Annotated in this window: 219 protein-coding genes, 4 tRNA genes and 1 other RNA gene (2 of these 224 only partly in view); 111 read left to right on the top strand and 113 right to left on the bottom strand. The window is 28.6% G+C overall.

Annotated features, from left to right (window positions below; all coding sequences use genetic code 11):
- On the bottom strand, window positions 1-98 hold the beginning of the coding sequence (locus tag ACTTBE_RS07485) for a glycosyltransferase family 39 protein (RefSeq protein WP_440677799.1). Its footprint begins 1,222 nt before the window's first position; only the first 98 of its 1,320 coding nucleotides appear in the window; the start codon lies at window positions 96-98; its stop codon lies off the left edge, out of view.
- Between the two features lie 79 nt (window positions 99-177).
- Here ACTTBE_RS07485 and ACTTBE_RS07480 point away from each other — a divergent pair, with 79 nt between their 5' ends.
- The gene (locus ACTTBE_RS07480) at window positions 178-693 is read left to right on the top strand and encodes a TraR/DksA family transcriptional regulator (protein WP_440677798.1); all 516 of its coding nucleotides are present in this window, start codon (window positions 178-180) and stop codon (window positions 691-693) included.
- Here ACTTBE_RS07480 and ACTTBE_RS07475 read toward each other — a convergent pair whose 3' ends face one another.
- The 5 genes from ACTTBE_RS07475 to ACTTBE_RS07455 all read right to left on the bottom strand — a co-directional run bounded on the left by ACTTBE_RS07475 (window position 694) and on the right by ACTTBE_RS07455 (window position 4,586).
- On the bottom strand, window positions 694-1,320 hold the full coding sequence (locus tag ACTTBE_RS07475; RefSeq protein WP_440677797.1) for a glutathione S-transferase family protein: 627 nt from the start codon (window positions 1,318-1,320) through the stop codon (window positions 694-696).
- The gene (locus ACTTBE_RS07470; protein WP_440677796.1) at window positions 1,317-2,333 is read right to left on the bottom strand and encodes an NAD(P)/FAD-dependent oxidoreductase; all 1,017 of its coding nucleotides are present in this window, start codon (window positions 2,331-2,333) and stop codon (window positions 1,317-1,319) included. The genes ACTTBE_RS07475 and ACTTBE_RS07470 overlap by 4 nt, the downstream gene beginning before the upstream one ends.
- On the bottom strand, window positions 2,334-2,654 hold the full coding sequence (locus ACTTBE_RS07465) for a 2Fe-2S iron-sulfur cluster-binding protein (protein WP_440656306.1): 321 nt from the start codon (window positions 2,652-2,654) through the stop codon (window positions 2,334-2,336). It abuts the gene before it with no gap.
- A gap of 60 nt (window positions 2,655-2,714) precedes the next feature.
- Window positions 2,715-3,716, bottom strand: a complete 1,002-nt coding sequence (locus ACTTBE_RS07460; RefSeq protein WP_440677795.1) for a fatty acid desaturase — start codon at window positions 3,714-3,716, stop codon at window positions 2,715-2,717.
- Between the two features lie 102 nt (window positions 3,717-3,818).
- Window positions 3,819-4,586, bottom strand: coding sequence for a bacteriorhodopsin-like (locus ACTTBE_RS07455; protein WP_440651056.1), 768 nt, complete (start codon window positions 4,584-4,586; stop codon window positions 3,819-3,821).
- A gap of 213 nt (window positions 4,587-4,799) precedes the next feature.
- Here ACTTBE_RS07455 and ACTTBE_RS07450 point away from each other — a divergent pair, with 213 nt between their 5' ends.
- Together ACTTBE_RS07450 and ACTTBE_RS07445 are read left to right on the top strand one after the other, a co-directional pair.
- Entirely contained in the window at window positions 4,800-6,701 is a 1,902-nt protein-coding gene (locus ACTTBE_RS07450) for a propionyl-CoA synthetase (RefSeq protein ID WP_440677794.1), read from the top strand.
- Complete coding sequence (locus ACTTBE_RS07445) at window positions 6,694-7,026, top strand: DMT family transporter (protein WP_440677793.1); 333 nt, start codon at window positions 6,694-6,696, stop codon at window positions 7,024-7,026. Before ACTTBE_RS07450 ends, ACTTBE_RS07445 begins: the two co-directional genes overlap by 8 nt.
- On the opposite strand, the gene ACTTBE_RS07440 is transcribed toward ACTTBE_RS07445, so the two are convergent.
- Complete coding sequence (locus ACTTBE_RS07440; protein WP_440677792.1) at window positions 7,019-8,326, bottom strand: dihydroorotase; 1,308 nt, start codon at window positions 8,324-8,326, stop codon at window positions 7,019-7,021. The two genes, ACTTBE_RS07445 and ACTTBE_RS07440, sit on opposite strands and share 8 nt — an antisense overlap.
- A gap of 43 nt (window positions 8,327-8,369) precedes the next feature.
- On the opposite strand from ACTTBE_RS07440, the gene ygfZ reads away from it, so the two are divergent.
- Window positions 8,370-9,257 (top strand): CAF17-like 4Fe-4S cluster assembly/insertion protein YgfZ, encoded by an 888-nt coding sequence (gene ygfZ / locus ACTTBE_RS07435; RefSeq protein ID WP_440677791.1) that lies wholly within the window; start codon window positions 8,370-8,372, stop codon window positions 9,255-9,257.
- A 10-nt stretch (window positions 9,258-9,267) separates the two neighbouring features.
- On the opposite strand, the gene ACTTBE_RS07430 is transcribed toward ygfZ, so the two are convergent.
- Window positions 9,268-9,353 (bottom strand) — tRNA-Leu (locus tag ACTTBE_RS07430).
- Between the two features lie 55 nt (window positions 9,354-9,408).
- Between ACTTBE_RS07430 and nadA the strand changes: the two genes are divergently transcribed.
- Together nadA and nadC are read left to right on the top strand one after the other, a co-directional pair.
- Window positions 9,409-10,398: a quinolinate synthase NadA gene (nadA, locus tag ACTTBE_RS07425; RefSeq protein ID WP_440677790.1), complete on the top strand. Its 990-nt coding sequence runs from the start codon at window positions 9,409-9,411 to the stop codon at window positions 10,396-10,398.
- A 4-nt stretch (window positions 10,399-10,402) separates the two neighbouring features.
- Window positions 10,403-11,236, top strand: coding sequence for a carboxylating nicotinate-nucleotide diphosphorylase (gene nadC / locus ACTTBE_RS07420; RefSeq protein WP_440677789.1), 834 nt, complete (start codon window positions 10,403-10,405; stop codon window positions 11,234-11,236).
- Here the strand turns inward: nadC and ACTTBE_RS07415 are convergent.
- Entirely contained in the window at window positions 11,233-11,604 is a 372-nt protein-coding gene (locus tag ACTTBE_RS07415) for a phosphoribosyl-ATP diphosphatase (RefSeq protein WP_440652875.1), read from the bottom strand. The genes nadC and ACTTBE_RS07415 overlap by 4 nt on opposite strands.
- A 66-nt stretch (window positions 11,605-11,670) precedes the next feature.
- Here ACTTBE_RS07415 and fumC point away from each other — a divergent pair, with 66 nt between their 5' ends.
- Window positions 11,671-13,059: a class II fumarate hydratase gene (gene fumC / locus ACTTBE_RS07410; protein WP_440677788.1), complete on the top strand. Its 1,389-nt coding sequence runs from the start codon at window positions 11,671-11,673 to the stop codon at window positions 13,057-13,059.
- On the opposite strand, the gene ACTTBE_RS07405 is transcribed toward fumC, so the two are convergent.
- Entirely contained in the window at window positions 13,047-14,537 is a 1,491-nt protein-coding gene (locus tag ACTTBE_RS07405; RefSeq protein WP_440677787.1) for an AsmA family protein, read from the bottom strand. The genes fumC and ACTTBE_RS07405 overlap by 13 nt on opposite strands.
- A gap of 33 nt (window positions 14,538-14,570) precedes the next feature.
- Here ACTTBE_RS07405 and ACTTBE_RS07400 point away from each other — a divergent pair, with 33 nt between their 5' ends.
- The gene (locus ACTTBE_RS07400; RefSeq protein ID WP_440677786.1) at window positions 14,571-16,607 is read left to right on the top strand and encodes an ATP-dependent helicase; all 2,037 of its coding nucleotides are present in this window, start codon (window positions 14,571-14,573) and stop codon (window positions 16,605-16,607) included.
- Window positions 16,604-18,298 carry a M24 family metallopeptidase gene (locus ACTTBE_RS07395; protein WP_440677785.1) on the top strand — a complete coding sequence of 565 codons (1,695 nt, stop codon included), beginning with the start codon at window positions 16,604-16,606 and terminating at the stop codon, window positions 18,296-18,298. Before ACTTBE_RS07400 ends, ACTTBE_RS07395 begins: the two co-directional genes overlap by 4 nt.
- Here ACTTBE_RS07395 and ligA read toward each other — a convergent pair.
- The 20 genes from ligA to ACTTBE_RS07295 form a co-directional block, all read right to left on the bottom strand.
- Complete coding sequence (ligA, locus tag ACTTBE_RS07390; RefSeq protein ID WP_440677784.1) at window positions 18,281-20,311, bottom strand: NAD-dependent DNA ligase LigA; 2,031 nt, start codon at window positions 20,309-20,311, stop codon at window positions 18,281-18,283. The two genes, ACTTBE_RS07395 and ligA, sit on opposite strands and share 18 nt — an antisense overlap.
- On the bottom strand, window positions 20,304-21,143 hold the full coding sequence (locus ACTTBE_RS07385) for an outer membrane protein assembly factor BamD (RefSeq protein ID WP_440677783.1): 840 nt from the start codon (window positions 21,141-21,143) through the stop codon (window positions 20,304-20,306). The genes ligA and ACTTBE_RS07385 overlap by 8 nt, the downstream gene beginning before the upstream one ends.
- 49 nt (window positions 21,144-21,192) lie before the next feature.
- A complete protein-coding gene (gene lpxC, locus ACTTBE_RS07380) occupies window positions 21,193-22,113 on the bottom strand; it encodes a UDP-3-O-acyl-N-acetylglucosamine deacetylase (RefSeq protein ID WP_440677782.1) in 921 nt (306 codons plus the stop codon).
- A gap of 64 nt (window positions 22,114-22,177) precedes the next feature.
- Window positions 22,178-22,882, bottom strand: coding sequence for a hypothetical protein (locus tag ACTTBE_RS07375; protein WP_440677781.1), 705 nt, complete (start codon window positions 22,880-22,882; stop codon window positions 22,178-22,180).
- Complete coding sequence (locus tag ACTTBE_RS07370; protein ID WP_440677780.1) at window positions 22,875-23,549, bottom strand: cell division protein FtsQ/DivIB; 675 nt, start codon at window positions 23,547-23,549, stop codon at window positions 22,875-22,877. Before ACTTBE_RS07370 ends, ACTTBE_RS07375 begins: the two co-directional genes overlap by 8 nt.
- Window positions 23,530-24,444 (bottom strand): D-alanine--D-alanine ligase, encoded by a 915-nt coding sequence (locus tag ACTTBE_RS07365; RefSeq protein ID WP_440677779.1) that lies wholly within the window; start codon window positions 24,442-24,444, stop codon window positions 23,530-23,532. Before ACTTBE_RS07365 ends, ACTTBE_RS07370 begins: the two co-directional genes overlap by 20 nt.
- A gap of 1 nt (window position 24,445) precedes the next feature.
- Window positions 24,446-25,351: a UDP-N-acetylmuramate dehydrogenase gene (gene murB, locus ACTTBE_RS07360; RefSeq protein ID WP_440677778.1), complete on the bottom strand. Its 906-nt coding sequence runs from the start codon at window positions 25,349-25,351 to the stop codon at window positions 24,446-24,448.
- A complete protein-coding gene (gene murC, locus ACTTBE_RS07355; RefSeq protein WP_440677777.1) occupies window positions 25,351-26,745 on the bottom strand; it encodes a UDP-N-acetylmuramate--L-alanine ligase in 1,395 nt (464 codons plus the stop codon). The genes murB and murC overlap by 1 nt, the downstream gene beginning before the upstream one ends.
- Window positions 26,735-27,802 carry a UDP-N-acetylglucosamine--N-acetylmuramyl-(pentapeptide) pyrophosphoryl-undecaprenol N-acetylglucosamine transferase gene (locus ACTTBE_RS07350; RefSeq protein WP_440677776.1) on the bottom strand — a complete coding sequence of 356 codons (1,068 nt, stop codon included), beginning with the start codon at window positions 27,800-27,802 and terminating at the stop codon, window positions 26,735-26,737. Before ACTTBE_RS07350 ends, murC begins: the two co-directional genes overlap by 11 nt.
- Window positions 27,803-27,805: 3 nt before the next feature.
- Window positions 27,806-28,924, bottom strand: coding sequence for an FtsW/RodA/SpoVE family cell cycle protein (locus tag ACTTBE_RS07345; RefSeq protein WP_440677775.1), 1,119 nt, complete (start codon window positions 28,922-28,924; stop codon window positions 27,806-27,808).
- Entirely contained in the window at window positions 28,914-30,197 is a 1,284-nt protein-coding gene (gene murD / locus ACTTBE_RS07340; RefSeq protein ID WP_440677774.1) for a UDP-N-acetylmuramoyl-L-alanine--D-glutamate ligase, read from the bottom strand. Before murD ends, ACTTBE_RS07345 begins: the two co-directional genes overlap by 11 nt.
- Window positions 30,197-31,282: a phospho-N-acetylmuramoyl-pentapeptide-transferase gene (gene mraY, locus ACTTBE_RS07335; RefSeq protein WP_440677773.1), complete on the bottom strand. Its 1,086-nt coding sequence runs from the start codon at window positions 31,280-31,282 to the stop codon at window positions 30,197-30,199. Before mraY ends, murD begins: the two co-directional genes overlap by 1 nt.
- Entirely contained in the window at window positions 31,283-34,126 is a 2,844-nt protein-coding gene (locus tag ACTTBE_RS07330; protein WP_440677772.1) for a UDP-N-acetylmuramoyl-L-alanyl-D-glutamate--2,6-diaminopimelate ligase, read from the bottom strand. It lies immediately after the preceding gene.
- A 2-nt stretch (window positions 34,127-34,128) separates the two neighbouring features.
- The gene (locus tag ACTTBE_RS07325; protein WP_440677771.1) at window positions 34,129-35,820 is read right to left on the bottom strand and encodes a peptidoglycan D,D-transpeptidase FtsI family protein; all 1,692 of its coding nucleotides are present in this window, start codon (window positions 35,818-35,820) and stop codon (window positions 34,129-34,131) included.
- A complete protein-coding gene (locus ACTTBE_RS07320) occupies window positions 35,817-36,125 on the bottom strand; it encodes a cell division protein FtsL (protein WP_440675993.1) in 309 nt (102 codons plus the stop codon). The genes ACTTBE_RS07325 and ACTTBE_RS07320 overlap by 4 nt, the downstream gene beginning before the upstream one ends.
- Window positions 36,122-37,132 carry a 16S rRNA (cytosine(1402)-N(4))-methyltransferase RsmH gene (gene rsmH, locus ACTTBE_RS07315; RefSeq protein WP_440677770.1) on the bottom strand — a complete coding sequence of 337 codons (1,011 nt, stop codon included), beginning with the start codon at window positions 37,130-37,132 and terminating at the stop codon, window positions 36,122-36,124. Before rsmH ends, ACTTBE_RS07320 begins: the two co-directional genes overlap by 4 nt.
- Window positions 37,133-37,150: 18 nt before the next feature.
- Entirely contained in the window at window positions 37,151-38,626 is a 1,476-nt protein-coding gene (ftsZ, locus tag ACTTBE_RS07310) for a cell division protein FtsZ (protein ID WP_440677769.1), read from the bottom strand.
- Between the two features lies 1 nt (window position 38,627).
- Window positions 38,628-39,095: a division/cell wall cluster transcriptional repressor MraZ gene (gene mraZ / locus ACTTBE_RS07305; protein WP_440677768.1), complete on the bottom strand. Its 468-nt coding sequence runs from the start codon at window positions 39,093-39,095 to the stop codon at window positions 38,628-38,630.
- A 264-nt stretch (window positions 39,096-39,359) separates the two neighbouring features.
- Window positions 39,360-39,716, bottom strand: an RNA gene (gene rnpB, locus ACTTBE_RS07300) — RNase P RNA component class A.
- Between the two features lie 41 nt (window positions 39,717-39,757).
- Window positions 39,758-40,489: an N-acetylmuramoyl-L-alanine amidase gene (locus ACTTBE_RS07295; RefSeq protein ID WP_440677767.1), complete on the bottom strand. Its 732-nt coding sequence runs from the start codon at window positions 40,487-40,489 to the stop codon at window positions 39,758-39,760.
- A gap of 101 nt (window positions 40,490-40,590) precedes the next feature.
- On the opposite strand from ACTTBE_RS07295, the gene ACTTBE_RS07290 reads away from it, so the two are divergent.
- From ACTTBE_RS07290 to ACTTBE_RS07280, 3 genes are read left to right on the top strand one after another with little or no spacing between them, the layout of a single operon-like run.
- On the top strand, window positions 40,591-41,397 hold the full coding sequence (locus ACTTBE_RS07290) for an MlaA family lipoprotein (RefSeq protein WP_440677766.1): 807 nt from the start codon (window positions 40,591-40,593) through the stop codon (window positions 41,395-41,397).
- A 13-nt stretch (window positions 41,398-41,410) separates the two neighbouring features.
- The gene (locus ACTTBE_RS07285) at window positions 41,411-41,995 is read left to right on the top strand and encodes an MlaC/ttg2D family ABC transporter substrate-binding protein (protein WP_440677765.1); all 585 of its coding nucleotides are present in this window, start codon (window positions 41,411-41,413) and stop codon (window positions 41,993-41,995) included.
- Window positions 41,996-42,000: 5 nt separating this feature from the next.
- Window positions 42,001-42,471 carry a hypothetical protein gene (locus ACTTBE_RS07280; RefSeq protein WP_440677764.1) on the top strand — a complete coding sequence of 157 codons (471 nt, stop codon included), beginning with the start codon at window positions 42,001-42,003 and terminating at the stop codon, window positions 42,469-42,471.
- A gap of 3 nt (window positions 42,472-42,474) precedes the next feature.
- On the opposite strand, the gene ACTTBE_RS07275 is transcribed toward ACTTBE_RS07280, so the two are convergent.
- The 5 genes from ACTTBE_RS07275 to ACTTBE_RS07255 form a co-directional block, all read right to left on the bottom strand.
- Window positions 42,475-42,551 (bottom strand) — tRNA-Ile (locus ACTTBE_RS07275).
- Window positions 42,552-42,609: 58 nt separating this feature from the next.
- Window positions 42,610-42,684: transfer RNA gene (locus ACTTBE_RS07270), tRNA-Val, on the bottom strand.
- Window positions 42,685-42,687: 3 nt separating this feature from the next.
- Complete coding sequence (rpoD, locus tag ACTTBE_RS07265; RefSeq protein ID WP_440677763.1) at window positions 42,688-44,511, bottom strand: RNA polymerase sigma factor RpoD; 1,824 nt, start codon at window positions 44,509-44,511, stop codon at window positions 42,688-42,690.
- A gap of 65 nt (window positions 44,512-44,576) precedes the next feature.
- Complete coding sequence (gene dnaG, locus ACTTBE_RS07260; protein ID WP_440677762.1) at window positions 44,577-46,352, bottom strand: DNA primase; 1,776 nt, start codon at window positions 46,350-46,352, stop codon at window positions 44,577-44,579.
- Entirely contained in the window at window positions 46,352-46,813 is a 462-nt protein-coding gene (locus ACTTBE_RS07255; protein ID WP_440677761.1) for a GatB/YqeY domain-containing protein, read from the bottom strand. The genes dnaG and ACTTBE_RS07255 overlap by 1 nt, the downstream gene beginning before the upstream one ends.
- A 127-nt stretch (window positions 46,814-46,940) precedes the next feature.
- Between ACTTBE_RS07255 and carA the strand changes: the two genes are divergently transcribed.
- The 9 genes from carA (at window position 46,941) to ACTTBE_RS07210 (ending at window position 57,498) form a co-directional block, all read left to right on the top strand.
- Entirely contained in the window at window positions 46,941-48,137 is a 1,197-nt protein-coding gene (gene carA / locus ACTTBE_RS07250) for a glutamine-hydrolyzing carbamoyl-phosphate synthase small subunit (protein WP_440677760.1), read from the top strand.
- Entirely contained in the window at window positions 48,115-51,333 is a 3,219-nt protein-coding gene (gene carB / locus ACTTBE_RS07245; protein WP_440677759.1) for a carbamoyl-phosphate synthase large subunit, read from the top strand. Before carA ends, carB begins: the two co-directional genes overlap by 23 nt.
- Before the next feature lie 87 nt (window positions 51,334-51,420).
- Window positions 51,421-51,807, top strand: a complete 387-nt coding sequence (locus ACTTBE_RS07240) for a hypothetical protein (RefSeq protein WP_440677758.1) — start codon at window positions 51,421-51,423, stop codon at window positions 51,805-51,807.
- A gap of 3 nt (window positions 51,808-51,810) precedes the next feature.
- Window positions 51,811-52,023 (top strand): hypothetical protein, encoded by a 213-nt coding sequence (locus tag ACTTBE_RS07235; protein WP_440677757.1) that lies wholly within the window; start codon window positions 51,811-51,813, stop codon window positions 52,021-52,023.
- A 99-nt stretch (window positions 52,024-52,122) separates the two neighbouring features.
- Window positions 52,123-52,425: an STAS domain-containing protein gene (locus ACTTBE_RS07230; protein WP_440677756.1), complete on the top strand. Its 303-nt coding sequence runs from the start codon at window positions 52,123-52,125 to the stop codon at window positions 52,423-52,425.
- 71 nt (window positions 52,426-52,496) lie between these two features.
- Window positions 52,497-53,804 (top strand): O-antigen ligase family protein, encoded by a 1,308-nt coding sequence (locus ACTTBE_RS07225; protein WP_440677755.1) that lies wholly within the window; start codon window positions 52,497-52,499, stop codon window positions 53,802-53,804.
- Window positions 53,804-54,688 carry an AAA family ATPase gene (locus ACTTBE_RS07220; protein WP_440677754.1) on the top strand — a complete coding sequence of 295 codons (885 nt, stop codon included), beginning with the start codon at window positions 53,804-53,806 and terminating at the stop codon, window positions 54,686-54,688. Before ACTTBE_RS07225 ends, ACTTBE_RS07220 begins: the two co-directional genes overlap by 1 nt.
- Window positions 54,678-55,583 (top strand): hypothetical protein, encoded by a 906-nt coding sequence (locus tag ACTTBE_RS07215; RefSeq protein ID WP_440677753.1) that lies wholly within the window; start codon window positions 54,678-54,680, stop codon window positions 55,581-55,583. Before ACTTBE_RS07220 ends, ACTTBE_RS07215 begins: the two co-directional genes overlap by 11 nt.
- Entirely contained in the window at window positions 55,576-57,498 is a 1,923-nt protein-coding gene (locus ACTTBE_RS07210; protein ID WP_440677752.1) for a transglutaminase family protein, read from the top strand. The genes ACTTBE_RS07215 and ACTTBE_RS07210 overlap by 8 nt, the downstream gene beginning before the upstream one ends.
- 50 nt (window positions 57,499-57,548) lie before the next feature.
- On the opposite strand, the gene ACTTBE_RS07205 is transcribed toward ACTTBE_RS07210, so the two are convergent.
- Window positions 57,549-58,139, bottom strand: coding sequence for a pilin (locus ACTTBE_RS07205; protein WP_440677751.1), 591 nt, complete (start codon window positions 58,137-58,139; stop codon window positions 57,549-57,551).
- 222 nt (window positions 58,140-58,361) lie between these two features.
- On the opposite strand from ACTTBE_RS07205, the gene ACTTBE_RS07200 reads away from it, so the two are divergent.
- Both ACTTBE_RS07200 and ACTTBE_RS07195 read left to right on the top strand, forming a co-directional pair.
- Complete coding sequence (locus ACTTBE_RS07200; protein ID WP_440677750.1) at window positions 58,362-60,233, top strand: hypothetical protein; 1,872 nt, start codon at window positions 58,362-58,364, stop codon at window positions 60,231-60,233.
- 10 nt (window positions 60,234-60,243) lie between these two features.
- The gene (locus ACTTBE_RS07195; RefSeq protein WP_440677749.1) at window positions 60,244-60,954 is read left to right on the top strand and encodes a glycosyltransferase; all 711 of its coding nucleotides are present in this window, start codon (window positions 60,244-60,246) and stop codon (window positions 60,952-60,954) included.
- Here ACTTBE_RS07195 and ACTTBE_RS07190 read toward each other — a convergent pair.
- Window positions 60,940-62,568 carry a hypothetical protein gene (locus tag ACTTBE_RS07190; protein WP_440677748.1) on the bottom strand — a complete coding sequence of 543 codons (1,629 nt, stop codon included), beginning with the start codon at window positions 62,566-62,568 and terminating at the stop codon, window positions 60,940-60,942. The two genes, ACTTBE_RS07195 and ACTTBE_RS07190, sit on opposite strands and share 15 nt — an antisense overlap.
- 67 nt (window positions 62,569-62,635) lie before the next feature.
- Here ACTTBE_RS07190 and ACTTBE_RS07185 point away from each other — a divergent pair, with 67 nt between their 5' ends.
- Window positions 62,636-63,307 (top strand): hypothetical protein, encoded by a 672-nt coding sequence (locus tag ACTTBE_RS07185; protein WP_440677747.1) that lies wholly within the window; start codon window positions 62,636-62,638, stop codon window positions 63,305-63,307.
- A 14-nt stretch (window positions 63,308-63,321) separates the two neighbouring features.
- Here ACTTBE_RS07185 and ACTTBE_RS07180 read toward each other — a convergent pair whose 3' ends face one another.
- Window positions 63,322-64,065: a hypothetical protein gene (locus tag ACTTBE_RS07180; RefSeq protein ID WP_440677746.1), complete on the bottom strand. Its 744-nt coding sequence runs from the start codon at window positions 64,063-64,065 to the stop codon at window positions 63,322-63,324.
- Between the two features lie 38 nt (window positions 64,066-64,103).
- Here ACTTBE_RS07180 and ACTTBE_RS07175 point away from each other — a divergent pair, with 38 nt between their 5' ends.
- Genes ACTTBE_RS07175 through ACTTBE_RS07165 form a run of 3 tightly spaced genes read left to right on the top strand, consistent with a single transcriptional unit; the run spans window position 64,104 to window position 67,103 of the window.
- A complete protein-coding gene (locus ACTTBE_RS07175) occupies window positions 64,104-64,616 on the top strand; it encodes an STAS domain-containing protein (RefSeq protein WP_440677745.1) in 513 nt (170 codons plus the stop codon).
- The gene (locus ACTTBE_RS07170) at window positions 64,617-65,372 is read left to right on the top strand and encodes a prepilin peptidase (protein ID WP_440677744.1); all 756 of its coding nucleotides are present in this window, start codon (window positions 64,617-64,619) and stop codon (window positions 65,370-65,372) included.
- A 33-nt stretch (window positions 65,373-65,405) separates the two neighbouring features.
- Window positions 65,406-67,103 carry a tetratricopeptide repeat protein gene (locus ACTTBE_RS07165; RefSeq protein WP_440677743.1) on the top strand — a complete coding sequence of 566 codons (1,698 nt, stop codon included), beginning with the start codon at window positions 65,406-65,408 and terminating at the stop codon, window positions 67,101-67,103.
- Here ACTTBE_RS07165 and ACTTBE_RS07160 read toward each other — a convergent pair.
- Both ACTTBE_RS07160 and ACTTBE_RS07155 read right to left on the bottom strand, forming a co-directional pair.
- Window positions 67,100-68,164 carry a putative zinc-binding metallopeptidase gene (locus ACTTBE_RS07160; RefSeq protein WP_440677742.1) on the bottom strand — a complete coding sequence of 355 codons (1,065 nt, stop codon included), beginning with the start codon at window positions 68,162-68,164 and terminating at the stop codon, window positions 67,100-67,102. The two genes, ACTTBE_RS07165 and ACTTBE_RS07160, sit on opposite strands and share 4 nt — an antisense overlap.
- Window positions 68,164-68,796, bottom strand: coding sequence for a hypothetical protein (locus ACTTBE_RS07155; protein ID WP_440677741.1), 633 nt, complete (start codon window positions 68,794-68,796; stop codon window positions 68,164-68,166). The genes ACTTBE_RS07160 and ACTTBE_RS07155 overlap by 1 nt, the downstream gene beginning before the upstream one ends.
- 51 nt (window positions 68,797-68,847) lie before the next feature.
- On the opposite strand from ACTTBE_RS07155, the gene ACTTBE_RS07150 reads away from it, so the two are divergent.
- Window positions 68,848-69,684, top strand: a complete 837-nt coding sequence (locus ACTTBE_RS07150) for an AAA family ATPase (RefSeq protein ID WP_440677740.1) — start codon at window positions 68,848-68,850, stop codon at window positions 69,682-69,684.
- Window positions 69,685-69,686: 2 nt separating this feature from the next.
- On the opposite strand, the gene ACTTBE_RS07145 is transcribed toward ACTTBE_RS07150, so the two are convergent.
- Entirely contained in the window at window positions 69,687-77,762 is an 8,076-nt protein-coding gene (locus ACTTBE_RS07145) for an autotransporter-associated beta strand repeat-containing protein (RefSeq protein ID WP_440677739.1), read from the bottom strand.
- A gap of 113 nt (window positions 77,763-77,875) precedes the next feature.
- Here ACTTBE_RS07145 and ACTTBE_RS07140 point away from each other — a divergent pair, with 113 nt between their 5' ends.
- Genes ACTTBE_RS07140 through ACTTBE_RS07120 form a run of 5 tightly spaced genes read left to right on the top strand, consistent with a single transcriptional unit; the run spans window position 77,876 to window position 84,497 of the window.
- Entirely contained in the window at window positions 77,876-78,823 is a 948-nt protein-coding gene (locus ACTTBE_RS07140; RefSeq protein ID WP_440677738.1) for a LysR family transcriptional regulator, read from the top strand.
- An 18-nt stretch (window positions 78,824-78,841) separates the two neighbouring features.
- Entirely contained in the window at window positions 78,842-79,393 is a 552-nt protein-coding gene (locus ACTTBE_RS07135; protein WP_440677737.1) for an invasion associated locus B family protein, read from the top strand.
- A 54-nt stretch (window positions 79,394-79,447) separates the two neighbouring features.
- Window positions 79,448-81,394: a CHASE2 domain-containing protein gene (locus ACTTBE_RS07130; protein ID WP_440677736.1), complete on the top strand. Its 1,947-nt coding sequence runs from the start codon at window positions 79,448-79,450 to the stop codon at window positions 81,392-81,394.
- 8 nt (window positions 81,395-81,402) lie between these two features.
- Window positions 81,403-83,019, top strand: coding sequence for a hypothetical protein (locus ACTTBE_RS07125; protein WP_440677735.1), 1,617 nt, complete (start codon window positions 81,403-81,405; stop codon window positions 83,017-83,019).
- A complete protein-coding gene (locus ACTTBE_RS07120) occupies window positions 83,016-84,497 on the top strand; it encodes a FecR domain-containing protein (protein ID WP_440677734.1) in 1,482 nt (493 codons plus the stop codon). The genes ACTTBE_RS07125 and ACTTBE_RS07120 overlap by 4 nt, the downstream gene beginning before the upstream one ends.
- A gap of 2 nt (window positions 84,498-84,499) precedes the next feature.
- Here ACTTBE_RS07120 and ACTTBE_RS07115 read toward each other — a convergent pair whose 3' ends face one another.
- The 9 genes from ACTTBE_RS07115 to ACTTBE_RS07075 are packed head-to-tail and all read right to left on the bottom strand — an operon-like array spanning window position 84,500 to window position 102,992.
- Complete coding sequence (locus tag ACTTBE_RS07115; protein WP_440677733.1) at window positions 84,500-90,226, bottom strand: LamG-like jellyroll fold domain-containing protein; 5,727 nt, start codon at window positions 90,224-90,226, stop codon at window positions 84,500-84,502.
- Between the two features lie 6 nt (window positions 90,227-90,232).
- A complete protein-coding gene (locus tag ACTTBE_RS07110) occupies window positions 90,233-93,925 on the bottom strand; it encodes a PilW family protein (RefSeq protein ID WP_440677732.1) in 3,693 nt (1,230 codons plus the stop codon).
- 1 nt (window position 93,926) lies between these two features.
- Entirely contained in the window at window positions 93,927-94,742 is an 816-nt protein-coding gene (locus ACTTBE_RS07105) for a type IV pilus modification PilV family protein (RefSeq protein WP_440677731.1), read from the bottom strand.
- Entirely contained in the window at window positions 94,742-95,317 is a 576-nt protein-coding gene (locus ACTTBE_RS07100) for a prepilin-type N-terminal cleavage/methylation domain-containing protein (protein WP_440677730.1), read from the bottom strand. The genes ACTTBE_RS07105 and ACTTBE_RS07100 overlap by 1 nt, the downstream gene beginning before the upstream one ends.
- 6 nt (window positions 95,318-95,323) lie before the next feature.
- Window positions 95,324-96,613: a type II secretion system F family protein gene (locus tag ACTTBE_RS07095; protein WP_440677729.1), complete on the bottom strand. Its 1,290-nt coding sequence runs from the start codon at window positions 96,611-96,613 to the stop codon at window positions 95,324-95,326.
- Between the two features lie 3 nt (window positions 96,614-96,616).
- Entirely contained in the window at window positions 96,617-98,368 is a 1,752-nt protein-coding gene (locus ACTTBE_RS07090) for a GspE/PulE family protein (protein ID WP_440677728.1), read from the bottom strand.
- 27 nt (window positions 98,369-98,395) lie between these two features.
- The gene (locus ACTTBE_RS07085) at window positions 98,396-100,012 is read right to left on the bottom strand and encodes a secretin N-terminal domain-containing protein (protein ID WP_440677727.1); all 1,617 of its coding nucleotides are present in this window, start codon (window positions 100,010-100,012) and stop codon (window positions 98,396-98,398) included.
- Window positions 100,012-101,226, bottom strand: coding sequence for a LysM peptidoglycan-binding domain-containing protein (locus tag ACTTBE_RS07080; RefSeq protein WP_440677726.1), 1,215 nt, complete (start codon window positions 101,224-101,226; stop codon window positions 100,012-100,014). Before ACTTBE_RS07080 ends, ACTTBE_RS07085 begins: the two co-directional genes overlap by 1 nt.
- On the bottom strand, window positions 101,226-102,992 hold the full coding sequence (locus tag ACTTBE_RS07075; RefSeq protein ID WP_440677725.1) for a PilN domain-containing protein: 1,767 nt from the start codon (window positions 102,990-102,992) through the stop codon (window positions 101,226-101,228). The genes ACTTBE_RS07080 and ACTTBE_RS07075 overlap by 1 nt, the downstream gene beginning before the upstream one ends.
- A 135-nt stretch (window positions 102,993-103,127) precedes the next feature.
- On the opposite strand from ACTTBE_RS07075, the gene ACTTBE_RS07070 reads away from it, so the two are divergent.
- A complete protein-coding gene (locus tag ACTTBE_RS07070; protein WP_440677724.1) occupies window positions 103,128-104,120 on the top strand; it encodes a type IV pilus twitching motility protein PilT in 993 nt (330 codons plus the stop codon).
- A 1-nt stretch (window position 104,121) separates the two neighbouring features.
- Here ACTTBE_RS07070 and ACTTBE_RS07065 read toward each other — a convergent pair whose 3' ends face one another.
- Window positions 104,122-104,433, bottom strand: a complete 312-nt coding sequence (locus tag ACTTBE_RS07065) for a hypothetical protein (protein ID WP_440677723.1) — start codon at window positions 104,431-104,433, stop codon at window positions 104,122-104,124.
- Here ACTTBE_RS07065 and ACTTBE_RS07060 point away from each other — a divergent pair.
- The gene (locus tag ACTTBE_RS07060) at window positions 104,399-104,764 is read left to right on the top strand and encodes a hypothetical protein (RefSeq protein WP_440677722.1); all 366 of its coding nucleotides are present in this window, start codon (window positions 104,399-104,401) and stop codon (window positions 104,762-104,764) included. The genes ACTTBE_RS07065 and ACTTBE_RS07060 overlap by 35 nt on opposite strands.
- Here the strand turns inward: ACTTBE_RS07060 and ACTTBE_RS07055 are convergent, their stop codons facing one another.
- Entirely contained in the window at window positions 104,765-105,154 is a 390-nt protein-coding gene (locus ACTTBE_RS07055; protein WP_440677721.1) for an ATP-binding protein, read from the bottom strand.
- Between the two features lie 68 nt (window positions 105,155-105,222).
- On the opposite strand from ACTTBE_RS07055, the gene ACTTBE_RS07050 reads away from it, so the two are divergent.
- The gene (locus ACTTBE_RS07050) at window positions 105,223-105,561 is read left to right on the top strand and encodes a heavy-metal-associated domain-containing protein (protein WP_440634674.1); all 339 of its coding nucleotides are present in this window, start codon (window positions 105,223-105,225) and stop codon (window positions 105,559-105,561) included.
- Here ACTTBE_RS07050 and ACTTBE_RS07045 read toward each other — a convergent pair.
- A complete protein-coding gene (locus tag ACTTBE_RS07045) occupies window positions 105,558-106,223 on the bottom strand; it encodes a hypothetical protein (RefSeq protein ID WP_440677720.1) in 666 nt (221 codons plus the stop codon). The genes ACTTBE_RS07050 and ACTTBE_RS07045 overlap by 4 nt on opposite strands.
- Window positions 106,224-106,228: 5 nt before the next feature.
- The gene (locus ACTTBE_RS07040) at window positions 106,229-107,167 is read right to left on the bottom strand and encodes a mitochondrial fission ELM1 family protein (protein ID WP_440677719.1); all 939 of its coding nucleotides are present in this window, start codon (window positions 107,165-107,167) and stop codon (window positions 106,229-106,231) included.
- Between the two features lie 21 nt (window positions 107,168-107,188).
- Here ACTTBE_RS07040 and trxB point away from each other — a divergent pair, with 21 nt between their 5' ends.
- Together trxB and ACTTBE_RS07030 are read left to right on the top strand one after the other, a co-directional pair.
- Entirely contained in the window at window positions 107,189-108,133 is a 945-nt protein-coding gene (gene trxB / locus ACTTBE_RS07035) for a thioredoxin-disulfide reductase (protein ID WP_440677718.1), read from the top strand.
- Between the two features lie 114 nt (window positions 108,134-108,247).
- Window positions 108,248-108,880, top strand: coding sequence for a hypothetical protein (locus ACTTBE_RS07030; protein WP_440677717.1), 633 nt, complete (start codon window positions 108,248-108,250; stop codon window positions 108,878-108,880).
- Between the two features lie 2 nt (window positions 108,881-108,882).
- On the opposite strand, the gene ACTTBE_RS07025 is transcribed toward ACTTBE_RS07030, so the two are convergent.
- Both ACTTBE_RS07025 and ACTTBE_RS07020 read right to left on the bottom strand, forming a co-directional pair.
- Window positions 108,883-109,536 (bottom strand): NAD(P)H-binding protein, encoded by a 654-nt coding sequence (locus ACTTBE_RS07025; protein ID WP_440677716.1) that lies wholly within the window; start codon window positions 109,534-109,536, stop codon window positions 108,883-108,885.
- A 3-nt stretch (window positions 109,537-109,539) separates the two neighbouring features.
- Window positions 109,540-110,727 (bottom strand): pyridoxal phosphate-dependent aminotransferase, encoded by a 1,188-nt coding sequence (locus ACTTBE_RS07020; RefSeq protein ID WP_440677715.1) that lies wholly within the window; start codon window positions 110,725-110,727, stop codon window positions 109,540-109,542.
- Window positions 110,728-110,763: 36 nt separating this feature from the next.
- Here ACTTBE_RS07020 and uvrB point away from each other — a divergent pair, with 36 nt between their 5' ends.
- The 5 genes from uvrB to pgsA are packed head-to-tail and all read left to right on the top strand — an operon-like array spanning window position 110,764 to window position 116,503.
- Complete coding sequence (gene uvrB, locus ACTTBE_RS07015; RefSeq protein WP_075506374.1) at window positions 110,764-112,938, top strand: excinuclease ABC subunit UvrB; 2,175 nt, start codon at window positions 110,764-110,766, stop codon at window positions 112,936-112,938.
- Entirely contained in the window at window positions 112,920-113,672 is a 753-nt protein-coding gene (locus ACTTBE_RS07010) for an SDR family oxidoreductase (RefSeq protein WP_440677714.1), read from the top strand. The genes uvrB and ACTTBE_RS07010 overlap by 19 nt, the downstream gene beginning before the upstream one ends.
- Window positions 113,669-114,094, top strand: coding sequence for a dihydroneopterin aldolase (locus tag ACTTBE_RS07005; RefSeq protein ID WP_440677713.1), 426 nt, complete (start codon window positions 113,669-113,671; stop codon window positions 114,092-114,094). Before ACTTBE_RS07010 ends, ACTTBE_RS07005 begins: the two co-directional genes overlap by 4 nt.
- Window positions 114,081-115,916 carry an excinuclease ABC subunit UvrC gene (gene uvrC / locus ACTTBE_RS07000; protein ID WP_440618914.1) on the top strand — a complete coding sequence of 612 codons (1,836 nt, stop codon included), beginning with the start codon at window positions 114,081-114,083 and terminating at the stop codon, window positions 115,914-115,916. The genes ACTTBE_RS07005 and uvrC overlap by 14 nt, the downstream gene beginning before the upstream one ends.
- Window positions 115,917-115,918: 2 nt before the next feature.
- Complete coding sequence (pgsA, locus tag ACTTBE_RS06995; RefSeq protein WP_440613807.1) at window positions 115,919-116,503, top strand: CDP-diacylglycerol--glycerol-3-phosphate 3-phosphatidyltransferase; 585 nt, start codon at window positions 115,919-115,921, stop codon at window positions 116,501-116,503.
- Here pgsA and ACTTBE_RS06990 read toward each other — a convergent pair.
- Window positions 116,500-117,381, bottom strand: a complete 882-nt coding sequence (locus ACTTBE_RS06990; protein ID WP_075506379.1) for a branched-chain amino acid aminotransferase — start codon at window positions 117,379-117,381, stop codon at window positions 116,500-116,502. The two genes, pgsA and ACTTBE_RS06990, sit on opposite strands and share 4 nt — an antisense overlap.
- 72 nt (window positions 117,382-117,453) lie before the next feature.
- On the opposite strand from ACTTBE_RS06990, the gene ACTTBE_RS06985 reads away from it, so the two are divergent.
- The 3 genes from ACTTBE_RS06985 to ACTTBE_RS06975 are packed head-to-tail and all read left to right on the top strand — an operon-like array spanning window position 117,454 to window position 119,861.
- A complete protein-coding gene (locus ACTTBE_RS06985; protein ID WP_428080895.1) occupies window positions 117,454-117,891 on the top strand; it encodes a MarR family winged helix-turn-helix transcriptional regulator in 438 nt (145 codons plus the stop codon).
- Entirely contained in the window at window positions 117,884-118,561 is a 678-nt protein-coding gene (locus tag ACTTBE_RS06980) for a response regulator (protein WP_440633760.1), read from the top strand. Before ACTTBE_RS06985 ends, ACTTBE_RS06980 begins: the two co-directional genes overlap by 8 nt.
- Window positions 118,542-119,861, top strand: a complete 1,320-nt coding sequence (locus tag ACTTBE_RS06975; RefSeq protein ID WP_440677712.1) for an ATP-binding protein — start codon at window positions 118,542-118,544, stop codon at window positions 119,859-119,861. The genes ACTTBE_RS06980 and ACTTBE_RS06975 overlap by 20 nt, the downstream gene beginning before the upstream one ends.
- Here the strand turns inward: ACTTBE_RS06975 and ACTTBE_RS06970 are convergent.
- The gene (locus tag ACTTBE_RS06970; RefSeq protein WP_075506383.1) at window positions 119,839-120,090 is read right to left on the bottom strand and encodes a hypothetical protein; all 252 of its coding nucleotides are present in this window, start codon (window positions 120,088-120,090) and stop codon (window positions 119,839-119,841) included. The genes ACTTBE_RS06975 and ACTTBE_RS06970 overlap by 23 nt on opposite strands.
- Before the next feature lie 32 nt (window positions 120,091-120,122).
- Here ACTTBE_RS06970 and lgt point away from each other — a divergent pair, with 32 nt between their 5' ends.
- Genes lgt through ychF form a run of 7 tightly spaced genes read left to right on the top strand, consistent with a single transcriptional unit; the run spans window position 120,123 to window position 126,037 of the window.
- Window positions 120,123-120,902 (top strand): prolipoprotein diacylglyceryl transferase, encoded by a 780-nt coding sequence (lgt, locus tag ACTTBE_RS06965; RefSeq protein WP_440677711.1) that lies wholly within the window; start codon window positions 120,123-120,125, stop codon window positions 120,900-120,902.
- Complete coding sequence (locus ACTTBE_RS06960) at window positions 120,886-121,935, top strand: SAM-dependent methyltransferase (RefSeq protein ID WP_440677710.1); 1,050 nt, start codon at window positions 120,886-120,888, stop codon at window positions 121,933-121,935. Before lgt ends, ACTTBE_RS06960 begins: the two co-directional genes overlap by 17 nt.
- Window positions 121,928-122,686 carry a peptidoglycan editing factor PgeF gene (gene pgeF, locus ACTTBE_RS06955; RefSeq protein ID WP_440677709.1) on the top strand — a complete coding sequence of 253 codons (759 nt, stop codon included), beginning with the start codon at window positions 121,928-121,930 and terminating at the stop codon, window positions 122,684-122,686. The genes ACTTBE_RS06960 and pgeF overlap by 8 nt, the downstream gene beginning before the upstream one ends.
- Window positions 122,687-122,695: 9 nt before the next feature.
- The gene (locus ACTTBE_RS06950) at window positions 122,696-123,628 is read left to right on the top strand and encodes a ribose-phosphate pyrophosphokinase (RefSeq protein WP_440618924.1); all 933 of its coding nucleotides are present in this window, start codon (window positions 122,696-122,698) and stop codon (window positions 123,626-123,628) included.
- A 45-nt stretch (window positions 123,629-123,673) separates the two neighbouring features.
- Entirely contained in the window at window positions 123,674-124,363 is a 690-nt protein-coding gene (locus tag ACTTBE_RS06945; RefSeq protein ID WP_440650963.1) for a 50S ribosomal protein L25/general stress protein Ctc, read from the top strand.
- A gap of 40 nt (window positions 124,364-124,403) precedes the next feature.
- Window positions 124,404-124,964, top strand: coding sequence for an aminoacyl-tRNA hydrolase (gene pth, locus ACTTBE_RS06940; RefSeq protein WP_440618927.1), 561 nt, complete (start codon window positions 124,404-124,406; stop codon window positions 124,962-124,964).
- Entirely contained in the window at window positions 124,964-126,037 is a 1,074-nt protein-coding gene (gene ychF, locus ACTTBE_RS06935) for a redox-regulated ATPase YchF (protein ID WP_440677708.1), read from the top strand. The genes pth and ychF overlap by 1 nt, the downstream gene beginning before the upstream one ends.
- Here the strand turns inward: ychF and ACTTBE_RS06930 are convergent.
- From ACTTBE_RS06930 to petA, 3 genes are read right to left on the bottom strand one after another with little or no spacing between them, the layout of a single operon-like run.
- Entirely contained in the window at window positions 126,014-126,772 is a 759-nt protein-coding gene (locus tag ACTTBE_RS06930) for a cytochrome c1 (RefSeq protein ID WP_440647128.1), read from the bottom strand. The genes ychF and ACTTBE_RS06930 overlap by 24 nt on opposite strands.
- A 22-nt stretch (window positions 126,773-126,794) precedes the next feature.
- Window positions 126,795-128,057, bottom strand: a complete 1,263-nt coding sequence (locus tag ACTTBE_RS06925; RefSeq protein WP_440613798.1) for a cytochrome b — start codon at window positions 128,055-128,057, stop codon at window positions 126,795-126,797.
- A 10-nt stretch (window positions 128,058-128,067) separates the two neighbouring features.
- Window positions 128,068-128,580, bottom strand: coding sequence for a ubiquinol-cytochrome c reductase iron-sulfur subunit (gene petA / locus ACTTBE_RS06920; protein ID WP_075506393.1), 513 nt, complete (start codon window positions 128,578-128,580; stop codon window positions 128,068-128,070).
- Between the two features lie 91 nt (window positions 128,581-128,671).
- Between petA and ACTTBE_RS06915 the strand changes: the two genes are divergently transcribed.
- The 3 genes from ACTTBE_RS06915 to greA are packed head-to-tail and all read left to right on the top strand — an operon-like array spanning window position 128,672 to window position 130,440.
- Window positions 128,672-129,130, top strand: a complete 459-nt coding sequence (locus tag ACTTBE_RS06915) for a tRNA (cytidine(34)-2'-O)-methyltransferase (protein ID WP_075506394.1) — start codon at window positions 128,672-128,674, stop codon at window positions 129,128-129,130.
- A gap of 1 nt (window position 129,131) precedes the next feature.
- On the top strand, window positions 129,132-129,959 hold the full coding sequence (gene hemF, locus ACTTBE_RS06910) for an oxygen-dependent coproporphyrinogen oxidase (RefSeq protein WP_440613797.1): 828 nt from the start codon (window positions 129,132-129,134) through the stop codon (window positions 129,957-129,959).
- A 4-nt stretch (window positions 129,960-129,963) separates the two neighbouring features.
- Window positions 129,964-130,440, top strand: coding sequence for a transcription elongation factor GreA (gene greA / locus ACTTBE_RS06905; protein ID WP_075506396.1), 477 nt, complete (start codon window positions 129,964-129,966; stop codon window positions 130,438-130,440).
- On the opposite strand, the gene ACTTBE_RS06900 is transcribed toward greA, so the two are convergent.
- The 4 genes from ACTTBE_RS06900 to ACTTBE_RS06885 all read right to left on the bottom strand — a co-directional run bounded on the left by ACTTBE_RS06900 (window position 130,437) and on the right by ACTTBE_RS06885 (window position 134,352).
- On the bottom strand, window positions 130,437-131,711 hold the full coding sequence (locus ACTTBE_RS06900) for a CCA tRNA nucleotidyltransferase (protein WP_440677707.1): 1,275 nt from the start codon (window positions 131,709-131,711) through the stop codon (window positions 130,437-130,439). The genes greA and ACTTBE_RS06900 overlap by 4 nt on opposite strands.
- Before the next feature lie 5 nt (window positions 131,712-131,716).
- Window positions 131,717-131,790: transfer RNA gene (locus ACTTBE_RS06895), tRNA-Gln, on the bottom strand.
- Window positions 131,791-131,824: 34 nt separating this feature from the next.
- The gene (locus ACTTBE_RS06890; protein ID WP_075506398.1) at window positions 131,825-132,667 is read right to left on the bottom strand and encodes a 4-(cytidine 5'-diphospho)-2-C-methyl-D-erythritol kinase; all 843 of its coding nucleotides are present in this window, start codon (window positions 132,665-132,667) and stop codon (window positions 131,825-131,827) included.
- A complete protein-coding gene (locus ACTTBE_RS06885) occupies window positions 132,664-134,352 on the bottom strand; it encodes a tetratricopeptide repeat protein (RefSeq protein WP_440677706.1) in 1,689 nt (562 codons plus the stop codon). Before ACTTBE_RS06885 ends, ACTTBE_RS06890 begins: the two co-directional genes overlap by 4 nt.
- Window positions 134,353-134,366: 14 nt before the next feature.
- Here ACTTBE_RS06885 and ACTTBE_RS06880 point away from each other — a divergent pair, with 14 nt between their 5' ends.
- From ACTTBE_RS06880 to ACTTBE_RS06870, 3 genes are all read left to right on the top strand, one after another.
- Window positions 134,367-135,083, top strand: a complete 717-nt coding sequence (locus ACTTBE_RS06880; RefSeq protein ID WP_440677705.1) for a uracil-DNA glycosylase — start codon at window positions 134,367-134,369, stop codon at window positions 135,081-135,083.
- Window positions 135,083-135,643 (top strand): ribonuclease HII, encoded by a 561-nt coding sequence (locus ACTTBE_RS06875; RefSeq protein WP_440613792.1) that lies wholly within the window; start codon window positions 135,083-135,085, stop codon window positions 135,641-135,643. The genes ACTTBE_RS06880 and ACTTBE_RS06875 overlap by 1 nt, the downstream gene beginning before the upstream one ends.
- A gap of 104 nt (window positions 135,644-135,747) precedes the next feature.
- Complete coding sequence (locus tag ACTTBE_RS06870) at window positions 135,748-136,818, top strand: site-specific DNA-methyltransferase (protein WP_440677704.1); 1,071 nt, start codon at window positions 135,748-135,750, stop codon at window positions 136,816-136,818.
- Here ACTTBE_RS06870 and ACTTBE_RS06865 read toward each other — a convergent pair.
- Both ACTTBE_RS06865 and ACTTBE_RS06860 read right to left on the bottom strand, forming a co-directional pair.
- On the bottom strand, window positions 136,815-137,960 hold the full coding sequence (locus ACTTBE_RS06865) for a salicylate 1-monooxygenase (protein ID WP_440677703.1): 1,146 nt from the start codon (window positions 137,958-137,960) through the stop codon (window positions 136,815-136,817). The two genes, ACTTBE_RS06870 and ACTTBE_RS06865, sit on opposite strands and share 4 nt — an antisense overlap.
- Window positions 137,957-138,943 (bottom strand): A/G-specific adenine glycosylase, encoded by a 987-nt coding sequence (locus tag ACTTBE_RS06860; RefSeq protein ID WP_262589775.1) that lies wholly within the window; start codon window positions 138,941-138,943, stop codon window positions 137,957-137,959. Before ACTTBE_RS06860 ends, ACTTBE_RS06865 begins: the two co-directional genes overlap by 4 nt.
- On the opposite strand from ACTTBE_RS06860, the gene ACTTBE_RS06855 reads away from it, so the two are divergent.
- The 15 genes from ACTTBE_RS06855 to rnhA are packed head-to-tail and all read left to right on the top strand — an operon-like array spanning window position 138,944 to window position 151,613.
- On the top strand, window positions 138,944-139,432 hold the full coding sequence (locus tag ACTTBE_RS06855; protein WP_075506404.1) for a DUF721 domain-containing protein: 489 nt from the start codon (window positions 138,944-138,946) through the stop codon (window positions 139,430-139,432).
- Window positions 139,429-140,007 carry a DsbA family protein gene (locus ACTTBE_RS06850; protein ID WP_262589778.1) on the top strand — a complete coding sequence of 193 codons (579 nt, stop codon included), beginning with the start codon at window positions 139,429-139,431 and terminating at the stop codon, window positions 140,005-140,007. Before ACTTBE_RS06855 ends, ACTTBE_RS06850 begins: the two co-directional genes overlap by 4 nt.
- 8 nt (window positions 140,008-140,015) lie before the next feature.
- Entirely contained in the window at window positions 140,016-142,589 is a 2,574-nt protein-coding gene (locus tag ACTTBE_RS06845; protein ID WP_440677702.1) for a chromosome segregation SMC family protein, read from the top strand.
- A gap of 9 nt (window positions 142,590-142,598) precedes the next feature.
- Entirely contained in the window at window positions 142,599-142,874 is a 276-nt protein-coding gene (locus tag ACTTBE_RS06840) for an AtpZ/AtpI family protein (protein ID WP_075506407.1), read from the top strand.
- Window positions 142,875-142,883: 9 nt separating this feature from the next.
- Window positions 142,884-143,618 (top strand): F0F1 ATP synthase subunit A, encoded by a 735-nt coding sequence (locus ACTTBE_RS06835; RefSeq protein ID WP_075506408.1) that lies wholly within the window; start codon window positions 142,884-142,886, stop codon window positions 143,616-143,618.
- Window positions 143,619-143,635: 17 nt separating this feature from the next.
- Window positions 143,636-143,863 (top strand): F0F1 ATP synthase subunit C, encoded by a 228-nt coding sequence (locus tag ACTTBE_RS06830; RefSeq protein ID WP_006997791.1) that lies wholly within the window; start codon window positions 143,636-143,638, stop codon window positions 143,861-143,863.
- A gap of 4 nt (window positions 143,864-143,867) precedes the next feature.
- Window positions 143,868-144,458, top strand: coding sequence for a F0F1 ATP synthase subunit B family protein (locus ACTTBE_RS06825; protein ID WP_075506409.1), 591 nt, complete (start codon window positions 143,868-143,870; stop codon window positions 144,456-144,458).
- Complete coding sequence (locus ACTTBE_RS06820) at window positions 144,433-144,945, top strand: F0F1 ATP synthase subunit B family protein (RefSeq protein WP_428080956.1); 513 nt, start codon at window positions 144,433-144,435, stop codon at window positions 144,943-144,945. Before ACTTBE_RS06825 ends, ACTTBE_RS06820 begins: the two co-directional genes overlap by 26 nt.
- 39 nt (window positions 144,946-144,984) lie before the next feature.
- Complete coding sequence (crtI, locus tag ACTTBE_RS06815; protein WP_440677701.1) at window positions 144,985-146,445, top strand: phytoene desaturase family protein; 1,461 nt, start codon at window positions 144,985-144,987, stop codon at window positions 146,443-146,445.
- Between the two features lies 1 nt (window position 146,446).
- On the top strand, window positions 146,447-147,298 hold the full coding sequence (locus ACTTBE_RS06810) for a phytoene/squalene synthase family protein (RefSeq protein ID WP_440677700.1): 852 nt from the start codon (window positions 146,447-146,449) through the stop codon (window positions 147,296-147,298).
- Window positions 147,285-148,349 (top strand): lycopene cyclase family protein, encoded by a 1,065-nt coding sequence (locus ACTTBE_RS06805; protein ID WP_440677699.1) that lies wholly within the window; start codon window positions 147,285-147,287, stop codon window positions 148,347-148,349. Before ACTTBE_RS06810 ends, ACTTBE_RS06805 begins: the two co-directional genes overlap by 14 nt.
- A complete protein-coding gene (locus tag ACTTBE_RS06800) occupies window positions 148,350-149,297 on the top strand; it encodes a Brp/Blh family beta-carotene 15,15'-dioxygenase (protein ID WP_440677698.1) in 948 nt (315 codons plus the stop codon).
- Window positions 149,278-150,222, top strand: a complete 945-nt coding sequence (gene ispH / locus ACTTBE_RS06795) for a 4-hydroxy-3-methylbut-2-enyl diphosphate reductase (RefSeq protein WP_440677697.1) — start codon at window positions 149,278-149,280, stop codon at window positions 150,220-150,222. Before ACTTBE_RS06800 ends, ispH begins: the two co-directional genes overlap by 20 nt.
- Entirely contained in the window at window positions 150,223-151,188 is a 966-nt protein-coding gene (locus ACTTBE_RS06790; protein ID WP_440677696.1) for a homoserine kinase, read from the top strand. It begins immediately after the preceding gene.
- Window positions 151,188-151,613, top strand: a complete 426-nt coding sequence (gene rnhA / locus ACTTBE_RS06785) for a ribonuclease HI (protein WP_440677695.1) — start codon at window positions 151,188-151,190, stop codon at window positions 151,611-151,613. The genes ACTTBE_RS06790 and rnhA overlap by 1 nt, the downstream gene beginning before the upstream one ends.
- On the opposite strand, the gene ACTTBE_RS06780 is transcribed toward rnhA, so the two are convergent.
- The 9 genes from ACTTBE_RS06780 to ACTTBE_RS06740 form a co-directional block, all read right to left on the bottom strand.
- Window positions 151,605-152,090, bottom strand: a complete 486-nt coding sequence (locus ACTTBE_RS06780; protein ID WP_440677694.1) for a peroxiredoxin — start codon at window positions 152,088-152,090, stop codon at window positions 151,605-151,607. The genes rnhA and ACTTBE_RS06780 overlap by 9 nt on opposite strands.
- Window positions 152,087-153,469 carry a threonine synthase gene (gene thrC / locus ACTTBE_RS06775; protein WP_440677693.1) on the bottom strand — a complete coding sequence of 461 codons (1,383 nt, stop codon included), beginning with the start codon at window positions 153,467-153,469 and terminating at the stop codon, window positions 152,087-152,089. Before thrC ends, ACTTBE_RS06780 begins: the two co-directional genes overlap by 4 nt.
- Window positions 153,470-154,123, bottom strand: a complete 654-nt coding sequence (locus tag ACTTBE_RS06770) for an SURF1 family protein (protein ID WP_440677692.1) — start codon at window positions 154,121-154,123, stop codon at window positions 153,470-153,472. It abuts the gene before it with no gap.
- Window positions 154,124-154,133: 10 nt separating this feature from the next.
- The gene (locus tag ACTTBE_RS06765; protein ID WP_440677691.1) at window positions 154,134-154,922 is read right to left on the bottom strand and encodes a cytochrome c oxidase subunit 3; all 789 of its coding nucleotides are present in this window, start codon (window positions 154,920-154,922) and stop codon (window positions 154,134-154,136) included.
- Window positions 154,923-154,931: 9 nt separating this feature from the next.
- A complete protein-coding gene (locus tag ACTTBE_RS06760; protein WP_256998103.1) occupies window positions 154,932-155,465 on the bottom strand; it encodes a cytochrome c oxidase assembly protein in 534 nt (177 codons plus the stop codon).
- A gap of 118 nt (window positions 155,466-155,583) precedes the next feature.
- A complete protein-coding gene (gene cyoE, locus ACTTBE_RS06755) occupies window positions 155,584-156,495 on the bottom strand; it encodes a heme o synthase (protein WP_440677690.1) in 912 nt (303 codons plus the stop codon).
- Window positions 156,496-156,525: 30 nt separating this feature from the next.
- Window positions 156,526-158,160: a cytochrome c oxidase subunit I gene (gene ctaD, locus ACTTBE_RS06750; RefSeq protein WP_075506423.1), complete on the bottom strand. Its 1,635-nt coding sequence runs from the start codon at window positions 158,158-158,160 to the stop codon at window positions 156,526-156,528.
- 1 nt (window position 158,161) lies between these two features.
- On the bottom strand, window positions 158,162-158,977 hold the full coding sequence (coxB, locus tag ACTTBE_RS06745) for a cytochrome c oxidase subunit II (RefSeq protein WP_428080982.1): 816 nt from the start codon (window positions 158,975-158,977) through the stop codon (window positions 158,162-158,164).
- Window positions 158,978-159,037: 60 nt separating this feature from the next.
- On the bottom strand, window positions 159,038-159,739 hold the full coding sequence (locus ACTTBE_RS06740) for an RsmE family RNA methyltransferase (RefSeq protein WP_440677689.1): 702 nt from the start codon (window positions 159,737-159,739) through the stop codon (window positions 159,038-159,040).
- A gap of 16 nt (window positions 159,740-159,755) precedes the next feature.
- Here ACTTBE_RS06740 and ACTTBE_RS06735 point away from each other — a divergent pair, with 16 nt between their 5' ends.
- From ACTTBE_RS06735 to ACTTBE_RS06725, 3 genes are read left to right on the top strand one after another with little or no spacing between them, the layout of a single operon-like run.
- Window positions 159,756-160,421, top strand: coding sequence for a haloacid dehalogenase type II (locus ACTTBE_RS06735; RefSeq protein WP_440677688.1), 666 nt, complete (start codon window positions 159,756-159,758; stop codon window positions 160,419-160,421).
- An 18-nt stretch (window positions 160,422-160,439) separates the two neighbouring features.
- On the top strand, window positions 160,440-161,276 hold the full coding sequence (locus tag ACTTBE_RS06730; protein ID WP_440677687.1) for a pirin family protein: 837 nt from the start codon (window positions 160,440-160,442) through the stop codon (window positions 161,274-161,276).
- 3 nt (window positions 161,277-161,279) lie between these two features.
- Window positions 161,280-162,251 (top strand): quinone oxidoreductase family protein, encoded by a 972-nt coding sequence (locus ACTTBE_RS06725; protein ID WP_440677686.1) that lies wholly within the window; start codon window positions 161,280-161,282, stop codon window positions 162,249-162,251.
- Here the strand turns inward: ACTTBE_RS06725 and ACTTBE_RS06720 are convergent.
- A complete protein-coding gene (locus ACTTBE_RS06720) occupies window positions 162,248-162,652 on the bottom strand; it encodes a DUF2721 domain-containing protein (protein ID WP_075506429.1) in 405 nt (134 codons plus the stop codon). The genes ACTTBE_RS06725 and ACTTBE_RS06720 overlap by 4 nt on opposite strands.
- A 52-nt stretch (window positions 162,653-162,704) precedes the next feature.
- On the opposite strand from ACTTBE_RS06720, the gene ubiA reads away from it, so the two are divergent.
- From ubiA to ACTTBE_RS06695, 5 genes are read left to right on the top strand one after another with little or no spacing between them, the layout of a single operon-like run.
- Window positions 162,705-163,571, top strand: a complete 867-nt coding sequence (gene ubiA, locus ACTTBE_RS06715) for a 4-hydroxybenzoate octaprenyltransferase (protein WP_440677685.1) — start codon at window positions 162,705-162,707, stop codon at window positions 163,569-163,571.
- Entirely contained in the window at window positions 163,571-165,307 is a 1,737-nt protein-coding gene (locus ACTTBE_RS06710; protein WP_440677684.1) for an ABC transporter ATP-binding protein, read from the top strand. Before ubiA ends, ACTTBE_RS06710 begins: the two co-directional genes overlap by 1 nt.
- Before the next feature lie 2 nt (window positions 165,308-165,309).
- A complete protein-coding gene (locus ACTTBE_RS06705) occupies window positions 165,310-166,557 on the top strand; it encodes a 3-deoxy-D-manno-octulosonic acid transferase (protein ID WP_440677683.1) in 1,248 nt (415 codons plus the stop codon).
- Window positions 166,538-167,464 carry a tetraacyldisaccharide 4'-kinase gene (gene lpxK / locus ACTTBE_RS06700; RefSeq protein WP_440677682.1) on the top strand — a complete coding sequence of 309 codons (927 nt, stop codon included), beginning with the start codon at window positions 166,538-166,540 and terminating at the stop codon, window positions 167,462-167,464. Before ACTTBE_RS06705 ends, lpxK begins: the two co-directional genes overlap by 20 nt.
- Window positions 167,461-168,315 carry a lysophospholipid acyltransferase family protein gene (locus ACTTBE_RS06695; RefSeq protein WP_440677681.1) on the top strand — a complete coding sequence of 285 codons (855 nt, stop codon included), beginning with the start codon at window positions 167,461-167,463 and terminating at the stop codon, window positions 168,313-168,315. The genes lpxK and ACTTBE_RS06695 overlap by 4 nt, the downstream gene beginning before the upstream one ends.
- Before the next feature lie 3 nt (window positions 168,316-168,318).
- Here the strand turns inward: ACTTBE_RS06695 and ACTTBE_RS06690 are convergent, their stop codons facing one another.
- Window positions 168,319-168,513 carry a DUF2093 domain-containing protein gene (locus ACTTBE_RS06690; RefSeq protein WP_440677680.1) on the bottom strand — a complete coding sequence of 65 codons (195 nt, stop codon included), beginning with the start codon at window positions 168,511-168,513 and terminating at the stop codon, window positions 168,319-168,321.
- 23 nt (window positions 168,514-168,536) lie between these two features.
- Between ACTTBE_RS06690 and purD the strand changes: the two genes are divergently transcribed.
- Window positions 168,537-169,802, top strand: coding sequence for a phosphoribosylamine--glycine ligase (purD, locus tag ACTTBE_RS06685; protein ID WP_440677679.1), 1,266 nt, complete (start codon window positions 168,537-168,539; stop codon window positions 169,800-169,802).
- Window positions 169,799-170,359, top strand: a complete 561-nt coding sequence (gene rsmD / locus ACTTBE_RS06680; protein ID WP_440677678.1) for a 16S rRNA (guanine(966)-N(2))-methyltransferase RsmD — start codon at window positions 169,799-169,801, stop codon at window positions 170,357-170,359. Before purD ends, rsmD begins: the two co-directional genes overlap by 4 nt.
- Here the strand turns inward: rsmD and ACTTBE_RS06675 are convergent.
- From ACTTBE_RS06675 to ACTTBE_RS06650, 6 genes are read right to left on the bottom strand one after another with little or no spacing between them, the layout of a single operon-like run.
- A complete protein-coding gene (locus ACTTBE_RS06675) occupies window positions 170,356-171,507 on the bottom strand; it encodes a glucose-6-phosphate isomerase (RefSeq protein WP_440677677.1) in 1,152 nt (383 codons plus the stop codon). The two genes, rsmD and ACTTBE_RS06675, sit on opposite strands and share 4 nt — an antisense overlap.
- Complete coding sequence (locus ACTTBE_RS06670) at window positions 171,507-171,824, bottom strand: DUF3035 domain-containing protein (RefSeq protein WP_440677676.1); 318 nt, start codon at window positions 171,822-171,824, stop codon at window positions 171,507-171,509. Before ACTTBE_RS06670 ends, ACTTBE_RS06675 begins: the two co-directional genes overlap by 1 nt.
- Complete coding sequence (gene lspA / locus ACTTBE_RS06665) at window positions 171,811-172,311, bottom strand: signal peptidase II (protein WP_440677675.1); 501 nt, start codon at window positions 172,309-172,311, stop codon at window positions 171,811-171,813. Before lspA ends, ACTTBE_RS06670 begins: the two co-directional genes overlap by 14 nt.
- Window positions 172,311-175,040 (bottom strand): isoleucine--tRNA ligase, encoded by a 2,730-nt coding sequence (gene ileS, locus ACTTBE_RS06660; RefSeq protein ID WP_440677674.1) that lies wholly within the window; start codon window positions 175,038-175,040, stop codon window positions 172,311-172,313. The genes lspA and ileS overlap by 1 nt, the downstream gene beginning before the upstream one ends.
- The gene (locus ACTTBE_RS06655) at window positions 175,027-175,959 is read right to left on the bottom strand and encodes a bifunctional riboflavin kinase/FAD synthetase (protein WP_440677673.1); all 933 of its coding nucleotides are present in this window, start codon (window positions 175,957-175,959) and stop codon (window positions 175,027-175,029) included. The genes ileS and ACTTBE_RS06655 overlap by 14 nt, the downstream gene beginning before the upstream one ends.
- Window positions 175,953-176,771, bottom strand: a complete 819-nt coding sequence (locus ACTTBE_RS06650) for a TIGR01459 family HAD-type hydrolase (protein WP_440677672.1) — start codon at window positions 176,769-176,771, stop codon at window positions 175,953-175,955. Before ACTTBE_RS06650 ends, ACTTBE_RS06655 begins: the two co-directional genes overlap by 7 nt.
- 130 nt (window positions 176,772-176,901) lie before the next feature.
- Between ACTTBE_RS06650 and groES the strand changes: the two genes are divergently transcribed.
- The 3 genes from groES to typA all read left to right on the top strand — a co-directional run bounded on the left by groES (window position 176,902) and on the right by typA (window position 180,979).
- A complete protein-coding gene (gene groES, locus ACTTBE_RS06645; protein WP_075506443.1) occupies window positions 176,902-177,192 on the top strand; it encodes a co-chaperone GroES in 291 nt (96 codons plus the stop codon).
- 23 nt (window positions 177,193-177,215) lie between these two features.
- Complete coding sequence (gene groL / locus ACTTBE_RS06640) at window positions 177,216-178,880, top strand: chaperonin GroEL (RefSeq protein WP_075506444.1); 1,665 nt, start codon at window positions 177,216-177,218, stop codon at window positions 178,878-178,880.
- Between the two features lie 272 nt (window positions 178,881-179,152).
- Window positions 179,153-180,979: a translational GTPase TypA gene (gene typA / locus ACTTBE_RS06635; protein ID WP_440677671.1), complete on the top strand. Its 1,827-nt coding sequence runs from the start codon at window positions 179,153-179,155 to the stop codon at window positions 180,977-180,979.
- Here the strand turns inward: typA and yczE are convergent.
- Entirely contained in the window at window positions 180,976-181,623 is a 648-nt protein-coding gene (gene yczE, locus ACTTBE_RS06630) for a membrane protein YczE (protein ID WP_440677670.1), read from the bottom strand. The two genes, typA and yczE, sit on opposite strands and share 4 nt — an antisense overlap.
- Before the next feature lie 44 nt (window positions 181,624-181,667).
- Between yczE and ACTTBE_RS06625 the strand changes: the two genes are divergently transcribed.
- Window positions 181,668-182,348, top strand: a complete 681-nt coding sequence (locus ACTTBE_RS06625; protein WP_440677669.1) for a DUF6134 family protein — start codon at window positions 181,668-181,670, stop codon at window positions 182,346-182,348.
- Window positions 182,349-182,350: 2 nt separating this feature from the next.
- Here ACTTBE_RS06625 and ACTTBE_RS06620 read toward each other — a convergent pair whose 3' ends face one another.
- From ACTTBE_RS06620 to tldD, 3 genes are read right to left on the bottom strand one after another with little or no spacing between them, the layout of a single operon-like run.
- Window positions 182,351-183,322, bottom strand: coding sequence for an NAD(P)-binding protein (locus ACTTBE_RS06620; RefSeq protein ID WP_440677668.1), 972 nt, complete (start codon window positions 183,320-183,322; stop codon window positions 182,351-182,353).
- Entirely contained in the window at window positions 183,319-184,635 is a 1,317-nt protein-coding gene (locus ACTTBE_RS06615) for a TldD/PmbA family protein (RefSeq protein ID WP_440613751.1), read from the bottom strand. Before ACTTBE_RS06615 ends, ACTTBE_RS06620 begins: the two co-directional genes overlap by 4 nt.
- Window positions 184,636-184,638: 3 nt before the next feature.
- The gene (tldD, locus tag ACTTBE_RS06610) at window positions 184,639-186,051 is read right to left on the bottom strand and encodes a metalloprotease TldD (protein WP_440613750.1); all 1,413 of its coding nucleotides are present in this window, start codon (window positions 186,049-186,051) and stop codon (window positions 184,639-184,641) included.
- Between the two features lie 85 nt (window positions 186,052-186,136).
- On the opposite strand from tldD, the gene ACTTBE_RS06605 reads away from it, so the two are divergent.
- Complete coding sequence (locus tag ACTTBE_RS06605; RefSeq protein ID WP_440677667.1) at window positions 186,137-186,484, top strand: DCC1-like thiol-disulfide oxidoreductase family protein; 348 nt, start codon at window positions 186,137-186,139, stop codon at window positions 186,482-186,484.
- Here ACTTBE_RS06605 and ACTTBE_RS06600 read toward each other — a convergent pair.
- The 5 genes from ACTTBE_RS06600 to ACTTBE_RS06580 are packed head-to-tail and all read right to left on the bottom strand — an operon-like array spanning window position 186,481 to window position 190,658.
- The gene (locus ACTTBE_RS06600) at window positions 186,481-186,774 is read right to left on the bottom strand and encodes a hypothetical protein (protein WP_440677666.1); all 294 of its coding nucleotides are present in this window, start codon (window positions 186,772-186,774) and stop codon (window positions 186,481-186,483) included. The genes ACTTBE_RS06605 and ACTTBE_RS06600 overlap by 4 nt on opposite strands.
- A 30-nt stretch (window positions 186,775-186,804) precedes the next feature.
- Entirely contained in the window at window positions 186,805-188,007 is a 1,203-nt protein-coding gene (locus ACTTBE_RS06595) for a hypothetical protein (protein ID WP_440677665.1), read from the bottom strand.
- A gap of 28 nt (window positions 188,008-188,035) precedes the next feature.
- Complete coding sequence (locus ACTTBE_RS06590; protein ID WP_440677664.1) at window positions 188,036-189,226, bottom strand: class I SAM-dependent methyltransferase; 1,191 nt, start codon at window positions 189,224-189,226, stop codon at window positions 188,036-188,038.
- A gap of 1 nt (window position 189,227) precedes the next feature.
- Window positions 189,228-190,112: a dihydrodipicolinate synthase family protein gene (locus tag ACTTBE_RS06585; protein WP_440677663.1), complete on the bottom strand. Its 885-nt coding sequence runs from the start codon at window positions 190,110-190,112 to the stop codon at window positions 189,228-189,230.
- A 45-nt stretch (window positions 190,113-190,157) separates the two neighbouring features.
- Window positions 190,158-190,658, bottom strand: coding sequence for a J domain-containing protein (locus ACTTBE_RS06580; protein WP_440677662.1), 501 nt, complete (start codon window positions 190,656-190,658; stop codon window positions 190,158-190,160).
- 16 nt (window positions 190,659-190,674) lie between these two features.
- Between ACTTBE_RS06580 and ACTTBE_RS06575 the strand changes: the two genes are divergently transcribed.
- Window positions 190,675-192,750, top strand: a complete 2,076-nt coding sequence (locus ACTTBE_RS06575) for a S9 family peptidase (RefSeq protein ID WP_440677661.1) — start codon at window positions 190,675-190,677, stop codon at window positions 192,748-192,750.
- A gap of 101 nt (window positions 192,751-192,851) precedes the next feature.
- The gene (locus ACTTBE_RS06570) at window positions 192,852-193,298 is read left to right on the top strand and encodes an Hsp20 family protein (RefSeq protein WP_440677660.1); all 447 of its coding nucleotides are present in this window, start codon (window positions 192,852-192,854) and stop codon (window positions 193,296-193,298) included.
- Window positions 193,299-193,339: 41 nt separating this feature from the next.
- Here the strand turns inward: ACTTBE_RS06570 and ACTTBE_RS06565 are convergent, their stop codons facing one another.
- Window positions 193,340-193,645 carry a hypothetical protein gene (locus tag ACTTBE_RS06565; protein ID WP_440633046.1) on the bottom strand — a complete coding sequence of 102 codons (306 nt, stop codon included), beginning with the start codon at window positions 193,643-193,645 and terminating at the stop codon, window positions 193,340-193,342.
- A 127-nt stretch (window positions 193,646-193,772) separates the two neighbouring features.
- On the opposite strand from ACTTBE_RS06565, the gene ACTTBE_RS06560 reads away from it, so the two are divergent.
- Window positions 193,773-195,083 carry an NCS2 family permease gene (locus ACTTBE_RS06560; RefSeq protein WP_440653086.1) on the top strand — a complete coding sequence of 437 codons (1,311 nt, stop codon included), beginning with the start codon at window positions 193,773-193,775 and terminating at the stop codon, window positions 195,081-195,083.
- Between the two features lie 38 nt (window positions 195,084-195,121).
- Here ACTTBE_RS06560 and ACTTBE_RS06555 read toward each other — a convergent pair whose 3' ends face one another.
- Window positions 195,122-195,655, bottom strand: a complete 534-nt coding sequence (locus ACTTBE_RS06555; RefSeq protein ID WP_440634774.1) for a phosphoribosyltransferase — start codon at window positions 195,653-195,655, stop codon at window positions 195,122-195,124.
- Between the two features lie 28 nt (window positions 195,656-195,683).
- Between ACTTBE_RS06555 and ACTTBE_RS06550 the strand changes: the two genes are divergently transcribed.
- A complete protein-coding gene (locus ACTTBE_RS06550; RefSeq protein ID WP_440633386.1) occupies window positions 195,684-195,980 on the top strand; it encodes a DUF1330 domain-containing protein in 297 nt (98 codons plus the stop codon).
- Here ACTTBE_RS06550 and ACTTBE_RS06545 read toward each other — a convergent pair.
- Both ACTTBE_RS06545 and ACTTBE_RS06540 read right to left on the bottom strand, forming a co-directional pair.
- Window positions 195,967-196,602 (bottom strand): DNA-3-methyladenine glycosylase family protein, encoded by a 636-nt coding sequence (locus tag ACTTBE_RS06545; protein WP_440677659.1) that lies wholly within the window; start codon window positions 196,600-196,602, stop codon window positions 195,967-195,969. The two genes, ACTTBE_RS06550 and ACTTBE_RS06545, sit on opposite strands and share 14 nt — an antisense overlap.
- Window positions 196,595-197,476 (bottom strand): DMT family transporter, encoded by an 882-nt coding sequence (locus tag ACTTBE_RS06540; RefSeq protein ID WP_440677658.1) that lies wholly within the window; start codon window positions 197,474-197,476, stop codon window positions 196,595-196,597. Before ACTTBE_RS06540 ends, ACTTBE_RS06545 begins: the two co-directional genes overlap by 8 nt.
- A gap of 33 nt (window positions 197,477-197,509) precedes the next feature.
- On the opposite strand from ACTTBE_RS06540, the gene msrA reads away from it, so the two are divergent.
- The 4 genes from msrA to ACTTBE_RS06520 are packed head-to-tail and all read left to right on the top strand — an operon-like array spanning window position 197,510 to window position 202,893.
- A complete protein-coding gene (msrA, locus tag ACTTBE_RS06535; protein WP_440677657.1) occupies window positions 197,510-197,953 on the top strand; it encodes a peptide-methionine (S)-S-oxide reductase MsrA in 444 nt (147 codons plus the stop codon).
- Between the two features lies 1 nt (window position 197,954).
- The gene (locus tag ACTTBE_RS06530; RefSeq protein ID WP_440677656.1) at window positions 197,955-198,767 is read left to right on the top strand and encodes a rhodanese-like domain-containing protein; all 813 of its coding nucleotides are present in this window, start codon (window positions 197,955-197,957) and stop codon (window positions 198,765-198,767) included.
- A 3-nt stretch (window positions 198,768-198,770) separates the two neighbouring features.
- Window positions 198,771-199,766: an efflux RND transporter periplasmic adaptor subunit gene (locus ACTTBE_RS06525; protein ID WP_440677655.1), complete on the top strand. Its 996-nt coding sequence runs from the start codon at window positions 198,771-198,773 to the stop codon at window positions 199,764-199,766.
- A gap of 4 nt (window positions 199,767-199,770) precedes the next feature.
- Window positions 199,771-202,893 (top strand): efflux RND transporter permease subunit, encoded by a 3,123-nt coding sequence (locus ACTTBE_RS06520; protein WP_440677654.1) that lies wholly within the window; start codon window positions 199,771-199,773, stop codon window positions 202,891-202,893.
- On the opposite strand, the gene ACTTBE_RS06515 is transcribed toward ACTTBE_RS06520, so the two are convergent.
- Together ACTTBE_RS06515 and ACTTBE_RS06510 are read right to left on the bottom strand one after the other, a co-directional pair.
- A complete protein-coding gene (locus tag ACTTBE_RS06515) occupies window positions 202,890-203,489 on the bottom strand; it encodes a transglycosylase SLT domain-containing protein (protein WP_440677653.1) in 600 nt (199 codons plus the stop codon). The genes ACTTBE_RS06520 and ACTTBE_RS06515 overlap by 4 nt on opposite strands.
- The gene (locus ACTTBE_RS06510; RefSeq protein WP_440677652.1) at window positions 203,476-203,754 is read right to left on the bottom strand and encodes a VanZ family protein; all 279 of its coding nucleotides are present in this window, start codon (window positions 203,752-203,754) and stop codon (window positions 203,476-203,478) included. Before ACTTBE_RS06510 ends, ACTTBE_RS06515 begins: the two co-directional genes overlap by 14 nt.
- A 156-nt stretch (window positions 203,755-203,910) precedes the next feature.
- Between ACTTBE_RS06510 and ACTTBE_RS06505 the strand changes: the two genes are divergently transcribed.
- Window positions 203,911-204,621 carry a 2,3-bisphosphoglycerate-dependent phosphoglycerate mutase gene (locus tag ACTTBE_RS06505; protein ID WP_440677651.1) on the top strand — a complete coding sequence of 237 codons (711 nt, stop codon included), beginning with the start codon at window positions 203,911-203,913 and terminating at the stop codon, window positions 204,619-204,621.
- Here ACTTBE_RS06505 and ACTTBE_RS06500 read toward each other — a convergent pair.
- From ACTTBE_RS06500 to polA, 7 genes are read right to left on the bottom strand one after another with little or no spacing between them, the layout of a single operon-like run.
- Window positions 204,599-205,288 carry a sugar phosphate nucleotidyltransferase gene (locus ACTTBE_RS06500; protein WP_440677650.1) on the bottom strand — a complete coding sequence of 230 codons (690 nt, stop codon included), beginning with the start codon at window positions 205,286-205,288 and terminating at the stop codon, window positions 204,599-204,601. The two genes, ACTTBE_RS06505 and ACTTBE_RS06500, sit on opposite strands and share 23 nt — an antisense overlap.
- Before the next feature lie 3 nt (window positions 205,289-205,291).
- The gene (locus tag ACTTBE_RS06495; RefSeq protein ID WP_440677649.1) at window positions 205,292-206,233 is read right to left on the bottom strand and encodes a phosphotransferase; all 942 of its coding nucleotides are present in this window, start codon (window positions 206,231-206,233) and stop codon (window positions 205,292-205,294) included.
- A gap of 12 nt (window positions 206,234-206,245) precedes the next feature.
- Window positions 206,246-206,698, bottom strand: coding sequence for a tRNA (adenosine(37)-N6)-threonylcarbamoyltransferase complex ATPase subunit type 1 TsaE (tsaE, locus tag ACTTBE_RS06490; RefSeq protein WP_440677648.1), 453 nt, complete (start codon window positions 206,696-206,698; stop codon window positions 206,246-206,248).
- Complete coding sequence (gene ahcY / locus ACTTBE_RS06485) at window positions 206,682-207,968, bottom strand: adenosylhomocysteinase (protein WP_440677647.1); 1,287 nt, start codon at window positions 207,966-207,968, stop codon at window positions 206,682-206,684. The genes tsaE and ahcY overlap by 17 nt, the downstream gene beginning before the upstream one ends.
- Before the next feature lie 42 nt (window positions 207,969-208,010).
- A complete protein-coding gene (locus ACTTBE_RS06480; RefSeq protein WP_440677646.1) occupies window positions 208,011-209,552 on the bottom strand; it encodes a sensor histidine kinase in 1,542 nt (513 codons plus the stop codon).
- Complete coding sequence (locus tag ACTTBE_RS06475; protein WP_440677645.1) at window positions 209,552-210,259, bottom strand: response regulator transcription factor; 708 nt, start codon at window positions 210,257-210,259, stop codon at window positions 209,552-209,554. The genes ACTTBE_RS06480 and ACTTBE_RS06475 overlap by 1 nt, the downstream gene beginning before the upstream one ends.
- Window positions 210,260-210,315: 56 nt before the next feature.
- Complete coding sequence (polA, locus tag ACTTBE_RS06470; protein WP_440677644.1) at window positions 210,316-213,090, bottom strand: DNA polymerase I; 2,775 nt, start codon at window positions 213,088-213,090, stop codon at window positions 210,316-210,318.
- 111 nt (window positions 213,091-213,201) lie between these two features.
- On the opposite strand from polA, the gene ACTTBE_RS06465 reads away from it, so the two are divergent.
- Window positions 213,202-213,753, top strand: a complete 552-nt coding sequence (locus ACTTBE_RS06465; protein WP_440677643.1) for a biotin transporter BioY — start codon at window positions 213,202-213,204, stop codon at window positions 213,751-213,753.
- On the opposite strand, the gene ACTTBE_RS06460 is transcribed toward ACTTBE_RS06465, so the two are convergent.
- Window positions 213,746-214,309, bottom strand: coding sequence for an ActR/PrrA/RegA family redox response regulator transcription factor (locus ACTTBE_RS06460; protein ID WP_440677642.1), 564 nt, complete (start codon window positions 214,307-214,309; stop codon window positions 213,746-213,748). The two genes, ACTTBE_RS06465 and ACTTBE_RS06460, sit on opposite strands and share 8 nt — an antisense overlap.
- A 164-nt stretch (window positions 214,310-214,473) precedes the next feature.
- Here ACTTBE_RS06460 and ACTTBE_RS06455 point away from each other — a divergent pair, with 164 nt between their 5' ends.
- The 3 genes from ACTTBE_RS06455 to speB are packed head-to-tail and all read left to right on the top strand — an operon-like array spanning window position 214,474 to window position 217,579.
- The gene (locus ACTTBE_RS06455; protein ID WP_440677641.1) at window positions 214,474-215,658 is read left to right on the top strand and encodes a type III PLP-dependent enzyme; all 1,185 of its coding nucleotides are present in this window, start codon (window positions 214,474-214,476) and stop codon (window positions 215,656-215,658) included.
- A complete protein-coding gene (locus tag ACTTBE_RS06450) occupies window positions 215,658-216,701 on the top strand; it encodes a 1,9-bis(guanidino)-5-aza-nonane synthase (RefSeq protein WP_440677640.1) in 1,044 nt (347 codons plus the stop codon). The genes ACTTBE_RS06455 and ACTTBE_RS06450 overlap by 1 nt, the downstream gene beginning before the upstream one ends.
- A 2-nt stretch (window positions 216,702-216,703) precedes the next feature.
- A complete protein-coding gene (gene speB / locus ACTTBE_RS06445; protein ID WP_440677639.1) occupies window positions 216,704-217,579 on the top strand; it encodes an agmatinase in 876 nt (291 codons plus the stop codon).
- Here speB and ACTTBE_RS06440 read toward each other — a convergent pair.
- Genes ACTTBE_RS06440 through ACTTBE_RS06425 form a run of 4 tightly spaced genes read right to left on the bottom strand, consistent with a single transcriptional unit; the run spans window position 217,576 to window position 221,108 of the window.
- Window positions 217,576-218,130 carry a queuosine precursor transporter gene (locus ACTTBE_RS06440; RefSeq protein ID WP_440677638.1) on the bottom strand — a complete coding sequence of 185 codons (555 nt, stop codon included), beginning with the start codon at window positions 218,128-218,130 and terminating at the stop codon, window positions 217,576-217,578. The genes speB and ACTTBE_RS06440 overlap by 4 nt on opposite strands.
- On the bottom strand, window positions 218,130-218,441 hold the full coding sequence (gene rpmB / locus ACTTBE_RS06435) for a 50S ribosomal protein L28 (protein ID WP_075506505.1): 312 nt from the start codon (window positions 218,439-218,441) through the stop codon (window positions 218,130-218,132). The genes ACTTBE_RS06440 and rpmB overlap by 1 nt, the downstream gene beginning before the upstream one ends.
- A gap of 52 nt (window positions 218,442-218,493) precedes the next feature.
- Window positions 218,494-219,546 (bottom strand): quinone-dependent dihydroorotate dehydrogenase, encoded by a 1,053-nt coding sequence (locus tag ACTTBE_RS06430; RefSeq protein WP_440677637.1) that lies wholly within the window; start codon window positions 219,544-219,546, stop codon window positions 218,494-218,496.
- Complete coding sequence (locus ACTTBE_RS06425) at window positions 219,546-221,108, bottom strand: lysine--tRNA ligase (protein ID WP_440677636.1); 1,563 nt, start codon at window positions 221,106-221,108, stop codon at window positions 219,546-219,548. The genes ACTTBE_RS06430 and ACTTBE_RS06425 overlap by 1 nt, the downstream gene beginning before the upstream one ends.
- A gap of 87 nt (window positions 221,109-221,195) precedes the next feature.
- Here ACTTBE_RS06425 and ACTTBE_RS06420 point away from each other — a divergent pair, with 87 nt between their 5' ends.
- The 3 genes from ACTTBE_RS06420 to ACTTBE_RS06410 are packed head-to-tail and all read left to right on the top strand — an operon-like array spanning window position 221,196 to window position 224,747.
- A complete protein-coding gene (locus ACTTBE_RS06420; protein WP_440677635.1) occupies window positions 221,196-222,635 on the top strand; it encodes a TrkH family potassium uptake protein in 1,440 nt (479 codons plus the stop codon).
- A 2-nt stretch (window positions 222,636-222,637) separates the two neighbouring features.
- On the top strand, window positions 222,638-224,014 hold the full coding sequence (locus ACTTBE_RS06415; protein WP_440677634.1) for an AmpG family muropeptide MFS transporter: 1,377 nt from the start codon (window positions 222,638-222,640) through the stop codon (window positions 224,012-224,014).
- The gene (locus ACTTBE_RS06410) at window positions 224,004-224,747 is read left to right on the top strand and encodes a C40 family peptidase (RefSeq protein ID WP_440677633.1); all 744 of its coding nucleotides are present in this window, start codon (window positions 224,004-224,006) and stop codon (window positions 224,745-224,747) included. The genes ACTTBE_RS06415 and ACTTBE_RS06410 overlap by 11 nt, the downstream gene beginning before the upstream one ends.
- Here the strand turns inward: ACTTBE_RS06410 and ACTTBE_RS06405 are convergent.
- Together ACTTBE_RS06405 and hisC are read right to left on the bottom strand one after the other, a co-directional pair.
- Complete coding sequence (locus ACTTBE_RS06405; protein WP_440677632.1) at window positions 224,744-225,640, bottom strand: prephenate dehydrogenase; 897 nt, start codon at window positions 225,638-225,640, stop codon at window positions 224,744-224,746. The genes ACTTBE_RS06410 and ACTTBE_RS06405 overlap by 4 nt on opposite strands.
- Entirely contained in the window at window positions 225,641-226,723 is a 1,083-nt protein-coding gene (hisC, locus tag ACTTBE_RS06400) for a histidinol-phosphate transaminase (RefSeq protein ID WP_440677631.1), read from the bottom strand.
- A 192-nt stretch (window positions 226,724-226,915) separates the two neighbouring features.
- Here hisC and metX point away from each other — a divergent pair, with 192 nt between their 5' ends.
- From metX to cgtA, 6 genes are all read left to right on the top strand, one after another.
- Window positions 226,916-228,046: a homoserine O-acetyltransferase MetX gene (gene metX, locus ACTTBE_RS06395; RefSeq protein WP_440633071.1), complete on the top strand. Its 1,131-nt coding sequence runs from the start codon at window positions 226,916-226,918 to the stop codon at window positions 228,044-228,046.
- Complete coding sequence (gene metW, locus ACTTBE_RS06390) at window positions 228,036-228,632, top strand: methionine biosynthesis protein MetW (protein WP_262589873.1); 597 nt, start codon at window positions 228,036-228,038, stop codon at window positions 228,630-228,632. The genes metX and metW overlap by 11 nt, the downstream gene beginning before the upstream one ends.
- Window positions 228,633-229,352: a hydroxyacylglutathione hydrolase gene (gene gloB / locus ACTTBE_RS06385; protein WP_440677630.1), complete on the top strand. Its 720-nt coding sequence runs from the start codon at window positions 228,633-228,635 to the stop codon at window positions 229,350-229,352. It abuts the gene before it with no gap.
- Between the two features lie 66 nt (window positions 229,353-229,418).
- Window positions 229,419-229,817, top strand: a complete 399-nt coding sequence (gene rplU, locus ACTTBE_RS06380; RefSeq protein ID WP_440633072.1) for a 50S ribosomal protein L21 — start codon at window positions 229,419-229,421, stop codon at window positions 229,815-229,817.
- Window positions 229,818-229,831: 14 nt separating this feature from the next.
- On the top strand, window positions 229,832-230,086 hold the full coding sequence (gene rpmA / locus ACTTBE_RS06375; protein ID WP_075506491.1) for a 50S ribosomal protein L27: 255 nt from the start codon (window positions 229,832-229,834) through the stop codon (window positions 230,084-230,086).
- A 26-nt stretch (window positions 230,087-230,112) separates the two neighbouring features.
- A protein-coding gene (cgtA, locus tag ACTTBE_RS06370; RefSeq protein ID WP_262589877.1) for an Obg family GTPase CgtA crosses the window boundary here: on the top strand, window positions 230,113-230,686 show its 5' portion. 410 nt of this gene lie beyond the right edge of the window; only the first 574 of its 984 coding nucleotides appear in the window; its start codon is at window positions 230,113-230,115; its stop codon lies off the right edge, out of view.

The raw sequence follows: 230,686 nt of genomic DNA, 5'->3' as shown, positions 1-230,686 counted from the left end.
TTGTGATTTGTAAGGGTTGGAATCAAGGTCCAGAAAATTAGATGGGATGTCACAAAAATATAAAAAAGATTATCTATATTTTTATTATTAATGGTCATTAAGTAAATATTTATAACAATTCAGCTTGCTTGACACCCCTATTTTGCTGAATATACTTCGGCAATTCAAAATTAAGCGATGCCTAAAACTACTAAAGTAAAGAAAAAAGTTTCTAAACCAAAAGCTAAAGTTGTAAGTAAGCCAAAGAAAACTGTGGCTTCTCCAGCTAAAAAAGTACCAATAAAAATTTCGAAAACTTACGTTCCTAAAGAAACTGAAAAATATATGTGCGAAAAACATAAAGTATTTTTTAGAATGAGATTAAATGAATGGAAGAAAGAATTAATTAAATCAAACAATGAAGCGCTATACAATGGAAGTATGGATGACAACAATATTTCAGCAGACCTTGTTGATCAGGCAAGTTCATATATTGATAAAAATGTAGAGATGAAAGCAATTAACAGACAAATTAAATTAATTTCAGAAATCGATAAAGCTTTAAGAAGAATTATGGACGATACATATGGGTATTGTTTAGATACAGCTGAACCAATTGGGTTAAAAAGATTAATGGCAAGACCTGTTGCAAAATACACTATCGCTGCACAAGAAAAGCATGAAAAAGAAGAAAAAGTTCATGTGGATGATTAATTAAATCTTTGGAATTTTTGCCTCTTTATCCATAAAGGCATATCCTTTTATAACTGCCTCACGTTCAGAAATTCCTTTATACCATCTAGATAAGTTTTGATAATTTTTTAATCCAATATCATGCCACTCATGTCTTGCTAACCAGGGCCAGGTTGCAATATCAGCTATAGTGTAATTATCTCCAGCTAAAAATTTAGATACTTTTAATCTTGTATCTAATTCCCCATAAATTCTTTTAGCAATTTTAAAATATCTTTTTTCACCAAATTCACTTTTTCCAGGATTATAATGATGAAACTGGTGATGCTGACCAATCATTGGACCTACAGTTCCCATCTGAGCCATCAACCATTGATTAATTACTAATCGATCTTTTTCATCATATAACTTTCCACTTTTTTCACCTAAGTACATCAGTATTGCACCGGATTCGAAAATACTTTTATTATTTTCGTGATCTGTGATTACAGGAATTTTACCAAATGGACTTATCTTTAAAAAATCTGGATTAAATTGTTCATCATTTCCTATGTCAATCTTGGTTACTTTGTATTCATAACCAATTTCTTCCAGCATAATACCTATCTTCCAACCATTTGGAGTATTAGCAGAAAATAATTCTATCATTTTTTTACACCAAGTCTCTCTTGAGCAGCCTTTGATGTAGTAGTGAATTCAAATCTTAATTTTTCATCTGGTCTTGCGTACTTAAAACAACCTCTTGCAGCAAGAGCTCCTTCATGAAAACCCGAAAGAATTAATTTTAATTTACCTGGATAAGAACAAATATCGCCTATTGCAAATATACCATCGACATTTGTCTCAAAGTTTTCAGTGTTTACTTCGACTGTTTTTTTGTCAATGTTAAGACCCCAATTTAAAATTGGACCAAGCTGCATAATTAATCCAAAAAAACCAAGAACATAATCGGATTGTAATTCTTTAATTTCTCCTTCATCATGTTTTATTTTCACAGAACTAATTTGATTATCTCCACTAACAGATTCCATTTGATATTTAGTGTACAAATTTAATTTTCCCTGATCGTTTAATTCTTTTACTTTTTGAACACTAGATTCAGCTCCACTAAATCCATCACGTCTATGAATTAAATTTACTTTAGATGTATTTGATAATTCAATTGCCCAGTCTAGAGCTGAGTCTCCTCCACCAAATATTGAGATGGTTTTGTCTTTAAAAATTGTTTTATCTTTAATTGAATAAAATAAAGAAGATCCTTCAAATTTTTCACATTCTTTTACTGGAAATTTTCTAGGCTCAAAAGATCCAACTCCGCCAGCAATAATAATTGCAGCTACATCAAATTCTTGGTTTCCGCTTGTTTTGACATGCCAACGATTTTCATTTTTTTTGAGTTCTTCTACTCTTTCATTTAAATGAAATTTTACATTAAAAGGTTTTATCTGTTGTAAAAGATTATTTGTTAATTCTTCTCCAGTACATTCTGGTACAGCTGGAATATCATAAATAGGTTTATCAGGATAAAGTTCGATACACTGCCCTCCAGCTTTGTCTAGATTATCTACGATTTCACATTGAAGTCCTATAATTCCAAGTTGATGAGCGCAGAACAAACCAGTTGGTCCTGCTCCAATAATTAACACATCTGTTTTATTCATCTAAGCTTGCTTTTCTGGAATAGTAACTTCTAATCCATCTAATTCATCTGAAACTATTAATTGGCAACTTAATCTACTATTTTGTTTTGGTTCATATGCCATATCCAACATATCTTCTTCACCATCTTCTTTTGCTGGAAGTTTATCTAACCAATCTTCTTTAACATAAACATGACAAGTAGCACAGGCCATGCCACCTCCACAGTCAGCATCTATCCCTGGAATATCATTCTGAACAGCACCTTCCATCACTGTTAATCCATTTTGAACATCAATGGTGTGAGTTTTGCTATCGTGTGTGTGGTAAGTAATTTTTGCCATGCTTTATATATAGGTTTTTATCTAAATTGAGCAAGTAAGTAAAAACATACTTGGTAATATTTATGCGTTCTGAGGTTCTGGTACTTCTTTCTTAAAAAAATAGCTAGTGTCTTCAGTTTGTTTCATTATAGCTGGTAAAATTTCTTTATAAGCATCAATCAAACCATCATTTGTTCTTGGTAATTGATCTTTGATATGATGATGAAGTTTATCTAAGTTATAAGATGGAACTGTTGGAAACATGTGATGAGTTACGTGATATTCCATTTTCCAATATAAAAAACTTAAAATAGGATTTAAGTACATTTCTCTTGTTGTATATCTATGATCTTTAATATTTCTCGCTAAACCAGCATGTTGAGTAAAAGAAACAAGTTTGTGTAATGTTCTTCCATAAAATTTTGGTAATAAAAAAAACAAAACTGGCAACCAAGATGATGCAATTAAAGACCATAATATAATTGCAATCCAAATTGTAACAAAAACTCTAGAATTAAAAATAACTTTTGATTGTGCATTTTCAGGAATGCAATCTTGCATTACTTTTGTTTTTACACCAAATGCATGTTGAATAATTTCATAGGCTATACTTTTTTTAAAATAAACAAGTTCCATAAAAGGAATTAAATTCATTATTAAATTTTTTGGAGTTTCTTTTAAATTATTTCCATATTCAATTTCATGATCAAATGGATTTTCTGTTGAATATGTATTTCCATGATGAACAAAGTGTGTGTATCTCCATCTTAGTGGTTCAAAATTAGAAAGATAAGAAGAGATGTAGTAAAAGAATTCATTTAAAGATTTTGATTTAAATGCAGTTTTGTGACCTGTCTCATGCCATAATGGATTTGAAAAACCATAAATGTTTCCATAAACCAAAAACCAAAAAACAGACCACCATGTGCCCCAAGTTATGTATGCTAAAGTCCCTGTTACTAATAATAATCCAAAAAAAACAGAAACGTGTTGAAGACCCTTAATGTCAGTTTTTTTTGAAAGCTCTTTAAGAACCTCTATATCAACTTGGCATTTGTGCCATTTTTCTAATTTCACATCCATAATTATAAATATGTATAATAACTATACATAATTTTACATAAGGCAAAAAAAAAGGGCAAGTACAAAATTGTACCTGCCCTTTTTAAATTTTAAGTAAAACTACTACTTAGCTCTACCAGGTTGTTGCATAGCTGCTGCCCAAATGATCAGACCGAAAGCGATCTTGTTCAAGAAGTCAGCTGCGTTGTAAATCACGTTTAGTGAGTTAGCATCTACACCACCTGTTAGGTAACCAAAAATGTAACCTAATGGGTAGATCGCCCAACCTACAGTAACGATCATTCTCATTGCACCAAAAGCAGTTACAAGTGATTTGTTACCACTTTTCGCTGCTCTCTTACCTGCTTCACCAGAGAATACTTCATATAAGATGTATACCCAACCAGCCATACCGATTATGAAACCAAGTGTAGCGTTGATGTATCCAGCTTCTCCTAAGTATCCACCTACTAGCATTACTAATGTACCAATCATTAGTCTCCAGAAAATTCCAGAGTCTGATTTGTTTACTGCTGATAGAACAAAATAGAATTCTAACATCAATAATGGCACTGTAATTAACCAGTCAATGTATCTGTATACAGTTGGTGAGTCACCAGTAGCGATCCATACATCTCTCATGTACATGTAGTGTACGAATGCAATACCAGTTACTAGACCAGCAACTGTCATTGAAACTCTCCATCCAGCTGGAACTGAACTTCTTTCTAAGAAAAAGAATACAGTAGCAGCTAAACAAGCCATAGATACTAACCAAAACGAAATACCTACGAAATCGTCTTGAGCCAGCATAGCTGTTTCAGCGTTTGCAACACCAGTCACGCCCATAAGAGCAACAACTGTAAGAGCAAACAATTTAAGTTTTTTCATAAAAAACTCCCTCTTCGTTAGTTTTTATTTATTTAGTTTATATAAACTAGACTTAAGTAACCCTAAGCCAAAGTTGGAGTTAAATAGCAAATTAAATTAGTTTTATGAAGACTTAATTGTCATTAATTTGCATTGATTTTACTGAATTTTTAAAATTAAATACAATTTATAAGTTAAAAACCAAAAAAATAACAAAAATCGAATCAAATTAGCATGTCAAAAAAATTTCAAAGTATTTACGAAAATTCCATTCAAAACCCTGAAAAATTTTGGCAAGAAGCAAGTGAAGATATCTTTTGGTTTAAAAAACCAACAAAAATTTTGAATAAATCTAATCCTCCTTTCTATAAATGGTTTGAAGATGGCGTCACTAACACTTGTTATAATGCTCTAGATATTCACATTGACCAAGGAAGAGGACAAAAAACAGCTTTAATCTACGATAGTCCTATTACAGGCAACAAATCGAAGTTTACTTACGAAGAACTTAGAGCAAAAGTATCAAGATTTGCAGGTGCTTTAAAACAACAAGGTGTAAGTAAAGGAGATAGAGTAATTATTTACATGCCAATGATCCCTGAGGCAGTGATTGCTATGCTTGCTTGTGCAAGAATTGGAGCAATACACTCAGTTGTCTTTGGTGGATTTGCCTCAAATGAACTAGCAAGCAGAATAGATGACAGTAAAGCAAAATTATTAGTAACAGCTTCATGTGGTTTTGAACCTGGAAGAACAGTTGAATACAAACCTTTAGTGGATGAGGCTATTAAAATAGCAAATCATAAAATTGAAAAGATGATTTTGTTTCAAAGACCAGGAAACGAAGTCAAATTAAATGCTCCAACTGAGATTAGCTGGGAAGAAGCCATCTCAAATGCAAAAGATGCTGATTGTGTTGAAATGAATTCAAATGAGTTTGCTTACATTCTCTATACATCTGGAACAACTGGAACGCCTAAAGGAATTGTAAGAGATACGGGTGGTCATATTGTTGCTCTTAAATGGACCATGAAGAATATCTATAATATTGATACAGATGATATTTGGTGGTCAGCAAGTGATATTGGTTGGATTGTCGGGCACTCTTATATTGTTTATGCTCCTTTGTTCAAAGGATGCACTACAGTTTTATTTGAAGGAAAGCCTGTTGGAACTCCAGATGCTGGTGCTTTCTGGAAAATCATTTCTGATTATAAAGTAAAATCACTATTCACTGCACCAACTGCATTTAGAGCTATTAAGAAAGAAGATCCCGAGGGTAAATTTTTCTCAAAATATGATTTATCTAGTTTTGATAGCTTGTTCCTTGCTGGAGAAAGAGCAGATCCAGATACTATTAAGTGGGCTGAAAATTTATTAAAAGTCCCAGTAATTGACCACTGGTGGCAAACTGAGACTAGTTGGGCAATCAGCTCAAATTGTACCGGTATTGAAATGATGGAAACAAAATATGGCTCAGCTTATAAGGCTGTTCCTGGATATGATGTTAAAATCATTAAACCAGATCAATCTTTAGCTAAACCAAATGAAATGGGAGATATAGTTGTAAAACTACCTTTGCCTCCTGGAACATTCCCTACTCTTTGGAATGCAGATCAAAGATATAAAGAAAACTATATGACTAATTATGAAGGTTATTATCAAACATACGATGCAGGTCACATTGATGATGATGGTTATATTTGGATCATGTCTAGAACAGATGATATTATTAATGTTGCTGGTCATAGATTATCAACTGGTGCAATAGAAGAAGTATTATCTGAAAATCAGTCAGTTGCAGAATGTGCTGTTCTTGGAATTGCTGATAAACTTAAAGGTCAATTACCAATCGGTTTAGTAGTTTTAAAATCTGGCGTTGAAAAAGATAATGAAACTATATCGAAAGAATGTGTGCAAATGGTTAGAGATAAAATCGGCCCTGTAGCTGCATTTAAGACTGTTATTGTTATTAAAAGATTACCAAAAACACGATCAGGAAAAATTTTAAGAGGAACAATTAGAAAAATTGCAGATGGTGTTGATTATAAAATTCCACCAACGATAGATGATCCGGCAATACTAAATGAAATAAAAGAAGATTTGGTAAATCATAAAATTTTAAATAATGATTAAAACTTATATATTTTTAATTGCTGCAATTTTTTGTGAAGTTGCTGGAACAATGTTACTACCAGTTTCTCAAAACTTTACCAAAGTTGTACCTACAGTTGCTTTATCAATTTTTTATCTTTGTGCATTTTATTTATTAACTTTTGTTGTAAATAAACTTCCAATTGCAATTGTATACGCTACATGGAGTGGATTAGGAATTTTTACAATTGCTATACTAGGATATATATTTTTTAAACAAACCTTATCTTGGCAAGCAATCTTAGGATTATTTTTAATCGTATTAGGTGTAATTCTGGTAAATAGTTTTACAGTTAAGCTTAACTAAATTGTAAAGGATTTCCTTCTGGGTCTCCTAAAATTTTCCCATCTTGCATTTTAATTTTTCCTGCAATGATAGTATGAGTGGGTGTTCCTTTGAATTTAAATCCATTAAATGGAGACCATTTACATTTACTTTCAATATTTTCATTCTTAATTTCAATTGTTTTGTTCATATCTACAATTGTAAAGTCAGCATCATAACCTTCTTTAATAAATCCTTTATTTTTAATTCCAAAAATTTTAACTGGATTTTCACAAACAAAGTTTATCAACTGATTTAAACTTAGCTTTCCATCGTTAATATGATTTAACATTACTGGCATTAAAGTTTGAACACCCGGCATACCTGAAGGAGTATTTGGATAAACCTTATCTTTGTTTACTTTTAAATGAGGCGCATGATCTGATCCAATAGTATCATTGAAGTTGTTTCTGACCCCATACCATAATCTATCATAATGAGTTTTATCCCTTAATGGTGGATTCATTTGAGCATACGTTCCAAGTTTGTCATAACAATCTGGAGCATAAAGAGTTAAATGCTGAGGAGTTATCTCAAATGTAATGTTGCCCTTATGCTGAGAAAGAAAATCAATTTCTTCTTTCGTTGTAATATGAAGAACATGAGCTTTTTTCTTATGTTTTTCTGCAATTCTAACAATTCTTCTTGTGGATGCTATGGCACACTCTGCGCTTCTCCATACGGGATGTGTGTGGACATCTCCTTCTTTAATTAATTTTTTATTAATTTTTAATATTGCTTCATCTTCGGAATGCACTGCAACGACTTTGGAAGCGTTTTGAAAAACTTTATCTATATCATCTTCTTCAGCCACTAATAAATTACCAGTCGAAGAGCCAGCAAAAAGCTTAATTCCACAACAACCTTCTAAATCTTTTAAACTAGCTAAGTCATCTGCATTGTCAGCAGTAGCACCAAAGTAAAAAGCATAATTGCAAAACATTCTATCTTTAGCAAGATCTAGTTTTCTTTTAAACTCTTTCATGTTTGAAGTTGGGGGGTTAGTGTTTGGCATCTCAAATACACTGGTTATCCCACCTGCTATTGCTGCCCTACTCCCTGAATGAAGATCCTCAGTATCTGTTGATCCTGGTTCTCTAAAATGTGTTTGGGTATCTATGCAACCAGGCAATACTGTATGACCTTCTGCATTGATTGTCTCTTTTGCTTCTTCTGAAATTTGACCAATCTTTTGAATTTTTCCATCTTTTATAGCAACATCAAGGTCTTTTAATTCACCATCGATGTAACATTGTCCGTTTTTAATTATAAGATCTAACATTTTGAGAAATTGTTATTATATTACAATCTATAATTAATCAATTATGAATATAAAAAACGTTTACATTTTAGAAGATAGAGCAATTATTTATATTAACGGAGAAGATGCAAAAGAGTTTCTTCAAAATCTTATTAGTAACGATATAAATAAAGTAAGTGATGTAAATAGTTGTTTTAGTTCTTTACTTACACCCCAAGGGAAATTTTTATATGAATTTATAATCATAAAACATAAATCAGGTTATCTTTTAGATTGTGAAAAATATCAAGCAGATGGACTATTTAAACAGTTATCTCTATATAAGCTAAGATCTAAAGTTGAAATTCTTAATTTAAGTAATGAATTTGTTGTAGCAGCATTTTCTCATGAAAAATTCTTAACTTTTGATGGAGCAAAAGATCAACCTGGATGCACAATTAAATATAGAGAAGATCCAATATTTTTAGATCCAAGAAATAAACAATTAGGAGCAAGATTAATTATTAATTTAGAAAAACTTTACTTGTCCTTAAAAAAATTAGATCTTCACGATACAGATGTAAACGAATACTATTCTTTAAGTCATAAACTAGGAATAGTTCCAAAAGATTTAAACAAATTACAAGAGAAATTATTTGGTATTGAATGTAATTTTGAAGAACTGAATGGAATAGATTTTAAAAAAGGCTGTTATGTTGGCCAAGAAAATACAGCTAGAATTAAATTAAAAAATAAGCTTTCAAAAAGATTGATGCCTATAAATATAATTAATGGAAAACTTAATGAAGGAGAAAGTATTTTTAATAATGAAAATGAAATAGGTAAAGTGTTAATAGATAATGATTACCCTTTCGCTTTAATCAAATTTTTAGATGAAAACTTTGATGAAAAACTTGAATTTAAAACTAAAGAAGCTTCAATAATTATAAAAAAACCTGAATGGATTAGTTAAAATTGAAATTTGGTGCGGTCGGAGAGACTCGAACTCTCATGGACTAAGTCCACACGGCCCTCAACCGTGCCTGTCTACCAATTTCAGCACGACCGCGATATGTCCCACAATAAATGAATGACAAGTATGTTTCAAATTGGTAAAAAACTTTATGGAATTTACACAAGAAGTACGTAAAGCAACAGATCCTATATATCAAAAGATTTCTAAGGTTATGCCTGAAATTGAATGGTCTGTGCATGCTCCATACATTCATAAAATTAATAAATTAAAAAAAGAAAAGAATGCTGTAATTTTAGCTCACAATTATCAAACTCCAGAAATATATCATGGTGTTGCAGATTTTTCTGCAGACTCACTTGCATTAGCAATTGAAGCCTCAAAAACTTCAGCTGATATTATTTTAATGGCTGGTGTACATTTCATGGCAGAAACTGCAAAATTAATGAGCCCAAATAAAAAAGTTATTCTTCCTGATATGGATGCTGGCTGTTCTTTATCTTCATCTATTACAGGTAAAGATGTAAGATTATTAAAAGAAAAATACCCAGGCGTCCCTGTTGTATCTTATGTTAATACGTCAGCAGAAGTTAAGGCTGAAACAGATGTTTGTTGTACATCTGCGAACGCAGTTAAAATAGTTAAATCACTTGGAGTAAAAAGAGTAATATTTTTACCTGATGATTATTTAGCTAAATATGTTGCTTCTCAAACTGATGTTGAAATTATTTCTTGGAAAGGAATTTGTATTGTTCATGATCAATTTAATAAAAAAGAAATAGAAGATATAAGAAATAATAATCCAGGAATTAAAATTATCGCTCATCCAGAATGTCCACCTGATGTAATTGAAGCAAGCGATTTTGCAGGATCCACTTCTGGAATGATTAAATATGTAAAAGATAATCAGCCAAAAAAAGTAATGATGGTTACGGAGTGCTCAATGAGTGACAATATTCAAATAGAAAATCCAAATGTAGATTTTGTTAAGCCATGTAATATGTGTCCGCATATGAAAAAGATCACTTTACCTAAAATTTTAGACTGTTTAGAAAACGAAACAGGTGAAATTATAATGGATAAAGAAACAATAGAAAAAGCAAGAATATCTGTAGAGAGAATGGCAGCTATCGGCAGATAATTAAGTGTCAAAAATTAAATTAAGCAAAGAATTTATTAAAAGTACTGTTAAGTTGGCTCTAAACGAAGATCTTTATCCTTCAGGTGATATCACTTCAGCACTAATTGATAACGATAAAATTGTAACCGTTAAATTAATTTCAAATCAAAATGCAGTTGTTGCTGGATTATTATTTGTTAAACAAACTTTTTCCTTAATTGATAATAAAATAAAATTTATTGTTAAAAAAAAAGATGGTTCGAGAATTAAAAAAGGTTCTTTGGTTGCTTTGATAAAAGGTAAGGCAAAAAATATTTTGATTGCTGAAAGAGTTGCTCTAAATTTTTTGTCACATATTTCTGGTATAGCAACAAAGACAAATGAATTTGTAAGATTAGCTGGAAAAAAAACTAAAATTTGTTGCACTAGAAAAACAATTCCAAATCTTAGAGTAATTCAAAAGTATGCTGTGAATTTAGGAGGGGGTACGAACCATAGGTTTAATTTAAGTGATGAATATCTAATAAAAGACAATCACATCGCGAGTTCAGATTTAAAAAATTTAGTTATAAGAGCAATTAAAAATAAAAAAGGAAAAAAAATTACAGTTGAAGTTGATACAATTGACCAACTTAGATCAATTTTAGGTTTAAAATTTAATACTGTTCTACTAGATAATATGAATTTAAAAAATTTAAAAACTGCAGTTAAAATTGCTAAAAAGTATTACGAAACAGAAGCTTCTGGAAATGTTAATTTAAAAACTGTCAAAGCAATTGCCTCAACAGGAGTAAATAGAATTTCTATAGGAAGCATTACTCATAGTGCTAATGCAGTTGACTTTAAGTTAGAAATTTAACTCACAAACTTAGTTAGATCTGGTTTATAATAATTAGGACCTTTCATAACTTTTCCAGCTTCATTATAAATAGGTTTTCCATTTTCATCTAATTTGCTCATATTTGAGTTTTGAACTTCTTCAAAACATTTATCTAAATCTATTCCAAAAGCGTGTCCTGCCCCATATGTTACATACAAAATATCTGTAAGTGCATCAGCAACTTCTAATAAATCTTTATTATTCATAGCTTCAGTAAGCTCATCTAACTCTTCTTTAATTAGATCTATTCTTAATTTATTTATCTTATCGGTGCTAAAAGATGGCTTAGTTTTAACATCTTGACCAAAGGTTTTCATAAAAGTTCCAACTTTAATAAAATTCGACATATTGCTCCTGTTAGTTTTTTAAAATTTATTGTATTAATATAGTTATTTTTACTTAAAAATTAATCAATGAAATTAAGAAATGAGTTTGACAGTATTGGAAGTATAAAAGTTCCTAATGACAAATATTGGGGTGCTTCAACACAAAGATCAAATAAATTTTTTAATATTGGAAAAATTTTAGTTAATATTTCTATAATAAAATCTATTGCTATTATTAAAAGATCAGCAGCTATAGTTCATGCTAAAGATAAATTAATTAGTGTTAAAATTTCAAAAGCAATTATCAAAGCTTCAGACGAAGTAATTAAAGGAAGATTAGATGAAAATTTTCCTTTAAAAGTTTGGCAAACAGGTTCTGGCACTCAAACAAACATGAATGTAAACGAAGTAATTGCCAATAGAGCTATTGAAATTTTAGGAGGAAAAAAAGGAACTAAAAAACCTGTACATCCAAATGATCATGTAAATAAATCTCAATCTACTAATGACGTTTTTCCAACTGCAATGCATATTTCTGTAGCGACACAAACAATAAGTAAAATGTTGCCAAGTTTAAAAGTCTTAGAAAAAGAATTAAAGAAAAAATCTATAGAATTTAAAAAAATAGTTAAAATTGGAAGAACTCATCTTCAAGATGCAACTCCGCTATCTCTTGGTCAAGAGTTTTCTGGATATCATGCTCAATTAAAAAAATGTATCGAAAGAATCGAATATGCATTGAAAGAAATTCTATTTTTAGCTCAAGGTGGAACAGCTGTTGGAACTGGTATAAATTCAAAAAAAAATTTTGATAAAAAAATTGTTAAAGAAATTTCAAAATTTACTAAAATAAAATTTAAACCTGCACCAAATAAATTTGCTGAACTTGCAGCACATGATGCAATAGTAAATTTCTCTGGAACGTTGAATACATGCGCTGTTGCATTAATGAAAATTTCAAATGATATCAGATTTTTAGGATCTGGACCTCGAGCTGGATATGGAGAGTTAATACTACCTGAAAATGAACCTGGCTCATCAATAATGCCTGGAAAAGTAAATCCAACACAGTGTGAAGCAGTTACAATGGTATGTGCAAACGTAATTGGAAATCATAATGGAATTACTATGGCAGGATCACATGGTCATTTTGAATTAAATGTGTTTAAGCCATTAATTGCACATAACATTTTACAATCTGTTGACTTGTTAGCAGATAGTACAAAAAATTTTGCGCTTTATTGTGTTAAAGGAATTAAAGCTAATAAAAAGCAAATAAAGGAGCATTTAGATAATTCTTTAATGTTAGTAACTGCTTTAGCTCCGCATATTGGTTATGATAATGCTGCAAAAATAGCAAAAACAGCTTTAAAAAATAATACAAAACTAAAAGATGAAACCTTAAAAACAGGATTAATTAGCGAAAAAGACTATGAGAAAATAGTTGATCCTAGAAAAATGATTTATCCTACATAATTTTTTATTACTTCATTCAATAAATTTTTGAGATAAATTTTATTTTGCAAGTTGTTATCTTTTAGTAAAATATCATCAAAATTATAATCAGATTTTTCAAGTGTTTTTCCATCTACCTTGATATTCTTTACTTTGATATTTTTTTCATCAAATAAATAGGTAAAGTTAACATTAACTTTACTAATCTTTTTTCTCAAATTTTTTGGAGTAAGTAAGAATTTGTAAAGTTCATCAGTATTATTTATATTAATTTCAACATTAGAATCTAAAATTAAATTTCCTTCTTTCACAAATATTAAGCTATCTAAAAATTCAAAATTAATATTATTTTTCCATGTCATTTTGGATTGATCAATATCTACTAAACCTTCTTGAATTTTTGATTTTATTAAAACATTTTTAAAATCATCAAATTGTTTAATGCTGTTCCCAGAAATAATTAAATAAAAATCAATATTTTTATTGTTTAAAATTTCGGTTTTTAGAAGCTCTTTAATAATCGCATTTGACGAAAATAAAGACGAAAGATTTAGTTTATTGGTATTACCTGTTATATTTGCATAAAATGGTTTTAAATTAAATTTACCTTTATAAGAAAACTCAGGATTTTGTTTTTTATCAAAAAACTTAAACTCAAACAAATTATCTTTTAATTGGTACTCAAATAATCTTTTTGTGTTTATTAAATTTATTTCTGAAAAACCTAAATAATTTGTGTGATCATAGGAAGTTTGATTGTCTATTTCTAGTCTTAAACTTTCTATATTTATTTTAGAATGTATTGTTTTTTCAGTTTTATCATCAAAAACTTTAATTGAATAAGGTAAATTAAATATCTCATTATTTGCATCAAGCATATTTTTAATTTCTTTAGGATCGAAATAATATTTTGCATTTTTGATATTGTTGATTAACAAAACTTCATTTTCTAAACTTCTATAAAAAACATTACTTTTTAATATTTCAAATTTAAAATCATTAAAATTACCATCTAATAAATTATAAAAAAAATTATAATTTTCTTTGTATAAATTAAAATTAGCTTCTTCTAAGATGACATGATTTAATTTGATATTTTTTAAAGAAAATAGATTTTCCAACGAGACATAAACTTTAAGTTTTTTTATTTCTGTAATTTTATCTTCTTCAGAATTAATTGAGGAATTATTTGTAGTAAAATGAGGTCTTGGTAAAAATTTATAATCTAAATCTTCTTGAAAATTAAACTCTAGGTTTAATTTGTTTTTTAAATTTTTTTTAATTTCTAGAGCCACTTCCTCTTTATTGTAAATATTTGGGAAAGAAAGATAAGATAAAAATAAAATAATTAGTGCGACAATAGATAAAAATATTTTATTGTTAATTAATAAATTTTTAAAGTTATCAACATTTAACTTGTTTAAATTTTTCTCTAATAGATTATTAATAAATTTACTGAATTTTTTATTAAAATTAGCAATAAATTTAAGATTATTCATTTTGAGTAATAATCTTATAAAACATTATTTTGAATGATAAATAGAGAATATTTAAATAGTTTAAATGAAGCTCAAAAGGATGCTGTAATGCATCTAGATGGTCCTCTATTAATAGTGGCTGGCGCTGGTTCAGGAAAAACTAAAGTTCTAACATCAAGAATAGCAAATATAATTAATGAAAAAAAAGCTTTTCCTAATCAAATTCTTGCAGTCACTTTTACAAATAAAGCTGCTAAAGAAATGCAAAATAGAGTTAGTAAAATTTTAGGATCTGCTGCTGTTGGTCTTTCTTGGTTAGGAACTTTTCATTCAATTTGTGCGAAATTATTAAGAAAACATGCTTCAGCTGCACAATTAAACTCAAATTTCACTATTATAGATACTGACGATCAGATTAGATTAATAAAAAATATATGCAAAGCAGAAAATATCGATATCAAACAACTATCTCCTAGATTTATACTGGCAATAATTGATAGATGGAAAAATAAAGGTTTTTATCCTGGCGAAGTAATTATAAATAAAAAAGACATTTATGAGAAAACTATTCTTCCATTATACAAAATATATCAACAAAAATTAACTGATTTAAATTCCTGCGATTTTGGAGATTTGATTTTACATACAGTAAAAATTTTAGAATTTAATCCTGATATTAGAGAAATATATTCTAAAAATTTTAAATACATTTTAGTTGACGAATATCAAGATACAAATTTTATTCAAAGTAAATGGCTTAATCTTCTATCTGAAAAAAATAAAAATATTTGCTGTGTTGGTGATGACGATCAATCAATATATAGCTGGAGAGGTGCTGAGATTAAAAACTTTTTAGAATTTGACCAAGTTTATGAGAATACAAAAGTAATAAGATTAGAACAAAATTATAGATCCTCTCAGAATATTTTATCAGTTGCTTCAAACCTTATTTCTAATAATCAAAATAGAGTTGGAAAAACATTGATTACTACAATGGAAGAAGGTGATTTAGTTCAATTAAACTGTTTTAAAAATGGTAAAGATGAAGCGGTTGGAGTTTCAGATGAAATTGAAAAAAAGATTAAAAAAAAATTCTCTTATAATAACATTGCAATTTTAGTTAGAGCCATTTTTCAAACACGTGAATTTGAAGAGCGATTTCTGAAAATTGGTATGCCCTACAGAATATTAGGTGGTACAAAATTTTATGAAAGAGCTGAGATTAAAGATTGTGTTGCATACTTAAGATTGATTCATCAAGAGAAAGATGACTTAGCTTTTGAAAGAATTGTTAACAATCCAAAAAGATCAATAGGTGATAGTACCTTAAAAAGCATTCATGAGTTTGCTAAGGAAAATAATTTAAATTTAGAAAGAGCATCAATCAAAATGCTTGAACAAAATTTAATTAAGCCAAAAGCTAAAATTGGACTTAGTTTATTTATTAATTCTCTAATCAAATGGAGAAATGATTTAATTATAAAGAAATCAAATCATATAAAGTTATTACAAATTGTTTTAGATGAGTCTGGCTATTCAGCAATGCTTAAAAATAAAAAAGATTTAGATAATGAAAATAGACTGGAAAATATTAAAGAATTGTTAAGTGCTATGAAAGAATTTGATAATCTAGAAAGTTTTTTAGAACACGTATCTTTAGCAACCTCGGTAGATCAAGAATGGGATGGTGAAAAAATTAATATGATGACCATGCATGCAGCAAAAGGTTTGGAATTTGATGTTGTATTTTTACCTGGATGGGAAGAAGGATTGTTTCCACATCAAAAATCTATTGAAGAAAAAGGTCAAAATGGCCTAGAAGAAGAAAGACGGTTAGCGTATGTAGGAATTACAAGAGCAAAGAAGAAAGCTGTGATCTCTTTCTCGATGAATAGATTTTACCAAGGAGATTGGTTAGACAGTATGGCTTCGCGATTTATTGATGAATTACCAGAAAAACATTTAGAAAAAAATTCTTTCTTTGAAGAGGAAACTAACAATGATGATGATTTTGAGTTTAATCAGGATTTTGAAATCGAAGAAGGAACAAGAAGTCCTGGGTGGATAAGATATCAAAAGAGAATTAAATGAGGAATCATATAAAATTATTAAGAAGTAAGTTTGAAAAATATGGAATTGATGGCTACGTAATTCCAAAAAATGACGATTTTTTTACTGAATATTCAAAATTAAATCGATTAGAAGTTATTTCAAATTTTAGTGGATCTGCTGGTCTAGCTATAATTCTTAAAAATATAAATTATTTATTTACTGACGGAAGATACACAATTCAAAGTAAAATTGAGAGTGGGAAAAATTTTAAAATTTATGGATTTGAAAAATTAATAAATTGCAGTTTATTTAAAAATCTTACACTTGGTATAGATCCAAAATTATTTACCAATACTCAAATTAAAAATTATTTTTTAAAACACAACAAAATCAAATCTGTTGAAAAAAATCTAATTGATGAAATTAAAAAACAGAAAAAACATACCCCTAAACCATTTTTTTCTTTAGATAAAAATATTGTTGGTGAAAGTATTAATTCAAAATTAAATAAAATAACTGAACATTTAAAAAAAAATAAATCTGATTATATTTTTATTAGTGCGCCAGAAAATGTTGCGTGGACTTTAAATATAAGAGGTGGAGATGGCCCTAACAGTCCGATTCCCAATTCGAGATTAATAGTAAGTAAATCAAAAAAAATACTACTTATAAGTAATCTTAAAAAGTGTAAGCAATTATTAAAAAATAGAATTATTAATAGAGATGAATTTTTAGATACAAATGCTCTACCAAGTAGAATACAAAATCTTAAGGGAAAAAACTTTATTATTGATGACAAATCTTGTTCAATATTTTATGAAAATTTAATTAAGTCTAAATTTAAGATCATAAAAAGAGAAGATCCAATTTATCTTTTAAAGGCAATCAAAAATAAAACTGAAATTAAAAATATGATAAATGCTCATATCTTCGATGGAGTAGCATTAACTAAATTTTTATTTTGGATAAAAAAAATTAATAAAAAAAAAATTACAGAAGTAGAAGCAGCTAAGAAACTAGAAAATTTTAGAAAATTAAATAAAAATTTTCTTTATCCTAGTTTTGATACAATAGCTGGATCAGGCAAAAATGGTGCCATTGTCCATTATCGTGCAAAGAAAGAAAATTGCCGTGTTATAAATAAGAGGGATATTTTTCTTTGTGACTCTGGTGGTCAATATAAATATGGAACAACTGATGTAACAAGGACAATTTGTTTTTCAAAACCAAAACAAAACATCAAAGATGTTTTTACGAAAGTTTTAAAGGGTCATATTGCTGTAGCTACAACTGATATAAATAGACAAGATACTGGTAAAAAAATTGATAAAAGAGCAAGAACATTTTTAAATAAAAGTAACTTAGATTATGCTCATGGTACAGGACATGGTGTTGGCTTTTTTCTTAATGTTCATGAGGGGCCTCAATCTATTACAAAAATAAATACAGTTAAATTAAGAGAAGGTATGATTTTAAGTAATGAACCCGGGTATTATAAAACGAATGAATATGGAATTAGGATTGAAAATTTAGTTTATGTTAAAAAAACAAATAATAATTTGTTATTTCATAATTTAACATTAGCACCTATAGAGAGAGATTTAATAAATTTTGATTTATTAACAAATAATGAAAAAAACTATCTGTTTAAATATCATTTAGAAGTTTATTCAAAGATATCAAAATATTTAAATCAAAATGAAAGAAAGTGGTTAGCTAGTTTTATTTAGCATTTTCAAAAATTCAGCTTCATCTATAACATTTATATTAAGCTGTTTGGCATTGTCTATTTTCTTCTTTGTCGGTTTGTCTCCAGTTATTAAATAATTTAATTTCTTAGATACGCTACTAACTGTTTTACCTGAATTTTCTTCAATCAAAGATTTAACTTCAGCTCTACTAATTCCATTTAATTTACCAGTAACTAAAAAGGTCATATTTTTCAACAAACCATCATCAGAACTTTGAATAGCATTTTTTACAGTTAAAACTTTTTCTAATTCATTCAAAACTTTTAGGTTTGCTTTATTTGAAAAAAAACTTTTAATTGAATTTACTTGTGTTTCACCAATCCCATCAATATTTAACATGTCTTCATAATCACTTTCTTTAGATAAATTTTTGAATTTTGAAAATGAAACAAAATGTTTAGACAATAATTTTGCATTTTCTAATCCAATATGTCTTATCCCTAATGAATAGATTAATTTTTCTAAAGAAATATTTTTTTTTTGATCGATTGAATATTTTAAATTTTGAATAGAGAGTTTGCCCCAACCTTCTAATTTTTCAATTTTTGAAAAATCTAGATTAAAAATATCTTGGGGATATTTAATTAATTTTAAATTCCAAAAATTTTCAATTATTTTTTTTCCTAGGCCATCTATATTAAATGCTTCTTTTGATACAAAATGTTTTAGTTTTTCAACTGAAATCTTATCACAATAATAACCTTCACTAGAACATCTTCTTACAGCATCAACTTTTTTTGTTATCTTATTGAATTCTTTAATCGTTCTTGATCCACATGAAGGACAATTTTCTGGAAAAATAAATTTTTTTGAATTTTTTAATCTTTTTTTTATATCTACAGAAAGTATGTGAGGTATAACATCTCCCGCTCTCTCTATAACAGCTGTATCACCTACTCTAATATCTTTTCGATTGATTTCATCTTCATTATGTAAAGTTGCATTTGAAACTACAACTCCTCCAATATTTATTGGCTTGATCTTTGCAACTGGTGTTAAGGCTCCAGTTCTGCCAATTTGAATTTCTATGTCTAAAATCTGAGAAACAGCTTTATTGGATGAGAATTTGTGAGCAATTGCCCACCTAGGTGCATTAGCTACATTTCCTAATCTTTTTTGCATGTGAAAATCGTTAACCTTGTATACTATCCCATCTATATCAAAATCTAAGTCGGCTCTTTTTTTTTCGATTTCTTGATAATTCTTAATTAAGTTTTTAATACCTGAGGTTAAGATATTTAATGGGTTTGTTTTGAAGCCCCATTCATTTAATTTTTTTAGATAATCAAATTGATTGCTAATTTTTAAACCCTTTTCATATCCAAATGTGTAAGCAATAAATTTTAGAGGTATTTTTTTTGTTTCTTCTGAATTTTTTTGTCTCAATGAACCAGATGCTGCATTTCTAGGATTTGCAAATTTTTCATTTAAATGTTTAAAATCACTATTTTGAATAAATACTTCTCCTCTAATATCTATTTCCTCTGGAAAATCTTTGTTAGAGATCTTTTGAGGAATATCATTTATTGTCTTTAGATTTTCTGTTATTTCCTCACCCTCTTTTCCATCGCCTCTTGAAAGACCTTTATAAAACTCACCATTTTTGTAAGCTAAAGAGGCAGATATTCCATCAATTTTTGGCTCTGCGCTATAATTAATTTCAAAATCATTTTTTATTGATAAAAAATTTTTTATTTTTTTTTCAAAATTAATCAAATCATCTTCAGAAAATGCATTACCAAGTGATAACATTGGAACTTTATGCAAAGATTTTTTAAAATTTTTTGATGGTTTATGGCCAACTATTTTAAGTGGAGAGTCATCAGATTTTAAGAATTTATATTTTTTTTCTAAATTTAAAATTTCATGTTTTAAATTATCATATTCTTCGTCTGTAACTTTTGGATCACTCTGTTCATAGTATGCTTTGTTATATTTTTTTAATAAATTAATATTTTTTATATAGTCTGAATAAATTTTTTTTTTATTCATCTATGCTAAACAATGTTTTGATTTTTTTTCTCAAATTATTTTTTGAATTTTTTTCATTTCTCTTTATTTTTTCATAACTTTCATCAAAGAGTGCAAATGAATTTTCATACCATTGAGAAGATTGGTAATTATAACCTAACAATGCTGCATATTTTTTTGACTCCTCTTTTAGTCCTAATAAATAATATATTTCAACTAATCTATATAAAGCTTCCTCTACATAGATGGTTGTATCATAATCATTAACTACATTTTTAAATCTATTTATTGCAGGGATCCATTTTTTTCTATCTACATAATATCTTCCAACATAAAGCTCTTTTGCTGCCAAAATATCTTCAATTAATTCTATTTTGAATGCTGCATCAAATGCATACTCAGTATTAGGATAATTTTTTATCAAATACTCAAAATAATCTTTAGCTTTTAGGATTGAAAATGTATCTTTTTTTTCGTCTACTATCTGCTCATAATAAGCAACTCCCAACATATAATATGCATAATCTAAATTTTTATTTTTAGGATATATTTTTAAAAATCTATCTAATTCCATTATACAATCTTCATAATAATCTTGAATATAATAAGAGTAAGCGGCCATGAGAGAAGACTTTGGAGCAAAGTCTGATTGAGGATATAAAATTTCTACTTCATTAAATTTTCTCGCTGCAAATAAAACATCACCTTGTTCAAGTGCATCTAAGCCTTCTGAGTATGCTTCTCTTATTTGGAGATCTAAACTTTTCTGTTCAATTACTGACTTTTTTTCAACATCTTTTGAGCATGATACAAATAATATTAATACAAAAAATAGTAAAAAGGATTTAGTCATACTATTTGTTATACTTTTTTAAAGTGAATTTTAAAAGTGATCTTTTTAATTAAGCTATTGATCTCAAAAATCTCTTATTGATTAATGAATGAGGAAGATTTTTTTCTTTAATTTCTAAAATTGAGAAATTTTCTTTATTAGAGAATACTTTTCTTAAAAGTTGATTTGTCAAATAGTGTCCTCCCTGAGAACAATTTATACTTGCTACAATTCTATATCCTGAAGTATAAAGATCACCAATACAATCTAAAATTTTGTGATTTACAAATTCTTTATCATTTCTAAGTCCTTCTGGATTTAAAACTTTTGTATTTTTTACAACTACAGCATTTTCTAAACTTCCACCTTTAGCTAAGCCATTTTTTTTAATCATTTCAATATCTTCATAAAGGCAGAATGTCCTTGAATTATAAACATCAGTCAAATCATCTTCATATATTTTAAATTTATTTCTTTGATTACCAATGACAGAATTTTTGTATTTTATTTCAAAATCAATATCTAAACTCAATGTTGAAGGTTTGATATTTATATAACGATCACCTTCAGAATAACTTATTTCTTTATTAATCTTTATTATTTTAATTGGACATTCACTAGTTTGTATTCCGGCAGAAATAATTTTATCAATAAAAATTTTAGCAGAACCATCTAATATTGGGACCTCTTCATTATCAATTTCAATTAATGCGTTGTCTATACCCATCCCAAATAATGCACACATTAAGTGTTCAATAGTTGAAACCTTTACTCCAAATTCATTTTCAATAGTTGTGTTTAAAGATGTATTGGTGACATTCATAAAATTTGGATAAATCAAATTGTGGCTTTTTAAATCTACTCTCCTAAAAACTATACCATTGTTGGGAGATGCTGGTTTAATGCAAACATTGACTTCAAGACCACTATGAAGAGAAATTCCACTAAATGAAATATTATTTTTAATTGTTTTTTGAGTTAAATAAGACACTCATAGCTTTTAATTTGAATATTGGATTAATTAAAAACAACTATTGTTACGAGAAAAAACAAAATTAATCAAACAATTGAAAAAATTTTTCAAAAAAACCAAGTTTTTTTGAGGGTTTTGAGGTTATTTGAATTTCATTCTTATTCATACCATTTTTCAAATTATGTACCATTTGAGAAATATCTAATTGTTTATCAAAGAAAAAGTCTTTTACATATCCTTTATCTAAAATATTATTAATTTGAATTTGGTACTTTTTTAAAATGTTTTCAATTTCAAGTATTAATAAATTTGGTATTGAAAAAAATTTAATTTCTAGACAAATTTCATCATTACTAATTTGATCTTGAAAAAAAGAATAACTGACTCCATCAATTATATATTTATCAATAATCATGTGTATGAGTTTATATTGATTGTAATTTTCTTTAAATAAATCTTTAACATCTGTAAGCATACTTTCTAAAATTATGTCCGTAATTTCTCCAGTATAATTTTTTTTCTTTATACCTATATTAGAGGTAAGAATTGATTTATTTTCAATTACTATATTTATATTGTTAACAAAATTTCCTGATAATTTTTCAATTTTAAAAATATTGTTTTCTAAAAAATTATTTAAAAGATTAAAATCTAATTTTTCTGAAACATCTCTAAATTTAAATTCTTCCTGATATATATCTTTATGATTTTTAATATCTAATAAAAATATTTCAAACTTTCCATAAGAAATAATTAAATAAGTTTCAAAATCAATTTCTTTATTCATCTAAAATTATAATTTGATTTTTTATTCTAGCATCCACAATTTCTTTATTTTCTAATTTAATATTTTTTAAAAAAATTGATATTTTATCTAAAATTTTTTTATCAATTTTCTCAGGTAATTTAATTACTATACTGTTAGTAAATTTTAAATCCCATCTTTTTGATTTAAAATAATATAGAGATTTTATTTGTGAATAATCAATATTTGACTGATCAATAATTTTTTTTAATTCCAATACCTCTTTTATCTCTGGATTTCCAAATATATATGGCAGTTTTATTCCTGAATTATTATTATCTGATAATTTGCCATTAGCTCCAATTAAATAGAATTTTCCATTTTGGTTAATCCTGGCAATAAAACTTGTCTTCTTAATATTAATATTGATTGAATGAGGGTATCTTTTAATTACATTGTACTCTTCAACTAATGAGTTAGAATCAATTATATTTTGAATTTTTTTTTTATTAATAAAAAATATATTTTTTAAATCTAGATTATTTAAATTATAAAGTATTATTTTTTGATCTTTTTTTTCTAAACCAAAAATATTTATGTTTTTTACTTTTTCTAATTTTAAATTATTTATTGAATTATTATTTATTGAACCTACTAAAATTAATAAAAAAAAGTAAATTAATATTTTTTTACTTTTTCTTTGTTGCATCTTTTAAAATCCATTCAATTAATTTCAAAAAACTAATTCCTTCATAAGAAGCTATTTCGGGTACGAGAGATAATTTTGTCATACCAGGTTGTGTGTTAATTTCTAATAGATAAAATCTTCCATTAAAATATTTAAAATCTGATCGTGTTACTCCAGAACAACCAATAATATTGTGTACTTTAAACGCAATATTCAATACTTGATTTAATTTTTTATTTGGTAATTCAACAGGGATTATATGTTTAGTTTTTGCGTTTGTGTTGTACTTTGCTTGATAATCATAGAAAGCTCTTTTGGGTTTTAATTCAATTGCTCCAAGTTTTTTATTACCCATAATTGCTACTTGAATTTCTCTTCCTCCAATAAATTCCTCAATCAAAATTTTTTTGTAATCTTTTAATGATTTAACTTTTTGTGTTAGATTAGATTTGTTGCATATAAAAACATTAACACTTGAACCCTCATTTAAAGGTTTTATGACAACAGGAAATTTTAATTTTGACTGAATTTTTTTTATTAAGGTAGATGATTTATAACCATAATTATAAACAAAAAATTTTGGTGTATTAATTTTATTTTTTATAAAAATTTTTTTTGAAATTTCTTTATCCATAGCTATAGATGAAGCAATAACATCTGAATGGGTATAAGGAATTTTAAATTTCTCTAAAATACTTTGGATATATCCATCTTCTCCGAATTGACCATGCAATGCATTAAAAATTATATCAGGTTTAAATTTTTTGATATTTAAAGATAAAGATCTATCTGGTTCAGAAATCTGAATTTTATATCCTTTTTTTTTCAGCTCTTGAGCAACCTGTTTACCTGTATCAAGACTTATTAATCTCTCCTTTGATATTCCACCCGAAAGTATTAGTATTTTTTTTTTCAATTTATTCTAAAATTTTAATTTCAGTTTCTAACCTTACGCCTGTTTTCTCAAAGACATTTTTTGAGACATATTTGATCAAATTCTTCATGTCTTTAAATTTAGCATTACCTTTATTTACAAAAAAATTACAGTGTTTTTCTGAAATATATGCATCACCAAAAGAAACATCTAATGGAACAGACTCTTTTATTAGTTCCCAAACCTTTTTTTCAGATTGATCTAAAGGGTTTTTAAAAGTACTTCCACTGGTTTTAATTCTTGTTGGTTGTACTTTTTCTTTTTTTTCTTTTAAAAAATTCATTTCATTTTGGATTAATTCTTTTTCTTTCTTAAACCCTTTAAAGGAAGCGCTTAAAAAAATAAGGTCATCAGATAAACCGCTATCTCTGTATTTAAAATTTATATCTTTTGCAGGTATAGTTATTACCTGGCCAGATTTAGTTACTGCTTGAATCGAAACAAGAACATCTTTAAATTCTCTATTGAAACATCCTGCATTCATTTTAATTCCACCCCCAACTGTACCCGGTATACAAGACAAAAATTCAAAACCACCTAAACTATTTTCTAATGCAAATTCTGATAATGCTTTGTCACTAACAATACTTCCTGCAATAATTATATCTTCTGAAAGAACTGATAAATTATTAAAATTATTTGCAAGCTTGATTACTACACCATCATATTTATCATCGGTTATTAATGTGTTTGATCCTCCACCTAAGACAAAAATATTTTCTTTATTTTCTATAATTTTTAAAAATTTGATTAAATCTTTTAAATTATCTGCTTTAAAATAAATTTTAGCTTTACCACCAATATTAAACCAATTTTTTTTTTTTAAATCACAGTCTAGCTTTAGATTTTGACCAAACTCTTCTGACAGTTCTTTCAAATTAGTTTTCATTATAAATATTTAGGCAATTCTCTCATCAAGCTTGAAATTGAACCAGCGCCCATGCCAATGACAATTTTTTTTCCATAAATATTACTTTTTACATATTTTGCTAATTGCAATTGATCCTCGATCATCAATAATTCAACCTTCGAATTTTTAATAATTTGTTTTGCAAAACTAAGATAACTAAATCCGAGTTTCATTTTTTCACCAGCATTATAAATTGGAAACAAAATTACTTTATCAGCATCTCTAAAAGCGTAACTAAACTCTTTTTTTAAATCTTTTACTCTTGATATTCTATGGGGTTGAAAAATACATATCTTCTCATAACCTTTATATACTTTCATTACCCCATTAAGTACTTCTCTTATCTCAGTTGGATGATGTGCATAGTCATCAAAAAAATCAACATTATTAAAAGAAAAAATCTTATTAAATCTTCTTTGAACACCTTTAAAATTTTTAAGTCCTTTTTTTATATCAAATATTGATATTCCAACAGTCAACGATACTGCAAGAGCCGCAACTGCATTTTTAATATTATGATTTCCAAGTAGAGGAATTATTATATTTTTTAAATATCGGTTTTTTTTATTTGGTAATTTTATTAATAAATCAAATTTTGAAAATTCTTTAAATTGATTTATATTTTTTATAGAAAAGTTCGATTTAGGATCTTCACCGTATGTATAGAAATTTTTCTTTTTTATATTTTTTATTAGATTTTTGTTATTCTTGTCATCTAAACAAATAAATGATTTTCCAAAAGATGGAACCTTCTCAACAAAATCAATAAAATATTTATTTAATTTTTTCATCGAATTATAAAAATCCATGTGCTCTCTATCAATGTTAGTTATGATAGAGTAAGTTGGCGGAATGAATATAAAACTACCATCAGACTCATCAGCTTCTAATATAGACCAATCACTTTTACCTAATTTTGCTGTATTATTAATTGAATTTATAACTCCTCCATTAATAATCGTCGGGTCTATTTTTGTATTTTGAAAAATTGATGCAATTAAAGAAGTAGTTGTTGTTTTACCGTGAGATCCGACAACTACAATATTTTTAGAAAGAGACACAATGTTTGCTAGCATTTCGCCTCTTTTGTATATTGGTAGACCTTTTGATTTTGCCTCAATTAACTCTGGATTATTTTTTTTAATTGCTGAAGAAACAACCAAAATTGTAGCCTTACTTATATTCTTTTTTTTATGTCCAACGTAAACTTTGATTTTTTCTTTTCTAATCCTATTAGTATTTTTATTATTTGAAATATCACTTCCTTGAACTTTAAAACCTTTTCTTTTCATAATCATTGAAAGGCCACTCATCCCTATCCCACCTATACCAACAAAATGAATAACCTCTGATTTAGCTAATTCAATTTTCATTTAAAATTCCCAATAAATTTTGATTAACATTATTCCAAGTATTTTGATAATTTAATTTTTTTAGATTTTCTTTTTTTGTGAGATAATCTTTGTCTTTCTTTAATGTTTTTAACAATAATTCTTCAAATTTCTTTTTATCAAATTTTTTTTGATCAATTATCCAGCAACAATCTTTATCATAATAATATTTAGCATTTTCATATTGATGATTATCCTTAGAACTGGGAAGTGGTATGGCGATAAAAGGAACATTCATTAATGACATTTCAGCTAAGCTTGAAGCACCTGACCTTGAAATACATAAATCAGATTGTTTCATAAGTTCATTTAAATTTTGATCAAAACTAAAAACATTGCTTTGTATATTATTAATTTTATAAAAATTTTTTAAATAGTTTATGTTTTTTTCACTAGTTTGATGAATTACATTTATTAAGCAAGATTTTGAGACATTCAAAATTGATTCATTAATAAGTGTATCAAAAATTTTAGCTCCTTGACTGCCTCCAATAATCATGATGGTAAATAAATTTACATCTTTTTTATATAAATCTGCTTCATAATATTTTTTTCTTATAAAAGGTTTTGAAATTTTTTTCTGATTTTCAAATTTTTTTGGATAATTTTTTAAGTTTTTTGAATAACAAATTAATTTTTTAGAAAAATTTAAAAAAAATTTATTCGCTCTTCCTAAAACCATATTTGGTTCAATTAAAAAAATTTTAATATTTAGAATTTTTGCTGCTAAACATAAAGGTAAGGACATGTACCCACCAGTTGAAATTAAGTAAGAAATTTTTTCTTTTTTTAGTATTTTTAGAGAATTAATTGTTAATATTAAGACTTTAAATAATGTTAAAGGAAAAAGTATTAAGCTATTAAACTTTGGTGTATCTATTAAAATAGATCTATAATAATTTTTTTCTAAATATTTTAATCCTCTAGAATCTGTTGAGATTATTGTGTCATATTTTTCTTTTAAATGGTCATGAATTGTAATTGCAGGAATTACATGTCCTCCAGAACCTCCAGTGGAAATTAATACTTTTTCTCTCACCTATTATATTTTTCTTTTTGTTAAGTTTAAAATTATACCTGTCAATATTGAGGTACTTACAATTGAAGAGCCACCATAACTCAAAAAAGGTAATGTCATTCCAGTTGTTGGAAATAATCTTATATTAACTCCAATATGAATTGTGGCCTGCATAAGAATTAAACTTACTGCTCCAATTAGAATGAGTTTATTTTGCTCCTCAGTTTCAAAATTTATTTTTTTAAAAACCATATAAATTAGTACTAAAAACAAAATTAAAATTAAAATTATGGCAATCACACCAAACTCTTCAGAAATTACTGAAATAATATAATCAGTATGCGCTTCTGGTACTCTATTTTTAAGTGTTCCTTCTCCAATTCCTTTTCCAAAAAAACCTCCACTTGTTATTGACTCTATTGCTTTATCTGATTGAAAATTATGAGTACCTGTTTCTTTATCAAAAAATGAAAAAATTCTTGCTTTAATATAATTAAATTTTGGTATGTAAATAATCAAATAAGACAACAAAATTAATCCAATAGATGAGATTGTGAGCAAAAAATATAAATTAATACCTGAGCAAAATATCAAAACAGCCCATGAAAAAATTACTAATAATGTTTGACCAATGTCTGGCTGAATTATTAGTAGTAAAGAAACTAAAATCATTAAAATTGTTGATGCTAAATATTTGAATAAAATATTGGTTTCATTTTTACATAAAATAATTGCAAGAATTACAATCAAGAAAGGTTTCACTATTTCTATGGGTTGGAATCTCGGTAAAAAAAATAATTCAATCCATCTCCGTGATCCCTTAACTTCTATGCCAATTATAGGCACTAAAAACAAAGAGAGTAATGAAATAAAAAAGAGAATTATTGAAAATTTATACAATTTTTCTTTATTTAAAGATGAAAAAATAAAAATAAGAATTACTCCAATAATTACATAAATTAAATGTTTAAAAAAAAAGAAATAATTGTTGGTATCTAATTTGTCTGAAGCTATGAGTGATGTTGATACTAAAGAGAAAAAAAGTCCAATAGTGAATAGAATGCTAACTAAAAACAATATAGGTTTGTCAATATTTTTCCACCACTGGTAATAAAATTTATAAATTATGCTATTACTTTGCATACACTAATTTTTTTACTATTTTGTTGAAGTAATCTCCTCTATCTTCAAAATTTTTAAAACTATCAAATGATGCACCGGCAGGACTAAAAAAAATTATATTTTTTTTAATTTCTTGATCTTTTATCTCTAAGAAAATTGCGCGTAGAGTTTCATTTAAAGTTTTATATTTTTTAACCTTTAATTTACCTCTCAAAACTTTATGAAACTTATTTCGATATGAACCAAAAATATACGCTTTGATATTTTTACATTTTATTTTAGATAATTTGAACTTGTCGTTTTTTTTTGGTATTCCTCCCAAAATCCAATAAACATCATTCAAATTATTTAATATATTTTCGGAAGAAGCAAAGCTTGTTGATTTGGAGTCATTTATTATTGTTAAATTTTTTTTATCAAAAATAATTTGTTGTCTATAATTAAGACCTTTGAAATTATTAATTGTTTGGATTAATCTTTTCTTAGAAAGTTTCAACTTACGTGCAATTTCAAAAATAAATGAGAGGTTTTCTCTATTACCGTCGGAAGCAAAGTATTTATTGCTAATCTTATTAATTATGTTTTTCAAATTTGAGGTATCAACTTTATAAATTTTTGACTTAAATTTATTTTTTTTAATTTTTTTTGAAATTAATGGATCATTTTTTTTAACGTAGGCAAAATTTCCCTTAACTTGAGACTCAATTAATTTAAATTTTGCATTAACGTAATTTTTTAGGTTCTTATGTCTTTCAATGTGATCTGCTGAAATATTTAGAATTAAGCTAAATTTTGATCTAAAAATCTTTGAATAATCTAACTGATACGACGAGGCTTCAATCACAAAAATCGTTTTTTTTGTTATTTTTTTCTCTGCAAGCGCTGGATTTCCTATGTTCCCAATCAATCGAGCATCTTTTTTTTGATCAACCAAAGCATCATGTAGTATTTTTGCTGTGGTTGATTTTCCGTTAGTACCTGTGATTGTTATGCTCAAATTATCATAAAAAGAGTACAAAACATCAAGATCTGTATAAATTTTTTGTAAATTTTTTTTCAAGAACGTAGATAATTTACATTTTGAAATATCTATTCCTGGACTAATAATAATTACATCAAAACTTATTTCTGAAATTTTACTTAAACTAACTAATTTTTTATTTATTTTTGAATTGTCATCGAAAAGATAAACATCTGCTTTTTTTTTTAAATATTTATATGAAGATATTCCACTTTTGCCTAATCCATATATTAATATTTTTTTTTTTAAAAAAATATTTTTTTTATTTTTCATTATCTTAATTTCAACGTAGCAAGTCCTATCATTGCTAAAATTATTGAGATAATCCAAAATCTAATAACTACAGTGGACTCGGGCCAACCTTTTTTCTCAAAATGATGGTGTATGGGTGCCATTTTGAAAATTCTTTTTCCTGTAAGTTTAAATGAAATTACCTGAACCATTACAGAGACTGCTTCTAAAACAAAAAGACCTCCAGTTATTGCTAAAACAATCTCATGTTTTGTTATAATACCAACTGCTCCTAAAGAACCACCCAAAGATAATGAGCCTGTGTCTCCCATAAAAATTTTAGCTGGTGGAGCATTAAACCATAAAAACCCTAAGCAAGCTCCAATAATTGCTCCACAGAAAATTGCAACTTCTCCTGTTCCTTCAATATAAGGAATTTGTAAATAATTTGAAAAAACAACATTTCCAGTTACATAGCTTATGAATGCAAAACAAGCCGCAACCAATATTACTGGTACTGTTGCTAAACCATCTAGACCATCTGTAAGATTTACAGCATTAGAGGAACCTATTATTACAAATACAGCAAAAGGTATAAAAAACCATCCAAGGTTAATTATTAAATTTTTAAAAAAAGGAAAATATAAATTATTTAAATCCTGATAATCGTTCAAATAGACAAACAAACTTACTCCTAATAACGCTAATATAATCTGTGCGATTATTTTAAACTTTGATGAAATACCAAAGGAATTACTTTGCTTAATTTTTTTATAATCATCATATGCACCTAGTAATCCAAATGAAATAGCAATGTATAAACAAAATAAAATATTATTATTTGATAAATCTGCCCATAAAATAACTGAAATTATTAGGCCAAATAAAATAATAATTCCACCCATTGTTGGAGTTCCAATTTTTTTAACTATGTGATCTTCAGGTCCATCATCTCTAATTGGATTAAAAATTTTTTGATTTGAAAAAAATTTTATAAAAGGACCTCCAATAAACAAAACTATTACTAATGACGTAAAAAAGGATAAACCAGTTCTGAAAGTTAAATATTTGAAGACGTTTAAAAAGCCGAAATTATCAACAAAATTTAGTAAAAATTGGTATAGCATTTAATTTAAACCTTTTATTTCATTAACTATCTTATTGAAACCTGTCGCAAGTGAGGCTTTAATCATTAAATAATCATTGTTTTTAATATCATTTCTAATCAAATCATCTATTTGAGAATTCTTAATTAATATTTTACCTTTTTTACTATTTGATACTTTTTTATATATCAAAGAAGCTAGTTTTCCTTTAACAAAAACTTTATCAATTTTAGTTTGATTTATTAATGGAGCAATAGACTCATGAAGTTTTTTAGAATAACTACCAAGCTCCAACATATCTCCAAGCAATAAATATTTTTTAGACTTGTTTGATTTTATTTTATCAAAATTTTTAATAGCAGAACTTAATGATAGTGGATTTGAGTTATAACTTTGATCAATTAGATTTATTTTTTTATTATTTATTTTTATTATTGAATGGTCCCCTCTTCCATTAGGAATTTTAAAATTCAAAAAAATATTTTTATTTAAATTAAATATATTTAAACTCTCACTAATAACGGCTAATGCAGATAAAATATTATAAATATTATTTTGATAGTCGTTAGAGATAATAAAATATTTAATCTTATTCATAAATCTAATTTTAATTTTAAAATTTTTTCCAAACGGTTTAATATCCATTAACTTAATATCTGCTCTATTACTTTTAATGCCAAATGAAATTAATTTTAGATTTCTCTTTTGAGAAATTTTTTTATGAAGTTTAAAAAATTTATCATCTGCATTTAAGATGACAGAACCATTTGATTTGATATTATTTATAATCTCTGATTTTGCTAATGCAATCTGTTTTATATTTTTAAAATTTTTTGCATGGGCATAATTTATATTTGTAATAACTCCAACATTTGGTTCAATAATTTTTGTTAGATAATCAATCTCACCCTTTTTATCCATTCCTACTTCTAAAACTCCATATTGATCATTTTCTTTAATACTAAGAAGACTTAAAGGAACTCCATATTTATTGTTATAAGACTTTGGTGATATACTTGTATTTGAAATCTTTCCTAACACACTTCCCAATAATTCTTTTAATGTAGTCTTCCCACAACTACCTGTGATAGCTATAATGTTGGTAATTATATTTTTTCTGTATACTTTTGAAACATTTGTTAAAAATTTTAAGGTATTTTTAACTTTTATCTGCCGTTTATCATCTAGATTATTTTGAATTTTATTTACAATTGCTAATGATGCTTTTTTCTTAAATGACTGTGAAACAAAATTATTTCCATCATTTACTTTTCCTTTAATAGCAAAAAAAACATCGTTTTTTCGTACTTCATTAGAATTAATACTCACATTATTTATAGAAATAGACTTTGATAATTTTTGAGTGTTAGAAAGTTCTTTAATTATATTTATTTTTAATTGATCGGATAAATTTTTGTTTTTTTTATTAATTTCTTTTAGAATTTTTATTCTATCAGAAAATTTGATTTTTTTTTTACCAATTTCCTGTGTGTTTTCGTGCCCTTTTCCTGCAACTAATAAAATATCTCCGCTTTTTAAATTTTTAATAGCCTTAGATATTGCTATTGCTCTATTAGAAATTTCTATAATTTTCTTAGCATTGATGCCCTTTTTAATATCTTTTCTTATATTTGCTGGATTTTCGGAGCGAGGGTTATCATCAGTTAGATAGATATTATCTGCATAAATACTTGCTATTTTACCCATTTTCATTCTTTTGTTTTGGTCTCTATTCCCCCCACAACCAAATAAAAGGTTTAACTTTTTACCAGGAAATTGCTCCTTAATATTTAAAAGACAAACTTTTAAAGCATCAGGCGTATGTGCATAATCAAGAATAACAATTGAATTATTTTTAATTTTTCCAATTTTTTCAAATCTACCTTCAACTGGTTTTAATTTTGGTAAGACATTTAAAATATTTTCAAAATTTAAATTACTTTTTTGTGCTGCCATTGCAGCCATCAAAATATTCTTTATTTGAATTTTACCTATTAAATTTAATTTAATTTGCTTAATTAAATTTTTATGTTTAAATTTGATTAGTTGATTTTCATTATCATATCTATGAGATAATATTTCAAAATTATTTTTCTTTTCATTTATTGCTGATAATTTTAATTTTTTCCTTAAAGAGATTTTCTTGATTGTTTTATATTGAGGTATATTTTTATCTGTAATTATATTCCCTTTTTTTTCTATTAAATTCTCAAATAAATAAAGTTTTGCTTTTAAATAATTTTTTAAATTTTTATGATAATCAAGATGATCTTGAGACAAATTTGTAAAAATTCCAGATTTAAAATTTAATCCATCTAATCTATTTTGTTTTAATCCATGACTAGAAGCTTCCATGATAACATGTTCAACTTTTTCTTTTTTTAATTTTTGTAAGATTTGGCCTAATTTAATTGGATCAGTTGTTGTATTAAATAAATTTAAATTAATATTCTTTGATTTAACTCCTAGTGTGCCAATTGAAGCAACTTTTTTTTTATTTAATTTCATTATTTGAAGATAAAATTCAGAAACCGAAGATTTTCCATTAGTTCCTGTAACGGCTACTAAATTTTTTGGGATTTCGTTGTAAATTTTAAATGCGACTTCTGCTAATAATTTTCTTATATTTTTTGTTCTTATAAACAAAATTCCATTACAAAAATTTTTTATTTTTTGTTCTGTTACAATTATTTTAGAACCTTTTTCTATAGCTTTAGAAATAAATTTATTTCCATCTATACTGTTCCCCTGAATTGCAAAGAAAATATTATTTTTTTTTAACGATCTAGTATTAAAAGAGATACCTGAAAAAAATAATTTTTTATAATTTTTGTGGATACCATCAAAATAATTTCCAAGTAACATTATTAGTCAACCTGTATATATTTTGTGGCTAAAATAGGCCCAATTTTGTCAATTACTTTTCCTGCTACCTCTACTGATGTCCACCCAGCTGTATTATAAAGTGTTCCCTTCCATCCACCTTTTCTATGCCTATACTTATAATAGTAATCTTTTGATTTTTTTGGTGTATCTAACATCACAACAAATACAAATTGTGGATTTGATGTTGGAAATACTGAACTAAAAGTATTTATTTTTGCCTCTGAATATTTTCCTCCTTCTGGTTGGTCGGCTGTGCCTGTTTTACCTCCAATTTCATAATTTTGAACATCTGCAAATCTAGCGGTACCCTCCTTTGTATTAACAATTTTTCTTAAAGCATTAACAACTTGTTCTGAAATTCCTTTATTAATTATTCTTCTGTTGTTATTTTTTTTATTATTTTCCTTAAAAACCAATGTTGGTTTTACTTCATAGCCACCATTAGCCAAAATAGCATATCCTTTCGCTAGTTGAAGAATGGTTGTTGCTACTCCATGACCGAAAGAGGCTGTTGCCAATCTACATTTTCCAAAATCATAGTCAATTTGAGGTGCCACTTCTTCAATGTCAAAATTAATCTGTTTCAATACTCCAATATCCTCTAAAAAAGATTTAAATTTTTCTGGACCAACTTTTTGTGCAATTCGTACAGATCCTATGTTTCCAGATCTAACTAAAATTTGCTCAGCAGTTAAATCTGAAGGTATTTCATTATCATATTCTCCAATTCTATATCTGTCACACTTAATTGATTTTGGTAAATCTAAAAATTCTGTATCTGGTTCAATTAATTTTTCATTTAAAGCACTTGCAAAAGTAAAAACCTTAAAAACTGAACCAAGTTCATATGTTCCTTTTGTTACTCTATTAATATAATTTACATCTGATATATTTTTTCTCTCATTTGGATTAAAATCAGGTAACGAAACTAAAGAGAGTATATTGCCATTATTAACATCCATTAAAATTGCTGCACTTCCTTTGCTTTTAAAAATTTCCTGATATTTTAATAATTCTTTTCTAATTAAGAATTGAATGTCTTTATCAACAGTTAATTTAATTGGGTCTCTAGATAATCTGAGATTTTCATTTAACGATTTTTCCAATCCAGAAATACCATTATTGTCATTATCTATTTGTCCTAAAATATGACTAAAAAGATTTTTCTGTGGATACATTCTAAGCACCTTTTCTTCTGGAATAAGAGATTTATCTCCTAACTTCATAATTTGCTCATATTTTTCCTCTGAAATTTTTTTCTCTAAATAAAAAAACTTTTTGTTTTCTATTTTTTTTTCAATTTCATTAAAATCTTTATCTGGGAAAATAATTTTTAGACTTAACAGTAATTTTTCTTTACTAATTATGTCTGAAGTTTTAAGACCAACATCAACAGACTTAACCGTTTTTGCTAAATAATTTCCATTAATATCTAAAATATCTGCTCTATGAAGATCACTACTAAAAGGAAGTGTGTTGCTTGTATTTTCAATTTTTGCCTCACGAGATCCTAAATGAATTAAATGTATTGTGTATATTGAAAAAATAACAAAAAAGACAAAAAAAATAAAAGCAACTCGATTAAATTGGATATTTAATCCAGTATTACTTTTTTTATAAACAAAATCATTTTTGTGATCTTCAATTGTTAATCTTTCTTTAAAATTGCTCATTTTTCCTTAGTTATTTTATAATCCTCTAATTTATTTAGATTTTCTGAAATATTATAAATTTTAATATCTTCTATTTTTTTTTGAACTAATTGATCCTCAAAATATAAGGATTGATATTCTAATAATTTTTCAGCAGAACTTAGATAATCATATTCCAACTGAATATTTTCTAAATCTGATTTTAAAAGTCTTACACTTTCTTTATAAGCAAATATTTTATCTTCAATTTTTTTTGTGGTATTTTTGATGATTGCTGTTGTTAAAACTAAAATTATAATTGTTAATGCTAGTAATAATTTTTTCAAAGTTTATCTCCAAACTTTTCAATCTCTAAAAAATTTTTAAATTTTTCCTCTATATCTGTATCAAAGTTAAAAAAATCACTTTTCTTAATTGCATATCTTAGTTTTGCAGATCTCGAAGGAGGATTTTCTTTTATCTCAAGATCAGATGGAACAATTGGTTTTTTTTGACTTAAATTAAAAAGAGTTTCTTTTTGTTCTGTTTGGGGTGCGTATCTTGAAATACTTTTATTTTGAGAAAGACTTTTTAAAAAATATTTTACAATTTTATCTTCTAAAGAGTGAAACGTAACGACGGCTAAAACACCTCCCTTTTTTAGTACTTTTGTAGCATTTATCAGTCCATAAATTAATTCGCTTATTTCTTTGTTTACAAAAATTCTAAGAGCTTGAAAAACTTTAGTTGAATTATGAACTTTAAAATTCTTTCTTATTTTTGATTTATCAACAATTTTAATTAAACCCTGTGTATCAATTTTCTTATTTAATCTTTCTTTTACAATAATTTTAGAAATATATTTCGCATCTTTTTCATCTCCAAAGTATTTAAAAATTTTCTCCAACTCTTTTGCATTAAGTTTATTTATAGCATCAGCAGCTGAATAGTTATTTAAACCCAATTGCATATTTAAATCTGTCATTGAGTTGAAGGATAATCCTTTTTTTGGATCTTTCATTTGTGTTAATGAATATCCAAGATCAAAAATAACACCTTTGATATTTTCTTTCTTAATTTTTAAATTAGTTAATTGACTGAATTTTAAATTTTTGAAAACAAATCTATCTTCAAAATCAATTAAAATTGAATTTGCAATTTTTTGACTTTCAATATCCCTATCAAGTCCTATTACCTTTGTATTTTCAAACTCTAGTATTTTTTTTGAATATCCACCTTGACCAAATGTACAGTCTATAAATGTGCCACCATGTTGAGGGGTAATAACGCTAATAATTTCTTTTAGCAGTACAGGATAATGTTTTTGAACATCCGGTACTATGGTGGCTTCCATTTATTTCTTTGAAGACCATTAATTTTTTTGTCTTCTTAGGAAAGCAGGAATTTCAAGATCGTCTTCATCTTCATGATCTTCAGAATTCAACAAATCTGAAGGTGAAGAGTTTTCACTTTCTGAACTAAATAAATCTGGTGAGTCTGAATCTACGCCAAACTCCTTTAGATCGTTTAATGGTTCTTCTTGAACCTTTTCATCATTATTTTTTTCTTCAAATGTTTCTACTACTTCTTGAGTAAATGATTTTTCCATTTCATTTACAGTGCTGTCTTCGACAATGTTTTCTGTTATTACAGTGTTTTCTGAAGCGAAATTTTCGTTCATCATATTGTTTTCAACGCTTACTTGTTCTTGTTCTTGGGCCATCTCATTCTCAACCTTGAGTGCGTTAGCACCATGAGTAATTGGGCTTGATGTGTTTGAAAAATTAAATGCTGGAGACCCCATATTTGAAAAATCAGAGTAACCTGGATTACGATTTTGTATTCTATGCACCATATTTACCACTGATTTAGATTCAGGTTGTTGTCCATCTAATGAAGTTGCAACAATTGAAACTCTCATTTTTCCGTCTAAGTCAGCATCAGTTATTGCTCCTATGATTAACTCAGCCTCTGGATCAACTTCTGCTCTTACTTTATTAACTGCTTCGTCAACTTCAAAAAGTTTTAAGTCTTTACCACCAGTAATATTTACTAGTAACCCTTTAGCACCCTTTAAAGTATAATCGTCAATTAATGGGTTACTAATCGCCATCTCTGCAGCTTTAAGTGCTCTACCTTCACCTTCAGCTTCTCCAGTTCCCATCATTGCTTTGCCCATTGAAGCCATTACTGTTTCAACATCTGCAAAATCTAAATTAATTAATCCAGGTCTTACCATTAAATCTGTAATACTCTGAACTCCATGCATCAAAACATTATTTGAAAGATTAAAAGACTCTTCAAAAGTTGTTTGTTCATTTGCAATTTTAAATAGGTTTTGGTTTGGAATTACAATAATAGTATCCACATGTTTTCTTAATTCTTCCAATCCTTGTTGTGCTCTCCGCATTCTAGAGGGGCCTTCATATAAAAATGGAAGGGTCACAACACCTACAGTTAATATATTTAATTCTTTAGCAGCTCTAGCGATGACATGAGCAGCACCAGTGCCCGTTCCACCACCCATACCAGCTGCAATGAAAACCATATTTGCACCTTGAAGTGTATTTACAATTTCATTTAAAGATTCATCGGCGGCCGCTTGTCCTATATCTAATTTTGCACCTGCACCTAAACCTTTAGTTAAATTTAAACCAATTTGAATTCTAGTTTTTGCTTTGCTTAACTTTAAATCTTGAGCATCTGTATTTACAGCAATAAACTCTACTCCTTGAAGTTTGTTATCAATCATTTCATTTATTGCGTTTCCTCCAGCCCCACCTACTCCTAAAACTAAAAGTCGTGGCTGAAGTTCTTTTATCTCTGGTGCTTTAAAGTTAATTGTCATCTTATTTCCCCTCGTTATTGTTAAAGTGTTTTTCCCATTTAAGACTTGCTCGATTTAAATTTGCTTTTTTTCTTGCTGATGTCTTAAATTTTTCAAATGCTGTTGGTTCCCAAATTTGAAAGGTTTGCCCTTGACCAACAAACAACATGCTATTTTTTATTTTTGCATGTTTTAATAATTTTGATGAAAGAGAAATTCTTCCTTCACTATCAAACTGTAAATTAGTACTTTCGGCTAATATTGATGTTGCAAAATAATCTCTTTTTTCCTCAAAAGGATTTAAAGAGTCTATCGCAGAAGAAATTTTTTCTATTCTGTCTTGAGAGCATGCCTCTATCGAGGAATTATTGAAAGATGGATAACAAATTACTCCATTATAACCTAAATTCGACAAATGAGATCTGAAGCTAGCAGGCACAGATACTCTCCCTTTTTTGTCCAACCTGTTCTCGTAAGTAGATAAAAACATATATTTTTAATTTTATAAATTCCATAAATGGGAATATTTGGGAATATATGGGTATTTAAAATGATAGTCAAATATTGTTTCGGTGCTCAATTAAAGTCATTTTTTCAGGAAAAATTTAAAATAATGGTTTGAAATTGGCGAGCCCTATCATTTATTTGTTTGCTGAGATAATAAAGATGCTTATTAAAGCCCAATTTACATTTATGCTTCTAGCTATAAAGATAATTCTATTGATATTTTGTTTTTTCGTTTTTTAAACTGTGAAGTACCAGATAAACTATAAGCCGGGTTCTGTCATTTAAACCTATCATTTGTCTAGGCTTAAGATCACTCTTAAGCTCAAGCAACTAACCCTGATGACTAGCCAAGGACGGCTTTTAGTCTTGCAACAATGTCATCTCTACTTAGTCTTGCTCCCAGTGGGGTTTTCCAGCGTTCATTGTTACCAATAGAACCGGTGTGCTCTTACCACACCTTTTCACCCTTGCCATGTTATGGCGGTATATTTTCTGTGGCACTATCCCTAGGGTCTCCCCCGCCAGGCATTACCTGGCACTGTGTCCTTGTAGAGCCCGGACTTTCCTCTTTAAAATAAATCAAAGCGATAAGTCGTTTATCTGGCAGGGTGAACTTATTATTAAACTTAAAAATTACAAGACAAATTAATTAAGCTTTTTTATTAGGTTTTCGCTTATTAATAAACATTCTTTATCAATTTTACCATTTACTAGTTCTTGCCTGAATCTTCTCTGAAATGCAAATGTGATAATTTTATTATATTTATTTTTGTTTATTTTTAACCTTCTGGGATAACCAATTTTAAAAAGATTATTTGTAAATTTTAATTTCAATTTAGTTGAAATTTTTAATCCTCTTTCTTTTTTTATTTTATTTGGATTTAAATCATGCCAAGTTCCAATTTTATTTTTTGATAAAAATGCCCATGGAAATTTCTCACCAGGGTCAAGCTTTCTACTTGGTGCTATATCTGAATGACCTAATATTGATTTTGAATTAATTTTAAACTTTTTAACTAAATACTTTGTGAGCTTTATTAATGAGGAAATTTGTTTTTTTGAAAATTCTTTATATTTAAATTCATGACCAGGATTAGTTATTTCAATACCTATAGAGTTTTTGTTTAAAGATTTAAATTTTTTCCAACTAGAAATTCCGGCGTGCCAAGCTTGAAAAGTTTCAGGTACCATTTTTATAATATCTCCATTATTTTTAATTAAATAATGACAGCTAACTTTAGAGTTTTGATCTAATAATTTGTCTATTGCTTTTTTTTCGGATTTCATTCCAGTGTAGTGAAAAACTATGAATTTTATTTCACTTATTTTTCTTCTTTTAGGATCAAAATTTGGAGAATAATTTAGTAATATTTTCATACTCAATTTGGGTACAAATTTAGGCTATTTATTAACAATTTATCGTCACTTTTGAAATTTAATTCTACTTTAATATTAAATTTTATATAATATAAATTCGAATGTTAAAAAAACTGACCATCATACTATTTTCTCTATTCTTAATTACATTTAATGCTAATGCTGGTTCTGATGGCGAGATAGCTTTAAATAACAATAAATCTGAAACTCAAGATACTAAAGATTGTTTTGAAAAACTAAACAGAGCAACATTTTCTTTTAATCAAGGTCTTGATAAAGCAGTAATTAAACCAATAGCAAAAGGATATAGAAAATTGCCAGATAAAGTTCAAAAAGGAACTTCTAATGCAGTAAGAAATTTATCTACTCTAGTTACTATCCCTAATAATGTATTGCAAGGAGACGTTAAGACTGCAATTATAAATACAGCTCGATTAGCAGTTAATACAACTGTTGGATTATTGGGAACCATAGATGTAGCAAACAAAATGGGTTTTCCTAAATATGAAAAAGAGGATTATGGTCAAACTCTTGGTAAATGGGGCTTCGGCCCAGGTTGTTATTTAGTGCTTCCAGTTCTAGGTCCCTCTACTATTAGAGACACGACAGGATCTTTTGCAAATATAATGGGTGGAGATCCTTGGTACAATGCCTCAGTACATGGAAACAATGAGTTTTTAAGTGAGGGTGCTTATATTGCATCAAAAGCGATCACTGGTATTGAGTTTAGAGCAAATAATATTGAATCTTTTGAAAACCTTGAGGAAAATTCTATAGATTTTTATGCATCAGTAAGAAGTTTATATTTACAAGATAGAGAAAATAAAATTAAAAATGTACAACAAGGAAACGTAGAAGTCATATACGAAGATGATGATGACTGGGAAGAAATTGAAACAAAAAAATAACTAATCTAAAAATATGAAGAAAATAATTATCTTATTATTGTTATTAAACTTTAATTTTACAAACTCTTTCTCTATGGAGGCAGATGTCTTTGTGCAGTCGACAGTAAATAGAGCTGCTGAAACTCTTGGTGGTGGTCTTACAAAAGAAGAAAGAATGGATGAATTAAAAAAAATTGCATTAGATACTGTTGATATAAGAGGTATAGGTTTTTATTCATTAGGGTCACACAGAAAAAACGCATCTGATGATCAAAAAATTGAGTATGAAAAAGCATTTAGAGAATATTTTTTACAAAGTTTTTCAAGTAGATTGGCTGAATATTCTAATCCAATAATAAATGTTGATTCAAAAAATAAAATTAATGAAAACTATACAATAGTTTCAAGTACACTCGCTGCTACAGATAAAAGACCTGCTGTTAAAATAGATTGGAGAGTATACACTAAAAACAAAGATCAACCTTTAATTAGAGATCTAATTATTGAAGGTTTGAGTTTAGCTAGAACTCAAAAAGAAGAATTTAACTCTATTATCCTGAGTGCTGATGGTGATATCAATGCATTAATTTTAAAATTAAAAGAGTTTTCAAATAATTAATTAGTTTGAAAATTACAACTAAAACAACACTACTAATTTCAGCGTTAACTACTTTGGCTTTTTTAATTTATGCTTTGTACAAAAGTATAATTTTATATTTTGTTAATGAAGCATTAGAAGATACTTTTGTGGGTGGTAGCACCTCTAATATTTCAATTGTTTTGTGGTTTATAATTTCAGGAATTTTAATGCTTATAACTTCCATGTTTCTTTTTTTTTTAAAAATAAAAGATTTAAAAAGTCAAAAAATTATTGTTACAGGTTTAATATTCTTTTGGTTTATAGTCTCTTTTTTTTCAATATTCGTCACTTTTTCAAATTTGTTGATTACATTACTTACATCTTCAATTGGAATTATTTCATTTTTAGCTTCAAAAAATCTTAAAAAAGAAATTATTGCTGAATTAAATAAAAAAGGCTTAACTGAAAAAGAAATATATCTTTTGCAAAAACTTGCTGGAATATCAAAAAAATAAATTTGGTGGGCCCGCCAGGACTCGAACCTGGGACCAATACATTATGAGTGTACTGCTCTAACCAACTGAGCTACAGGCCCAAAACATTAGTTAGTTATATCATTTTTATCAAGTTATCAATTAAAGATAAATCAATAATGGTGGGCCGTGTTGGTTACGCTCCAACTACCCCTGCAATGTCAATGCAGTACTCTACTATTGAGCTAACGGCCCAATCTAACTTTCTAAGAAACTTTTTAGTTGTTTAGATCTACTTGGGTGCTTTAATTTTCTAAGAGCCTTGGCCTCGATCTGCCTAATTCTTTCTCTTGTTACAGAAAACTGCAAACCTACTTCTTCTAAAGTATGATCAGTATTCATACCAACACCAAATCTCATTCTAAGAACTCTTTCCTCTCTTGGAGTTAAAGTAGATAAAATTTTTGTAGTTGCTTCTCCGAGATTAGATTTTATAGCTTGCTCTAATGGAGCTAAAGCTTTTGTATCTTCGATAAAGTCTCCTAAACTACTATCTTCTTCGTCGCCAACAGGTTTTTCAAGAGAAACTGGTTCTTTAGAAATTTTTAATACTTTTCTAACTTTATCTAATGGCATTCTTAATTTTTGTGCTAACTCTTCTGGAGTTGCTTCTCTACCAAACTCACTAAGTATCAATCTTTGAGTTCTGACAATTTTGTTTATAGTTTCAATCATATGAACAGGTATACGGATTGTTCGTGCTTGGTCTGCAATTGATCTGGTAATTGCTTGTCTTATCCACCATGTAGCATAAGTAGAAAATTTATATCCTCTTCTATACTCAAACTTATCAACCGCTTTCATTAATCCAATATTACCCTCTTGAATTAAATCTAAAAATTGCAATCCTCTATTTGTGTATTTTTTAGCTATTGAAATTACCAATCTAAGATTAGCTTCAACCATCTCTTTTTTTGCTATTCTGGATTCTTTTTCTCCTTTTTGAATTCTACTCACTAATTTTTTAAAATCAGTAACTGAAATTCCTAGTTTGTGACTTATTTCAATAAGTCTTTGTCTGATATTTTTAAATTCTTCTTTATTTTTTACAAAAAATTGCTTCCAAACTAAATTAGTATCTAAAAATTTTTTAAGATTTGGGTTTATTTCATTACCGACATAAAATTTAATAAATTCATTTCTTGGTATTTTTTGATCCATTGCAAGTCTTAAAAGATTTCCCTCTAAAGAAATAATTTTTTTATTCTCAACATAATGTTTTTGAACAAGTTCTTCTAAAACAGATGGGGAAAGCTGAAGTGATTTAATATTTTCTAATATATCATTTACAATCTTTTCATAACCTTTTTCCTTTGCGGGTGTAAAGTTTTGAGAATTTAAAACATAATTTAACTTTTCTTTCTGATACTTAATTAATTTTGTATATTCTTTAGTTAATGTATTTACTGTTTTTAATACCTTAGGTTTAATTTCTGTCTCCATTGCAGCAAGAGTAGGATTAAAATCGTCATCTTCATCTGAAGACCCATCTTCTTTATCTGTTTCACCAGCATTTTTTTGTTTAGCGCTTGGTCCAGTAGACTCATCTTCCATATAATTTGTATCGATATCTATAATTTCTCGAACTAATATTTCATCTTTTTGAAGTTTTTCATTCCACTCAAAAAATTGTTGTGCTGTTATTGGACTTTGTGATAATGCAATTAACATTACATCTTTTCCAGCCTCTATTCTTTTTGCAATTGCAATTTCACCTTCTCTTGAAAGTAACTCAACACCTCCCATTTCACGCAAATACATTCTGATAGGGTCGTCACTTTTCTCAATTGTTTTGCCTTCTTCCTTATTTGAATTTTCTTTTTTTCTCAGTACTTTAAAATCTGATTTTTTTTCAACTAATGAAATATTTTCATCTAAGATATGAATAAAAGCTTGAGCAAGATTTTCGTCTGATAAATTTCTTTTACCTAATGATTTGCTAAGTTCTTCATATGTTATAAATCCTCTATGGGTTCCTCGACCCATTAATCTAGCAAATGATTTTGTAATAATTCTTTCCACAGCGATAAAGTTGAAAGTCTTATATAATGTCAAATCTGTAAAAATCCATTACAAATTTGTCCAGATTAATTGAGATTCTGCTTTTTTTTGAGCTCTTTTAGCTCATTAAATGTGCTCTCGCTCATATCGACTGAAAACTTCGATTCTAACTCTTGGATTCTAAACTCTAGATCATAATTCATTAAATCTCGAGTTATATCCTCAAGCAATTCAATGATTTTCTGCTCATCTTCAGTATTATTTTTTAAAATATATTTAATTGGGGCAAATTTATTTATTTTTTCAATTATCTGACTATCCAAATTTAAGTCCTGAACAGTTATTTGATTTTCAGATTTTAAAATTTCAATTATTTGATGAAAGATTTTTTTATTAAATTCAGTAAATAATTTAATATTTTCAATTAAATGAATATTTGATTGCATTAAATTTAAATTATTAATTATCAAATAAATTAAGGAAAATTCTTTAAGCTCAACTCCAGATAAAGATTGGCTTTCGTTATAATACTTCTTTGTGGCATCTAAAGATTTGGTTGGTTTTTTATAAGATTTTTTATTTTTTTGATTTGAATGAGGCGTTAATTCTACAATTTTCTCTAAAAAATATTCTAATACATATTTTTTGATATAATTGTCCTTAATAGTGTTTGCTACCTCTCTTAATCTTTTTTCAAAAATAGCCATGGAAGAAGGGTTATTTTCAGTTTGTTTTTTATAGTGACTAAAAATAAATTGATGAATTGATAACTTAGATTGTTTTGTAAATTCTATGAAGTTAGCTTTACCATTTTTATTCACATAACTGTCTGGGTCTTCTTTATTTGGTAAAAATAAGAAAGAAATTTGTTTTTCTGGTTTTAATTCTTTAATTGAATTTTCTGCAGCTCTTAATGCTGCTTTATAACCACTTTCATCACCATCAAAGCAAATAATGATATCATCAAAAAATTGATTAAGTATCAAAATCTGTTTATCAGTAAGTGAAGTACCAAGATTTGCAACAGCATTATCAATTCCGTTTTTACTTAAACCAACAACATCCATATAACCTTCTACTAAATAAATATGATCTACTTTGTTTGATAATTTTCTTGCTAAATCTAGATTATATAAGTTTGATCCTTTTTTAAAAAATAAAGTTTCTGGCGAATTAATATATTTTGCAAGATAATCTAGGTTTTCTATAATTCTTCCACCTAGAGCAATTGGCTGGCCAGTTATGTTATTAATTGGAAAAATTAATCTTCCTCTAAATCTTTCAACATAAATTTTCTTTTTTTCATCTAAATAAAACAATCCAGTTTCAACTAAGGTTTGTCCGCTATATTTATTCTTTAATTGTTCAAAAATATTTGGATTTTTTTCAACATATCCCATTTTAAATTTTTTTACGTCTTCTTTACTTAAAGATCGATTTTTTAAATATTCTCTAGCATTTGAATATTGTTCGTTTTTAATCAACTCATTATGATAGAAATTAACATATTCACTATAAATTGACTTATATTCATTCCATTTTTTTTCTCGTTCTTCATCTTTTTTTGAAAACAAATATGGCTGCATACCTGCTAATTGAGCCAAATGTTTCACAGCTTCTCCGAACTTTAAATTTTGAGTTTTCATTACAAAATCAAAAATATTTCCATGTTCTGAGGTAGCAAAACAATGATAAAATCCTTTTTCATCATTAACTGTAAATGAAGGTGTTTTTTCGTTTTTAAATGGAGATAAACCTACAAATTCTTTTCCTCTTTTTTTTAATGAGACTGTTTTTGAAACAACTGTTGATACTTTCAACCTTGTCTTAATTTCATCTAAATACTCTTTGGGGTATTTCATTAAGTATTCAATAATTCCTTAATTATTGATCCAGCTTTAGAAAAATCAATTTCATCAGAATGGGATTTCTTTAACTCACCCATTATTTTACCCATATCTTTAATGGAACTAGCACCTAATTTAGAGATTAATTCTGCACATAATTTTTTGGTGTCTTCCTCGCTCATTTGTTTAGGCAGAAAACTGGTTAAAATATCATATTCATTTTGTTCAACTTCCAAAAGATCAGTTCTGTTATTTTTTTTATAGATTTCAATAGATTCGGCTCTTTGTTTAACCATTTTTTTAAGAAGCTTTTTAATATCCTCATCATCTGTATCTTTTTTGTTGGGTCCAGAACGATTTGCAATGTCTAAATCTTTTATAGAAGATAAAATTAACCTGTAGGTTGATATTTTATTTTTATCTTTTGATTTTAGAGCATTTTTATATTCGTTTTCGATAGTGTTCTTTAATGACATAATTTTTTTAATGTACTTCAAAGAAAAAATTCTTCAAAAGAAAAATTGTTTTTTTACAATTTTATAATACATCTCTGTTGCGATAATAAAGCAATTATTGTATTAACCTTTAACTCATGAGTTGTAATTGATCAAAAATTCAAAAAAAATTAACTCAAAAAATAATCATCAAATTAATACAGGCGTTTTAGTTCTTGAAAACAAGAAAGTTTTTAGAGGAATTGGTATTGGCTACGAGGGAGAGGCAACTGGAGAAGTATGTTTCAACACTTCTTTAACTGGTTACCAAGAAATAATCTCAGATCCATCTTATGCAGGTCAAATTATTAATTTTACCTTTCCACATATTGGAAACGTTGGAACTAATAAAGAAGATATAGAGTCTGACAAGATATGGGCTAAGGGAGTGATTTTTAATTCAGAAATAACTGATCCATCAAACTATAGAGCTTTCTTACATCTAAATTCGTGGCTAAAGAAAAATAAAATTGTTGGCCTCACTGGTCTTGATACGAGAAGTTTAACAAATTTTATTAGAGATAAAGGAGCACCAAGAGGAACAATTGCTTTCTCAAAAAAACAAAAATTTAATATAAGCAAACTAACAAATACTACTTTGAAATGGAGTGGATTAAAAAACCTTGATCTTGCTAAAGAAGTATCAACTCCAAAAAATTATATTTGGAAAGGTTTTAAAACTTGGAAAAAGAAAGATGGATTTGTAAAAAATAGAAAAAATCAATTTCATGTTGTTGCAATAGATTATGGAATCAAAAAAAATATTTTAAGATATTTTTCTGATTTTAATTGCAAAGTGACAGTAGTACACTGCAAAACATCTGCTGAAAAAATTTTAAGTCTTAAACCAAATGGAATATTTTTATCAAACGGTCCTGGAGATCCAGCTGCTACTGGAAAGTATGCGATAAATATAATTAAAAACCTTATTAAAAAAAACATTCCAATATTTGGCATTTGCTTGGGTCACCAGATTCTCGCTTTAGCACTTGGTGGTAAAACAAAAAAAATGAAGTTAGGTCATAGAGGTGCAAATCATCCTGTAAAAAATTTAATTCATGACAATGTAGAGATCACTAGTCAAAACCATGGCTTTGAAGTTGTTAAAGAAACTTTACCAAAAAATATTGAGGTCACTCATAAATCATTATTTGATAATAGTATTGAGGGTATTAAGTTAAAAAATAAATCTATATTCTCAGTTCAATATCACCCCGAGTCTAACCCTGGGCCACAAGATAGTGTCTATTTATTTAAAGAATTTATTAACAATATGAAAAAAAATGCCAAAAAGAAAAGATCTTAAAAAAATATTAGTAATAGGTGCTGGTCCAATTATTATTGGCCAAGCTTGTGAGTTTGATTATTCAGGAACACAAGCTTGTAAAGCTTTAAAAGATGAAGGTTATAAAGTTGTTTTAATAAATTCTAACCCCGCAACTATCATGACAGATCCAGATGTTGCAGATAAAACTTATATAGAACCAATTACATTAGAAGTTCTAGAGAAAATTCTTATAAAAGAAAAACCAGATGCAATTCTTCCAACAATGGGAGGCCAAACTGCTCTTAATCTTGCAATGGAAGCAGAGAAAAAAGGGATATTAAAAAAATACAAAATAGAGCTTATTGGTGCAAACTCTAAAGCAATTTCTAATGCTGAAGATCGAAAGAAATTTAGAAAAAATATGATTGATATTGGTTTAGATTTACCAAAATCTGAAATTATTAATAATATCAATCAAGCCTCTAAAGTTCTAAATAAAATTGGTTTACCTGCAATCATAAGACCTGCATTTACTCTAGGTGGTCTAGGTGGTGGAATAGTAAAGAATAAAAAAGAATATCTCAAAATCATAAAAAATGGATTACACGAGTCACCAGTTAGCCAGGTTCTTGTAGAAGAGTGTTTAGAGGGTTGGAAAGAATTTGAGATGGAAGTTGTAAGAGATAAAAAAGACAACTGTATCATCATTTGCTCAATAGAAAATATTGATCCGATGGGAATTCACACAGGAGATTCTGTAACTGTTGCTCCAGCTTTAACTCTTACTGATAAAGAATATCAAGTTATGAGAAATGCCTCTATTGCATGTTTAAGAAAAATTGGGGTTGAGACAGGCGGGTCTAATGTTCAATTTGCGATAAATCCCAAAGATGGACGAATGGTTGTTATTGAAATGAATCCTAGAGTGTCTAGATCATCAGCACTTGCATCCAAAGCAACCGGGTTTCCAATTGCAAAAGTGGCAGCCAAGCTCGCAGTTGGTTATACTTTAGATGAACTTAAAAATGAGATTACAAAAGTAACACCTGCATCTTTTGAACCAAGCATTGATTACGTGGTAACAAAAATACCAAGGTTTACTTTCGAAAAATTTTCTACTTCTCCTGCAACTTTAGGTACTTCAATGAAATCTGTTGGCGAAGCAATGGCTATTGGGAGAAACTTCAAGGAGTCTGTGCAAAAAGCTTTGATATCTTTAGAAACTGGTTTTTCTGGTTTGGACCAAATATTTAATCTAAATAAAAAACAAATAGAAAAAAAACTGAAAGAGCATATTCCAAATAAAATGCTTCTTGTTGCCGAGGCTTTTAGAAAAAAAATCAGTTTAAAAAGAATATACAGTTTATGTAAAATTGATCCTTGGTTCTTAGGACAAATTAAAGAGATTGTTGATAACGAGTTAGTTATTAAAAAAAAAGGTCTTCCAAAAGATTATAATGAATTTAATAGAATTAAATCTATTGGTTTTTCAGACAAAAAATTAGCTGAACTTACTAATTCATCAGAAGATATAATAAGAAGAAAAAGAACAGCTGTAAAAGTGCTACCTGTATACAAAAAAGTTGATACGTGCGCTGCAGAATTTAAATCTTTTACGCCTTACATGTATTCAACTTATCAAAGAAATTTCTCAATAAATTCCGAGTGTGAAGCGGATCCATCAAATAGAAAGAAAATAATAATTTTAGGTGGTGGACCTAATAGAATAGGCCAAGGGATTGAGTTTGATTATTGCTGTTGTCAGGCAAGTTTTTCATTAAAAGATGCAGGTTTTGAAACCATCATGGTTAATTGTAACCCTGAAACTGTATCTACTGATTATGATACGAGTGATCGGTTATATTTTGAACCTTTGAAAGAAGAATATGTATTTAACATTATTAAAAAAGAGCAAGAAAAAGGAAATCTAATAGGAGTTATTGCTCAGTTTGGAGGACAAACTCCAATTAAGCTTGCTAAATTTTTAAATGATAACAAGCTCCCAATTTTAGGAACACAATATAACTCAATAGATTTAGCAGAAGATAGAGATCAATTTAGAAATTTATTAATTAAATTAAATTTAAAACAAGCTGATAGTGGAATTGCAAAAACATTTAAAGAAGCAATCAAAATATCTGAAAAAATTGGTTTACCACTAGTGGTTAGGCCCTCATATGTTCTAGGTGGACGAGCAATGGAAATTGTTCATGAAAAAAGTCAATTGAAAAACTTTGTTGAGGAAGCATTTAAAGCTGCAGAAGAAAATCCAATTTTAATAGATAAATTTCTAGATCATGCAATGGAAGTTGATGTGGATGCTATTTCTGATGGAAAAGATGTTTATGTAGCAGGGATTATGCAACATATTGAAGAAGCAGGAATTCATTCTGGGGACTCAGCATGTAGTTTGCCGCCAGTATCTATTAAACCATATCTGATAAAAGAAATTGAAAATCAAACAAAAAAACTAGCTCTAGCTTTAAAAGTAAAAGGTTTTATGAATATTCAATATGCAATCAAGAAAGATGAAATTTATATTATTGAAGTAAATCCTCGTGCTAGTCGGACTGTTCCTTTTGTCTCAAAAGCAAAAGGGATACCACTTGCAAAGATTGCATCAAGAATAATGGCAGGTGAAAAGCTTTCTAAATTTAATCTTAAAGATAAATCAAAAGGAATGTATGCTGTTAAAGAGGCTGTATTTCCTTTTAATAAGTTTCCAAATAGTGATTTACTTCTAGGCCCCGAAATGAAGTCTACAGGTGAAGTAATGGGATTTGATAAAGATTTTGGAATGGCTTTTGCCAAAAGTCAAATTGCTGCGGCCAATTCCCTTCCAAAAGAAGGTCTTGCATTTATATCCTTAAAAGACTCTCATAAAGATGAGGGTATCGATTTAGCAAGACAGCTAATTAAGCTTAACTTCAAACTATGCGCAACAAAAGGTACTGCTGAATATATACAAAAACATCAAATGAAATGTAAAATTATAAACAAAGTAAGCAGCGGTAGTCCTCATATTGTAGATGTTTTAGACTCAAATAAAATTGCACTTGTAATTAATACTGGTGGTGGAAATAGTGAGCATAGATTAAATGATGCTATTGCGCTTCGAAGAGCAACTCTTAAAAATAAAGTTCCTTATTGTACAAACATGTCTACTGCTATAGCATGTTTACAGGCAATTAGATCTTTGAAAACAAAAAAAATAGAAGTTCAGGCTATACAATAAATATCTATAAAAAAATTATATATTAAGCGTAGATAATAATATAAATTTTATTATTAAAAAAACCCAATTTGGGTAAAAAGTCACATCATGCATTTACAAAATTACAAAATAATTGAAGATTTAGTCACTTCAATATACACAAAAGATATATCCAACTTTGGTGAGAGATCTTATTACCCTCAAATATTAAAATTAGTAAGCAGAATTAATTTAAAAAATTTCACTAATGAAAATTTAGTTTGTGAAAATGAGGTTTTTTGTTCTACTTCAAATGGTGCAAGTATTAATTTAATTTCAAGAAATCTTGGTCTTCCAAGGGAAACCGTTAGAAGAAAAGTTTCAGAATTAATTAAACTTAATTGGTTAATAAGAAATGATTCAAAAATTTATGTTTCTAAAGAATGTAGAAAAAAAAATTTAGAAAATAATGAGATTATTCTCAAAGAATTAATTGAGCTTACTACAAAAATTTAAATTGTGAACAATATTCAACATATAATTTTAAAAAATAAAAAAATAAATGATGTCGTGGTACCTAAAGCTTATTTGGAGAATAATGAATATAACGCTAAGTTAAGTTATGAAGAAATGATAAATAAAATTAATGGGAAAGAAAAGAAAAAAAAGAAACTAATCTATTTTGTATCTACCGTTTCTGCGATCGCTTTAATTGCTGCTAGCTACTCTTAACCTTAATTATTTAAATTAAATTCAATATTTACTGTCAGCAACAAGATTTAAGTTTAATGATTTTGTTGACTACGTGTATACTCTGATTATATTCAAATCATGAGTTATCCAGAAAAAACCGAAAATGATGTACTGATAATAACAGTCAGTGGTGAAATAGATCTAGAAAATTCTGGAAATTTAAGACAACAAGTACACGGAGCTCTTGATGACAATAAAGCTGTGTCTGTAGATATGAGTGCAGTAAATTATATTGATAGTTCAGGAATTGCAGTACTGATTGAAAGCAAACAAAGAGCTGGAGAAGGAAGTAAAGAGTTTAAAATAGTTAAACCAAGTGAAGCTGTTTTGTCTGTTTTAAAATTAGCAAAATTAATAAGTTTTTTTGAAATTGTAGAATAAATTTTAAATTATCTAATTTCTAAAGACATCTTTTGGATATTAGTTTTTTATAAAATGATATATTTTAAATTATGATGTCAAAACTTAAAAATTTTGACAATTTTCTATTTTTGTTAATTTCTTCTGTAATCTTTATTACTATTGGTAATTTTATCGAGGATTATAAGAAACTTATTTTTTTAAAATTAATAATAATATTTTCAATTTCATTTAAAATTAAATTTTATGAAGAAATAAAAACAGTAATTAAACAAAAAAGAACGATTAGTATTATTTTAATTTTATTTATTATTTCAGTTACAATCTCATTCATTACATCGCCATCAAAAATTCATTTATTTGCATTTCAGTGGCTAAGAATTAGATATATTGATACTATCTCAGATATTTTCTTGTTCGTTTTTCTTTACCTATATTTTAAGGATAGAAATATTAATTACAATAATCTGGTTAAATCAATTATTATACCAGGATTAATATTTTCTATATTTATAATTTACGCTTTTATATCAAACAAGGGTCTTTCAAATACTAATAAAGAAATTATTTTTTTTGACGGTACTAGGATGGTAGGAATGCTTGTTACAATTTTGGTTGTATTTTTTCTAGGTTTCCTACATTCAAATTTAAAAAGAAATAACATTCAAAACTTATTCATATTAACCACCTTTATGACTTTAGCATTATTGCTTATGGGCCGTGGAACAATAGTTGCAATTTTAGCAACTTATTTATTCATGTGCATGCTTCTGATTGTTACAAAGAAAAAATTTAGGTATGAGTTTTTAATTTTTTTATTTAGTTTTGTTTTATCTATATTATTGGCCAAAATAATTTTTCACATATCTACACCTGTTAATTACATTACTAATAATCTACATAACTTCGATTTAGATTTTAGAAATCAATACAATTTTCTTTATAGCTTAGATAGGATTAATTTATGGAAATATGGATATTTTATATTTTTAGAGAATCCTTATTTTGGAAAAGGTCCAGGTGGGTTTGCAATATCTGCTTACAATGATTTTCATGCAAACAAATCATATGGGGATTTATTAATCAACAGACATTTTAAACATAATCACCCTCACAATTTTATTATTCAGTTTGTTGTAGAATGGGGACTTGTAGGTACCTTATTAATTTCTACATTGTTAATTAAGCTAGGTTCATCAAGCTTAAAATATTTTTTTACTTATAAAAAAAATCATCTGTTAATTTCTGGATTAGGTATAGTTGGTATAATAACTCATGGATTAATTGATGGAGCACTTTTTCATGCAACATTCACTTTTTACTTTGTTTTATTCGTCAGTGTACTATGTTCAGAAATATCAAAAAAAATTAAATTCAAACTAAAAGATAAAAAAAGCTAATGTTTGATAATATTATCAATAGTATATCAAAAAATGTAGTAGGGAATGAGTTCAAAATTAAAATTTCTATTGCAACTATTATTAGTGGTGGGCACATTCTAATAGAAGATTTACCTGGTACAGGAAAAACTACATTTGCTAAATCATTAACAGAGGCACTTAATTTAAATTTTAAAAGAATTCAATTTACATCTGATTTACTCCCAAGTGATATTTTGGGATACACATATTTAAAAAATAATAAATTTGAGACAAATAAAGGTCCAATATTTACAAACATTGTTTTAGCAGATGAGTTAAATAGAGCTAGTCCTAAAACTCAAAGTGCTTTTCTTGAGGCAATGGAAGAAGGAACAGTTACAATTGATAAAAAAACTTTTAAACTTCAAAAACCTTTTTCAGTTATTGCAACACAAAACCCATCTGATTTATCGGGAACATCCTTATTGCCAGAATCTCAATTAGATAGATTTTCAATATCTTTTTCTTTAGATGAATTAGATCATAGTCAAAGATTAAAAGTATTATCAGATAAAAAATTCTTCAAAGAAATTAAGAATAAAAGCTTTAAATTTAACAAAATTAAATCGTTATCTAAAATTTATACTAATGAAGATGTTATTGAATATCTAGATAAAATTCACCAACACATCAAATCAAATTACAGCAATGTTCATATTTCAATAAGAAGTCTAAAACATACGATTCAGCTATCTAAAGCTTTAGCTTTAATTAATGGAAAAGAGTATGTCACTTTTCAAGAAATAAAAGATGTCCTTCCATACATATTAAGACATAGATTAAGTATCGTTGAAAAAAATGATACTGTTCAATTCATTAAAAATGAAATATTAAGCAAAGTACATGTTCCAAATGAAGTTTAATTTTTTGGAAAAATTTATAAATAAAAAATCAGAAAAAAACAAAAATATAATCAACAGAAATAATCTCTATATTTTCCCAAATCAAAAAGGCTTTCAAATTGGTGCATTAATTTTTTTTTGTTTTGCAGTTTCAATTTTTTATCAAAATAATTTCGCTCTTTTATTATCAATTATTCTTTTTTTCATATTCTTTATTTCAATTCTTATTTCTTATCAAAATTTAAATAATCTTAAATTCAGGCTTTTAGATAACTTATTTCCATCTAATCAAGAAATTGATTTAAAATATCTGGTGGAAACTAAAAACAAACAAGAAAGATTAAACGTTGATTTTTATCAAAATCACCATCAATTTAATACTGACATTAATCAATCTGAACAAATTAATTTTAAACATGCTTTTAAGGAAAGAGGAGTCGTCAATACTCCTTGTTTAAATATTAGTTCTGTATTTCCATTTGGGATTATAAAAACTTTTGGGAAAATAACTTTTAAAGAAAAAATAGTTGTTTATCCAAAACCTATTCGACCACCTAAATTTATACTTGATAATATAAATAATAAAAATCTAGAGGGTTTTGACTATGAGTTTGATAAAATTGAGGAAGATAAGTTTAATAAAAATTTGTCAAAAGTTTCCTGGAAACACTATTCAATAAAGAAAAAATATTATTTTAAAAAATTTATTTTTAAAAAGGACAGTGAAAATATTATAATCGATATAGAAAAACTTAGTGATAATTTAGAAAAATCTCTTTCTTACGCTTCATATTTGATTAATCATTTTTATAAATTAAAAAACCCTTTTGCAGTTAAATACAAAAATTATACTTCTAATATGTCTTGTTCACATGAGCATAAAAAAAAACAATTAACTTTTTTAGCTAATGTTTAATATTGATTTATTAAATTACAGATTTACTGCAATTTTATTATTACTACTTTCCTACACTTTAGTTGCTTTTGAAGTAAATATTCTAAGTAATTTATATTTCATTGTAATAGCTTTATTTGCCATTCTTCAAAATTATTTTGATTATAGATATAAAAAAGTAATTAGTGGATTAATTGCTTTAGGAAGCTTTTATATTCAATTTGTTCTGAATGATTACACCCTATCTAAGGAATATTTTATCAATCTAATACTAATATTAATTTTTTTAAAATATTCAGAGTTAGAAAACAAAGAAAACTACTTCTTCTTTAATTATACAATTATATTTTTTGCAATATCAACATTATTATATGGACAAGATTTAATCAGTTCAATTAATTCACTTCTAATTTTAATCATTTCAATTATTCAATTATATTCTCTAAATCAACAAAAGGTTTTAAGATTAAACCTCAAATATCTAGTTAGATATTTGGCATTTGGATTAAGTATATTGCCAATTATAACTATCATTTATTTGATATTCCCTAGAGCAGAAATTAATTTAAAACTATTTGAGACTAAGCAGAATAATTTGGGAATACCTAACAAAATAAGTCTGGGCTCTTTTGAAAATATTTCAAATAGCGATGAAGATGTTTTTATATTTACCTCTGAGGCAAAGAACAAAGTAGAAAAGTATTACTTTAGAGTAAAAGTCTTTAACTTAATTGATAAAGAAAAAAATTGGGTGTCTACAGATGATCAAGCTTTATTAAGTAATTACGCTAAAAATATTAAAATCAATCAAACTAATATTGATCAAAATAAAATATATGGAAGATTAATACTAAATCCTCACGAAAAGAAATGGATACCCAAACTTTCTAATCAGAACTTTAAAAATTCATCAATTAATTTTAATTTATTTGATAATTTATCAAATTCTAACAAGAAGATTATAAAAAAATCTGCTCTAAATCTATACAACCAAGAAACTGTTTATATATATGACGAAAAACTAATAAATTTTTATACTTCTCTACCAGAAAATTTTTCACAAAAGATGTTAACATGGTCTAAACAGCAGTTAAAAAATTCTAAAAATGAAATTGATTATTTAGGTAAAATTTTAGATCAATTTTCAGAAAAAGGATATTTTTACAGTCTAAGTCCTCAAAAAATTGGTAATGATTATGAAAAATTTTTCTTTGAAACTAAAACAGGTTACTGTGAATATTATGCAGGTACTTTTGCTATTTTATCCAGATTAGCAGGAATACCTTCTCGTTTAGTATCTGGTTACTACGGTGGAAATTATAACTCTGTTGGAGATTTTTATACATTTAAGCAGCAAGACGCTCACTCTTGGGTAGAAGTATATTTAAATGATAAATGGATATTATTCGATCCAACACTTGTAATACCAAATCAGAATGTAATTAATTCAAATAATTTTAATTTAATTAATGACACATCAACTACATCATCATTTGAGGAAAATGAAGTATTAAATAAAAAAAATATAAAAATTTATTTTAATTATATAAATTATATTTGGACAAATAATTTTATAAACTATGATGACCAATCTAGAAAAGAGTTTGTTGAAAATAAACTTAAAAATAAAAATTTAATTAATTATGGCTATGTATTTATACTTAGTCTAATACTTGCTGTTATATTCATTAAATTATTAAAAATAATTTTGAGTAGAAAAATATATTTTAATTTATTTTTTAAAAAAATTAGTCGTATCAAAAATTTACAAAACTTAAATCTCACACATCAAGAATTGTTTTCTTATTTTAACGAAGAAGAAAAAAAAAAATGGGGAGAAATTTTAAAAATATTTGAAAAAAATAAATTTTCAGAAATAAAAAAAAATAAGTTTGGGGATTTTATAAAAATAAATTTACAAATATTTTGGATATAAAAAAACCCCCTAAATAAATTTAGGGGGTTTAAAAGAATTAATTGTTTTTATTATTTTAACTGAAACATTTTTCCTTTGTATTCTCCTGAACCACCTGTTGATCCTGATTCAGTATAATATTCAACTACAAAGAAACCTGATGATGACGCTACCGCAACTGGCCCTGAAGCTGTAGTTGCAGTACTTCCATGAACTACCTCTTCGTTAGTTACGTGTCTGATGTTAATAATACCCTTCTTTTTATCTCCAGCCGCTGCGGTGTAAAGAACTTGATTTCCTCCAGCTGCGTCATAAGGGTTTTTAAATGCATTCCCATATCCACCTGTATCAAAATAACATTTCAATCCATTTAAGAAATCAGACATCGCAGCAGAATGCACGGTGTATTTGTCAGTTACACCACTACAAGCACCACTACCTTTTTTTAATGCTCCAGATACAGTTTGAATATTATTATTTAAAAGCGTTAGCTCTGTTTCAATAAATCTTTTAACTGAGTTAAAGTTTGCTACAGCAACTCTACTTTTTGCAGAGTCAGTATAACTTTGGTATCCCACAATACCTACTCCAGCCAAAACCCCTATAATAGCTACAACCACTAGAAGTTCTACAAGTGAGAAACCTTTTTGTAATTTTTTCATTTTTAATCCTTTTTTTTGTGTTTCAGTGAATAAACACATATCCTTTTTTTTTATATTGTAAACTTAAAAATAACTAGATAATTACTTAAATTTTGCATATTTAAGTACCCCAAAATGGGTGTACGTATTTAAGTAAAATCTAATGCAATATTTAATTCATATTCATTTTTTAGAGGATAAGTATAAGTGATTTACTAATTTTTTATTATCTAGCTATATCAAATGCTAAAAGAGTATCTTTATAAAAATGACACTATTTTTTTTGTAGGTAGCATTTTATTTTTTTATATTACATTTGGGTACGCTCTTGATTATGGGAGAACCTATGATGATTTTCAACTAGTAAGGCAATTTTTTAATTCTCCAGGTGATGCGAAATTAATATCAACTTTTTTTTATGCAAAGTTTCATTTTTATCCAATTTATTTTTTAAGTCATGAACTAGATAATTTCTTAACTTATGTATATTCATATTTTTTCAGTGATATCTTAAATATAAAGATTGCTAAAAATACAAATTTTTTAATACATATTTTTAATTCATATCTTCTTTTTGTAATTTTAAAAATTTTATTTTCTCCAAAAAATTTAAAAGAAAAGTTAATACTTTACTTATCTTCACTAATTTTTTTAGTACATCCAATCAGCTCTCAAATAGTGTTTAATGTTACAACAAGGAATGAGAGTCTTGCTCTATTTTTTTCTTTATTGACTTTTATTTATTCATTTAAACTTTACGACAAAAAAAATACTTTAAACTATTTGTTTGTATCACTTTTATACTTTTTTGCTTTATGCTCAAAATTAATGGCAGTTACATTTTTGGGAATAATACCACTTTCTATATTTTTATTAAAAAACAAAACAAGTAACTATACTGAAAACTTTAAAAGAATTTATCCAATTTTTTTTACTTTATTTATAACTTTCATTATTTTTTATATCATCAGAGATAGGTTCATTAGTGATAATATTTTAAGTTTTTACCAAAATTTCGAAGACTTATATTCAAAGTTTTTAATTGCACTAAAGTTTTATATTAGAGGTTTGTTTTTTCCTTTTGAACACATTTATATATATGCAGACAATTATAAAAAAGATTTGAGTTTATTAATTTTATTTCTTTTTTTGATTTTTTTATCTCTATCAATGTATTTTCTTTTAAAACACAAAGATCCGATTTTAATTATTGTTATAGGTTGGATATCAGCTTCATTAAGTATTCCAATTTTATTCAACTTAATTGAGTATGGATTTCCATTAATTTCTAAATTAGCAGAAAGATATCAATATTCGTCTACACCCGCTCTATCAATTTTAATTGCATGGTTATTTATTAAATTAATTAATATAAAGTATCTAAATACTTTTATAAGTGTTGTGTGCGCAATCACTTTAATTTTTTTTACTTTAATTACGCTCGACAGAAGTAAAGTTTATAAAGATAATCTAACTTTCTTCACAAAAGCACATGAAAATAGTCCTAATAATGCTCATGAATATTTTTTTTCAGTGCCTTTAGTTGAGGGAATGAATAACCAAAATATGACTAAATACTTATTCAATCTATATCAGCTTTATAATTTAGATCCTGGAAAAGTTGACTGGATTTTTCAGTTTATGAACTATTATGCTAGAGACAATAATAAAAAAGGTCATGACTATTTTCTTAATCGTTTAAAAAAAGATACAAAATACGACCCACCTGTAAAGTTTAAATTAGCAGAATATTATTTTGATAATAAAGAATATAAAAGATCAGAAGAAGTTATTATCGAGATTTTTTCTGATTTTGATAAGTTGTTACTAGACTACAAAAAAAAGGGGGCAACAGTAAATATCACAAATCCAGAAATAGATGATGTATATTTTTTATTAGCTTTAGCTCAAAAAAATCAAAATAAAAATGAAGAAGCTTTGGGAAATTTTATGATGGCAACACTGCATAATCCAATGCATGCTACTGCTCTATATAACTCTTCAGTGATACTCAAAGAATTAGGGCAACATGAGCTTGCAAAAAAACATTTTCAAGATGCTATAAAGCTCAATCCATTCTTAAGAGAAACAATTAATAATATAAATTCTGATTAATAGTGTTGTAGTGAAAAGAAAATTAAGCATTGTAATTCCTATTTTAAACGAAGAAAAAAATATACTTCCTTTAACAAAAAAAATTCAAAAATATTTGAAATCATATGATTTTGAAATCATTTTTGTAGATGATAGTTCGAATGACAAATCAAAAGAAATTTTAAAAAAGCTAAAAAAAAAGTATTTATTTTTTAAACCAATTTTAAGGTCCAATGAACCTGATCTTAGCAAATCTTGTTTTGATGGAATAAAAAAATCTAAATTTAAAAATATATTGATAATGGATGGAGATTTACAACATGATCCGAAATATATTCCAAACATGTATAATAAATATATAAAAGAAGATTTAGATTTAGTAGTGGGTGCTAGAAAACTTAATAAACCAAATAATCCAGGATTATCAGAAACTAGAAGATTTGCATCTCTGATATTGATCTACTTTTTTTCTTTTTTAAATATTAAAACTAAAGATCCAATGAGTGGTTTCTTTTTATTTAAAAAAAAAATATTTGCTAAAAACAAAAAAAGATATTTTGGCAAAGGATTTAAAATTTTAGCTGACTTGATTATCAATTCAAAACCAAAATTGAAAACGGGAGATATATACATAGATTTTAAAAGACGCTATCATGACAAAAGTAAAATGAATTATAAAATTTTACTAATACTAATTAATTTTTATTTAATAAGTTTGTGTAGAAAACTATTTATCAATTAATTTTTTAGCAATTTCATCAATCATTAGTTCGTTATTTTTTAACCATTCTCTTGATTTCTTTGAAATTGAAGTTTTAACATATTTTTTGGCATCAAATAAATTTGAAAATTTTTTAACAGGTTTTTTAAATTCTTTATTTAAATCTGTTGAACCTATCTTATCTAAAATGCTCTTTATTTCATATTCGGACAATTGTTCTTTTAATAAATTAAACTGCTTATCCATCTCTTTTTGAAGTTTTGGAAAAAATTCTTTTTTTATCTCATCAGAAATTACCTCTGGGTCTATGGTTTTCTGCTGTGGTGAAGAGATGTTAGTCTCCATATTTTTTTGAAGTATAGAATGACTATGTTGCAATTCAGATGAATGGTACATCTGTAACATTCTCATATTTTGCATATCCATAATTTTTGACATTTGATCAAATTTATCTTGAAGTTTTTCTGACTCACTTTTATTTTTTTGTTTTTCTTCAATTTTATTTATTAACTCAGGCTCTATATTTGAAACTTTTTGATTTAGTTCTTCAATTTTCTGAGTTGCTTCATTTCTATAAGCTGAAATATTATCCAAAGTTTCATCAATTTTATTATTCAAATCATTTAATGAATTTTCAATTTTTAAATTATAGTTTTTTAAATCGCTAATTTGATCCTCAAATTGTTTATTTAGATTTAAGTTTTCACTTTGTTTTTGTGGATCATTTAATTGACTTATACTTTCATCTAATTTTGATGAAATTGAACTCATGTTATTTTGGATATTGTCAAATTGATTATTTAACTGCCCAATCTGATCTTCAAGATTTGCAAAATTTTTATTTGCCTCATCTTCATACTTTTCAAACTCTTTGTGATAATTATCATTTATATTATTAAATTTGTTTTCAATACTTTCTTCAGATCGAACTAGTGCGTCCGATAATTTTATATCCAACTGATCATTAAACTTCTCTGAAAAAAGATTTTTTTGATTTAATAATTCATCTAATTTTTCTGAAAGTTCAGAGCTGTTAAGATCAAGATCATTTATTTTCGCATTAAGCATTTCTAACTGTTCATTAGAAAATATTTGAGAGTTTTTAGTTCCTTCTTGTTCCAAGTTATTGATGTTGATTTGCTCTTGCTCGCTATTTTGTTTATTAACAACAGTTTCAACCACTTCATCTGTTAGATTAATGATATCATCAACTTCATCAATTAAATCTATTATTTTTTGATCATTATTTTCAAAAACTTCTTCTTTGAGTTCAATAATATTTTCATCAGAATTGCCAAAGTTATATAATTCCTGGTTTGCTTCTTCTATCTCACTCAAATTTTGATCAACAATCTCGTTGTTCAAAAATATTATTTTCTCATTTTTGTTACTATTTTGTTTTTGTTTTGATTGAACTGATATCTCATTAGTTGAGCTAAGTGCTACTGTCTTATCTGTTCCAGTAGATGACATTCTTGTTTCCACACCATCATTAAGATCAATTACCTTTTCATTAAAAATTTCTTTAAGTTTTTGTACATAAAGCTCTTTTGATAACTGAAGTTTTTTATCTTTCAGTAATTCAAGTTTAATTTCGTTGAGAGTTTTTTTGATGTAATTTGGGCTTTTTTTCATATAATAATTTTTAAGAACGAATCATTATCAGTTTATCAAACCTGATAATGATAGTAAAAAAATTATAATGTTTGGATTAGGTAAAAATAAATCAGTTACAGTTGAAGACGAATCTATAAAGGATAAATCCAAATTTGTAGTTGTGGGTTTTACTGTTATGATTTTATCTTTTTTTATATTTGTCATCAGTGAGATCTACACATCATTTCAATTATCAAAACAAAACAAAGTTTTAGCTGGTGCAAATAGTATTCAAAAAGAGTCTGATAATTTTTTAATTAAAATGGCCCAAGCTGGAAAAGAAGTTAATAAAAATGAGTATGAGTATATCAAAGAAATTATGATGTTTATGTCACCAACTGAATTTCAAAACTTTAAAAACTCTATTTCTGGTATGGCAAGCGAATTCAATGTTAAAATAAATAGTCTAAATGAGGGAAAAGCAGATGCACTGGGTGAAAATTATTCTATAAACTATATTGAATATCAATTTTTAAGCACATATGAAAATTTAACTTATCTTAAGAACAAAATTTCTGAAACTGATTTTAAGGTCAATATAATTACAGAAAGTATAACAAGAGAAAATACTAAGTCTGATAAAGTTATAGCTCAGGGAAAAATTGGAGCGTATGTGTTTCCTGGAAAAGAAAAATTGTTAAAAGATAAAGAAAAATTGATTAAAAAGTTTAAACAAGAAGAATTAAAATTAGCTGAAAAAAATAAAACTAAAGAATAAAGAGATAAATTATTTTAATCTAACCCCAAAGGTCCTTTTATATAATCATACATAGGAACTAAATATTCCAAGTAAGTTTCCATGAATGGAAAAGCCATTCCAACTTTGTCTCTAAAAGGAACTAATACAACGGCAAAAACAATCAATAAAAGTATTAATAAATAAAAAAGAAATCTTGTCCTTCTTGCATTATCAGAATTCTTTTGTTGTTCTTTTAATTGATTTTGTTGTTCTTTTTCTAATGATTTTGATGCTTCCTTTATTCGATCTTTTTTAAATAATTTCTGAAAAAAATTTAAATTTTTGTCTCTATCTATAATAAAATCATCTAAGTTTTTATCCATCTCAGATTTTGAAGGTAAATTTTCTTGTTCATCTGTAAATATTTTAAAATTAGAAACATTTTCTTTACCAGACTCTTCGATGTCTTCTTCCTCAGTTACTTCATCTGTATCTATTTTGGATAATAATTCCTCAGGATCATCTTTTGGTAAACTTTCATTTATATCTTCAATTTTTTTTTCAACAACCGGCGTGTGTTCTGCTGCAGTTTCTGAAACTTGCTTATTAACAATTTCTGATTGGGAAGGCTCTAAATTTTCTGTAATTTTTTCATCAACTTTGGATACATTTCCTTGGTCAGGGTGATAAAACCAAACTTCGGAACACGAACCACATCTTACTTTTGATCCTTCAGCTGGCATAACTCCATCAGCCAATTTGAACTTCTTTTTTCCACAAATACAGTCAATAATCATATGTTGTAATTTAAAACTAATAATATAAAAAAATACATATGTCTATCGAACAAAAAATAGAAGGTAATATAGGAAAATTATTTCTTTCTGGTGAAATTGACTTGGATGGATCTCCTGAAGTAAGAGAAAATATTAAAGATTTGATTGATAAAGTTAACGTAATTGAAGTTCAACTATCAAAAGTAAACTACATAGACTCTTCTGGAATTGCAGCGCTTGTAGAGGGTATGCAGCTATCAAAAAGTAACTCAAAAGAGTTCTGTTTAACAGACGTTAGCAATGAAGTTATGAAAGTTATTAAATTAGCTCACTTAGACAAAATTTTTAAAATCAAAAGCGTAACGGGTGCAAATGCTGCAGAAGCTAGCTCAGATCCTGAACCTGTACAAGAGCCAGAACCTCAAGCAAGTGAAAATGTTGACCTTTCACCAAATGATCAAACGCAAACACAATCAAACGACTCTGAGCCAGAAAATAATCAAACTGAAGAAACAAGTCCTAGCATCAAAAGAGATGATGATGACGGAGATAAAATAAAATTTAAAAGGTAAGTGCTTAGCTTATCACTGTTTATCATTGGATCAATTTTTGGAAGCTTCTACAATGTTTGTATATACAGAATTCCTAATGATTTAGATGTTATCTCAAAAAGATCTTTTTGCACAACGTGTAAATATAAAATACCTTTTTATTTAAATTTACCAATTATCTCTTACATAACAAATCTTGGGAAATGCAAAAATTGCAAAAGTAAAATAAATATCAGTTATCTTATAGTTGAGATTTCAACAGCAATTTTGTTTGTCTATGCTTACAGCCTATACGGTCTTAGTTTAAAAGCTTTAGCTTTTATTATTTTTTATTCAGGATTATTAATAATTTTTTTTACGGACTTAAAATATTATTTAATACTAGATAAAATTACTATTCCCTTATCAATTCTTGGACTATTTTTTACTTTTTTTCAGCACAATCCTTTTGATGTAAATATATTAAGCTCTATTCTTGGAGGAATAATTGGATATTTAATCATTTATTTTATTAGATTTTTATTTTTTAAAATCAGGAAAGTAGAAGGCATGGGATTAGGAGATGCGAAATTGTTTTTATTGGTTGGTATTTGGCTTGGAATAAAATCAATTTATTTAATCTTAGCAAGCTCAGCTATAGCTGGGGCAATTATTGGTTCGTTGATCATTTATTTATACAAAAAAGACAAAGATTTTCAAATTCCTTACGGATGTTTTATAGTCATAGCTTCTGCGCTTTATCCTTATTATGGATCAGTCTTTTATAATCTTATTTAAAGATATATTGTTAGTTAACTGATTCGTTTAAAAATGAGTAAATCTCTAGTAGCTCAAAATATAAAAAAAAATTATCAATTATTAGATAATAGGCAATATGGTCTTGCGGAACAAAATGCATTCAACTTATTAAAAAACGATCCTAATAATCATGAAATTTATAATTTGATTGGAGACATTCATTATAAACAAAATAATTTTGATAAATCAATTTGGTATTATTTTTCCTCACTAGATAGAAATTTTGATCCTAAAGCTCTAAACAGATTGGGTACAAATATTTTCTTGCTGAACAACAACTCTGCAGCTGAAAAAGTTTTAACAAATCTTTTAGCTCATGATCCTACTTATATTGACGGTTATTTAAGTTTAGGTTTAGTCTATGAACAGAGTAAACAATTAGAAAAAGCAATAGAGTGTTACAAAGCTGCGATCAAAATAGACCCAAAAGAAATAAAGGCTTATTTAAGTCTAGCAACTTTACACAAACAAGATCAAAACTATGACGAAGCAATAAAAATTTACCAACAAGGACTAATAAATAATCCAAGTAATCATTTTATTTTAAGTAACCTTGGAAACTTATTCTATCTTCAGCATAAGTACGAAGATGCCATAATCTGTCACCAAAGAGCTATAAAATCTAAACCAGATTCTCACGTAGTTCATTTTAATTTCGCTAATACCCTTTTGAATGCTGGTAAATATTCCGAGGCAATTGAAATGTATAAAAAAACAATTGAACTAAACCCCAACTTTAATAAATCAAAAATTAATTTAGGAACTACTCTTTTATCAATGTCAAATTTTGAGGAAGGTTTTAAAGAATATAGCCAAAGAATATACGAAGATAAAAATTTTAAATCAGTACTTCATAAGAAAAATTTAATATGGAATGGTCAAAATATTGAGAATAAAAAAATTCTAATTATTGCTGAGAATGGATTGGGTAACACTTTACAATTTTCAAGATATCTTGAAACTTTGAGCCAGCTTAAATGTAAAATTATTTTCCAGTGCCAAGAGGAATTACATCATTTCTTTGAGGATATGGTTTTTATAGAAGAAATTATTAACAATGAAAAAGAATATGATGATTATGATTATTGGATACCACTACAAAATTTAATCTATTTGCTTACACCAGATCTTAATAGCAATTGTCCATTCCCATCATCACTTAAAATTGATGATAATAAACTTCTTGAATGGGAAACATTAATCGCGGTTAATGATAATGTAAAAATAGGTTTAAATTGGAAAGGTAGCGGATCAAACCCTAGAGTTGCAAATAATTCAGTTTCTTTAAATAATTTTAAAAGTATTACCCAAAATCCATTAGCTACATTTGTGAGCCTTCAAAAAGGTGGAGCTGTATCAGAAATTGAAAAATTTAAATTAGAGGAAAATATTGTTAATTATGATTTACTAATGGATACTGGTTCAAAAAAATTTATCGATACAGCTGCGATAATAAAATATTTAGATCTTGTAATAACAACTGACACTTCAATTGCACACTTAGCTGGTACACTTGGTACTCAAACATGGTTATTGTTGCCTAAAGTTTCTGATTGGAGGTGGTTTAATTCAAAAGATGAAACTATTTGGTATGATAATTTCAGAATTTACAGACAAAAAGTTCAAGGTAATTGGTCAGATGTCTTTGAAAAGGTTGAAAAGGATTGCCAAGAACTGATTAAAAATATCAGTGATTTAAGAAAAACTTAATTAAGATTTTTCCAAAAATTTTTATCTATTTCTTTTGAAATTCCTTTAAGTCTTGAGATCATTAATTTTGATTTTTTAAGCAATATTTGATCTTTAGCTATCGCTTTTTTAAAATCTTTATGTTGAGCAATCATAAATGCAAACAATTCTGCTTTATCCTCTGCAGAATTGTTTCTAGCATACTCTGATATAAATCCTTCTACAGAAGTATCTATTCCAATACCTCCTGTTATTATATCATCAGAATAGTCTACCTTGTTAATTTTTTCCCATGTTTCATCTAGTTGCATAAGTGATAATTTAGAGTCGATTATATGATAAAACTCATGATGAAATAAAAGTCTAAGATAATTTTTTTTTGATTTTGAGTTTTTAAATTTATTTACAACTGACAAATTTAAATAAAATACTCCTGGAGATTGATCAACATGTCCTGGCGCTAAACCGCCTGGCTCAAATCCAAGTGATTGATCAGTTATTTTTTCACAAATCATTACATATTTTAAACCTGAATTTTGTAAAAAAGATGCTGGATAAATATTTATTTCTTTTACGAGGTTATTGATAACATCTTTATAATTCGACTTTGTTTGACCACAAAAAAAATCTCTTTTGTTTTTAAAATTTTCAGTACTGATCAAAATATCTATTCCTCTTGATGAAGATTTCTTTTTTGATTTAATATATTCCCCTAAAACTTTTAAACTTAATTTTGAATTGATATATTTTGCGTATCTATTGTATTTAGGATTTTTCTTTAATGTTCTAAAACGAACCAAGCAGTCAACCCCTCCATCATTTTTACAATCTTTTAGGGCTTTTTGATCTAATTCGTATTGGGATAAAGATCCCCACCTAGTATATAATCTTCCTGAAACAGATTCGACTACACTACCCTTAAATTTTTTATTAGTTTTTCTATTTTCTTTTATTTTAAATATATATTTTTTTACAAATTCAGTTCTTTCTTTATAAGATTGTCTTACTTCAGCAGTAATATTACCTGCATATAAATTATTTTGAACGAATATAGTTAAAATGAGAATAGCAAGAATTCTCATTAAACATTTTTGAAAAATTTTATACTAAAACTTGAAGATATGTCTCTGAATTGCTCGTTATAACAAGAAGCAAAAATTTCGATGCTATTCTTTTGTGGGGCATCAGTTAATACAAAATTTAATGAATTATCTTTTGGTTCTTTCTCTATTAAATCAAAACTATCAAAATAATCTTTCCATAAAGAGATTTTTTCTTTGCACTGATTTATGTCACCTTGTTTTTTATTATTAAATGCGATTATTGAATAAACTTGATTTTGAGAATTAGTATAAAAAAAATAATTATTAAAATGATTGGATAATTTATTTGGCTTTACTTTAAAGCATTTACCTTCAGCAAGATTATTTTCACACTCTCCAATTATACTTAATTGATCTTTGTTGAGTTCCGCTAAGAAAAACTGGTCAAAAATTTGCTCTAGTCTATTTTTAGGAAGTACTACTTCAGTATTTTTTGGTTTTAACAATTCAGTAATATTTGAAACATCTAAACCCTCTTTTTCTGTAGGTTTTTCATCAAACATTTCTTCAGGTTTATTTTGTTCTTCTCCAGGAAGATCTCCTGACTCACCTGCAAACAAAAAAGAGGATGAAAAAAATAAAATTAAAAATATTTGAATTATTTGTTTCATTTAAATAAAAAGATCTTAAATTAATTTTTAACTATAATTCAATAGAAATCAATGAATGAAGACCTTGAAAAAAATCTAAATGAAATAAACAAATTACCTGGATTAAAAAGAGTAAAGGATGAGGTTAAAAACTTAATGGCTTTTCTTCAAAATTCCAAGGATAGAAAAGAACAAGGTTTAGGGGATGTAATGCCGCTAACATACCATTTAATTTTTTCTGGTAATCCAGGAACTGGAAAAACTACAGTTGCTAGACTTTTGGCTAATATTTATAGGGACCTAGGAATTATTGCTGGGGGAAAACTTATTGAAGTAACCAGAAGTGATTTAGTGGTAGCAGAAAAAGGAAAAACAGCGGAAAGAGCAGCTGAAAAGTTTAATGAAGCAATAGACAATGTTTTATTTATTGATGAAGCATACACATTATCAAATAAAAAAGATCCAAATGATAATGGTCAAGAAGCAATTGATGAATTGCTAAAGTTTATGGAAGATTATAGGGATAGACTGATAGTGATAGTTGCAGGTTATGAGGCTAATATGAGAGAATTTATAGCTTCAAATGCCGGTCTAGCATCGAGGTTCAAAAGAAATATAATTTTTGAAAATTATAATGATTTAGAATTATACCAAATTTTCTATAAGCTTTGCCGGGATAACAAATACATGATTGCTAATGATGCAAGTAGTACAATTAAAAATACTTGTAAAAAAATTATAGAAATAACTGGAGATAAGTACTCCAATGCTAGAGATTTAAGAAGATTTTTTGAAAGCTGTATTCAAATTCAATCAGTGAGATTAAATAAAAAAGAGAATAAAACTAAGTTAGATTTAATGATGATTAAAAAAGAGGATATTGAAAATACTATCAATAATTTTTCTTAAACTTAAACTCTTGAACTATATCGATAAGTAACAAATCTTCTAATAATTTCATAAAAAAGAATAATTAGCGCAATAAAAGTTACAATTGGGATGTAGCTTAAAATTTGAAGATATCTTGAATATACTTTTTCAATTGCAGATCTTTCATCCATTTGAATATCATGCAATCTATTTGCAATTAAATGTATTTTAGGATCTTTCAATTGCGAACATTTATCCAATATTTGATATAGCTGTAATTTATTATAGTATTTAACTAATCTTTTTAAATTTTTCTCAATTGCATAACAATTTGCAAACAAGTTATTATAAACATCGTCTAAAGTAAGATCTCTTTTAGATGAATTTAACATTTCATTATTTAAACTGATATATATTTCCTCTACTTCTTCTTTTGTTGGATTTTCTTTTAAAACTATTTCAATATTTTTTTCAAAATTTTTGATTTTATCTTTAACATCTTCTTTAATATCGTCGTTTATATTTTGATCTGGAAACGTTGCAATAATAGTTTCGTCTTTCACTGTTCCATCATCATTTGATATAACTTTGTTATTCTGTTCTAAATCTTTCTCAGATTTCATAGGAGGATCTTTCTTTAAAACAACTTTAGTTTGCTCTTCATTATCGTTTTGATCTTGATCAGATTTTATAGGTACATCTTTTTTTGCGATCACGCTTGGTATTCTTCCTTTTGCAAATTCACCAAAGAATTTTCTAAATGTTATTGAAAAAATATTAGAGCTAATATCTTCTTTTGTATTTTCTAACAAAAATGCATTAGCCATTAGGCTTGTGTTATTCTCTTTATTTAGAAAATTATATCCTACTCCCAACGAATAATAGTCTTCCTTATCTCTTGGTAAATCATGATTAAAAGTTGAACCAGATGCAAATCTCGCTTTGTTTTCTGTTCCTTCAATAAAATAATCTCTAGATAAAAATGCTGCTAATTCTAACTGGCTTAATTTGTTATCTTTTTCTGAAAAGTTTTTTGATACTGAAATTCCAATTTCAGGTTTAATAATAAATAGATCTTCATTATCAACTGACAATGCCAAATCACCACCTGTTTCTTTTGTATCTCCTTTAAAAATATAGCTATGATTTATTTTGACAGATGGGGATATTTTATATCCATCAAAATCATATTTCGCTATGTGCTGAGCTTCTACATTTAAACCAACATCATAAAAATCAGATTTATATTTATCATCTACAGAGGTTCCAAATACAGATACATTTCTATTACTGTTAGTCTTAGATACAAAAGCGCTACCTAATAAATTAAACGCATAATCATCTTCATCAATTTGCTTAAACATTGAAGCATGCATTGAATAAATTTCTGCATCCCCATAACTATCATTGTAAGTTGTATCAGTTTTTGAAATTCCAATTGAATAACCATTAAAATTTATCTCATCTTTTTTAAATTGTTCTCCAAATAATATTCCAGTCGTATCAGAGTTATATCCCGTATACCCTTCACCAATATTATCTCTTTTAGTATTTGTTCCAAAAGTTCTTAAAAATGAAGCCCTATCATCTGACTCGAACCTTTCAAAAAACGATTTATTTTTATTATTTTTAATAAAACCTAAAACAGATACATCACTATAATCGTAGTATTCACTATATCTTTTTTTATCTCCGTACAAACCTTGGTCTTGTAATGATGCTAAAGTAAGCTCATTAGCTGTAGAAGTAAAATTAGTTACAAATGTTGTGTTTGAAAGAGACGTTGTATTAGCAACAGCTCTATTAAAATAATTATGATTAGTATTTGATTGAATAGATGATGTTGCTAAAACTGTACCTTTGATCTCATCAAGCTCACTATTTACTGAAGCTGTGTCATAGTCTTCTAATTTTTCTTTAACATTAAATAAAGTAGTTCCACTTTCTGAATTATCAAATACCGTCGCAATATCTTTAAAATGAGCGATAGTAGTATTGCAATTAATATTACAAGAAGCTGAGGCTTCACTAATTTTCAAAGAGACTGTTTTTGCTAAAGAATTATATACTACATCCCAAGTTGCATCATTAAGATTACTCTCGTTGTTCATTGTCTCTGTTGAAAAAGTTCCATTAAATGTTCCACCGCCAGAAGCATCTACAATTGTATGTGTCACATCTGAGTAAGTGGTATCTTCAGGGTATAAAGAAATAGTTCCAGCAAGTTCTGTATTTCCATTAATTACTATCTTGTCTGCTGTTGTTGAATTAAATTCTATGTTTGTAGTATCGTCTGCAGATAGCGTTAAGTTACCAGTTATAGTAAGAGTGCCTATGCTATTTCCTGGTGCCAAAGTACCTGCGGTAGATGAAAATGTAACATTACGCCCTATAACACCACCTCCACTTAATGTACCTCCTTCTACACTAATATCTCTTGGAATAATGGTATTTGATCCATCACTTGCTGTTCCTACATATAGAGTGCCTGCGGTTAATGTTGTATCTCCGGTGAAAGTATTTGTTCCTGTTAAAGTTAAATCACCTGAACCAGATTTATTTAAATCTCCTGAACCAGATAATGTTCCGGATAAAGTTTGATTATTTGAAGAACTAAAAGTTAGTGTACCAGAATTTGATATGTTACCAGCGTACGATCCACTGTTTAATTGTCCGCTTATATCAATTGTACCAGCTGAAATAGTTGTATTTCCTGAATAAGTATTTGTTCCACTTAAAGTAAGAGTTCCAGAACCAGCTTTTGTTAATCCACCAGATCCTGATATTACACCAGAAACAGTTTTATTGTTTGTGTCACCAGCAGTTAGAACTTGTGAACTTGCTATTTCAATATTTCCAGCTCCCTCAATTGAAGCTACAGTGTCACTTGCATCAACATCATATACTGCACCAGAAGCAACGGAAATAGCGGTACTATCTGATAAAGTCCCTGAAACAGTTAAAGTTCCTGAATTAATGTTTGTATTACCTGTATAAGTATTTGTTCCACTTAAAGTATAAGTGCTTGATCCAGCTTTAGTAAAACCACCTGAACCGCTTATCACACCTGATAAAGTTTTATCATTACTATCTCCAGCCGTAAGTGTTTGAGAGCTCGCGATTTCAATGTTTCCAGCACCACTTACAGATGCAATAGTATCACTCGCATCTACGTCATAAACCGCACCAGAAGCAATAGAAACAGCGGTACTATCTGTTAAAGTTCCTGAAACAGTTAAAGTTCCAGCATTTATAGTTGTTGGGCCAGAAAATGTGTTATTGCCACTTAAAGTTTGAGTTCCTGAGCCAGCTTTAGTCAATCCACCAGAGCCTGATATTACACCAGATAAAGTTTTATTATTTCCATCACCAAAAGTTAAAGTTTGTGAGCTAGCAATTTCAATGTTACCCGCACCATTAATCGAAGCTACCGTATCACTTGCATCTACGTCATATACAGCACCAGAAGCAACAGAAACAGCAGTACTATCTGACAATGATCCTGTAACAGTTAGAGTTCCAGCACTAATTGTCGTAGCGCCTGTATAGGTATTTGTGCCACTTAAAGTTTGAGTTCCTGATCCCGCTTTTGTTAAACTTCCAGAACCTGATATTACTCCCGACAAAGTTTTATCATTACTATCTCCAGCAGTTAATGTTTGTGAACTTGCTATTTCGATATTTCCAGCACCACTTATAGAAGCAACAGTATCACTTGCATTTACGTCGTAAACTGCTCCTGAAGCAACTGTTACTGCTGTGCTATCTGATAAAGTACCCGTAACGGTCAAGGTTCCAGAATTTATATTTGTAGCACCAGAGAATGAATTGTTTCCACTTAATGTTTGAGTTCCAGAACCAGTTTTAGTAAAACCACCTGAGCCACTTATTACACCTGATAAAGTTTTATTATTGCTATCTCCAGCTGTAAGTATTTGAGAGCTAGCTATTTCAATGTTTCCAGCTCCCTCTATTGAAGCAACAGTATCACTTGCATCAACATCATAAATAGCACCAGAAGCAACAGACACTGCAGAACTATCAGACAAAGCACCAGTAACAGTTAAAGTTCCTGCGTTAATTGTTGTTATACCAGAAAACGTATTTGTACTACTTAGAGTAAGAGTTCCAGAGCCAGCTTTGGTAAATCCACCTGAGCCACTTATTACACCTGAAAGAGTTTTGTTATTAGCGTCTCCAGCAGTTAAAGTTTGACTACTTGCTATTTCAATATTTCCAGCTCCTTCTATTGAGGCGACCGTATCAGTTGCATCTACGTCATAAACTGCACCTGATGCAACGCTTACCGCAGTGTTGTCAGATAAAACGCCTGTAACAGTTAACGTCCCTGAATTAATTGTTGTTGCTCCTCCATAGTTATTGGCACCAGATAAAGTTAAAGTTCCTGATCCATTTTTTGTTAAAGTACCTTCCCTTGTAATAATTCCTGATATAGTTTGATCACTTGAAGAGCTAAATATTAATGCTGATCTATTAGTAATATTTCCTGAGTATGATCCGCTATTTAACTGTCCGCTTACTTCAAGTGTTCCATTTGAAATTATAATTGATCCTACGTCAGTCCCAGTTCCACTTAGTGTAATTTTACCAGTACCAGTTTTATTAAAGGCTCCTGATCCTGTTATTGTCCCTGAAATTTCTTGATCACTACTATTTCCAGCAGTTAAAGTTTGTGAACTTGCTATATCAATTGTACCTGCTCCAGTTAATGATGATATAGTGTCGTTTGCATCAACATCATAAGTGGCGCCACTTGAAACTGTTACTGTTGTATTGTCATCTAGAGTTCCTGCTACAGTTAAAGTTCCAGCACTGATGGTAGTAGTACCGTCGTAACCATTTGAGCCAGTTAAAGTTAAGGTTCCACTTCCAGATTTAATTAAATTATAAGTGTTAGACCCATCATCAATTGCTGCCATTGATACAGCACTATCAATACTAGCAGTAGTATTTCCAGTTAGAGTATTAGTTCCTGAAAAAGTAATTGTATTGCTATCTCCACTATTTCCTAAAGTTATTGAACCTTGTAAATTTAAATTCTCATCTATTGTGAAATCACTTGCATCTGATGTATAGAATTTACCACCTGTCATTGTGATATCACCTGTACCAAATGCATTATTTATTCCGTATTGAATAGCACCTGCAGTAACTGTAGTTCCACCAGAATATCTACCTGTGGTTTCCGCGAAAAAAGTACCGCTTGCTGACATTGTCAAAGTTCCAGAATTCAATACCAATCCACCTGATGGTCTTATTATTCCATCTCCGCCTGTGATAGTTAAATCATAATTATTGGCTCCTGCTGTTAATCCGCCATCAAATGTTAAATTTCCATCGTCAATATTGATTGTTGTATCTGAACCAAGAGTAGTAGTTCCTGTTAATGTGATTGTTCCAGAAGTATTTGTAACTTGTAAAGCGCCACCATTACTCACACCAGTTCCATTTAATGTTAAGCTCTCATTAGTTATCGTAATTGCGTCAGTGATTTTTAAAGTAGCTCCATTAGCAATTGTTGTGCCGTTAGTATCCGTACCTAAAGAATATTGATTTGAAATTTCTAAAATACCTGCATTTACTGTAATTGTTCCATCATTCTGATTAGCTCCACCTAAGACTAAAGTACCACTTCCAGATTTAGTTAAATTACCAGAATCTGTAATGATACCATCAAAGGTCATTGTGTTTGATGATGCTACATCTATTGTGCCATTACCAGTTAACGTAATTCCTTTATTTGTACCTAAAGTAAAATCATTTGTAGCGCTTAGAGTTCCACCGTTAAAAATTATATTATCTCCATCTGCACTGCCTGGCGTTGCTCCTAAATTAGCTGAACTTGAAACACTGATTGTTCCATTTGTAATAGTTGTTGAACCAGAATAGTTATTCGTACCTGAAAGAGTTAAAGTTCCACTTCCTGATTTATTTAAAGCACCAGTTCCTGAAATTACACCTGCTAAAGTTTGGTTAGATGATGAGTCTATTGTAAAAGTTCCTGAATTTGCAATAGCACCATCATAATTTCCACTTTCAAGTTGGCCTTGAAGTGTAATGCCCCCTTGGGAAATAGTTGTGTCACCAGTATATGTATTTGTTCCACTAAGAGTTAATGTACCAGTTCCAGTTTTTGCAAGTCCTCCTGATCCTTGAATGACACCTGAGAAAGTTTTGTTTGTAGCATCCCCTGCTGTTAATGTTTGACCACTTGCAATATCAATTGTTCCAGCTCCATCTATAGATTTAATTGTATCGCTCGCATCAACATCATAAGTAGCTCCAGATGAAACTGTAATTGCTGTATCGTCAGATAAGGTTCCTGTAACATTTAATGTTCCAGCGCTGACTGTTGTTGCACCTGTATATGTATTTGCTCCACTTAAAGTTAAGGTTCCATCACCAGTTTTTGTCAAAGGACCAGTTTGACTAATTACACCACCATAGGTTAATGTTGTTGATGCGTCAGTATTAATTGTTCCTCCACTACCAATAACCATGATTCCTTTATTTGAACCTATTGAAAAAGAGTTTGTAGTTTGAAGTGTTCCATTATTTAAAACTATGTTGTTGTTTGTTACAGTTGCAGGTGTTGCTCCTAAACTAGATGAGTTTGAAGCAACAACAGTTCCGCCTTCAATTGTTGTTTGGCCACTATAAGTGTTTGTTCCGGTTAGCGTAAGTGTTCCTGAACCAGTTTTAGCTAAAATTCCAGTGCCTGAAATTGTTCCAGCTAGAGTTTGGTTAGATGATGAATTGATTTTCAATTGACCAGAATTAGAAATTGCTCCATCATAATTCCCGCTTTCTAATTGTCCTTGTATATCAAGAATACCAGCTGAAATTGAAGTATTTCCTGTATAAGTATTTGTTCCACTTAATGTAAGAGTTCCAGAGCCAGCTTTGGTTAATCCACCAGAGCCTGATATTACACCAGATAAAGTTTTATTATTACTATCTCCAGCTGTTAATGTTTGTGAAGATGCTATATCAATGTTACCTGCTCCTTCAATTGATGCAACTGTATCAGTTGATTCCACATCATAAGTTGCACCTGAAGCTACACTAACTGCAGTACTATCAGACAAAGCTCCTGTTACTTTAAAAGTCCCAGAATTAATATTTGTTGCTCCAGTATATGTATTATTTCCACTTAATGTTCTTATACCATTTCCTGATTTAGTAAGACCACCGGAACCTTGAATTATACCGCTGAAAGAGGAGTTCAAAGAAGAATTGGTAGTTAATGTTGTAGAACTAGCTATATCAACAGTTCCTGCACCACTAAAATAACTAATTGTATCACTTGAGTTTACATCATAAGTAGCACCGCTATCTACTTGAACATAACTACTATCACTTAATGAACCTGAAACAGTTAAAGTTCCACCTTTTATAGTTGAAGAAGAGTGTGAATTTGTACCACTTAAAACTAAAACTCCATTTCCTGATTTACTTAGAGCACCATTACTTATATTTCCTGAAATAGTCGAAGTTACACCAGTAGCAGTATTAAATGTTTGATTTTGTGAACCTAAATTTAAACTTCCTGAAATTGTATTATTACTTTCAGAGGTTATAGTCCATTTATCATTTATGATTGAAACTGGGCCTGATAAAGTTAATGTTCCATTGTTTGTCGAGTTACCTAAAGTAGTATTTGCTCTAATTACAATGTTATCACTTACTTCTCTTGCAGACGTATTATTAGAGCTTAATGTCCCACCATCTATATAAATAATGTTTCCACCAAAAGCATTATCACTACCTACTTCCATTGTACCTGCAGATAAAACCCAGTCTGCACTATGACCGCTATTATCTCCATTAAGCTCTATTACACCTGCTCCAGCTTTTGTAAGGTCAACTCCTCCACTAAGAGAACCATTAATTGTAAATGTAAATCCATTTAAGACATTGTAAGTTCTTTCCCCTACACCAAAAGTATCTGTATCAAGATCACTATTAACTGTATCATCTTTAGAAATAGTAACTGTGTCAGCAAGAGATTGTTTAATAAGAAAAAATATAATTAAGAAAAAAAATAAGAAAAATTTTTTTACAAATTGAATATTTTTATTGAATTCCTGCAACATATAACTTTTGTAATGTATTGATCCTCTTGAGTTATTTGGATACAACCAATGATATATAATATTAGTTATATATACAATTTGATTAAATATAAAAAAATTCTATAAAAGCGATTATGAGTAATCAAGAGTTCTTAAACCCTAAGTTTTTAAAGTATTTTATAACTGTTACAGATACGGGGAGTATTTTATCTGCAAGTTCGAGTTTAAATGTTGCTCAACCTTCAATTACAAGATCCGTACAAATTATTGAAAACAGTTTGGGTAAAAAATTATTTATCAGAACAAAAAAAGGAGTCACTCTAACTAAAGAAGGTGAAATTTTTTACATGAATGCAAAATCAATATTAGCATTCAATGATAAAGTTATAGAAAATATAAAATCAATAGAATTTGATGATGAAAATAATAATAATGATCAAATTATTTTTGGTATTCCAAGTACACTCACCTATTCCCATAAACAAAATATACTTTGGTTAATTAAAAAAAATAATCCTAAAGTAAGAATAAAGGTTATTGAGAGTGATAGTTTTGAAATGATTAATCTAGTTGAAAAAAATAAAATTGATTTTGCGATAAGTTGTATCAAATTTTCAAATGACAATATTGATACAGTCAACTTATATGAAGATCCGTTTTGTGTTGCCTTTTATAAGGGACACCACTTTCAAGATATTAAAGAAGTCAGTATTGATATGGTTCGAAAAGAAAAGAATTACATCTTTAGAAATACTTGTGAATTTTTTTACTATGATTATTTAAAGAATAAAGGTTCCTTCCCAGAATTTAAAGAAGTCCAAAAAAATATTAAAAAAAGAAAGCAAGAAAATAGTGATAGAGACATTGTTTTTACGGATAGCGACACAACAGCAGCCTCATGTATTAAAAGTGGTTTGGGAGTTGCGATAATTCCTGAAAGTGTAGCAGTTGATCATAAACTTTTATTTACTAAAATTAATAAACCTCAAATGAGTAGAGAAATTTTATTTATTCAAAATAAAAATAATAAGAAAAATATTAATACAACCAATGAAGCTTTAAAAAATGCTTTATGGTTATAATAAGTGGAGATTAAAAATATGAAAATATTACTAACTTTTATATTTATATTTATATTTAATTTTAATTTTACCTATGCAGAACAAAGTGAAGAAAAAGTACCAACTGTTACTACAAAACAATTTAGAGATTGGACTTTAAGATGTGTTAATGAAAATAAAAAACAAAAATGTGAAATTGTACAATTTTTACAAGTTAAAAATTTAAATCTACAATTTACAGTAGTGTATTCTGAATTTTTAAATAATAAAAATGAGTTAAAAGAATTAATTAATATAATCACTCCATTAGGTGTTAATGTTCAAAGACCTGCTTCAATAAATTTTCATAAAGGAACTGCTGTTAATTTACCTTTCATAAAATGTGAAGTTGTTGGATGTATAATATCAATTTCAAATGATACTACTGATCCTGCGATAGAAAGTCTCTTTAAACAGATTAAAGAAGCAATGACAAAATCAATCTACTTTGAAATTTTAGTTGATGGATTTAGAGAAAAGCCATTTTTAATTAAATCTTCATTACAAGGTTTTGAAGATGCGCTTACTGAATTTGAAAAACAAAAAAATTAAAAATTTGTGAAAAATTTAAAAAAATACCTTGGGCTTATTTTTCTAGCGCTGTTAGTGCTAATTAAAATCCAGGACAGTAATTTTGTTAAACGAATAGAGAATATCTCATATGATATTTACCAGTCTATTTTTGAGGAAAATAGCGAGTTTAATGATGTTTTAATCGTTGATATTGATGAGAAAAGTATAGGTGAAATAGGCCAATTTCCCTGGAGAAGAGACGTTTTTGCCAACCTTGTTGAGAAATTAGAGAATTTGGAAGCATCAGTAATTTCTTTCGATATTTTTTTTAGTGAAGAAGACAAACAAAATCCTAGCAAAATATTAGGAGAACTTAATATTTCTAATGAAGGAGTATTAGACTCTGACCAATCCCTAATTACTGCAATTCAAAATTCAAATGTAATACTGCCAGTTTTAGGAGACATTTCTGTTTTTGATAAAATGAATAATTCTAAACCAAAAACAAACTTTATATCAAGAGGAGGTGATGCAGAAAACTACTTATATAATTTTAAAAATAAAATCACTTCACTTGAAGTTATAAATAATGCAGCAAAAGGTATAGGTAACATTTCATATCTTGATAATCAGGATGGTGTCTTGCGGTCATTACCAATTTTACTTAAAATCGATGGAGATATCTGGCCATCACTAAGTTTAGAAACATTAAGATTGTTACATAAAAATAAAAGTATTTTAATTCAATCATCAGAAAGTGGAATAAAAACAATTAGAACCAAGAACTATAGTTTGAATACAGATCCAAATGCAATAGTTCATATCAACTATAAAAAATTTGGTAAAGATAAATACATTTCAGCTGTCGATATTTTAAATGACAAAATTAGTAAAAATATAATTAAAGATAAAATAATTTTAATTGGAAGCTCAGCACAAGGTTTATTTGATTTTGTTAAAATACCTAGTGGAAAAGTTATCCCTGGAGTTGAAACACATGCTCATGCAATAGAAAATATTATAAATAACGACTTTATAATTAAAAACTTAAAAACAGATATTATTGAAATAATTATATTATTAATTTCTTTAATCTTAGTATTAATAATTCCAAAAAAAGTTAATCCAAAACTAAGTATAGTTTTTTTTGTAGGCTTATGTGTATTTCTAATAACTTCTAGCTTAGTCTTTTACCAATTTAATTATTTTATAGATATATTTTACACTACTTTAGGCTCTGCATTTCTATTTTTAGTTACTCTGTATTTTAGATATCTTCAGGAAAATGAAATAGCTATTGAAAATGAAAAAAAACAAATAGTTTTAAAAAAAGAACGAGAAATTGCTGGTGAGGTACAAAAAAAATTATTTCCGAAAGAATTTGAACAAAAAAATATTCTTTATGCAAAGAATGTTCCAGCTCGAGATGTTTCTGGTGATTACTATGATTACATAAAAATATCTGAAGATGAATTTTATTTCACATTAGCAGATGTTTCTGGCAAAGGAGTTAAGGCTGGAATACTAATGGCAAATGCTGCAGCTGTTTTTAGATCGATGGCAAAACTTAATAAAGAAGTATCTACAATTGCAAGATACATTAATAATCAAGTTGCGGACTCATCTTATCAAGGAATGTTTATAACTGCAGTTGTCGGAAAATATAATATTAAAGAAAAAAAAATAGAATACATCAATCTTGGGCATGAACCAATTATGGTTTATGACGAAAATTTTAATTTTGAATATTATAAATCTACACTACCTCCGCTTGGAATTATGGCTATGGATAATGACGATTTTTTTCAGACAAACGAAATAAGCTTAGTAAATAAAAATTTAGTTATCTATACAGATGGTGTTACAGAGGGATACTTAGAGAATAATCAAGAATTAGAGGCAAAAGGTGTAGAAAAGGAAATTAGTGATAATAAATTTAAGTCGCCTGTAGCAATTATTGAGCATTTAAGCGATATTTTAACTAAAAGAAAAGAGCCTTTAAGAGACGACATTACCTGTCTGATCATCTCCGGATTTTAAGAATTGTTATGAGAATACTGATCTTTCTTTTTTTTATATTTATTTCAATCACTAAGGCTCATGCAAATTTAGTTTTAAGTGAAGTTTTAAATAAACCAGAAGATCTTGAACAAGCATTTTTATTTGTAGAGCAAGAAAAAGATAACAAAGTTAATGAAGCAATTTATGCGCTCGAAGTTTTAAAGAAAGTTTACCCAGAAAATTCAGAGATCAAAATAAAACTATTTTATCTTTATGAAAAAACTCAAAACGAGACAGAGTTAAAAAAAATATTAAATGAGTTAAAGGAATTTGAAAACATTCCAAGTTATATTGTAAGTAAAATAAATGAATTAATTGTTTCAGAAAACAAATCTGAGAAAGAAAATTTACAAATATCAAATGATAGTTCTAAAGGAATAAAATATTCTGAAATTCTTAACAATCCAACTGATCTTGAATTAAATTTGAGATTTGCAAAAGAACAGGAAAGTATAGGAAATTATAAAACTGTTATTGCAACTTTGGAAAGACTATCTGATTTATACTCAGAAAATTTAGATTTAAAATTATATTTGTTGTCAATATCGTTAAAAATAGATTCTAAAGAAAGAACGAAAGCAATAATTGATGAGATAAAACAAAGTGAAAAATTAACAGCTGATATCAGAGAGCAACTTAACTCATTAACCCAAACTTTAGAAAATCAGAAAAAACCAAGAAATGAAAACGACTGGGTTAGATATGTAGATTTTGGTGTTAATCTTGCAGAAGAAAACAATGTTAATACTGTTTCAAATTCAAAAACATTATATATCAGTGACAGTTTAAGTAATTACGCTGCTGATACTATTTACGATGATTCTTATAGTGACATCTTTATAAGAACAGGTGCTTTTAAAAAACTATCTGATACTTCAAATTTAAGTTTAAGTTTAGGTAAAAACGTAACTAGACAAAATAGAGATAAGAATAAAGAAAATGATCTAGACTCTCTATTTGTTAATTATAATAAACAATTCAATAAAAATTATACGTCTGCCTTCTTTTCAATGAATAATAATAATTTTGTTAATGATGCTGAAAATGTAATTTACAATGTTACTCTTGAAAATAGATACCTAACTAAACCAAACCAAAATCTTTTGGTATCTTCAAATATGGGTATTACAGATTACAGAACAGATACTACTTTTAGTTCTGCAGAAAATAAAAATAATACTTATTATGGAATTGCAACAGGTTATGAGTATTTTTTGAGTAATACCAATAATATAAAATTTAAACTAGGTATAAATCAGTATAACGCTAAGCTAGACTCTTATGGATATGAAAATAACTTTTACACTATTTCAAATTCGGGGAAAATTGGATTTTTGAATTATACAATTTCTCATTCAAATAACTCAAATAAATATGATAAATCTGACACTTTCGTAAAAAGCGATACGGTCAGAGATGATGAGATTGTAACAAATAGTGTTACACTTTCTGGAAATTTAGAAGATCTAATAAAGAATAAGTATATAAAGAATGTTTTTTACAATCTTTCTTATTCTGATATAGAGTCGAGCTCAAATATCCTTAATTACGACTATGATAAGGAAATAATTAAATTTGGATTAACTAAAAGGATGATGTTTTGAAGAAAATATTGGCTCTAATTTTAACCCTATTTTTTATCAGTCATTCAGTTGCTGATGAAAAAATTGTAGGTGCAATTACATTATCGATTGGAAAAATTACCAATCAAAACGGAGAAATTTTAAAAGCTGGAGATAAAATTTTCTTTGGAGATGAAATTATTTCTGATGGAAAATCTAAGTCTCAAATAATCTTTTTAGATGAAACTGTGCTTACTATTGGAGAAAAAACATCAATTACAATAGATGAATTTGTTTTTGATCCAAGTACATTAGATGGCAGTTTTTTAGCTACACTTAATGAAGGAAGCGTAAAAGTTTTAAGTGGATTAATTAATCAAAAGAACCCTGAAAAATTAGAAGTTAAGACTGCAGCAGGAACAATAGGTTCAAGGGGTACAGAGTTTCAAACAATTATAGATGAAGAAGATAATGCACAAGTATTACTTATTGGTCCTGGAGAGGACAATACTTTAGGATTAAGACCAGGTGCGGTAGAAGTTGCAAATGAACTTGGGAGTGTATTATTAGATACACCTTTTTCATTTACTCAATTATCTTTAAATCAAATCCCAACTCCTCCAGTTGAAATTACACAAGAACAATTACAACAATTTCAAAATTTCTTAGATGTTAAGGCAAATCTTGATGCTCAAGATGTTGAGAGTGCAATTAAAGAAGGATTATTTGATGATCAACAAATAAGCGGAAATGAAATAATAGGTGAAATAGTTACTACTGCTCTTAATTTAAGTGATGGAGGATTAACTTTCGATCAAATAGCAGAAGTACTAGGTGTTGATGTCGTAGATATTATTGGTGAGGAAGGTCAAGCTGAATTTGAAAGCGAGTCAGCAGAAAACCAAATTGCAATGGCAAATGCTGAGGGTGGAGACGGTCTAGCATATATTTTACGTTATGGTGGTACTAATTTAGGACAAACTAATTACGGAGATTTCCAAGGTATAACTTCAGGAACTTACACTTATACAGGTAACAACATTAACATGGCAGCAACTAAAGGAACTGGTTCTGGAACGTTTAGTGGTGTAACAACGGTTAACTTTGCATCTCAAACAATTAATAATACTTATTCAGGAACATTGTCTTTAGATGGAAATGCTAATGTAGATTTTAGCTATTCTTTTACAACTGATTACTCTAGTGGGTCAGCATCTACATCAATGTGGGGAACTAATAACGGAATTTTTAGTATAAATAATTCAAACGGTACAACTGCTACAACCACTAAATCAGGTGATGCTGGTTTTGATCCATCAGACTTTACTTCAGCTGCTGGAAGTTATTATGCTGACGCTGCAACAGATTTCTTTAATGTTCAAATGAATGGATCTCCAAATCCATCAACTGGCTCAGTTGCAACAATTGCTTTAAATGTTTCTGATTATAATGATGCTGCAACTGATACAGAAAATACTATAGATGGCCAAAGAACTGGTATTATGCCATCAAGAAATTAAAACTATCTATTATTCCAAGATATAGGTGTAACAGTTACAGCGTTTCTGCTACCAATTGCTTTAACAATTCCAACTTCTTGATTTAATGTTGTATCTCCATAAACGAGCTTAACTTTTATTCTTCTATTACCTGGAGTGAAATCACTAGTGTCTGTATTTTGATAGTATACTTTTTCTAGCTCATCTCTCCATTCCTCAATAGTAGGAACAGTATTTGCTGGTGGTGTTATCTTTAAAGGAGAATTAGAAGACCCAATAAATGTAGCTGATCTTGACCAACCAGATGTTAGTGCATTATCTCCCGTTGTATTAATTTTAACTGTATCTTCATCACTTATAAAAATACTATTTTCACTGCCATCATTATAAAAAGATACTTCTGCTCTAACTGGGCCTAATACTACAGCTATATTGTTATCATCCTCTTCAATAACTGCCCCCGTGTAATCTCCAACACTACCTCCAAATCGAACAATATATCCCTCAACATCCGAACTAGCAGCACCTTCTCGTGTCATAATTTTTGTTGTGGATGGCGAACTAGTTTGTTTGAATGTTAAATAATCATTATCATCAGCTGCCGGATGAGAGTTCATCCAGTTTGCTGAAGCGAATGGTCCAACACGGACACTTGTTTCTGAGGAACGCAATGTTGTCTGATTACAACTAGCTTCGTTTTCAAGATCAGCATCGGTTAAAGATGTGTTTATCCTTACGCGCCAAAATTCTTTATCTTTCCATGGACCAGAGGTATATCTCCAAAAACCAGATCTATATAATCCGCCCTGACATTCATCAGTACCATTGACCCAAGCCTCTTTATTATTAGTAACACCAAGTTCTTTTAGAGCATTCAAATCTGCTGTTGTTGTTACATTTGCTAAATAGCCTTGAATTCCACATAAGTTTGCATAAGTCGCCTGAAAATTAGCTTGATTGTAATTTAGTTCCTTAATATTCAATTGATAGTAATGTTCAGCATCAGTTGGTTTTTTAACATCCCCAATTAATACTTCTATTTCTCTAGTTCCTGCTGTTGATGCATTGTGTTCAAAATACATTGACTTAATTAAATCTAAATAATTTTTACAAGTAGCATCTCCTGTTAATGTGACAGTAGCTGTTTCATTGTTTGTGGCTGATAAACCTAAAGCACTAAGCTCATTTGTTCCAGCTACTAATTTATCACCACTTTGAGAACCAGTCTTTATCTTAACGATAGCTTTTGATACCCTTCTATCATAAAGTTTAATTACTCTTTTGGTAGCTATTCTTATAATTGGGTCTTCATCATTTTCCATACCACCATATTCAACAATAATTCCTCTTATTGAGTAATCAGAATAAGAATCGTCTGGACCATTATTCCAATTATGCAAATCATTCCAAGTTAATTGCTGACTCTCTGAAAAGTGAGTTCCTAACATATGTACACCATGTTCTGTTCCAGCAACATTATTTGGTTCATTTTCTCCACTCCAATTTCTAAATGGCATTCCATCAACAAATACCTCACCAATTTGCTGACCTGATGGATTTGCTCTTGTCCAATCTGGTTCACCACGATTAGGTTGTCCAGCTTTTGGTAAAGTAATCTCTTCTTGGTTTGCAGACGGATCTTCACTTGCAGTTCTATTAGGAGCAAAAGCTAAACCTCTAGCATTCCACAACATTCCTTCTGGTCCTGTTACCCATCTCCAAAAAGGACACTCATCATTATCTACTGAGTCATCCACATTGCTTAAACTTGCATTAAAGAAAGTTCTAGTTCTATTTCCTGTTATTGCAGCATTTGTTTCTAAAGCAATTTTAGGATCTTTGTAGAATAGCTCTATACCTGATTGAGACTGAGGATTGTTATTTGAACTAGAAATTGTTGCAGTTTCTTTTCTGTAAAATTCATTTTGAATACCTTCTAATTCCCATAATTGTGATGTGCTTGCAGTGTAGTTTGAAAATGATGTAGAATTTATATTTTCTCTAGTATCAAGATCTACAAGATTAAAGGTAGTGTTTGAGACAACTCTAACCCTATAAAATCCTGTACTAAGTTGAGTCATCCCGTCTACATTCATTTGATTAGATGAGCTAATATCTGCAATTTTTATAATATCATCATGTACCAATCCATGATTTGAGCTTGTAGTAACAAGAGCTGGGTTCGCTTTAGATATTGATGAAATTGTTATTGCAGAAACAGTCCCTCTATATTTTTCAACAATATTTCTTAAATAGTTAACCGAAGATCCATAAGATTGACCTCCTCTATACATTGTAATATTCTCAAAATCTCTTAAAGCTCTAAAATCAGCAGTAGCTTCGGCTCTATTATCTCTTTGTCTAAAACCACCACACTTATTTAAATCAGCATTTGAATTTTGATCATCTGAGGATGAAATTCCTCCCATCCATCCATTTCCAACTGCTTTATCCGTTACAATATCGTTTTCTTCTTCACTTGTTATAGTTGCTAGATATCCACTTTTTCCAAAGTAATCTAATTGTCTCGCAAGTGAGAAGCCTTCGTTCATTCTTCTATTTTTATCATTAAAGATATCATTGTTTGCATTTGAACTTGCCCTTCTTGGAAATTCATAAAATTCATAAAAATGGTTATAACCATCACGATGCTCATTTACATGAAGAGGGCCAAGTGAGAATAAAATTGTTCTTTCACCTAATGAAGGAGTTGTAACATCATCTGCATCTGGATCAGTTCCATCTGTACCATCTGTTCCTTCAACTGCATAAGGATTGTCACCATCCTCTGCATCAGGTTCTAATGTATTGTAATATTTGACAGACTCGAACGCTTGTTCCCATACATCAATATCATCACACGGTGCATCAGACTCGTTTCCAGAATACAAAGTCCAAACTTGAGGATTAAAATTTGTAGGCGTTTCGCTTATGTCTAATGAAGATCCACCTGAAATTGTTGAACCAGATGTATTTTTCCAAACTCTGTTATTATACCAAACAAAATCATTTGCATTATATGAAGTTGCGGGGCTCCAATTATCTGGTTTTCCAGAATGGACTAAAGTTAATACTCCAGTATAGGCATTCCATCCTAAATAATCATCTGATGTATTATTATCTGATGCGGAAGTGTTATCTGCAGTAATGGCTGAAGGATAATCTTCTGCACTTGTATCAATTTGCAATATATCTTCATAAACATCAGGATTATCATCAAGATCAAGATCATTTAAATCACCATCATTATTTCCATCTATAGCCGCAACATAAGTATCCGCCTCTATAGTAACTCGTGCCATACAAAAGTTTGTATCGCTATAATTTACTTCATCAGCATCATCTGTATCACCATCTTGGTTAATATCATGTTCTAAACTAAAATGATCATATCCCCCATACTCAACTACATATCCTGTAATGCAATCTAATCCTCCAGAATTACAATTTGGAATTCTTCTTAAATCATTCCATTTTCCATCACTGTTAGCTCCCCTATCACCTCTATTTATTTCCATATCGGCATAAGGTTCAGCGGCATTATTGGGTTCGTTTGTTTGCCAATTGGTATAAGAAACGCTCATTCCCATTAATGGTCCAGACTCGGATTGCATATTGGTAGCACCAAGTGTTGGGTCTCGCCAATCTGAATTAGAAAGCCATATATAATGCTCGTCATCAGAACCGTCTAATCTTGCTCCATAATATACAGCTCTAGTTTCTCCGGCGGCTACATGAAAAGGAGTTACACCCGTGCATCCTGAATCTGTACTGTTATCGCACATAACAGCATCTTTAATAAATTCATTTTCAGCTGCACTTTCAATTGAAACTAGATATCCTCTCATACCACCACATGTTGATTGTTCTGCCCTTCTCTTTGCTTCCCACCAATCAATAGAGTCGCCATTGTATCCAAGATCGCTTGAAATGTTTGGTGCTGTTGAAAAATATTTATAATAGTGACCGTAGCTATTATCCCCTGATGAAGATTTAAATTGAACTCCATCACATCCACTACCTAAAACTTCTGACCAATCATCTTCTTCAAAATCAGCATTTGCACTTTTTCCGTCATCTTTTTCTAAATAATAAAGTTTATCGTCATACTCTACACAATCGCCCTCGTTGTAAGATGAAGAAGCACTAAAATCTGTAAAAGTAGTTGTGTTGTTGCATTGCTCCATCGCTCTTTTGTAAACATAGAAATTGGTATTAGTATTATCTTTAGTTTGAATATTAATGTCTCCATCAGTACCTAATTGACCAACATAAGTACTTAAAGGTGTAATCAATGGTGTACCCTCTTGACCTGTAAGGTCATTTAAATCTTCTGAAGTTAATGCTATTTTTCCATCTCCAACGTCACCTTTTTGAACTGGAGCACTCACAATTAATTCCAAAGGCACTATTTGGTTTTGTGGACCTTTTCCACATGACAAAATTTTGTAATAAACTAAATCTTCACCTGGAGGAATATTATAAACAGGAGTTGTATCATGATCTACTTCGATTTTATTATCATCTGGATCTTCATAATCCTCTTTTGCCGTCTCCCATTTAGTTCCTTTAGTTCCAATTCCATAAATTGTTGCATCATTTTTTCTATCCGCTCCTCTAGAAGTATTAGAGTCTTTTGCGGTGTTACCAGAACCTTCATTAAATTTATAATATGAAACAAGGCCAGGTTCTGAACCTGATAATCTTCTCCTATTATTATTTGCAATATCAGTTCCTGATCTAGAAATATTCCATATTCTCATTTCGGAAATGTTACCCTTCCAAGGGACACTTTGAATTTTTACATCTCCGGTTAAATAACTATTAGGAGAAAAGCCATGAAGACCTTCTCCGATTGCGAGTGGCCAATGGTCTCCTTCTGGAAGTGTTTCAGGTTGATTTGTGTATCCAGATTTTGCTCTAGCACCAATATCTGCATTATAGGTTCCTACCAGTGTTCCATTTTGGTAAATTCTTACATTTCCGGTATCAGTCGAGCCAGGCGTTCCTCCATCCCAAACCCAGGCAATGTGTGCCCATTTATCTTTAACAGGGGTACCTACAGTATTCCCTTCGCCTGCTAAAACTACTTCTCCTAATCTAGGTGACCAATCATCATCCAAAACTTTAAAGACTAAATCCCACTCTCTACCCCACTCAAAAGCGTGCATATTATATTCAGATCCTGTCTGCTTATTTTTGATCCACATTTCAATTGTGAACTGATCAGTTGGGAAATCTTTAAATTTTTCAACTAATGCAAATGATCTGTCAGTATAGGTTGTGTCTCTTTCTGTATTAGCTTTTGAACCTTGTTCAGAAAAATAAATTGATCTAATCACATCTGAATATCTCATAACAAAAACTTCATAGGACATATCCTCAAATTTTTTGTCATCATTACCTAAGTCTGACGTAATTCTTTTTGCATAAAAAATATCTTTGCTTGAATTAGTGTAACCATGCCTATTCAGACATTTGTTGTCAGAATTATCTACATGAAGAGAGTTTTTTATATCGACTAAAGAGAAACTATTTGAATTAAGTTGATCTGATATCCATTTCTGACCTTCTTGCAAACCAGTTTCAGCTGCTAAATTAACCTGTTGCATAACTGAATTTCTTGAAACACTTTTTAAATCATTGTCATAATAAAAAAACATTGCTCCTGTCATTATTGATAAAGCAGAAACAACAGCGATAACAAAAACTAAAACAAATCCTTTTTCTTTTTGATTTTTAAAGTTCATAATTTATTAAGAGTCACTCCATAACTGTTGTCTATCAATATAATTGTGAGAAGTTTTGCATCTATTCGAGAGCATTCCGATAGTAACGTCTTCTCCATCTACAGTTACTGTTTTTTCCGCAATTTTAACAGATGGTTGAACAGATCTCTCTGGAAAATCAAAAGTAATAACTGCTTCATCCAAGTTACTTGTAAAAGGAACGGTTTGTCTTCTAAAAACTTTTTCACCTTCTTTTCCGTAGATATACCCCTCTATGGTCATAGCAGCTTTTGTTTTGTAAACAGAAATATTTTCCATTGCTGTTTCAGAACAATCTACTCTATCAACATGAACTTTTTCTGTTGTTGCAAATTGATTTCCTCTTAAGTCTGTTGCAATAATTCTAACTGCAAAATATTTTTTATTAACTGGCAAATTTGCCCATCTAATATCTGAATCATCATTTAAAACTAAATAAAATTTATCATCTTTTTGATCTATTCTAAATCTTGTTCCATGATCTACATCTTTATCTGAGTCATCATTTGGTACCTCACCAAGATTAAATCTTACAAAATCGTGTTCATCAGGCTCTTGTGCGTCGTCCCCTGTAGTTGTCACATAAATTTGACCAATGACTAAATCTTTATTTGAGTCTTCAGGCATATCAAAGTTTGTCTTGTCTGTGATAACAGTTCCATCTTCCTCTTTAAAAGACACTCCATCAGGTGTTGTATTGCCTATATTAAAACCAATATAAACTTTTTTAATATCAGAAATTCTAGAGTTTGATGTGTCCTCAGTTTGAACTGCGTAATAAAATGAGTCCTCATGAGCTTCACCATCATCAAAACCAGTTGGCAATGTGTCGTATTTAAATGAACCATCTGCATAAACATGTATTTTTCCTCCTGAAGCAGTTGTAGAAACTATTGCTCTTGCACCACTGTAGCTTGCTTTATTTCTAGTATCATACATCTCACCAATATTTGGCAGTTCACTATTGTTTGCCCAAACTGCAGTCACTGCTCTCCATGTTCCGCTTAATCTACAATCCATTGTCCTATCAGATCCATCAACATTTTGGGTTTTGTAAGTAGCTGACTCAGCCAAATCACCAGCTACGGTTCCAATTTGCGCACAACTATTTGTATCTGAATTTGCATCAATCAATACCTCCAGATGTTCTCCCTGCGGATCATAAGACTTACTTAACAATCCATATACTCTGTTTATAGTTTTGTAATCTTCATCCATGTAGTAGTATAAATTCTGTGCTTTAGGCATTGGTTTGTTGGCTGCAGTTTTTGTAGGAACGTATCTTGGTAGTCTTGCAATCTGTATATTTGAATATCTATTATCAGGTTGTGAAAAAGAGACGATTGCAACTGAGCCTCTTTGAAATCTTTTAAAATTTGCTTTTTTTAAATCATCTCTATCTTGGCTTCTCCCTGGTAAAGCAACTTCTGTTCCTGAGTCAGCTTCTGAAAATGGAAATGTAGATGAAGTATGATCTTTTAAAGTTCCAGTGCTATCAAAACGATAATCAAAAGCAGTAAATCTTTGGCTTAATGTATTGGATAGATGCGGTTTATTTTCAATATTTGCTCTAAATTTATTTGGATGAAACGTCATGGTGATTGTGTTTTTTACACCTGTGTTTCTTCCCCAACTACAGTTCCATCTATGCGTAGCTCCGGGGTTGTAACTTATCCTTGAAAATGATCTTCCACGACTACTACAATTTCTAAAACCAGTATTTGTTGGTCTAGTATTATCAAATCTTGCAAATAATCTATCATATCCAAGTGTATTATAATTCATTTGTTGAGAACTGCTTGGTGTTGACCATCCTGTTAAATGACTCATGTTTGCATGTGAAAGATATGACCCTTCTGATTTTCCACAATTTCTTGTATGGCTAAATTCATATCCTTTAAAATGATGTAAGTGTATTGCTGATTGATTTCCTCTAGCTCCCCACCATGACCACAAATACATATCATAAGTCATATCTGCTGGTTCTCCCCACCAACTATTTTTCTCTGAAGCAGATAAACTATCCCATTCAGCCTTATCAATTCCTCTAAGAGAGTTTTTTAATTTTGTATCAAAATCACTACCTCCACCTAATCTTTCATAATCAATTCCAGCACACGCTCTTATTTTTCCATCAGGCCATTTTTTTTGAACTACACTAGGTCTTTGATATCCGGCAGCAAATCCCAACATATCATCATCCATCCAAGCGCTCATTTGTGGATTGCAATCTGGATAACCCCCTGAACAAATCATTCCTTTCAAAACAAAAGAATCGTATTGATCGGTTGATACTAAAAATGAGGGAGACGCTAAGTTTTGTTGTATGTAAAAAGATCTTCCATCATCGGTTAGATCATAATTTGGTCCTCCATTATAACTTGAAGAACCTCTGCTCTCATAGTTATCTTTACCATAAGTAAAACCTTTTGGTTCCCAAGTATGAAGATTGATGTCTGAAAATTGTGGAGCTTCAAACTTCATAACTCTGATAGTGTAGTCTTTATAGGCTTCATTTTGATCTTCCCAACCATCTCCATCACAATTAGTATCTAAATCAGCCTTCAATCTTATGTTAAAATCTTGATATCCATCAGAATTAAAAGTGTAACCTGTATCGATTTTTGTTAAGTCTCCTGAAATTGTAAGAGTTCCATTCCATTCACCTTCATCTGCCACATTGTCATTATCAAGATCATCGTAACCGGAAGTTGCCGTTAAACCTGGTGGTATAGTCGTGTCAGCACTAACAGTTACTAATTTTAACCTCATTTCACTATGAGTAATGTCTGGAATACCTGTTACCTCTGGTGGTTTTTCAGTTCTAAAAACAATATCATCGTAAGTTCTATTTAAGGCTGTTGTGCCAACTTTTTCACCTTGATGTAAAATTATTACATCATCATTAGTTACAAAATTAGATAACTGAATATCTCTAGTTAAATTGTTTGAACATTGAGCTTTTAAACTACCTGTAAATGGTATTACAGCGTCTCTATTTTCATGCAAATCTTCCTCATCATAAACATAAAATGTAGATCCTCCAAAATTAAGATTTCTCATATAAGCTGAGGCAGTATAAGTTTCGGATACTTTTTCGTCTGCAGATTCTAATTGTACTTCAAAGTCAATATGTTTGCTTCTAAGTCTAATTTTAAATTCATCAAAAAATTGTGCTACAGGCATCCAGTCAACATCAACTGTAGTATTAGAGTCACTCTCATCACAATTATTGGTATTCCAAATTTTCTTTTTTAATACTGTCTTTTCAGTTTCTGGTGAGAAAGGTATTTTCAGTTCATATTTAATTAATTTTCGTCTAATGGTGCCGTCGTTTTCTTGTGTATCAAAACAAAATAAAACCTTTTCTCCATACTCTGTATCATCAGCTACCTCAGTTTCATCAGCATCATCATTCAAGACTTTAACTGGTTCTTGAACCTCACCAAGAGTACTATCAGGGTGTTTGTAGCCTGCCATTTTACTATCGTATTGCAACATATGTAATGCAAAACGAGCCTCTTGTTTCATATTGTTATGATTAATTTGTCTAACAAATGTTCCCTGAAAATTATTATAAATTGTATAAGTCGCTCCCATAACAATAGTTGAGACAACTACAGCAACTAATGCCTCTGCAAGAGATAATCCTTTTTGATAAACAAATTTTTTTAAATTCATATTAAGTTCCAGCTAAAAATAATCTTCTAAATTTTTCTTCAATTTTGTCTTGTTTGATAATTATCGTTACTTGTTTCTTTTTGACAGTTTCATAAATATCAACTCCACCTTCTTGATCTGTAACTCCATCGTTATCTTTATCAACAGGTACATCTTTTTCGATATCTTCAATTTCAAGTAATCTCTTATCTCCAGTTCTTGCAGGACCAAGATGTTTTTTTAACAGAGCCCCCCAATTATCTAAATCAGCCAAAACTTTTTGATTGGTTATTGTTGCTTTATATGTTGTATCTTCAAACTTTGTCATATCCAGATCATCATAAGGATCTAAACTACCTTCGGCATTAGATATAAATGTAATTGGTGCATTTTTTGTAGCATCTGATGCCATGTTTTTGTTAGGTGTATCATCAGGAACATCTGATCTTTCTAATGATAGCGTTGTATTGTTATCATCATCAAAGTCAGTAGAGTCTGTAATTTCATACTTGCCACCTACTCCTTCAATTATAATTTGGTCACCATCTCCTGGTAATTGGGCTAGACCTTTTACTTTCAGTGATGCACCTGCAGTTGTATCTTCAAAAACTCTTGGGTTCCCATATTGTGCAGCTACAGGGTTGTAAACAGCTGCAAGTTCTTCAAACATTAATTCTACCGCATAAGCAGCTTTGTCAAATTTTCTTAAATTTGTAAAATCTCTTTCTTGGTAAGATTGTAATGTCATAAATACAGTTATAGCTACACCCAAAACACCAGCTGCAGTCATTCCCTCAACTAATGAGACTCCTTTTTGAAATTTTTTTTTAATATTCATTACATTCTTGTCCCATTATTAAAAAACCCTGTTTCATAAGTGTGTAAATAATCTTGTTTTCCTCCTGCATTTTCAGAAGATTGCATCTCTCCTCTAGCATTTTCAGGCGAAGAGCCATCAGGCAAAAAACAAAAAAAATTATCTGAAGCAGAAACTTTTGTGCAGTTTCCAGTTGTAGATGTGCATCTACTAATTGTCATATGCTCAAGTTTTTTTGTTAAGTCTGTAAGCTTTGTTCCTTTATCGTTCGTACCATCAAAATCAGAACATTTTGTAGCTGTAGATTTGTGATACTCTACATTATATCTATTTAAGCCTTGTGCCTGCCATACTTCTAAATCTGCAGTAGTGTTGGTAGTATCATTTACAATTCTTATCGTATATGCATTTCCATCTTCCAACGAAAGTTGTCTAACATAATTTATTTGACCTCGAATTGTTGCTAGGTCAGTTTCATAGTTTTCTTGATCACCAAAGTTGTCAATAGCTGGAAATCCTACTGCACCTATAATTGATATGATGCCAATAGTGGTCATTAATTCTAAAAGACTAAAGCCTTTTTCTTTTTTATTCATTGAGATTTATCCTACAGCTTGACCAATGCTGAAAATTGGCATGTATAAAGCAATCATTAGAACACCTATGATCGCACCAATTATAACGATCATCAATGGTTCAATAATTGAAGATAAAGCTGCAACAACACCATCAAATTCTTCTTCATAATATGTTGCAATTGACTGGAACATTTCTTCCATGTTTCCTGTACGTTCTCCAACAGCTGTTAACTGAGCAAGCGCAGGTGGGAATATATGTTCTTCTTTTTTTAACAGCTCAGACAAAGTTTGACCTGTTACTATCTGCCTCCCAATTCTTTCTAATGCATAAATAAATACTAGATTAGTTGTAACAGATTTTGAAATCTTTATTGTATCAATAATACTTACACCAGCTCTTGTAAGGTTGGCCATAATCATGCACATCCTAGAGACCGTTGCTTTAACAATTAAATCTCCAAATAATGGAAATTTTAGAAATCTTTTGTGCATTACATGTCTGAAACTCTCAATATTTTTATACATAAAATTGTAAGTAACTCTAATAATTATAATTATTCCCACAATTTTCATTATGTTTGTTGGGTCAGCAATAAATCTACTTGCATTAACGATAACTAATGTTGCTGCTGGAAGTTGAACACCCATAGAACCATACATTTTTTCAAAAACAGGAACAACTTTCCATAACATGAAAATTGTAATGACCGTTGCAACAGTCAAAAGCATTATTGGATAAAATAATGCACTCTTAATTCCTGATTTTATTTTAGCGTTCTTTTCTAACAACTCTACCAATTTAATTAAAAATTCATCTAACTTACCACTGGCCTCACCTGCAGAAATCATATTCAAATAAATATTGTCAAAAACTTTTGGATGCTTAGCAAATGCATCTGTTAAATTCATACCACCATTTAAATCTTTTACTATTGAATGAGCAGTCATTTTCATTTTCATATGAACAGTTTGATCTCTGATCATCATTATCGACTCTAGAATAGGAAGACCCGCTTTAATCATGGTCGAAACCTTTTTGGTAAACTGTAATAATTCTTTTTGAGGAACCTTAGCCCATGGACCAAAGTTTAAATAAATATTTCCTTTTGCAAAAATGATTGGAGCATTACTTAATGGAATATCATCTAGAGATGGAGGTCCCTTTGCCTCTGACTTACCATTTCCTTTTTTAATAGAAGTTACAATTATTTTCTTTTTTCTAAGTTCTATTGCTGCTTTTTTAGGATCGGATGCAGAAATTACACCAGTAATTTTTTTTCCAGCTTGAACACCGGCATATTGAAATGTTGCCATAGACTATACTACTAAAATTCTAGAATATTCTTCAACAGACAATATACCTTTTTTAATAAAATTTCTGCCAATAACTTGCATAGTTTTAAATCCATCTTTAATAGCAACCTCAAGCATCTCATCTCCTCTAGCATCTCTTAAGATTGCAGCTTCTAAGTTGGGAGTTTTTTTTAATACTTCATAAATTCCTTGTCTACCTTTGTATCCAGTATTATTGCATTCAGCACAACCTGCGCCCATTTTGGGGGTAAAAGAATTTAACTCTCCTTCAATAAATCCAAGTTGTAATAAACTTTCCTTAGTCGCTTTTTCATCATCCACAGTGCAAGATGAACAATTTTTTCTCGCCAACCTTTGAGCTACAATTAAACTTAATGCTGATGCAACCATGAAACTTGGTACGCCCATGTTTACTAATCTAACAACTGTTGAAACTGCATCGTTTGTATGAAGTGTGCTTAACAACAAGTGTCCAGTTAATGCCGCTTTGATTGCAATATCTACTGTAGATTTGTCTCTTATCTCTCCGACCAGAATTACCTCTGGGTCTTGTCTTAAGAAAGATTTTAATATTGCTTCAAATGTTAAACCAATTTCATTATTAGCTTGAATTTGACCCACGCCTTTTAAATAAAACTCTACTGGGTCTTCAGCTGTCATTATATTTGTTCCAGGACTATTTATTTTTTTTATACATCCATAAAGAGTTGTACTTTTACCACTCCCTGTTGGTCCCGTAACCAAAACCATTCCTTGGGGGGCTGTTATTGCTGTAACTAAATTATCATAATCTTCTTTATCAAGACCAATTTGTTCTAATCCTAAATCTGGACCAGCTGCGAGTAAACGCATAACTACTCTTTCACCCTCTTTTGCTGGAATCACTGAAAATCTAACATCTATATCAACATCATCTTCGTTTTTTGGTTGTGGGTTTTTAAACTGAAGTTTTCCATCTTGAGGGAGTCTTTTTTCTGAAATATCACAACCTGACATAATTTTTAATCTAGTGATTACTGCATTGTAATTCTCCATTAAAAATTGTTTAAATTGTAATTGCTCTTGGAGGACACCATCTTTTCTAAATCTTACTCTAGCCTCACCTCTTCTAAATATTTCAATATGAATATCACTCGTACCACTAAAAAAAGACTCGTTTAAAAGTTTATCAACAAACTCTACAACAGCATTTTCACCTTGAGTAATTTTAACATTTGGAACTTTTACGTTTAAATTTGGTTTTGAAGTTGGTGATTTTTGAGATTGAGTATTTGTCGATGCCGCAGAATCTTGCGTTGCTTCTATTACAGATTTAAACTTTAGGGCTTGATCTAAATTAGACGGTTTAGCAACATATAATTCAACATTGCATCCTGTCATACTTTTAATTTTGCCTGCTAGTGTTGATTTTGTTGGATCAAATAAAGCGATTTTTAAAATTCTTCCATTTAGTTCAAATGGAAGAATTTCGTTTTCCATTATGAAATCTTTAGGAAGTTTTTTTACAGCATCTTTTTTTATACTTTGTTCAGTTAAAATTATTTTACGTAAAGCGTAGTTTCTGGATACAGCCGAAACAATATCGTCTTCGCTAACCAGATTATCATTTATCAAGTATTCTAGAACACCAAGAGGTGCTTTACCGTTGTTTTCATATTTTTTTTTTGCGTCATTAAAGTTGGCCTCAGATAATTTTCCACTGGTCTTTAGAAGGCTTGAAATTTTAATACTTATTTCAGGATTAATTGAGGGCATGTATAAAGTTATAATAAAAATTATAACTTATACAACATTTGCACTTAGGAATATCAACAGTTGAGTTTTATCGTCTTTATCAGTTGTTTGTTTAAAAAATGCTCCCAATAGTGGAATTTTTGAGAAAAAAGGAACATATGTTTCGCTATTTTCTCTAGTATTTTTATAAACACCTCCAAGCACTGCTACATCACCTGCATTAATTTGAACTATCGATTTAATCGATTCTTTATTGGTTACAACATCTTCACCAGAGCTTTCTCCCGGTGCATCGTTTGCAAGTGTTAAGTCAATTTTTACTCTGTTTTCACCTACAATTTCTGGTTTTACCGTAATATTTAAGTTTTGTGGAATTTCTACTGTAGAGCCTGCAGCATCACCAGATGCCGGTATTACTTTTATCAAAGTTGTTCCTTGAGTAAGAGTTGCTGTTTCACCATCCATCGCAAATAATTTTGGATTTGAAACTGTTTCTGTATTGGAGTCTTTTACTGAGGCCGTAATTACTGCTTTGATCTTTGTCATTCCGATATTTCCAAGTAAAAAAGCTCCACCTGATACGCTGGCTGCATCTGATAAAGCAGTATTAGATATAGCTGTAGGACTTGAATCGTTCACAGGTGTTATTGAAGTTGTATTACTTGGATTAGTATCAATCCCTGTAAAAGTTATTCGGTCTCTTCCATCTGCGGTTGCTGCAGCATTCAATGCATCTATGTTGGCACTAAAGTTTTTGTTAAAGCCATCAGTTGCATTTACAATATAAGCTTCGATCATTACTTGTTTTTTTTCTAAATCAATTTTATTTAAAATGTTTTCTGCTTGATTTAATTGGGCATATGTTCCTGTGACCAAAATTTGATTGTTTTTTGCATCATCAACCATTGTAAAACCTTCTGCTTCTCCCATTATCTCTCCAAGAGACTCCATTAGATCTGTTGAACTTTGATAAAAAACTTTAAATATTTCTGTGATCATGGGCTCAGTACTATCTCCATCATTAGATACTGAACCACCAATTTCTAAAGAAGCTAAATTATTATTTTCTTCTATTGTATTGTCTATTTTATTTTTTTCTAATTCAGCAAAGAATTCTTTAGTATGAACTCTCAATAATCCCGAATCTTCATCAACTGTCATGATCAAACCATTTATATCTAAAATGGCATAAACAGCAGATCCCCATTTTATATTTTCAAAATCTATAGTTATCTCACCATTAACTTCGTTACCTATAATTATGTTTCTCTGAACCAGTCCAGCAAATAATTTTAAAGCTGATCTTATGTTCATATTATTCAGTTTTAAACTTACTTCTGTATCCTCTAATTTTTTAATTTTAAGATTTCTATCAATAAGTTTCAGTGATTTTTTTTCTTGCGCTTTACCTTCTGTCAAAGAAATTCTTCTTACTATTTTTTCATCCGTTTTATTTTTATTTAAAATATCATTTGAGTCTTGATTAAATTGCTCTGAAGTTTTCCTAAAATTTTCTGCACTTGCTTTTACATTAAAAGATTCAATTTCTTGAACAGCTCCTTTATCTGTTTGATCATAAGCCATTTTAGGTCTATCGGAAGTGCTGCAACTAACCAACAATACAGACAGTGTTAATACCAAAAATAATCTAATAAAATTAGTCATTAATTGAATAAATCCTCAACATTAGTTACTGTTTCACTTTCATTATCATTATTATTGTCATTGTTGTCTGTTTGATTTTCAATATTTGTATCATCATTATTTACATCATCGTTGATCAATTCATTAGTATTTGATTGTGGTAAAGATGCAATTGCCATTCCTACAATTGGAGTATTAATTAAAAACTCATATTCAATATTGTCCTCTAAAACAATCATTCTATTTTTTTCAATTGAAACTATTACTCCGTCTCTGTTTCCTATTCTATCTCCTTCTCTAACCATAAATTCACTATTGCTTATTTCTATAATTGCAAGATTATTTCTATCTATTTGAAAATCATTAATGCTCTTCTTGTCTAAATTTTCATAAGAAATATTTTCATTTGCATAAATTGGAATTTTTACTAATTGATTTTCGTTTAATATAACTGTGTTTTTTTCAAAAGCATTGAATTCGATTAATTCATTTATTTCCCTTTCATATTTTCCAGCAATTTTGGCTATTGTTTCGTTTTCATTTGTTACATGAATGAAGAAAGGTAGTAATAATTTATCACCAATCAAAATAATATTTTCATCTTCCAGGTCATTATAAGAAGCAAGTTGTACTGCACTTAAATTATACCTTTCAGCTATAGTATTTAAGTTTTGACCTTCTTTTACAATGTGAAATCTATTTGGTATAACCACTTTGTCACCGGCTACTAATTTTCTTGATCCAGGATAAATCGCATTTGCAATTTCTATTTCTCTTAATGAAAACCCGTATCTAAAAGCAATTTTCTCAATTGTATCATTTTCAGATATGGTATGTGTAGTAGGAGTTTTTGCTCTATCTATTTTTTTAACTTTAGCTCTTTGAAATTGATGATCAGACTCTTTACTTAAAGCTACTCCTTTCAATAAGTAGTCCCTTAATGAATATGCAACAATCGGATCTATATTTAAGACTGTAACAATTTCAGTTTCTTGAGGTTCGGCCTCAACAACTTCATTTACATCTTCTGTGTTATTAAATATTTCCTCTGTTAATTCTATTTCATTAGTTTCTTGTTCGATCACTACATCAGACTCAGACTCAACCGTTTCTTCAATTTTAATTTCAACAACTTCTGTTTCTTTTATAATGCCAATTTCATTAGTGAATGGATCACTATAAGAATTGCCATGTAAAAATACTATGACGATAGTTAATATATATCTAAGTAACATTATTTTTTATCTGCCTTTATTAATTTTGAAACTACCGTTTCATCATCGAAAACCTCATTCTTAATAGGCTTTAATGATATTCTTGAGTTAAATTTTTTAGTTATTTTTTCTTGTGGTAATTCTTCTTCTTTAGGTTCAGGTTGTCCTTCATCAGTATACAAAGCCAATTTATCTTCTTTTGAAAATTCTACTAATGCCTCAATTTTTGTGTCATTAACACTTTCATTGTTTGCAAAATTATCCATCATATTAACAACTGCTTGGTCATTCATCGCTACACCCGAAAATAAAATATTATTTTTTTCCTCAATAACAAAGGTTGTTAATCTAATATCTTTTGGAACTATTTCATTTAAACTGGCATAAAGATTTGCTGTTGTTTTTAAATTAGATCCAAATGAAGCAGCGGTTCTCACATCTGACTTTATTCTATCAATTTTGGCATTATAACCTTGTAAAAGATTTTTTTTACCTTCAAGATCTTCTTTTAAATCTTTCGCTGCACTAAGTTTAGAAGAATTGTTTAATAATTTTAAAATTTTAAATGGCACGACATGCCCAATAAAACCAATAACAAAAATCATTGATATCATTAAGCAAAAATTTCCTAATGATTTTGATCTTCTGTTTATTTTAACTTGATTAAAATTAGACAATAAATTTACGGACATGATTTCATCTGTTGGAAGGTTAAATGAATTTAATTTTCTAGATGCAATACCAATAGCTTCTGAAGCCAAAGATTTATTGCTAAGAGAATCTATGTATTTTTTTGCATCATCAGAAAACTCGATTGAATCTTCAGGATCATAAGTTTTAACTACAACGTCACCTAATTGTCTTTCAATCCCTTTTGAAACGTTCTTAATTTTTTTTCTATCAGTTATAATTGAAATAATACTAATTGGATCAAATTCATACTTTGTCTCATACTCAACTAAGTATTGCTTTATTTGGGAGCCAAGTCTCTCGAAAATTTCATCCCAAAATTCAGTTTCAACACTTTCAACTTCTTCTACTGTATCGAGTAACACTTGATCTGCTTCAATAATATTCAATTCTGAATATTGAAAACCTTTATTAGAACAAATGGTTATACTTTTTTCATCCTTAGTATAATTCAGCAATACATTTGGAGTTTCAAATCCTTCTTTACCTAGTAATAATCCTTGTGCATTCATGTTGGAAAAAGGAGCAAGATCAATAACTACTGGATTATAACCCGCTAATCTAAAAATATTAGAATAAGCCTCCACATATTTTTTTTCTAAAGTAACTAAAACTACATCCATAACTCCGAGTTCTTCGTTTGAACTTACAATAGAATAACTTGTTTCGAATTCATCTAAACTTTCTGGAGTTTCATCAAACTGATCCCAAAATCCTCCTAAAGAGGTTGCTTCTATTAAACTTTCATCATCCATAAATGGAATTTGTAAGTTATAAATTTGTGCTCTGGTGGTATCTAAAGAAACTGCAATATCTTTAGTTTTAGTTTTAATAGAGTCTAAAGCATTTTTTACCTGATCACTTAAATATGTGGTTGCAGCTAAAAAATCTTGATCTTCACCTATTCCAGCAATTTGCTGATTAGAGAAATTGTCAACTTTACAAATTCCCTTTTTAAATGAAATTTCTGCAGCTTGAATATTTTTGTCTCTAAAAACTACTCCAATTACTTTCTCTTTTTTTGAATGATTTTTTCCTATTAACTTTGTTATAGGGGAGAACATTTTTGCAATAGGAGGTCCAATTTTATCAATCATAATTTTTTAAAAACCTTATAAAATCACAATAATAAATACCGAATCAGTACACAAGCATTAGTTGTGTTACTTTATATATATCTCGATGTTAAAAAAAACTTGAAAAGATATAACTTTTAGAGCATCAAAACATTAATGAGCCTTCATGATAAATTAAAATCATATCCTAAAGAATATGATTTATCTGATATTCACATCAGATCGAATCAACCATTTGCAATAAGAGAAAATGGCGAGATAAAAGTTTTTAGTGAGGACATTGTTTCACGACAAGATATAGAAACTTTTTGGAAACAATCTTTAGATAAATCTCAATATGATTATTTAATTAGCAATGGTGATTTAGATTTTGCAGTTGTTGTTGATGGACAGAGATTTAGAGCAAACGGTTATTATTCTTCATATGGACCAAGTATGGTTCTTAGAAAAATTATAAGTGAAATTCCTAACATTGAAAAACTAGGTTTGCCACCAGCCGCACATGAAGCAATTACTCATAAAACCGGATTGGTACTTGTAACGGGACAAACTGGATCTGGTAAATCTACTTCACTTGCAGCTATGATAGATCAGATTAATTCTCATAGAGCAGAAAATATAATTACAATCGAAGATCCTATTGAGTTTGTTCATCCTGCTAAAAAAAGTATTATTTCTCAAAGGGAAGTTGGGAAAGATACTGGTAGTTTTGCAAAAGCATTGAAGTCAGCATTAAGACAAGATCCTGATGTAATTTTAGTTGGTGAGATGCGAGATCTAGAAACTATTTCATTAGCATTAACTGCTGCAGAAACTGGTCACTTAGTTTTTGGAACTTTACATGCAAGTAGCGCATCATCAACAATTACAAGAATTTTAGATGTCTTTCCACCAGCACAAAAAGAACAAGCACAAACTATGTTAGCTGGATCTATTAGATTGGTAATGTCTCAACAATTATTAAAAAAGAAAGGTGGAGGAAGAATTGGCTGTCATGAAGTAATGACAGGGACACCAGCGATAAGAAATTTAATTAGAGAAGGTAAAACAGAGCAAATTCAATCTACTCTTCAAACATCTGCTAAAGATGGAATGTTTACAATGGAAAAATGTCTTGAGGGTTTAAAGCTCAAAAAATTAGTTGAGTAAATTAATTAGAACTTTCAGTAAATCTTTGTTGCGGAACTATTGCAGAAAAAGTTCCAGTACCGGTACAATTACTTTCAGTTTGTTCACCAAGGCCTCTGTTTACACTTGAAGGATTTGGATTATTTGCTCCTTCACATTTTAAATTAAAATCTACATTACCTTTTAACTCAACCTCAACCTCTAAAAACTTGATATTGTTAGCTGTGGATTTTGTAATAATATTATTATAAAGATAATTAGCTGCTAAAAATGCAAAAAAAGCTAGAAAGAATATTTTAATGTTATTTAAATTTTTTTTAAAATTTACCATCATTTTTATTGTTATAGCTTTTATTCCTAAAAATTCTAATGCAAATATTTATCAACTAAGTTGTAAAAATAAAAAAAATACAACAATTTGGGTTTATTCAAAGAAGAGAAAACAAATTATTTTAACTAAAATTAATAGTTCAAAAACAAAAGTAAATTTCAAGATGGGTAAACAAACCCCATCATCTTTCTCGTCTGTTGGATCTATTGGCGGACTTCAAACAAATTTAACTTACAGCCAAAATTCTAATGAATTAGCGTTGTTACAAAAATCTTTAAGAGGGTCTAACCAATTTTACAAATGTGCAAAACCAAAACTTGTTAAAGAAGAATAGTTAAAATATTAAAGTTAAAGTTGTACCTGGACCAACCACATTGTGCTTGTACTCGCAAAATTTAGAAGTTTTTTTAATGAAGTATACCCCCAAACCCCCAGGTCTGACTTTATCAAGATCTCTTGGTTTAATCGTATCTAAAGGTACTTGTTCACCGTAGTCAGTAATTATTACTTTAAGCTCACTATCTTTTATAATTTCTAAATTTAAATCAATTTTTTGATCTTTTTTCATTTTATATGAATAACGAATTACATTTTGCAAAGCTTCATCAATTGCTAAAGTTACGCTTGCTAATTCGATATTAGGTAAATTTGATTTACAAAACTCCTCTATTTTCGATCTTGTATCTTTTAACTCTGAGGGATTTGAAAGCATTGTAAAATTCATAAATAAATTTCAATAGTATTACCCAATATGGGTATATTAAATTAAAAAAAATAGTTTATAAGAGAATTATGAAAAAAATCTTACTAATTTTATTTACATCATTAATATTTTTTCAAAACATAGTCAAAGCAGAAGTTGCTATGATTGGAGTTGTAGATGGAATGGTATGCATGGCATGCCAAGCAAAAGTTGAAAAAGAACTTAAAGCTGCAACAGGTGAAGGTAACGTTGAAGTTTCATGGCCAGAGGGAGTTGCGTTTATAAACTTTGAAAATACTCCAAATTTTTCTGAGGAAGACTTCAAAAAAGTAATTGAGAACGCTGGTTTTGCAGTTGGTAAAGTTGCTACTTTGAATGAAAAAATTATTGATCCAAAATCTGGATTGATTTCATTAAATAAATTTTAATTATTTACTTTCCAATCAGTTTCGAAAGTCACATAGTTTACTTGTAAACATCGTCTTTCTTTAAGAATGCTTTTTTTTTCCATACCATGCCAAGTATTTGGTCCGCTGGTAAAAAGATAACCGTAGTTGTTTCTGTAAGGCAATGTTTTAACTTTCTCTAATTTTTCATTGTAAAAATCAGTTCCTAAATCCTCAGATTCATTTGTTTTATTTACAAAAATTAATCCTGACATTAATTTTTCTTTGATATCACAGTGCGGTTTAAGCCAAAATCCTTCCCTATCACAAATTACTTCAACTCTAACAAATGAATTAGATAAATCTTTATTGATCATTTTAGATATTGTCTCGAATGTTTCTTTTGATTGTAGCTCGTTGATAAATTTTACAAGATTTGGAAATTGTGAACTATTTTCTTTAGTGACAAAACATCTAAATTTAATTGCTTTACCACCGTTTGAAATACCCTCTCTAAACTCAGCAGCACCACCATCTATTGCTCTAGTTCCATCGTAATTTAAATTATGCTGACTTAAATCTGGGATATCTGCTTTAACAATCTCTTCAATTGCTCCTTCAGATAAAGCATTGCTATATTCCCAATGATCAAATGGTGTTTCATATTTTTTTGAATTATTTTTTATAGAATTTAAAAATGACATTAAGATTAAATTTTTTCTTTAATAATTTTTGCTACTCTATTCGTTTCATCTAGTTTTTCATAGTTCCAATTTTCAATTTCCTCACCTAAGTTTCTAGTGATATTTAGTTCTCTAAATAAGTTTCTAAATCTTTGGAATCTTTTATCATTCTTTTTTGGTAAAATATTCGCAACATAGATTGGTTTACCTGTCAAAGCAGCCTCAGAGATCATAGAGCTCGAGTCACATGTAACAACTATATTTTCAGATAAAGCTAATGCAGATAAATATGCTTTTTTATCTACATTCATAATCACTGTATGTTTTTCTCCAAAAAACTCTTTTGCATAATGAATAGTATTTATTGGGGTTCTAATTGATGGAATCACTACTAATTGGAAATCATGTTTCTTGATTAATTTATAAAACATTGAGAAAATGTGTTTCATATTTTTAGTTGAATAATCATAATATTTTGTTGGTCCTCCCATAATTAAGCACCAAATTTTTCTTTCGTCCTTTTTGATAAAAGAATTTAAATAATCTTTATTTTCTTCAATTTCTTTCTCTGAAAGATAATGAATAGCTCCCTTTGTGCTAATAACATTCTCGCCATTAATTCCGTCATGTTCTGGTGCAACAATAAAATCGAAATGATTAAAATCTATTTTTGGATCTTGGATATGAATATTAAATATTTTTTTTTTAGAAATACTTTTTAAGTGAATAGATGGAATTACACTCTTTCTTCCACATGAGATTATTAAATCAAAATCATTATCTTCAATCTTTTTATAAACATTTTGAGAAATTGGAGTAAATTTAGGTGGAACAAGTTTCCAAATACTTTTTAGTTCAACCTTGTGGTGAATAAAATCAATATCAAGTGCTTTAGCAAGTCCCTCGACTTGACTAATCATTCCGTGCATCCCTTGAGTTAATAATAAACCTTTTAATTTAGACATTAATCACTATATAGCTTCCATATGAGTCAAAATCCAACTAAACACACAAAAGTGTTAATAATTGGATCTGGTCCTGCCGGATACACAGCTGCTGTTTATGCTGCACGAGCAATGTTGAAACCTATCCTTGTTCACGGAGCTCAACCAGGCGGACAATTAACAACTACAACTGATGTGGAAAATTTTCCAGGCTTTGCAGAAGTAATTCAAGGACCATGGCTAATGGATCAAATGAGAGATCAAGCAAAAGCTGTTGGAACAGAAATGATAGAAGACCATATTGGATCAGTGAATTTAAAATCTACACCATTTGAAGCTGTCGGTGATAGTGGTCAAAAATATACTGCAGATAGCATAATTATTTCAACTGGTGCGCAAGCAAGATGGCTAAACATTAAATCTGAACAAGAATTTAGAGGATTTGGAGTTTCAGCATGTGCTACATGTGATGGTTTCTTTTTTAAAGATAAAGAGGTTGCTGTAGTTGGAGGCGGTAATGCTGCGGTAGAAGAGGCAATGTTTCTTACAAAATTTGCATCAAAAGTAAAATTAATTCATAGACGAGATAGTTTAAGAGCTGAAAAAATGCTGCAAAAGAAATTGATGGAAAATAAAAAAATTGAAATAGTTTGGGACTCTGTTGTTGAAGATGTTTTGGGTGATAGTGAACCCAAAAATGTTAAGGGTATAAAAATAAAAAATTTGAAAACTGAAAAAACAGAGGAAGTAAAATTAGATGGGTTATTTATTGCTATTGGTCATGATCCTGCAACTCAACTTTTCAAAGACCAATTAGAAATGGATAAAGAAGGTTATTTAATCACAAAACCAGATTCTACAGAAACAAATATTCCTGGAGTTTATGCTGCGGGTGATGTTAAAGATAAAACTTTTCGACAAGCAGTAACAGCAGCTGGTATGGGATGTATGGCAGCATTAGAAGCAGAAAAATTCCTAGCCCATTAATTTTAAGTTATAACTAAAAGTATTTGCTAGATAATGAATAATCGTTAAGATTAAGCTTAATATAAAAATTTTGTATAACCTCATCTTTTAATTTTGGGTATATAATTAAGTCAAATGAACAGAAGAAAATTTATAAAAACTGTGAGTCAAATTATGATTGCTTGGGGATTAAGCCCAAATCTCGCATTTGCCTCGGAAACTAATAAAATATTATCAGGAAAATTTTTCATAGATGGCAAGGAAGCAGAATTAAATTTTCAAGATTTAAATAATTCTACAATTGAAACTAAAGATGAAAAATCAATAATTAAATTTAAAGATGATTTTTATTTGATAAGACCTAAAACAAAACTTCAATTTGTCTCAAAGAAATTGTTAAAAGTTATCAAAGGTTCTGTTCATGCAGTATTTGGAAAAAGACAAGAGGAATTAAATGTTGAAATTCCTCATGGCACAATTGGAATAAGAGGAACCTCTATTTTCATTGATATTGAGCCTGAACAGAACAGAAGTTATTTTTGTAATTGTTATGGAGAAACAGTTCTGTATGACAAAAAAGGAAATTTATTAGAAACAGTGGTTTCATATGGGCACGAGTCTGGTGCACTTACAGAAGATGGAAAATTTAAACGGTATGGAATTAATTATTTAAAAAATATTTATGCTTTAAGACACCCAAAAATATTCGACGAAGAAATGGAAAAAGTTGGGTGCATCGTAGAAAATAGTCATTGTACCTTAAAATAAATTTATTTTACTAAATCTGAAATTTGATCTGACTCAAAGATTTTTTGATCAATATTATCATTTGCAATTCTAATCATTGCTTTTGCAATTGTTTCTGAATGAATTGATCTCATTTTTCTAAGTGGTCCAATAAATAAAGGATTGAGAAGTTTAAAAATAATTATTCCTATTTTCTCTCCTAGTCTGAATTCTTTTCTGTTACCCAATATAAATGAGGGTCTCATAATTCCTATTTTGGAAAAACCTAAACTTAAAATCTCTTCTTCTACTAAGCCCTTATATTTTAAATAATCTCCTGAACTTTTAGAATTTGCGTATCCTGATGACACAAATAAATATGAATTAATATTATTAGATTTTGCAATTTGAGCTACTTGTTTTGGAATATCTAATTCAATTCTTTGATATTCATTTTTATCAGGAGAATTTTTTTTTGTTGTCCCAATACAAAAGAAACATTCATCTCCCACAATCTGTTCTTTATGCTTTTCTAAATTATTAAAATCAATTTGAATTACTTCAATTTTTGAGCTGTTTATTTGAATTGAAGAACGTACAAAAATTTTAATTTTAGAGTAATTATCATTCTGAATAAGTTGATTTAGAACATGACCTCCAACTAATCCGGTTGAACCAAATAATAATGCTGTTTTCACTTCTTAAGAAAGACTTTCACAGAAAGATTTTATTCTATCCATGGCTTTTTTCAAATTTTGCATTGAAGTAGCATAAGAAATTCTAAAGTATCCATCTAAACCAAATGCAGATCCTTGAACGACTGCAACATTAGATTTTTCAAGTAATTTTTGAACAAACTCTGTATCTGTTTTCAATTTAGTTTTTTTATTTAACAATCCCTTACAACTTGGAAAGACATAAAAAGCTCCGTTAGGTGTTAAACAATTTATACCTTTAATACTATTCAAACTTTTAACAACAAAATCTCTTCTTTCTTTAAAAGCTTTTGATCTTTTTTTTATAAAACTTTGGTTTCCATTTAAAGCTTCAACTGCAGCAGCTTGACTGATTGATGATGGGTTTGATGTAGATTGAGATTGAATTTTACCAATTGCTTTAATGATATCTTTTGGTCCAGCGGCATACCCTATTCTCCAACCTGTCATTGCATACGATTTACTAACCCCATTCATTGTTAAAGTTCTATCTTTTAATTTAGAATTTTGGGCAATCGTATAAAAATTAAAATTATCGTATGCTATATGTTCATAAATATCGTCACTTAAAATATGAACTTTTTTATTTCTAATTAAAACTTTTGCTAAATCTTCAATTTCTTTTTTGGAATAACCTGCTCCAGTTGGATTAGATGGTGAATTTAAAATCACCCATTTAGTTTTTTTGGTAATAGCTTTTTTTAATTTACTTGCAGTAAGTTTAAATCCTTCTTCCTCTGTGCACTTAACTATCTTTGGTTTTCCACCAGCTAATAAAACCATATCGGGATAAGAAACCCAAAAAGGTGCAGGAATAATTACTTCATCCCCTTTATTTAAAGTTGCCATGAAAGCATTATAAAGAACTTGTTTTCCACCTGTTCCAACAGTGATTTGATCAGTAGTGTAATTAATTTTGTTTTCTCTTTTAAACTTATCTACGATTGCTTTTTTTAAAGCAGGTGTTCCATCTACAGCTGTGTATTTGGTGTCTCCACTTTTGATAGCTTTAATTGCAGCATTTTTAATATTATCTGGTGTATCGAAATCTGGTTCTCCAGCCCCAAGTCCAATTACATCTTTTCCTGCAGCTCTAAGTTCTCTTGCTTTTTGAGTAACTGCAATAGTTGGTGATGGTTTAATTCGTTTTAAACTGTCTGATATTATGCTCATTGAAATATAAATAAATTCTAATACGCTGTTTAATATATGGAAAATACTTATCAAGATTTAATTACAGATATTCAGAGTAAAAATCCTAAAATTGGTGGAAAACTCGAAGGCGGAAAAAAATTCAAAATTAAATCTGATTTTAAACCTGCAGGTGATCAACCAGAAGCTATCAAGAAATTAGTAAATGGTGCAAATAAAGATCAATTTAATCAAGTATTACTTGGAGTTACAGGGTCTGGAAAAACTTTTACAATGGCAAAAGTAATCGAGGCTACTAATAGACCAGCATTGATACTTGCTCCAAACAAAACACTTGCAGCACAACTTTATGGAGAAATGAAAACATTTTTTCCAGATAATGCAGTAGAATATTTTGTTTCTTATTATGACTATTACACGCCAGAAGCGTACGTTCCAAGATCTGACACTTACATAGAAAAAGAGGCATCGATTAATGAACAGATTGATCGAATGAGACACTCAGCAACTAGATCTCTTTTAGAAAGAGATGATGTTTTAATTGTAGCAAGTGTTTCATGTATTTATGGATTAGGTTCTGTTGAGGCGTACAGTAAAATGACGCTAACTCTTCAAAAAAATTATGATTACAACAGAGAAGAAATAATTAAATCTTTAGTTGCTTTACAATACAAAAGAAATGATCAAAATTTTTATAGAGGAACATTTAGAGCAAGAGGAGAATATTTAGAAATATTTCCCTCCCATCTAGAAGATAGAGCTTGGAGACTTTGTCTTTTTGGAGATAAATTGGAACAGATAGAGGAGTTTGATCCTTTAACTGGAGATAAAGTTAGAGAACTAAGTTTGGTAAAAGTCTATGCTAATAGTCACTACATAACTCCAAAGCCTACAATTGAACAGGCAGTTATTAATATTAAAAAAGAATTAGAAATTACTTTAAAAAAACATAGAGCAGAAAATAAATTATTAGAGGCTCAAAGGTTAGAAGAAAGAACCAAGTTTGATTTAGAAATGATTGAAGCAACTGGTTCTTGTGCTGGAATTGAAAACTATTCTAGATTTTTATCTGGAAGAAAACCAGGAGAACCCCCTCCTACTCTATTTGAATATTTTCCAGATAACACTCTAATATTTGTTGATGAATGTCACGTAACTGTTCCACAACTAAATGGAATGTATAAAGGAGATAGATCAAGAAAAAGTACTCTTGCAGAATATGGCTTTAGACTACCATCATGTATGGATAATAGACCATTAAAATTTGAAGAGTGGGATTTAATGAGAACTCAAACTGTATTTGTATCTGCAACACCAGGACCATGGGAACTAGAGCAAACAAAAGGAAAATTTATTGATCAAGTTATTAGACCAACTGGACTAATTGATCCTGTAGTTGAAATTAGACCTGCCAAAAATCAGGTAGATGATTTAATGCACGAATGCAAAAGAGTGATTGAAAATAATCATCGTGTTTTAGTCACAACTCTTACTAAGAAAATGGCAGAAGACTTAACAGAATATCTTCATGAAAATGGAATTAAAGTTAGATACCTTCACTCAGATATCGATACTTTGGAGAGAATTGAAATAATGAGAGATTTAAGAATGGGTGTATTCGATGTTTTAGTTGGTATTAACTTATTAAGGGAAGGACTTGATATTCCTGAATGTGCGCTAGTTGGAATTTTAGATGCAGACAAAGAAGGTTTTTTAAGATCGGAAACATCACTCATTCAAACAATAGGTAGAGCAGCAAGAAATGTAGATGGAAAGGTTATTTTGTATGCTGATAAAGAGACTAAAAGTATAAAAAAGGCAGTTGCCGAAACTGATAGAAGAAGAAATATTCAAATAGCTTACAATAAAAAACATAAAATTAGTGCTACATCAGTCAAAAAAGAAATAAGTGACATTTTAGAGAGTGTTTATGAAAAAGATTATGTAAAAATTAGTGAGGGCTCTAATGTTGGAGGAAACTTAAAAAAACACCTCAAAGCACTAGATAAAAAGATGAAAGAAGCTGCATCTAATCTTGAATTTGAAGAAGCCGCTAAAATTAGAGATGAAATAAGAAAATTAGAAAGCAGCGAATTAGAAATTACATTAAATCCCAAAATAAGGCAGTATGATGTAAAAAATAAACTTTATCCAAAAGGTCGATCAACAATGGGGATGCCTGGAACAAAAGTTACAAAAAAAAGAGATAAAAAATGGAAGCACGAAAAATAATTATTACAGGTGGGGCAACTAGAATTGGTGCTGCAATTGCAAAAAAATTATCTGGTCCTAATAAAGAAATTTTAATTCATTTTAATAAATCAAAATCAAAAGCTGAGAAGTTAAAAAAAGAACTATCAAATAATGATACTAAAGTTTACTTGGTTAAAGGTGATTTAAGTAAAGAAAATGATGTAAATAAAATTGTAAAATATGCAAAATCAAAACTTAAGTATTTTGATTGTCTAATAAATAATGCCTCTTTGTTCGAAAATGATAAATTAGAGAACTTTACAACAGATAGTTGGGGGCAACATTTAAGAACAAATTTAAGAACACCCGCATTGTTATCAAAAGAATTTGCAAAAAATGTCAAAGGTGCAAATAACAACATAATTAATATTATTGATCAAAGAGTTTTCAAACTAACTCCATATTTTTTTTCGTACACAATTAGTAAAACTGGACTTTATACTTTAACTAAAACTAGCGCCATGAGTTTAGCTCCAAAGATTAGAGTAAACGGCATTGCACCTGGCCCAACTATTAAAAATCAAAGACAATCTGAAAAACATTTTAGAAAACAGTATTTAGCAACCCCACTAAAAAGACAAGTTGATGTTGAACAAATATGTAATGCTGTTGACTTTTTTATAAAAAATATATCTATTACAGGTCAAGTTTTAGCAATAGATAGTGGGCAAAATCTAAACTGGCAAACACCAGATATAATGGGCAAAGAATGAAAAGAAGTAATTTTAAGATTATTAAAATGGATAAAAACAAAAGTCTTTTTAATTACGAAAAGAAAATTCTAATTAATGAACTAATTTTAAATTTAAAACTTGGATATTATGACTTTGAAAAGAAAAAGCCTCAAAAAGTTAAATTTAGCCTAGAAATTGATTACGAGGATAAAAAGCCATCGAGTGATAAAGATATAAAATCAATTGTTAATTATGGAACAATTGTAAAATTAATCACAAAACTCGTTAAAAAAAAACATTACAACTTTCTTGAAACATTAGCTGAGGCTGTATTTGATGAATTATTCAAAGATCAAAGGATTGCTAAAATAATGTTGAAAATTGAGAAATTAGAAATTCTTAAACAATGTTCATCTGTTGGTATTCAAATTACCAAAAAAAGAAGTCATGATAAGCTCTGAAATAGGAAAAGAGGTAATTAAAAAAGAGCTCTCGCTAGTCCCTAAACTTCCTGGTGTCTACAGGATGCTAAATGAAAAAAATGAAATCCTTTATGTAGGAAAAGCAAAGAATCTCCCTAATAGACTTAAAAGTTATGTATCTGAAAAAAACCATATAATTAGAACTGAGAGAATGTTGTCTCAAACTAGAAAATTAGAGATAACAACTACTTCGAATGAAAGTGAAGCTCTACTTCTAGAAGCAAACCTAATTAAAAAATTTAAACCAAAATTCAATATTTTATTAAGAGATGATAAGTCATTTCCATTCATCTTTATTGGTAACAAAGATAAATGGCCACAAATCAAAAGACATAGAGGAAAAAAAACAAAAGAAGGATTTTATTTTGGCCCTTTTGCATCGGCAGGTTCAGCTAACTGGACTATAAAGATGATCCAAAAAATTTTTCATTTAAGAGTTTGCGATGATACTGTTTTTAAAAATAGAGAAAGACCTTGTATTCTTTATCAAATAAAAAGATGTTCTGGACCATGTGTTGGTTATGTTGAAAAAAGTGATTATCAACAAACAGTTGATGATGCTATTGAATTTGTGTCAGGTAAATCAAGAAAAATTCAAAAAAATCTCTCCAGCCAAATGGAAAAGGCAAGTGAGGAATTAGATTTTGAAAAAGCAGTAATTTTAAGAGATAGAATTAAAGCTTTAAATATTATTCAATCCTCTCAAAGAATTAATGAGGCAAACTTAGTAGAAGCAGATGTTATTGCTGGATACAAAGAGTCTGGCAAAACTTGTATTCAAGTATTTTTTTATCGTTCAAAGCAAAATTGGGGTAACCAAGCTTTTTTTCCAAAACATGACCCTGATGAAAAATTAGGAGATATTTTAAATTCATTCGTTTCACAATTTTATGAAAATAAAAGTGTGCCTTCTGCAATAATATTATCTGAGGAAATAAAGGAAAAAGTTTTAATTGAGAAAACTTTAACTCAAAAAGAGGGAAAACAAATTAACATTAGTGTTGCTAAAAAAGGTTCAAAACTAAAAGTAATTAATCAAGCAATAAAAAATGCAAAAGACAGTTTGAATAGAAAACTTTATGAGAGTCAGAATAATCGAGAACTTTTTGATGAAGTTGCAAAAAAATTCAATCTTGAAACAAATATAAATTTAATTGAGGTTTATGATAACAGCCATATCCAAGGAACAAATAGTGTTGGAGCTTTAATTGCATATGGTGATGAGGGATTTATTAAAAAAAGATATAGAAAGTTCAACATCAAGCACAAAAAAAATGAGCAAGATGATTACGGCATGATGAGAGAAGTATTAAACAGAAGGTTTAAACGTGCTGTTCAGGAAAAAGATAATTATCTCACTTTTCCTGATTTAGTATTAGTTGATGGAGGCAAAGGACAATATTCAGTAGCTAGAGAAAGTTTAAATGAATTGGGGCTTCACGACATTCCAATTATTGCAATAGCAAAGGGTAAATTTCGTAATAGTGGAAATGAAACATTTTTTCATAATGGAAAAGAATATAAATTCTCAAAAAATGACCCTACTCTATTCTTTCTTCAAAGGATAAGAGATGAATCACACAGATTTGCAATCAGTGCCCACAGAGCAAAGAGAAAAAAAGGAATTAGCAAATCTTTACTGGACCAAATTGAGGGTATAGGAGCAATTAGAAAAAGAGCACTGTTAAACCATTTTGGGTCAGCGAGATCTGTTGAGTCTGCTAGTTTAGATGAAATTAAATCTGTTGAAGGTGTTGAAGAAAAAGTAGCAAAAAAGATATATAACTTCTTCCACGAATAATTATGTTAAAAAAAATTCCAAATATTCTGACAATAGGAAGAATAATAATTGTACCCTTCTTTGTTTTAGCATTTTATCTTCCAGGTTTTTATGGTGATTTAACTGCTTTAATTTTATTTATAATTGCTTCATTTACAGATTTTTTAGATGGCATGTTAGCCAGAATGTTAGGCCAAGAATCTAAATTAGGAGAACTATTAGATCCAATTGCAGATAAAATTATAGTCGCTACAGCTCTAATTTTACTGGTGATGGATGGAACAATCAGAAATTATGAGGTTATTGCAGCTATAATAATTTTAACTAGAGAAATTTTAATTTCTGGATTACGGGAATTTTTAGCAAAAGGTCAGATTAAACTTCCAGTTTCAAATCTTGCTAAACTCAAAACAGTGTTACAGATGGTTGCTATTGGTCTTCTGCTTTCAGGAGATACTGGAAACAAAATAATTAACTTTGAAAATTATAATGCTCAAACTATTGGGATTATTCTTTTATGGTTATCAGCTGCGCTTACTTTATTTACAGGTTATGATTATTTACGAAAGGGTATTGATCACGCAATATCAGAAGATAACAAAGATTAAGCTGCTTTTTTCTTTCTCACCAGCGCTTGATAGCTTTCATTAAGATCGATGATGGTATCACAAACTTTGAATTGATTTTCTGCAATACAAGATACAGGTGTAACTTCAGCAGCAGTTCCTGTTAAAAAGCATCCTACAAAGTTAGGAAGTTCTGTTGGACTAATTTTTCTTTCATGTACTTTTATATTTTTTGATTTTGCAATTCCAATTACAGTTCTTCTTGTAATTCCATCTAAGAATGAATCTGGAATTGGTGTGTGAATTTCTCCATTTTTATCTTTAAAAAATACATTAGCGCCTGTTGCTTCAGCAATATTTCCTTCGTGATCCAACATTAAAGAATCTGTGTAACCTTGTTTTTCAGCTTCATGTTTTGATAATGTACAAATCATATACAAACCTGATGCTTTAGTATCCCAAGGTATAGTATTAGGAGCTGGTCTTCTCCAGTTTGAAATATTTAATTTAATGCCTTCAACTTTTAGTTTTGGATCAAAGTAAGATCCCCACTCCCAAGTTGCAATCGCAACATGAATTTTTGTTTGTTGTGCTGATATAGCCATCATTTCAGTGCCTCTCCAAGCTACTGGTCTTACGTATCCGTTTTCTACATTCTGAGTTGCAATTATTTTATTTGAAGCAGTATTTATTTGCTCTTCAGTATAAGGAATTTCGAAACCCATTCTTCTAGCAGAATGAAAAAATCTTGAGGTATGTTCCTCTAATTTAAAAATAGAGCCATCATAAACTCTTTCACCTTCAAATACACAACTCGCATAATGCAAACCATGACTTAACACATGTAGTTTTACATCTCCCCAATCAACAAGTTCATCGTTGTACCAAATTTTTCCAGATCTTTTATCGTACGGTATCATTAGTGAAAATATTTTAAAATATCAGTGAAAAATATCTTTGTATCTTTGATATGTCAATATAACTTACCCATTATGAAAGAACTTTTATATCTTAAAGACGATCAACTTAAGGGTTTAATTGAAAAATTATTTGTTAGTTACAGAGAAACATTTTCTGACTCTAAAAAAATTTTAGATAAATATTCAATTGGTGTGGCCCACCATAAGGTTATTCACCTAATTTCATCTTACGAAGGTATCTCTATCTCAGATCTTCTTAAAAAATTAAAAGTAACTAAGCAGAGCCTTAATAGAGTTTTAAAAGATTTAATAAAGTTAGACATCGTCATATTTAAGAAAAATGATCAGGATACAAGGGTTAAACATGTGTTTTTAAACGAAAAAGGAAAGAAAATATTTGAAGAAATTTTTAATTTACAAAAAAAAAGAATTTATTCAGCTCTTTTAAATTCAACTTCAGAAGAGGTTGTTAATTTTGACAATGTATTAAATAAAATAATTAATGGATAATTTTTTAGCACATATTTTAGTAGTTGATGACGACGATGGTATTAGATCATTGGTCAAAAAATTTTTAAACGAAAATAATTATTTAGTAACTACAGCTGACAGTGCTGAAGATGCCTCTGATAAAATAAAAATAATAAAGTTTGATTTAATTGTACTCGATATAATGATGCCCGGAAAGAATGGATTAGAATTTATAGAAGAAAATAAAAAAAATCTAGATACTCCGATAATACTTCTTACTGCTAAAGGAGAAGCTAAGGAAAGAATAGAAGGTCTTGAAGTTGGTGCAGATGATTATTTGCCTAAACCATTTGAACCTAAAGAATTAATTCTAAGAATAAAAAACATTTTAGATAAGACAAAAAAAACTGAACAAAAAAGAATTATTGAATTTGAAAATGTCAAAATCGACTTAAATAAACTTTTAATTATTAGAGATCAAAAAGAATTTAAAATTAATAATACTGAAAAGACAATTTTAGAAAAAATGATTAATAGTCCTGGAAAAACATTTTCAAGAGAAGATATAGGAAAATTGATTAATTTGGATAAAGAAAGATCCATTGATGTTATTATTACTAGATTGAGAAAAAAAATTGAAATAGATCAAAAAAGTCCTAAGTTTTTACAAACAATTAGAGGTGCAGGATATGTTCTCTGGATTGAATAATTTCTTAAAAAAAGTTTTACCAAAAAGATTATTTTATAGAGCACTCTTAATTGTTGCGGTCCCTGTAATTACTATCCAATTAATAATCACCATTGTTTTCTTTGATAGTTTGTGGATTAAAACTAATAAAGGTATGACCAGAACTCTGGTGAATGAGATTAGTGCTTTTATAGAAGCTTATCAAAATGAGGAAAATGATAAGCAAGAAGTGATAAACTTATTTTCATTGTTTCTAGATTTAAATATTGAATTGGTAGTTGATGAAAAATTAAGTGATAAAAATAAAGAAAGATGGTTTAGTCCAATTGATCGAACTTTAAGAAGAGAATTAAAGTCTAAATTTTCTCCTGAGATCTTCTGGTTTAATACTACAAACTATAAAGAACTAGTTGATTTAAGAATAAAATATGAAGATGGATATTTTAAATTTTTAGTTCCAAAAGATCGAGTCACTAGTACCTCTGCAAGAATATTTGCACTATGGATTACAGTTCCTGCAATTATAATGGTTATTATTTCACTAATATTTTTAAAGAACCAAACGAGGCCAATTACAAATTTAGCTCGCGCTGCTGAAAGATTTGGAAAAGGAGAAGACATAGAAGAATTTAAACCCTCGGGAGCACTCGAGATACGTCAAGCAGGTCATGAATTTGACAAAATGAGAAAGAGAATTGAAAGACATCTTAATCAGAGAACTGAAATGTTATCAGGTATTAGTCATGATTTAAGAACTCCTTTAACAAGAATGAAGCTACAATTAGCTTTTCTTAAAGATAAAGATGCAGTTGATAAGTTAACAGATGATATCAACGAAATGGAAAAAATGCTTAATGAATATCTGCAATTTACAAGTTCATCGTATGTTGAGAAGGACGAAATGTTTAACCTTTCAGAACAAATAGAAGAGATAATAAAAAAATATAATAATAAAAACATTTCTCATAATTTAGTTCCTAGAATTTACATTAATGGTAGAAAGAACCTTATCAATAGATCCTTAAATAACCTGATTGATAACGGATTAAAATATGCAAACAAAGTTGAAATAAGCCTAACCAAAAAAAATACAAACCTATTTATAATTATTGATGATGACGGTCCAGGGATACCTAAAAAAGAACATGAAAACGTATTTAAACCTTTTTATAAGATGGATAAAGGAAGAAACGACTCGAAATCAAGTGTTGGTCTAGGACTGTCAATTGCGTCTGATATTATCAAATCCCATGGTGGAAACATTGTGCTGGAAAAATCAAAATTTAATGGGCTAAGAGTTAAGATCTTTTTGCCGGTCTAGTTTTCTTCTTTTTTTTTGTTTCTAATTTTGAAATTTTATTTTCTAAATTTTCTACTCTCTTTGAAAGAATCTCAAATTCATCCTTGCTAGTAAGTTTCATTTTAAAAACAAATTCATCTCTCTTTGACTTAAATATATTTAAGATTTCAGATGATAAATCTTTTGAAGTTATTAATCCCTGCTCTAGTAGTTTTGCAAATTTATCAATTATAAATTTAGAATTTTTCATATTTGGGATATACAATATAGATATAATTTAAAATGTTCATCAATAATTTTGACCCAGTTGCAATAGAAATATTTTCTTTAGAAATTAGATGGTATTCGCTAGCTTATATTGCAGGTATTTTATTTGGATGGTTAATAGCAAAAAAACTATTCTTAAAGAACTCTGAAATAAATAAAAATTTTGATGATTATATAACCTACTTAATCATTGGAATTATTTTAGGTGGAAGAATTGGATATGTATTATTTTATAATTTTGAATTCTATATCAATAATCTATTAGATATTTTAAAAGTATGGGAAGGTGGCATGTCTTTTCATGGAGGAGTAATTGGTATTGTTATCGCAACTATATTGTTTGCAAAAAAAAATAATCAAGATGCGTTTTTATATTTAGACGTCGTCGCTCTAGTTGCACCTATTGGAATATTTTTTGGAAGAATTGCAAATTTTATAAATTCTGAACTTTATGGAACTATAACTAATTTACCTTGGGCAGTTACATTCATACAAATAGATAATCAACCAAGACATCCCTCACAAATTTATGAGGCATTATTAGAAGGTTTAATTCTATTTTTAATTTTACTTTATTTTAGAAATAGAGGAAATTTTGCTATAGCTGGATTGATTTCTGGATTATTTTTAATTTTCTATTCAATCTTTAGATTTATTGTTGAATTTTTTAGAGTTCCAGATGATCAATTGGGATACCTAATATTCAATTTAACTATGGGTCAGTTAATAAGTTTTATCTTTTTGATAATTGGATTAACTATTTTCTTTTTGAAAAAAAATGAACAAGTCGACTAATTTACCTCTAGATCAATTTATAAATCACGCTCTTTACGATAAAGAAAATGGTTATTATATGAAAAAAAATCCCTTTGGAAAGGAAGGTGATTTTATTACATCTCCCAACATCACAAGACTATTTTCAGAAATAATTGCGATTTGGGTAATAACTTTTTGGAAAAGCATTGGTTCACCTAAAAAATTTAACTTAATTGAACTTGGCGCTGGTAATGGAGAGATGATGAAAGTTGTATCTGAAACATTGAAGAATTTTCCAGATTGTTTTAACTCCTGTAATTTAATGATTCATGAAAAAAGCTCATATTTAATTGATGAACAAAAAAAAAATTTAAATTCTGAAAAAATAATCTGGGTAAATGAAGTTGAAATCGATAACACATTTCCATGCATTTATCTTGCAAACGAATTTTTTGATGCACTTCCAATAAAGCAATTTTTTAAAAAGGAGAATAATTGGTTTGAAAGATATGTTAATTTAAAAACTTACAAAAAGGCTGAGTTCAATGATAAAGAAGTGGATATTAAAACAATAGAGCAAAAACTTAAATTTGAAATATCTAAGGACCAAGATGTTATTGAATACTCTCCGGAAGCGTTTAAGTATCTAGAGAAAATTTGTAAAATTATTGAGAACAAAGATGGTGGACTTTTAATAATTGATTATGGATATTTAGATCTGAAAATAAAAAATACTATTCAAGCAATAAAAGATCATAAATTTTCAAACATATTAGAAGATATTGGCGAATCTGATATTACATACAATTTAAATTTTAATTTATATGCTAACTATATTAATCAATTTGAAAAACTAGATCATCTAATTACTAATCAAAAAAAATTCTTAACAAGTATGGGAATTTTGCAGAGAGCCGAGATTGTAAGTAATAATATAGCCTTCTCACAAAAAACAGATCTATTTTATAGAATTAGACGTTTAATTGATGAGAAACAAATGGGGGAGTTGTTTAAGGTAATGTTAATTAAAATTAAAAACAATAAATTTAAAACAGGTTTTCAAATTGATTAAATCTAAAAAGCTTTCAAAAAATAAAGCTATCAAACATGGTTTTTTTAATAGCATCGGTGGTGTATCAAAAAATATTTATAAAAGTTTAAATTGTGGTCCAGGTTCAAATGACAATAATGCAAGTGTAAAAAAAAATTTAAATATTGTCAGGAAAAAAATTTCTAAGAACTCAAAAAATATTTTTTTACTTAATCAAATTCATAGTAATAAATTCGTGTTTATTGACAAAAAGTATAAATCAAAAATAAAACCTAAGGCTGATGCAATTATTACTGACCAAGTAAATTTACCTATTGCGGTTTTGACTGCAGATTGTGTACCAATACTTATTTTTGACAATCAGAGAAAAATGATAGCTGCAATTCATTCAGGATGGAAAGGTGCCTTTAAGGGAATTATATCAAAAGTGATTAAATTTATGGTTAAGAGAGGGTCTAAAACAAAAAATATTACAGCAGTTATAGGTCCATCAATATCAGTTAAAAATTATGAAGTTCAAAAAGATTTTTATAAAAAATTTATAAGAAAAGACAAAACTAATCATAAATTTTTTAAATTGGGTAAAGAAAAGTTATATTTTAACTTATCTAGTTATGTTAAATCATTAATTCTTAAGTCTGGTGTGAAAAAAATAGAAAAAATTGACGTTGATACATTCAATGCTAAAAATAAATTTTTTAGTGCTAGAAGATCAAAAAGTTTAAATCATGCTGATTATGGTAGAAATATTTCAATAATTATGCTTAATTAGGTTTTTTTCATGAAATTATTATCAGGAAATAGCAATAAACCTCTTAGTAAGAATATTGCTAAATATTTAAAATCTAAATTAGTCAATTCAAGTATTAGAAATTTTTCTGATGGTGAAATTTATGTTGAGATTAATGAAAACATAAGAGGAAATAGTATTTTTATTATTCAATCTGTTTCTTCACCAGCTAACGATAACTTAATGGAACTTTTATTATGCATAGATGCTTTAAAAAGATCATCTGCCAAAAATATAACTGCTGTAATTCCATATTTTGGTTATGCAAGACAAGATAGAAAAGTTGTCCCAAGAACTTCAATTTCAGCAAAACTAGTATCTAACCTGATTACAAAAGCAGGAGCAGATCGTGTTGTAACAGTAGATTTGCACGCAGGACAAATTCAAGGATTTTTTGATATTCCAGTAGATAACTTGTTTGCTACTCCTATTTTTGCAAGACACGTTAAGAAAAAAATTAAAAGTAAAAATATGATTTGTGTTGCTCCAGATGTGGGTGGTACTGAGCGAGCAAGATCTCTTGGAAAACTTTTAAATGTTGGTCTAGCTATAGTAGATAAAAGAAGACCTAAGCCAGGACAATCTCAGGTTATGAATGTGATTGGGGATGTAAAAGGTAAGACATGTATAATTGTAGACGATATCATCGACTCGGGTGGAACAATTGTAAATGCAGCTAAAGCTCTAAAAGATAGAGGAGCAAAAGAAGTTTACGTTTATATTACTCACGGTGTACTTAGTGGTGAAGCGGTCAAAAAAATTAAAAATTCTGTTATCAAAAATTTAGTAATTACAGACACAATTGATAATAGTGACAAAATAAAAGGTGCAAAAAACATTGAAGTTTTATCTATTTCAGGGCTAATGGGTGAAGCAATTAAAAGAATATCAAATTCTACTTCTGTATCTGATTTATTTAAATAATTACCTTGTGTTATTAAGGATCTTGAGCTAAAAACCCTTGTTTTTATGAATACTTTAGAAGCTAACATCAGAGATACTAAAACAAAAGGCGAGCTTAACTCACTAAGAGATAATGGAGAAGTTCCGGCTATAATTTACGGCGGTGAAGCTCAAAACGAAAAAGTTTCTATATCTAAGAAACTGCTAAAGTCGATGTTAGAAGACTCAAATTTTTTATCTACAATTCTTACATTAAATGTAAACGGTAAACCACAAAATGTACTTCCAAGAGAAGTAAAATATCACATCTTGTCAGACGAACCTATACATGTTGATTTTTTAAGAGTTGTGCCTGGTCTAAAAATTAGAATTGAGGTTCCAGTTAAATTTATTAATCATGAAAAATCACCTGGATTAAAAAAAGGTGGAGTATTAAATATTGTAAGAAGAAAAGTTGAATTAAAATGTCCAAGTGAAAAAATACCTGACAATCTTTTAATTGATTTAGATGGTATTGATATTGGAGTAAGTTTTAAAATATCGTCAATTAATCTAGATCCTGAAGTTGTACCAACTATTCAAGGTAGGGATTTCGTTATTGCAACACTTGCGGCTCCAACTGTAATGAAAGAGCCAGAAAAACCAGCTGAAGCTGAAGCTGCAGAGGGTGAAGCGGGTGCCGAGGCTGCTGCACCAGCTGAAGGCGATAAACCAGCTGCTGAGGGCGAAGAGAAGCCTGCTGAAGAAAAAAAATAAATTATTTAGACTGAAGTTTGTTTTCCATTAAAAAATTTTTATGCTTTTATTTGTAGGACTAGGTAACCCAACGCCCGATAGTGAAAATAATAGACATAATGTAGGTTTTAAAATTATAGACTCAATAAATAAAAAATTTGGCCTATCAAAACAGAAACCAAAATTTAAGGGTTTGCTTACAACAGGAAATGTTGGAGACAAAAAAATATATGCAATTAAACCTTTAACTTTCATGAATAATTCAGGAATTTGTATAAGAGAATTAATAGAATATTTTAAAATTGATGCCGAGGATGTCATAGTTTTTCATGATGATTTGGATGTGGAATTTGGAAAAATAAAAGCTAAGTTTGGTGGATCTAGTGCAGGTCATAATGGTATAGCTTCAATAGATAAATTTATTGGTAAAGATTATTCTAGAGTGAGAATTGGTATTGGGAAACCAAAAGATAATATGGAAGTAAGTGATTTTGTACTTCAAAACTTTGATGAAGATGAAATGGTTGGATTAGAAAAAATTACAAATAATATTACTGAGTCAATTTCAATATTAATTGAAAAAAAATTAGATCTATTTTCAAGTACAGTTAATAATAAATAATGAGTTTTAAATGTGGAATTGTTGGTTTGCCAAATGTTGGTAAGTCTACGCTTTTTAATGCACTAACAAATTCTAGTAAAGCACAAGCAGCTAACTTTCCATTTTGTACAATTGATCCAAATGTTGGTGTAGTTCCCGTACCAGATGAAAGATTGTCTAAATTATCAAAAGTCTCTAACTCTAAAAAGGTAATTAATACCACAATTTCATTCGTTGATATTGCTGGTCTTGTAAAAGGAGCTTCAAAAGGAGAAGGATTAGGAAATAAATTTCTTTCTCATATCAGAGAAGTTGATGCTGTAATTCATATGATTAGATGTTTTGATTCAGATGATATCCAAAATGTTAATCCTGATGTAAACCCAGTGAGAGATTTGGAAATTATTGAAACTGAAATGATGCTTGCAGATCTTGAAAGTATTCAAAAAAGATTGGAAAAAAATAACAAAAAAAATGTAGATGAGGAACAACTTAAAATTTTAGAAATTGCTCTAGATTGCATAAATAATGATAAAGATATTTCAGTTCTAAAAACACAATTTGATACGAAGCAATTAAATCAAAGCGGTTTATTATCAATTAAGCCAAAAATATATGTTTGTAATGTCGATGAACAAAGCGTTCAAAATGGTAATAAATATACAAATGATTTCATAGAAAAATTTGGGAATGAAAATACACTAATTGTATCCGCTGATATTGAAAATCAAATTAATGAGCTATCTGCTGAAGAGAAAAAAAATTATATGGAAATGATAGGTTTAAAAGAAACTGGATTAAATATGTTAATTCAAAAAGGTTACAATATTCTAGAGCTAGATACTTATTTTACATCAGGTCCTGAAGAAACAAGAGCATGGACAATTAAAAAAAATTGTACAGCTCCTAAGGCAGCAGGTGAAATACATACTGATTTTGAAAAAGGGTTTATTCGAGCTGAAACTATTTCTTATGAAGATTTTATAGCAAATGATGGATGGGTAAATTCTAAAGCAAACGGGAAAATGAGATTAGAAGGAAAAGATTATATTGTTAAAGATGGAGATGTATTAAACTTCAGATTCAACACGTGACCAAATTTTCTTCATACTAAAGTAAACTAAAATAGTTAAAATAATCAAATATACTATAGCTTTAAATCCCATTTGGTGTCTTGCTTCTAAGTGAGGCTCCGCAGCCCACATTAAAAATGTTGTTACATCTTTTGACATCTGTTCAACTGATGCATTAGTACCATCCCCGTACTCTACAATTCCATCTGATAATGGTGCTGCCATTCTGATCTTATTACCATACATATATTTGTTGTAATAAACTCCATCATCCAAAGTTACTCCACTTGGTGGATCTTCATAGCCTTGAAGTAAAGAATAAATATAATCAACTCCACCACCTCTAGCTTTAACTAAAACAGACATATCTGGTGGATAAGCTCCTCCGTTAGCTGCTTGTGCGGCTTTTACATTTTCGTATGGCATTACAAATTTATCCGAAAGTTTTGCAGGTCTAGTAAACATTTCACCATCAGCATTTGGTCCATCTGTAACTTCAAAAGAAGCAGCGATTGCTTTTGCAGCTGCCTCTGAAAACTCTGGTCCACCCTCTTCTGATAAATTTCTATAGCTCAAATATTTCATTGAATGGCAAGAAGCACAAACTTCCGTATAAACTTGATATCCTCTTTGAAGAGCTGCTCTATCAAATTTTCCAAAAAGACCTTTAAAACTCCAATCTGTTTTAAGATAATCTACTTTTTCTGCAGCAAATGTTTGGACACTATTTAGAGAAAAAAATGAAAGTATTAAAATTAGTTTAAATAACTTTTTCACTTTATTTTATTTTACTTTCTCTGTGTTTTGCGGCTGCTAAGTTTGGTGATCCACCTAAAATAGGCTCTGTTATACTTAGTGGAACAGGTAATGTTCTCTCTTTAAATCCAAGCACAGGGAGAATAACCAAGAAATGTAAGAAATAATAGGCAGTGGCTACTCTTGCAATTAATAAATAAAGACCTTCTGCAGGCATTGCTCCCATGTAACCAAGAATTAAAACGTCTGCTACTAAAATCCAGTAAAACTGTTTATACAAAGGTCTAAATACTGCTGATCTAATTTTTGAAGTATCTAACCAAGGTAAAGCTGCAAGTATTAAAATAGCAGATAGCATTGCAATTACTCCAAGTAGTTTATCCGGTACCGATCTTAGTATTGCGTAAAAAGGTAACAAATACCATTCTGGAACTATATGAGCTGGAGTTACCATAGGATTTGCCTCTATGTAATTATCTGCGTGACCCAAAATATTAGGCGTATAAAAAACAAAAAATGCAAAAACAATCATAAACATTAATAATGCAAAACCATCTTTAATAACAATGTATGGATGGAATGGGACAGTATCCTTAGATGGTTTTTTGATATCAATACCAACTGGATTATTATTTCCAGGTACATGCAGAGCCCATATATGTAAAATTACAAGTCCTGCTATTAAGAATGGGATTAAATAATGTAGAGTAAAAAATCTTGTTAAAGTTGGATTATCAACTGAGTATCCACCCCATAACCATGTTACAATTCCCTCACCTACTAACGGGATTGCACTAAATAAATTTGTAATAACAGTTGCTCCCCAGAAACTCATTTGTCCCCAAGGTAAGACATAGCCCATGAATGCAGCTGCCATCATTAACAAGTAAATTACTATACCAATAATCCAAATTATTTCTCTTGGTGCTTTGTAAGAACCATAAAATAATGATCTAAAGATATGAATATACACAGCAAGAAAAAACATCGATGCACCATTTGCATGTATGTATCTAATTAACCATCCGTAGTTAACATCTCTCATTATATGCTCAACACTTTCGAATGCCATGTCAGCATGAGCAATGTAATGCATTGCCAAAGTTAATCCTGTTATAATTTGTGTGATTAAGCAAAAAGTTAAAATTCCTCCAAATGTCCACCAGTAATTTAAATTTTTTGGAGTAGGATAATCTGTTAAATGATTTGCAAGAGTTAGTAACGGTAATCTATCATTAAACCATTGACCAACTTTTGATTTAGGTTGATAATCGTGATCACTCATAACAACTGTACTATCCTATTTTAATTGTGTTTGCGTTTACGAATTCATATTTTGGAACTTCCATATTCCAAGGAGCTGGTCCTTTTCTAATTCTTCCAGACGTATCATAGTGAGAACCGTGACAAGGACAAAACCATCCATTATAATCACCTTTGTCATTCAAAGGCACACATCCTAAATGAGTACAAACTCCAAGCATGACTAACCATTCAGGATTTTTTGCTCTATCCTCATCTTTTTCTGGATGAATTAATTCTTCCATTTTAACAGATCTTGCTTCGTCGATCTCTTCTTGTGTTCTTCTTCTGATGAAAACTGGTTTTCCTCTCCATAGAACTGTAATTGTGTTTCCAGGTTTGACTGAACTTACATCTACCTCGGTACTTGCTAATGCTTTAACTGAAGCATCTGGGTTCATTTGATCTACCATGGGCCACACTACTGCTGCAGCTCCAACTGCACCTACAGCTGTGGTCGCTGTAAATAAAAAATCTCTTCTTTTTTTTGGCTTTTTATCTGACATTTTAAATAGTTTTTTGTTAAAAAATTAATTTAATATACGATTTCTTATAAGATAACAGTAATTTTTCTACTGAAAGAATGACACATTACGGATGAAACCTAGACCTAAAATTTCACTATACGAGCCAGATATTCCACAGAATACAGCTGCAATTATACGAACGTGTGCCTGTTTAGGGGCGGAATTAGAAATTATTGAGCCTTGTGGATTTTTATTATCTGACAAAAGGTTTAAAAGAGTTGTCATGGACTACATGGACTATAGTAAAATTAAATTCTACCAAAGTGCAGAACATTTTTTTGAAGAAAAAAAGAATCAAAGAATTGTTTTAATGACAACAAAGGGTTCTATAAATTATACTAAATTTAATTTTAAAGCTGATGATACAATATTATTTGGAAGAGAGAGCGCTGGTGTTCCAGAGAAGGTTCATAAGCTGATTGGTGATCGTCTAAAAATTCCAATGAATGAAAATGCGAGATCTCTAAATATAGCATCCTCAGTTGCAATAGTTTTGGCTGAAAGTTTAAGGCAAAATAATTTAATGTAATATGGACAATTCAATTAAAAAAGACCTAGCTAGCAATTGGTTCAAATTATTACAAAATGCAATTTGTAATGACATACTTGAATTAGAAAATAACAAAATAAAATTTGTATCAACTTCTTGGAAAAGAAACTCTAAAAAAGATGAAGGAGGTGGTGAATATAGAATTTTAAAAAATGGAAAAATTTTTGAAAAAGTAGGAGTAAATTTCTCAAAGGTATATGGAAAATTTCCTAAAAAATTTCAAAAAAATATACCAGGAGCTGAGAAAGATCCTAGATTTTGGGCTTCAGGAATTTCAATAGTTATGCATATGCAAAATCCACACATTCCAGCTATGCATTTTAATACAAGATATATCAGCACTCAAAAAAATTGGTTTGGAGGGGGAATGGATGTAACCCCGGCCATCAAAGATGATAATGAAAAAAATAAATTTCATAAAACTTTAAAGTCAATGTGTGATCAACATAATAAAAATTATTATAAAAAATATAAAAAATGGTGTGATGAATATTTTTATTTACCCCACAGAAAAGAAGCTAGAGGAATTGGGGGAATTTTTTTTGATTATAAAGATGATAATTTCGAAAAAGATTTTAAATTTGTAAGAGATGTTGGTATTACTTTTCAAATGATCTTTAATGAAATTATTAGAAAAAAAATTAAGAAAAAATGGTCTTTAAAAGAAAAAGAGAAGCAGTATATTAAAAGAGGTCGTTACACAGAATTTAATTTACTGTATGACAGAGGAACTAAATTTGGATTACAAACTGGTGGTAATGTAGAAGGAATTTTAATGTCGTTACCTCCTTTAGCTAAGTGGAAATAAAAAAATGGAAAAAGAACCTATTACCTTAAATGGTTTAAAAAAATTAGAGGAAGAACTTATTTTTTTAAAAGAAAAGAAAAGACCTGAGATCGTTGCCGCAATTGCTGAAGCAAGATCGCATGGAGATCTAAAAGAAAATGCCGAATATCATGCTGCAAAGGAAGAACAATCTCATAATGAAGGTAGGATTACTGAAATAAACGACATAATAGCCAGAGCTAACGTAATTGATGTAACTAAATTAAATAATGAGGGTAAAGTAATTTTTGGATCAACTGTATATCTAGAAGACTTAGATAGTGGAGAAAAAATAAATTATAAAATTGTTGGAAAAGATGAAGCTGACTTAAAACAAAAATTAATTTTCTTTCAGTCCCCAATTGGAAAAGGATTAATAGGTAAAAATAAAAGTGATCTTGTAGAAATAAGTACCCCTTCTGGGATAAAGAATTTTGAAATTAAAGACGTTAAATATATTTAACTCTTTGCAATTTTTTCAACCTGTTTATCTGAAATTTGAAATCCATTTTGAACCCAGGTTTCTTCTATAAGTTTTAACTTATTACCTAAAATTTTACCCTCAGGAATTTTATACTTAGACATTAAAATATTTGCTCCAATTTTTAATTCAGGCAATGTTTTATTTTCGTAAATTTTAAGTAGTTTTAATAATTTATTCTCCACCTTACTTGAATAGAACAATTTAAAATTAATTATATCAATTACAGTTTGTCTACCATTATAGTAAAATATTTTATTAAAGTTTTTTTCTGTAAAACTTTTAATACTCACCTTTTCTTTGAAAAAATAATGAATTAATTTAAGCCTCTTTTGATCTTTTTTTGAGATTTTAAATTTATAAATAAAATAGTCAGTATTGTCTGTTTCATCGATAATCAGCAATGCAATTACAAAAATAAAGTCAAAGTTGCTAATAACTTTGGAACTAAATGAATTCAGCTTCTTAAAATGATTAATATTTTTAAATTGTGGAAATACTATTTCTAATATTTCTAAACTTTGTTGATCTTCAAATAATTTGAGAAAATTTTTTGATTTAACTGTCTTTTTAAATTCATCTAATAATCTTTCAGCAGATAAGTTCGAAATACCTTTGATATTTTTTTTAAATATTTTAATTATCTCTGTTTTATGATTTTCAGTTGAGTAATTAATATGAAAACGGAAATATCTTAATATTCTTAAATAATCCTCTTGAATTCTTTTTTCTGGATCTCCAATAAATTTTAAAACACCTTTGTTTAAATCTAGCTTACCATTTTGTGGATCAAATAAATTTCCTGAACTATCAGAGTAAATAGCATTAATTGTAAAATCTCTTCTTTTTGAATCTTCTTTCCAATCAGAAGTAAATTCAACTTTTGCATGTCTTCCGTCTGTAGCAACGTCTTTTCTAAGTGAAGTAATTTCATAGTTTTTTTCATTTATTACTGCAGTTATCGTGCCGTGTTCTTTACCTGTCTCAAAAAATTTAATTTGATGTTTATTTAGTGCATCACAAACTTCATCTGGTGTAATGTTAGTTGCTAAATCAATGTCATCTACTTCTTCTCGATTTATAATTTTTCTAATACACCCTCCAACAAATCTTAATTCACTATTTTCAGAATAATTGTTAATTGCTTCAAAAATTTTTTTTGCAGGAGTGTTCTGGGATATGTTTTTTATATTTTTACTTATATAATTAAGATTTTTGGACCTAAAAAAAATTTTATCTAAAAATTTATCCATATATATGGCTGGGGCGCTAGGATTCGAACCTAGGATGCAGGTACCAAAAACCCGTGCCTTACCGCTTGGCTACGCCCCAATATTATAGATCCTATAACACAAAAAAAATAAATTTATATAGTTTTTGATACATACAACCAACAATTTTTAAATTTCCTCTTAAATTGAACTTTTGCTGAATTACAGTCTTTGACTGATTTATAGTATGCAATAACTGTAGATCCAGACCCAGTCATTCTTACAAACTCAGGATTATTAGTCTTTTCTAAAAATAACTTAATCTTTTTTATTTGTGGGTATTTTGAAATTGCAACATCTTCTAAAGTATTACTTTGATTTTTTAAAAATTTATAACCAAACATAATTTTTTTTGGATTATTAAATTTTGGTTTTGTAAAATTTTTAACGTTAGAATAAATTTTTTTTGTCGCACAACCAAAATTAGGCTTTATTAAAAGCATATTTAGAGTCGGACAATTAAAAAATTTTTTAATTTTATTGTTTGAAAGTAAAACTGAGCTAGACGGGTTTATACCTAAAATAACATCAGACCCTATTTCAGAGCAAACCTCCAAAATTTTCTTTTCACTAATTTTAATTACCTTTTTTTTATTTAAAAAATTTAAAATACTTGCAGCATTTATAGAACCGCCACCAAGTCCTGCTTTTTGAGGAATATTCTTTGTTATGGAAACTCTAAATTTTTGATTTAGTAATAACTTTTCTCGACCTAATATTTTAAAGAGTTTTTGAACAGTATTTTTTTTTCCAATACCTTTCGCAAATTTCCCTTGAAAAGAAATATTATGTTTTTCATCTCTTATTTTTTTTATTGAAATAACATCATACAAATCAATGAAACTAATGATGCTTTCAATTTTGTGTAATGATTTATTTTTTCCTGTTACATTGAGAGCTAAATTGATTTTAGCATGAGACTTTAAATTTAATTTCATTGAATAGATTTTAAGCCAGTAATCAATTTTTTGTTTATATTTTCTCTCATATCATCTTCTGTATCATCAAAGCTCAACACACTATTCCAAAAATATCTTGCCTGAATTTTTTGATCTAGCTTCCACAATATATCTCCATAATGATCATTTACTATTGGGTCATCAGGCATTAATTCTACAGCTCTTTTTAAATATTTTTCTGCCTCCTCATATTCATCTATCAAGAAATATGCCCAACCAATTGAGTCAATAATATAGGGATCATTACTTTTTAAATCATATGCTATTTTTAACATTTCCATCGCTTCATCTATTTTGTAATCACGTTCTAACCAAGAATAAGCAAGATAATTTAGGACGTATGCATCATTAGGTCTTATTCTTAATGCATGAAGTAAATCTTCATCTGACTTCTCATAATTACCTAATCTTTCGTAACTCCCACCTCTTCTATATAAAATATCCGATTTAATTACAGAAGTATCCTCTAGTGAGAAGATCAATCTTGAATAATAATCGATTGCAAGTTCATAATTTTTAGAGTTTTTATAAAAATTCGCTAAATCAAAAATCATCTTTGGATTAGGTTTTTCAATATTTTTAAATTTAGACTCGATATGGCTTGTGCCTTTTTCATAATTTTGTTCTTTCACTATTATTTGCGCTTCTTTTTTAACTCTAAACCAATAATAAAACTCATCAGTCTCTTTAAATTTTCTTACTATTTTTTTTACCTTGTTGTATTCACCATCTGCAAAGAAATTTTCTGCAACGAGTGATAAATTAAATTCAAATTTAGGATTTAAGTATATTGATAAATTTAAATAAAAGTTTGATTTTTCAAAATTATCTTGTGATGAATAAAGATTTGATATCAAGAATAAAAATTCACTAATTATATCATTATGGTTTCCACATGAGAAAATTTTTTCAAAACTTTTAAACTTATTATTATCTATCCAGCTTTTGGTTTGAGTTAACAAAAGTGTTGAGCCAATATAATCAATTTGATCAATTACTGACTTTGCCTGATCAAACTCCTTATTCTGAATTAGATAATTTATATAAAAAAATATATATCTTGAATAATCACCTTGTTGATTATTAATTAAATTTAAAAAGAAAGAGCTGGTTCTTTGATCATTATAATGACATCTTTGAAACGCCTCAGCTATTAATGATAAGTTTCCAAAATTTTTCTTATTAGGTAAAAGTTTTTTATTTTTAAAAGTGTAAATGTACTGCTTTAAAGTCTCAAAAATTACTAGATTAATTCTATTTTCTTCCTGAAATCTCAAACTTTGATCTAAGTAAATATCAGCTTTATCAAAATCATTTTTTTTCAAACTATCAATTATTAATAAAACATATGCATCAAAAAAATCAGAGTTACTTTTTTTTGAGTTATTTTTTATAACATTAATTGCTTGAGCTACTTTGTTTTCCAATACAAGAGAATTAACGTATCTTTTTAAATAATTGTCATGGCTATTTAGTAAAACTTTACTTAAATTGAAATATTTTAAAGCTTCTGAATTATCTCTATTTTCATAAGCTACAATACCAGAAAAATAATTAGATAAATCTCTTGAGTTGAAATCATTAAAACTTGTACTTTTAGAATAAACGGGTGTCTGATAGGATAACACTAATAATAATATGATTTTAAATATTTTAGATATCATTTAATCCTTGTAAGGTGAAAAAATTGATAAATCAAAACGACAAAATAAACGAAGAATTAATAAATACAATAGAAGCCAATTTTATATTTGATAAAAAACCTATTAATAGGTTTTCTGAGGTCAAAAAAGAAAGTGATATCAATCAAAGAAATAAACAAGATTTATTAGAAAATCTAAAGAAACAATTAAATTCAATTGAAAATTGCAAACTAAGAAATAATTCCAAAAATATTGTTCTTGGAGAAGGAAATATTGATAGTCCTATAATGTTAATAGGAGAAGCTCCAGGTGAAATTGAAGACAAAGTTGGAAACCCTTTTAAAGGAGAGAGTGGAGAGCTTTTAGACAAAATGTTAATAGCAATAAATATTAAAAGAGAAAATATTTATACAAGTTATGCAATAAATTTTAGACCACCAGAGGATAGAAAACCAACTTCACAAGAAATTAAACGTTACTCAAACTTTTTAAAAGAACATATATCTATTATTGATCCCAAAATTATAATTTTAATGGGTAGTACAGCTATGGAAGCTGTTACTGGGATTAATGAAAAAATATCTTCAGAAAGAGGTAAATGGAAGGAAATAATTTTAAATAAAAATACTTATCCTTTAATGATAACTTTTAACCCTTCTTATTTAATTAGATATCCGGATAACAAAAAATATTCATGGGAAGATTTAAAAAAAATAAGAGAAAAAGTTAAAGAGTTAAAATTAACAATCTAATGAAATTAATAGCTGGTGTTGATGAGGTAGGCAGAGGTAGTTTAATAGGTCCTGTTTATGCTGCTGCTGTCATTCTAAAAAAATCTGTGGATCCAAAAATTTTAAAAGACTCAAAAGTGTTGAGTAAAAAAAAGAGAGAATACCTTTTTAATTATATTAAAAAAAATTCAATTTGGTCATTAGGCAAAGCTTCTGTTAGTGAAATTGAAAAACTCAATATACTAAATGCAAGTTTACTAGCTATGAAAAGAGCTATATTAAAATTAACAAAAAAACCAACTCTTATTCTAATAGATGGAAACAAAATTCCAAAATTAAAAAATTATAAATTAAAATCGATCATAAAGGGTGATAAAAAAATTCCCTCAATTTCAGCAGCCTCTATAATAGCAAAGGTATCAAGAGATAGATTAGTTTCTACTCTATCAAAAAAAAACAAAGGTTATCATTGGGATAAAAATTTTGGATATGGAACCAAACAACACTTACAAGCATTAAAGAAACTAGGCATAACCAAACATCATAGAAAAACTTTCTCTCCTATATCTAGATTAACTTAATACTACATCTAGTTATCATTAAAATTCGATACACAAATCGAATCCGATTTTTTCAATCACAGGTTGACCGAGGAATCCATTTGGAGTCTAATTAATTTTTACAAATGAAATCTGATTTTAAAAATAAAATAATTAACGGAGACAGTCTCGAAGAATTAAAAAAAATTCCACGTGAAACTTTTGATTTAATTTTTGCTGACCCTCCATATAATTTACAATTGAAAGGTGAATTGACTAGACCAGATAGATCTAAAGTCAGCGCTGTAAACGACAAGTGGGATCAATTTGAAAATTTTAAAAAATACGATGAGTTCACGTATGAATGGCTTAATGAATGCAAAAGGATTTTGAAAAAAGATGGAGCTATTTGGGTTATAGGTAGTTACCATAATATTTTTAGAGTAGGAACCTCAATACAAAATTTAGGTTTCTGGATACTAAATGATGTCATCTGGAATAAAAATAATCCAATGCCTAACTTTAGAGGCACAAGATTTACAAATGCTCATGAGACTTTAATTTGGGCTTCGAAGAGTGAAAAATCAAAATACACATTCAATTATCAGTCTTTGAAATGTTTAAATGATGATCTCCAGATGAGATCTAATTGGAGTCTTCCTATTTGTAGTGGTTCTGAACGACTTAAAAAAAATGGAAAAAAAATTCACTCTACTCAAAAACCAGAATCACTTTTACATAGAATTTTACTAGCTACATCAAATAAAAATGATCTAGTTCTTGATCCTTTTTTAGGTTCTGGAACTTCTGCTGCAGTTGCAAAAAAACTAGGGAGAAATTATTTTGGTATAGAAAAAGAAAAGAATTATTTTAAAGCTGCTGAGGAACGTTTAAAGGCTACCAAACCAATTGAAGATGATTTATTAGATACACTTAAAAATAACAGATCAAAACCAAGAATTCCATTTGGATCGTTGGTAGAGCTTGGAATAATTAAGCCTGGAACAAATATTTTTGATAACAAGAAAAAAATAACAGCAAGAATAATGGCTGATGGTAGCATCAAACACAACCAAGCGGAAGGTTCTATTCATAAAGTTGCAGCTACTATTTTGGGAGCTGAAAGCTGTAATGGTTGGACATTTTGGCATTGTGATATTAATGGACGAACCTACCCAATCGATTACTTGAGACAAAGATTAATTTCTAAAAATTAATCTTTATAAATTTTACCTAAATAACTTTGCAGAAATTTTTTATTTTTTGTCAAAAGCTTTAAAAAAATGTTTCTAAAAGAGATCATAATCGGATTTGATAAATGAAAAGCAAATTGATTAAAATCAGATCTTCTATTAATCATTTTTACTCTCTCTAATCTAGAATTATAAAAATCATTTTTTTGGTTAATTATAACTTCATGTAATTGATTAGCTCCTTCTATTGATTGTGAGGCTCCCTGAGCAAAAGAAGGAGAGAATGCAAAAAAAGCATCTCCAACTAAATAAATATTTTTTGGAGGAATAAATGGATTTTTACTTACAAACACTGGAAACAATTTTATATCTTCAAGGCTCTGAAATACTTTTGATGAAATTTTTTCGGATAATTTTTCTTTAATGCTCTCAATAAATGTACTTTCATTACAAAGATTGTGGTTTTTTTGCTGATCAGAATTTAACTTATTCTTCAATATCCCAATAAAATTAAAATTTTTATCATTATTAAGTGGATATAATGCATAATGAAAATCTGATCCTAAAAATAAAGAAACATTCTCCTCGTTTATATTATCAAGACTTTCTTTGGATACACTTGCTCTAACAGCTATAGTGTTATTGTAAATTGGTTCTGAATTGATATTTGAAATTAATGACTTTCCTTTTGAAAATACACCATCTGAAATAACTAAATGATCACAAGTTATTTTTTCTTTATCAAAAGTTAAATTTATTAAATCATCACTGTATTCTATGTTGTCTAAACTGCAGTTAAACTGGATTGTATTTTTATCCAGTCGATTTATCAGGAACTGAAGTAATTTTGATCTTTTCAATGTTGTATACTTACAATCATCAGAATTAAATTCTGAAATATTTAAATCACAAATTTTCTTTGAATTTTTAATTTGATAAAAGTCAATTTTTTTTGGATTAAATTTCTCTTTGTCTGACAAGGAAGAGAAGCCTAATTTGTTTAATAACTTTACGCTATTAACAGATAATTGAATGCCATAACCTTCCCCTATTTCTAATGAGGTTTTTTTTTCATAAATTGTGACTTGATAATCTTTATTTCCTTTAAATAAGTTAGCTATAAACAGACCGGAAATACCTGCGCCAATAATTGCTATTTTTTTCATTTTTGACTTTCTAAAAATTTTATTATCTTTTTGGTAAATGTTGGAAGTACATAATTTTCAAGCTTTGCAGGATTTATCCAATTAATATTTTTGTCAAAGTTATGCTTCTTTTTATATTCAATTTTAATATTCATATTCATATTAGATATTTTAAAATTTAAATCTTTATCAAAATTTTTAGGATTATTTAATTGATCCATTGGAAAAATATTTAAATTTTTTAAAAAATTAAATTTATTATTTTTGATTAATAAATATTGATTATTTTTTTTATAAACATTCAATTTATAATATGTTTCCTTGTTAATTTTCTTTAATTTCACTAAATCAAAATTTTTATTTTTAAATGCTTTGCAATTATTAGATAGTGGACATTTATTACAATTAGGGTTTGTAGGTTTACAAATTAATGCACCCAGTTCCATCAAAGCTTGCGCATAATCACTTGATCTTTTTGTCGATGTCCCAAAAATTTTTTTTTGATCTTGTAAGAATTCTTTTTTAATTTGACTTTGTTTCTTTAAATACAGATATCTTTTTAATACTCTTTCAATGTTTCCATCCAAAGGAATTATTGGTTTGTTAAATGCGATTGCTGAAATTGCACTCGCTGTATAATCGCCAATACCTGGTAATGATTTTAATTCATAAAAATCTCTAGGTATTTTTTTATTGAATTTTTTAACAATTATTTGAGCAGTTTTTTTTAAATTTCTTACTCTTGAATAATATCCAAGACCTTCCCAAAGTTTGGTTAATTTTCTATCATTATATTTTGATAACTTTTCAATATTAGGAATATTTTTAATAAATCTATTAAAATAAGGTATCACAGTAGCAACCTGAGTTTGTTGCAACATAAACTCGCTAACCAATGTAAAGTATTGTTTCTTTTCTTGTGAAACCTTATTTCTCCAAGGTAAAGATCTCTTATTTATATCGTACCAATTGAGAATTTTATTTGTTATTATTAGATCTTTCATATGCAATTTAAAAATAATACTAAGCAGAGAAATACTAGCATTCAAGGATTAAGATCTTTCAAAGACACTTTGCCAAAAAATCTAAAAAAAATTATTAATAAAAAAGGTCATATATATTCAGAAACACTCAGTAATTGGAAATATTTAGTCGGGAATGAATTGTTTAAAGTCTGTTTCCCAAAAACATTCAAAAACTCAAATCGATTTGGTGTGAGTACTTTAGTTGTAATGGTTAAAAGGGGCCATGAAGTAGATGTAGAATATTCAAAAAAAAACATTTTAGATAAAATGAATAATTTTTTTGGCTACGATGTTGTTGAAAAGCTCAAATTTATTAGCTTTGATGACGAACAAAAAACTAGCAGTTTGAATGAAATTAAATCTAATAATGTGGCAATTAGTAAATATCGAGATAAAATCAAAGATGTTAAAAACGAAAAGATTAAAAAATCATTAACAGAATTAACAAAAGTTTATAAAGAAAAATGAAAAAAATTATATTACTTGCCATAATTGTTTTAGGAAGCTTTTCAAATTTAAACGCTGAAGAAATAAAAAGAATTATTGTTGGAAATAAAGACGCAAAAATAACTATAATTGCGTTTGAGTCACTAACTTGCAGCCATTGTGCTAATTTTCATAAAAACGTTTATCCAGAACTTAAAAAAGAATATCTGGACACAGGTCTTGCTAAAATAGAATTTAGACATTTTCCTTTAGATATTGCCGCCTTCAACGCTTCAAAAGTTGCTCAATGTAAAAATGATGGTAATGCTGATATTTTGGAAAGTTTATACGCCAACCAACAAAAATGGGTAAAGGGAAGCTCTATTGAAGAAGCAAATAAAAATCTTCAAATATTTTTAAAAAATGAAGGTTTCTCCATCGATTTTGAATCTTGTGTGAATAACAAAAATATTGAGGATTTTGTGTTAAATGACCGAATAGATGGTTCTAAAAACTTCAAGGTAAACTCAACTCCTACGATAATAATAAATAACAAAAAATTCGAAAAAAAACTTAATTATAAAAATTTAAAAAAAGCACTAGAAAAAATGATATAAGTTAGTGCATGGAGTTTAAAAAAATCCAATTAAATGGATTTAAATCATTTGCTGAAAAAACAAATTTCTTGATAGAAGAAGGTCTTACTGGAATTGTTGGTCCTAACGGCTGTGGAAAATCAAACATAGTAGAATCTTTAAGATGGGTAATGGGAGAGACCTCTGCAAAAAGTATGAGAGGTTCAGGAATGGAAGATGTAATTTTTTCTGGTACATCAAATAAAGCATCAAAAAATATCGCAGAAGTTTCTATAGAAGTAGAGAACAAAGAAAAAGAAGGTCCCATCCAATATCGTGAATTAGAAAACATTCAAGTTAGACGAAAAATTGAAAAAGATAAGGGTTCTAAATTTTATATTAATGACAAAGAGGTAAGAGCAAGAGATGCCCAAATGTTTTTTGCAGATCTTTCAACGGGCGCACATTCCCCTTCTATGATTAGCCAAGGAAGAATTGGAGCTTTAGTGACAGCAAAACCTACAGACAGAAGAGCAATACTTGAGGAGGCAGCTGGAATTTCTGGTTTGCATGTAAGAAGACATGAAGCTGAACTTAGACTTGGCGCGGCTGAAAATAATTTAAAAAGAGCTGATGAATTACGAAGACAACAAGAAAAACAATTGGCAAATCTTCAAAAACAAGCGGAAGAAGCTACAAAATACAAATTAATTTCAGAAGAAATAAAAAAAATAGAGGCTGGTCTATATTATCTAAGATTGTTGGATATCGATAAGGAAATAAGAATAGAAAATGAAATTAATACAGAGGCAGGAGGAGAAGTTGAAAATTTCAACAATCAGATATCTGAACTTGAAAACTTAATAAAAACTTCAACTGATAAAGTTGCTCCACTTAGAGAAAAAAATATTGAGAATTTGTCAAGAATACAGAGACTTAATTTGGAACTACAGAACCTAGATGAGGAAAATACTAGAATTCAAGATGAAATTGAAACAATTAAGAAATCAATAAATACTCTAGACGAAGACATAACTAGAGAAAATGGAATTATTATTGATGCTAATTCTAATGAAAAAAGATTAAAGGAAGAAAAGTCAGACTTAATTGAAGTAGATTCAAAATATTTTGAAACAGAAAAGTTATCAAACGAAGATCTAGAAAATGCAAAAAATGAACTTGAAAGAGAGCAAAAAGAAGTTGACGAAGTAGTTAATAATTTAGCTGACGATACAATTAAAATAAGCATTGGTCCTATAAAGAATGTAAAAAATTCAATTACTAGAGCAAAAGAATTAATTGATAGTAATGAGATAAATCAAGCAGTTACATTACTCGATAGATGTAATATGGAATTAGACAATTTTATTAATGATTTAAAAAATGAAAAATCAAGAACAGAGCTATTAAGTGTAAATGAGAAATCTCAAAATATAAAAATACTTCAAGAAAAATATGCTGATGCTTATAGTAAAAATCAGTCAATAAAGAATGAATCAGTAAAAAGAAATGAAAGAATAAAAACAATAGAGACTGAAATAGAAAGCTGGAAAAATCTTTTATCTAATTCAGAAAAGATGGTAAATGAATTAACTGAAAGAAAAAATAAATTATCTAAACAATTAAATGATTTAGAAAATCAGCCAAGAGTACAAGCAGAAAGAAAAGGTCAAATTACAGAAAATTTAAGAATTTCTGATGAAGAAAAAATAGAGAATGAAAAAATTATAGAAGAAACTGATAAAAAAATTGAAACTTTAAGAGCTCAACTAAATGAAATACAAGAGCAATCAATTCAAATTAGAGAGCGAAAAGCTAGCTCAGGTGCAACTATAGAAGGTTTACAAAAAAGAAAAAATGATTTGCTTGATAGGGTTAATACAGAATTAAATTTAACAGAAGAAAATATTTTAGAAAATTCAAATTTATTTGGAGTTGAAGAACTTCCAAATCATGTTGATCAAGAAGATGCATTAGATAAAAAAAAACAACAAAGAGATCAATTGGGTTCTGTAAATTTAAAGGCGGATGAGGAAACTAGTAAGTATGAGGAAGAAATAAAAAAAATGGAACAAGATCGTAGCGACCTAGTTACCGCAATTGTTAAGCTAAAAGACAGTATTGATGAGCTAAATCAAAAAGGAAGGGAAAGACTTGTTGAGGCATTTGAAAAAGTTAACAGAAAATTTAATGAGGTTTATACAAAACTTTTTAATGGAGGAAATGCCAAGCTTGAATTGGTAGACTCTGATGATCCATTAGAAGCTGGTTTAGAAATGTTGGTCAGTCCACCAGGAAAAAGGCTTCAATCTATAACTTTATTATCTGGTGGTGAACAAGCACTTACTGCCCTATCTTTGATATTTGCAGTATTTTTAACTAACCCTTCTCCAATTTGTGTTTTAGATGAGGTGGATGCTCCCCTTGATGATGCTAACGTTACAAGATTTTGTAGCTTGCTAGAGGAGTTAATTAAAATTACTAACACTAAATTTATAATTGTTACTCACCACGCCTTAACAATGTCTAAAATGAACAGGCTATATGGGGTAACTATGCCTCAAAAAGGGATAAGCCAACTGGTAGCTGTAGACCTTCAAAAAGCAGAAAGTATGGTTGCTTAACCAAAATAAATGGCAAAAGACCCTTTTAAAACTCGCTTAGAGATTGCAAAAAGCAAGATTTCTAAGAAAAATCTTTATAACAAGAAGGATAATCCCTCGCCTATTGGAACTGCATTCAAATTGAGCACAGAACTTGTTTCTGCAGTGGCCGTCGGGACAATTATTGGGTTTATTTTTGACAAGACCTTTGGTACTAAACCCTGGTTTATATTAATATTTTTTTTTGTTGGGGTGATCGCTGGAATAACAAACGTGATTAGATCAGCAAAAAAGATGCAAAAATAAGTTAGTACTATGGCAGCAAACCCGATGTCCCAATTCGATGTTTATAGAATTGGACCTGAAATAAAAGTTGGAGCATTTGATATATCTTTTACAAACGCAAGTTTGTTTATGATTATAAGTACAGTTTCTATTTTATTAATTTTTAATTTAGGATCTAAGAAAAATTCAATCTTACCAAATAAAATTCAATTATTAGCGGAACTTAGCTACACCTTTGTTGCTAAAATGATTAGTGATACAGCTGGTTCTAAAGCAAAACCATATTTTGCATTTATTTTTTCATTGTTCATGTTTGTTTTATTTTGCAACATGTTTGGAATGATACCATACACATTCACTGTAACTAGTCATATTATCGTTACATTTGTTCTTGCTGCATTCATCTTTATTGGCGTAACAGTAATTGGATTTATTAAACATGGTTTTGGATATTTAAAATTGTTTGTACCAAGTGGAGTACCAGCGGTATTACTTCCTTTAATAGTAGTTATTGAAATTATTTCTTATTTAAGTAGACCAATAAGTCTATCAGTTAGATTATTTGCAAATATGATGGCTGGTCATACAATGATGAAAGTTTTCGGAGGCTTTGTAATTAGTCTTGGAATAGTTGGTGGATGGCTTCCACTAAGTTTTTCGGTTGCATTAACTGGTTTGGAGATATTAGTTGCTTTTCTTCAAGCATATGTTTTTGCAATTTTAACCTGCATCTATTTAAATGATGCATTAAATTTACACCATTAATAACAGAGGAGGATATAATGGAATTAGAAGCAGCAAAAATGATCGGAGCAGGTTTAGCAGCAATAGCTTTAGCTGGTGCCGGTGTTGGTATTGGAATAATTTTTGGAAATTATTTATCAGGTGCTATGAGAAACCCATCAGCAGCTCAGAAACAATTTCCTAACCTACTTTTAGGTTTTGCACTTGCTGAAGCAACAGGATTATTTGGATTAGTTGTTGCATTGATTATTTTATTTGCGTTTTAAGTTAATGGTCAAAAAAATATATCTTCATCTAATATTTTTAAGCTTCTTTTTTATTAAAGAAGCTTTTGCCGCTGAAAGTGGAGGTATGCCTCAATTAAATCCAGAGTTTTGGGTTTCTCAGATTTTCTGGTTGGTGCTTACTTTTGGGATAATGTATTTGGTTTTATCTAAATTAATTCTTCCAAAAATTAGTAACAACTTAGAGTCTAGAAAATCTCAAATTCTAGAAAATATTGAGGCAGCTGAAAAACAAAGGGAAGATAGTGAGACCAAGCTTAAAGAATATGATCAAATAATTTTAAAAAGCAAAACTGAAGCTAATGCTATGTTTAATCAAGCTAGAGAAAAAGCAGTCAAAGATATAAACGCTAAAAGAGACGTTCTTGATAAACAAATAGATGACGAAATAGCTAAAGCGGAAAAAGAAATCCAAGCTTTAAGAGATAATGCGCCTGACAAAATAAATAAAATTGCTATAGAAACGTCGTCTGAGTTACTTCAGAAACTTATTGGTGCTGAAGTAAATAATAGCAGTATTTCAGCAATTGTTGACGATCTATCTAGAAGAAATGGAGATAAATACTATGGCAATTGATGCAACTTTCTGGGTAGCTATTTCATTTGTAATCTTCATCGGGGTTTTAGTTTACTTTAAAATTCCACAAAAAGTTTCTCAAATGCTTGATGGTATGATTTCTGATATCAAAAATGAGATAGATGAAAGTGAAAAATTGAGAACAGAAGCAAAAACTTTACTCGATAATGCTCAAAAAAAATTAGATACCGCTACTTCAGTAAGTAATGAAATTTTGGAAAATGCAAAAAAAGAGTCGGATAAATTAATAATAGATTTAAACGATAAATTTCATAAATCATCAGAAATTAAAAAAAGTTTGGCTGAAAATAAAATTAGCCAAATGAAAGAGGCTGCATTGAAAGAAATAAAAGATGCTTCAATCAAAATAGCGGTAGACTCAGTAAAAAAAATCATAACCACATCAGTTGATAAATCTAAACTGGATGCTGTATTTCAAAAAAATTTAGAAGAAACTAAAGAACAACTAAAAAAAATAAACTCATAATACGGTTACAATTTCCTGAAAAAACTATAAATTACAGCAATGAATTGTATAGTTATTGGTTCTGGATTTGGTGGTATTGCTGCAGCAATAAGACTAAGAGCCAAAGGACATAAAGTAAAATTAATAGAAAAACATTCAGATCTAGGTGGAAGAGCTAGAGTTTTCAAAAAAGATGGTTTTACCTTTGATGCTGGGCCAACAGTAATAACAGCTCCATATTTAATTAACGAACTATTCAGTTTGTTTGATAAAAATCCTGAGGACTACATAGAACTAACCCCACTTAAAATTTGGTATCAATTTGTTTTTGAGGACCAAACTAAATTTAATTACTCAGGTGATGAAATAGAAATGAAAAAACAAATCGAAAATTTAAATCAAAAAGATGTTAAGGGGTATGAAGATTTAGTAAATTTTACCAAAAAAATTTTTGAGAAAGGATTTTTAGAACTTGCAGATGTTCCATTTGATAGACCCTTTTTTATGATGAAACAGCTGCCAGCATTATTAAAACTTAAGAGTTATAAATCAGTTTATTCATTAGTATCGTCTTATGTAAAAAATGAAAAATTAAGAAGGATGCTTAGTATGCATCCACTTTTGGTTGGTGGTAATCCGTTCACAACTACCTCAATTTATGGGCTAATTCTTTATTTAGAAAAAAAATGGGGCATTCATTATTCAATGGGTGGTACGGGAAATATAATTAAAGGATTTGAAAAGTTAATGGAGGAAATAGAAATCGAAATAGTAAAAAATACTGAGGTAAAAGAAATTATTACTAAAAATAATAAAATTACTGGTGTTGTAGTTGACAATGAAGAGATTATCGAGGCTGATAATGTTATTTGTAATGCCGACCCTCCTGCTTTTTATGAAAAGATGACTAGTAAAAACTTAAAAAATTCAATGCTGTTTGATTGGAAACAAAAGAGGATGGATTACTCAATGGGTTTATTTGTTTATTATTTTGGAACCAAAAAAGTCTATGAAAACGTTGAGCACCACACAATTAAATTTGGAAACAAATATAAAGAACATCTGGATGATATTTTTGATTATAAAAAATTAAATAACGATATTAGCTATTATCTACATAGACCTTCTGCAACAGATAAGAGCATGGCTCCTGAGGGTAGTGATTGTTTTTATGTATTGGTGCCAGTTCCAAATAATCAATCAAATATAGATTGGCAAATAGAAGGTGAAAAAATGAAAAATCTTGTGGTTGATAAAATGGAAAATGATTTAATGCCAAATCTTAGAGATAATATTGTATCAGACTTTTATCTTACACCTGATTATTTTGAGAAAGAACTAAATACAAAATATGGATCAGGCTTTTCAATTCAGCCTAAATTCACTCAATCAGCTTATTTTAGATTTCATAATAAATCAGAGATTTATGATGGTTTATATTTTGTTGGTGCTGGAACTCACCCAGGTGCGGGAGTACCAGGAGTACTTTCGTCAGCAAAAGTATTAGATAAATTGATTTAGAATGTTAACTAAAAATTATTTAGCAACATATGCAAAATCATTTAATTGGGCTGGTTTTTTTTTACCAAAAAAAACTTATGATAAATGTTCTGCGCTTTATGATTTTTGTAGAGAAGCAGATAATATTGCAGATGATCCAGGAAAATTAGAAGACAAAATAATTAAATTTGAAAACTTTAAGAAAGATTTTTTAAATAAAAACTTTCAAAACATTGTTATTAAAAATATTTGGGAACTTATAGATGAATTTAATATTTCAACAAAAGTAATTAATGATTTATTTGATGGGATTAATTCAGATATTAAAGAAAGAGTGGAATTAAAATCAAAAAAAGAGTTATTAATTTACTCTTATAGAGTAGCAGGTACAGTTGGTTTAATGATGGCAAAAATTTTAAAAGTTAATAAGACAAATTCCTTGAAATCAGCTATCGATCTCGGAATAGCAATGCAGCTTACCAATATTTCAAGAGACGTAATTGAAGATAAAAATAATAAAAGAATTTATATAAATGAAAATTTCAACGATATCAAATCTACCATTTCTTTATCTGAAAGATTTTATGAAAATTCTTTTTACTCAATTAAAGAAATACCTTTAAGTTTCAGATTCTCTATTTTAGTTGCAAGACGAGTCTACAGAAAAATTGGACACAAAATAATTAATAAAAATAATTTAGAAAATTATAAAAATTCTGGAAAAATTTATGTAACAAAAATTGAAAAAATTATTGAAACTTTTTCATCAATTTTTGATTTAATAATTTTAACATTTACAAATAAAAATGATAATAACATTGAACATGATCATTCATTAATTAATGAAGAGATAAATTTAAATGAAAGATTTTGATTACATAATTATCGGTGGTGGTTGTGCAGGTTTGTCTTTGGCTTATGAACTTGAAATTTCTGATAAATTAAAAAATAAATCTTTGGCTATAATTGAGCCTAGGGACGAATATAGAAGAGACAAAACTTGGTCATTTTGGAAAGTGTTTCCACATAATTTTGATGATTGTGTAAAAAAAAGTTGGGATAATTTTTCTATAAACATTCCTAATGATACAAAGTTTATTGATTGCAAGCTAACACCTTACCAATCTATAGATACTGGAAAATTTTATGACAAAATTCTTTCAAAACTTAAATTAAATGAAAATATAAAATTTTTTAAGAATATTAATGATATTGAATTATCAAATTCAATAATTTTTAACAGCGTTCCAAATTTTGAAAATAAGACAAATAATTTATGGCAACATTTTTGTGGTGTAGAAATTGAAACAGAAAAAGATTTTTTTGATGACCAAATATTTAACTTAATGGATTTTGCGTGTGATCAAAAAAATGAGGTTCATTTTTTTTACACTTTACCTTTTTCAAAAAAAAGTGCTCTTGTGGAAACTACCTGGATATCAAATTTAAGTAATGAAAATATAAAAGATTATGATAATCAAATAGATCAATACTTAAAAAACCATTTAAATATCAGAAATTATAAAATCAATTTTAAAGAAGAAGGCTCTATACCTTTATTTAGAAATAAAAATTTAAAAAAATTAAATGAAATATATATTGGATCAGCCGGTGATATGACAAGATTAAGTACGGGTTATACTTTTTTAAATATTCAGGAACACAGCAAATATATAGCAGAAAACATTGAAAATATTTCTAAGGCTAAATTGTTTAAAATTAAAAAAAAATATGATTTTTTGGACAATATTTTTTTGAAAGTTTTAAGAAATAACTCATCAGATATGGGGGAAATTTTCTTTAAAATGTTCAATAGTTCACCTAAGACTGCTATTAATTTCTTATCTAATAAAAGTAATTTTTTTGAAGATTTAGAAATAATTTTAAAAATGCCTAAATGGAAATTTTTAAAAGAATTATTTTAAATGACTAATCAATTAATTAAAAAAATTAATCTTAATCATTCATTTATATTTTTTTTACTAATTAATCTATTTTCTGTCGTGATGTTTAGATTAAATTATTTAGATATTTCATCATCAATATGCTTATTTTTAATTTTAACTATTGGAGTTTCACACGGTGCATTAGATAATATTAAAGGTAAAAAACTTCTTAAATTATTTAATTTTGAAAGAATATATATTTTCTATATCTTTTATATTTTTATAGCAGTTTGCGTCATTATTATTTGGTCACTCTTACCTGCAACTACACTGTTAGTTTTTCTTATAGTTGCAGCATTTCATTTTGGTAAAGAAGATACACAATTTTTAATAAACAAAAAATCGTACTTAATTCAATTATTATACCTTTTAAAAGGATCCCTCATAATTCTTGCCCCTCTTTTTTTTCATTTTGATGATACTGTGAAAATATTCAAATCATTACTTGTTGTTAATGAAAATTTTTATTTATTCTTAGAATTTTTAGAAGAAAAAAAGATAATCGAGATATCAATTATTTTGAGTTCATTATCAAGTATATTTTTATTTATTGATAAGTTTGAATTAAAAAAATTTACTATTTTTTTTGATTATTTCTCAATTATAATTTTAAATTACTACTTTACTCCTTTAACAGCTTTTACAATTTATTTTTGTTTTTTACATTCTGTGAGGCACTCTATTTCACTTGCGATAGACCTTGATGAAAACAATCTCCATAATGGACTAAAATTATTTATTGTAAAGGCTTTACCACTTACTCTTTTAACAATCTTTATTTCAATAATTGTATTATTTTTATTAAATGACGTTAATTATATAGATGATGCAATCTTAAAACTAATTTTTATTGGTTTGGCGTCTTTAACCTTTCCACATATATTGCTGGAATATTTTTTAGAGAAAAATGAAAAACAAACAAATTAAAATTTTACTTTCTGCTCCAAGAGGTTTTTGTGCTGGTGTTGATAGAGCTATAGAGATTGTAGAAAAATCTATTCAAAAATATGGATCGCCAGTTTATGTTAGACACGAAATCGTTCATAACAAGCATGTTGTTGATAATTTAAAAAATAAAGGTGCTATCTTTGTTGAAGAATTAGAGGAAATTAATGACAAATCTAGACCTGTTATTTTTTCTGCGCACGGTGTTCCAAAAAAAATACCAGAAGATGCCGAAAATTATAAAATGACTTATGTAGATGCTACTTGTCCACTAGTTTCAAAAGTTCATAGAGAAGCGGAAAACTTAAATAAAGCTGGTTATCATATTATTTTGATTGGACATGAGAACCATCCAGAAGTAATAGGCACTATGGGCCAATTACCTAAAGGATCTATTGATTTGGTCCAAAATGAAGCTGAAGCAATGGAGTATAAAACCAATCATAAAGAAAAATTGGCTTATATAACTCAAACAACACTATCTGTTGATGACACTAAAGAAATAATAAAAATTTTGAAAGATAGATATACAAACATTAAAGAGCCAGCAAAAGAGGATATTTGTTATGCAACAACTAATAGACAAATGGCAGTAAAAAATATTGCAAAAAAGTGTGACATGTTTTTTGTAATAGGTAGTAGAAACTCTTCAAATTCAGTTAGACTTGTTGAAGTAGCAAAAAAATCAGGTTGTCAAAATTCACAACTTTTTCATTCTGAAAGTGAAATTCCTTTTGATCAAATACAGAATTCCAATACTATTGGTATATCATCAGGAGCATCAGCACCCGAAATTCTTGTAGAAGATTTTATTAATGAATTAAAAAAAAAATTTTCTATAAATGTTGAGGAAGTAGAAATTATAAAAGAAAATGTGGTCTTTAAAGTTCCTAACAAATTAAATTAAATGGCTGTATATACAAAAATAAATCAGAGTGATATCGATATAATAAACAACAAGTTTAATATTGAAAAAATTTTAAGTTTCCAAGGAATTACTAAAGGAATTGAAAACACAAATTACATTTTAAAATCCAAAAATAAAAAGTTTATTCTCACAATTTTTGAGAAGAGAGTTCTTCCAAAAGAGATACCTTTTTTTATGAAATTAATGGATCATTTAAATGATTCAAAAATTAATTGCCCAAGACCACTTAAAACTAAAGACAAAAATTATTTAATTAAACTAAAAAATAAAACAGCCTGCATTGTCACTTTCTTAAGTGGAAAAGATAAAAAGAAAGTTAACGAAATTGATTGCTATGCTATTGGAAAAGCAGTAGCTAAAATGCATATAGTTACTAAGAAAATAAAATTTACTAGAAAAAATTCAATGGGTGTAAAATATTTAAAACCTTTACTCCAGAGTATTAAATTTAAATCAAATAAAGGATCAAATTTGAAAAAATTTTTATTTAATAATTTTAATGACATTAAAAAAAATTGGCCAAAAAAACTGCCTTCTGGGATTATACATGGTGATTTATTCGTAGATAATATTTTTTTTAATAAAAATAAGCTGTCGGGAATTATAGACTTTTACTTTGCTGCTAACGATTATTATATGTATGAATTAGCAATCTGTATTAATGCACTATGTTTTGATGAAAAAAATAAAAAATTTGTAATTAATAAGAAGAAAGTTGATAAATTAATCAAGGGATACAACGGTGTTAAGAAAATTAAATTAAATGAAAAAAACAATTTAAATATTTTGTGTAGAGGTGCTGCTCTTAGATATCTGTTAACTAGACTATATGATTATACAAATACTCCAAAAACAGCATTAATTAAAATTAAGGATCCAAACGAATATTATCAAAAACTTATTACCCATAACAATTTCAATAGTTTTAAAGATTATTTGATTTAATGATTAAAATTTATACTGATGGCTCATGTTTAAAAAATCCAGGAAATGGTGGATGGGCAGCAATAATATGTACTGATAATGAGGTGAAAAAAATAAGTGGAAGTGAAAAAGATACAACAAACAATAGAATGGAATTAATGGCGACAATCAATGCATTAAAAGAGGTAAATTCTAAAGATTTTATAGAAATCTACACAGATTCTAAATATGTTAAAAATGGAATTACTGATTGGATCCACAATTGGATTAAAAATAATTGGAAAACATCTAATAAAGAAGACGTTAAAAATAAAGATTTATGGGTTCAATTGCATGATTTGAATAATAATTCTAAGATTAAGTGGAACTGGGTTAAAGCTCATGCTGGAAATCCACTAAATGAAGAAGTTGATTTATTAGCTAAAAAAGCTGCAAGTCTAGATTAATTTAAAGAAATTTTCTGCTGCTGAGATTTCACAAGATCCTGTATCTGCTTCTTCCTGAAGTTTAATAACCTTCATGTTATCAACAAACATCGTGTATCTATTGGATCTAATTCCTAAACCTCTGCCACTTTTATCAACATCTGCACCAATTTCTTTTGTGAAATTAAGAAATGGGTCACCAATCATAACAATTTTTTCACCTACATTATTTTGTTTACCCCAAGCATTCATCACAAAGGGATCATTTACTGAAATACAAATTATATGGTCAATACCTTTTTCTTTATATTGATCATGCATCTTAATATATCCTGGTAAATGTTTAGCAGAACATACAGAAGTATATGCTCCAGGTAGTCCAAATATTATAACTTTTTTGTTTTTTAAAAACTCTTCTATATTTTTTTTTACAGGCTCTCCATCTTGAAGAACAAAAATTTCTGAATTTGGTAGGTTATCGTTTTCTTTTATTTTCATTTGGATCTATCTTTAATATGTTCTTTTACTTTTTCAATATCATTTTCGAGAATATCATAATTTTCTTTCTCATTTAATATAAATTGAAGTTCATTTGGTAACTCAGCTTTAATATTTATAGCACTTTGAATTGCATCAGGAAACTTACATGGATGTGCTGTTGCTAGCGCAATATTATTACCATTGAGATTGTGTTTATCAAAAGCTCCATAACCAATTGCAGTATGAGGGTCTAAAACAATATTAAATTCTTGATAAACAGACTTAATAATATCAAGTGTTTCTGTCTCGCTCATTCTTGCTGATAAGAAATCTTGATTAATTAAATTTAACTTTTCTTTATCAATTGAATATTTTCCTTCTTCTTTAATTTTCATCATGTCTTTTGATGTTTGTTCTGAATTCTTATCATTCAAATCAAAAATAAGTCTCTCAAAGTTACTTGCAATCTGTATATCCATACTAGGAGAAATAGTTTCGGAAACAGTTTCAGCCTCGTAATTACCGTTTGAAATAGCTCTGTGGAGAATGTCATTTTGATTTGTTGCAACAATCAATTTATTAATGGGCAAACCCATTTTTTTGGCTAAATAACCTGCGTAAACATCTCCAAAATTCCCTGTGGGAACAGAAAAATTAGTGGGTTTAGTGTGATCTTCAATGAGATAATAGCTGTAAAAGTAATAAACACATTGAGCAATAATTCTTGCCCAGTTGATTGAATTTACACCTGACATATTAATATCTTGAGAAAATTTTGTGTCTGAAAACATTGATTTAACTAAGTTTTGGCAGTCATCAAAATTTCCTTTAATAGCGATATTAAATACATTTTCATGTTTTCCAGTAGTCATGATTTTTCGCTGAACAGAAGAAACTCGATTATCAGGATGTAGTACAAAAATATTTAAATTTTCTTTTCCTTTTATTGCATCTATAGCTGCTGCCCCTGTATCTCCAGATGTGGCAACTACAATATTAATTTTTTCTTTTTGCTTGCTTAAATAAAATTCATAAAAATTTCCAAGAAGTTGCATAGCAACATCCTTAAAGGCTAGTGTTGGGCCATGAAATAACTCTAAGACTGATCGATCTCCTATTTTTATGAAATCAATTACATTTTCTCTCCTAAAAACAGAATAAGATTTATCAATTATTTTAGACAGTTCATCTTTATCCATAAAATTTCCTATAAAAGGAAAAATAATTTTTTTTGCTAAATCTGAATAATTAAGTGATCTCAATTCTTGAATTTCTTTTTCACTATAGTTTGGAAGTGAACTGGGAATGAACAATCCCCCATCATCAGCAAGACCTTTGATAAAAACATCCTTAAATTCGTAAGTTTTAGAAGTATCTCTAGTGCTGACGTATCTCATTTAATAATTTTTTTTTCTAAAATATAGATATATTAAAAGGATTGAAATCGCCATCGAAAACCAAGTAATTGCGTACTTTTTGTGATTGTTTGAAATTTTAGCAGTAATCACTCTTGGTCTTGGGTTTTCGTAGTTACCGTTTAAATAAATAATATATTTTGAAAAGTTTTTTCCTGTAAATTTTAAAATATCTTCCCGATCTAGTGTGAACCAATAATTTTTATCTACTTCATTCTTGGGTTTGAATGAGCTTGATTTTGATTGAAGCATTAAAGTACCAATAATATTTTTTTGATCAACAATATTGATTTCTGGTTTGTTTTTATTATCAAAAGATATCCAGCCTCTATTAATTAAATAATCTTCATTTCCAACTTTAATTGGGTTAATAACTTCAAATCCAGGTTTACCAGTTTCGTTAAGATTATAGAGATAAATTTGTTTTTCAAAATCAATTTGTCCTGATGTTTTAATTCTTAAATAATTTTTTTTTTCTACATTTTGAAGTTCAACTGGATCAATCTTTAAAGAATTTTCAATTTGATTGATTAGATCTAATTTCCAACTCAATCTATACAATTGCCAAAAGCCTAATGACAATAAAACTAAAATTATAAAATAAACGAAAACTGAAAATAGAAACTTATTCTTCAAGGATTAAATATTAACTTCCCCAAACGTAGATAGCTGCAAACAAGAATAACCAAACAACATCAACAAAGTGCCAGTACCAAGCAGCTGCCTCAAAACCAAAGTGGTGTTCTTTCGTAAAGTGACCCAATCTTCCTCTCCATAAACAAACAGCAAGAAAGATTGTTCCCACAATTACGTGGAAACCATGAAAACCTGTTGCCATATAAAATACTGCACCATAAATATGTCCTGAATAATCAAATGTAGCATGATGATATTCGTAAGCCTGTAATAAAGTAAAAAAGAAGCCTAGTGCAACAGTTGCTGTTAATCCTTGAATAAATCCCTTTCTATCGTCTTCTAATAAAGAGTGGTGAGCCCAAGTTACTGTAGTACCAGATAATAATAAAACTAGTGTATTGATTAATGGAATGTCCCATGGATCAAAAGTTTCTATGTCTTTTGGAGGCCAAACATTTCCAACAAACTCATTTGGGAACAAACTTATATCAAAATATGCCCAAAACCATGCAACGAAAAACATAACTTCAGAAGCAATAAATAACGTCATTCCATATCTATGATGGATTTGAACAACTGGAGTATGGTGACCTTGATGTTCAGCTTCAATCACAACATCTCTGAACCACATATAAGCTGCATAAATCACAAGAGCCAACCCTAAATACATTCCCCAAGATACATCATTGTGCATATAAAAAATTGCTCCAATAGCTAGTACCAAGCATGCAAAAGATGTAAATATAGGCCAAGGACTTGGGTCTACTAAGTGATAATCATGTTTTTTTTCAGCTGACATATTTTTTAATTATGATTGTTTATAATAATCTGTCGAGAAAAAAGTATACGACATAGTTACATCCTGTAAGTTTTTAACTGTTGGATCATTTACCAGTTCTGGGTCCAAATAAAAAGTCATAATATAAGTTGCCTTCTCACCAGCTTTAAGTTCCTGTTTTTCAAAGCAAAAACAGCCTAATTTACTATAATATTTACCAAAACTTGCAGGCGAAACGTTGAAACTAGCAACTCCATAAGTTGTTTCGTCTCCATAGTTCTCAACCTCAAACTCAATTCTATTTACCTGACCAACCTTAACATCAATGACATTTGATTTAGCCTTAAAATCCCAAGTAAGATTGTTTACATTCGTATCAAATCTTACACTTACAACTTTATCTAAAACTATTTTCGGGGCTTCTTTAGATACTTGGGTTGTTCCTCCAAAGCCAGTTACACGACAAAAAAGATCATACAAGGGCACTGCCGCAAAAGATAAACCTAACATTAAACAAAAAATACCTGCTAGAAGTAATGGAGTTAATGTTTTGCTCTTAATCATATCTGCCTATCAAATACGCCAACGTTATATAATGTAAAAACAAACAAAAAAACCATAAAAGCTAAAATTGCTAAAGCAGTAATAATATTTTTTTTCTTTGTTTTTTTATCGGGTGTTATCATAAAATTTTATCTATTAAGAAAAATACAAAAACTAAAAACAAATATAATATTGAGTATCCAAAAATTGTTTTTGCTTTTTTTGCATCAAACTTGTTCTTCTTAAATTTGTAAAGTTCAAAACATAAGTAATTATAATAAATTGTCAAAATTAATGATGGAATTAAAAATACTAGACCAACAAAATTAATTGCATATGGAAAAACAATAACTGGAAGCATTATTAATGAATAAACAAATATATTTAATTTTGTGCTTTCAACACCATTAGTCAATGGAAGCATTGGAATTTTTGCTTTTTTATAATCATCAGATTTATACAAACTTAGCGCCCAAAAATGTGATGGTGTCCAAAAAAAGATAATTAGAAAGAAAGTTAATGGCTCAAGTGAAAGTGAATTAGTAGCTATAGTCCAACCAATTACAGGAGGTAGTGCTCCTGCAGCTCCTCCTATTACTATATTTTGCGGCGTTTTTCTTTTAAGCCAAACGGTATAAACCAGCACATAAAACAAAATTGTAAATAACAATAAAGCTGCTGAGACTGTATTTGCAAAATAATCTAAAGCAACAACAGAAAATATTGATAAAGCGATACCGAAAATCAAAGCTTGGTTTTTATTAACCTTCCCAGTTGGTATAGGTCTTAAACAAGTCCTAGTCATTAATGCATCTAAATCAGACTCGTACCACATGTTTAACGCTCCAGCAGCACCAGCTCCAATAGAAACTAAAATAATTCCAATTATTGCATCTTTTGTTGGAATAATATTTGGCGCCATTAACAATCCAACTGCACAAGTAAAAATTACAAGAGACATTACTCTTGGCTTCATAAGTTTAAATAACTCGGAGAAATTGAAAACGTCTTCTTGACTTAAATTTCTATTTTTTAACTTAGACTTAATCATTTAATTTTAGACAAAAAATCTAAATACTTTTTAAGTAGTAGATTTTTCTGCACTCTCTTCATCTTCAAACTTCGGTAATTCATCAAAAGTATGAAAATTTGGAGGAGACGGTACTGTCCACTCTAAAGTTGTTGCTCCTTCACCCCAAGGGTTTTGGGCCGCAGCTTTTTTCTTATAAAACGCATAAATTAGATTTGCGAAAAATACTCCTAAACCAATTACAGAAATATATGATCCAATTGAAGATATATAATTCCAACCAGCAAATGCATCTGGATAGTCTGCATATCTTCTAGGCATCCCCGCTAAACCTAAAAAGTGTTGAGGGAAGAAAATTAAGTTTACACCAATAAATGTTAACCAGAAGTGTAATTGACCTAACCATTCTGAATACTCGTAACCACTCATTTTTCCAAACCAGTAATAAAAGCCTGCAAAGATTGCGAACACCGCACCTAAAGATAATACATAGTGGAAGTGAGCTACTACATAGTAAGTATCATGCATTGCTGTATCTACACCTGCATTTGCAAGAACTACACCTGTAACTCCACCAACTGTAAATAAAAATATAAACCCTAAAGCCCAGACCATAGGTGTCTTAAATGATATTGAACCACCCCACATAGTTGCAATCCAAGAAAATATTTTAATTCCCGTCGGAACAGCAATGATCATCGTCGCTGCTAAGAAATAAGCTTTAGTATCTGTACTTAAACCAACTGTATACATGTGGTGAGCCCATACAACGAAACCAACTATTCCAATTGCTACCATTGCATATGCCATACCTAAATATCCAAATACTGGTTTTCTTGAGAATGTTGAAACAATATGACTGATCATTCCAAAACCTGGTAAAATTAAAATGTATACTTCAGGATGACCAAAGAACCAGAATAGGTGTTGAAATAACACTGGGTCTCCACCTGTTTGAGCATCAAAGAATGCAGTTCCAAAATTTCTATCTGTTAATAGCATTGTGATTGCACCTGCTAATACTGGAAGTGATAAAAGTAATAAGAACGCTGTAACTAAAATTGACCAAGCAAATAAAGGCATTTTATGCAATGTCATACCTGGAGTTCTCATGTTTAAAATTGTAGTTATAAAGTTTACCGCTCCTAAAATTGAAGACGCTCCTGCTAAGTGTAAACTTAAAATTGCAAAGTCCATTGCTGGACCAGGCTGTCCTGCTGTAGATGATAAAGGAGGATAGATTGTCCATCCACCACCAACTCCAGTTTGACCTGGAGGGCCATCCATAAATATAGACATAATTAATAAAATGAATGAAGTTGGTAGTAACCAAAATGAAATATTATTCATTCTTGGGAATGCCATATCAGGTGCACCAATCATGATTGGTACAAACCAATTTCCAAAACCACCAATCATTGCTGGCATAACCATAAAGAAGATCATGATTAAACCATGACCTGTTACTAAGACATTGTATAAATGATAGTTTCCACCCAAAATTCCATCACCTGGATGCATCAATTCCATTCTCATTAAAACTGAGAATGCAGTTCCGATCACACCTGCAACAATTGCAAATATAAGGTACATTGTACCTATATCTTTGTGATTAGTTGAATACGCCCAACGTTTCCAACCAGTTGGTGTATGATGATCGTCGTGTGATGCAGTTTGTGTATACATATTATTTACTCGCTAGTTTTTTAAATTGATCTTCTTCATTAATTTCTTTTGCAAATTTTATTTTAGCCCCAGTAAGCCATTCTTGATATTCTTCCTCAGAAACTACTCTTACTGTAATAGGCATAAAAGCATGTTTAATTCCACAAAGCTCAGAACATTGTCCGTAATAAGTTCCAACTTCTTCTGCTTTAAACCATGTTTCATTTATTCTTCCAGGAACTGCATCTCTTTTAACTCCAAAAGACGGTAAAGCCCAAGCGTGCAAAACATCATTTGCAGTAATTAAAACTTTAACTACTTTATTTACCGGAACAACTAATTCATTATCTACAGCTAATAATCTAGGCTGATTTTCTTTTAAATCTTTATCTTCGATCATGTAAGAATCGAAAATAATATTTTCATCTGGATACTCGTATCCCCAGTACCATTGGTAACCAATTGCCTTAACTGTTACATCTGCTTTTGGTATTGAATCTTGTTTATACAAAATTTTAAATGATGGAACAGCCATCACGATTAAAATTAAACATGGAATTAATGTCCATAAAACTTCTACAGCAACATTGTGAGTTCTTTTTGAAGGAACTGGATTTGCTGATGCTCTAAATCTGATACATGCATAGACCATCAAAAATAAAACGAAAACGCTTATCGCAATTATGATTGGTAGCAACAATTTATCATGAAAATTAACTATATCTCTCATAGACTCTGATGCTGCTTTTTGAAAACCTAATTGCCAATCTTTTGGCTGGTTGGCAAACGCAACTGCAGGAGTTAAAATTGATAGAATTGTTATTAAAATTTTTTTCATTTTTTTACCCTATATAGAACGTCTTCAAAAAAATTACACTTTAGTTTTCGCGACAAAATATCAATTTATGGCGTATTTTATTATCGATATAGCTGAAATTACTGCTGTTTCAGATCTCAATATATTCTCATTAATTTTCAATGGTTGAACTCCACTAAATTTGAGAATCTCAGCCCTTTCCTCTTCAGAAAAATCTCCCTCTGGACCTATAATTACACATGTAGGTTTATCTGTAACCTTATTTAAATCTATTCTGGTATTTTCAGAATTTAGATCAGTAAAAATTAAATCAACTTTATTGTTATTTAAAAAATCATCTAATGATTTTGGGTCTTCAATATCTGGAACATTAATTCTATTTGATTGTTCTGATGCTTCAATAATTATTTTCTCTAATCGCTCTTTATTAATCCTACGAACAATCGTTCTATCAAATATTATGGGAATAAACTTTGTAACACCTAACTCAGTTGCTTTTTGAATCATAAAGTTAAAGTAATTTGATTTAATTGGAGAAAATGCCAACCACAATTCTTTAGAATTTTCTTTTTGTCTTAATTGTTTTGTAACATTAAATTCAACAATACCTTTTGAGATATTTAAAATTTTTGCTTCCCATTCACCACTACTGTTAAATAAAGAAAAAATTTCATTTTCTTTAACTCTCATTACTTTGTTTACATAATGTGATTGAGATTTATCAAGTGTATCAATTAAATTATTAGATAAACTTTTAGAAAAATATAATCTAATGTTACTCATAATATTAAATTAGTTTATGAAAAATATTAAAGCAATAATTTTTGACGCTTATGGCACTTTATTCGATGTAAATTCAGCAGCAGAAAAATGCAAAGATAAAATTGGTGATAAGTGGGAAGCTTTTGCAAATTATTGGAGAACCACACAATTAGAATACACTTGGCTTAGAAGTTTAATGAAAAGACATAGAGATTTTTGGCAAATCACTGAAGACAGTTTGGATAAATCAATGAGTGTATTTAAAATAGATAATTCAATGAGGGATGAATTGTTAAATCTATATAGAATTCTCTCTCCTTTTGAAGAAGTTCCAGAAGTATTAAAATCTTTAAAAGAAAAAAATTTTAAACTAGCAATACTTTCTAATGGTACACCTTCTTTATTAAATGAATTAGTACAAAGTAATAAATTAGACAATTTATTTAATGATATTTTTTCTATCGAAGAAGTTGGTGTTTTTAAACCTGACTCTAAAGTTTATGATTTACCAATAAAAAAATATAAAATTGAAAAAAATGAAGTTGCTTTTTTAAGTGCAAATACTTGGGATGTATCTGGAGGAGGAAACTATGGATACAATTCTATATGGGTAAATAGAAATAATAATATCTTTGATAAACTTGATTATTCACCACAAAATGAAATTAAAAACTTAAATGGTCTACTTGATATAACTAAGTAGATAATTATATCAGCACTCATGAAATCAATTGAAGTAACAAAAATTATAGATCCTATTCCAGCTTCGGATGGTGCGGGAGTAAAATTAAAAAGAAGTATTGGTGTTGAACCAAATTATTTTGATCCTTTCTTAATGCTAGATGAATTTGGATCTGAAAATAGCGAAGATTATATTGCTGGTTTTCCCCCTCACCCACATCGAGGAATTGAAACTGTTACATATATGCTCGCTGGAGATTTTGAACATAAAGATAGCACTGGTGGTGAAGGAAGAATGACTGCAGGTGATGTTCAGTGGATGAAAACAGGAAGTGGAATTATTCATTCAGAGATGCCAGCTATGAAAGAAGGAAGACTTCATGGCTTTCAATTATGGATTAACATGCCTGCTAAATTAAAAATGAGTAAGCCTGAATATATTTATATTGATGCTGATAAAATGAGTGTTCATAAAGATGATGAAAAACAAGTAAAAGTTATTGCAGGTAAATTTGAAAATGCTGAAGGACCTGTAAAAGGTCATAATGTGGAACCAGTTTATTTTGATGTAGAATTAAATAAAGATAAAGAGTTTAATTTTAATATTCCATCAACTCACAATACATTTGTTTATTTAATTGATGGCGAAATTGAAATCGGCAGTGAAAAACATGATAATGTTAAGAATAGTACTTTAATATTACTAACAAAAGGTGAAGAGCTTAAAGTAAAAGCAAAAACAAACACTAAATTTCTCGTGATATCTGGAAAGCCAATAAATGAGGAAATTGCAAGAGGTGGTCCTTTTGTGATGAATACTAAAGCAGAAATCTTGCAAGCAGTACAAGATTATCATAATGGTACATTTGTAAAATAAATTATGAATTCAGTAATAGTATCAAAAGCAGGTGGACCAGAAGTTTTAGAATATAAGGAACTTAAACTTGAAGATCCAAAAGCTGATGAGGTGATGATTAAAAACCATGCTATTGGTTTAAATTATATTGATACTTATCATCGATCAGGACTTTATCCATTAACTCTACCCTCTCCAATAGGTCTAGAGGGAGCTGGAGAAATAACTAAAGTTGGTTCAGAGGTAAAAGATTTTAAAGTTGGAGATAAAGTTGCATACTGTGCAGCTCCTCTTGGTGCTTACGCAACTCATAGAAACTATCCAACTAAAAACTTGGTAAAAGTCCCTGATAGTGTTGATTTAGAAACTGCAGCAACTTTAATGACAAAAGGGATAACTACTTTTTATCTTTTACATAAAACTTATCCTGTAAAATCTGGAGAAGATATTTTATTCCATGCAGCAGCAGGTGGTGTTGGTCAAATTTTTGGACAATGGGCTAAAAGTTTAGGATGCAATGTTATTGGTACTGTCGGTTCAGATGAAAAAATAGAAAATGCAAAACAAAATGGCTACGACCATGTGATTAATTATAACAAAGATAATTTTGCTGAAAAAGTAAAAGAAATTACTGAAGGAAAAGGATTGTCTGTTGTCTATGATGGAGTTGGAAAAAATACCTTTAATGGTTCTATTGAATGTTTAAAATTAAGAGGAATGTTGGTTTCTTTTGGAAACGCATCAGGACCTTTAGATCCAGTTAACGTTGCAAAATCGATACAACCAAAAGGGCTTTATTTAACAAGACCAAGCATTATGCAGTACACAACTACAAGAGAAGAGCTAGATGAGGCTGCAAATAAAGTTTTCGAAATGGCATCAAGTGGAAAAGTAAAAGTAAAAATTTCAAAAAAATATTCTCTAAAAGATATTGCTCAAGCTCATAAAGATTTAGAATCTAGAGTTCTTACTGGACCAGCAGTAATACTTCCCTAGTTTACGTCTACATCCATATCAGACATATGGAGTTTAAGTGCATTCGTTGAAATTTGAATTTCTCTAATAAAAAAAATAATTGATATAATCATAGATAAACAACAAGAACCAAAAATTACTCTAGCAGCAAAAACTTCATCTAAGTAAAGTGCAAAAACTGTAAGCATATTAAATAGGAAGCCAAATGAGGCAAATAAAATTGTCCATCTGAGAAGAGTTATTCTTCCACTTAAATTAATAAACTGCTTCTTCCATTCTGGTGGAATATGTTTTTCATAAACATGCTCATCATGAAGTTGACGAATTAAGATACTAAGAGAATGAAATCTGTTGCTATAAACACTCATAAGTAACGGAATAGCTGGAAACATTAAAGCAGTGACTGTGTAATCTATATTCATACGAATCAATTTGATTATGAAACTACCCTTTGTTATTTACAAGTAAATTATTATGAACCAAATTAAACTTTTTATTGAATTAACAAGATTGACAAAACCGATTGGTTACATGCTCTTGTTTTGGCCTTGTGCTTGGGGCTTAACTTTAGCTTATGATTTTTCTGAGAATTTAAATAAATATTTTTTTTATTTAATTTTATTTTTTTTAGGTTCAGTTTTAATGAGATCAGCTGGCTGTATTGTGAATGATATTCTAGATAAAGAGTTTGATGCAAAGGTATTTAGAACAAAAAATCGACCAATCGCCTCTGGTAAAATTTCAATAAAACTAGGATTATTTTATGCTTTAATTCTTTGTTCATTGGCTTTCTTGGTTTTAATTAATTTTAATTTTTTTACTATTATTTTAGCTTTAGGATCAATGCCGCTTGCATTTACATATCCTTTGATGAAAAGATTTACATATTGGCCTCAACTTTTTCTAGGAGTTACATTCAATTATGGATTAATACTTGGATGGACTGCTATCAAAGGTGATCTAGAAATAGTACCAATACTATTTTATTTTGGAGCCATATTTTGGACATTAGGATATGACACAATTTATGGTTTCCAGGATATTCAAGATGATGAAATTATTGGATTAAAATCAACTGCAATCAAGTTTAAAGGAAATGCAAAAAAATTTTTATTCGTATGTTATTCTTTTTTAATCATTCTATTTGCCAGTGGTGGATATTATATGAATTTAAATTTAAGCTATTATGTTTTAGGTACAATTCCTTTGATACATCTACTCTTCTATCAAATGAAAAACTTTAATTATACAGATCCCTCGAGTTGTCTATCAGTATTTAAAAGTAACAATATGTTTGGAATATTAGTTTTATTAAATATTTTAATTGCAAAATTATTATAATGAAAAATTCTGAAATATATAAAAGATTATATAAAGACTATTCTAAAAAATTTTTAGATAAAATATTTATATCAGTATTTTTTTCAGTTTTAGTTGCTGGGAGCACATCTGCAATTGCTTGGCTATTAGATCCTGCAATTAAAAAAATCTTTATTGAAAAAGATCAATCATTAATTTTTTTGATACCAATAGCGATAATAATTGCTTTTACCACAAAAGGTCTTTCTCTTTATTTTGCAAAAGCAACAATGATTAGTGTGGGTGAGAATATTAAAAAAAATTTGCAATTTGATATGGTTAAATCTTTAATGATTACCGATACACAGATAATTGATAAAAAACATTCTGGAAAATTTATTTCAAACTTAATTTATGATGTTAATCATATTACATCATTATTAAGTAACGCTATATTAACCTTATTTAAAGATTCTTTAACTTTAATTGGTCTATTGATTGTGATGTTTACCCAAAATTGGAAACTTTCACTAATCTCAATTATTATGATTCCTCTTGCGAGTTTGTCTGCCAAAACATTGGGTAAGAGAATGGGGAAAATAGCCACGGAAGCTCAAGAAAAATCTGGTTATTTAACAAAATTTTTAGTTGAATTATTTAAAAATCATAAATTAATAAAAATATTTCAAAAAGAAGATGATGAAAATTTAAAAGCAGATAAATTTTTAGATGATCTAAAAGAAAAAAATAGAAAAATTCAAACAGTTTACATTAGAATTTCGCCAATAATGGAAACCTTGACTGGCATAATGATTGCAATTCTAATTTTTTATTCAGGAATTTTAATTGCTCAAGGGGAAATTGATATTAATAATTTTTTTTCATTCTTAGCAGCAATGATGTTAGCCTACCAACCAGTAAGAGCGCTTTCTACTTTAAACTTAACTGTTAAACAGGGTTTTTCAGCAGCAATGAGAATTATTCCAATTATAGATAATAAGAATACAATTGTAGATGCTAACGACGCAAAACCATTAAATCAGAAAAATTCTGATATAAGATTTATCAATTTAAGTTTTGCTTATGAAAAAGAAGAAAAAAAGGTTTTGGAAAGTATAAATTTAAATTTTGAAGGTGGTAAAATGACCTCGCTAGTTGGTCACAGTGGATCAGGAAAATCAACTATATTAAATCTTATCCCAAGATTTTATAATGCTGATGATGGTGATATACAAATTGACGGTCAATCTATTTACAAAACTAAAATTAAATCTCTCAGAGAAAATATCTCTTTAGTCAGTCAAGAAACTACACTTTTTGACGACACAATATTAAATAATATTAAATATTCTAATGAAAATGCTTCAGACGAGGAAATATTTAAAGTTGCAGAACTATCAAATTGTGCCGATTTTATAAATAAATTACCAAATAAATATGAGACTATAATAGGAGAAAACGGTGTAAGGCTTTCTGGTGGAGAAAAGCAAAGAATTGCTATTGCAAGAGCAATGATGAAAAAAAGTACAATAATATTATTAGATGAGGCAACATCATCTTTGGATAGTGAGACAGAAACAAAAATTCAAGAAGCCCTAAAAATTCTTACAAAAAATAAGACAACGATAGTTATAGCACATAGACTTTCAACTATTTTAAATTCAAACAAAATTTATGTAATAGACTCTGGTAAAGTTATAGACAGTGGAAAGCATGAAGATTTAATGACTAATTCCAAATTATATAAAAACTTTTATGAGAAACAAATTCAAAAATAAATATGTTTTTTTTATATCAAGTAATTTTTTCAATAATTATATTGATATCTCCAATTTTTATTATTTTAAGAATATTCAAAAATAAAGAGGATAAAAAAAGGTTTGTTGAAAAGTTCTCAATACCATCTGAGAAGAGACGAAATGGATTACTAATTTGGTTTCATGCATGTAGTGTAGGAGAAATACTAAGTATAGTTCCATTAATAAAAAATTATGAAAAAAATAATGCTGTTAATCAAATATTGGTTACCACTAGCACACTTAGTTCATCAAAAGTTTTAAAAAAGTTTAAATTTAAAAAAACTATTCATCAATTTTATCCAATTGATCATTTTATTTTTGTAAATTCTTTTTTAAATTATTGGAAACCAAATATTGCTATATTTGTGGAGTCAGAAATTTGGCCATGCATGTTTCAAAAACTTAAGATCAAAGATATACCCTTGATATTACTTAATGCACGAATAACCAAAAAAACATTCAATAGATGGCTAAAATTTAAGAATTTTACCAAATCAATTTTGGAAAATATCAAAATAGCCTACCCTCAAAATAAAGAGACAAAATTATACCTAAAAAAACTAGGCCTTAAAAATTATTCTGAAATAGGAAATATGAAATTTGCTGAATATGATGATGCTAAGCAAAATCTTGATAGAAGATTAAATGTTGAGCTAAAAAATAAAAAATTCTGGATTGCTTCAAGCACACATAATTCTGAAGAAATATTTTGTGCAAAAACTCACATGATACTAAAGAGTAAATATAATAATTTAATTACAATTATTATTCCTAGGCATATACATCGAGTAAAAGAAATAGCATCTGAATTGGAAAGACTAAAACTTAAGGTGAATTTACATAGTTTAAAACCAAAAAACTTAAAAAATACTGATATTTATATTGTTGATACATTTGGAGAGACAAAAAAGTTTCATAAACTAGGTGGATCTGTATTTTTGGGAGGTTCAATAATTGATAGAGGTGGGCAAAATCCTCTGGAGGCTGCAAGATATGGGGCAAAAATATTACACGGACCATTTATAAGAAATTTTACTGATATTTATAAATTGCTAAAATCTAACAAAATTTCTAAAAAAATTAACAATACTTCACAACTTTCTAAAGAAATAACTTTTAATAAAAATAATCAATCAGGATTTAAAATTAAAAATATTGGGGAAAAAATTTTAAAAAAAACTATAAAAGTATTAGACAAACATATTTTTAATGAACTTAAAAAAACCTGACTTTTGGAATAAAAAAAATCTATTAGCATATATTTTTTTACCTTTAACTTTAATCACACATACAATTAATTTTTTTAAAAAATTTTCAAACAAAAAACAATTTGTAATTAAAACAATTTGTGTGGGTAATATTTATATTGGTGGAACTGGAAAAACATCATTATCAATTTTAATAAATGAAATTTTAAAGAAAAAATATAAAACTGTGTTTATAAAGAAAAATTATATTAGCCAGAAAGATGAAATAAATTTATTAAAAAAAAATGGCATCGTTATCTCTAAAAATAACAGGATTAATGCATTAATGCATGCAGAAAAAAAAGAATATGATTTTGCGATACTTGATGATGGATTGCAGCAAAAAAATATTGCATATGATTTAAAAATTGCATGCTTTAACTCCTCTGAGTTTATTGGAAATGGTTTTGTTTTGCCAGCTGGACCTTTAAGAGAAAGTATAAAAGAAATAAAAAATTATGATATGATTTTTCTAAATGGGTCAAGTAAATCTACAAGAAAAATCTTTCAAAAAATAAAGAACTTCAATAAAAATATAGAAGTACTAGAGGGAGAGTATGTTCCACAAAATATACATTCTTTAGATAAAAAAAAGAATTATTTAATGTTTTGTGGAATTGGCAATCCAAAAGAGTTTGAAAGTACATTGTTAAAACATAAATTTAAATTACAAAAAAAGTTTATTTATGCTGATCATCATAATTTTAGTGATGAGGATATAAATTTTATAAAAAAAATAGCAAAAAAGAATAAGTTTGAAATTATTACAACTGAAAAAGATTATTTAAGACTTAATTTAAAGCAAAAAAAAGATATAAAATTTTTGAAAATAAATTTAAAGGTAAATAAAATAAATAAATTAGAAAAAAAATTACTTAATATTAAATGAAGAGTTTTTACCATCTAACACAATTTGTGTTTATTATCTTTTTGTTTGGTGTATTTAAATTAATTGGATTTAAAAATTCATCTAATATTGGTTTTTTTTTGGGCAAAACATTAGGACCAATATTTAGGTCAAAGTCGTTAATAATTAAAAATTTAGAGAAAGCGAGCATCAAAGGAGATTTTGAAAAAATTGCTTCAAATGTTTTAGGTAATTATGGTAGAATTTTTGCTGAGTATGTTCATTTAAAAAATTTCAAAAACGACAAATTATCAAAATATATATCAATAGAAGGAAAAGAATATTTAGACCGAATCAAAAGAAATAAAAAAAAAGTAATTTTTATTTCAGGACATTTTAATAACTTCGAATTAATGGCAATGCAGATTGAAAAAGAGGGCATTAATTGTGCGGCTATTTATAGACCTTTAAATAATCCATACCTAAATAAAGTTATGGAAAAAATTAGAAAGAGAGACATTTGTAAAAAACAAATTAAAAAGGGTCGTACAGGAACAAGAGAATTAGTTAAGTTGATAAAAGAAGGTGCCTCAATTGCTCTCATGGTAGATCAAAGAGTAAGAGAGGGGGAAAAAGTCACATTTTTCAATCATTTAGCAACATCAACAACGATACCAGCTCAATTCATAAAAAAATATGAATGTGATTTAGTGCCCATTTATATAGAGAGACAAAATAAATTTTATTTTAAAATGTATGTATCTAAACCAATTAAAATCAGCAAAAATAAATCTTCTTTTGAAATAACTAAATTTATAAATCAGATTTTGGAAAAAATGATTTTAAAAAATATTGATCAATGGATTTGGACACACGATAGATGGAAAAATTAGAGATTAAGATTTATTTTGCTCTCTTTTAATAGTTGCCTCAACATAAGAAAAATATGGCTCCTGTTCATCAACATTCCAATAATTTAAATTTTCTAATAAAATTTTTTTTCCAGAAATTGCACAAATAACATGGTCTCCGTGTTCAATTATACTAAAGTTATTAGGTAAATATTTTAATTTAGCTAATTTATTTTTCATTAATAAGATATATAAATATTTATATGAAAATTGCAATTATAGGCAGTGGAGGAAGAGAGCATGCTATTACTTATTCAATTTCAAAATCAAAAAAAATAAAAAAAATATATTGTATTCCAGGGAATGCAGGAACAGAGGAAATTGCTGAAAATATAAATCTTGATATAAATAATTTTGAAAATATTCGTGATTTTTTAATAGAAAATAAAATTGAACTTGTAGTGGTTGGACCTGAAGATCCGTTGGTAAACGGAATAGTTGATTACTTGGAAAATTTTAATATTAAAGTTTTTGGTCCAAGCAAAAAAGCTTCACAACTAGAAGGATCAAAAATATTTACTAAAAACCTTTGTAAAAAATACAAAATACCTACAGCAAATTTTGGTGTTTTTACTAATTCACAAGAATCAATTGATTTTATAAAAAATGCTAAACACCCTATTGTAATTAAAGCGGATAATTTAGCTGCTGGGAAAGGTGTATATATTTGTGAAGATATTCAACAATCTTTTAAAGCAGTAGAAGAAATTTTTAATGGAAAATTTGGGGATGCAAAAAATTTACTGATAGAAGAATTTCTTAGAGGAGAAGAAATGAGTTATTTTGTAATCAGTGATGGTAGTACAATAAAAAATTTTGGAACAGCACAAGACCATAAAAGAGTAAATGAAGGTGACAAAGGTAAAAATACAGGTGGGATGGGTGCTTATTATCCATCAAGATTAATTAACAGTGACCTAGAAAAAAAAATAATAGACAAAATAATTAAACCAACTTTAAAAGGCCTCTCTGCTGACAACATTAAATATAAAGGTTTTCTTTATGCGGGCTTAATGATAGTTGATAATGAACCTTATTTAATAGAATACAACGTAAGAATGGGAGATCCAGAATGCCAAACAATCCTCCCAGTTTTAAAAACAGATCTAATTGAAATTATTGAAGCAATTATAAACGAAAAGCTAAATGATTGTATCCTCCAATGGCATGATTCTAAAAGTCTATGTGTTGTGCTATGCTCTAATGGTTATCCAGATAAATATAAAAAAAATGTTGAAATTCAAAATTTCAATTCTGTGGTTTTGGATGAAAAAGATTTTTTATTTCATGCAGGAACTAGAAAAAAAGATAAGAAAATTTTAGCAATTGGAGGGAGAGTTTTAAACTTTGTCTCAATATCAAGCAATTTTAATGATGCCAGAGAAAAAATTCATAAAAATCTTGAGAAGTTAAATTGGAAAGCTGGTTTTTATAGAAAAGATATAGCTTATAAAGTTATTAATAAATGAGAATAATCTCTGGTAATTTTAAAGGTAAAAAAATTTTAGAACCTAAAGATATTTACACCAGGCCTCTAAAAGATTTAACAAAAGAATCTATATTTAATATAATAAATCATTCAAACAAATTTAAAATTAAAATTGAAGGATCTGTAATATTAGATTTATTTTCAGGTGTTGGTTCTTTTGGAATAGAATGTTTGTCAAGAAACGTTGAAAAAGTTTATTTTATTGAAAATTATAAAAATGTTTTACCTATACTAAAAAAAAACTTATCTAATTTAAAATCAATAAACAATTTTGAAATAATTGAAAAAAATATTTACAGCGAAGATATATTTAAAAATTTTAATAAAACTTTTGATATAATTTTCCTTGATCCGCCATATAAAGATAAAAACATAGAAAAAACTTTGTTAAAGATTAAAGCCTCAAATATTTTAAAAAATAATGGAGTTTTAATATTACATAGACATAAAAAAGAAAAAGAGAATTTTTCAGATAAAATTAAAATAATTGAAGAGAAAATATACGGGATATCAAAAATATTTTTTTTTACTTTTTAAATTAAATTTTTTTTTGTCTCTGTTTTAATTAACTCTACAGCAGGTTGGTCAAACGGATCAACCTTCAAAGATCTTCCTAATAAAATAGTTTCTAAAATAAAAAAACAGAAAAGTTCACCCAACGTATTTTCATTTCTTTCCGTTATTTCAAAAGATCTAAATGGTAGATTTTTTTTCTCAAAAACTGTCTCAGTAGCTTTTTTTTGTGCATACATAATTTCTGAAATTTTTTTATTTTTTAAAAAATTATATGATTTGAGAATATTTTTATTATTTATTTTTTCAGAGCTTTTTTCCCTGAATATAAAAAAAGTATAAAAGTTATTTTTAAATCCATCTAAATATAATTGCATTACACTATGATTGTCTTTTGGCATATTAGAAACTATCGGCAATAAACCTTTGTTATTTTTTCCCAAACTTTCTGAGATCAATTGCTGATACCATTTAAATAAATTCTCAGATCTTTCGTCATAATTAAGAATCACAGAATTAAATTTTCTTTTTTTTATAAAATAGATTGTGCTAGCAACATTATTAATTAAATTATTAATAAACTTCTTGTTTTTTATAAGTGAGTTGAATTGTCTGAAATTTTTAGATTTAAGTCCCATCAATTCAGCTGGTAGCATTCCAACTTCAGAGAGAACAGAATATCTTCCTCCTATAAAATTATTGTGCTCAATAACATCTGCTTTTAGCTGTTTAGCCAACAGATGTAGGTAATTTTTTTTATTTTCAGTAATAAAATAATTTGCATCTTTTTTTTTTATTAAAATATTCGCATTCACTATGGTCTCAATAGTGTTGCCAGATTTTGAAATTATTAAATTAGTATATTTTTTTTTATTAAAATTTTTTTTTGACTGCAAATTATCTATGAATTCAAAATTATTTTTAACTAAATTTCCAAAAAATTGATAAATAGCTTGTGAACCAAGAGTAGATCCACCCATACCTAATAATCTATAATTTTTTTTTTTCTTTATTTTGCTTAAAAAACTTTTGTCAAATTTATCTTTATAATTTTTAGATAAAGATTGAATTATTGGACTATTTTTATTTATTAAATCTATTAAGTGTTTTTTAATATTTTTATTTTTTACTTTTTTTTTAAAGTTAATAAAATTTATACCTGAGGTTAACATTAATTTTTTTTAATTTTTTCTAATAATGATTCCTCAAGTTTTTTATCTTTATCATCTATTTCATTATCATTTAAAGTTTCATCTTCTTGAAGTAATAAAGATTTAATTGAATTTTTTTCCTCTTTAATCTCTTGCTGATTTATTTTTGGTTCTGGTAACTCGTTATAGTTTGGTGGCATTACTAATGGAGTTTTTTTTTCAACTAAAAATTCATCTGAGTTATTTTTTTTTTGATTAGAAAAGCCCTCTTTAACCGTCCCACAAGACAACAAAAATAAAAACAAATTTGAAAGAATAAAAATTTTAAGATGTTTCATTAATTTTATTTTTTACTGTTAATTCAATTACTATCATAAAAAATATACCAAAGGTTATAAAAATATCTGCAACATTAAAAATAAACCAATGAAAATTTCCCACATGAAAATCTATAAAATCTGGTACAGCTTTGTAAATTATTCTATCAAAAAAATTTCCCAAAGCGCCGCCAAGTACTAATAATAGTGCATATTTTCTTAATGGATCACTTTTTCTTATCATAAAAATTATAAAGACAATCACTAAAAATATTAAAAAAGTTAGACCATTGTATAAATAATCTTCATTAAATGAAAATAGTCCAAAAGCTATTCCTTCATTCCAAATTAGATGAATGTTCAAAAATTTTGATGAGTATATTTCAGAATTAAAATTAAGTTTATCCTTATGAATTACAAATAGTTTTGATATTCTGTCTAAAAAAAAAATAATTAAAATTAAAATAGTTTCAAAATAATAATTTTTAAATATTTTATTTAAAGACATTAAGAATTTTGAGGACAATTAGATCTAGCACATCCTTTTTCATTTATTTTCCAACACATCGAGCATTTCGCTCCTTTCGCTTTTTCTGTAAGAACATTTGCGTCAATGTTATTTTCATAATTAACTTCAGCTTTAGAAGTTATACAAAGCTCCGAAAAATCAACATCTTTTGTGATACTTTCTAAATTTTGATCTAAATGAATTTTAATCTCAGCTTCTAAACTTGATCCTATCACTTTGGCTGCTCTTTTTTCCTCTATACTTACATTACATAAATTTCTAATTTTAATTAACTCAATCCATTTCTGATTTAATTTTTCATTATGAAAACTTTTTGGGAAAGTTAAAAAGTTTTCTAAATGAATACTTTTTTGGTTTTTAAACAATAATTGATAAATTTCTTCAGTTGTGAAAGACAAAATTGGAGCAAACCATTTAAGTAAAGAGTTTAAAATTATATTCAACAACAATATAGTTGATTTTCGTTTAGGGTCATCTAAAGAGTCACAGTATAAAGTATCTTTTCTTATATCAAAATAAAAAGCTGACAAATCTACAGTGCAAAAATTTAATAATTCTTTATACAAATTGTGAAAATCATAATTCTGAAAATATTTTTTGAAACTATTATTTAAAGAATACAATTTATGTAGCATGTACTGCTCTAAATCAGGTAAATTATTTAAATCTACTTTTTCAAGATCAATTATTTCAAAATTATCATTAAGATTTCCTAATAAATATCTAAATGTATTTCTAATCTTCCTATAAGAATCTGCGTGTTGATCTAAAATTGAATAATCTATTCTTAAATCCTCTGAATAATTTGATGATGCTACCCAAATTCTTAAAATATCTGCTCCGTATTTTTTTAAAATATCTTCTGGAGCAATCACATTTCCTAATGATTTAGACATTTTTAAACCTTTTCCATCTACAACGAAACCGTGAGATAAAATTGAGTCAAACGGAGCTCTACCTCTTGTTCCGCATGATTCTAATAATGATGAATGAAACCACCCTCTATGTTGATCTGAACCCTCTAAATACATTGAAGCTGGCCATTTGAGATCATTTCTTTTCTCTAATACAAATGAATGAGTTGAGCCACTATCAAACCAAACTTCTACGATATCACTTAATTTATCATAATCTTGGGCTTTGTACTTATTGCCTAAAAATCTTTGCGGATCGTCTGAAAACCAACAATCAGATCCCTCTTTTTCATAAATTGATGCAATATTTTCATTAACTTCATCATCAACTAAAATTTCTTTAGTTTCTTTATTAACAAAAATAGGTAGAGGCACACCCCATACCCTTTGTCTAGAAACACACCAATCAGGTCTAGTTTCGATCATAGATTTTAATCTTTCTTTTCCCTTGCTTGGATAAAATGTTGTATCATCTATAGCTTTTAAAGCTTTGTCTCTTAGTTTGTGACTTTCCATAGAAATAAACCACTGAGGTGTTGCTCTATGAACCAATGGTGCTTTTGATCTCCAAGAATGAGGATAAGAATGGACTAATTCACCATTTGATAATAAATTTTTTTGCTCTTTGAGTTTTTCAATTACTATTGGATTAGCTTTAAAAATATGAATACCTTCAAATAAATTTACATTATTTGTATATTTACCGTCACCATCAACTGTCTCTATTGCTTTAATTCCATTATTCAAACATAAATTAAAATCATCAGGCCCATGACTTGGCGCACAATGAACTATTCCTGTCCCCTGCTCTGTCGTCACAAATCTTGCTTCTAACATTGGGATTTCAGTTTCATAACCTAAATTTAAAAAGGGATGATTACAAATAGTATCTTTAAACTCTTTTCCCTTAAACTTTTTAATCTCTTTATAATTTTTAATTCCACATTCTTTTATGACTGACTCAAGTAAAGCTTGTGCAACAACTATTTTTCTGTTTTGAAAATCTCCTTCATCATTAACTTGCAATAAAACATAATCTAATGACTCATTATAAGCTAATGCTTTATTAGCAGGAATTGTCCATGGTGTAGTTGTCCAAATTATAATTTCACTTTTTTCTAATTCTTTAATTTTAGATGACCTAACTGAAAACGATGTATATATAGTATCTGACTTATGGTCTTGGTATTCTACTTCTGCATCAGCAAGAGCAGTTTTTTCAACAGTTGACCATAAAACTGGTTTATATCCTCTGTATAAACTTCCTTCTTTAAGAAATTTTCCAAGTTCTCTTACTATTTGAGCCTCTGCATCAAAACTCATTGTAGAATAATAATTTTCCCAATCACCGACTACACCCAATCTTTTGAATTGACCTTTGTGAACTTCAATCCATTTTTCAGCAAAAGATCTACACTCTTTTCTAAACTCAACTATTGGGACATCATTTTTATTTTTTTTATTTTTTTTATATTGCTCTTCTATTTTCCATTCTATCGGTAAACCATGACAATCCCATCCAGGTACATAAATTGAGTCTTTTCCATCCATTTGATGAAATTTTACAATTATGTCTTTTAAAATTTTATTTAATGCTGTCCCCATATGAATATTACCGTTTGCATATGGTGGGCCATCATGTAAGACAAATTTTTCTTTACCTTTGCTTGAATTTCTTAATTCATCATAAAGGTTTATTTTTTGCCAATAATTTAGAATTTCTGGTTCTCTAGTTGGTAGGTTAGCCTTCATTGAGAAAGCTGTTTTAGGTAGATTTATATCAGATTTGCTCATTTAGTTTTTTTGCAATATTTAAATCAGACTTAATTTGTTTTCTGAGTTGATCAACATTCTTAAATTTTTTTTCTTTTCTAATAAACTTTAAAAACTGCACTGATAAAAGCTTATTATATAGATTTCCAGAAAAATTAAACAAATGAACCTCAAGTAAGATTTTTTTTTGATTAAATGTGGGTCTGTAGCCAAGATTTGCTATACCACTCAATTTTTTTTGATTTTTTTTTCTTAATACTCTTACCGCATAAACTCCTGGCTGTGCTAAGACATAATCCTTAATATCTATGTTACATGTTGGAAAACCAATTTTTTTTCCAACTTGCCTTCCCTTTTGAACTATTCCATCAATGGTCCACTCTCTTCCTAAAAATTTATTAGCTCTATTTAAATCACCTTTTTCTAGAAAGTTTCTTATTATTGTTGAAGATACTATTTTTTTACTTTTTAAAAGTGGCTTTGGTTTAATAACTTTGTAATTATAATTTTTTTCATTTTGCATAAGTAATTTAACATCACCTTCTCTTTTATTTCCAAATCTAAAATTATTACTTACAAATATAAACTTACAATTGAGTTTTTTATATAAAATTTCTTTTATAAATTTAATTGATTTTATTTTAGAAAAATTTTTATCAAATTTTTTTGTAATTATAAAATCTACTTTTAATTCTTTAAGTAATTCTAATTTTTGATTTACCGACGAAATTTTAAAATTCTTCAATGAATTGTTAAAATACATCTTGGGCATTGGATCAAAATTAATCACACCAATTTTTGAATTATATTTTTTTTTATAAGATAGAGCTAATTTAAATAATTTCTGATGTCCTAAATGAAGACCGTCAAAATTTCCAATTAATATAATTGAATTTTTATGGTGATTATTAATATTGAAATTTTTATATAACTTTACCATTTTAATTCTGTTTGAGTAAAATTAACGATAGCTTCATACTCTTTTGATACTTCAGTAACTCCTCTGTTCTGTATTTCTTCTTTATGAATTCCATTACAAACCAACAAGGAATGATAATTTAATAAGTTAGCGCCCTTTATATCTGTATTTAAATTATCACCAATTGCCAAAACTTTCTTACCAATATTGTCTATAGACTGATTATAAACCTCAGCATGAGGTTTGCCAAAATAAATTACTTCTCCGCCCATTTTTTCAAAAACCATAGCAACTGAACCTGCACACAATTCTCTAATATTTCCTCGATCAACAATTAAATCAGGGTTGGTACAAATCATTTTTTTTGTTGTGTGATTTTCAAGTAAGTTTTTGTAATAACTTAAATCATCCTCATGGTCATCGAACAAACCTGTGCAAAGTAAATATTCACTTTCATTTAGTTCGGTTGATTTATTATTTTTAAATTCATTGAATAAATCAAAATCTCTAGGGGGACCTATATGAAAAAAATTCTTAGATTTGAAAGATGTTTTTAAAAAATTTAAAGCTACTTCGCCCGAGGTATAAACATGTTTTGTCAAATCTTCGCTCATGCCCATTTTTTCTAAAAATTTATTTACTGTAGTATTCGGTCTTGGAGCATTGGTTAATAGAACAAAACTTTTATTTTTTTTCTTAAGTTCATTTAAAGTCGCTATTGCTGAGTTATGTAATTTGACACCATTATGAATGACCCCCCACAAATCTATGTAAAAAAGGTCATAATTATCAGCAATTGACTGAAGGCCATCTAAGTCTAAATTTTTGGTCATTATTTTACCTATAAACCATAATATTTAGATTTTCCTAGCATAATTACTGTGAAAAGATTCTCTTATCTTGAAATAGGCTATGAAATATCTATATGAGGCTCATATTTATATAGAATTATAAAGGAGATTTATGAAGTTTAAACCGTTACATGACAGAGTATTAATCGAAGTTTTAGACAGTAGTGAAAAAACTGCTGGTGGAATAATTATCCCAGATACAGCTCAAGAAAAACCTCAAGAAGGAAAAGTTGTTGCTGTTGGTGGTGGAGCTAAAACAGAAGATGGAAAAACAATTCCAATGGATGTTAAAGTTGGAGATAAAGTTTTATTCGGCAAGTGGTCAGGAACTGAAGTCAAAATAGATGGCAAAGAATATAGCATAATGAAAGAGTCTGACATTATGGGTATTTCAAGTAAGTAATTTAATTTAAAGGAGAAAACAAAATGGCAAAAGTTGTTAAATTTGATGCTGAAGCAAGAGCAGCTATGATTAGAGGAGTAAATATCTTAGCTGATACTGTTAAAGTAACTTTGGGTCCTAAAGGAAGAAACGTAGTAATGGATAAATCTTATGGTGCACCTAGAATTACTAAAGATGGTGTTTCTGTTGCTAAAGAAATTGATCTTGAAGATAAGTTTGAAAACATGGGCGCGCAGATGGTTAAAGAAGTTGCTAGCAAAACAAATGATGAAGCTGGTGATGGTACAACAACTGCAACTATTCTTGCACAAGCAATTGTTAGAGAAGGTGTAAAATACGTAACTGCTGGTATGAATCCTATGGATGTTAAGAGAGGAATTGATGCAGCGGTTGAAGTTGTAAAAGAAAACTTAGTAGCATCAGCTAAAAAAGTGAAAGACAGTGATGAAATTGCACAAGTTGGAACTATTTCTGCAAATGGTGATAAAGAAATCGGAACTATGATTGCAAAAGCAATGCAAAAAGTTGGAAACGAAGGTGTTATCACAGTTGAAGAAAATAAAGGAATTGAAACTGAACTAGACGTTGTTGAAGGTATGCAATTCGACAGAGGTTATTTATCACCATACTTTATTACTAACAGTGATAAAATGACTACTGAGTTAGATAATCCTTTCATTCTTTTACATGAAAAAAAATTAACTAATCTACAACCAATGGTTCCTCTTTTAGAAGCTGTTGTTCAAGCAGGTAGACCATTAATGATTATTTCTGAAGATGTTGAAGGGGAAGCTTTAGCAACTTTAGTGGTAAACAAGTTAAGAGGTGGTCTAAAAGTAGTTGCGGTAAAAGCACCTGGTTTTGGTGATAGAAGAAAAGCAATGCTTGAAGATATAGCTATCTTAACTGGAGGTCAGGTTATTTCTGAAGATTTAGGAATTAAACTTGAGAATGTTAAACTTGATGACCTAGGTTCATGTAAGAAAGTTAAAGTAGATAAAGATAACAGTACCATTGTTAATGGAAGTGGTAAAAAATCTGATATCGAAGGAAGATGTGCTTCAATTAAACAACAAATTGACGAAACAACTTCTGACTATGACAGAGAGAAACTTCAAGAAAGACTTGCAAAACTAGCTGGCGGAGTTGCTGTAATCAAAGTTGGTGGTGCAACTGAAGTTGAAGTTAAAGAAAGAAAAGATAGAGTTGAAGATGCTTTGAACGCAACAAGAGCCGCAGTTGAAGAAGGTATTGTAACTGGCGGTGGTTGTGCATTACTTTACGCTGCTCAAGACCTTAATAAGGTTAAAGCAAAAGGTGACGATCAAAAAGCTGGCGTAGAGCTTGTTAGAAAAGCACTTGAAGCTCCAATCAGACAAATTACTAAAAATGCTGGTGTAGATGGTTCGGTAGTTGTTGGTAAATTGTTAGAGCAAAACAAAAAAACACACGGGTACGATGCACAAAGCGAAGAATATTGTGATATGTTCGCTAAAGGTATTATAGATCCTGTTAAAGTTGTAAGAACTGCTCTACAAGATGCTGCTTCAATATCTGGATTATTAGTAACTACAGAAGCGATGATTGCTGACAAACCTGAGGAAAAAGATGCTGCTGGTGGTGGAATGCCTGGTGGTATGCCTGGTGGTATGGGCGGCATGGGTGGAATGGGTGGAATGGGAATGTAATCCCACTACTCTAAAACTAAAATTTAAAAGGCCATCACATGATGGCCTTTTTTTTATGCAAAATTAAATTATGTCAAAAAGATACAGCGGAAAGTCGTTTAAAGATTCGAGTGTAAAAAAGAAACCCAAATTAAGTTTTAAAGAAAAAAGGAAACTTAAAAAAGATAAACAAAAAAAGCCTAATTAATCACAAGTTATTTAAATTAATCAAGCCAGTCATGAGTTTTTTTAAGTTTTAATATCAGATTAAATATGTATAAGAGCCACAATTTATGAGCAACAATATAAGAAACATCACAATCATAGCCCATGTCGACCATGGCAAAACTACTTTGATTGATAATTTAATGAAACAAAGTGGATCATTTAGAGAAAATGAAGTTGTTGATGAAAGATTAATGGACTCTGGGGAACTAGAAAAAGAAAGAGGAATTACAATTCTTGCAAAACCTGCATCTATTAACTGGAATGACTCAAGAATAAATATTATTGATACGCCAGGCCACAGAGATTTTGCAGCAGAAGTTGAAAGAGTTTTGAGCATGGCTGATGGAGCTCTTTTATTAATTGACTCTGCAGAAGGAGTTATGCCTCAAACAAAATTTGTTTTATCGAAAGCATTAAAACAAGGTTTAAAACCAATTGTAGTTATTAATAAATTGGATAAAGCAGATCAAAGAGCTAATGAGGTCTTAGATGAAACTTTTGATTTATTTGTAAGTTTAGATGCAAATGAAGAACAATTAGATTTTCCTGTTTTATATGCAAGTGGAAGATCTGGATGGGCTGATCATGAGGTAGATGGGCCAAGAGAAAATTTAAATCCTTTATTAGACTTAATTGTGGAGCACGTTAAACCGGCCGAATTAGATAAAACCAAACCTTTTGCAATGTTATCAACATTGCTTTATTCAGATAGTTTTTTAGGTAGAAGTCTAGTAGGTAGAATTACACAAGGGACAGCAAAAGCAAATCAACCAATCAAAGCTATTAATTTAAATGGTGAAAAAGTTGATGAAGGAAAATTAACAAAGATTTTTAGATATGAAGGAACTAAAAAAGTTCCAATTGATGTTGGAGAAGCAGGAGATATTGTCGTTGTAGCAGGATTAGAAAAAGCAAATGTTGCTGATACAATTTGTAATTTGGAAGTTAATGATCCTATACCAGCGACTCCAATTGATCCTCCAACAATGTCGATTACAATAACTGTTAATACTTCTCCATTAGCAGGTACAGAAGGTAAAAAACTTACAAGTACTCAAATTAGAGAAAGATTAGTTCAAGAAGCACAAAACAATGTAGGAATTACTTTTTCAGAAAATGATAGAAAAGATTCATTCGTTGTAAGTGGACGAGGTGAATTAATGTTGGAAATACTTCTTACTCAAATGAGAAGAGAAGGTTTTGAAATGACAGTAAGTCCACCAAAAGTTTTATATAAAACTGATAATCAAGGAAACAAACTTGAACCAATTGAAGAAATTACTATGGATTTAGATGAAGAACACTCCTCAAAAGTAATCGACTCGATGAATAGAAGAAAAGGTAAATTAATTGAACTAAAAGATACAGGTACAAATAAGAAAAGATTGATATTTCATGCACCTACGAGAGGTTTGATGGGATACACAAGTAGATTTCTAACGCTTACTAAAGGGGAAGGTGTAATTAATAGAATTTTCCATGACTACGGTCCTTTTGAAGGTGAAATGGAAGGTAGAAGAAATGGTGCATTAATTTCAATGGAACAAGGAAAAGCAGTAGCTTTTGCAATCTTTAACCTTCAAGCGAGAGGAGAAATGTTTGTTACTCACAATGATCCTGTTTATCCAGGCATGATTGTTGGATTATCACCAAAACCAGGTGACATGATTATAAATGTCATGAAAGGAAAAAAATTAACAAATATGAGAACACAAGGAACAGACGAAAACGTCGTTCTTACTCCTGTTAGAAAAATGTCAATAGCTGAACAACTAAGTATGCTTAACAGTGATGAAGCATTAGAGATTACACCTGAGTCTTGTAGATTGAGAAAAGCAATTCTTGATCCTCATGAAAGAAAAAGAAGTGAGAAAACTAGCGCAGCTGCTTAGTTAAATATTTTTCCAACTAAAAATAATCCTAAAGCTACACAAGGGCCAATTCCAAAAGCAAATATAAGTGTGCCCACTCCAACGGTCCCACCTAAATACCAACCAATAATTACAACAGTAATTTCTAAAAAAGCTCTTACTAAGGCTATAGGTAAATTTGTTGTTTTTGTTAGTCCTGTCATTAAACCATCTCGTGGACCTGGACCAAGATTAGCTACTAAATAAATACCACTACCAAGTCCTACTAAAATTACTGAAAGAACTGCTAATAAGTATTTTGTAAAAAGAGATGAAGGTGGTTGAAAATAATTTAGAGTGAAATCAATCATAGCAGCAATCACGATGATATTAAATATTGTTCCAAGACCTGGTTTTTGTTTTAAAAAAATCCATAAAAAAAGTACTCCTACACTTACAAAAAAAGTTGCTGCTCCAATGGATAAACTAGAGTTAAGCGAAATTCCTTCAGCTAATACTGACCAGGGTGAGTTTCCAGTTGTTGATAAAATTAACAAACCTTCTCCCAAACCAAAAATTGTTAAACCAAAAATTAAAAAAAATGATGTTGAAAATTTTGGCTTGAAGTTCAAACTTTCGTTTGAGCTCCAATTTACTTTTGGAATATTTTTTATAGATAGGAACATTAAATATTGATACTTTTAATTTAATTTTTATTTATATTATTATCATGAAAAAATTTTACACTATTATTATATTTTTTTTATTTACTTTTAACTCAAACGCACATGTTGGTCATTATAATAACTTCAAAAAAATTGAACTTGAAATCTTAAGAAATAATGAAGTTATAGGATATAATAATTATTCTTTTTCTAGGAAAGACAATGAAACAACTGTAAATAATAAATATAAATTTACAGTAAAACTACTTGGGGCAACTATTTTTGAAGTAGAAGGTTTTGGAGAAGAAAAATATTTAGGAGATAATTTAATTTCCTTTAAATCTAAAACACGTCAGAATAAAAAAGAAAAATTTGTAAATTTAATATTAAATAATCAAACGAATAAATTTGATATTCAAGGATCTTCTTTTTCTGGTGAAGCTTCTTCAAAAAATACAATTGGAAGTTGGTGGAGCCATAAATTGTTACAGGCAGAAAGCCAAATTAGTCCTATTTCTGGAAGTATAAAAGAACAACTAGTTACATTTATCGGTAAGGAAAAAATCACTATCAATGGAAAAGAATTTGATACTGATCATTTTAAACTCACTTCTAAAGATATGGCACTTCCAGAAGACAAAAGATTAAATTTTGATATATGGCTTGATAAAAAAACCTCAGTGATAGTTAAAGTTACCTATGAAAGAATGGGAAGTTGGGAGTATAGAATTAAAAATATTGAGTAATTTTATCTCTTTATTTTCCTAAAAAGGTCATTAGCACTTATCCATCCCGCTTCTAGCCTAGGTCCAACAAACCAATCAGCACAAACTCCTAAATTAATTTTTGAATTCCAATAACTTTTAATTTTTAAAGGTTTTGAACTTGATGAATACATCCATCCATGATTTAAAGAAAAAAGAACGTTGCTTTTTTTAATACCAGTAAGATCAAAAAATTTATTAATTAATATTTTTGAATTTAAATCTTTATTTTCTTTATTTTTCAAAATTTTTTTATTTGCCCATATTGCTGTGCTTTGAAGTGTCCAAAATTCATAAATACTTTTAAATCTAAACTTACTATTTTCTCTAGCAGCCCAACCTAAAATTTGATCATCAAACAAAAAACTACTTATATTTTTTTTTGTTTTTTTCATTTTTATCATGACAGTAATATTTGCATCCATTTTTAATTTTTTTTTAATAAAAGAATGATTAATAAATTTTTTTGCTAATTTAAGTAATTGAGGATGTGGGCAAGTTAAAATTAGATTATCATAAAATTTATTATCACCATCAGAAAAGGTAAGTTTCCATTTGTTTTTATTATAATCAATTTTTTTTAATTCTTTTTGAAAATTACAATTAATTTTTTTTAATAAATACTTGCTAATATCGTTATTACCTTTTCTGCCAATTATTTTTTGATGGTTTTTATTTTCTTTTATCTTTTTATTTTGAAAAATATGCTGGCCCTTCCAATTTTTTAATATTTTTTTTGCTATGAGTTTTGTTGTGAATTTTTTAAACTCACTAGTCTTAGGGGAAATATATTGAACGCCATGATCAAAGCCTATTTTTTTATCTAACCTTTTAAATGACGATCTCCCACCAGGACCTCTTGCTTTGTCATAGAGGTCTACAGAGTGTTTTTTATTTAATAGATTTGAAATTGTAGCACCAGATATTCCAGATCCAATTACACAGAAAGTGCTCATTTACCTGCAACTGTCATTCCTTCTATCATCATAGTTGGTGAGTTAATGGAATATTCAAAATCTAAATCACTGGCTAAAGTTATATTTTTAAACATATCTTTGAAATTTCCTGCAATTGTTATCTCATTTACTGGAAATTTAAATTCGCCATTTTCAATTAGGAAGCCTGTTGCACCCACTGAATAATCTCCTGTAACTAAATTACTTCCATGGCCTATTGTTTCGGTTACATAAATATGTTTTGAATTACTCTTTAATAAATCTTCAAAACTAATATTTCCATTATCGAAATATAAATTTGTTGTACCACCAGATCTTCCATTTGATTTTAAGTTAAGTTTTTTTCCATTGTAAGTATCGACTAAATAATTTTTTAAAACACCATTTTGTACAAGATTTAAAGTATCTGATTTTACTCCCTCTGAATCAAAAATTTGGGACCCAACACCTTTGTTTATATCGGGTTTATCAATAACATTTATTGTTTCTGTAAATATTTGTTCATTGATTTTGTCCTTAAGAAAAGATGTTCCTCTAGAAATCGCAGATGAAGATATGGCCCCTGCAAAAGCTCCCAACATCCCTTTTGCAATTCTTTTATCGAATATAATGCTTATTTTTTCACTTCCAATTTTATTTGGGCTTAATTTTCTTATAGTTTGTTCAGAAGCTTTTTGACCAAGTTCTTTTGCGCCCTTAATGTCAGATAAATGACGTTTGCTTGTAAATTCATAGTCTCTTTCCATACTATTTTCATCTTTAGCAACAGTAACACAAGATGCACTAAATGAAGATGATTTGTATCCATCACAAAATCCATCACTGTTTGCTAAAATAAAGTTAGATTTATTTTCAGTAAAACTAGACTCTGTATTTATGATTTTTTCTTCTGAAGATGCAACGCTCTCAAGTTCTTTTAAATATTCAATTTTTTTTTCATTATCAAAGTGTGTTTCATCATATAAATTTAAATTTTTAATTTCTTTAGCTAAAAGATCTTTATCTGGTAAAGAATTAAATTCATCTTCAGGGGTATTTTTAGTTGTTTCAAAACATTTTTCTATTAGGGTTTTAATGTTATCATCTAATAAGTTTGATGAAGAAATTGAAGATCTTTTTTTTCCCAAATAAGTCTCTATACTTATTGCTAATCCATCTGATCTATTAGACTCGTCTAAAGTATTATTTCTAAAATTTACAGTTTCAGAAATTGAATGACCTACTGTTACACTTGATCCAGTTGCACCTAATTTTTTAGCTAAATCTAAGCAAAATGATGCTTTTGATCTTAAATATTCTTGATCCTTAACCATAATTTAAAGTTTTGTTCCACCAACTGTCATTTTATCGATTAGAATTGAAGGTTGGGCAACTCCAACAGGTACACCTTGTCCAGCTTTACCACAAGTTCCTATACCAGGATCTAACATCATATCGTTTCCAACCATAGAAACTTCTTTTAAAATTGAAGGACCATCTCCTATTAATGTCGCTCCCTTTATCGGTGAACCAATCTTTCCGTTATTAATTTCATATGCCTCAGTACAATTAAATACAAATTTTCCAGATGTAATGTCAACTTGTCCTCCTCCAAAACTTACTGCAAAAATTCCTTTGTCTACTGATTTGATCATTTCTTCTTGAGTTTGGTTTCCACTCAACATCATTGTATTTCTCATTCTTGGCAAAACAACGTGTCTATAATTTTCTCTTCTTCCTGAGCCAGTCGATTTGGTTTTCATCAATCTAGCATTTAATCTATCTTGCATAAAATTCTTTAATATCCCATTTTCAATCAATACTGTTTTTTCTGTTGGTGTACCTTCATCATCAATAGTTAAGCTACCTCTTCTATTATCAATTGTTCCATCATCAACAATCGTAACTCCCTCACTGGCAACTTTTTGGCCCATAAGATCATGAAATGCAGAAGTTTTTTTTCTATTAAAGTCTCCCTCTAAACCATGTCCAATAGCTTCATGTATTAAAATTGCTGGCCATCCAGGTCCTAAAACAACTTTCATTTCTCCTGCTGGAGCAGGTTTACTTTCTAAATTTACTGACGCAATTCTAAATGCTTCCTCACATACAGTTTTCCAATTGTCATTTTTGAGATATTCATCATAAGATTGTCTTCCACCTATTCCATAAACGCCAGTTTCTTTTCTTCCATTTTTTTCTAACATTACAGATACATTAAATCTAATTAATGGTCGGACATCAGTTAATACCTCACCACCTGATCTTATAATCTCGATAGATTTTTGTTCACCTGCAAAACTTGTGGTAACTTGTTTTACAGATTGATCTTTTTTTCTTAGATACTCATTTACTTTATTTAATACTTCTAATTTCGAATTTAATGTTTTTTGCTCTATGGGATTAATATCCTGATAAAATTTTTTATTAGATCTTGAAATATCTTGATTATAAGTACCTTTCATAGACTTCAATGTAGATTTTAAATTTTCAGAAGATTTTTTTAATGAATCTTTTGATATTTCGTTAGAGTGAGAATATGCAACAACCTCTCCCGTAATTGCTCTAAATCCAAAACCTAAATCTGAACTATAGCTTGAGCTTTTAATTTTATTATCATCTAATAAAATAGATTCGGATTTTGTGTCCTCCAAATATAGCTCACCATCATCACAATTTTGTAATGTATCAGATACTATTGCATCAGCATCTTTTCTTGTTAAATCAGATTTGTCAAAAAAATTACTCACTCGGTTTAGATAGTGCTTTATTATTAATTTTCAACTAATCATTTGGCGCATTTACATGCCTAATTTTAGAGTTAATATAATTTTTATGAAAGTTTATTTTAATAATTCTTGCAAAATTTGTAGATCAGAAATCAATATGTATAAAAAAGAAAATATTGAAGATATTGATTGGATAGATATTACGAATAACAAAGAAGCAGAAAAAGAAACTTCCAAAAATGACAAAGAACTTTTAAGAAGATTGCACATTAAAGAAAACGATCAATTAATTGAAGGTGCAGAAGCTTTCCTTTATGTTTGGAAGAGAATACCAAAATATAAATTTTTATATAGTTTTTTCAAACTTCCTATCATCTTTACAATTTTTAAATATGGATATGAAATAGTTGCGTATTTTTTGTATTTGAAAAATAAAAAACAATTAAAAAATTAATTAAGAAAAAATATCAAAATTTGACTCAATAAAGACATTGAGAGGATAAACATAATTAAAACTACTGAATACATGAGAGTGATAATTTTATTTCTTTTTCTTCTTAATCTTACAAAATTTTTGTCATCCAAATCTGATATGTCTCTTTCTCCATCAACTTCATAATCGTAACTCCATCTCCAAGTTGATTGTCCTAACCTTTCGTCTTGACTATTAAAATATCTGATCCAAGCAAGTATATAACTTAGCAACACATATAGAATTACCATTGCAATTATTCCATAAAACATAACTAATAATACTTAAATTAAACGTAATAATTAATTGTTATTTTTGGCTCTTTTTCTTGCAATTAATTGAGTTAAAGAATCCACCATCGTGTCTGAAGCTTTAAATATTTCATTATTTTTAAATTCATGAGAGATGTTTTTCTCAGGATTAGTTTTGTCTTCAATAACTATACCTTCATCAGGAGAATTATTTTTAATATAAATTAATAATAACCATTCTTCGTCAGGAGCTTCATCCCACTTAACAAATATCTCACCTGTTTCAAATCTTCTATCAATACATCGAAAAATAGACATGTGTCTTGTGATGTGTCTTTTATTTAATTGGAAAACTAAACTACTGGCACTTCTATAAAAGCTCTCAAGAGCAAATTCAATTTTTTGTCTTGCTAATGTATATTCTTTTTCTTTCCTTAATAATGTTTCCCTATCCTCATTACCTTGAATTTTAACACCTAACGCCTCTACTCTCTCTCTAATTTTTTGATCTCTTATTATTCGATATTTTTCTTTTAATTTCTCAATTCTCTGCTGAAGCCCTGCATAATCTTCTCTCTTTTCTTTTAATGATATTTTTTCTAGTTTTTCTAATTCTTTAACTTCTCTTACTCTAAATTTTTCAATCTGCTTTTCTAATTTTAATTGTTGTAAAAATTTCTTTTGCTTTTCAGCTTGTTCAATTCTTAATAAAGCCTGTTCTTTTCGTAGGAATAATTTAATCTCTTTTGTTCTTTGTTTTTCTAATCTAATCTCTTCCTTTAATACCTGTTCATTAAGCTTTAATTTTAATTCTTGTTCCTTCTGCTTCTCTTGCTGTAGGGCTAGTTTTTCCTGTCTCTCTTGCTCTTGTTTTTCAAGTTTTATTCTTCTCTGCTCATCTTTTTTAAGGGTTTTATAATTACTGATTGTTTCAGATATTTTATCAAAAAATGCCTGAATATATTTTTCTATATTGAAATTTATTCTAAATTTAAATTCAGGTTTTAGTGAATTTTGAAAATTAATTATTTTTAAAAGAAAACTTTTTTCTTTAGGTTTATTTAGAATTTTTTTTTTTGTTTTTTCTTTTACTTTTGAAATATTTTTTTTTTTAGCTTTAACCTTTTTTTTTTTGTTAATTTTAGTTTTTATTTTTTTTTCTTTAGAAATTTTTTTAAATCTTTTTAATTTTAACTGGGATTTTTTTTTACTTTTTTTAATAGATTTATTTTGTTTTTTTTTTATTTTTTTCATTTAAAGGAATTTATTTTTTATCAATAAATTATTGATAAATATAGTCTCTTGTAACTGGTGTGGAAGAATAGTTTTTGGTTAGCTGAAACTGATATACAACTTGGTCTCCCCATTTAAAAGCCATTTCGCAACCCGCTAAATAGAATTCCCACATTCTAAAAAAACGCTCATCAAACATGTTAATAATTTTATCTTTATTATTTATACAATTTTCTTTCCAATGCCTTAACGTATGAGAATAATGCATCCTTAATACCTCAATATCAGCCACAATTAAGCCAGCTTTTTCAATTGGAGTGGTAACTTCACTTAAACTTGGAGTATAACCACCTGGAAATATATATTTTGTTATCCATGGATGAGGATCTCTTGGAGGATTGACTGATCCAATGGTATGAATTACCGAAACTCCATCATCTTTAAGAAGTTTTTCAACTTGTGAGAAAAATTTTTTATAAAACTTTCTTCCCACGTGTTCAAACATTCCAACACTTACAATCCTATCAAATTTTTCATCGAGCTCCCTATAATCCATTAACCTAAATCTTAATTGATTTTCTAAATTCAGTTCTTTAGCTTTTTGTTTGCAATATTTTAATTGATTTTCTGATAATGTTATTCCAGTGACTTCACAATTAGCTGATTTTGCAATATCGACTGCTAAAGATCCCCATCCACATCCAATATCAAGAACTTTTTGGTTTGGCTTTATATTTAATTTCTTAATTATGTGTTGAATTTTATTATTTTGGGCATCCTCTAAAGTATCATTTTCATTTTTGAAATAAGCACATGAGTATTGTCTTTTAGGGTCTAAAAATAAATCATAAAGATCATCTTTAATATCATAATGATGTGAGACATTCATTTTGGATTTTTTGATAAAATTGAAATTTGTTAGATATCTATACGAACCCCTCAATCTGTTAATTAAGTAACTAAAAAAATTTAATTCTCCTCTTCCAAAATTCATCAAAGATAAGTCTAAAAAATCTGTGAGACTTCCATTCTCAATGACTATGTCTCCATCGGTATAAGCTTCCCCAAAGTAAAGATCGGGATGAAATAAAAGTTTATAATGAAGTTTTTTATTTAATATTTTAACTTTTATGGGATTTTCCTTCTCTGGATTTCCAATAATATAACTTTTAGAATTTGCATCGACCAATATAAATCCATCTTTCTTAAAAACACTATTTAAGAACCTTGCTAACTGCATTTTATGCTGCCATCGATGATTTTAGTGAAAAACTAAATTTTTCTAAATTATTTAAAAGATCCACCTCTTCTTGTTTATTAAGAATTCTTAAAGGTGGTAGTAGATTTTCATAAAAACTATCTTTGTTCTTATAAAAAGTGTGTAAGCCAGAAATTAGGTTATATTTTTCAAATGTCCCTCTTACATCACATAATTGGGTATTAACTTCTTGCTCTCTTCCATCTTTAAAGTCGTCATATACTTTTCTAGCAAGTTTAGATGTTGCATTGCACGTTGCTGTAATTATTCCTGAACAACCTAATTCAAGTCCCTTCAATAATTTAGATTCAGATCCTGGCATTATAGAAAAATTATCTAATTTTAAATTTTCAAAAAGATTATATGAGCTATCTTTTACACCAACAATTTGTTCTGGAAAATTTTTTACCAATTTTTCAACACACTCTACACTAAATTTATATCCACAAAGCTTTTCAAAATTATATAAAATAATTTTAGCTTTTGGCGTTGCTTCTACTAATTTGGAATAAAAACTAAAAACATCATCATCGGTATATTTATAAAATGCAGGTGGCATTATTAGAAATTTTTCTAAATTTAATGACATTGCAACTCTCATTAAATTTATTGTTTCTCCTAAAGAATTTAATCCTGTTCCAATAATAAATTTATCTTTGTAATTGTTAGTTGATATTTTATTTAACAATTTAATTTTTTCCACAACAGGAATTAGTTGAGCCTGGCCAGTGCTGCCAAATATTGCAACACCGTGGCAACCGTTATCAATCACCATCTCAGCATGTGTGATGGTTTTATCAATGTTTAAAGTTAAATCTTTATTCAAGATAGACATTGATGCTGCATATATTCCATTGATATTGCTCATAAATAAAATTTATATAAAAAAAAAATATAGTAAAGTTTAAATTATCTAAGCTATATCTCTCAAAACTATTTCTTTAGCTTCATTTACCAATGTAGATAACCTGGAAGTTTCAGGTGAGATATCTGGATGAATTTTTTTTTGTATTTTGATGTAGGCTTTATTTACATCCTCTTTAGTTAAATTTTTTGAGGGATTTAAATTAAGTATACGATACGCTTCTTCAGTAGACATTGTATTTAAATTTGATGCAGTGTTATTAAATGAAAATCTCCCAGAATTTCTTAAAGTTTGTATTAATCTGTACAACGAAATTAATTGAAAAATTGACATACCTTTCAGTTTTAAAAGAGCAAGACTTGCAAGGGTAAATGGCAAAGTAAGTAAAAATTTACCTCCTATTGCAAACAAAACTGCAAAGATGATTAAAACTATGAATAAGAATAATCTTAAACCTTTAGATATTTTTTTTGACGCAACTTGAGTAAAAAGTCTTAATAAAAAATATAAACCAACTAAGATTATTAATGTATAAATTATAAAATTCATATATTTCCAGTTAAAAATGAAAGTACCATATCTAAAAAAAAAACCAGAGCTAAAATCTTGTCACAATGTGGAGTGGGAAGATAACTATAGCTGGATACATCAAGAAAATATTTTAGAAGTCTTGCAAGACAAGACTAAGCTTCTTCCAGAAGTAAAAAAATATTTAGAAGATGAAAATGAATATACTGATTATCATCTAAAAAATACGAAAAATGTTCAAAAAATATTATTTGACGAAATTAAAGGTAGAATAAAATTAGATGATGAAAGCTTATCTTTTAAAGATCATTCATATGAGTATTGGACAAAGACTACTGCCAAAGGAAATTATTCTATAAAATTAAGAAAAAAAATTGGTTCATCAGAAATTGAAGAAATTTGGAATGGAGATGAAGAAAAAGAAAAATTAAATGTTGAATATTTCGGTGTTGGAGATTTAGAGGTAAGTAACAATGATCAATATCTTGGGTACTCACTAGATACCAAAGGTTCTGAGTATTATACAATTTATGTAAGAAATATCAAAAATAATAAAACTATTTCAAAAGAAATCAAAGAAACATCAGGAAGTATAATTTTCAGCTTAGATGATAACTATCTTTTTTATTCAAAGTTAGATGAAAATCATAGAGCTAGGAAAATTTATAGACATAAAATTGGAAATTTTGAAAGTGAAGATGAACTAATCTTTGAGGAAAAAAGTGAAGCTTTCACTGTTAGTATTGGATTAAGTTCTGATGAGAAATATTATTTCATAAACACTTCTGATCACAATACTTCGGAGCAATATTACTTTCATGTTAATGAAGTAAAACCAAATCCAAAATTAATAATTAAACGAGAAAAGGGAATACTTTATTCTGTAAACTCATGGAATGGAAAATTTTATAATCATACAAATAAAGATGCAGAGGATTTTAAAATAGATATTTCAGAAACTTTAGAAAATCAGAATTGGAAAACATTTATTCCTCCAAAAAAAGAGGTGTTAATTGGTGGACTTTCATTTTTAAATAACTGGATAATTAGATCTGAAACATCAGATGCTTTGGATAAGTTGTTTGTTATAGATACTTCAACAAATAATGAAGAAGAACTAATTTTTTCTGACGAAAAAGTATTTGTTCCTGGTGTTTCGTTAACACAAAGAAATAGAGACACAGATGAGGTTTATGTTTCATACTCTTCACCCAAAACACCTTCAAGAGTTTACAAATACAATTTAAAAACTAAATCTAAAACACTTGTAAAAGAACAAGAAATACCATCAGGCCATAATACAGATGATTATATAGTTGAAAGAATAGAGTTTAGATCCCATGACGGAAGAATGGTTCCACTTACGATAACAAGACATAAAAATACAAAAATAGACGGAACAGCAAATTTGTTATTATACGGATACGGATCGTATGGTAGTTCGATGAGTCCAAGTTTTTCTTCAACAAGACTTTGCTTAATAAATAGAGACATTATTTGGGCTACTGCACACATTAGAGGTGGAATGGAAAAAGGAATGAAATGGTGGAAAGAAGGAAAGCTAACAAATAAAAAAAATACATTTGAAGATTATATTTTTGCTGCAAAATATTTGATTGAAAATAATTACACCTCAAAAGGAAAAATAATTGGAATGGGAGGATCTGCTGGTGGTTTGTTAATGGGAGCTGTTGTTAATCAATCTCCTGAATTATTTTTAGGTATAATTATGGCTGTTCCTTTTGTGGACTCATTGACAACAAATCTCGATCACTCTTTACCCCTTACAGTAGGTGAATTTGATGAATTTGGTAATGCTAAAGAAAACAAAGAGCACTTTGATTATATATTTTCATATGCTCCTTATAATAATATAAAAAAAATGGATTATCCTCATATGCTAATAACAACTAGTTTAAGTGATAACAGAGTTTTATTTGATGAACCTGCAAAATTTACAGCTAAACTTAGAGACTATAAAACTGATAATAATTTATTACTTCTAAAAACAGAAATGAATGCGGGTCATGGAGGTAAATCTGGTAGAGATGGAGCAATAGAAGAAATTGCACTCGACTACGCATTTGCATTAAAAATTTCAGAAAAAATTTAGTTTTTAAGATATTGAAATCGTTTTAATCATACCTACATATATAATGTAAGTCGCCTTATGGGACTTGCATAAAATAAACTTGCTTAAAAAAGGAGAATATTATGACAAGTAAGGATCTATCTATATTTAACTCACTAAGACCTTTTTCAATTGGTTTTGACGATATGTTTGAGCAATTTGAAAACATGTTGGGTAACGGAAGTTTGACAATGCAATCAAACTACCCTCCATACAACATCAGAAAAACTGGTAAGGATAATTATGCAATTGAAGTTGCACTTGCTGGTTTTAATAAAAATGATGTTGAGATAGAGTTTGAAGATAATTTATTAACTGTAAGAACAAAACAAGTTGATAAATCTGAAAACAATGATGTTAATGGAGAAATAATTCACAAAGGTATTTCTCAAAGACAATTTGCAAGATCATTCACTATAGCTGATGATGTAAAAGTTAACGGTGCTGAACTTAAAGACGGTCTTTTAACAATATCTTGTGAAAGAATTATACCAGAGCACAAAAAGAAAAAGCTTATAGAAATTAAATAAGTTTACCCTTACTTGCGAGGATTTATCCTCGCAGGTAAAATTTAAAAACATCCGTTGGAAGCAAATCCAATTACTAATTTATCTGGATTAATCTCAAATCTTCTCTCACATGGAAAGCCATACTTCTTGGTATTGTAAATAAAAATAAAATTACCCTTTTCATTTTCAAAATCTTCATCAGGTTTTCCAAGTTCCATTTGTAATTTACTTGCTGATTGACCAATAAATTCACTCAACTTTTTATTTTCTTTTTGAATAGCTGCGTCTGTTTTTTGCTTCACTGTTTGACAACCAGAAACAAATAAAAAGATAAAAAATATAGTGAATAAAATTTTCAAATTTTTCATATAAACCACACTATCATTACAATTATGGCATAAATATAAACTTATGGGTTGAATTTTGTGAATAAAATGGACTTATTCAAAGTATTATTCAACAGAATCAAATAATTATCAGACATTAGGAGGACAAATGCTTGATAATTATTTTAATTATAAAAAACACAAAACAGATTTTAAAACTGAAGTCATAGCAGGAACCACAACGTTCTTAACGATGGCTTATATAATGTTTTTAAATCCATTTATCTTATCGGGAGAATTCGCCGGACCCGAAAAAGGTTTCTTTGATTTCGGCGCGGTATATACAGCTACGATTTTAGCCACAGCTTTAGCATGTTTTATTATGGCTTTTTATGGAAAGACTTGGCCAATAGGACTTGCACCCGGAATGGGTATTAACGCATTCGTTGCATTTGGTGTATGTGCGGGAATGGGCTACACACCTCAAGAAGCACTTGGTGCTGTATTGGTAGCAGGTGTATTATTCTTAATAATATCTTTAACGCCAATAAGAGCATGGCTAATTAACTCAATTCCAAAAAGTTTAAAATTAGGAATTGGTGCAGGTATAGGATTATTTTTAGCGATTATCGGATTACAAATTATGGAAGTAGTTGTAGATGATCCTGTTACCTTAGTTAAATTAGGTAATCTTGGAGATCCATTAGTTCTTTTAGGATGTGCAACATTTATAGCAATAATTGTTTTAGAAAAAATGAATGTAAAAGGTAACATCATCATAGGGATATTGGTATTTAGTATCATTGCTTGGGCTGCTGGCCTTGCTAAATTTAATGGTTTAGCTAGCTCACCTCCTCCAATGACATATCTTTTTGAGTTTGATCTGTCTGCCGCAATGACTGCTAGTATGTCTACAGTAATCTTTACTTTATTGTTTATCGACTTCTTTGATACGGCTGGAACTTTAACTTCTGTTGCAAACGTTGCGGGTAAAGTTGGTAAAGATGGAAAAGTTCAAGATATCAATAAAGCAATGTTATCTGACAGTGTTGGAACAGTTGCAGGTGCAATAATGGGAACTACTACTGTAACAAGTTATGTTGAGTCTGGTGCTGGTGTAAAAGCAGGTGGTAAAACAGGAATGACATCTCTTGTAATAGGTATTTTGTTTTTAGCATGTATCTTTTTTGCTCCTTTAGCAACTAGTTTACCTAAACAAATTGATGGTGCAGCTCTACTTTTTGTGTCTGTTCTTTTTGTAAGAAATATTACAGATATTGAGTGGAACGATATTTCTGAGTCTGCTCCTGCAATACTTGCAATGATAGCAATGCCGTTAACATACAGTATTAGTAATGGAATTGCCCTAGCATTTGTTTCTTACGCATTAATTAAAATATTTACTGGAAAGTTTTCAAGCACTTCTCCAGCAATATGGGTAGTTGCAATACTTAGTGTTGTAAGTTTTGCTGTAAGTTAAATAAGATCTTAACAGGGCTAGTTTACTAGCCCTGTTAACTAATTTCTTTTAATTAATTCTTCAATAGATAATTCTTCGTAATGTTCAGTTGGCTGAACAATCCATGGGTCAGAATCTAGTCTTACTGGACAGAAATCTGGTTCGAAAGTTGAAGATTTTTTTTTCCAAAGACAAGCAGTTTTAACTTCTTTTATAAAATCTTTTGTTTGAGGATAATTTTTTAACCACTCAATACTTTTATTTAAAGTTAAACCAGTATCAGAAAGATCATCTATCAATAAAACTTTACTAAAATCCTCGTTATTAGCTAATGAGCTTATTTCTCTGGCAAACATAAGTTCACCTTGCTTATCTTCCATTCCTTCGCCTGAATAACTTTGAATAACAATGTAGGCTATTGGTAATTTTAAAATCCTTGATAAGATATCAAGGATCGGTGCAGCACCTCTCATAATACCAATTAAAACTGTAGGTTTGTATTCTTTGTGAATTTGTATTGCCAGTTTCTCAACAATTTTTATATATTCATCAAAAGAGATTATGAGTTTGTCAGCCATGAAGTTTAGTATCATAAGTAAAAAAATTTAAAAAGGAGAAATGATGAAGGTTTACTGGATTGCTTTGTATAAAAAGATAGATAACCAAGAAAATATTAAAAAATATGGAGCTAAAGTTACAGATATAATAAAAAGTTATGGAGGTGTTCCATTAGTAAGAGGAGGAAAGTTTAATACTTTAGAGGGAGAAACATACCCAAGAACAGTAATTTGGGAATTTCCTAGTTATGAAAAAGCTATGGAGTGTCATGACTCTAAAGAATATCAAGAAGGTTGGGCGCTCGCAAAAGATACTACCGAAAGAAACTTACAGATAGTCGAGGCTTTTAATATTGAATAGGCTCAGGATCTATACTTCTCCAAAGATACCATGTGGCTACAGAACAATATGGGGAAAATCTTTTTTGTAATAAGTTTACATAGCTTTCGGGTGGAAGATATTTTTTATTATAATTTTTTGAAATAGCTCTTAGAAGTCCTATATCTTGTACAGGCCATATATCAGGACGATTATAAGTAAATAATAAAATCATTTCAGCTGACCATCTTCCTATTTGTCTTAGTTTAGATAAATAAATAATTGCTTCTTCATCAGACATACCTGGAATAACTTTAGGATTAAATGTTTTATTTAATACTTGTTCTGCTAAACTTTTTATACCCTTAACTTTTTGTCTGCTTAATCCACAGCTCTTTAATTGAGAGCTTGATAATTTATTCACTGTTTTTGCATTAATTTTGTTTTTACACTTTTTTTTAAACTTTAAAAAAACTGAGTTAGCTGCAGCTACACTAATTTGTTGACCAATTATACTTTTACAAAGAGAAAAGAAAACATCTCGCCTTGATGTAAGAACAGTTTCTGATGGTGACTTATATTTTTTAATCAAAGAAGACATGGTTTTATCTTTTTTTGATAAATACTTTTTTGCTTTATTCCAATATGATGGGGTTTTACTCATGACGTGAAACAGATAGTTTTTTTTTTAAATACATTTCTCTTCTAAATATAATTATAGATGAAACAATAACTAATAAAGCACCTAATAAAGTTTTAGAAGTTGGTATTTCATTCCAAATAAAATATCCAAATATTATTGCAAAAACTAATCCAAGATATTTTAAGGGAGAAACCAAACTAACTTCTGAATATTTATAAGATTGTGATAGCCATAAATTTGCAAGACCACCCAATATACCAACCATTGATAGCAAAAATAAATCAAGTAAACTTGGCAAGATCCATCCCTGATAAAACGATAAAAAACTTAGAAGCATTATAGAGAATGAAAAGAAAAAGCTAATCAACCAGGCAGGTTCGGTTGATGATAATTTTCTTATAGCAATTGCCACATAGGAAAGACCTAAACAAAATATAATTGGGTAAATATAATACACATTTAAAGCACTAAATCCTGGCTCGGTAATAAATATTATTCCTAAAAATCCAACTAACACTGCCATCCATCTATATAAACCAACTTTTTCATTTAATAAAAAAATTGAAAAAATTGTAATAAAAATTGGTGCGGCAAAGGAAATACTTACAACGGTTGCCAAAGGTAAATTTCTAAGTGCAACAAATATAGAAACTAAAGCTATAAGTCCTGCTAAGCATCTTTTAAAATGAAGTACAGGTCGCGTTGTTTTATAGAAATCAAGATACCGATCTTTAGGAATGAGGAATAAAATTGGGATTATTCCACAAAAGCCTCTAAAAAACAAAACTTGCCCAACTGGATAATCATCAGACCATTTAACAATTAAATCCATTAGCGAGAAAGCACATACAGATATAAACATATAAAAAAAGCCCAATTGATTTTTTGACAACATGTGATTAACTTAGATTAATTAAGGTATTTATCAATGGAAATAGCAATTTTAGGTTTAGGATGTTTTTGGGGACCAGAAATAAAGTTTAGCAAACTTGATGGTATCGCAAAAACAGAAGTAGGATATTGTGGAGGTAACTCTGACAAAACAAATTATAAAGAAGTTTGTTCTGGTACAACCAATCATGCTGAAGTAGTTAAGTTAGAATTTGATCCAAATATAATTTCTTACGAAAATATTCTTGAACATTTTTTTAAATTTCATGACCCCACTACTTTAAATTCTCAAGGTCCTGACTTTGGTACTCAGTATAGAAGTGAAATTTTTTATACAAACGATGATCAAAAAACTATTGCGGAAAAGATGGTAGAAAAAGAAAATATTAAACTATCTGGCAAAGTAGTAACAAAAATTTCATTAACTAAAAACTATTGTGCAGCAGAGGAGTATCACCAAAAGTATCTAGAAAAGAGATAATATGTCATTGGTTGATACAGATTGGCTAGAGAAAAATCTCAACAAAGTGAAGATAGTTGATTGTTCTTGGCATATGCCTGCTGAAAATAGAAATGCTCAAGATGAGTTTGATAAAGAGCATATCCCAAATGCTATTTTTTTTGATTTAGATAAAAATTCAAAACAAGACACAGACCTTCCTCATATGCTTCCAAGCTTAGTGGCTTGGAATGAAATAATTTCAGACTTGGGAATTTCAAATGATGATCAAATAGTAATTTATGATAATTCAAATGTCATAAGTTCATGCAGAGGTTGGTATAATTTCATTTATTTTGGTCATGATCCAAAATTGATTAATGTTCTTGATGGTGGTTTTAAAAAATGGAAAAGTGAAAATAAAAAGACTTCAAATATTTCAGAAAATTTAAATAAATCTAATTATGAGGGTAATGAATTATCTAAACTTGTAAAAAATAAAGTCGTAATTGATCAAAATATTTCTAAAAAAGAATTCAAAGTGGTAGATGCGCGAAGTAGAGAAAGATTTGAAGGTAAAGCTCCAGATCCAAGAAAAAATGTAAGAAGTGGTTCTATTCCAAATTCGGTATGTTTACCTTTTGTAGAGGTAATAAATGAAAATAAGACTTTTAAAAATAAAGAGGATTTAAATAAATTATTTCAAGAAATATCAAAAAATTTTGAGGAAAATTTAGTTTTTTCTTGTGGATCTGGTGTTACTGCTTGTGTTTTAGCGCTTGCATATTCTTTAGTTAATACTAAATATCTCCCAACCATTTATGACGGATCTTGGTCAGAATATGGAAAAATTTAAATTATGAAAACATCAACTAAAATCACGAGTATAATCGTCATCTTCTTTTTAATTATTGCCATAGTGATTATTGGCAGAACAATGATTGGAAATCATTTTAAGAAAAAATTTAGTAAAAGACCTCCTCCTGGAATAATAGTAACCACAACACAAGAGAGAACTTTTGAAAATGTTATAAGTACATACGGAACAGCAGCACCAGTTAAAACTCAGTCATTTAAGGTTGAAAAGTATGAGATATTAAAGCCAATAGATTTTAATAAAAAAGTTAAAAAAGGCGATGTTGTTGCTAATCTTAAGAATAGAAAAATTATTGCTCAATTTGATGGGGTTATTGGGAAAAGAGAATTTTCTGAAGATTTAGAGGTATCAAAATCTTCTCTATTAATTAATTTAGAAGATACTAGCTCACTATATTGTGATGTGGATATACCAGAAATTTTTGTTCCATTTATAAAAGTTGGTTTACCTGTTGATATAAAGTTTTCAGGATACAAAAATAAAATTTACAAAGGTAAAGTTGACTCTTTTGCAAGCAGAATAAGTCAAGACACGAGATCATTAGCCACAAGAATAAAAATGGATAATAAATTTGGAGAAATTTTACCAGGTTCATTTTTGGAAATTTCAATTAAATATAATGTTAGAGATGGTTTAAGTGCACCCGATACAAGCACAATAGTCGAAGGTGAAAATATTTTTATATATAAAGTGGATGAGAAAAATAAAGTAATGAAAACAAACGTAACTGTAGGTGATAGATATTTAGGATTTGTAGAAATTTTAGATGGATTAAATAAAGGAGATAAAATAGTTGCCGAAGGTACAAAAAAAGTTAGACCAAATTTAACCATAAGACCTATAGAAAAAGGTGCAAAGAAAAAACAAGGAAATTCTGGTTGGGGTAAAAAAAAGGGATCCAAAAAAGCTGAGGAAAAAAAAGGTAAATTTGATTGGCTAAAAAATATTTTTAAAAAATCTGAAAAAGAAAAAAAATAATTAAATGTATATAACCGAAGTTAGTATTAAACGACCTGTTGTTGCATGGGTAATGTCTTTAATTCTAATTATTTTTGGAATATTTGTTTTTGCAGAGCTACCAGTTAGAGAACTTCCAGATGGAATACAGCCTCCAGTAGTTCAAGTTCAAACAGATTATAAATCAGCGTCAGCAGAAATTGTTGATGAAGAAATAACTCAAAAACTTGAGGACGTAATAGGTGGTGCCGAAGGAATTAAAAACATCGACTCTAGTTCTTTGAATGGACGAAGCAGAATTAATATACAATTTAATACAGATATTGATTTAGACGATGCAGCGAATGATATTAGAGAAAGAGTTGCTCGTGTTGTTGATAATTTACCTAGCGAGTCTAATCCACCCCAAATTCTAAAACAAGCAGCAGGTTTCACAACTACAATGTGGGTAGCACTGACATCTCCTACATGGGATGATCTCGATCTTGGAGATTATGCTGAAAGATATCTGATAGATGCTTTTTCAAGTGTTCCAAATGTTGGAAGAATCTTAGTTGGTGGACTAAGAGAGCTTAGTGTAAGAGTTTGGATAGACCCTATCAAATTAGCAGCCAATAACCTTACAATTCAAGAGGTTGAAAGAGCGTTAAGAAATGAAAATCTTAATATTCCTGCTGGTACATTAGAGGCAAATAATAAAGATTTAACTTTAAATATAGATAAGTCTTATTCAAACATAGATACTATAAAGCAACTTCCTCTTAGAAAAAATAAAGACAAAGTAGTAATACTTTCTGATGTTGCAAATATAGAGTTTGGACCTGTTTCAGAGAAAACTTTATTCAAAGCACAAAGTAAAAATGCACTCAACTTAAAAACTGTGGGAATTGGCATATACGCTAAAAGTGGTGCTTCAACAGTAGAGTTATCAAACCAAATTAAAGCCAAAATAAAAGAACTGAATAAATCACTTCCAGATGGACTAAGTTTGGAGATTGCATTTAATAGAGCAACATATATTGGTGCTGCAATCGAAGAAGTTTATAAAAGTTTAATTATTGCTTTTGTTTTAGTAGTTTTAATTATTTATCTTTTTCTTGGAAATCTTAAAGCGGTAATTGTACCAGCTGTAGCTCTTCCTGTTAGTTTAATCGGTTCATTTCTTGGATTATACATATTTGATCTCTCAATAAATATTTTTGTATTATTAAGTTTTATTTTAGCAATAGGAATAATTACTGATGACTCTGTAATTATGACAGATGCTATTTATACTAGAATAGAAAATGGTGAAACACCACTAGTTGCTGCTTATAAAGGTTCTAAGCAAATTACTTTTGCTATTATTGCAACTACTTTAATTTTAATTGCAGTGTTCTTGCCCCTTATATTTATTAAAGGGATATCTGGAACTTTATTTAAAGAGACTGCTATAGCGCTATCATTTTCAATTGTAGTATCATCCTTTGTTGCATTAACTCTATCTCCAATGCTTGGAAGTAAGTTTTTAAATAAAAAAGAAAAAGTTAATTTCTTAGTTAAAAAATTTAATAATAAATTTAAATCTTTTACTGGATTTTATATTGATTCACTTAAGTACTGGATAAATAGACAAAAAACTATTTCGATATTTATCATTTTTATCGTTGCAGCATCTGCTTATCTTTTTAATTTTTCAAAAAAAGAATTGCTGCCTATGGAGGATAGAGGTTCTTATTTAATAATAGGTTCGACAGATGAGGGTAGTTCATTTGAATATACTCAAGAAAAGGCTCAGATAATTGAAGGAAGAATATTAAGATTATTGCAAGCAGAAGATAGCCCATATGAAAGACTAATCATGAGAGTCCCTGGATTTGGAAGATCTGCAACATCTTATAACACTTTTATAATTATTGCTTTACTTGATGAATGGAAAAATAGAGAAAAAAATAGTCAAACTGTATTAAGAGAAGCTATTGGACAAGTAGTTTCAGTTCCAGAAACTTTTGCATTTCCAATATCTCCGCAAGGAATAAGAGTTTCAAACTACAACAAACCAGTACAGATGGTTATTTATGGGACAAGCTATGAAGAATTAGAAGATATTCAAAATAGTGTTCTAAGAGAGTTAAGAAAAAATAGAAATATGTTCAGAATTGAAAGTGATTACACAAAAAACAAACCTGAAGTAAAATTAATTACAAACAAAAATCGTGCTAATGACCTAGGTGTATCTACAGAAAATATAGGTAGAACTCTTGAAACACTTTATGGAGGAAAAAGAGTTACTTCATTTAGTAAAGAAGGAAGAGAATACCCAATAATCTTACAACAATATTTAGCTGATAGACGTGATCAAGACGGATTATCAAAAATATTTGTAAGATCTGAAACAACTGGAAAATTAGTTTCAATTGCTAGTCTTGTTGAATTTGAGGAAAAAGGAACTGCAGAGGCACTACCAAGATATAATCGACAAAGAGCTGTTACAATTTCAGCTGCACTATCAGAAAATTACACACTAACTGAAGCTGTTAAATATTTAGAAGATGTAATGATAAAAGTTGCGCCTCAAAACCAAATTACTTGGAAAGGAAAATCAGAAGAATTGAAAGAAACTACAAACGAAATTTATTTAATTTTTGCTTTAGCTTTGTTGACTGCTTATTTGGTAATGGCGGCAACATTTAACTCATTTGTACACCCTTTCATAATTATTTTGACAGTTCCTTTGGCTGTATTTGGTGGTTTAGTATTTATTTTATTTTTAAATAGTTCAGTAAATATATTCTCACAAATTGCCTTAATCATTCTTATTGGTATTTCTACGAAGAATAGTATTTTAATAGTCGATTATGCCAATCAAATAAGAACAACAGGTGTTAAAATTCAAGAGGCAGTGTTGAAAGCCTGTAAGCTAAGAATTAGACCTATTATAATGACATCACTAAGTACTATGATTGCTATGATACCTTTGGTTATCGGAAATATAGGTCCCGGAGCTGGAGAAGGATCAAGATTAGCAGTTGGTGCAACTATTTTAGGTGGAATGATTATATCTACATTCTTTACTTTATATGTGACTCCTACAATGTATTTAGCATTAGCAAAAAATACTAAGCGGATTGACGCCGTAGATATAGAGCTGAAAAAACAATTAAATTAAAAAATAATATACTTACTTGTAGTTAATTTATTTTTACAATCAGATAATTGTTTTTTATAAATATTTGACTGTTTCTCAACTCTTTTAGCTAAGTTAATAACCTTATTATTTTTTTTATAATTTTTGTAATTCCCCCACCCCTCATGGTATGCAACATATTGTCTAAAAGCATCTTTCTTTGAAACTTTTAAAATTTTCTCAGTTTTGTTTGTATACCAACCAATAAAATCCACACTATCTTTAAATCTTGTTCTTATTGCAAATTTATTTCCAGTTTCTTCTTTGTATTGCTTCCAAGTACCTTTGACTGCTTGGGAATATCCAAAAGAACTAGAAGGTCTTTTGTAAGGGATAACTTTGAATATTTTTTGTCTTGGAGGTTTTGCCAAGCTATCAAAGCTAGATTCCATCTTTATAATAGCTAATTGTAAATACACAGGTGTACCCCACTTTGCTTCTGCTTTTTTAGCATGCTTATACCAAAGATATTTTTCATTAAATATTGAGCAACTATCAGAAACATTTTTTGGGATTGAAGAACAACCACATAAAAATAAAATAAATATAAATATATAAATACTTCTAATATTTTTCATTTTTTCTTAAAAAAAAACATATAATAACAACTATTACAACACCAATTAAGTTTCCAAATAAATCAGAAAATTGAAAACTTCTTTCTGGAACTAATAAATGGAGAAATTCTAAAACTATTGAAAGTAAAATAAGATAAATACTTATTATTTTAAAGTGTTCTATTTTATTAAATGTAAAAAGTCCTACAACAGATAGAATTAAAAAAGCATATAGATGGTTTGTTGAGATCCAAAAATCTGGTGTAATTTGTGGTTGTTTTTTCAAATCCCCATACAAAAAAAATCCCAATATACTTCCTGGAAATAAATACAGAAAAATTATTACAAAGTTTAATGAATAAAAAATGAACTTATATCTTGAAAATATATTAATCATTAATGTAATAGTTTTATTTATCAAATTGATCTAAAAGATAAACAAATGAGTTATTTAATATTAGTAAGACACGGTCAAAGTGTTTGGAATTTAGAAAAAAAATTTACAGGATGGGTAGATGTTGATTTGACAGAAAATGGTAAATCTGAAGCAAAAAAAGCAGGTGAATTAATTAATAAAAACAACCTAACAATAGATCTTTATTTCTCATCTGTTCAATTAAGAGCCAAAAATACATTAAAAATAATTCAAGGAGAATTAAAGGACAATAAAGTTCCTAGTGAGGCATGGGAATTAAACGAAAGACATTATGGTGCACTTACTGGTCTCAACAAAGACGAAATGAAGGTAAAATTAGGGGAAGATAAGGTGCATCAGTTTAGAAGGTCTTGGGATTTAAGACCTGATCCTCTAGACAAACAAAATCCATATCACCCATCTAATATAGAAATTTATAAAAATATTCCTGAAGATAAAATACCTAGTACAGAGTCTCTAAAAGACACTTATGAGAGAGTAATAGATTTTTACAAAAAAAATATTAAAATCGTAAATGATAAAAATATTTTAATATCTGCACATGGAAATTCAATTAGAGCTCTTTGTAAGTACCTATTTAATTTGGATAATGATGTAATTTCAAAATTAGAAATACCGACAGGTAATCCTTTACTTATTGAAGTAAATGGAGATAAAAAAGTTTTAAGTGCTAAATATTTAGACTCTGACAGAGCTAAAGATCTTTTAGTTTTTTGAAGATTTCCAAATTAGTTAAATGATAAAAATTTTGTTTGCTTTCATATCCATGTAAATCTTTAGTATCAATCAATTTGTTCCAAATTTTAGAAATTGAAAATTTTTCATTAGTTTCATTTTTAAACAATTCTTTCCTTAATATCTGACAGCCGATGTAGATATAATTTTTATCTAATTCCTTAGTAATCAGATTATTTTCTAAATTGAAATCACCCTTTAAATTTTTATCAAAACTTAAATTTTTGTTTACTAATAAAAGAATATTTTTTAATTTTTCACTAAAATAGAACTCTTCCATTTTATTAATTTCATAAAAATACTCTTTTGTCCAAACAGTATCAGGATTAAAAACTATAAAATCATCTTCATTAGAATGCTTAATTAAATTTAAAATACCGCCCCCAGTATCTAAAATTTCTTTTCCATCTTCTATAATTTCAATATCAATATCAAAATTTTTATCTTTAAAAAATTTTGGAAAATGATCTTTTAAATAAAATGAATTTATTAAAATTTTCTTGATTCCCAAACTTTTAATCAACTGGATGCATTTTTCTAACATTGTTACATTATGTAACTCTAACAATGGTTTGGGCGTATCTAATGTTATTGGGTTTAATCTTTTTCCATATCCCGCACATAATATTAACGCTGTATTTATTTTCATAATTTAATTGATAAATTCTGGAAAATTATTTTTTAATAATAATTTTAAATCCTTAAAAATCTTATTCTGTTTTAATCTGTAATCTATCATTTCCCATGCATAAGGGATTAATTGAATATACTTTTTTTTATTATCTCTATAAGCGAGCCTTGTGAAAATTCCAATGATTTTTAAATTTCTTAGAACTGACAGTATTTCAAAGTCTTGTTTAAATTTAATTAAGTTAATTTTATTATTGGTTTTTATATAATAATCAAAAATCTTTTTTTTTAATCTGTTATTAGTTTTAAATCTAACATCATCTATCAATGATGCTAAATCATAAGCTTTATTTCCAATAAGAGCGTCTTGATTGTCAATTAAGCCAATTCGATTTTTAAAATACATTAAATTTGAAACATGAAAATCCCTATGTACAAAAGTAACGTTTTTATTATTAAGTTTAGATAATAATTTCTTTATCTCGTTTTTAAATTTTTTCTTGAATAAAGATTTATTTTTATTTAATTTTTTTTCAACATACCAGTCGCTAAAAAGTTTTGATTCATTATATAAAATTTTATTTTTATATAATTGAAGTTTATAAATTTGATTTAAAAAATTTTTTATCTTTTTAGTTTTTATACTTTGTAATTTATTAAGTAGGTGAATAATATTTTTAAAAAATAAATACTTATTTTTTTTTTTATTTTTTAAAATTTTAAATAATGAGATATTTCCGAAATCCTGAATTTCAATGAAGTTTTTTTTATAATCATGACTAATCAGATTTGGTGCAAAAATTCTATTTTTTATTAAAATTTTGTTGACTGCATCATAAATTAATAAATTTTTCTCTTTTTCTTTTTTTGCATAAACAACTATAGAGTTATTTTTTTTACTTCTATAAAAAGTTCTAAATGATGCATCTCCTTTAATTTTTTTCAAATCTTTTGAATTTTTCATTCTAGTATATTCTTAATCAATGCCTGTGATTTCAACACTTCTATTATTTAGCTCATTTTCATAGTTAAATCTTAATACAATAACTTTTGCCTGAGTATCTTTAACTAGCTCTGGCCACTCAACAAAAGTAATTAAATTATTATCTTTTTCAAATATGTTTAGATCATTAGTATCTCTTTTATTTTTAATCCTAAATAAATCGTAATGTTTTATCTTCTTGGGACCTACTTGATATTCATTTAATAAATTAAATGTTGGACTTGAAACTTCTGTAATTGGAAAATCTGAACTTTTTTGAAATTCATTAATTAAAAATTTTATAAATGTAGTTTTACCCACACCCATTTCACCGTATAAAAATATAATTTCTCCACCTTGTAAAAAATTTTTAAAACTTTCTGCTAAAACTTTTGTTGTTTCTTCTGAACTTATATCGATCTTGCTATTTTTAATAGCGATAGGCATCTGGTTTGAATGGGCCTTCTGTTCCAACACTTATGTAATCTGCTTGTTCTTTTGATAATTTTGTTAATTTAGCCCCAACTTTTTTTAAATGTAATGTTGCTACTTTTTCATCTAAGTGCTTGGGTAAAACATAAACTTTATTTTCATAATTTTTATGGTTATGCCAAAGTTCTATTTGAGCAATTACTTGATTGGTAAAAGATGCGCTCATTACGAAACTTGGATGTCCAGTTGCACAACCTAAATTAACTAATCTTCCCTCGGCTAAAAGGATAATTCTCTTTCCACTTGGTAATTCGATTTCATGTACTTGGGGCTTAACTTCTGTCCATTTGTAATTTTTCAATGCCTCAACTTGTATTTCATTATCAAAGTGTCCAATATTACATAAGATTGCTCTATCCTTCATGTCTCTCATGTGATCAGCAGTAACAATATCTTTATTTCCAGTTGCAGTAACCACTATGTCCGCTCTACTAATTGCTTCTTCCATTAAAACTACTTCATAACCTTCCATAGCTGCCTGAAGTGCACATATAGGATCTGCTTCTGTAACAAGAACTCTAGCCCCACTTTGTCTTAAAGATGCAGCACTTCCTTTTCCAACGTCACCAAAACCAGCAACTATTGCAATTTTACCTGACATCATAACATCGGTAGCTCTTCTGATACCGTCAACTAAACTTTCTCTACATCCATATAAGTTATCAAATTTAGATTTCGTTACAGAGTCATTAACGTTTATTGCAGGAACTAATAAAGAATTATCTTTCTCCATTTTATTTAACGCTTTAATTCCAGTTGTGGTCTCCTCTGAAACACCTTTTATATCTTTCATTAAATCTTTGTATTCATTGTGCATAATGGCAGTTAAATCTCCCCCATCATCTAATAACATGTTGGGTTTCCAATCAGGTTTTCCAACTATTGTTTGTTTAATACACCATAAGTACTCTTCTTCTGTTTCACCTTTCCAGGCATAAACAGGAATTCCAGCTTTTGCTATTGCTGCTGCTGCATGGTCTTGTGTAGAAAATATATTGCAAGATGACCATCTTACTTCTGCTCCAAGATCTACTAATGTCTCAATTAGTACTGCTGTTTGAATAGTCATATGAAGACATCCAATAATTCTAGCACCTTTTAGAGGTTTTTCTCTTGAATACTCTTCTCTTAATGCCATTAAACCAGGCATTTCACTTTCTGCAATAGAAATTTCTTTTCTTCCAAATTCAGCTTGGGAAATATCTTTTACTTTAAAATCATCCATAGCGAGCTTTATACAGTTAAGTTCTATTTTATCAACTAAAGATTATAACCTAGGAAATTGTATTTCTATCAATGCTCCTTGCTTATCTAGCCTATTGGATGCTTCAATTTTTCCATCATGAAGATCAACTAAATTTTTTACAATATTTAAACCTAATCCTGAATGCTCACCAAAACTTTCTGGTCTATTACTGTAAAAACGGTTAAAAATTTTTGAAGTATCTTTCTCTTTAAATCCTTGTCCTTCATCTAAAATTTTAATTATAACTTTTTTTTCTAATCCATTTGAAACATTCACAATCACCTCACTACCTTCTTCACTAAATGAAATAGAATTATCCAATAAATTAGCAACGATTTGTTCAATCCTATTTTCTATTCCATTAATTAGATACTCTGACTTTCCATCATTTTGATAGTTTATACTTATATTTTTCTTGAATTTATAAATGTTGTTATAATCATCAACAACAGATTGGATAATTGGTTGTATATCTAATTTTTTCATTTGCTCTTTACTAAGAGCAACTTCATCTTTTAACATTTGTGAATAATCTGTAATTAATCTTTCAATTCTTTGTACGTCATGTGTAAGAATATCTAAAAGCTTAGTCCTTTGATTTATATCTTTTGTATCTTTTAAAATTTCAGATGCACTTTTTAAAGATGCTAGTGGATTTCTTATTTCATGAACTAAATCTGTTGAAAAATTTTCTGCATGAGAAATTCGTTTTTGTAATTCATTAGTCATATCCTCCATTGAATTAGATAATAATCCCAACTCGTCATTTCTATTCTTCAAATTTTCAATTCCTGTTTTACCAGGGTTTTTTTCTTTTACTTTGATTGTGTATCCAACTAAGTTTTGAATTGGTTTAATAAAATATCTACTAAGTACAAAAGAAAAAATTAAAATTACAAAACCAACTGATATAGCCGTTCTAATTACAAATGCTCTTCTCTCATCAATAGCTGTCTTAATCTCATTAGCATTTTCTGAGATAACTATAAAACCTAAATTATTTTCATCACTTTTTACATTTTTAACTGTTGTAACTTTAAATTGATTTAAATTATCTTCTGTAAAAGTATAATAATTTCCATATTTATCTGAATTGTTGTACCTTTCTAATAAATCTTTAAATGAAGCTTTTGTTTCGTTATTTTGAGAAAAATTATTTTCTTTGTTTTCCTCTTCATTAACTTCTTCACTCAAACTTTCAAATTCAATTTTATCTAATCTTGTTGAAAAGGATCGTGGATCAAGATCTAAAGTATCAGTATCACCAATTAATTCTAATCTATTGTCAAAGAAAATAACTCTGTCTAAATTTTGAAAAATAAATCTTGTAGAAAATAAAAATTTTCTAATATCATTTTCCTGAAATTTTATATTCAATCTTTTAATATTATCAGTCGTATTATTAATAATATTAATATGATCTTCAGATTTTTTTTTTAATAAACTTGGCTCAATATTTGTAAGATAAATAAGTGTAAATAAACCAATAATTGTAAATATTACAAAGTTTATAAATAGAAATTTTTTAAGTATAGAAAGTGTCTTTAAGTATTTACTAAACATCAGCTAACATTCCATCTATATCCACTACCATATCTAGTTTCAATAGCTGAAAAATCAGGATCTACTTTTTTGAATTTTTTTCTTATTCTTTTGACGTGACTATCAATAGTTCTATCTTCAATATCTGTATCTTCTCTGTAAGCAATGTCCATTAGTTGGGCTCTTTCTTTGATAATCCCAGGTCTTTTTGCCAATTCTTTAACAATCAAAAACTCAGTAGTTGTTAATTTATCTGGCAATTGTTTGCCATTCCACTCACACTCAAGCTGAGATGGATCAAGTTTTAATCTTCCATGTGATATTAAGCTTTTATTTTCTTCTAATGAATTATTTGAATCTTTTTTTCTTAATTGAACTCTTATTCTTTCAATCAAAACTTTAATTGAAAAACCACCAGATTTTTTTACAAAATCATCTGCACCTAATTTTAATCCTAGCAACTCATCAATTTCATCATCTTTGGATGTTAAAAATATTACTGGCAGAGAAGTTTTTTTTCTTAATTTTTTAAGCAATTCTTCTCCATCCATTTTAGGCATTTTAATATCAATAACTGCTAAGTCAGGTGGCATTCTAGTAAGACCGATTAATGCACTCTCTCCATCAATATATGTCTGAACTTTGAAACCCTCTTTTTCTAGAGCAATACTAAGACTAGTCAGTATATTTCTATCGTCATCAATTAGAGCTATAGTTTGTTTTTGCATTTTTAATAATTGATTTAAAAATATTAAATTGTTCTAAATTAGGCAATTGAATATAATTAGTGAAGCATTCCCCAATTATCTCCAACATTTACATCAACTGTCAAAGGGGTAGAAAAGGAATGATAATCACTTTGAGTAACACTGGTCATCTCATTCTGTATTAACTTGACCATTGCCTTTTCCTCTTTTTTTGGGACTTCAAAAATAAGCTCGTCGTGTATTTGAAGAAGTATTTTTGAATTCAAATTTTTTTCTTCATTCAATTTTTTGTATAATCTGATCATTGCTAACCTCATAACTTCAGATGCTGACCCTTGTATTGGAGCATTAATTGCTGCTCTCTCTTGAAAATTTCTTACATTAAAATTTTTATCATTTATTCCATTAAAATGAGATCTTCTTCCGAATATGTTATTTACATAGCCACTTTTTCTACAAAACTTAATTGTGCTATCCATATAAACTTTAATTTCAGGAAATTTAGCAAAATAAGCATTAAGAAATTCTTCTGCTTCATAATTAGAAACATTTATTTGTTTGGCTAAACCATACTGAGAAATTCCATAAATTATTCCAAAGTTTATTGCTTTAGCCTTTCTTCTGTGGTCTTGATTTACCTTTTTGATATCAATATTAAATATTTGGCTAGCTGTTAATGAGTGAATATCCTCGTTATTTTTAAAAGCTTTTTTAAGTTCTTTAACATCTGCAAGATCTGCTAAAATTCTCATCTCAATTTGATTATAATCTGCGGATATTAATAGATGATCTTTTTTAGCCTTAAACGCTTTTCTTATATCTTTTCCATCTTCAGATTTAATTGGAATATTTTGCAAATTTGGATCACTTGAAGCTAATCTGCCTGTTGTTGTTGCTGCCAATAAAAAAGATGTGTGAACCCTTTTTGTATTTGGATTAATATGCTCTGGCAAAGCGTCTGAGTAAGTATTTTTTAATTTTGAAACCTGTCTCCAATCTAATACTAATTTTGGAAATTCATGACCTTTGAAGGCTAAATCTTCTAAAACACTTGCACTTGTTGCAAAACTTCCCTTTTTTGTTTTTTTTGTCCCTGCAATTTTGAGATCATTGTATATAATTTCTCCCAATTGTTTTGGTGAAGCAATATTAAATTCTTTCTTGGAAATTTTAAAAACTTCTTTTTCAATTTTTTTGATTTTCTTATCAAATTTAGAAGAAAGAGAATTTAAAAATTTACTATCTACTTCAACACCTTCGATTTCCATGAATGCGAGTATTTTAATTAGTGGTTTTTCAAAAATTTCATAGATATTAAATAATTTTTCAGATTTTAAGCTTTTTATAAACTTTTTATATAGCCTGAAAGTAATGTCTGCATCTTCTGCTGCATAATTTTTTGCAGCTTCTAACTCTACTTCGCTAAAATTTATTTCTTTTTTACCAGTTCCAACAATTTCTTTAAATGAAATTGTCCTATGTCCTAGATGAATATCTGAAAGAGTATCCATATTATGTCTGTTCTTTCCAGCATCTAAAACGTAAGACATAAGCATAGTATCTTCCATAGATGAAAGTGAAATGCCAAGTTTATAAAAAACTATAAAATCAAATTTAATATTTTGACCAATTTTTTTAACGCTTGGGTCCTCTAATAAATTTTTCAATTTATTGACAACGCTCTCTTTATTTAAACATTTCTGAGATTTGTGACCAACTGGTATATAACAAGCTTTTCCAATTTTTGAACAAAGAGAAATTCCAACTAAATCAGCTTGATGTGGGTCTAACGAGTTTGTTTCTGTATCAACGGCAACTTCCCCTGCTTCTTCAGCGTCTTCTATCCACTTATCAATTTCATCCATTTCTGTAATTAGATGATAATCTTTATTGTTTATTGGTTTTTGCTTTTCAGTAGATTTTAAATTATTTTCAGATCCAGATAACTTTGGTTCCCCATAAGCTGAAATTGCAGAACTTAATAATCTATTAAACTCCATTTCTCTTAAAAATTTATACAGTTTTTCTTTATCAACCTCTTTTAGTTTAAATTCTGTTAAGTTTTTATTCACTGGAGACTTGTCATCTAGAGTTACAAGTTTTTTACTAATTAAAGCTTTATCTTTATTCTCTATTAAAGTTTCTCTTCTCTTATTCTGTTTAATTTCATGGGCAGATTCTAATAATTTTTCTAAAGTGCCATATTTATTAATTAGTTCTGCGGCTGTTTTAACTCCTATTCCTGGAACACCTGGTACGTTGTCACTACTGTCACCTGCTAAAGATTGAACATCTATAACTTTTGAAGCATCAACACCAAACTTTTTAATTACATCTTCCTCAGTGATAAATTTATTTTTCATAGGATCAAAAATTCGAACACCTTTTTTGTAAAGTTGCATTAAGTCTTTATCTGATGAAACGATTGTAACTTTTGCCCCTTTTTTAAGAATTTGATCAACATACGTAGCTATTAGATCGTCGGCTTCGTAATTTGGTAAATCCACAGAAGGTAAGTTAAATGCTAAAACTGATTTTCTAATATACTCAAACTGAGGTGCTAAATCATCAGGGGCTTCTGATCGATTAGCTTTATAGTCGCTATAAATTTCATTTCTAAAAGTCTTTCTAGCTGAGTCGAAAATTACTGCAAAATGAGTTGGTTTCTGTAAATTTTGATCAGATTTTGAGTCCTCTAATAATTTAAACAACATGCTACAAAATCCACTTACAGCACCTGTAGGCAGTCCATCACTTTTTCTAGTTAATGGTGGTAGAGCATAATAAGCTCTAAAAATATAACCAGAGCCATCAATTAAATAAAAATGATCTGTTTTTTGTATTTTATTCATGAAGATTAACAAATATTACATTGCTAACAATTTCTGTATATAAAAAAATAAAATTAAATCTTAAGGCTAATATAGCTAGATTATTTTTTATATTTTGAGTATTATTTTAATATGGAACTTACAAAAAACTTAACACAAACAAAAATCATAAAATCTTTATTGGCTGTAATTCTAGGTTCAATTGCTTTAACTATTTCTGCAAAAATTAAGATTCCGTTTTATCCAGTTCCAATGACAATGCAGACATTTGTTGTTTTATTCTTAGGTGTAAGCTTAGGTTTTAAAATTGGTTTAGCTTCTGTAGGTTTATATTTGTTAGAGGGTATTGTGGGATTACCAGTATTTTCAAACTCCCCAGAAAAAGGAGTTGGTATAGTCTATTTTACTGGTCCAACGATGGGATATTTAATTGGTTTTTTAACTGCTTGTTATTTAGCCTCAAAAATTAATTCAAAAGATAGTTTTATAATTATTCTAACTAAATTAGTTATCGCAACATCTACAATCTATATATTGGGTTTAATATGGCTAGGTACTTTGATTGGTTGGGATAAACCAATATTTTCACTTGGTGCAAAACCATTTTTATTAGCGGAACTATTTAAAATTATTATTTTAGCTGTAGCTGCTAAACAAATAATTAAAATAAGAAATATTATCTAGGGGATCTTTTAGATAGAATTCTTTGAAGAGTTCTTCTGTGCATCTTCAATCTTCGAGCTGTTTCAGAAACATTCCTATTACATAATTCAAATACTCTATGGATATGTTCCCATTTAACTCTATCAGCTGACATTGGATTTTCTGGCGGTGCTGCTTTTTTAGCTGGATCTGCCAACAATGCTTTTTCTACATCTTCTGCATCTGCTGGTTTTGCTAAGTAATCAATTGCACCTTCTTTGATAGCTGCAACTGCAGTAGGAATATTTCCATAACCCGTGAGCATTATAATTCTACTATCATTATTAGAAGATTGAATCTCCTTAACGACCTCAAGGCCATTACCGTCTCCAAGTCTTAAGTCTACAACTGCGAAACCTGGTTTTTTACTTTTAACGGATTCAACTCCCTTTTGTACACTCTCAGCTTGAAAAACTTCAAAACCTTTTTTTTCCATAGCTCTTGCCAATCTTTCTCTAAAAGGATTGTCATCATCTACTATCAAAAGCGACTTATTTTCGAAATCGTTCAGATTTTGTAATTTGGCTTCGTTTTTCATCAACCATATATGGGGTCAAAATCTAATATTACAATATATGAAAATTGCGCAAATCAGCCTTGAATTATTTGCTTTACATTGCCTGTGTTTACATTATATGGCTCAAATTATTAAAGTTTTATTAAAAACTTTTTTTTATTAAATTTTTTTTGGAGGCATATGAAATGCAAAAATTTAAGTCAGTTGAAGAGCTTATAAATCAACTGAAACCTGAAAAGCCTGTTTATTGTATTAGGAAGAAATCCATAGAGGCTTCGGCTAAATTTTTCTTAGATAAGTTCCCTGGAAAAATTTTATATGCAGTTAAAACAAACCCACATCCCGAAGTTATTCAAACAATTTTAAACACAGGTGTAAACCAATTTGATGTTGCCTCAATTGAAGAAATTAAAGCTATAAGAAAACTTACTCAAAATGCAAAATGTTCTTATATGCATACCGTAAAAAGTAGAGAAAGTATCAAAGAGGCCTATTTTAATTATGGTGTAAAAACTTTCTCATTAGACACAAAAGAAGAGTTAATCAAAATTATTGAAAGTACAAATAATGCAAAAGATTTAGAATTATTTGTAAGAGTTGCTGTTTCAAATGAGCATGCTGAAATTGATTTATCTAAAAAATTTGGAGCACTAACATCTGAAGCTGTAGGATTACTAAGATTAGTAAAACAATATGCAAAAAAAATTGGATTAAGTTTCCATGTTGGGTCGCAGTGTATGCATCCAATTTCATACGCTAAAGGTATAAATGAGATTGGAAATATAATTAAAAAAACAAAAATAATCCCTGATACAATAAATGTTGGTGGAGGATTCCCAACAATTTATCCAGATTTAATTCCGCAATCATTAGATGAATACTTCAATGAAATTAAAAAAAGTTTGTCTAATTTAAAATTAGAGAAGTTGCCGGAAATAATTTGTGAACCAGGAAGAGCATTAGTTGCAGAAAGTGGTTCAACAATTGTTAAAGTAAATTTACGAAAAAAACAAAAACTTTATATAAACGATGGAACATATGGAACTCTATTTGATGCAGGGACACCTAACATAGTTTATCCATCTAAAATGATTAAAGAAAATTCAAATAAAATAATTTCAAAAAAAATGACTGCTTTTGATTTCTTTGGTCCTACTTGCGATAGCATGGATTATATGAAAGGACCTTTTTTATTACCAAATAATATTAAGGAAAATGATTACATAGAGCTTGGTCAACTTGGAGCATATGGATTAACTTTTAGAACACAATTCAATGGTTACTATTCAGATGAAATTTATGAAGTTGAAGATAAACCAATAATGTCAATGTATGAAAAAGACGTTAACAGCGCTCATATGGTTGCTTAATGTCAGACCAAAAAAATCCAGGACATAACAGTAAAAGAGATTTTTTAAAAAATCCTGTCGAACATATAGATATTACTTCATTTGACTCTAGAACAATTATTTCTTCAATGGAGAAAATGTCATTTGTATCTAGAGAAACTGCAAATGCAGCAAACATTTACAACGAAATGCTTAAAGATAAGGAGTGTACAATTTTTCTTACTTTAGCAGGATCAACATCTGCAGCAGGATGTATGAATATTTATAAAGACCTTGTTAAATACAATATGGTTGATGCAATTGTAGCAACAGGGGCATCAATTGTGGATATGGATTTTTTTGAAGCTCTTGGATTTAAACATTATCAAGGATCTCAATTTCAAGATGATACTGAATTAAGAGACAACTATATTGATAGAATTTACGACACATATATCGACGAAGAAGAGCTTCAAATGTGTGATAAAATTATTTGCGAAATAGCAGATACTTTAGAGCCAAGAAGTTATACTTCGAGAGAGTTTATTTTAGAAATGGGAAAATATTTAAAAAAAAATTCAAAAAAGAAAGGCTCTTTAATTGAAACAGCTTACGATAATAATGTTCCAATTTTTTGTCCAGCTTTCACAGACTCAAGCGCAGGTTTTGGTCTTGTAATGCATCAAGAAAAAAATCCTAAAAAACATATGACTATAGATTCAGTTAGAGAGTTTAGAGAACTAACGGAAATTAAAATCAAATCAAAAGGTTCTGGTTTATTTATGATTGGTGGAGGAGTTCCTAAAAATTTTATTCAAGACACTGTTATTTGTGCTGAGCTTCTTGGTAAAAATGTAGATATGCATAAGTATGCTGTACAAATTACAGTTGCTGATAGTAGAGATGGTGCATGTAGTAGTTCTACTTTAAAAGAAGCAAGTTCTTGGGGTAAAGTGGATGTCACTAAAGAACAAATGGTATTTGCTGAAGCAACAAGTGTATTGCCGTTAATAGCTAGCGATGCTTACCATAAAGGTGAGTGGAAAAATAGAGAACGAAAAAATTTCTCAAAAATATTTATATAAAATTGAAATATTTATCAAACAAACATGGTTTCTTGGGAATTGATAATACATTCAACTTCAAAGAAAAAGTAGTAGTCGTTCCATTTGGACTTGAAAAAACAGTTAGTTATGGCGGTGGAACAAAAAATGGACCAAAAGAAATTATTAAAGCTTCTCACCAAGTTGAACTATATGATGAGGAACTAAATTGTGAACCTTACAAAAAAATAGGTATCAAGACATTAAAACCATTCAAAATTGATAAAAATATTAAAGCAGCATTAAATAAAATTTCTAAAATCAATGAGGAAATTTTAGATAAAAAACTATTTCCAATGACTTTTGGTGGTGAACATTCAATTACACCAGGATGCATTATTCCTTTTACAAAAAAATATAAAAATATTTGTCTTTTACATTTTGATGCGCATGCAGATTTGCGTGAAAGTTATAATGGTGAAAAATTTTCACATGCATCGGCAATAAGAAGATGTTTAGATTATAAAAATGTGTCTTTAATCTCTTTTGGAATTAGAAATATATCAGAAAGTGAAATTCCATTTTTGAAAAAAAATTCAAATAGAATAGATATCTTCTGGGCAAAAGATAAAAAAAAATGGAATTTAAATAAATTTAAAAAATTAATTAAAAATAAGACTGTTTACTTAACGTTTGACGTAGACGGATTAGATTCAAGTATTATGCCTGCTACCGGAACACCTGAACCAGGTGGATTGTTATGGGACGAAACATTAGAGATAATTAGAATTGCTGCAAAAAACTCAAATATAGTTGGAGCTGACATTAATGAGCTTTCTCCAATTAAAGGATTTAACTCCTATAATTTTCTTGTTGCTAAATTAGCTTACAAAATTTTATCTTATAAATTTTTATATTAGACTTTAATTGGCTTAAATATTTTTAATAACATCCTAAATGGTATTAACATTATTAGTGCTACTAATAACTTAACACCTAAATCACCTAAGGACAAAGTTACCCAAGGAACTCCTGTTCCATAAAATGATATTGAAAAAAATAAAAAAGTATCAATAGTTGAACCAACTAATGATGAAGTTAGAGGTGCAACAAACCACTGTTTTTTTCTTAAACGATCAAATATTTGAATATCTAGCAATTGGGCTGTAAGGAAAGCCACTCCTGATCCAACTGCAATTCTAATAGATATTAAATCTTCGAAGTTTGTTGAAAAAAATAAAGTAAAAATAATTCCTATAAAAAAACCAAAATAAACTATTTTTCTCGCAATTATCTTTCCATAAGATCTATTTGCTAAATCAGTTATCAAAAAAGCTACTGGATAACTAAAAGCTCCATAAGTGAGAATTTCATTTAATCCATAATAATTTATTGGAAATTGAACAAGATAGTTTGAGGATAAAACAACCACACCCATCATTAAAGATAGGCTGATAAAAAATTTATTCATTAAGCAGATTTAGCTACTGGCTTTTTTTTATATGGTGATTTTAATAAAATAACTTTTTTAAGTTTTTTTAATCTTGGTGATATATTTTTATTTTTTACAGTTTTTAAGAACTCGTCAAAACTTCCTTTTTTATCAACTGATCTTACTCCTGAATTACTAACAGTTAGTTTCAAACTTCTTCCAGCAAGCTCACTTGTAAATTTTACTTTTTTTAAATTAGGTAAAAATCTTCTTTTAGTCTTATTGTTAGCATGACTAACATTATGACCTTTCATAGGAATTTTACCAGTTAGTTCACATTTTTTTGACATAATTTCAGTGCCTATATAAGGGGAGATATTAAGGGCGTCAAGTTTATTAAAATTAAGAAAGAGTTTTATTTCCAACGATTTCTGAAATATTTTTCACCCCATCTCTAAGAAATAATTCTTTTAGCTCTTTTTTAATGTTTGCAGCAATGTTAGGTCCTTGAAATACCATTCCGGTATATAACTGAATATAATCTGCCCCTGACAAAAATTTATCATATGCAGACTTTCCTGAGTCTATACCTCCTACCCCAATTATTTTAATTCTACCATTTAACAATTTAAAGAATTGATTAATGAGTAAATTTGATTTTTGTTCAATCGGCTTTCCTGATAAGCCTCCTTTTTGATGACGTTGAATATTTTTTAAATCATCTCTATTACTTTCTGATGTATTTGAAATAATTATTGCAGATATTTCATTTTCTAAAAGGATTTCTGATATTAATTCAATTTGTTTTAAATCAATGTCTGGAGAAATTTTAACTGCGATTGGAATGTCAGTTTTCAATTCATTTTTCTTATCTTTAATTGATTTTAATAATTCTTTTAATTTATTTTCATTATGAAAATTTCTTAAATTTTCAGTATTAGGAGAAGAAATATTTATTGTAATATAATCAGCAACTTTATAAAATTTTTCTAATCCAATTAAATAATCATTCAATCGATTATCAGAGTCTTTATTTGGTCCAACATTTACTCCAAGTATTCCAATTTTTTTATTTGATTTTATTCTATTTAAAATAGTTTCAGATCCTTGATTATTAAATCCCAATCTATTAATTAACGCTTGATCTTCAACTAATCTAAATACTCTTGGCTTTTCATTACCATATTGTTTTAAAGGAGTAACAGTTCCAACTTCAACAAAACCAAATCCCAATTTAAACAAAGGATTGTAAACTTCTGCATTTTTGTCAAAACCAGCTGCTATTCCTATTGGATTACTTAAATCTTTACCAAATATTTGTGTTTTGAAAATTGGATCATTTTTATTTTCATCAAATACATTTGATACTAAATTAAATTTTAAAGATTGAATTGCTATAGTATGAGCTTTTTCTGGATCTAATTTGAAAATTAAAGATCTTAAATTTGAATACATTATTTGAGTTTACTCATTATAAGGTCTTTTGTTTCATTAACACCAAAAAAACTTATAAAAAATCCCATTCTTGGTCCATTTTCATCACCAAAAACCACCTCATAAATAAGTTTAAACCAATCTCTTAAATTTTCAGCATAACCATTTTCTTTTCCAGTAGAATAAATCAAAGTTTGAATTTCCTCTGGTGGCATCTGATCATTGCATTTTTCTAAAGTTGAAATTAAAGCCTCAAGCGCTTTTTTTTCATCTTCAGAAGGCGTTTTGTATTTTTTTTGAGACTTAATTACATCATTAAAATATTTAATTGCGTATCCTACTAATCCATCAAAAATTGGAAAATTAGTTTCTTGAATATTTGGTTTGTATTTTTTTACAAATTTCCATAACAAATCTTTACTATCTGCATTACTTGTTTCTACTAAGTTCAATAACATTGAAAAACTCATAATCATGTCTTCTTTTGGAATACTCCCATTGTGGACATGCCACACTGGATTCATTACTAATTGCTGCTCAGTCTGCTTTTTAGATTTTTCAATGTTATCCAAATATTCATCTACTGCTTTTGGAACTATTTCTTTATAAAGTTTTTTAGCTCTTTTTGGATTTTGATACATATATAGAGATAAACTTTCTGGTGAAGCATACTTCAACCATTGATCAATAGTTATTCCATTACCTTTAGATTTTGAAATTTTCTCACCCTTTTCATCTAGAAAAAGTTCATATGCAAATCCTGATGGATTTTTTTTACCCAATAAATTAATGATTTTTTTAGATAAAATTGCACTTTCAATCAAATCCTTGCCATACATTTCAAAATCAATGTCTAAAGCAAACCATCTCATTGCCCAATCTACTTTCCACTGTAATTTACAATTACCATCTAAAATACTACTCTCTAATTTTTTACCTTTATTATCGAATATTATTTTAGAATTAGACTGATCAATTTCTATTACAGGTATCTCCAAAACATGACCAGTATCAGGACATACTGGTAAAAAAGGACTGTATGTTTTTTGTCTTTCTTTCCCAAGTGTTGGTAAAATAATATTCATTATTCCTTCATAATTTTCTAAAATGATTTTCAAAGTAGGATTAAAAAATCCTGCCTTGTACAAAGATGTAGAACTTTTAAAATTATATTTAAAATTAAAACTGTTTAAAAAATCCTTCAGCATTTCATTATTATGTTCTCCAAAACTATTAAATTTTTGAAAAGGATCAGGTACTTGCGTTAAAGGTTTGTGAAGGTTTTGTTGCAATAATTCTTGGTTGGGAACATTATCTGGAACTTTTCTTAAGCCATCCATGTCATCTGAAAATGTAATAATTTCTGTTGGTAAATCTGTGAGTTGATTAAGTGCATTTACCATCATTGAAGTTCGTGCAACTTCTCCAAAAGTTCCTATGTGAGGTAATCCACTTGGACCATATCCAGTTTGGAGAGTAATCTTACCTTTTTTTTCAATAAAAGCTTTTCTTTCACGAAGCATTTTTTTAGCTTCAACAAAAGGCCAAGCACTTGTCTTTTCTAGGACATCTTTTTTAATCATGAATTGCTCTTTTTAACCTTAAACTAGTGATTATATTAATTCTTATAGAGTTGAAATTTATTTACCATAAAATATTGTTCTTTCAAAATGTCTAATTACAAAACTGTTTTTTTTACGCTTGGAATTCTGCAAATAATATTGGGTGTATCAATGTTCATCCCAATTATAGTACAATTCTTTTACTCAGAGATAGACTCTTCTTTCTTTGGCTCATCTATCGTAACCATAATCTTTGGAACTTTATTTTTTTTATCAAATTTAGATCATGATAAAAAACTTAATCTACAACAAGCTTTCTTATTAACTGCACTGTCTTGGATTAGTATTGCAGTATTTGGGTCTTTACCGTTTGTATTCTCTAGTATTGAACTTTCAATTACAGACTCTTTTTTTGAAAGTATGTCAGGAATTACTACAACTGGATCTACAATAATTTCAGATTTAGAGAACGCACCAAAAGGTCTTCTTTTATGGAGAGCTCTTTTACAATGGCTAGGTGGAATTGGAATAATTGTAATGGCGATTACTTTAATGCCTATAATGAATGTTGGAGGTATGCAATTATTTAAAATTTCAAGTAATGACTCTTCAGAAAAAATACTCCCTAAGTCAAAAGAAATAGCACTTAGATTAATTTATATTTACTCAGGATTAACAGGCCTTTGTGCAATCACTTATTGGATATTTGGTATGGGTAAATTTGACAGCTTAACCCACTCAATGACTACAATTGCTACTGGAGGCTTTTCTAACTACAACGAGTCAATTGGATACTTTGATAGTTTACCAATTGAAATTTCATCAATGATTTTTATTATATTGGGGAGTATTCCTTTTATTGCTTACATTAAATTTATAAGTGGTAACAAAAAAATTTTTTTAAATGATATTCAAATCAAAACTTTTTTAAAAATTATAATATTAACTGTTATTATTTTATCTGTTTACTTATTATTTTCTAACCAAGAAAACTTTAGTTTAAGATCAATATTTTTTAATACTATATCAATCCTAAGTGGTACTGGTTATGTAAACGCAGAATTTGATAGATGGGGTAGTTTTCCTATAACCCTGTTTCTTGCACTGATGTTTATAGGTGGATGTGCAGGATCTACAGCTTGTGGTGTAAAAATATTTAGAATTCAAATTCTTTATCTATTTATTCTAAATCAATTAAAAAAAATAATTTATCCTAAAGGGGTATTTGTAATTAAGTATGATCAAAGTGCAGTTGATGAAAAGTTTATAGCTTCAATTATTTCATTTATTTATTTTTATATCGTAATATTTTTCATTCTTACTACATTGTTATCATTAACTGGTTTAGATTTTATTACAGCTATCTCGGGTGCTGCCACATCTATTTCAAATGTTGGACCTGGTCTTGGTCCAATAATTGGCCCCAATGGAGATTTTTCTTCATTACCAGACCTTTCTAAATGGATTTTAACAGTTGGTATGATTTTAGGTAGACTTGAGCTATTTGCAATATTAGTATTATTTTTACCATCATTTTGGAAAAATTAATTATGTCTGAAATAAAAAAAATATCCTGGTTAGAATCGATTTCAGTTTACAAAGATATCCGGATGCTAAGAATTTTATTACTTGGTGCAATCAGTGGATTTCCATGGGTCTTGATTGCTAGTAGTTTAAGTCTTTGGTTAAAAGAAGAAGGATTAAGTAGATCTACTATTGGATGGGCAGGACTTATTTTTGGAGTTTATGCTTTTAATTATCTTTGGGCACCAATTATAGATAGAATTCAAATTCCTTTCCTAACTAAAAAATTAGGTCACCGAAGAGGTTGGATTGTTTTAATGCAATTAGTAATTCTATTAAGTTTACTTGTTTGGAGTATTATAAATCCTACAGAAAATTTAGCGTTGATAATTACAGTTGGATTAATCATCGCTATAGCATCAGCAACTCAAGACATAACGGTAGATGCATTAAGAATTGAACAAATTAATGAAAATGAGGGAAAATCAATGGCAGCAGGTGCTGCTATGGCTGTGGTTGGTTGGTGGACAGGTTATAAACTAGGTGGTGTAGTTGCTTTATTTACTGCGGAGTTCTTTGAAAATATTGGTATCCAAGATTACTGGCAAGCAACTTTTTTAATATTAGGTGTTCTAATTATTTTAATGAATATTGCTCTGATGTTTGTTCATGAACCAGTAGAAACTGACAGACAATCAAAGCAAAAAGAAACTGATAATCTAATTAAAGGTAAACTAGGATCTAACAATATTATTACAACTTTTGTTGCCTATATAACTGGAACAATTGGTGGGCCCATTATTAGCTTCTTTAAAAAAAATGGTTTTGCCATAGCTGCAGGAATTTTAGGATTTGTCTTTTTGTTTAAAATTGGAGAAGCATTCATGGGTAGAATGTCGATTGTATTTTATAAAGAAATAGGCTTCTCAAAAGGACAAATAGCAATTTATTCAAAAGGGTTAGGTTGGATCACAACTGTCGTATTTACTTTAATTGGTGGGGTAATGGCCATGAGGGCTGGAACTATAAAAACTATGTTCTTTGCTGGAGGATTAATGGCAATTACAAATCTGTTATTTGCTGTCTTGGCATGGACTGGTAAATCTGAACTATTATTTGCAATAGCAGTTATTGCTGACGATATTACTGCAGCTTTTGCAACCGTTGCATTTGTAGCATTTATATCTTTGCTGGTTGATCGAACATATACAGCCACACAATATGCATTACTTGCATCAATAGGAACTGCTGGAAGAACAACTTTAGCATCATCATCAGGAGCTTTGGTAGATTGGTTAAATGGAGATTGGGGAACATTTTTTGTCTTAACAACTATTATGGTAATTCCTTCACTAATATGTCTATGGATGATAAAAAATAAAATTAAAATTGGTGCAAAATAAATTTTCTTTCAAAAGTAGTTTTTCTAATATTTATAAAAAACCTTCTAAATTTTCAGAAGTAACCTCACAAATATTGTATGGAGAGAAATTTAAAATTTTATCTAAAAATAAAAATTGGATAAAAATAAAATCTAATTTTGATAATTATACTGGGTATATTCAAAATAAAGATTATTCAAAAGAATTTAAAACTAATTATAAAGTAAGTAGCTTAAAAGCAAATATCTATAAAAAACCAAATTTAAAAACTAATATTTATCTATCTCTTGGATCAAAGTTGTCAGTTAAGGAAACAAATAAAAATTATGCCAGAATTGATAAAAATAAATGGATTAAAAAAAAAGATATAAAAAAAATAAATTATAAAGAAAAAAACTTCATTAAAATTTTTAAAAAATATTTGAATATAAAATATATCTGGGGTGGAAAAAGTTACAGGGGAATAGATTGCTCAGCCTTATTACAAATATTTTACTATTATAATAATAAGTTTTTTCCTCGAGATACCAAAGATCAAATCAAATATTTAAAAGGAAACATAAAAAGAAATTATCAAAAAGGAGATATCATTTTTTGGAAAGGGCATGTTGCAATGTGTTTAAATTCCAAACAATTAATACATGCATATGGGCCTGAAAAGAAAGTATTGATCATGCCTATAATTAAGACAATTAGAAGAATTGAAAATACAGCTAAACTTAAAGTTAAAAAAATAGCTAAAATTAAGATTTAGCTTCTTCCAAAATCTGGCTTATTAATATCTTGTTTGAGTTTGATTATTTTTGATCTGACTTTTTTAGTTTCAGTAAGCTTGTTAATAATAGATTTATTATTTTTTGAATTAATATCAGATTTAAATGATTTTAAATTTTTAATAAATAAATCAATAGCATTTGAAATATTTTTATTGTTATTGAAAAAAATATCTCGCCACATAATCTCATTAGAAGCTGCTATTCTTGAAAAATCTCTTAGTCCTCCTGCGCTATATTTGATTAAATCATAGCTTTGTTTTTTCTCAAAATCTTGAGCTGACTTAACTAAATTATATGCAATTAAGTGAGGCAAATGACTAGTTATTGAAAAAATTTTGTCATGTTTTTCTGGTGACATGATTGTTACTTTTGATCCAATCTTCTTCCAAAATTTTTTCAGAAAATTTAAATTTTTTTTAATCGTATTTTTTTCTTTAATTAAAATGCACCATCTACCCTCGAACATGTTGCTCTTTCCGTGCTGTGGTCCACTTACTTCAGAACCAGCAATTGGGTGACTGGAAGTCCATGCAATTCCTTTTTTTAAAAATTTTTTTATTATTTTTGATGATTCAATTTTTGAAGAACCAACATCAGTAATTAATGTGTTAGGAGAAATATAATTATTTATTTTCATAATAATATTTTTGTATTCACTCATAGGTGTACAAAAAATAATAAAATTAGATTTTGTTACAGCTTCTTTTAATGAACTAACTACTTTTCCAGGTAATTTGAGATTTTTAATTCTTGATATATTCTTTTTTGACTTTTCATAAATATATACCTTATCTGCTAATTTATTTTTGTGTATAGATCTTAAAACTGAAGATCCAAGTAAACCACAACCTATGATCAAAATATTTTTCATTTAATTAAAAATCTTTCCCACTGCATTCATGAATATTAAATTTTCTCTAGATGAGCCAATAGTTAATCTCAATTTGTTTTTAATATGATAACCATCTTCAGTAGATCTTAATATAATTCCTTTATTTTTTAATTTTTGGTAAAGAAAATTTGCTGAATATTTACAGTCATCAAAATTTAATAGTAAAAAATTTGCCGATACAGCGTTTGAAAAAATATTATATTTTTCGAGAAATTTTTTTAGTCTATTTGCATAATTTAAATTATGTCTAATTGACTTTTCAATGAATTGCTTATCCTTCAATGACTCTGCGGCCGCAACTTGAGCCAAACCATTTACATTAAAAGGTGGTTTAATTACATTTAACGCTCTAATTATTTGTTTCGATCCATATCCCCAGCCAATTCTTAATGAGGCCAAGCCAAACATTTTAGAAAATGTTCGTAATATAAATACGTTGTCTTTTTTTTTAAATAATTCTAAACCAGAGCTGTAATCATCATTTTTCATATATTCTGAGTATGCGTCATCAATTACTAATAAAATATTTCTATTCAACTTTCTTCTAAGTTCTAATGTCTCTTTTTTAGTTAAATATGTTCCTGTTGGATTGTTTGGATTTGCAATAAAAACTATTTTGGTTTTCTTAGATACTTTTTTCAATATTTCTTCAATTGAAACTTTAAAATTATTTTCTTTTGCAAATACAACTTTTGCACCAACAATTTTTGCATAAATCCTGTACATTAAAAAACTATATTGAGGAACAATCACTTCATCCTTTGGATGTAGATATAATTGACATAACATTTGAATTACCTCGTCAGAACCTGCTCCACATATTATTTTATCGAAATTGCATTTATATGCTTTAGATATTGCCATTTTAAGATTAGTAGATTTTCCATCTGGATATTTATCTAATACTAAATTTTTTTGAGATATTACTTTTTTTGCTAACGGGCTCATCCCTAAAGCAGACTCATTAGCTGACAATTTAATGACCTTATTAATTTTGTTAATTTTAGATTTGCCAGGCTTATAAGCTTCTATGTTAAATTTTTTAAATTTAGGTGTGCTCATTTTTTTTATTTTTATGAGCTCTTTATAGATAAAAAAACAAATATTTATAGAGAATATGATCTTATTTTAAAAAATTGACATAAATTACAAGTTCTTGTACAAAATTTATGCGCTGATTTAACTGAATTGCGAGCGCTTAAAAAAAACCGCTAAAATAGTTTTTTTTCTCACAATTCATCTAAAGGCCTTAAAATGAATACAGAAAAAAATATTAATACATTAATTATAAAGAAACCTCTTAAATTGGATTGTGGTAAAACTATAAACAATTTTCCAATTGCATTCGAAACTTATGGGTCTTTAAATGAGAATAAAGACAATGCTATATTAGTATTTCATGCACTAACTGGAGATCAATTTGTAACTGGTTTAAATCCTGTTACTAAAAAAGACGGTTGGTGGAGTTTTGCTGTAGGTCCAGACAAAGCAATAGATACCAATAAATATTTTGTTATTTGTTCAAATGTAATTGGTGGATGTATGGGATCTTATGGACCAAGCCATAAAGATCCTGAAACACAGAAAACTTTTGGAACTGATTTTCCAGTTATTACAATTAATGACATGGTGAATGCACAATATAATTTACTTGAACACTTTGGAATTGATAAACTATTTGCAATTACCGGAGGTTCCATGGGAGGTATGCAAGTTCTTCAATTTATCACCAACTTTCCTGATAAAGCTAAAACTGTTATACCCATTGCTACAACCTCAAGTCATTCAGCACAAAATATTGCTTTTAATGAACTAGGAAGACAAGCAATTACTGCTGACAGCGATTGGAAAGATGGAAATTATGAAGCTAATAACACCAACCCAGGTAAAGGGCTTGCTGTTGCAAGAATGGCAGCTCATATAACTTATCTCTCAAAAAAAGGTTTGCAGGAAAAGTTTGGGAGAAAATTGCAAGAAAGAGAAGATTTGAAATTTGGTTTTGATGCAGATTTTCAAATTGAGAGTTATTTGAGATACCAAGGTTCTGTGTTTGTAGATAGATTTGATGCAAATAGTTACCTCTACATAACTAGGGCTATGGATTATTTTGATTTAGTTAAACAATTTAATGGAAATTTGTCTGATGCATTTAAAAATACAAAAGCTAAATTTTTTGTTATTTCTTTTACTTCTGATTGGCTTTATCCAACCCAAGAAAATAAAGATATTGTTATAGCTTTAAATTCTATTGGAGCAGATGTTGGTTTTGTAGAAATTGTATCTGATAAAGGTCACGACTCTTTTTTATTAGATGTACCCGATTTTTTAAATGCTCTGAAGAATTTCTTAGACAAATCTTATATAGAATTAAAAAATGAAAAATGAATTTAAAGTAATATCAGATTTAATTGAGGATAATAAAAAAGTTTTAGATGTAGGTTGTGCAGATGGAACTTTGATGCAATTTTTAAAAGAACATAAAAATATAAATGTAAGAGGGCTAGAAATTTCTAAGGAAAAAGTACAAGAATGTATTGCAAAAGGATTAACTGTAATAGAAGGTAACGCAGAGAAAGACTTAAAACAATTTCCTGATAAATCGTTTGACTATGTAGTATTGAGTCAAACACTCCAAGCATTTTTAAGCCCTGAAATTGTTTTAGATGAACTTTTAAGAGTTGGAAAAAAAGCAATTGTAACGATACCAAATTTTGGTAATTGGCAAGTTAGATTGCATCTATTATTTAAGGGCACAATGCCAATAACAAAATCTTTACCAGAACAATGGCACAGTACACCTAATTTACATATGTGCACAATTAAAGATTTTGTAAATTTTATAAAATTTAAAGAAATTAAAATGATAAAAACTTTAGCTTTAAATAGTAACAACACTTCAAATATAACAAATAGTAATTTAGGAACTAAAAATTTATTTGCTGATCTTGGAATATTTTTAATAGAAAAATAAATGAAAGTTGAAATTATACCGTGCCTACAAGATAATTATAGTTATTTAATTATTGATAATGAAAAACAGGAAGCATGTGTTGTTGATCCAAGTGAAGCTAAACCAATAATCAATTACTTAGACGATAAAAATATTAAATTAAAATATATCTTAAATACTCATCATCATTATGATCATGTTGGGGGTAATACTGAATTAAAAAAAAAATTTGGATCTGTTGTTTTAGGATTTAATGGAGATGCAAAAAGGATACCAGAAATTGATATCTTGTTAAAAGATAATGAAATTTGGAATAGCGGAAATTTTAAAGCTAAAATTATTCATATCCCTGGACACACAACAGGACATGTTTGTTTTTATTTTTTTGAAGAAAACTTACTATTCACCGGAGATACTCTCTTCTCACTTGGATGTGGTAGAATTTTTGAGGGTACATATGAACAAATGTATAACTCTTTAAGTAAATTAAAATCTTTACCTAAAGAAACAAAAATCTATTGTGGTCATGAATATACTTTAAATAATTCAAAATTCTGCTTGAAACATGATTCTGAAAACTCTTCTTTGTTAAAGAAAATAGAATTTATAAAACAACAAAGAAATAATAATTTACCTACTATTCCATCAACCTTACAAGATGAAATTGATTGTAATATTTTTTTAAGAGCTAATGACCTAAAATCCTTTTCAAAATTAAGGGATTTAAAGGATAATTTTTAACTAATTCAGCTTGACTATAGGCTTCCGGTAACTATATTGCGGTTACTTAAATTTAATATTCATACTATGTCATACGCAGTAATAAAAACAGGTGGTAAACAGTACAAAGTTAAATCTGGTGAGATATTAAAAATTGAAAAATTACCAGATTCAAAGCCTGAGACTAAGATAGAATTTAATGAAATCCTAGCATATGGGGATGATAAAAATATTGAGGTTGGAACTCCTAATGTTGAAGGTGCTAAGGTAGAGGCAGATTTAATTAAAAATAGTAAAAATAGAACAATTCTAATTTTCAAAAAAAGAAGAAGACAAAATTCAAGAAGAAAAAATGGACACAGACAACAATTTTCTTTGATAAGAATTAACAAAATTTTTTCAAAAGATGGTAAAGTATTATCTGAAGCTGAAAAAATTAAACCAGCTCCCAAAAAAGAAGAAGTTAAGGAAGCTGCAAGTAAATAGTTATTAGGTAAATTATGGCAACAAAAAAAGCAGGTGGATCATCGAGAAACGGACGAGATAGTGCTGGTCGAAGACTTGGTGTTAAAAAATACGGTGGAGAAACTGTAATACCTGGAAATATAATTGTTAGACAAAGAGGAACAAAAATTTTTCCTGGCGAAAATGTTGGAATGGGAAAAGATCATTCAATTTTTTCTGTTATCAAAGGTAAAGTTGTATTCAAAAAATCTAAATTAGATAGAACTTACGTTTCAGTAAAACCCAATTAATAGTACAACCAAGAAAATGTTGTATTATGAAATTTCTCGATCAAGTTAAAATTTATATTAAGGCTGGAAACGGCGGTGACGGTTCACCAAGTTTTAGAAGAGAAAAGTATGTTGAATTTGGAGGACCTGATGGAGGTGATGGAGGCAGGGGTGGCTCTATCATTTTAAAATCAGAAGAAAACTTAAACACTTTAATTGATTACAGATATCAACAACATCATAAAGCTCAGCGTGGAGAGAATGGTTCTGGTCAAAATCGAACAGGTAAAAGTGGTGATGATTTGGTTTTAAAAGTTCCTCTTGGAACCCAGGTATTTGAAGAAGATAACAAAACTCTATTGTTTGATTTTAACAAAAAAGGAGAAGAGTACATTGCAGCTAATGGTGGCAAAGGTGGTTTGGGAAATACTAGATTTAAAAGTTCTACAAACAGAGCTCCAAGAAAATTTACGAAAGGAACTTTGGGAGAAGAGTTTACAATTTGGTTACAACTTAAAACAATAGCTGATATCGGAATTATCGGATTACCTAACGCAGGAAAATCAAGTTTGTTGGCAGCACTTACAAACGCAAATCCTAAAATTGCTAATTATAAATTTA

Source organism: Candidatus Pelagibacter sp. HIMB1587, assembly GCF_052047775.1.
Taxonomy (GTDB): domain Bacteria; phylum Pseudomonadota; class Alphaproteobacteria; order Pelagibacterales; family Pelagibacteraceae; genus Pelagibacter.
Note: the sequence above shows the minus strand (reverse complement) of the source record. Positions and strands in the feature narration are given on the sequence as shown.

Bases quoted from the DNA above. Each gene is read 5' to 3' on its own strand.
- ACTTBE_RS07480 (WP_440677798.1), top strand. From the start codon at position 178: ATGCCTAAAACTACTAAAGTAAAGAAAAAAGTTTCTAAACCAAAAGCT.
- ACTTBE_RS07475 (WP_440677797.1), bottom strand. From the start codon at position 1,320: ATGATAGAATTATTTTCTGCTAATACTCCAAATGGTTGGAAGATAGGT.
- ACTTBE_RS07470 (WP_440677796.1), bottom strand. From the start codon at position 2,333: ATGAATAAAACAGATGTGTTAATTATTGGAGCAGGACCAACTGGTTTG.
- ACTTBE_RS07465 (WP_440656306.1), bottom strand. From the start codon at position 2,654: ATGGCAAAAATTACTTACCACACACACGATAGCAAAACTCACACCATT.
- ACTTBE_RS07460 (WP_440677795.1), bottom strand. From the start codon at position 3,716: ATGGATGTGAAATTAGAAAAATGGCACAAATGCCAAGTTGATATAGAG.
- ACTTBE_RS07455 (WP_440651056.1), bottom strand. From the start codon at position 4,586: ATGAAAAAACTTAAATTGTTTGCTCTTACAGTTGTTGCTCTTATGGGC.
- ACTTBE_RS07450 (WP_440677794.1), top strand. From the start codon at position 4,800: ATGTCAAAAAAATTTCAAAGTATTTACGAAAATTCCATTCAAAACCCT.
- ACTTBE_RS07445 (WP_440677793.1), top strand. From the start codon at position 6,694: ATGATTAAAACTTATATATTTTTAATTGCTGCAATTTTTTGTGAAGTT.
- ACTTBE_RS07440 (WP_440677792.1), bottom strand. From the start codon at position 8,326: ATGTTAGATCTTATAATTAAAAACGGACAATGTTACATCGATGGTGAA.
- ygfZ (WP_440677791.1), top strand. From the start codon at position 8,370: ATGAATATAAAAAACGTTTACATTTTAGAAGATAGAGCAATTATTTAT.
- nadA (WP_440677790.1), top strand. From the start codon at position 9,409: ATGGAATTTACACAAGAAGTACGTAAAGCAACAGATCCTATATATCAA.
- ACTTBE_RS07415 (WP_440652875.1), bottom strand. From the start codon at position 11,604: ATGTCGAATTTTATTAAAGTTGGAACTTTTATGAAAACCTTTGGTCAA.
- fumC (WP_440677788.1), top strand. From the start codon at position 11,671: ATGAAATTAAGAAATGAGTTTGACAGTATTGGAAGTATAAAAGTTCCT.
- ACTTBE_RS07405 (WP_440677787.1), bottom strand. From the start codon at position 14,537: ATGAATAATCTTAAATTTATTGCTAATTTTAATAAAAAATTCAGTAAA.
- ACTTBE_RS07400 (WP_440677786.1), top strand. From the start codon at position 14,571: ATGATAAATAGAGAATATTTAAATAGTTTAAATGAAGCTCAAAAGGAT.
- ACTTBE_RS07395 (WP_440677785.1), top strand. From the start codon at position 16,604: ATGAGGAATCATATAAAATTATTAAGAAGTAAGTTTGAAAAATATGGA.
- ligA (WP_440677784.1), bottom strand. From the start codon at position 20,311: ATGAATAAAAAAAAAATTTATTCAGACTATATAAAAAATATTAATTTA.
- ACTTBE_RS07385 (WP_440677783.1), bottom strand. From the start codon at position 21,143: ATGACTAAATCCTTTTTACTATTTTTTGTATTAATATTATTTGTATCA.
- ACTTBE_RS07375 (WP_440677781.1), bottom strand. From the start codon at position 22,882: ATGAATAAAGAAATTGATTTTGAAACTTATTTAATTATTTCTTATGGA.
- ACTTBE_RS07370 (WP_440677780.1), bottom strand. From the start codon at position 23,549: ATGCAACAAAGAAAAAGTAAAAAAATATTAATTTACTTTTTTTTATTA.
- murB (WP_440677778.1), bottom strand. From the start codon at position 25,351: ATGAAAACTAATTTGAAAGAACTGTCAGAAGAGTTTGGTCAAAATCTA.
- murC (WP_440677777.1), bottom strand. From the start codon at position 26,745: ATGAAAATTGAATTAGCTAAATCAGAGGTTATTCATTTTGTTGGTATA.
- ACTTBE_RS07345 (WP_440677775.1), bottom strand. From the start codon at position 28,924: ATGCAAAGTAATAGCATAATTTATAAATTTTATTACCAGTGGTGGAAA.
- murD (WP_440677774.1), bottom strand. From the start codon at position 30,197: ATGAAAAATAAAAAAAATATTTTTTTAAAAAAAAAAATATTAATATAT.
- mraY (WP_440677773.1), bottom strand. From the start codon at position 31,282: ATGCTATACCAATTTTTACTAAATTTTGTTGATAATTTCGGCTTTTTA.
- ACTTBE_RS07330 (WP_440677772.1), bottom strand. From the start codon at position 34,126: ATGTTACTTGGAAATTATTTTGATGGTATCCACAAAAATTATAAAAAA.
- ACTTBE_RS07325 (WP_440677771.1), bottom strand. From the start codon at position 35,820: ATGAGCAATTTTAAAGAAAGATTAACAATTGAAGATCACAAAAATGAT.
- rsmH (WP_440677770.1), bottom strand. From the start codon at position 37,132: ATGGAAGCCACCATAGTACCGGATGTTCAAAAACATTATCCTGTACTG.
- ftsZ (WP_440677769.1), bottom strand. From the start codon at position 38,626: ATGACAATTAACTTTAAAGCACCAGAGATAAAAGAACTTCAGCCACGA.
- mraZ (WP_440677768.1), bottom strand. From the start codon at position 39,095: ATGTTTTTATCTACTTACGAGAACAGGTTGGACAAAAAAGGGAGAGTA.
- ACTTBE_RS07295 (WP_440677767.1), bottom strand. From the start codon at position 40,489: ATGAAAATATTACTAAATTATTCTCCAAATTTTGATCCTAAAAGAAGA.
- ACTTBE_RS07290 (WP_440677766.1), top strand. From the start codon at position 40,591: ATGTTAAAAAAACTGACCATCATACTATTTTCTCTATTCTTAATTACA.
- ACTTBE_RS07285 (WP_440677765.1), top strand. From the start codon at position 41,411: ATGAAGAAAATAATTATCTTATTATTGTTATTAAACTTTAATTTTACA.
- dnaG (WP_440677762.1), bottom strand. From the start codon at position 46,352: ATGAAATACCCCAAAGAGTATTTAGATGAAATTAAGACAAGGTTGAAA.
- ACTTBE_RS07255 (WP_440677761.1), bottom strand. From the start codon at position 46,813: ATGTCATTAAAGAACACTATCGAAAACGAATATAAAAATGCTCTAAAA.
- carB (WP_440677759.1), top strand. From the start codon at position 48,115: ATGCCAAAAAGAAAAGATCTTAAAAAAATATTAGTAATAGGTGCTGGT.
- ACTTBE_RS07240 (WP_440677758.1), top strand. From the start codon at position 51,421: ATGCATTTACAAAATTACAAAATAATTGAAGATTTAGTCACTTCAATA.
- ACTTBE_RS07230 (WP_440677756.1), top strand. From the start codon at position 52,123: ATGAGTTATCCAGAAAAAACCGAAAATGATGTACTGATAATAACAGTC.
- ACTTBE_RS07225 (WP_440677755.1), top strand. From the start codon at position 52,497: ATGATGTCAAAACTTAAAAATTTTGACAATTTTCTATTTTTGTTAATT.
- ACTTBE_RS07220 (WP_440677754.1), top strand. From the start codon at position 53,804: ATGTTTGATAATATTATCAATAGTATATCAAAAAATGTAGTAGGGAAT.
- ACTTBE_RS07215 (WP_440677753.1), top strand. From the start codon at position 54,678: ATGAAGTTTAATTTTTTGGAAAAATTTATAAATAAAAAATCAGAAAAA.
- ACTTBE_RS07210 (WP_440677752.1), top strand. From the start codon at position 55,576: ATGTTTAATATTGATTTATTAAATTACAGATTTACTGCAATTTTATTA.
- ACTTBE_RS07205 (WP_440677751.1), bottom strand. From the start codon at position 58,139: ATGAAAAAATTACAAAAAGGTTTCTCACTTGTAGAACTTCTAGTGGTT.
- ACTTBE_RS07200 (WP_440677750.1), top strand. From the start codon at position 58,362: ATGCTAAAAGAGTATCTTTATAAAAATGACACTATTTTTTTTGTAGGT.
- ACTTBE_RS07190 (WP_440677748.1), bottom strand. From the start codon at position 62,568: ATGAAAAAAAGCCCAAATTACATCAAAAAAACTCTCAACGAAATTAAA.
- ACTTBE_RS07185 (WP_440677747.1), top strand. From the start codon at position 62,636: ATGTTTGGATTAGGTAAAAATAAATCAGTTACAGTTGAAGACGAATCT.
- ACTTBE_RS07180 (WP_440677746.1), bottom strand. From the start codon at position 64,065: ATGATTATTGACTGTATTTGTGGAAAAAAGAAGTTCAAATTGGCTGAT.
- ACTTBE_RS07175 (WP_440677745.1), top strand. From the start codon at position 64,104: ATGTCTATCGAACAAAAAATAGAAGGTAATATAGGAAAATTATTTCTT.
- ACTTBE_RS07165 (WP_440677743.1), top strand. From the start codon at position 65,406: ATGAGTAAATCTCTAGTAGCTCAAAATATAAAAAAAAATTATCAATTA.
- ACTTBE_RS07160 (WP_440677742.1), bottom strand. From the start codon at position 68,164: ATGAGAATTCTTGCTATTCTCATTTTAACTATATTCGTTCAAAATAAT.
- ACTTBE_RS07155 (WP_440677741.1), bottom strand. From the start codon at position 68,796: ATGAAACAAATAATTCAAATATTTTTAATTTTATTTTTTTCATCCTCT.
- ACTTBE_RS07150 (WP_440677740.1), top strand. From the start codon at position 68,848: ATGAATGAAGACCTTGAAAAAAATCTAAATGAAATAAACAAATTACCT.
- ACTTBE_RS07145 (WP_440677739.1), bottom strand. From the start codon at position 77,762: ATGTTGCAGGAATTCAATAAAAATATTCAATTTGTAAAAAAATTTTTC.
- ACTTBE_RS07140 (WP_440677738.1), top strand. From the start codon at position 77,876: ATGAGTAATCAAGAGTTCTTAAACCCTAAGTTTTTAAAGTATTTTATA.
- ACTTBE_RS07135 (WP_440677737.1), top strand. From the start codon at position 78,842: ATGAAAATATTACTAACTTTTATATTTATATTTATATTTAATTTTAAT.
- ACTTBE_RS07125 (WP_440677735.1), top strand. From the start codon at position 81,403: ATGAGAATACTGATCTTTCTTTTTTTTATATTTATTTCAATCACTAAG.
- ACTTBE_RS07115 (WP_440677733.1), bottom strand. From the start codon at position 90,226: ATGAACTTTAAAAATCAAAAAGAAAAAGGATTTGTTTTAGTTTTTGTT.
- ACTTBE_RS07110 (WP_440677732.1), bottom strand. From the start codon at position 93,925: ATGAATTTAAAAAAATTTGTTTATCAAAAAGGATTATCTCTTGCAGAG.
- ACTTBE_RS07105 (WP_440677731.1), bottom strand. From the start codon at position 94,742: ATGAATATTAAAAAAAAATTTCAAAAAGGAGTCTCATTAGTTGAGGGA.
- ACTTBE_RS07100 (WP_440677730.1), bottom strand. From the start codon at position 95,317: ATGAATAAAAAAGAAAAAGGCTTTAGTCTTTTAGAATTAATGACCACT.
- ACTTBE_RS07095 (WP_440677729.1), bottom strand. From the start codon at position 96,613: ATGGCAACATTTCAATATGCCGGTGTTCAAGCTGGAAAAAAAATTACT.
- ACTTBE_RS07090 (WP_440677728.1), bottom strand. From the start codon at position 98,368: ATGCCCTCAATTAATCCTGAAATAAGTATTAAAATTTCAAGCCTTCTA.
- ACTTBE_RS07085 (WP_440677727.1), bottom strand. From the start codon at position 100,012: ATGACTAATTTTATTAGATTATTTTTGGTATTAACACTGTCTGTATTG.
- ACTTBE_RS07080 (WP_440677726.1), bottom strand. From the start codon at position 101,226: ATGTTACTTAGATATATATTAACTATCGTCATAGTATTTTTACATGGC.
- ACTTBE_RS07075 (WP_440677725.1), bottom strand. From the start codon at position 102,992: ATGATTGATAAAATTGGACCTCCTATTGCAAAAATGTTCTCCCCTATA.
- ACTTBE_RS07070 (WP_440677724.1), top strand. From the start codon at position 103,128: ATGAGCCTTCATGATAAATTAAAATCATATCCTAAAGAATATGATTTA.
- ACTTBE_RS07060 (WP_440677722.1), top strand. From the start codon at position 104,399: ATGTTATTTAAATTTTTTTTAAAATTTACCATCATTTTTATTGTTATA.
- ACTTBE_RS07065 (WP_440677723.1), bottom strand. From the start codon at position 104,433: ATGATGGTAAATTTTAAAAAAAATTTAAATAACATTAAAATATTCTTT.
- ACTTBE_RS07055 (WP_440677721.1), bottom strand. From the start codon at position 105,154: ATGAATTTTACAATGCTTTCAAATCCCTCAGAGTTAAAAGATACAAGA.
- ACTTBE_RS07050 (WP_440634674.1), top strand. From the start codon at position 105,223: ATGAAAAAAATCTTACTAATTTTATTTACATCATTAATATTTTTTCAA.
- ACTTBE_RS07045 (WP_440677720.1), bottom strand. From the start codon at position 106,223: ATGTCATTTTTAAATTCTATAAAAAATAATTCAAAAAAATATGAAACA.
- ACTTBE_RS07040 (WP_440677719.1), bottom strand. From the start codon at position 107,167: ATGTCTAAATTAAAAGGTTTATTATTAACTCAAGGGATGCACGGAATG.
- trxB (WP_440677718.1), top strand. From the start codon at position 107,189: ATGAGTCAAAATCCAACTAAACACACAAAAGTGTTAATAATTGGATCT.
- ACTTBE_RS07030 (WP_440677717.1), top strand. From the start codon at position 108,248: ATGAACAGAAGAAAATTTATAAAAACTGTGAGTCAAATTATGATTGCT.
- ACTTBE_RS07020 (WP_440677715.1), bottom strand. From the start codon at position 110,727: ATGAGCATAATATCAGACAGTTTAAAACGAATTAAACCATCACCAACT.
- uvrB (WP_075506374.1), top strand. From the start codon at position 110,764: ATGGAAAATACTTATCAAGATTTAATTACAGATATTCAGAGTAAAAAT.
- ACTTBE_RS07010 (WP_440677714.1), top strand. From the start codon at position 112,920: ATGGAAGCACGAAAAATAATTATTACAGGTGGGGCAACTAGAATTGGT.
- ACTTBE_RS07005 (WP_440677713.1), top strand. From the start codon at position 113,669: ATGAAAAGAAGTAATTTTAAGATTATTAAAATGGATAAAAACAAAAGT.
- uvrC (WP_440618914.1), top strand. From the start codon at position 114,081: ATGATAAGCTCTGAAATAGGAAAAGAGGTAATTAAAAAAGAGCTCTCG.
- pgsA (WP_440613807.1), top strand. From the start codon at position 115,919: ATGTTAAAAAAAATTCCAAATATTCTGACAATAGGAAGAATAATAATT.
- ACTTBE_RS06990 (WP_075506379.1), bottom strand. From the start codon at position 117,381: ATGATACCGTACGATAAAAGATCTGGAAAAATTTGGTACAACGATGAA.
- ACTTBE_RS06985 (WP_428080895.1), top strand. From the start codon at position 117,454: ATGAAAGAACTTTTATATCTTAAAGACGATCAACTTAAGGGTTTAATT.
- ACTTBE_RS06980 (WP_440633760.1), top strand. From the start codon at position 117,884: ATGGATAATTTTTTAGCACATATTTTAGTAGTTGATGACGACGATGGT.
- ACTTBE_RS06975 (WP_440677712.1), top strand. From the start codon at position 118,542: ATGTTCTCTGGATTGAATAATTTCTTAAAAAAAGTTTTACCAAAAAGA.
- ACTTBE_RS06970 (WP_075506383.1), bottom strand. From the start codon at position 120,090: ATGAAAAATTCTAAATTTATAATTGATAAATTTGCAAAACTACTAGAG.
- lgt (WP_440677711.1), top strand. From the start codon at position 120,123: ATGTTCATCAATAATTTTGACCCAGTTGCAATAGAAATATTTTCTTTA.
- ACTTBE_RS06960 (WP_440677710.1), top strand. From the start codon at position 120,886: ATGAACAAGTCGACTAATTTACCTCTAGATCAATTTATAAATCACGCT.
- ACTTBE_RS06950 (WP_440618924.1), top strand. From the start codon at position 122,696: ATGAAATTATTATCAGGAAATAGCAATAAACCTCTTAGTAAGAATATT.
- ACTTBE_RS06945 (WP_440650963.1), top strand. From the start codon at position 123,674: ATGAATACTTTAGAAGCTAACATCAGAGATACTAAAACAAAAGGCGAG.
- pth (WP_440618927.1), top strand. From the start codon at position 124,404: ATGCTTTTATTTGTAGGACTAGGTAACCCAACGCCCGATAGTGAAAAT.
- ychF (WP_440677708.1), top strand. From the start codon at position 124,964: ATGAGTTTTAAATGTGGAATTGTTGGTTTGCCAAATGTTGGTAAGTCT.
- ACTTBE_RS06925 (WP_440613798.1), bottom strand. From the start codon at position 128,057: ATGAGTGATCACGATTATCAACCTAAATCAAAAGTTGGTCAATGGTTT.
- petA (WP_075506393.1), bottom strand. From the start codon at position 128,580: ATGTCAGATAAAAAGCCAAAAAAAAGAAGAGATTTTTTATTTACAGCG.
- ACTTBE_RS06915 (WP_075506394.1), top strand. From the start codon at position 128,672: ATGAAACCTAGACCTAAAATTTCACTATACGAGCCAGATATTCCACAG.
- hemF (WP_440613797.1), top strand. From the start codon at position 129,132: ATGGACAATTCAATTAAAAAAGACCTAGCTAGCAATTGGTTCAAATTA.
- greA (WP_075506396.1), top strand. From the start codon at position 129,964: ATGGAAAAAGAACCTATTACCTTAAATGGTTTAAAAAAATTAGAGGAA.
- ACTTBE_RS06900 (WP_440677707.1), bottom strand. From the start codon at position 131,711: ATGGATAAATTTTTAGATAAAATTTTTTTTAGGTCCAAAAATCTTAAT.
- ACTTBE_RS06890 (WP_075506398.1), bottom strand. From the start codon at position 132,667: ATGAAATTAAATTTAAAGTCTCATGCTAAAATCAATTTAGCTCTCAAT.
- ACTTBE_RS06885 (WP_440677706.1), bottom strand. From the start codon at position 134,352: ATGATATCTAAAATATTTAAAATCATATTATTATTAGTGTTATCCTAT.
- ACTTBE_RS06875 (WP_440613792.1), top strand. From the start codon at position 135,083: ATGAAATTAATAGCTGGTGTTGATGAGGTAGGCAGAGGTAGTTTAATA.
- ACTTBE_RS06870 (WP_440677704.1), top strand. From the start codon at position 135,748: ATGAAATCTGATTTTAAAAATAAAATAATTAACGGAGACAGTCTCGAA.
- ACTTBE_RS06865 (WP_440677703.1), bottom strand. From the start codon at position 137,960: ATGAAAAAAATAGCAATTATTGGCGCAGGTATTTCCGGTCTGTTTATA.
- ACTTBE_RS06860 (WP_262589775.1), bottom strand. From the start codon at position 138,943: ATGAAAGATCTAATAATAACAAATAAAATTCTCAATTGGTACGATATA.
- ACTTBE_RS06855 (WP_075506404.1), top strand. From the start codon at position 138,944: ATGCAATTTAAAAATAATACTAAGCAGAGAAATACTAGCATTCAAGGA.
- ACTTBE_RS06850 (WP_262589778.1), top strand. From the start codon at position 139,429: ATGAAAAAAATTATATTACTTGCCATAATTGTTTTAGGAAGCTTTTCA.
- ACTTBE_RS06845 (WP_440677702.1), top strand. From the start codon at position 140,016: ATGGAGTTTAAAAAAATCCAATTAAATGGATTTAAATCATTTGCTGAA.
- ACTTBE_RS06840 (WP_075506407.1), top strand. From the start codon at position 142,599: ATGGCAAAAGACCCTTTTAAAACTCGCTTAGAGATTGCAAAAAGCAAG.
- ACTTBE_RS06835 (WP_075506408.1), top strand. From the start codon at position 142,884: ATGGCAGCAAACCCGATGTCCCAATTCGATGTTTATAGAATTGGACCT.
- ACTTBE_RS06830 (WP_006997791.1), top strand. From the start codon at position 143,636: ATGGAATTAGAAGCAGCAAAAATGATCGGAGCAGGTTTAGCAGCAATA.
- ACTTBE_RS06825 (WP_075506409.1), top strand. From the start codon at position 143,868: ATGGTCAAAAAAATATATCTTCATCTAATATTTTTAAGCTTCTTTTTT.
- ACTTBE_RS06820 (WP_428080956.1), top strand. From the start codon at position 144,433: ATGGAGATAAATACTATGGCAATTGATGCAACTTTCTGGGTAGCTATT.
- crtI (WP_440677701.1), top strand. From the start codon at position 144,985: ATGAATTGTATAGTTATTGGTTCTGGATTTGGTGGTATTGCTGCAGCA.
- ACTTBE_RS06810 (WP_440677700.1), top strand. From the start codon at position 146,447: ATGTTAACTAAAAATTATTTAGCAACATATGCAAAATCATTTAATTGG.
- ACTTBE_RS06805 (WP_440677699.1), top strand. From the start codon at position 147,285: ATGAAAGATTTTGATTACATAATTATCGGTGGTGGTTGTGCAGGTTTG.
- ACTTBE_RS06800 (WP_440677698.1), top strand. From the start codon at position 148,350: ATGACTAATCAATTAATTAAAAAAATTAATCTTAATCATTCATTTATA.
- ispH (WP_440677697.1), top strand. From the start codon at position 149,278: ATGAAAAACAAACAAATTAAAATTTTACTTTCTGCTCCAAGAGGTTTT.
- ACTTBE_RS06790 (WP_440677696.1), top strand. From the start codon at position 150,223: ATGGCTGTATATACAAAAATAAATCAGAGTGATATCGATATAATAAAC.
- rnhA (WP_440677695.1), top strand. From the start codon at position 151,188: ATGATTAAAATTTATACTGATGGCTCATGTTTAAAAAATCCAGGAAAT.
- ACTTBE_RS06780 (WP_440677694.1), bottom strand. From the start codon at position 152,090: ATGAAAATAAAAGAAAACGATAACCTACCAAATTCAGAAATTTTTGTT.
- thrC (WP_440677693.1), bottom strand. From the start codon at position 153,469: ATGAGATACGTCAGCACTAGAGATACTTCTAAAACTTACGAATTTAAG.
- ACTTBE_RS06765 (WP_440677691.1), bottom strand. From the start codon at position 154,922: ATGTCAGCTGAAAAAAAACATGATTATCACTTAGTAGACCCAAGTCCT.
- ACTTBE_RS06760 (WP_256998103.1), bottom strand. From the start codon at position 155,465: ATGATTAAGAGCAAAACATTAACTCCATTACTTCTAGCAGGTATTTTT.
- cyoE (WP_440677690.1), bottom strand. From the start codon at position 156,495: ATGATTAAGTCTAAGTTAAAAAATAGAAATTTAAGTCAAGAAGACGTT.
- ctaD (WP_075506423.1), bottom strand. From the start codon at position 158,160: ATGTATACACAAACTGCATCACACGACGATCATCATACACCAACTGGT.
- coxB (WP_428080982.1), bottom strand. From the start codon at position 158,977: ATGAAAAAAATTTTAATAACAATTCTATCAATTTTAACTCCTGCAGTT.
- ACTTBE_RS06740 (WP_440677689.1), bottom strand. From the start codon at position 159,739: ATGAGTAACATTAGATTATATTTTTCTAAAAGTTTATCTAATAATTTA.
- ACTTBE_RS06735 (WP_440677688.1), top strand. From the start codon at position 159,756: ATGAAAAATATTAAAGCAATAATTTTTGACGCTTATGGCACTTTATTC.
- ACTTBE_RS06730 (WP_440677687.1), top strand. From the start codon at position 160,440: ATGAAATCAATTGAAGTAACAAAAATTATAGATCCTATTCCAGCTTCG.
- ACTTBE_RS06725 (WP_440677686.1), top strand. From the start codon at position 161,280: ATGAATTCAGTAATAGTATCAAAAGCAGGTGGACCAGAAGTTTTAGAA.
- ACTTBE_RS06720 (WP_075506429.1), bottom strand. From the start codon at position 162,652: ATGAATATAGATTACACAGTCACTGCTTTAATGTTTCCAGCTATTCCG.
- ubiA (WP_440677685.1), top strand. From the start codon at position 162,705: ATGAACCAAATTAAACTTTTTATTGAATTAACAAGATTGACAAAACCG.
- ACTTBE_RS06710 (WP_440677684.1), top strand. From the start codon at position 163,571: ATGAAAAATTCTGAAATATATAAAAGATTATATAAAGACTATTCTAAA.
- ACTTBE_RS06705 (WP_440677683.1), top strand. From the start codon at position 165,310: ATGTTTTTTTTATATCAAGTAATTTTTTCAATAATTATATTGATATCT.
- lpxK (WP_440677682.1), top strand. From the start codon at position 166,538: ATGAACTTAAAAAAACCTGACTTTTGGAATAAAAAAAATCTATTAGCA.
- ACTTBE_RS06695 (WP_440677681.1), top strand. From the start codon at position 167,461: ATGAAGAGTTTTTACCATCTAACACAATTTGTGTTTATTATCTTTTTG.
- ACTTBE_RS06690 (WP_440677680.1), bottom strand. From the start codon at position 168,513: ATGAAAAATAAATTAGCTAAATTAAAATATTTACCTAATAACTTTAGT.
- purD (WP_440677679.1), top strand. From the start codon at position 168,537: ATGAAAATTGCAATTATAGGCAGTGGAGGAAGAGAGCATGCTATTACT.
- rsmD (WP_440677678.1), top strand. From the start codon at position 169,799: ATGAGAATAATCTCTGGTAATTTTAAAGGTAAAAAAATTTTAGAACCT.
- ACTTBE_RS06675 (WP_440677677.1), bottom strand. From the start codon at position 171,507: ATGTTAACCTCAGGTATAAATTTTATTAACTTTAAAAAAAAAGTAAAA.
- ACTTBE_RS06670 (WP_440677676.1), bottom strand. From the start codon at position 171,824: ATGAAACATCTTAAAATTTTTATTCTTTCAAATTTGTTTTTATTTTTG.
- lspA (WP_440677675.1), bottom strand. From the start codon at position 172,311: ATGTCTTTAAATAAAATATTTAAAAATTATTATTTTGAAACTATTTTA.
- ileS (WP_440677674.1), bottom strand. From the start codon at position 175,040: ATGAGCAAATCTGATATAAATCTACCTAAAACAGCTTTCTCAATGAAG.
- ACTTBE_RS06655 (WP_440677673.1), bottom strand. From the start codon at position 175,959: ATGGTAAAGTTATATAAAAATTTCAATATTAATAATCACCATAAAAAT.
- ACTTBE_RS06650 (WP_440677672.1), bottom strand. From the start codon at position 176,771: ATGACCAAAAATTTAGACTTAGATGGCCTTCAGTCAATTGCTGATAAT.
- groES (WP_075506443.1), top strand. From the start codon at position 176,902: ATGAAGTTTAAACCGTTACATGACAGAGTATTAATCGAAGTTTTAGAC.
- groL (WP_075506444.1), top strand. From the start codon at position 177,216: ATGGCAAAAGTTGTTAAATTTGATGCTGAAGCAAGAGCAGCTATGATT.
- typA (WP_440677671.1), top strand. From the start codon at position 179,153: ATGAGCAACAATATAAGAAACATCACAATCATAGCCCATGTCGACCAT.
- yczE (WP_440677670.1), bottom strand. From the start codon at position 181,623: ATGTTCCTATCTATAAAAAATATTCCAAAAGTAAATTGGAGCTCAAAC.
- ACTTBE_RS06625 (WP_440677669.1), top strand. From the start codon at position 181,668: ATGAAAAAATTTTACACTATTATTATATTTTTTTTATTTACTTTTAAC.
- ACTTBE_RS06620 (WP_440677668.1), bottom strand. From the start codon at position 183,322: ATGAGCACTTTCTGTGTAATTGGATCTGGAATATCTGGTGCTACAATT.
- ACTTBE_RS06615 (WP_440613751.1), bottom strand. From the start codon at position 184,635: ATGGTTAAGGATCAAGAATATTTAAGATCAAAAGCATCATTTTGCTTA.
- ACTTBE_RS06605 (WP_440677667.1), top strand. From the start codon at position 186,137: ATGAAAGTTTATTTTAATAATTCTTGCAAAATTTGTAGATCAGAAATC.
- ACTTBE_RS06600 (WP_440677666.1), bottom strand. From the start codon at position 186,774: ATGTTTTATGGAATAATTGCAATGGTAATTCTATATGTGTTGCTAAGT.
- ACTTBE_RS06595 (WP_440677665.1), bottom strand. From the start codon at position 188,007: ATGAAAAAAATAAAAAAAAAACAAAATAAATCTATTAAAAAAAGTAAA.
- ACTTBE_RS06590 (WP_440677664.1), bottom strand. From the start codon at position 189,226: ATGCAGTTAGCAAGGTTCTTAAATAGTGTTTTTAAGAAAGATGGATTT.
- ACTTBE_RS06585 (WP_440677663.1), bottom strand. From the start codon at position 190,112: ATGAGCAATATCAATGGAATATATGCAGCATCAATGTCTATCTTGAAT.
- ACTTBE_RS06580 (WP_440677662.1), bottom strand. From the start codon at position 190,658: ATGAATTTTATAATTTATACATTAATAATCTTAGTTGGTTTATATTTT.
- ACTTBE_RS06575 (WP_440677661.1), top strand. From the start codon at position 190,675: ATGAAAGTACCATATCTAAAAAAAAAACCAGAGCTAAAATCTTGTCAC.
- ACTTBE_RS06570 (WP_440677660.1), top strand. From the start codon at position 192,852: ATGACAAGTAAGGATCTATCTATATTTAACTCACTAAGACCTTTTTCA.
- ACTTBE_RS06565 (WP_440633046.1), bottom strand. From the start codon at position 193,645: ATGAAAAATTTGAAAATTTTATTCACTATATTTTTTATCTTTTTATTT.
- ACTTBE_RS06560 (WP_440653086.1), top strand. From the start codon at position 193,773: ATGCTTGATAATTATTTTAATTATAAAAAACACAAAACAGATTTTAAA.
- ACTTBE_RS06555 (WP_440634774.1), bottom strand. From the start codon at position 195,655: ATGATACTAAACTTCATGGCTGACAAACTCATAATCTCTTTTGATGAA.
- ACTTBE_RS06550 (WP_440633386.1), top strand. From the start codon at position 195,684: ATGAAGGTTTACTGGATTGCTTTGTATAAAAAGATAGATAACCAAGAA.
- ACTTBE_RS06545 (WP_440677659.1), bottom strand. From the start codon at position 196,602: ATGAGTAAAACCCCATCATATTGGAATAAAGCAAAAAAGTATTTATCA.
- ACTTBE_RS06540 (WP_440677658.1), bottom strand. From the start codon at position 197,476: ATGTTGTCAAAAAATCAATTGGGCTTTTTTTATATGTTTATATCTGTA.
- msrA (WP_440677657.1), top strand. From the start codon at position 197,510: ATGGAAATAGCAATTTTAGGTTTAGGATGTTTTTGGGGACCAGAAATA.
- ACTTBE_RS06530 (WP_440677656.1), top strand. From the start codon at position 197,955: ATGTCATTGGTTGATACAGATTGGCTAGAGAAAAATCTCAACAAAGTG.
- ACTTBE_RS06525 (WP_440677655.1), top strand. From the start codon at position 198,771: ATGAAAACATCAACTAAAATCACGAGTATAATCGTCATCTTCTTTTTA.
- ACTTBE_RS06520 (WP_440677654.1), top strand. From the start codon at position 199,771: ATGTATATAACCGAAGTTAGTATTAAACGACCTGTTGTTGCATGGGTA.
- ACTTBE_RS06515 (WP_440677653.1), bottom strand. From the start codon at position 203,489: ATGAAAAATATTAGAAGTATTTATATATTTATATTTATTTTATTTTTA.
- ACTTBE_RS06505 (WP_440677651.1), top strand. From the start codon at position 203,911: ATGAGTTATTTAATATTAGTAAGACACGGTCAAAGTGTTTGGAATTTA.
- ACTTBE_RS06500 (WP_440677650.1), bottom strand. From the start codon at position 205,288: ATGAAAATAAATACAGCGTTAATATTATGTGCGGGATATGGAAAAAGA.
- ACTTBE_RS06495 (WP_440677649.1), bottom strand. From the start codon at position 206,233: ATGAAAAATTCAAAAGATTTGAAAAAAATTAAAGGAGATGCATCATTT.
- tsaE (WP_440677648.1), bottom strand. From the start codon at position 206,698: ATGCCTATCGCTATTAAAAATAGCAAGATCGATATAAGTTCAGAAGAA.
- ahcY (WP_440677647.1), bottom strand. From the start codon at position 207,968: ATGGATGATTTTAAAGTAAAAGATATTTCCCAAGCTGAATTTGGAAGA.
- ACTTBE_RS06480 (WP_440677646.1), bottom strand. From the start codon at position 209,552: ATGTTTAGTAAATACTTAAAGACACTTTCTATACTTAAAAAATTTCTA.
- ACTTBE_RS06475 (WP_440677645.1), bottom strand. From the start codon at position 210,259: ATGCAAAAACAAACTATAGCTCTAATTGATGACGATAGAAATATACTG.
- polA (WP_440677644.1), bottom strand. From the start codon at position 213,090: ATGAATAAAATACAAAAAACAGATCATTTTTATTTAATTGATGGCTCT.
- ACTTBE_RS06465 (WP_440677643.1), top strand. From the start codon at position 213,202: ATGGAACTTACAAAAAACTTAACACAAACAAAAATCATAAAATCTTTA.
- ACTTBE_RS06460 (WP_440677642.1), bottom strand. From the start codon at position 214,309: ATGAAAAACGAAGCCAAATTACAAAATCTGAACGATTTCGAAAATAAG.
- ACTTBE_RS06455 (WP_440677641.1), top strand. From the start codon at position 214,474: ATGCAAAAATTTAAGTCAGTTGAAGAGCTTATAAATCAACTGAAACCT.
- ACTTBE_RS06450 (WP_440677640.1), top strand. From the start codon at position 215,658: ATGTCAGACCAAAAAAATCCAGGACATAACAGTAAAAGAGATTTTTTA.
- ACTTBE_RS06440 (WP_440677638.1), bottom strand. From the start codon at position 218,130: ATGAATAAATTTTTTATCAGCCTATCTTTAATGATGGGTGTGGTTGTT.
- rpmB (WP_075506505.1), bottom strand. From the start codon at position 218,441: ATGTCAAAAAAATGTGAACTAACTGGTAAAATTCCTATGAAAGGTCAT.
- ACTTBE_RS06430 (WP_440677637.1), bottom strand. From the start codon at position 219,546: ATGTATTCAAATTTAAGATCTTTAATTTTCAAATTAGATCCAGAAAAA.
- ACTTBE_RS06425 (WP_440677636.1), bottom strand. From the start codon at position 221,108: ATGATTAAAAAAGATGTCCTAGAAAAGACAAGTGCTTGGCCTTTTGTT.
- ACTTBE_RS06420 (WP_440677635.1), top strand. From the start codon at position 221,196: ATGTCTAATTACAAAACTGTTTTTTTTACGCTTGGAATTCTGCAAATA.
- ACTTBE_RS06415 (WP_440677634.1), top strand. From the start codon at position 222,638: ATGTCTGAAATAAAAAAAATATCCTGGTTAGAATCGATTTCAGTTTAC.
- ACTTBE_RS06405 (WP_440677632.1), bottom strand. From the start codon at position 225,640: ATGAAAAATATTTTGATCATAGGTTGTGGTTTACTTGGATCTTCAGTT.
- hisC (WP_440677631.1), bottom strand. From the start codon at position 226,723: ATGAGCACACCTAAATTTAAAAAATTTAACATAGAAGCTTATAAGCCT.
- metX (WP_440633071.1), top strand. From the start codon at position 226,916: ATGAATACAGAAAAAAATATTAATACATTAATTATAAAGAAACCTCTT.
- metW (WP_262589873.1), top strand. From the start codon at position 228,036: ATGAAAAATGAATTTAAAGTAATATCAGATTTAATTGAGGATAATAAA.
- gloB (WP_440677630.1), top strand. From the start codon at position 228,633: ATGAAAGTTGAAATTATACCGTGCCTACAAGATAATTATAGTTATTTA.
- rplU (WP_440633072.1), top strand. From the start codon at position 229,419: ATGTCATACGCAGTAATAAAAACAGGTGGTAAACAGTACAAAGTTAAA.
- rpmA (WP_075506491.1), top strand. From the start codon at position 229,832: ATGGCAACAAAAAAAGCAGGTGGATCATCGAGAAACGGACGAGATAGT.